Origin of the sequence: Streptomyces profundus (assembly GCF_020740535.1) — a bacterium.
Classification (GTDB): domain Bacteria; phylum Actinomycetota; class Actinomycetes; order Streptomycetales; family Streptomycetaceae; genus Streptomyces; species Streptomyces profundus.
This window is the reverse complement of the sequence record NZ_CP082362.1, coordinates 7422989-7653674: the sequence shown is the minus strand read 5'-3', so window position 1 is coordinate 7653674 and position 230686 is coordinate 7422989. Positions and strand designations below refer to the sequence as shown.

Annotated in this window: 172 protein-coding genes, 1 tRNA gene and 2 pseudogenes (1 of these 175 only partly in view); 107 read left to right on the top strand and 68 right to left on the bottom strand. The window is 72.1% G+C overall.

From position 1 onward, the window contains the following. Positions 1-454 precede the first annotated feature (454 nt). From K4G22_RS31565 to K4G22_RS31555, 3 genes are all read left to right on the top strand, one after another. Positions 455-2962 (top strand): DEAD/DEAH box helicase, encoded by a 2508-nt coding sequence (locus K4G22_RS31565; RefSeq protein WP_228083897.1) that lies wholly within the window; start codon positions 455-457, stop codon positions 2960-2962. A 112-nt stretch (positions 2963-3074) separates the two neighbouring features. After that, entirely contained in the window at positions 3075-4061 is a 987-nt protein-coding gene (locus tag K4G22_RS31560; RefSeq protein WP_228083896.1) for an abortive infection family protein, read from the top strand. 491 nt (positions 4062-4552) lie between these two features. Beyond that, entirely contained in the window at positions 4553-4996 is a 444-nt protein-coding gene (locus tag K4G22_RS31555) for an RICIN domain-containing protein (protein ID WP_228083895.1), read from the top strand. Positions 4997-5333: 337 nt separating this feature from the next. Here K4G22_RS31555 and K4G22_RS31550 read toward each other — a convergent pair whose 3' ends face one another. Next, the gene (locus K4G22_RS31550; protein WP_228083894.1) at positions 5334-5774 is read right to left on the bottom strand and encodes a hypothetical protein; all 441 of its coding nucleotides are present in this window, start codon (positions 5772-5774) and stop codon (positions 5334-5336) included. A gap of 183 nt (positions 5775-5957) precedes the next feature. Next, positions 5958-6968 (bottom strand): ArsR/SmtB family transcription factor, encoded by a 1011-nt coding sequence (locus K4G22_RS31545; protein WP_228083893.1) that lies wholly within the window; start codon positions 6966-6968, stop codon positions 5958-5960. Between the two features lie 178 nt (positions 6969-7146). Between K4G22_RS31545 and K4G22_RS31540 the strand changes: the two genes are divergently transcribed. Further along, complete coding sequence (locus tag K4G22_RS31540) at positions 7147-7746, top strand: TetR/AcrR family transcriptional regulator (protein ID WP_228083892.1); 600 nt, start codon at positions 7147-7149, stop codon at positions 7744-7746. Next, the gene (locus K4G22_RS31535; RefSeq protein WP_228083891.1) at positions 7743-9524 is read left to right on the top strand and encodes an alpha/beta fold hydrolase; all 1782 of its coding nucleotides are present in this window, start codon (positions 7743-7745) and stop codon (positions 9522-9524) included. The genes K4G22_RS31540 and K4G22_RS31535 overlap by 4 nt, the downstream gene beginning before the upstream one ends. 30 nt (positions 9525-9554) lie before the next feature. Here K4G22_RS31535 and K4G22_RS31530 read toward each other — a convergent pair whose 3' ends face one another. Together K4G22_RS31530 and K4G22_RS31525 are read right to left on the bottom strand one after the other, a co-directional pair. Then, the gene (locus K4G22_RS31530; RefSeq protein WP_228083890.1) at positions 9555-12560 is read right to left on the bottom strand and encodes an AfsR/SARP family transcriptional regulator; all 3006 of its coding nucleotides are present in this window, start codon (positions 12558-12560) and stop codon (positions 9555-9557) included. A gap of 158 nt (positions 12561-12718) precedes the next feature. After that, positions 12719-15721, bottom strand: coding sequence for an AfsR/SARP family transcriptional regulator (locus K4G22_RS31525; protein ID WP_228083889.1), 3003 nt, complete (start codon positions 15719-15721; stop codon positions 12719-12721). Between the two features lie 232 nt (positions 15722-15953). On the opposite strand from K4G22_RS31525, the gene K4G22_RS31520 reads away from it, so the two are divergent. From K4G22_RS31520 to K4G22_RS31465, 12 genes are all read left to right on the top strand, one after another. Further along, complete coding sequence (locus K4G22_RS31520; RefSeq protein WP_228083888.1) at positions 15954-17024, top strand: DUF3558 family protein; 1071 nt, start codon at positions 15954-15956, stop codon at positions 17022-17024. Between the two features lie 304 nt (positions 17025-17328). Further along, positions 17329-18894: an outer membrane protein assembly factor BamB family protein gene (locus K4G22_RS31515; protein WP_228083887.1), complete on the top strand. Its 1566-nt coding sequence runs from the start codon at positions 17329-17331 to the stop codon at positions 18892-18894. 247 nt (positions 18895-19141) lie between these two features. Continuing rightward, positions 19142-20266, top strand: a complete 1125-nt coding sequence (gene pdhA / locus K4G22_RS31510) for a pyruvate dehydrogenase (acetyl-transferring) E1 component subunit alpha (protein WP_228083886.1) — start codon at positions 19142-19144, stop codon at positions 20264-20266. Positions 20267-20271: 5 nt separating this feature from the next. Next, a complete protein-coding gene (locus K4G22_RS31505; RefSeq protein ID WP_228084291.1) occupies positions 20272-21282 on the top strand; it encodes an alpha-ketoacid dehydrogenase subunit beta in 1011 nt (336 codons plus the stop codon). Beyond that, a complete protein-coding gene (locus tag K4G22_RS31500) occupies positions 21279-22559 on the top strand; it encodes a dihydrolipoamide acetyltransferase family protein (RefSeq protein WP_228083885.1) in 1281 nt (426 codons plus the stop codon). Before K4G22_RS31505 ends, K4G22_RS31500 begins: the two co-directional genes overlap by 4 nt. Positions 22560-22636: 77 nt before the next feature. After that, complete coding sequence (paaN, locus tag K4G22_RS31495; protein ID WP_228083884.1) at positions 22637-24370, top strand: phenylacetic acid degradation protein PaaN; 1734 nt, start codon at positions 22637-22639, stop codon at positions 24368-24370. A gap of 91 nt (positions 24371-24461) precedes the next feature. Continuing rightward, positions 24462-25427 carry a 1,2-phenylacetyl-CoA epoxidase subunit PaaA gene (gene paaA, locus K4G22_RS31490; RefSeq protein WP_228083883.1) on the top strand — a complete coding sequence of 322 codons (966 nt, stop codon included), beginning with the start codon at positions 24462-24464 and terminating at the stop codon, positions 25425-25427. Beyond that, positions 25424-25717 carry a 1,2-phenylacetyl-CoA epoxidase subunit PaaB gene (gene paaB, locus K4G22_RS31485; protein WP_228083882.1) on the top strand — a complete coding sequence of 98 codons (294 nt, stop codon included), beginning with the start codon at positions 25424-25426 and terminating at the stop codon, positions 25715-25717. Before paaA ends, paaB begins: the two co-directional genes overlap by 4 nt. A gap of 25 nt (positions 25718-25742) precedes the next feature. Next, entirely contained in the window at positions 25743-26606 is an 864-nt protein-coding gene (paaC, locus tag K4G22_RS31480) for a 1,2-phenylacetyl-CoA epoxidase subunit PaaC (protein WP_228083881.1), read from the top strand. After that, positions 26600-27100 carry a 1,2-phenylacetyl-CoA epoxidase subunit PaaD gene (gene paaD, locus K4G22_RS31475; RefSeq protein WP_228083880.1) on the top strand — a complete coding sequence of 167 codons (501 nt, stop codon included), beginning with the start codon at positions 26600-26602 and terminating at the stop codon, positions 27098-27100. The genes paaC and paaD overlap by 7 nt, the downstream gene beginning before the upstream one ends. After that, positions 27100-28200, top strand: a complete 1101-nt coding sequence (paaE, locus tag K4G22_RS31470) for a 1,2-phenylacetyl-CoA epoxidase subunit PaaE (RefSeq protein WP_228083879.1) — start codon at positions 27100-27102, stop codon at positions 28198-28200. Before paaD ends, paaE begins: the two co-directional genes overlap by 1 nt. Positions 28201-28299: 99 nt before the next feature. Continuing rightward, positions 28300-28551: an antitoxin gene (locus K4G22_RS31465; RefSeq protein ID WP_228083878.1), complete on the top strand. Its 252-nt coding sequence runs from the start codon at positions 28300-28302 to the stop codon at positions 28549-28551. 24 nt (positions 28552-28575) lie between these two features. Here the strand turns inward: K4G22_RS31465 and K4G22_RS31460 are convergent, their stop codons facing one another. From K4G22_RS31460 to K4G22_RS31440, 5 genes are all read right to left on the bottom strand, one after another. Next, positions 28576-29142, bottom strand: coding sequence for a GNAT family N-acetyltransferase (locus K4G22_RS31460; protein WP_228084290.1), 567 nt, complete (start codon positions 29140-29142; stop codon positions 28576-28578). A gap of 86 nt (positions 29143-29228) precedes the next feature. Beyond that, positions 29229-29762, bottom strand: a complete 534-nt coding sequence (locus K4G22_RS31455) for an EF-hand domain-containing protein (RefSeq protein WP_228083877.1) — start codon at positions 29760-29762, stop codon at positions 29229-29231. A gap of 267 nt (positions 29763-30029) precedes the next feature. Beyond that, a complete protein-coding gene (locus K4G22_RS31450) occupies positions 30030-31529 on the bottom strand; it encodes a VWA domain-containing protein (RefSeq protein ID WP_228083876.1) in 1500 nt (499 codons plus the stop codon). Between the two features lie 20 nt (positions 31530-31549). After that, the gene (locus tag K4G22_RS31445; protein WP_228083875.1) at positions 31550-32749 is read right to left on the bottom strand and encodes an AAA family ATPase; all 1200 of its coding nucleotides are present in this window, start codon (positions 32747-32749) and stop codon (positions 31550-31552) included. A gap of 144 nt (positions 32750-32893) precedes the next feature. Further along, positions 32894-35020: a protein kinase domain-containing protein gene (locus K4G22_RS31440; RefSeq protein WP_228083874.1), complete on the bottom strand. Its 2127-nt coding sequence runs from the start codon at positions 35018-35020 to the stop codon at positions 32894-32896. Positions 35021-35540: 520 nt separating this feature from the next. Between K4G22_RS31440 and K4G22_RS31435 the strand changes: the two genes are divergently transcribed. Continuing rightward, positions 35541-37271 (top strand): glycoside hydrolase family 6 protein, encoded by a 1731-nt coding sequence (locus K4G22_RS31435; RefSeq protein ID WP_228083873.1) that lies wholly within the window; start codon positions 35541-35543, stop codon positions 37269-37271. Positions 37272-37442: 171 nt separating this feature from the next. Further along, on the top strand, positions 37443-37994 hold the full coding sequence (locus K4G22_RS31430; RefSeq protein WP_228083872.1) for an AAA family ATPase: 552 nt from the start codon (positions 37443-37445) through the stop codon (positions 37992-37994). A gap of 736 nt (positions 37995-38730) precedes the next feature. Here the strand turns inward: K4G22_RS31430 and K4G22_RS31425 are convergent. Continuing rightward, complete coding sequence (locus K4G22_RS31425) at positions 38731-39726, bottom strand: hypothetical protein (RefSeq protein ID WP_228083871.1); 996 nt, start codon at positions 39724-39726, stop codon at positions 38731-38733. Between the two features lie 366 nt (positions 39727-40092). On the opposite strand from K4G22_RS31425, the gene K4G22_RS31420 reads away from it, so the two are divergent. The 5 genes from K4G22_RS31420 (at position 40093) to K4G22_RS31400 (ending at position 44987) form a co-directional block, all read left to right on the top strand. Next, a complete protein-coding gene (locus K4G22_RS31420) occupies positions 40093-40611 on the top strand; it encodes a Pycsar system effector family protein (RefSeq protein ID WP_228083870.1) in 519 nt (172 codons plus the stop codon). A 127-nt stretch (positions 40612-40738) separates the two neighbouring features. Continuing rightward, positions 40739-41308 carry a Crp/Fnr family transcriptional regulator gene (locus K4G22_RS31415; RefSeq protein WP_265590259.1) on the top strand — a complete coding sequence of 190 codons (570 nt, stop codon included), beginning with the start codon at positions 40739-40741 and terminating at the stop codon, positions 41306-41308. A gap of 168 nt (positions 41309-41476) precedes the next feature. Then, entirely contained in the window at positions 41477-42229 is a 753-nt protein-coding gene (locus tag K4G22_RS31410) for a hypothetical protein (protein ID WP_228083868.1), read from the top strand. Further along, on the top strand, positions 42226-44244 hold the full coding sequence (locus K4G22_RS31405; RefSeq protein ID WP_228083867.1) for a hypothetical protein: 2019 nt from the start codon (positions 42226-42228) through the stop codon (positions 44242-44244). Before K4G22_RS31410 ends, K4G22_RS31405 begins: the two co-directional genes overlap by 4 nt. Positions 44245-44315: 71 nt before the next feature. After that, a complete protein-coding gene (locus K4G22_RS31400; RefSeq protein ID WP_228083866.1) occupies positions 44316-44987 on the top strand; it encodes a hypothetical protein in 672 nt (223 codons plus the stop codon). 531 nt (positions 44988-45518) lie between these two features. Here K4G22_RS31400 and K4G22_RS31395 read toward each other — a convergent pair. The 3 genes from K4G22_RS31395 to K4G22_RS31385 form a co-directional block, all read right to left on the bottom strand. Further along, a complete protein-coding gene (locus K4G22_RS31395) occupies positions 45519-45941 on the bottom strand; it encodes a YjbQ family protein (RefSeq protein ID WP_228083865.1) in 423 nt (140 codons plus the stop codon). A 76-nt stretch (positions 45942-46017) separates the two neighbouring features. Further along, complete coding sequence (locus tag K4G22_RS31390; RefSeq protein WP_228083864.1) at positions 46018-47040, bottom strand: LacI family DNA-binding transcriptional regulator; 1023 nt, start codon at positions 47038-47040, stop codon at positions 46018-46020. A 121-nt stretch (positions 47041-47161) separates the two neighbouring features. Beyond that, entirely contained in the window at positions 47162-47482 is a 321-nt protein-coding gene (locus tag K4G22_RS31385; protein WP_228083863.1) for an L-rhamnose mutarotase, read from the bottom strand. Between the two features lie 256 nt (positions 47483-47738). On the opposite strand from K4G22_RS31385, the gene rhaI reads away from it, so the two are divergent. The 7 genes from rhaI (at position 47739) to K4G22_RS31350 (ending at position 56741) form a co-directional block, all read left to right on the top strand. Beyond that, complete coding sequence (gene rhaI / locus K4G22_RS31380) at positions 47739-48899, top strand: L-rhamnose isomerase (RefSeq protein ID WP_228083862.1); 1161 nt, start codon at positions 47739-47741, stop codon at positions 48897-48899. A gap of 4 nt (positions 48900-48903) precedes the next feature. Next, complete coding sequence (locus K4G22_RS31375; RefSeq protein WP_228083861.1) at positions 48904-50961, top strand: bifunctional aldolase/short-chain dehydrogenase; 2058 nt, start codon at positions 48904-48906, stop codon at positions 50959-50961. Positions 50962-51157: 196 nt separating this feature from the next. Then, positions 51158-52651: a rhamnulokinase gene (locus K4G22_RS31370; RefSeq protein WP_228083860.1), complete on the top strand. Its 1494-nt coding sequence runs from the start codon at positions 51158-51160 to the stop codon at positions 52649-52651. 1 nt (position 52652) lies between these two features. Then, positions 52653-53405, top strand: a complete 753-nt coding sequence (locus K4G22_RS31365) for a (Fe-S)-binding protein (protein ID WP_228083859.1) — start codon at positions 52653-52655, stop codon at positions 53403-53405. Positions 53406-53451: 46 nt separating this feature from the next. After that, positions 53452-54933: a lactate utilization protein B gene (locus tag K4G22_RS31360; protein ID WP_228084289.1), complete on the top strand. Its 1482-nt coding sequence runs from the start codon at positions 53452-53454 to the stop codon at positions 54931-54933. Then, a complete protein-coding gene (locus tag K4G22_RS31355) occupies positions 54930-55568 on the top strand; it encodes a LutC/YkgG family protein (RefSeq protein WP_228083858.1) in 639 nt (212 codons plus the stop codon). Before K4G22_RS31360 ends, K4G22_RS31355 begins: the two co-directional genes overlap by 4 nt. Before the next feature lie 111 nt (positions 55569-55679). After that, positions 55680-56741 carry a questin oxidase family protein gene (locus K4G22_RS31350; RefSeq protein WP_228083857.1) on the top strand — a complete coding sequence of 354 codons (1062 nt, stop codon included), beginning with the start codon at positions 55680-55682 and terminating at the stop codon, positions 56739-56741. A 34-nt stretch (positions 56742-56775) separates the two neighbouring features. Here the strand turns inward: K4G22_RS31350 and K4G22_RS31345 are convergent, their stop codons facing one another. Next, positions 56776-57984 carry an RNA-guided endonuclease InsQ/TnpB family protein gene (locus K4G22_RS31345; protein ID WP_228084288.1) on the bottom strand — a complete coding sequence of 403 codons (1209 nt, stop codon included), beginning with the start codon at positions 57982-57984 and terminating at the stop codon, positions 56776-56778. A 25-nt stretch (positions 57985-58009) separates the two neighbouring features. Here K4G22_RS31345 and tnpA point away from each other — a divergent pair, with 25 nt between their 5' ends. Continuing rightward, a complete protein-coding gene (gene tnpA / locus K4G22_RS31340) occupies positions 58010-58426 on the top strand; it encodes an IS200/IS605 family transposase (protein WP_228080575.1) in 417 nt (138 codons plus the stop codon). Positions 58427-58656: 230 nt separating this feature from the next. Here tnpA and K4G22_RS31335 read toward each other — a convergent pair whose 3' ends face one another. Together K4G22_RS31335 and K4G22_RS31330 are read right to left on the bottom strand one after the other, a co-directional pair. After that, entirely contained in the window at positions 58657-59169 is a 513-nt protein-coding gene (locus tag K4G22_RS31335) for an O-acetyl-ADP-ribose deacetylase (protein ID WP_228083856.1), read from the bottom strand. Positions 59170-59201: 32 nt separating this feature from the next. Continuing rightward, a complete protein-coding gene (locus K4G22_RS31330) occupies positions 59202-59867 on the bottom strand; it encodes a ThuA domain-containing protein (protein ID WP_228083855.1) in 666 nt (221 codons plus the stop codon). Positions 59868-60131: 264 nt separating this feature from the next. Here K4G22_RS31330 and K4G22_RS31325 point away from each other — a divergent pair, with 264 nt between their 5' ends. Further along, the gene (locus K4G22_RS31325; RefSeq protein WP_228083854.1) at positions 60132-61214 is read left to right on the top strand and encodes a DUF2332 domain-containing protein; all 1083 of its coding nucleotides are present in this window, start codon (positions 60132-60134) and stop codon (positions 61212-61214) included. A 14-nt stretch (positions 61215-61228) separates the two neighbouring features. Further along, a complete protein-coding gene (locus K4G22_RS31320) occupies positions 61229-61657 on the top strand; it encodes a PPOX class F420-dependent oxidoreductase (protein WP_228083853.1) in 429 nt (142 codons plus the stop codon). On the opposite strand, the gene K4G22_RS31315 is transcribed toward K4G22_RS31320, so the two are convergent. Further along, a complete protein-coding gene (locus K4G22_RS31315; protein WP_228083852.1) occupies positions 61647-63140 on the bottom strand; it encodes an MFS transporter in 1494 nt (497 codons plus the stop codon). The two genes, K4G22_RS31320 and K4G22_RS31315, sit on opposite strands and share 11 nt — an antisense overlap. A gap of 161 nt (positions 63141-63301) precedes the next feature. Between K4G22_RS31315 and K4G22_RS31310 the strand changes: the two genes are divergently transcribed. The 4 genes from K4G22_RS31310 (at position 63302) to K4G22_RS31295 (ending at position 65850) form a co-directional block, all read left to right on the top strand. Then, complete coding sequence (locus K4G22_RS31310; RefSeq protein WP_228083851.1) at positions 63302-64156, top strand: AraC family transcriptional regulator; 855 nt, start codon at positions 63302-63304, stop codon at positions 64154-64156. Between the two features lie 84 nt (positions 64157-64240). Beyond that, positions 64241-64633, top strand: a complete 393-nt coding sequence (locus K4G22_RS31305; RefSeq protein ID WP_228083850.1) for a VOC family protein — start codon at positions 64241-64243, stop codon at positions 64631-64633. A gap of 94 nt (positions 64634-64727) precedes the next feature. After that, positions 64728-65129, top strand: coding sequence for an NUDIX hydrolase (locus K4G22_RS31300; protein WP_228083849.1), 402 nt, complete (start codon positions 64728-64730; stop codon positions 65127-65129). A gap of 76 nt (positions 65130-65205) precedes the next feature. After that, positions 65206-65850, top strand: coding sequence for a TetR/AcrR family transcriptional regulator (locus K4G22_RS31295; protein ID WP_228083848.1), 645 nt, complete (start codon positions 65206-65208; stop codon positions 65848-65850). 21 nt (positions 65851-65871) lie between these two features. Here K4G22_RS31295 and K4G22_RS31290 read toward each other — a convergent pair whose 3' ends face one another. Both K4G22_RS31290 and K4G22_RS31285 read right to left on the bottom strand, forming a co-directional pair. After that, positions 65872-66741, bottom strand: a complete 870-nt coding sequence (locus K4G22_RS31290; protein ID WP_228083847.1) for an alpha/beta hydrolase — start codon at positions 66739-66741, stop codon at positions 65872-65874. A 106-nt stretch (positions 66742-66847) separates the two neighbouring features. After that, on the bottom strand, positions 66848-68704 hold the full coding sequence (locus K4G22_RS31285; RefSeq protein WP_228083846.1) for an ABC transporter ATP-binding protein: 1857 nt from the start codon (positions 68702-68704) through the stop codon (positions 66848-66850). 154 nt (positions 68705-68858) lie between these two features. Between K4G22_RS31285 and K4G22_RS31280 the strand changes: the two genes are divergently transcribed. After that, positions 68859-70430 (top strand): phytoene desaturase family protein, encoded by a 1572-nt coding sequence (locus K4G22_RS31280; RefSeq protein ID WP_228083845.1) that lies wholly within the window; start codon positions 68859-68861, stop codon positions 70428-70430. Positions 70431-70439: 9 nt separating this feature from the next. On the opposite strand, the gene K4G22_RS31275 is transcribed toward K4G22_RS31280, so the two are convergent. Continuing rightward, positions 70440-70739 (bottom strand): class I SAM-dependent methyltransferase, encoded by a 300-nt coding sequence (locus tag K4G22_RS31275; RefSeq protein WP_228083844.1) that lies wholly within the window; start codon positions 70737-70739, stop codon positions 70440-70442. Positions 70740-70782: 43 nt separating this feature from the next. Continuing rightward, complete coding sequence (locus tag K4G22_RS31270; protein ID WP_228083843.1) at positions 70783-71910, bottom strand: LacI family DNA-binding transcriptional regulator; 1128 nt, start codon at positions 71908-71910, stop codon at positions 70783-70785. Between the two features lie 123 nt (positions 71911-72033). Between K4G22_RS31270 and K4G22_RS31265 the strand changes: the two genes are divergently transcribed. Next, positions 72034-72624: a lytic polysaccharide monooxygenase auxiliary activity family 9 protein gene (locus tag K4G22_RS31265; protein ID WP_228083842.1), complete on the top strand. Its 591-nt coding sequence runs from the start codon at positions 72034-72036 to the stop codon at positions 72622-72624. A 141-nt stretch (positions 72625-72765) separates the two neighbouring features. Here K4G22_RS31265 and K4G22_RS31260 read toward each other — a convergent pair whose 3' ends face one another. The 4 genes from K4G22_RS31260 to K4G22_RS31245 form a co-directional block, all read right to left on the bottom strand. After that, complete coding sequence (locus tag K4G22_RS31260) at positions 72766-73353, bottom strand: hypothetical protein (RefSeq protein ID WP_228083841.1); 588 nt, start codon at positions 73351-73353, stop codon at positions 72766-72768. 43 nt (positions 73354-73396) lie between these two features. After that, positions 73397-75376 (bottom strand): glycoside hydrolase family 9 protein, encoded by a 1980-nt coding sequence (locus K4G22_RS31255; RefSeq protein WP_228083840.1) that lies wholly within the window; start codon positions 75374-75376, stop codon positions 73397-73399. 453 nt (positions 75377-75829) lie between these two features. Further along, positions 75830-76054, bottom strand: coding sequence for a hypothetical protein (locus tag K4G22_RS31250; protein ID WP_228083839.1), 225 nt, complete (start codon positions 76052-76054; stop codon positions 75830-75832). Positions 76055-76330: 276 nt separating this feature from the next. Beyond that, positions 76331-76921 (bottom strand): DUF6886 family protein, encoded by a 591-nt coding sequence (locus K4G22_RS31245; protein ID WP_228083838.1) that lies wholly within the window; start codon positions 76919-76921, stop codon positions 76331-76333. A gap of 283 nt (positions 76922-77204) precedes the next feature. Here K4G22_RS31245 and K4G22_RS31240 point away from each other — a divergent pair, with 283 nt between their 5' ends. Next, complete coding sequence (locus K4G22_RS31240; protein WP_228083837.1) at positions 77205-79010, top strand: ABC transporter transmembrane domain-containing protein; 1806 nt, start codon at positions 77205-77207, stop codon at positions 79008-79010. After that, complete coding sequence (locus K4G22_RS31235; protein ID WP_228083836.1) at positions 79007-80788, top strand: ABC transporter ATP-binding protein; 1782 nt, start codon at positions 79007-79009, stop codon at positions 80786-80788. Before K4G22_RS31240 ends, K4G22_RS31235 begins: the two co-directional genes overlap by 4 nt. Before the next feature lie 79 nt (positions 80789-80867). Here the strand turns inward: K4G22_RS31235 and K4G22_RS31230 are convergent, their stop codons facing one another. After that, the gene (locus K4G22_RS31230) at positions 80868-81656 is read right to left on the bottom strand and encodes a metal-dependent hydrolase (protein WP_228083835.1); all 789 of its coding nucleotides are present in this window, start codon (positions 81654-81656) and stop codon (positions 80868-80870) included. Between the two features lie 123 nt (positions 81657-81779). Between K4G22_RS31230 and K4G22_RS31225 the strand changes: the two genes are divergently transcribed. Then, positions 81780-84293, top strand: a complete 2514-nt coding sequence (locus K4G22_RS31225) for a DEAD/DEAH box helicase (RefSeq protein WP_228083834.1) — start codon at positions 81780-81782, stop codon at positions 84291-84293. Here K4G22_RS31225 and K4G22_RS31220 read toward each other — a convergent pair. The 4 genes from K4G22_RS31220 to K4G22_RS31205 form a co-directional block, all read right to left on the bottom strand. Next, the gene (locus K4G22_RS31220) at positions 84265-85167 is read right to left on the bottom strand and encodes a DUF6397 family protein (RefSeq protein WP_228083833.1); all 903 of its coding nucleotides are present in this window, start codon (positions 85165-85167) and stop codon (positions 84265-84267) included. The two genes, K4G22_RS31225 and K4G22_RS31220, sit on opposite strands and share 29 nt — an antisense overlap. Before the next feature lie 112 nt (positions 85168-85279). After that, positions 85280-85672 (bottom strand): roadblock/LC7 domain-containing protein, encoded by a 393-nt coding sequence (locus K4G22_RS31215; protein ID WP_228083832.1) that lies wholly within the window; start codon positions 85670-85672, stop codon positions 85280-85282. A gap of 336 nt (positions 85673-86008) precedes the next feature. Continuing rightward, on the bottom strand, positions 86009-86191 hold the full coding sequence (locus tag K4G22_RS31210) for a hypothetical protein (protein ID WP_228083831.1): 183 nt from the start codon (positions 86189-86191) through the stop codon (positions 86009-86011). A gap of 120 nt (positions 86192-86311) precedes the next feature. Further along, complete coding sequence (locus tag K4G22_RS31205) at positions 86312-87391, bottom strand: fatty acid desaturase family protein (protein ID WP_228083830.1); 1080 nt, start codon at positions 87389-87391, stop codon at positions 86312-86314. A 232-nt stretch (positions 87392-87623) separates the two neighbouring features. On the opposite strand from K4G22_RS31205, the gene K4G22_RS31200 reads away from it, so the two are divergent. Together K4G22_RS31200 and K4G22_RS31195 are read left to right on the top strand one after the other, a co-directional pair. Beyond that, on the top strand, positions 87624-90533 hold the full coding sequence (locus tag K4G22_RS31200; protein ID WP_228083829.1) for a DEAD/DEAH box helicase: 2910 nt from the start codon (positions 87624-87626) through the stop codon (positions 90531-90533). Further along, the gene (locus tag K4G22_RS31195; protein WP_228083828.1) at positions 90533-91834 is read left to right on the top strand and encodes an SWIM zinc finger family protein; all 1302 of its coding nucleotides are present in this window, start codon (positions 90533-90535) and stop codon (positions 91832-91834) included. The genes K4G22_RS31200 and K4G22_RS31195 overlap by 1 nt, the downstream gene beginning before the upstream one ends. Before the next feature lie 58 nt (positions 91835-91892). Here the strand turns inward: K4G22_RS31195 and K4G22_RS31190 are convergent, their stop codons facing one another. Beyond that, complete coding sequence (locus tag K4G22_RS31190; RefSeq protein ID WP_322785153.1) at positions 91893-92702, bottom strand: SGNH/GDSL hydrolase family protein; 810 nt, start codon at positions 92700-92702, stop codon at positions 91893-91895. A 289-nt stretch (positions 92703-92991) separates the two neighbouring features. Between K4G22_RS31190 and K4G22_RS31185 the strand changes: the two genes are divergently transcribed. Further along, a complete protein-coding gene (locus K4G22_RS31185; protein ID WP_228083827.1) occupies positions 92992-95958 on the top strand; it encodes a glycoside hydrolase family 2 TIM barrel-domain containing protein in 2967 nt (988 codons plus the stop codon). Between the two features lie 40 nt (positions 95959-95998). Here the strand turns inward: K4G22_RS31185 and K4G22_RS31180 are convergent, their stop codons facing one another. The 3 genes from K4G22_RS31180 to K4G22_RS31170 form a co-directional block, all read right to left on the bottom strand. Then, positions 95999-96808: an SAM-dependent methyltransferase gene (locus K4G22_RS31180; protein WP_228083826.1), complete on the bottom strand. Its 810-nt coding sequence runs from the start codon at positions 96806-96808 to the stop codon at positions 95999-96001. Between the two features lie 112 nt (positions 96809-96920). Further along, complete coding sequence (locus tag K4G22_RS31175; protein ID WP_062217741.1) at positions 96921-97157, bottom strand: DUF397 domain-containing protein; 237 nt, start codon at positions 97155-97157, stop codon at positions 96921-96923. 3 nt (positions 97158-97160) lie between these two features. Beyond that, positions 97161-97985: a helix-turn-helix domain-containing protein gene (locus K4G22_RS31170; RefSeq protein ID WP_228084286.1), complete on the bottom strand. Its 825-nt coding sequence runs from the start codon at positions 97983-97985 to the stop codon at positions 97161-97163. A 179-nt stretch (positions 97986-98164) separates the two neighbouring features. On the opposite strand from K4G22_RS31170, the gene K4G22_RS31165 reads away from it, so the two are divergent. After that, complete coding sequence (locus K4G22_RS31165; protein ID WP_228083825.1) at positions 98165-98617, top strand: ATP-binding protein; 453 nt, start codon at positions 98165-98167, stop codon at positions 98615-98617. A gap of 24 nt (positions 98618-98641) precedes the next feature. On the opposite strand, the gene K4G22_RS31160 is transcribed toward K4G22_RS31165, so the two are convergent. After that, positions 98642-99865 (bottom strand): MFS transporter, encoded by a 1224-nt coding sequence (locus K4G22_RS31160; RefSeq protein ID WP_228083824.1) that lies wholly within the window; start codon positions 99863-99865, stop codon positions 98642-98644. 183 nt (positions 99866-100048) lie between these two features. Between K4G22_RS31160 and K4G22_RS31155 the strand changes: the two genes are divergently transcribed. The 5 genes from K4G22_RS31155 (at position 100049) to K4G22_RS31135 (ending at position 104056) form a co-directional block, all read left to right on the top strand. Then, the gene (locus K4G22_RS31155; RefSeq protein ID WP_228083823.1) at positions 100049-101071 is read left to right on the top strand and encodes a TerC family protein; all 1023 of its coding nucleotides are present in this window, start codon (positions 100049-100051) and stop codon (positions 101069-101071) included. Between the two features lie 113 nt (positions 101072-101184). After that, entirely contained in the window at positions 101185-101499 is a 315-nt protein-coding gene (locus K4G22_RS31150) for an SGM_3592 family protein (protein ID WP_228083822.1), read from the top strand. A gap of 86 nt (positions 101500-101585) precedes the next feature. After that, positions 101586-102413, top strand: coding sequence for an alpha/beta fold hydrolase (locus K4G22_RS31145; RefSeq protein ID WP_228083821.1), 828 nt, complete (start codon positions 101586-101588; stop codon positions 102411-102413). 305 nt (positions 102414-102718) lie between these two features. After that, positions 102719-103582 carry a DMT family transporter gene (locus tag K4G22_RS31140; protein ID WP_265590258.1) on the top strand — a complete coding sequence of 288 codons (864 nt, stop codon included), beginning with the start codon at positions 102719-102721 and terminating at the stop codon, positions 103580-103582. A 72-nt stretch (positions 103583-103654) separates the two neighbouring features. After that, positions 103655-104056 (top strand): VOC family protein, encoded by a 402-nt coding sequence (locus tag K4G22_RS31135; protein ID WP_228083819.1) that lies wholly within the window; start codon positions 103655-103657, stop codon positions 104054-104056. A 10-nt stretch (positions 104057-104066) separates the two neighbouring features. Here the strand turns inward: K4G22_RS31135 and K4G22_RS31130 are convergent, their stop codons facing one another. Next, entirely contained in the window at positions 104067-104705 is a 639-nt protein-coding gene (locus tag K4G22_RS31130; RefSeq protein ID WP_228083818.1) for a TetR/AcrR family transcriptional regulator, read from the bottom strand. 120 nt (positions 104706-104825) lie between these two features. On the opposite strand from K4G22_RS31130, the gene K4G22_RS31125 reads away from it, so the two are divergent. Continuing rightward, on the top strand, positions 104826-105737 hold the full coding sequence (locus tag K4G22_RS31125; RefSeq protein ID WP_228083817.1) for an NADP-dependent oxidoreductase: 912 nt from the start codon (positions 104826-104828) through the stop codon (positions 105735-105737). A 47-nt stretch (positions 105738-105784) separates the two neighbouring features. On the opposite strand, the gene xylA is transcribed toward K4G22_RS31125, so the two are convergent. After that, positions 105785-106957, bottom strand: coding sequence for a xylose isomerase (gene xylA / locus K4G22_RS31120; RefSeq protein ID WP_228083816.1), 1173 nt, complete (start codon positions 106955-106957; stop codon positions 105785-105787). A 110-nt stretch (positions 106958-107067) separates the two neighbouring features. Here xylA and xylB point away from each other — a divergent pair, with 110 nt between their 5' ends. The 6 genes from xylB (at position 107068) to K4G22_RS31090 (ending at position 114132) form a co-directional block, all read left to right on the top strand. Beyond that, positions 107068-108501, top strand: coding sequence for a xylulokinase (xylB, locus tag K4G22_RS31115; protein WP_228083815.1), 1434 nt, complete (start codon positions 107068-107070; stop codon positions 108499-108501). A 30-nt stretch (positions 108502-108531) separates the two neighbouring features. After that, positions 108532-109767, top strand: coding sequence for an ROK family transcriptional regulator (locus K4G22_RS31110; RefSeq protein WP_228083814.1), 1236 nt, complete (start codon positions 108532-108534; stop codon positions 109765-109767). Positions 109768-109911: 144 nt separating this feature from the next. Continuing rightward, positions 109912-110523, top strand: a complete 612-nt coding sequence (locus K4G22_RS31105) for a hypothetical protein (protein WP_228083813.1) — start codon at positions 109912-109914, stop codon at positions 110521-110523. A gap of 9 nt (positions 110524-110532) precedes the next feature. Further along, entirely contained in the window at positions 110533-111303 is a 771-nt protein-coding gene (locus K4G22_RS31100) for a bestrophin-like domain (protein WP_228083812.1), read from the top strand. Between the two features lie 64 nt (positions 111304-111367). Beyond that, positions 111368-112816 (top strand): acyl-CoA synthetase, encoded by a 1449-nt coding sequence (locus K4G22_RS31095; protein ID WP_228083811.1) that lies wholly within the window; start codon positions 111368-111370, stop codon positions 112814-112816. Continuing rightward, a complete protein-coding gene (locus tag K4G22_RS31090; RefSeq protein ID WP_425336769.1) occupies positions 112813-114132 on the top strand; it encodes a carboxyl transferase domain-containing protein in 1320 nt (439 codons plus the stop codon). The genes K4G22_RS31095 and K4G22_RS31090 overlap by 4 nt, the downstream gene beginning before the upstream one ends. Positions 114133-114317: 185 nt before the next feature. On the opposite strand, the gene K4G22_RS31085 is transcribed toward K4G22_RS31090, so the two are convergent. Further along, the gene (locus K4G22_RS31085; RefSeq protein WP_228083810.1) at positions 114318-115334 is read right to left on the bottom strand and encodes an MsnO8 family LLM class oxidoreductase; all 1017 of its coding nucleotides are present in this window, start codon (positions 115332-115334) and stop codon (positions 114318-114320) included. Positions 115335-115424: 90 nt separating this feature from the next. Here K4G22_RS31085 and K4G22_RS31080 point away from each other — a divergent pair, with 90 nt between their 5' ends. Further along, complete coding sequence (locus K4G22_RS31080) at positions 115425-116336, top strand: ADP-ribosylglycohydrolase family protein (RefSeq protein WP_228083809.1); 912 nt, start codon at positions 115425-115427, stop codon at positions 116334-116336. Here the strand turns inward: K4G22_RS31080 and K4G22_RS31075 are convergent. Continuing rightward, the gene (locus tag K4G22_RS31075) at positions 116333-116767 is read right to left on the bottom strand and encodes a hypothetical protein (RefSeq protein WP_228083808.1); all 435 of its coding nucleotides are present in this window, start codon (positions 116765-116767) and stop codon (positions 116333-116335) included. The genes K4G22_RS31080 and K4G22_RS31075 overlap by 4 nt on opposite strands. 10 nt (positions 116768-116777) lie before the next feature. After that, positions 116778-117314, bottom strand: a complete 537-nt coding sequence (locus tag K4G22_RS31070) for an ATP-binding protein (protein ID WP_228083807.1) — start codon at positions 117312-117314, stop codon at positions 116778-116780. Between the two features lie 240 nt (positions 117315-117554). Between K4G22_RS31070 and K4G22_RS31065 the strand changes: the two genes are divergently transcribed. Both K4G22_RS31065 and K4G22_RS31060 read left to right on the top strand, forming a co-directional pair. Then, positions 117555-118430, top strand: a complete 876-nt coding sequence (locus K4G22_RS31065; protein ID WP_228083806.1) for a helix-turn-helix domain-containing protein — start codon at positions 117555-117557, stop codon at positions 118428-118430. A 128-nt stretch (positions 118431-118558) separates the two neighbouring features. Next, on the top strand, positions 118559-119374 hold the full coding sequence (locus tag K4G22_RS31060) for an SAM-dependent methyltransferase (protein WP_228083805.1): 816 nt from the start codon (positions 118559-118561) through the stop codon (positions 119372-119374). A gap of 191 nt (positions 119375-119565) precedes the next feature. Here K4G22_RS31060 and K4G22_RS31055 read toward each other — a convergent pair whose 3' ends face one another. Together K4G22_RS31055 and K4G22_RS31050 are read right to left on the bottom strand one after the other, a co-directional pair. Then, positions 119566-120219 carry a response regulator transcription factor gene (locus tag K4G22_RS31055; protein WP_228083804.1) on the bottom strand — a complete coding sequence of 218 codons (654 nt, stop codon included), beginning with the start codon at positions 120217-120219 and terminating at the stop codon, positions 119566-119568. After that, a complete protein-coding gene (locus K4G22_RS31050; protein WP_228083803.1) occupies positions 120216-121355 on the bottom strand; it encodes a sensor histidine kinase in 1140 nt (379 codons plus the stop codon). Before K4G22_RS31050 ends, K4G22_RS31055 begins: the two co-directional genes overlap by 4 nt. Positions 121356-121501: 146 nt before the next feature. Between K4G22_RS31050 and K4G22_RS31045 the strand changes: the two genes are divergently transcribed. Further along, positions 121502-121702 (top strand): hypothetical protein, encoded by a 201-nt coding sequence (locus tag K4G22_RS31045; protein ID WP_228083802.1) that lies wholly within the window; start codon positions 121502-121504, stop codon positions 121700-121702. A 6-nt stretch (positions 121703-121708) separates the two neighbouring features. Here the strand turns inward: K4G22_RS31045 and K4G22_RS31040 are convergent, their stop codons facing one another. From K4G22_RS31040 to K4G22_RS31015, 6 genes are all read right to left on the bottom strand, one after another. Next, positions 121709-122362: an ABC transporter ATP-binding protein gene (locus K4G22_RS31040; RefSeq protein ID WP_228083801.1), complete on the bottom strand. Its 654-nt coding sequence runs from the start codon at positions 122360-122362 to the stop codon at positions 121709-121711. After that, positions 122349-123269: an ABC transporter ATP-binding protein gene (locus K4G22_RS31035; RefSeq protein WP_228084284.1), complete on the bottom strand. Its 921-nt coding sequence runs from the start codon at positions 123267-123269 to the stop codon at positions 122349-122351. Before K4G22_RS31035 ends, K4G22_RS31040 begins: the two co-directional genes overlap by 14 nt. Before the next feature lie 98 nt (positions 123270-123367). After that, positions 123368-124255: an ABC transporter permease gene (locus K4G22_RS31030; protein ID WP_228083800.1), complete on the bottom strand. Its 888-nt coding sequence runs from the start codon at positions 124253-124255 to the stop codon at positions 123368-123370. Between the two features lie 5 nt (positions 124256-124260). Further along, complete coding sequence (locus K4G22_RS31025; RefSeq protein WP_228084283.1) at positions 124261-125226, bottom strand: ABC transporter permease; 966 nt, start codon at positions 125224-125226, stop codon at positions 124261-124263. Between the two features lie 17 nt (positions 125227-125243). Beyond that, complete coding sequence (locus K4G22_RS31020; protein WP_228083799.1) at positions 125244-126851, bottom strand: ABC transporter substrate-binding protein; 1608 nt, start codon at positions 126849-126851, stop codon at positions 125244-125246. Positions 126852-126980: 129 nt separating this feature from the next. Then, the gene (locus K4G22_RS31015) at positions 126981-127964 is read right to left on the bottom strand and encodes an acetylxylan esterase (protein ID WP_228083798.1); all 984 of its coding nucleotides are present in this window, start codon (positions 127962-127964) and stop codon (positions 126981-126983) included. 345 nt (positions 127965-128309) lie between these two features. On the opposite strand from K4G22_RS31015, the gene K4G22_RS31010 reads away from it, so the two are divergent. After that, positions 128310-128383 (top strand) — tRNA-Pro (locus K4G22_RS31010). 40 nt (positions 128384-128423) lie between these two features. On the opposite strand, the gene K4G22_RS31005 is transcribed toward K4G22_RS31010, so the two are convergent. Further along, the gene (locus tag K4G22_RS31005; RefSeq protein WP_228083797.1) at positions 128424-128807 is read right to left on the bottom strand and encodes a hypothetical protein; all 384 of its coding nucleotides are present in this window, start codon (positions 128805-128807) and stop codon (positions 128424-128426) included. Between the two features lie 32 nt (positions 128808-128839). Here K4G22_RS31005 and K4G22_RS31000 point away from each other — a divergent pair. Beyond that, positions 128840-129315 (top strand): annotated as a pseudogene (locus K4G22_RS31000) (MmyB family transcriptional regulator). Positions 129316-129440: 125 nt separating this feature from the next. Here K4G22_RS31000 and K4G22_RS30995 read toward each other — a convergent pair. From K4G22_RS30995 to K4G22_RS30970, 6 genes are all read right to left on the bottom strand, one after another. After that, on the bottom strand, positions 129441-130067 hold the full coding sequence (locus K4G22_RS30995; RefSeq protein ID WP_228083795.1) for a hypothetical protein: 627 nt from the start codon (positions 130065-130067) through the stop codon (positions 129441-129443). A gap of 385 nt (positions 130068-130452) precedes the next feature. Then, positions 130453-131295, bottom strand: coding sequence for a DUF4231 domain-containing protein (locus K4G22_RS30990; protein WP_228083794.1), 843 nt, complete (start codon positions 131293-131295; stop codon positions 130453-130455). 307 nt (positions 131296-131602) lie between these two features. Further along, on the bottom strand, positions 131603-132454 hold the full coding sequence (locus tag K4G22_RS30985) for an aldo/keto reductase (protein WP_228083793.1): 852 nt from the start codon (positions 132452-132454) through the stop codon (positions 131603-131605). Between the two features lie 43 nt (positions 132455-132497). Continuing rightward, positions 132498-132824 (bottom strand): carboxymuconolactone decarboxylase family protein, encoded by a 327-nt coding sequence (locus K4G22_RS30980; protein ID WP_228083792.1) that lies wholly within the window; start codon positions 132822-132824, stop codon positions 132498-132500. After that, on the bottom strand, positions 132821-133798 hold the full coding sequence (locus K4G22_RS30975) for an aldo/keto reductase (protein ID WP_228083791.1): 978 nt from the start codon (positions 133796-133798) through the stop codon (positions 132821-132823). Before K4G22_RS30975 ends, K4G22_RS30980 begins: the two co-directional genes overlap by 4 nt. Before the next feature lie 163 nt (positions 133799-133961). Continuing rightward, complete coding sequence (locus tag K4G22_RS30970; protein ID WP_228083790.1) at positions 133962-134696, bottom strand: SDR family oxidoreductase; 735 nt, start codon at positions 134694-134696, stop codon at positions 133962-133964. 183 nt (positions 134697-134879) lie between these two features. Between K4G22_RS30970 and K4G22_RS30965 the strand changes: the two genes are divergently transcribed. Next, complete coding sequence (locus K4G22_RS30965) at positions 134880-135770, top strand: helix-turn-helix transcriptional regulator (protein ID WP_228083789.1); 891 nt, start codon at positions 134880-134882, stop codon at positions 135768-135770. Between the two features lie 68 nt (positions 135771-135838). Here K4G22_RS30965 and K4G22_RS30960 read toward each other — a convergent pair. Both K4G22_RS30960 and K4G22_RS30955 read right to left on the bottom strand, forming a co-directional pair. Further along, positions 135839-136127, bottom strand: a pseudogene (locus K4G22_RS30960) (site-specific integrase); the annotation flags it as partial. Positions 136128-136625: 498 nt separating this feature from the next. Continuing rightward, a complete protein-coding gene (locus tag K4G22_RS30955) occupies positions 136626-137540 on the bottom strand; it encodes a class I SAM-dependent methyltransferase (RefSeq protein WP_322785152.1) in 915 nt (304 codons plus the stop codon). Between the two features lie 404 nt (positions 137541-137944). On the opposite strand from K4G22_RS30955, the gene K4G22_RS30950 reads away from it, so the two are divergent. Next, entirely contained in the window at positions 137945-138931 is a 987-nt protein-coding gene (locus K4G22_RS30950) for a winged helix-turn-helix domain-containing protein (protein ID WP_228083788.1), read from the top strand. Positions 138932-139265: 334 nt separating this feature from the next. Here the strand turns inward: K4G22_RS30950 and K4G22_RS30945 are convergent, their stop codons facing one another. Next, positions 139266-140009, bottom strand: a complete 744-nt coding sequence (locus K4G22_RS30945; protein ID WP_228083787.1) for a class I SAM-dependent methyltransferase — start codon at positions 140007-140009, stop codon at positions 139266-139268. A gap of 246 nt (positions 140010-140255) precedes the next feature. On the opposite strand from K4G22_RS30945, the gene K4G22_RS30940 reads away from it, so the two are divergent. Next, positions 140256-140753: an ArsR/SmtB family transcription factor gene (locus tag K4G22_RS30940; RefSeq protein WP_228083786.1), complete on the top strand. Its 498-nt coding sequence runs from the start codon at positions 140256-140258 to the stop codon at positions 140751-140753. Between the two features lie 128 nt (positions 140754-140881). On the opposite strand, the gene K4G22_RS31745 is transcribed toward K4G22_RS30940, so the two are convergent. After that, complete coding sequence (locus tag K4G22_RS31745; protein WP_265590257.1) at positions 140882-141010, bottom strand: hypothetical protein; 129 nt, start codon at positions 141008-141010, stop codon at positions 140882-140884. A gap of 176 nt (positions 141011-141186) precedes the next feature. Between K4G22_RS31745 and K4G22_RS30935 the strand changes: the two genes are divergently transcribed. After that, positions 141187-143961, top strand: a complete 2775-nt coding sequence (locus tag K4G22_RS30935; RefSeq protein ID WP_228083785.1) for an ATP-binding protein — start codon at positions 141187-141189, stop codon at positions 143959-143961. A gap of 379 nt (positions 143962-144340) precedes the next feature. Here the strand turns inward: K4G22_RS30935 and K4G22_RS30930 are convergent, their stop codons facing one another. Continuing rightward, positions 144341-144925, bottom strand: a complete 585-nt coding sequence (locus tag K4G22_RS30930) for a TetR/AcrR family transcriptional regulator (protein WP_228083784.1) — start codon at positions 144923-144925, stop codon at positions 144341-144343. A 73-nt stretch (positions 144926-144998) separates the two neighbouring features. Here K4G22_RS30930 and K4G22_RS30925 point away from each other — a divergent pair, with 73 nt between their 5' ends. After that, positions 144999-147455, top strand: coding sequence for a PEP/pyruvate-binding domain-containing protein (locus K4G22_RS30925; protein ID WP_228083783.1), 2457 nt, complete (start codon positions 144999-145001; stop codon positions 147453-147455). Positions 147456-147588: 133 nt separating this feature from the next. Here the strand turns inward: K4G22_RS30925 and K4G22_RS30920 are convergent, their stop codons facing one another. The 4 genes from K4G22_RS30920 to K4G22_RS30905 form a co-directional block, all read right to left on the bottom strand. After that, positions 147589-148380 carry an ABC transporter permease gene (locus tag K4G22_RS30920; protein ID WP_228083782.1) on the bottom strand — a complete coding sequence of 264 codons (792 nt, stop codon included), beginning with the start codon at positions 148378-148380 and terminating at the stop codon, positions 147589-147591. Continuing rightward, positions 148377-149384, bottom strand: coding sequence for an ATP-binding cassette domain-containing protein (locus K4G22_RS30915; RefSeq protein ID WP_228083781.1), 1008 nt, complete (start codon positions 149382-149384; stop codon positions 148377-148379). The genes K4G22_RS30920 and K4G22_RS30915 overlap by 4 nt, the downstream gene beginning before the upstream one ends. Before the next feature lie 69 nt (positions 149385-149453). Continuing rightward, complete coding sequence (locus K4G22_RS30910; RefSeq protein WP_228083780.1) at positions 149454-150296, bottom strand: DUF4097 family beta strand repeat-containing protein; 843 nt, start codon at positions 150294-150296, stop codon at positions 149454-149456. Between the two features lie 97 nt (positions 150297-150393). Next, positions 150394-150912 (bottom strand): hypothetical protein, encoded by a 519-nt coding sequence (locus tag K4G22_RS30905; RefSeq protein ID WP_228083779.1) that lies wholly within the window; start codon positions 150910-150912, stop codon positions 150394-150396. A gap of 1911 nt (positions 150913-152823) precedes the next feature. On the opposite strand from K4G22_RS30905, the gene K4G22_RS30900 reads away from it, so the two are divergent. The 18 genes from K4G22_RS30900 (at position 152824) to K4G22_RS30805 (ending at position 191462) form a co-directional block, all read left to right on the top strand. Continuing rightward, the gene (locus K4G22_RS30900) at positions 152824-154824 is read left to right on the top strand and encodes an AfsR/SARP family transcriptional regulator (RefSeq protein ID WP_228083778.1); all 2001 of its coding nucleotides are present in this window, start codon (positions 152824-152826) and stop codon (positions 154822-154824) included. A 96-nt stretch (positions 154825-154920) separates the two neighbouring features. Next, positions 154921-156495: an MFS transporter gene (locus K4G22_RS30895; protein ID WP_228083777.1), complete on the top strand. Its 1575-nt coding sequence runs from the start codon at positions 154921-154923 to the stop codon at positions 156493-156495. Positions 156496-156552: 57 nt separating this feature from the next. Continuing rightward, on the top strand, positions 156553-157179 hold the full coding sequence (locus K4G22_RS30890) for a TetR/AcrR family transcriptional regulator (protein WP_228083776.1): 627 nt from the start codon (positions 156553-156555) through the stop codon (positions 157177-157179). A gap of 172 nt (positions 157180-157351) precedes the next feature. Next, positions 157352-158311 (top strand): MBL fold metallo-hydrolase, encoded by a 960-nt coding sequence (locus K4G22_RS30885; RefSeq protein WP_228084281.1) that lies wholly within the window; start codon positions 157352-157354, stop codon positions 158309-158311. Positions 158312-158446: 135 nt separating this feature from the next. Beyond that, entirely contained in the window at positions 158447-159721 is a 1275-nt protein-coding gene (locus tag K4G22_RS30880) for an NAD(P)/FAD-dependent oxidoreductase (protein WP_228084280.1), read from the top strand. Between the two features lie 98 nt (positions 159722-159819). Next, complete coding sequence (locus tag K4G22_RS30875; RefSeq protein ID WP_228083775.1) at positions 159820-161082, top strand: cation:proton antiporter domain-containing protein; 1263 nt, start codon at positions 159820-159822, stop codon at positions 161080-161082. 100 nt (positions 161083-161182) lie between these two features. Continuing rightward, the gene (locus K4G22_RS30870) at positions 161183-163996 is read left to right on the top strand and encodes an AAA family ATPase (protein ID WP_228083774.1); all 2814 of its coding nucleotides are present in this window, start codon (positions 161183-161185) and stop codon (positions 163994-163996) included. Positions 163997-164071: 75 nt separating this feature from the next. Beyond that, the gene (locus K4G22_RS30865) at positions 164072-165715 is read left to right on the top strand and encodes an NAD(P)/FAD-dependent oxidoreductase (protein WP_228083773.1); all 1644 of its coding nucleotides are present in this window, start codon (positions 164072-164074) and stop codon (positions 165713-165715) included. 262 nt (positions 165716-165977) lie between these two features. Then, positions 165978-172349: a type I polyketide synthase gene (locus tag K4G22_RS30860; RefSeq protein ID WP_228083772.1), complete on the top strand. Its 6372-nt coding sequence runs from the start codon at positions 165978-165980 to the stop codon at positions 172347-172349. Between the two features lie 110 nt (positions 172350-172459). After that, positions 172460-181642 (top strand): SDR family NAD(P)-dependent oxidoreductase, encoded by a 9183-nt coding sequence (locus K4G22_RS30855; RefSeq protein WP_322785151.1) that lies wholly within the window; start codon positions 172460-172462, stop codon positions 181640-181642. Then, on the top strand, positions 181639-184131 hold the full coding sequence (locus K4G22_RS30840; protein ID WP_228083771.1) for a beta-ketoacyl synthase N-terminal-like domain-containing protein: 2493 nt from the start codon (positions 181639-181641) through the stop codon (positions 184129-184131). The genes K4G22_RS30855 and K4G22_RS30840 overlap by 4 nt, the downstream gene beginning before the upstream one ends. Then, positions 184128-185036, top strand: a complete 909-nt coding sequence (locus K4G22_RS30835; protein ID WP_228083770.1) for a thioesterase II family protein — start codon at positions 184128-184130, stop codon at positions 185034-185036. The genes K4G22_RS30840 and K4G22_RS30835 overlap by 4 nt, the downstream gene beginning before the upstream one ends. Then, a complete protein-coding gene (locus K4G22_RS30830; RefSeq protein ID WP_228083769.1) occupies positions 185033-185557 on the top strand; it encodes a flavin reductase family protein in 525 nt (174 codons plus the stop codon). The genes K4G22_RS30835 and K4G22_RS30830 overlap by 4 nt, the downstream gene beginning before the upstream one ends. Positions 185558-185635: 78 nt before the next feature. Beyond that, positions 185636-186880, top strand: a complete 1245-nt coding sequence (locus tag K4G22_RS30825) for an AMP-binding protein (RefSeq protein ID WP_228083768.1) — start codon at positions 185636-185638, stop codon at positions 186878-186880. Beyond that, positions 186877-188055 carry a pyruvate dehydrogenase (acetyl-transferring) E1 component subunit alpha gene (gene pdhA, locus K4G22_RS30820; protein WP_228083767.1) on the top strand — a complete coding sequence of 393 codons (1179 nt, stop codon included), beginning with the start codon at positions 186877-186879 and terminating at the stop codon, positions 188053-188055. The genes K4G22_RS30825 and pdhA (K4G22_RS30820) overlap by 4 nt, the downstream gene beginning before the upstream one ends. Positions 188056-188057: 2 nt before the next feature. Beyond that, a complete protein-coding gene (locus tag K4G22_RS30815; protein WP_228083766.1) occupies positions 188058-189032 on the top strand; it encodes an alpha-ketoacid dehydrogenase subunit beta in 975 nt (324 codons plus the stop codon). 12 nt (positions 189033-189044) lie between these two features. Next, a complete protein-coding gene (locus K4G22_RS30810; RefSeq protein WP_228083765.1) occupies positions 189045-190370 on the top strand; it encodes a dihydrolipoamide acetyltransferase family protein in 1326 nt (441 codons plus the stop codon). A gap of 390 nt (positions 190371-190760) precedes the next feature. Next, positions 190761-191462, top strand: coding sequence for a class I SAM-dependent methyltransferase (locus tag K4G22_RS30805; RefSeq protein WP_228083764.1), 702 nt, complete (start codon positions 190761-190763; stop codon positions 191460-191462). Between the two features lie 89 nt (positions 191463-191551). Here the strand turns inward: K4G22_RS30805 and K4G22_RS30800 are convergent, their stop codons facing one another. Then, a complete protein-coding gene (locus tag K4G22_RS30800; RefSeq protein WP_228083763.1) occupies positions 191552-192916 on the bottom strand; it encodes a salicylate synthase in 1365 nt (454 codons plus the stop codon). A 547-nt stretch (positions 192917-193463) separates the two neighbouring features. Between K4G22_RS30800 and K4G22_RS30795 the strand changes: the two genes are divergently transcribed. From K4G22_RS30795 to K4G22_RS30730, 14 genes are all read left to right on the top strand, one after another. After that, positions 193464-195590, top strand: a complete 2127-nt coding sequence (locus K4G22_RS30795) for an AfsR/SARP family transcriptional regulator (protein ID WP_228083762.1) — start codon at positions 193464-193466, stop codon at positions 195588-195590. 173 nt (positions 195591-195763) lie between these two features. After that, positions 195764-197368: a B12-binding domain-containing radical SAM protein gene (locus K4G22_RS30790; RefSeq protein WP_228083761.1), complete on the top strand. Its 1605-nt coding sequence runs from the start codon at positions 195764-195766 to the stop codon at positions 197366-197368. Between the two features lie 130 nt (positions 197369-197498). Next, a complete protein-coding gene (locus tag K4G22_RS30785) occupies positions 197499-199121 on the top strand; it encodes an NAD(P)/FAD-dependent oxidoreductase (RefSeq protein WP_228083760.1) in 1623 nt (540 codons plus the stop codon). Between the two features lie 179 nt (positions 199122-199300). Continuing rightward, the gene (locus tag K4G22_RS30780) at positions 199301-206956 is read left to right on the top strand and encodes a non-ribosomal peptide synthetase (protein ID WP_228083759.1); all 7656 of its coding nucleotides are present in this window, start codon (positions 199301-199303) and stop codon (positions 206954-206956) included. After that, entirely contained in the window at positions 206953-211095 is a 4143-nt protein-coding gene (locus tag K4G22_RS30775) for a non-ribosomal peptide synthetase (RefSeq protein ID WP_228083758.1), read from the top strand. Before K4G22_RS30780 ends, K4G22_RS30775 begins: the two co-directional genes overlap by 4 nt. Continuing rightward, the gene (locus tag K4G22_RS30770; RefSeq protein WP_228083757.1) at positions 211092-212225 is read left to right on the top strand and encodes a saccharopine dehydrogenase NADP-binding domain-containing protein; all 1134 of its coding nucleotides are present in this window, start codon (positions 211092-211094) and stop codon (positions 212223-212225) included. The genes K4G22_RS30775 and K4G22_RS30770 overlap by 4 nt, the downstream gene beginning before the upstream one ends. Further along, complete coding sequence (locus K4G22_RS30765) at positions 212222-213022, top strand: thioesterase II family protein (protein WP_228083756.1); 801 nt, start codon at positions 212222-212224, stop codon at positions 213020-213022. Before K4G22_RS30770 ends, K4G22_RS30765 begins: the two co-directional genes overlap by 4 nt. Before the next feature lie 13 nt (positions 213023-213035). Then, complete coding sequence (locus K4G22_RS30760; protein ID WP_228083755.1) at positions 213036-214679, top strand: (2,3-dihydroxybenzoyl)adenylate synthase; 1644 nt, start codon at positions 213036-213038, stop codon at positions 214677-214679. Further along, entirely contained in the window at positions 214676-215449 is a 774-nt protein-coding gene (locus K4G22_RS30755; protein ID WP_228083754.1) for an SDR family NAD(P)-dependent oxidoreductase, read from the top strand. The genes K4G22_RS30760 and K4G22_RS30755 overlap by 4 nt, the downstream gene beginning before the upstream one ends. A 155-nt stretch (positions 215450-215604) precedes the next feature. Then, a complete protein-coding gene (locus K4G22_RS30750) occupies positions 215605-217419 on the top strand; it encodes an ABC transporter ATP-binding protein (RefSeq protein WP_228083753.1) in 1815 nt (604 codons plus the stop codon). Further along, the gene (locus K4G22_RS30745) at positions 217416-219155 is read left to right on the top strand and encodes an ABC transporter ATP-binding protein (protein WP_228083752.1); all 1740 of its coding nucleotides are present in this window, start codon (positions 217416-217418) and stop codon (positions 219153-219155) included. Before K4G22_RS30750 ends, K4G22_RS30745 begins: the two co-directional genes overlap by 4 nt. A 103-nt stretch (positions 219156-219258) precedes the next feature. Beyond that, positions 219259-221436 (top strand): aminotransferase class III-fold pyridoxal phosphate-dependent enzyme, encoded by a 2178-nt coding sequence (locus tag K4G22_RS30740; protein ID WP_228083751.1) that lies wholly within the window; start codon positions 219259-219261, stop codon positions 221434-221436. 31 nt (positions 221437-221467) lie between these two features. After that, the gene (locus tag K4G22_RS30735) at positions 221468-222082 is read left to right on the top strand and encodes a class I SAM-dependent methyltransferase (protein WP_228083750.1); all 615 of its coding nucleotides are present in this window, start codon (positions 221468-221470) and stop codon (positions 222080-222082) included. A gap of 92 nt (positions 222083-222174) precedes the next feature. Continuing rightward, on the top strand, positions 222175-222819 hold the full coding sequence (locus tag K4G22_RS30730; protein WP_228083749.1) for a ScbR family autoregulator-binding transcription factor: 645 nt from the start codon (positions 222175-222177) through the stop codon (positions 222817-222819). A gap of 72 nt (positions 222820-222891) precedes the next feature. Here K4G22_RS30730 and K4G22_RS30725 read toward each other — a convergent pair whose 3' ends face one another. Beyond that, positions 222892-223497, bottom strand: coding sequence for a response regulator transcription factor (locus K4G22_RS30725; RefSeq protein WP_228083748.1), 606 nt, complete (start codon positions 223495-223497; stop codon positions 222892-222894). Positions 223498-224146: 649 nt separating this feature from the next. On the opposite strand from K4G22_RS30725, the gene K4G22_RS30720 reads away from it, so the two are divergent. The 3 genes from K4G22_RS30720 (at position 224147) to K4G22_RS30710 (ending at position 226811) form a co-directional block, all read left to right on the top strand. Further along, the gene (locus K4G22_RS30720) at positions 224147-225355 is read left to right on the top strand and encodes an NAD(P)/FAD-dependent oxidoreductase (protein WP_228083747.1); all 1209 of its coding nucleotides are present in this window, start codon (positions 224147-224149) and stop codon (positions 225353-225355) included. Between the two features lie 10 nt (positions 225356-225365). Continuing rightward, entirely contained in the window at positions 225366-226316 is a 951-nt protein-coding gene (locus tag K4G22_RS30715; protein WP_228083746.1) for a sigma-70 family RNA polymerase sigma factor, read from the top strand. 153 nt (positions 226317-226469) lie between these two features. Continuing rightward, positions 226470-226811, top strand: coding sequence for a DUF5713 family protein (locus tag K4G22_RS30710; RefSeq protein WP_228083745.1), 342 nt, complete (start codon positions 226470-226472; stop codon positions 226809-226811). 176 nt (positions 226812-226987) lie between these two features. Here the strand turns inward: K4G22_RS30710 and K4G22_RS30705 are convergent, their stop codons facing one another. Continuing rightward, complete coding sequence (locus K4G22_RS30705; RefSeq protein WP_228083744.1) at positions 226988-228007, bottom strand: NAD(P)/FAD-dependent oxidoreductase; 1020 nt, start codon at positions 228005-228007, stop codon at positions 226988-226990. A gap of 92 nt (positions 228008-228099) precedes the next feature. Between K4G22_RS30705 and K4G22_RS30700 the strand changes: the two genes are divergently transcribed. After that, positions 228100-228705: a helix-turn-helix domain-containing protein gene (locus K4G22_RS30700; protein ID WP_228083743.1), complete on the top strand. Its 606-nt coding sequence runs from the start codon at positions 228100-228102 to the stop codon at positions 228703-228705. Positions 228706-228824: 119 nt separating this feature from the next. Beyond that, positions 228825-229691, top strand: a complete 867-nt coding sequence (locus tag K4G22_RS30695) for a class I SAM-dependent methyltransferase (protein WP_228083742.1) — start codon at positions 228825-228827, stop codon at positions 229689-229691. A 127-nt stretch (positions 229692-229818) separates the two neighbouring features. On the opposite strand, the gene K4G22_RS30690 is transcribed toward K4G22_RS30695, so the two are convergent. After that, on the bottom strand, positions 229819-230686 hold the 3' portion of the coding sequence (locus K4G22_RS30690; protein WP_228083741.1) for an APC family permease. It continues 404 nt past the right edge of the window; the window shows 868 of its 1272 coding nt (coding positions 405-1272); its start codon lies off the right edge, out of view — the gene reads right to left on this strand; the stop codon is at positions 229819-229821.

Below are 230686 nucleotides of genomic sequence, written 5' to 3'. Positions count from 1 at the left end.
GCGGAATGCGAAAAATGTAGCCTATTCGCGCAAGCGCGAATAGGCGGAATCCCGCAAGCGGGATTCCAAAAACGGCTAGCTAGCGGGAGGGGTGGCGGGCGCGGTGGTGATGCATTGTGTGAGGGCTGGGATTCGGGGCCACCACCCCCGGTTGGGGGTGTGCGGGTCGGCGGTGCGGAGGATCATCCGGGGCTAGCGTTGATGAAGTGAAGCTCAGGCTCTGGGGCGCGTCACGGAGAGGGGTCGAGAGAAGCTGTGGGGGCGCAACCCTGGAGCGGGCTGTCACGCGATGGACGCGCATGGGGGTGGGTATGACGGGACGTCATATTAGGGGGTGCACGCGGTTTCGGGGTGATGTACTAGGCTGATGCACTGTGTAGGCTCTGGAGTTAGGCACCACCACCCCTCTCACGATCTGTTCCTCTCACCCTTGCGAGGTGTCTTTCCCGTGGCTATGTCGAGACGTGATCTCCGTAATCATCAGGTCGAGGCTGTTGATGCCATTGTGCGTGGCTTCGATATTCCCCCGGGTGGGATTCCCTCGAATGGTCTTCGTGGGCAGGTCATTTCCGCGTGTGGTACGGGTAAAACTTTTATGGCTGCGTTCGTGGCTCGGGAAATTCTGCCGCGTGGCCGCATTCTGGTGGTGGTGCCGACGTTGGCTTTGCTGTCCCAGACGGTGCGGGAGTGGCACCGTGTCGGGCATGCCGGGCCGGCGGTGGCGGTGTGCTCCCTTGAGGAGGACCCCCAGCTGTGGAATCTGGGGGTGCGGTCGACGACGAATCCGGTGCGGCTGAGCCTGTGGCACGGAAAGGGGCAGGTGGTCATCTTCGCTACCTACGCGTCCCTGCCGGTGTTGGAGGAGGCGTTCGAGGGCGCCTACGGGCAGCAGCTGGCGCCGATGGACCTGGTGGTGGTGGACGAGGCACACCGGACTTCCGGCTCTCTGGGGAAGCGGTGGGCCCGGGTGCACGACCAGGAGGCGATCCCGGCGGCACGGCGGTTGTATCTGACGGCGACGCCGCGGATCTGGCAGGAGCGAGCCCCGCACTGGGAAGTCGAGGAGGGGGTGCGCGACCCGTTGCCGAGGGAGCTGGCCGCGTCGATGGACGATGAGGCGATCTTCGGCCCCGTCTTCTACAAGCTGTCGTTGGCGTCGAGTGTGTCTCGCGGCCTGCTAGCGCGGTACCAGATCATCGTGTTGGAGATCCAAGACCCGGTCGTCACTCCCGAACGGCTGATGGGCGAGGAGCGCCGCAGCGAGGAGGTGCGCGGGCAGCGCCTGGCAGCGTTGCAGGCCGGCCTGCTACGGGCCATGGCAAAGCACAACCTCCAGACCTGTATCACCTTCCATCACCGGACCATGGAGGCGCAGGCGTTCGCCGGGGGCCTGAAGGCAGTCGCTGGGAAGCTCCATGCCGACCAGCCGCAGACCTACCCGGCGCGGATGTGGGCGGACTGGCTGTGTGGGGAACACGAGCCGGAGCATCGCCAGCCGGTGCTGGACGAATTCAGGTCCACCGCGCGGCGGGCAGTGCTTTCCAACTGTCGCGTTTTGGGTGAGGGGGTCGATATTCGGGCGGTGGACAGCGTTGCCCTGATGGACCCGAAGGGCGCGCCGCACGACATTGTCCAGGCCATCGGTCGGGCGTTGCGGCAAAAGCCTGGCGAAGGGAAGTTGGCTTCGTTGGTTGTGCCGGTTTTTCTCCAGCCCGGTGAGGCCCCGGAGGATATGTTTACCTCTAGCTCGTACCGCCCTTTGGTCAAGGTATTGGAGGGGCTGCGGGCGCATGATGAGGAAGCTGTGGAATTGCTGGCTATTCCGCAGGAGCCGCGGAAGGGCATGGTGGAGCCGTCGATCTTTATCGGTCCGAAGCCGGGGGAAGGTGAGGAAGAATCCCGTCTTCTCCTTCGTTTTGCGGCGCGGCGTGACCCGGCGATGGTCGCGCGGTGGGTGTCGTTCAACGTGATCGACACCGAGCGGCAGGACTGGGCCTGCGGCTGGGAAGCCCTGCGTCGGTACGTCGAGCGGGAGGGGCATGCGAGGGTGCCCTACGGCCGTCGGGAGGGGGCGATGCCGTTGGGGCAGTGGGTCGCGGAACAGCGGCGTGCTTATGGGGCTGGGGAGATGAGTGGTCTGCGGGTGCGTCGGTTGGAGGAGTTGGGGATGGTGTGGTCGGTCGCTGGTGAGCGGTTCCAGGAGAACCTGGCCGCCGCGGAGGCGTACTACGAGGAGTACTGGACGTTGTGCGCGCCGAGGACGGCGACTGCCCTGGACAGGCCGTTGGGGCAGTGGTTGTCCAACCTGCGCCGCCCGGGCGCGCTGGACGGGCACCCCGAGTGGGAAATGGCGCTGCGGGCGATCGACCTCCACTGGAACCCGGCTTGGAGTCCGGTGTGGCAGCGTCACTATGCCGCTCTCCACGGCCTCCTCGCCGAGGAGAGCGGCCCGGCCTACGTCGATCCGGGGGTGACGGTGCATGGCATGGATGTTGGGCGCTGGTTGGCCAAGCAGTCCCAGCCGGTGGTATGGGCCAAACTCCACCCGGGCCAGCGGGAACTCCTGGAACAGCTCGGGATCACCCCACCCAAGGTGGCACCCGCCGTAGCGCCCGCGAAGGCCATGGCCACCCCCGTGGCGCCCAGCGCGGCGCACGAGGGACCTGCGGCCGCCGGCGCCCTGCCGGCGGCCAGGAAGCCCGCCGGAGGGCGCGGCAGCGCTTCGTTCGAGCGGGGAGTAGCCGCCGCCCGCCAATACCTCACCCGCGAAGGCCACCTCACCATCCCCCGCAGACACACCGAACACCTGGCCCTCAAGACCGAGGGTACCGGCGACAACGACGACGGCCAGGAGCAGCAGACAGTAGAGGTCAAGCTCGGGGTATGGCGCTCCAACATGCGCACCAGACGCCACCGGCTGCCGGCAGAACAACAAGCCGTACTCGACGAGCTGGGGCTGTAGAAGGGGCTCGGCCGCCTCGGCGCTTCTGTGGAACCGGGGCCTGCCGCCTGGTTGGAACACCCGTCACCGACAGAGCTTGTCGGCGCAGTTCGCTCCCGGCAGATAATCAGCCGTGATCACTCTGCTGACGCAACAGCCGCTTCCACAGCCCGAACGCCTCGCGGCGCCTCAGCTACAGGCCATAGGAGATTCTTACGCCCGGCTGGCCCGGGCCGTTGCAACCGACGACCGGCCCCTGATCGTCGGCTCGGCCAAGGAACTCGTGGAGTGCGTTGCCCGCGTCATTCTGGAAGCACAGGGACATGCAACTAGCGACAACGCCGAGCACACGAAGGTCGTCGGTCTCGCCCACCAAGTGGTCGAGTACGTCACCGGCCCTGACATGCCGGCCAACGACCCGCTCCGAATCGTCTCCGGAGAGGCGAAGAAGATAGCCATCCAGCTTGCCCAACTGCGGAACCGCTTCGGGACCGGGCACGGCCGGGCCGTGCTGCACCCTGTCACCGACGAGGTCATCGAGATGAGCGTGCACGGCGCACTCATCTGGGTGCGCTGGGCATTGGTCAGGGTGGATACCGTGCTGCTGGGAGCTGTGCCGCCTCTGATCGCTGATCTGGAAGGCAAGACCTTCTACGGCGGGGATCTCGCGCAGCGCCTGGCTGCGGCCGATGTCCCGAGGTTGGGGGAATCCGATCAGCGAAGGCTGGGGCTTGCCGTCGGACGCCGTGCCGCGCGGGAGACCCACAACGTGCGTTACGAGGGCATCGACCCGTGTGCGGAGGTTCCCGACGCCTGGCCGGACGCCTACCGGGAGGGCATCGTCACCGGCCTGTTCCTCAACGAGGATGGCCAGATCTACGCCCATCCGTCCATCAGCCCGCAGAACGCGGCCCTGGTGCTTCAGCACCACAGCAAGGCGGAAGAGGTCTTGGGGGAGCTGCGCGAGAGGCTCGCATCCGCCTCCTGGTCGCCGTTCTTCGTCTACACGCGCCAGGAGACCCTCGCCGCCATGCACGACGCCGCCGGGCGCTTGGAGCCCGCAGCCCAGCCCGTCTGGGCGGAGATCATCGGTGCTTTGCAGGATCGTGCGGAGAAGTAGCTCCGCCCGAAGCGGGGTGCGGACTGGAGCGGTGATGTGCGAACTCCCGGTGCGTTGCCCCCGGTGACATGACCAGGGCCCTGGCCTGCGATTGGCTATCCCCGGCTGGCCGGCATCCTCACTCCCGGGTACCCAACCTCCACGCTTCCGATCGACGGCCGTTTCCGTGAGGAGACCCTGGACGGGCTCTTCCGACCGGGGTCACCACCTATCCGGCTCGGGTCCTCGACACCTTTCCGTCAACCGCGCACGCGTTCGTCAGCGCGGGGGTTCACCCGCTGGAGGGAGTGACGCGGCTCCGGGTGGGGCGGAGACTGAGCACGGTTGATCAACAACTCGCGGTGACGGCGGTGTCGGCGTGTCGTGTCGGTCGCGCAGGACCACCAGCGTTGTCGCGGCAGTCGCCGCCTTCACGGCGCGTGGCGGAGTGTTCCCCGCTCGGACCTCACCGGCGGTGCCCCGACTCGACGGACTTCGACAGGAGCTCGACCATGCGGATTCGTACCCTGCTCGCCCTCGCGGGCGCGACCTGCGCGCTGATGGGAATGACAGCTACCCCGGCCGCGGCTCGCGCGACGACCCTGGAGAGTGTGGCCACCAGCAAGTGTCTGGACAGCAACAGCAATCTTGAGGTCTACACCCTCCAGTGCAACGGCGGTAACTACCAGAAATGGGACGGGCAGATCAACAGCACTGGAGCTGCGGAGATCAAGAACGTCGCCACGGGCAAGTGTCTGGACAGCAACGGCCGTGGCGAGGTGTACACACACTCCTGCAACGGCGGGAACTACCAGCGCTGGCAGGTGCGGGACAGCGCCGGCGCGATGGAGCTGAAGAACGTCGCCACGGGCAAGTGTCTGGACAGCAACGGCCGTGGCGAGGTGTACACACACTCGTGCAACGGCGGGAACTACCAGCGTTGGGGAGGCGCGTGACCGCCATCCCTCCCGGCCCGGCGCGCACCGATCCGGTCACCGGCATCGCCCTCGGGTCCGCCGGTTCGCGTCCCGAGTGCCGCCGTCGTGCTCGTGGTGGACGGGGGGTACCAGCAGCCCACTGACTCCGGACTGGACCGGGCTGCGAGCGGAGGGTGGATAGGCCCTTGGCCCTCGCCCGTCTGCGGTGGTTGCCCTGCCATCGCTGGCAGCTTCCTGTCTGAAAGGGCTCCGACCAGATGCTGTGCGGTGGGTCATGGGGGCTTTTCGGTCGTTGGTGGACGGGCCCCGCGGGCCGCTTTACGGGGCGGCCCGCGGGGTGTGGTTGTGTGGGTGGCTAGTTGTTGACGAAGACCTCTTCGCTGGTGTGCAGGACGCTGCCGTTCTTGACGGCGTAGCCCATGAAGTAGAGGGTCACGCCTTCGCGCATCTCCGTGGAGAAGGAGCAGTACTGCCAGCCCGCGCTGGAGCCAGCGGTCGCGTTGCAGCCGAAGTTGGCGTATGTCTCGCCCACGGCGCGGATGGAGGCGCCGTCCGCCTTGCGGTCGTTGAGCCAGAACACGTCGCCGTGTGCTTCGAAGCAGACGGTGCCCACCGATCCCATGGTGGAGGTGTTGATGATGTCTCGGCAGATGGCGGATGACGGCGGTGAGCTGTTCGTGACCTTGGCGTTCTTGACGTAGGTCGCCTGGGTGGTGGTGTCGGCCGTCGCTGGGGAGCCGATCAGGGCCATGGCGGCGGCGAGTGTGAGGCCGATGAGTCCGGCGCGGTACTTCATTTCTGTTCCCCCTGGTGCGGGTGTGGGAGCCAGGTATCCCGCCTCGTGTGTGGTGGGGGGATTCGCCTTGCTCCCGCACATGTGTGTTGCTTCCCGGCCGGTGGTGTCCTCGGCCGCGTTCTCAGTGTGGGGACGGCTGTCGTCGGGGGGCGACGGAGTTCGGGGTGGGCCGAATGGCGCAGGTCAGGGGTCGAGCGTGGTGGCACTCGGCGGGTGGTTCTCGCCTCGGAGGAGGGCGGTGCCCAGCGGGGTGAGGGAGTGGATGACGCGTCCTCCTTCGCGTCTGCGGTGGGTGAGTCCGGCGTCGCGCAGGGCGCTGACGTGTTCGCTGGCGGTGGAGGGGGACACTCCGAGCAGTCGGGCGAGTTCGCCGGTGGTCGCCGCGTCGGCGAGGTTGAGCAGGGTGCGGGCGCGGGTGTGGCCCAGTAGGCCGGTGAGCGGGCCGAGTCGTGTTGCCGTGGTGCGGGTTTCGGTGGTGGTGGCGCGGGCTGCCGGGTAGACGAGTATCTGCGGTAGGTGGGGGTCGGCGAGCGCGACGGGGGTGCGCCAGCAGAAGTAGGAGGGGATCAGGCGCAGTCCGTGTCCCCGCAGGTGGACGTCTCGGTCTTCCGGGTAGGGCACGTGGAGGATGGGGGGTTGCCAGTCGACCGTGGGGCGGAGGGATTCGAGGAGGCCGTGGAGGCCGCCGTCGCGGATGGCGCGGGCCCGTATGAGCCGGTCGGTCTCGATCGCCTGGGTCGCTTTGGTCCAGTCCGGCGCGATGATGGTGTGGTGGATGTCGCGTATGGCCGAGGCGAGTTCACGCAGGTGGTCGCGCTTTCCGTGGGCGAGTTCGTGGCACCAGTGGGGAAGGCGCCGGGTGTGCGCCAGGCGGGTGAGTTCCTGGTTGAGTCGACTTGGTGGGGTCGCGCGCAGGGCTTCGAGTCCGGTGGTCAAGCCGTCCTGTGCTTCGGGTGGGGTCAGGAAGTCGGGGAAGTAACTTGCGGCGGGTGCGGCTGAGTTCATGAGTCGGATCGGGCCGCCGAGGTTCCGTCGGGTGAGTTCCTCGCGGGCTTGGCCGCGCCATGTGTGGAAGGCGTGGGAGCGGCGGTTGGGTAGTTGTTGGATGCCGAGGACGGTCTCCCAGAGGGGGTCGGGTGCGGTGGCCACGCGTATCCGCGCGAGGTCGGCGTCGGTCAGGTGGAAGCGCAGCATGTTGATCTGGTCCCCCCGAATCCAGACGTGTTTGGGCGGGTTCGTGTGCCCGTTCCTGGATAGGACCTTCTGTCGCTTCGTCTGGTTCCTCGCCGGGGGTTCTGTCGGGGGTTGGGGGGCTTGGCGGTGGGTGGTGGGCCGTGGACAAGGAATATGTAGACCGGTCTATTATGGCGGGATGAAGGAGACCAAGGGAGCGAGGACGAGGGCGCGGCTGGTGGGGTCGATGCTGGAGTTGATCCAGCGGAACGGCTACAGCGGCACGGGGCTCAACACGGTGGTGGAGCACGCGGGTGCGCCCAAGGGGTCGTTGTACTTTCACTTTCCGCAGGGGAAGGAGGCGCTGGGGGCGGGGGCCGTCGAGTTGGCGGCCTCGCGTTTCGGTGCTCTTTTCGCCGATGCCGAGGCGGAGTCGCCGCCGGCGTCGGCGGGTGTGGTGGTGGGGCGGGTGATCGCGGCGTTGGCCGAGATGCTTGAGGGGAGCGACTTTCAGCTGGGGTGTCCGGTTTCGGTGGTGACGTTGGAGATGGGTGGGCACAGTGAGCGGCTGCGGGAGGCGTGTGCGGATGCCTTCGAGTCGTGGACGGTGCCGGTGGCCGAGCTTCTGGTCGCGCGGGGTCGGCCGCGTGCCGCCGCTCGTGGGTTGGCGACGGCGGTGGTCAGCATGGTGGAGGGGGCGGTGATCATGTCGCGTGCCCGGCGGTCGACGGAGCCGCTGCGCGACGCCGCCGAGGCGTTGTCGGTCCTGCTGGACGACAGTGCGGGGGGCGTGAGGTGAGCGCCGTGGAGCGGCACGCGTTGGTGTTGGGCGCGAGCGGTTTCGTCGGGCGGCATCTGGTGCTCGCGCTGTGCCGGGCGGGTGTGCGGGTGAGCGCGGCCAGCCGGTCGCCGGAGTCGGGTCGGCGGCTGGCGCGGTGGCTGGATGAGCGTGGGTGTGGGGTGGGGTGGGCGGACCTGCGGGTGGACTTCTCGGAGCCGTCGCTGGTCGAGGGTGACTGCCGGGACGTCACCGAGGTGTACAACTGTGCCGGCGCCTACCGGTTCGGGATGTCGGTGCGGGAGGCTCGTCAGGCGAATGTCGACACGGTCCGTGCCGTTGTGGCGTTCGCGGCGGGGCTGCCGCGGCTGCGCCGCCTGGTCCTGGTCTCCGGTTATCGCGTCGGGGGGCAGGAGCCGGCGCCGTGGAGTGTGGAGCGGCGGCGGGAGAGGTACCGGGCGTTGGGGGCTTATGAGGCGTCAAAGATGGAGGCGGACGCTGTCTTCCGGGCCGAGGTGGAGCGGTTGGGTGTTCCCTGGTCGGTCGTCAACCCGGCGAGTGTGGTCGGTGACAGTGTCACGGGCGAGTCCGACCAGTACCTGGGGCTCGCGCAGAGCGTGCGGGAGGTCTGGGAGGGGTCGCTGGTGGCGTTGCCGGGTGATGCGCGGACCTTTGTGCCGGTGGTCGCCGCGGATCATCTCGCGCGGTTCATGGCTCTGCTTCCGGTGGACGAGGGTGCCGAGGGCATGGCGTACTGGCTGTTGGACGAGGAGACGCCTTCGTTGCCCGAGCTGCTCACGCTTGTCGCGGGGCATTTTCGCGTGGGGGTGCCCAGGGTGTGGGTCCCGGTGTCGGTGATCAGGCGTCTGCCTCGGTGGGTCAGCCGGGTCGATCCGGAGGCGTTGACGTTTCTGTCGAGTGATCGCTATCCGACGGGTTCGGCGCGGGATCTTTCGGCGCGGCATGGGCTGACGGCGCCGGACACGGTGACGACGGTCCTGCGTTGGGCGGACCATCTCGCGGCGCACCGTTTCGGGGAGGCCGTCGGGAGGGGCAGGCGTTTCACGGTGCGGGGCGGGGTGCGGACGTTCGAGTTGGGTGAGCCGGACTCGCCGACGGTGGTGTTGCCGGGGCTGCCGGTGAACGCCGACACGTGGGCGCCGGTGGTGGCGGAGTTGGGGGATGCGCGTGCGGTGGACCTGCCGGGTCTGGGGATGAGTTCCGGGGCCAGGGAGGACTGGCCGTCGTGGCTGGGTGCGTTGGTGGCGGAGTCGGGTGTCGATCACCTGGTGGGTCATTCCGTGGGGGCCGCCGCCGCTGTGGAGGCGGTGGCCGCTCGTCCGGACGTGGTGCGGCGGCTGACGCTGGTGTCGCCGTTCTTTCTTCAGGGGGGTTTGGCGCGTACCGCGCGGTGGGTGCCGGCGGGGCGCTGGTATCTGCGCCGGGTGTCGCCCGGGGGGCTGGCCGAGCGGCTCACCGGTTCCGCGGCGTATGCGGGGGCGCTGCGGTCGAGTGTGGCGGATCTTCGGCGTGGTGGTGTCGCGGACGCTGTGGCGCGGTTGGTGGCCGCCGCGGGGGGACAGCGGTGGCGGGAGGAGTTGCGGGCCAAGTTGCGGCGGTATCCGGGTGAGGTGCACGTGGTCGTGGGGGCTGACGATCCGTTGAGTCCGGAGGGCGTCGCCTTGTTGGCGGCGTTGCCGCGTGCCACTGTCGCGGTCGTCGACGGCGCTGGGCATCATCCGCAGGTGACTCATCCTGGGGAGGTCGCGCGGGCCATCGGTGCGCGCGGCGGTTGGTAGGGGTCGGGGGTCTTCGCGCGTGTGGGTGGCTCATGGTGTGGGGTCGGGGTGGTCGGTGAGTCGGGTTCGTATCCGGGTGGCTTGTGGGAGGCCGAGGGTCTCGTAGCAGTGGAGGGCCTGGCGCCAGTGGTGGTGGGCTGTGCTGTGGTCACCCAGGTGGTGGTGGAGTTCGGCGATTCCCGTGTGGGTGCGGGCTTGTTTCTCCTGGTGGCGGCCTTCGACCGCCGCTGTCATGGCTTCCTCGTAGGAGTGGAGTGCCTCGTCGGGGTGGCCCGCCGCCGCCTGGGTGGCCGCGAGGTCGTTGAGCACGGTGACGAGGATGCCGCGGTTGTCGACGGAGCGGGCGATGCCGGCGGCTTCGCCGTGGTGGCGCAGGGCGAGTTCGATGTCGCCCTGTCGTTGGTGGAGGAGGCCCAGGATGCGCAGGCACTGGGATTCGATGAGGCGGGAGCCGGTGGCGCGGGCGAGGGTGAGGGCCGGGCGGACGTGGTTCATGGCCTGTTGGTCGTGCCCGAGGAGGGTGTGTGTTTCGGCGAGGTGGCACAGGGCGTTCGCCTCGTTGATCCGGTCGCCGTGCTCGCGGCACAGGCTGAGGCCTTCTTCGAGGTGTCCGAGGGAGAGTTGGTGATGGCCGAGGAAGCGTTGTACCTGTCCGAGGTTGATGAGGGCCGCGCGGCGCAGGGCCCAGTCGTCGACGCCGAGTCGTAGGCCCTGTTCGTAGTAGCGGATGGCCTGGTGGTGGTGGCCGCGGGAGGTGTGGACGTTGCCGAGGTTGATCAGTGCGGCGCTCTGGCCGGCTGGGAGGCCGAGGCGTTGGTAGGTGTCGAGGGCGCGTTGGAGGTGGTCGACCGCGGCTTGGAGGGTTCTGCCGGCCCGGTCCATGGCCATGGCCAGGTAGCGGCGGACGTGGGCTTCGGCGGCGGCGTCGTGGGTGGTTCGGGCGGCGTGGAGGGCTCGGGTGTGGAGGGTGATGGCTTCGTCGTGGTATCCGCCGACGTCGAGGTAGCGCCGGATCGTCTCGGACATGGCGATGGTGTGGGCGGGGTCGCCGTCGCGGGTGGATTCCACGAGGTTGCCTCGTTCGGCGTCCAGCCAGTGGAGGGCTTCGTGTGGTGTGGTGAGGTGGGGGGCGTGGTGTGTCCATTCGGATACTTTGGGGCGTTTGCTGGATTCGAAGGGGGCGATGGTGTCCATGGCGGCTGAGGCGGTGGCGAGGTAGTAGTGCCGTAGCCGCGTCAGGGCGGCTTGGCGCTCGGGTCGGCTGTCGAGGGTGGTGGCGAGTTCGGCGGCGTAGGCGCGTAGCAGGTCGTGGAGTCGGTAGCGGTGGTGGGTGGTGCTGTCGGTGAGGTGGGCTTGGAGGAGCTCGCGGAGGACGTGGCGGGTTTCGCGTAGGGCGGCGTCGGCGAGGGCGGCGACGGCGTGGAGGTCGGTGTCGTGGGAGGGGTGGAGTCCCAGGAGGCGGAAGGCTCTGGCCGCGTCGGGGGTGAGTTGTTCGTAGGACCAGGAGAAGACGGCGCGGACGGCGGTGTGGGGGTCGCCGTCGATGTCGAGGAGGTCGAGGGTCTCTTGTTGGTCGGTGAGTTCGGTGACGAGGCCGGCGATGTGGCGGGTGGGTCGGGAGCGGGCGACTTCGGCGGTGATGCGCAGGGCGAGGGGTAGTCGTGCGCAGCGTTTGATGAGGGTGTCGGTGGCGTGGGGTTCGCTGTGGGCTCGTTCGCCGAGCATCTCGTCCATGAGGAGGCGGGCGTCGTCGAGGGGCAGGCGGTCCAGGGAGAGTCGGTGTGCGCCTTCGCGGGCGACGAGGCCGGCGAGGGAGTCCCGGCTGGTGACGATGGTGAGGCAGTTCGCGTTGCCGGGGAGCAGGGGGCGTATCTGTTCCACGCCGCGGGCGTTGTCGAGTACCAGGAGCATGCGGCGTTGTGCCGTCAGGCTGCGGAAGCGGGCGGCGCGTTCGGCTACGTCCTGGGGCAGGGGGCCGCCTTCGAGTCCGAGGGCGCGGAGGAAGCCGGCGAGTGCGTCTTCGGGGGGTACGGGGTGGTCGGGGCCGTAGCCGCGGAGGTCGACGTAGAGCTGGCCGTCGGGGAAGGCTTCCTTGATCTGGTGGGCGCAGCGGACGACGAGTGCGGTCTTGCCGACTCCGGCGGTGCCGGTGACGGCCACGACGGCGGATGAGCCGGGGGTGGTGTCCCGGTGGGTGGCGAGTTGCCGTAGTTGGTCGAGTTCGTCGGCGCGGCCGACGAATCCGCCGGTTTCGGCGGGCAGTTGGGCGGGGGGCGGGGCGTCGGGCCGGTGGCGTGGGGTGGTGGGGGTGTGATCGGGTCGTGGCCGGGTGGGGGGCGGGGGTGGGAACGGGGGTGGGAGGGGGGCGGGGTCGCCGGTGAGGACGCGGTGTTCGAGGTCGCGTAGTTCGGGGCCTGGTTCGGCGTTGAGTTCGGTCAGGAGGTGTTTCCGGGCGGTGTGGTAGGCGGCGAGTGCGTCGCTGCGGCGGCCGGCCTGGTGCAGGGCGGCCATGAGGAGGACGTGGAATCGCTCGCGTAAGGGGTGTTCGCGTACCAGGGGGGTGAGTTCGGAGATGGCCGCGGTGTGCTGGCCGCAGGCGAGGTGCGCCTCGTGGAGTGCTTCGTGGGCGGTGAGTCGTTGTTCCGCCAGACGCTGCGTCCAGTCGTCGAGGAGGGGCACGTCGATGTCGCTGAACGGTGTGCCGCGCCACAGGGCGAGGGCCTCGCCGAGGGTTTCCACGGCGCGCTCGGGGTCGTGTGCGACGAGGGCGCGTCCGGCGTCGGTGAGTGTCGCGAAGCGGTCCGCGTCGACTTCTCCTTCCTCGACGCGGAGGCGGTATCCCCCGGGTACCAGGGCCAGTCGGTCGGGCTCGTCGAGTAGTCCGCGGAGGCGGTGGACGTGGAGTTGGAGTCGTTGTCCGGCGCGTTCGACGGTCTCTCCGCCCCAGAGGGCGTCCCTGAGGACGTGGGTGGACACCACTTCGTTGCCGCGTGCCAGCAGCACGCCCAGCAGGACTCGCCTGAGCCGTCCCGACACCGTTGTGGGGACGCCTTCCCAGCACACGCCGACCGGCCCCAACACCAGGAACCCCACAGAACCGCCCTCCCTGGAACACGTGGGTGGGGCAGCCGCGAGCAGGAGGCCGGCTGCCTCGGTTCACCCTAAGCCGCGCCGGGGGCGTGGTCGGCGGCTGTTCATCCGGTGTCGGTGGTGGCGAGGCGTGTTCGGATGGTGGTGGCTTGGGGGAGGCCGAGTGCTTCGTAGCGGGTGAGGGCCTGCTGCCAGTGGTGGCGGGCGGTGGGGTGGTCGCCGAGGTCGGTGTGGAGTTCGGCGAGGCCCTCGTGGGTGTGGGCCAGTTTCTCGCGGTGGTCGCCCTCGGTGGCCACGGCGGTGGCTTCGTGGTAGGTGCGGAGTGCCTCGTGGGGGTGTCCGGCCTGTGCCTGGGCGGCGGCGAGGCCGTTCAACGCGGTGGCGATCAGGCCGGAGTTGCCGATGGCGCGGGCGAGGGTGACTGCTTCCTGGTGCCAGTGGAGGGCTTGTGGGAGGTTGTCGCGCTGCTGGTGGAGGATGCCGAGGACGCGCAGGCAGTGTGCCTCGATGAGGCGGTAGCTCGTCGAGCGGGCGAGGTCGAGGCCGCGGCGGACGTGTGCGAATGCCTGGTCGGTCTCGCCCATGGCGGCGTAGCAGAGGGCGAGGCCGCTGTGGATGTTGGCCTCGTTGGGTTTCTCGTTGTGTTCTCGGCACAGGGGGAGGGCTTCCGTGAGGTGGTGGATCGCTGCCTGGTGGTGGCCGAGTTGGCGGAGTGTTCCGCTGAGGTTGATCAGGGCGGCGCGGCGCAGCGCCCAGTCTCCGTCGCTGAGTTCGAGGGTCGCTTCGTAGTGGCGCCGGGCTTGGGCGTTGTCGCCTCGGGAGTTGTGGACGTTGCCGAGGTTGAGGAGGGCGGCGGCGACGAGGGGGCTTTCGCCGAGGTGTTCGTAGAGGGTGAGGGCCTGTTGGAGGTGGTCGATGGCCGCTTCGAGGTTCCGACCGACGCGTTCGAGGGTGACGCCGAGGAGGCGTCGGGCGTTGGCTTCGCCGAGGGTGTCGCCGGTGGTGGTGGCGGCTTCGAGGGCGCGGGTGTGGACGGTGGTGGACTCGTCGTAGTAGCCGCCGATGTCGAAGTAGCGCCAGAGGGTCTCCGAGAGGGTGGTGACGAAGGTGGGGTCGCCGTGGCGGGTGGCTTCGACGAGGTTGGCTCGTTCGGTGTCGAGCCAGCGGAGGGCGTGGTCGTGGGTGGTGAGGGGTGGGGCTTCGCCGGGCCAGGTGGGGACGGTGGGGCGTCTGGCGGTTTCGTAGGGCGCGAGGGCGTCCATGGCGGTTGAGGCGGTGGCACGGTAGTAGTGCCGTAGTCGGGTGAGGGCCGCTTCGCGTTCGGTGTGGGAGTCGGCGGTGGTGGCGAGTTCGGCGGCGTAGGCGCGCAGCAGGTCGTGGGGTTGGTAGCGGCTGGTGGTGCTCTGGTCGATGAGGTGGGCGCGCAGCAGGGTGCGCAGGGCGCGGCGGGTGGGGCGGAGGGGGCGGTCGGCGAGGGCGGCGGCGGCGTGCGGGTCGATGTCGTGCCCGGGGTGGAGGCCGAGGAGGCGGAAGACGCGGGCGGCGTCGGGCGGGAGTTGGCGGTAGGACCAGGAGAAGACGGCGCGGACGGCGGTGTGGGGGTCGCCGTCGATGTCGAGGAGGTCGAGGGTCTCTTGTTGGTCGGCCAGTTCCTCGGCGAGGTCGGTGATGGTTCGGGTGGGTTGGGAGCGGGCGAGTTCGGCGGTGATGCGCAGGGCGAGGGGCAGCCGAGCGCACTGTTCGATGAGGGTGTCGGTGGCTTCGGGTTCGGCGTGGGTGCGGGTGCCGAGCATGTCGGCCATCAGGGCGCGGGCGTCGTCGAGGGGCAGCCGGTCGAGGCTGAGGCGGTGGGCGCCTTCGCGGGCGACGAGGCCGGCGAGGGTGTCTCGGCTGGTGACGAGGGCGCGGCAGGTGGGGCTGCCGGGGAGGAGGGGGCGTATCTGTTCGGCGCTGCGGGCGTTGTCGAGGACGATCAGCATGCGTCGTCCGTCGACGAGGGTGCGGAATCGGGCGGCTCGTTCGGCGGTTTCCTGGGGGATGCCGGCTCCTTCGACGCCGAGGGCGCGGAGGAATCCGGCGAGGGCGTCCTCGGGTGCTATGGGCTGGTCGGGGCCGTAGCCGCGGAGGTCGACGTAGAGCTGGCCGTCGGGGAAGTGGTCGCGGGCCTGGTGGGCCCAGCGCACCGCCAGGGCGGTCTTGCCGACTCCTGCGGTGCCGGCGACGGCTGAGATGACGACGGGGCCGTGGGTGGTGAGGCGGTGGAGCAGCAGTTGGTCGAGTTCGGCGAGTTCGGTGTCTCGTCCGGCGAATCCGGTGACGTCGGTGGGGAGTTGGGCGGGCACCGCGGGGTGGGGGGTGTGCTGGCCGCCGAGTTCGATGGGGTCGCCGGCGAGGACGCGTCGTTCGAGGTCGCGGAGTTCGGGGCCTGGTTCGAGGCCCAGTTCGTCGACGAGTCGTTCACGTGCGTCGCGGTAGGCGGCGAGTGCGTCGCTCTGGCGTCCCGAGCGGTGGAGGGCGACCATCAGGAGGCCGTGCAGCCGTTCCCGCAGGGGGTGTTGGCGTACCAGGGCGGTGAGTTCGGCGACGACGGCCGTTTCCTGTCCGCAGGTGATCCGGGCTTCGTACAGCGCCTCGGAGGCGGCGAGTCGGCGTTCGGTGAGGCGGTGCGTCCAGTCGGTGAGGAGGGGAACGTCCAGGCCGGTGAAGGGGGTTCCGCGCCACAGGGCGAGGGCCTGGCTCAGGGCGGTGGCGGCGCGCCGCGGGTCGTCGCCCAGGAGGTCCTGTCCCTGGGTGGCGAGGTCTTCGAAGTGTTGGGCGTCGATTTCCTGGGGATGTACGCGGAGGCGGTAGCCGTCGTTGTCGAAGACGAGCCGGTCGGGTGTGTCGAGGGCGGCGCGCAGGCGGTGGACGTGGAGGTGGAGTCGCTGTCCGGCGCGTTCGTCGGGTTGTTCGCCCCACAGGGTCTCGGTCAGGTGGTCGACGGGCACCGGCTGGTCGGCTCGGGCGAGGAGGACACCCAGCAGGGTGCGTCGCAGCCGGCCGGAGACCGCCTCGGGGGCGTCGCCGTCCCGCTGGATCTGTACTGGTCCGAGCACCAGGAACCGCATGGTGGTGTGTCTCCTCCCCCGGGGGCGCCCGTGCTGGTAGTGGGCGGGGTGTCGGGCGCCGTCGCGTCGCTTTGCTCGCCGTGAAAGTGCGAAGAAAGCGACGCCCACATTCTTGCTGATGGTGACATCGCCTGCGCCGGAGGTCCGGCGCGGTGTGTCTCACGGGGGTGCCGGGCCGGTGATTCAACGGGGGTACCGGCCCGGCTGAGCAACGAGAGATGGATCGGTCGTGATGACAGTGCAGGTGAAGTGGCGTTCCCGGTCGCTGGTGGCGTGCGGGGTCGCGGCGTTGTTGGGCGTGGCGGGCTGTTCGGAGAGCGGTTCGCCGGAGCCGGGGGGTGGCGCGAGCGCCGGGGCGGACGAGGGCGCGGCGCGCGGCGACGCGGCGGCGGACGACGAGCCGGAGGCGGAGCGCGTCGAGGACGCCGGATTCGACCCGTGTGATCTGCTGCCGCCGGAGGAGGTGGCGCCGCTGATCGGGGTGGACGCGCTGTATGTGACCTCTCGGCAGGTGTCGCCGGACGCGGACGGCGGGCGGCTCGCCGGCTGTTCGTATCTGACGGAGGACGTGCCGGGCATTGCCGGGATGACGGTCAACGTCGTGGCCGGCACGGAGCGGGAGGCGTTCTTCGCGCCGTTCCAGGAGCGGGAGGCGCTGGTGGTGGACGGCTCGTTCGGCGACGAGCAGCGGGTCGTGGCCTACGAGACGCCCGACGGGTCGACGCACTTCCGGGAGTTGCGGGTGATCGAGGGGGACACCGGGTTCCATATCCGCTACACCTACAACGACTCCCCCGACGGCATGCCGGCGTTGGACGACGAGGCCATGGCGGAGGCGCTGGCCCTGATGACGGTGGCGGCGTTGGATCGGCTGCCGGCCGAGGTGACGATCGCGGACGGGGTGCCGGAGGGGGTGTGCGCGGATATCGATCTGGCGTTGGCGTCGGGTGCGTTGGGCGAGGAGTTGACGACGGCTCGTTCGGTGCTGGGCGAAGGGGGCGCGCTGAACTGCGAGTTCAGCGGGGAGGCGGCGGCGCTGACGGTGGTTGCGGTGAGTGCGCCGGATCGGGTGGCGGCCATGCGGGTCCCGGCGGAGATGCTCAATGTCGCGGATATCGGGGACGGTGCCTCGGTGCGGATTCTGCCGAACGACGAGGCGCAGGGGCCGTTGGACGCGATGGTGCATCTCGGTGACCGGCTGGTGGTGGTGAGTGCCGCCTATGGGCCGGGGGCCGGGAGCATTACGGCTCCTCGGGCGGAGGACGCGGAGTTGGTGCGCGACATCGCCGAGGCGGTGCGGTAGGGGCGGCGTTCTCTCCGCTGCCCCACGCCGCGCCTGCCCGGGCGCGGGGAACGGTTTCCGTCGCCCGGGATGTCTCCGTCCCGGTCGCCGCACTGGCGGGCTCTGTCGGTCCTTAACCGTTCTTGCTTGTTCTTTGTCCTGGTAACTCTCGGCCCCGTTCGGAGCCGTCTCACCTCTGGAAGCCATCATGTCAGGCGGTTTCTCTCCGCAGCCCGGACAGCCCGGGGATCCCTATCCGCCCGTTCCGCCGCCGGGGCCTCCTGGTGGCCCGCCCTATCAGGCGCCGGCACCGTACCCGGGGCAGGTGCCGCATCCAGGCCAGGCGCCGTACCCGGGGCAGGCGCCGTACCCGGGGCAGGTTCCCTATCCGGGGCCCGGGCCGTACCCGGGGCCCGGGGGGCCGGCGGGTGGGCATCGGCGCAAGCGCGGGTCGTGGGTGCTGGGCGTGCTCGCCGTGGTGCTCGTGCTGGCTCTGGCCGGCGGCGCCTGGTTCCTCTTCGGCCCGGACGACGAGAGCTCCGGCACGCGGCCGGTGGCCGTCGATCCCGACACGCCGGGTGGCCGGTTGTGGGCGGTCGACGAGGCGGGAGTGGAGGACGGCGACAAGCCGAAGGGCTTCTGGGTCGTGGGTGACACCGTCGTCAAGGCGAGCGGCGGTGTCTTCTCCGCGTACGCCGTGGCGGACGGGTCCGTGCTGTGGACGTTGGACATGGGGCCCGACCGCCTGTGCACTCCGGCGACCGCCACGGAGGACGGCCTGATCGTCATCGGCCACGGGGAGTCCAACTGTGGCCAGAACATCACCCAGATCGATCTGACGACGGGTGAGACGGGGTGGAGCCGGCCGCTGGAGCCGGAGGACAACCCGCTCAATTTCGAGATCGCCATGGCCGGGTCCTCGTACGCGGTCCAGACGGTCGGCGGCTGGAGCGTGCACCGCGTCGAGGACGGGGAGGTGATCTCCTCGGGCGGCGCCAGGTACGACGTGCTCAACCAGGCCCCGGGCCGGACGGACTTCGCCCTGGAACGTCCGCTCGTCAGCGGCGAGGAGATCTGCGCGGTGGACGCGGTCGCCGGCGGCGAGTCGCTGCTGCGGAGGCGTACCTGCGCCACGGTGACCGACGCGGCCAGCGAGACCCTGACGCCGCCGTTCTTCCGGTTGGAGAGCATCGATCCGGCCAGCGGGGACACCGTGTGGAGCCTGGACATCCCGGAGGGCAGGTGGCTGTCCAAGATCAACAGCACCTCGCCGCTGGTGGTGACGCTCCGCGACGAGGAGTTCGGTGGCGAGTTGGAGTTGGCGTTCATCGACGACGAGGGCCGCATCACCGGGCAGGTCCCGATCGAGGCGACGGGGCTGGACCGGGACGACACGGCCGCCTACAGCCAGGAGATGTGCCGGGGCGACGTCGTCGCCTACAGCGCGGTCGACAACTGCGGCGGCATGGTGGTCCACGGCGACCTGCTGTACGCGTCGACGACCACGATCTTCGGCGGCCCGATCGTGACCGCGTTGAACGCCACCACGGGCGACGTCGTGTGGTCGTTGGAGACCGAGGAGTTCTCCCGGGTGATGGTCCTCGGGGCCGACGAGGGCGGGGTGTTCGTCCACCAGATGGGCTTCGGCAGGGAACTCGGGCGGGTGGTGCGGATCTCCCCGGACGGGCAGACGGTGGAGCCGCTCTTCAAGACCGACGACATCTACCTGTCGGGCTCCACCTATGTGGCTCTCCTCGACGGGCAGTTGGTGCTGAGTCCGTCGGACTACTCCCTGGAGTACGACGTCGCGGTGTACGGGGTGGAGGGCGCGCTGCCGGAGGGGTGGACGTCGGAGGAGGAGGACTCCGGAGACACGGGGGACGCGCCGTAGCGCGGGCCCCGTGGTGGCCGCCTTCGCTCTGATCCCGACCATGGGTCGGGATCAGGGCGAAGGCGTGTTCGGGGTGGGGCGGCCAATCGTCCGGGGGCGGCCCACGGTGCGGGGCCGCCGGTGGACGGGTGACTTTTTCTCGCCGGGATTTCGGCCGTATGTCGTTGTTTATCGCTGTCTCTTTTACAGGTATCCGGGCCCGGCGACCATAGGAGTGTCAAACGTCCACGGGAACGAGGTGTCGTTGATGGCGGCTGAGACCCTTCGACAACAGACGGTCGATCGACTTCTTCCCTCGCTCGAACCGGTGCGTCTCGTGGCGGCCGACGGCTCGGCGGTCGAGGCTCCCGAGGGGTATGTCGCGCCGCCGGACGACGTGTTGTGCGAGGCGTTCCGGCGCATGGTCGTCGGCCGGCGGTTCGACGCGCAGGCGTCGGCGTTGACGCGCCAGGGGCGGCTCGCGGTGTATCCGTCGAGCCGCGGGCAGGAGGCCTGCCAGATCGGGGCGGCGCTGGCGCTGCGGGAGCGGGACTGGCTCTTCCCCACCTACCGGGACTCGGTGGCGCTGGTGTCGCGGGGCCTGGACCCGGTGGAGGTGCTGTCGCTGCTGCGCGGCGACTGGCACTGCGGCTACGATCCGGCGGCCGTGCGGACGGCCCCGCAGTGCACCCCGCTGGCGACCCAGACGATCCACGCGGTGGGCATGGCGGACGCGCTGCGGCGTCATGGCGCGGGCGACGTGGTGATGGCGCTGGTGGGGGACGGCGGCACCAGCGAGGGGGACTTCCACGAGGCGTTGAACTACGCGGCGGTGCTGCGGGCGCCCGTGGTGTTCCTGGTGCAGAACAACGGGTACGCGATCTCGGTGCCGTTGGCGCGGCAGACCGCGGCTCCGGCGCTGGCGTACAAGGGGGTGGGGTACGGGATGCCGTCCGAGCAGGTGGACGGCAATGACCTGGTCGCGGTGTTGGCGGTGCTCTCCCGCGCGGTGGAGAGGGCGCGGGAGGGGCGAGGCCCGTCCCTGGTGGAGGCGCACACCTATCGGATGGAGGCGCACACCAACGCGGACGACCCGTCGCGCTATCGGGACGAGGCGGAGGTCGCCGCGTGGTTGGCGGCCGATCCGCTGGCGCGGTTGGAGACGTATCTGCGGGCGCGCGGCGTGCTGTCGGACGAGGACGTGGCGGCGTGCGAGGCGCGGGCGGAGGAGCTCGCCGGCCGGCTGCGCGCGGAGTTGGCGACGGAGACGCGGGGGGACCCGTTGGAGTTGTTCGACCATGTCTTCGCCACCCCGACGCCGCAGTTGCGGGAGCAGCGTGCCCTGTTGGCGGCGGAGCTGGCCGAGGGAGCGGAGGGGGTGGGTGAGCGGTGACGACCATGACGATGGCGGGTGCGCTCAACGCGGCGTTGCGGGACGCGCTGCGGGAGGACCCGGGGGTGTTGGTCTTCGGGGAGGATGTCGGCGCGCTGGGCGGCGTGTTCCGGGTGACGGACGGTCTGACGGCGGACTTCGGCGAGGAGCGGTGTTTCGACACGCCGTTGGCCGAGGCGGGGATCGTCGGTCTCGCGGTGGGCTTGGCGATGGGTGGTTTCCGGCCGGTGGTGGAGATGCAGTTCGACGCGTTCGCCTATCCGGCGTTCGAGCAGATCGCGTCGCATGTGGCGAAGTCGCGGAACCGGACGCGGGGGCGGTTGCCCCTGCCGCTGGTGATTCGTGTTCCGTTCGCCGGCGGGATCGGCGCGGTGGAGCATCACTGCGATTCGAGTGAGGCGTACTACGCGCACACGCCGGGGTTGAAGGTGGCGACGCCGGCGTCGGCGGCGGACGCGTACTGGCTGTTGCGGGACGCGATCGCCGATCCGGATCCGGTGGTGTTCATGGAGCCGAAGCGGCTGTACTGGGCGGAGGACGAGGTCGACGCCGGGGCGCGGTCGGTGGCGCCGTTCGGGCGCGCTGTGGTGCGGCGGCGGGGGCGGGACGCGACGGTGGTGGCCTACGGGCCCTCGGTGTCGGTGGCGTTGGAGGCGGCCGGGGAGGCGGCGCGGGAGGGGATCGATCTTGAGGTGATCGATCTGCGGACGCTGGTGCCGTTGGACGACGCGACGGTGATGGAGTCGGTGCGGCGCACGGGGCGGTGCGTGGTGGTGCAGGAGGCGCAGGGGTTCGCCGGGGTGGGTGCCGAGGTCGCGGCGCGGGTGCAGGAGCGGTGTTTCCACTCGTTGGCGGCGCCGGTGCTGCGGGTGGCGGGGTTCGACATCCCGTATCCGCCGCCGTTCTTCGAGCGGGCGCATCTGCCGGGCGTGGACCGGGTGTTGGACGCCGTGTTCCGTCTGCAGTTCGATGACGAGCCGGATCTGACGCATGCGGCCGACGGGGTGGTGTCGTGAGCGGGCGCGGCGTGGTGGAACGGGTGTTCTGTCTGCCGGATCTGGGTGAGGGGCTGACGGGCGCCGAGGTCGTGGCGTGGCGGGTGGCGGTGGGCGGCGAGGTGGCGGTGGACGAGGTGGTGGTGGAGGTGGAGACGGCGAAGGCCGCGGTCGAGGTGCCGGTGCCGTTCGCGGGGACGGTGGTGACGCTCCACGCCGAGGTGGGCGCTTCGGTGGCGGTGGGCGCGCCGTTGATCTCCGTGGGGGTGGCGGAGCCGGCTGGCAGCGGTGGGGACGCGGCGGGTGAGCGGTATCGGGAGGAGGAGCGGGCCGGATCGGGGGCGGTGCTGGTGGGGTATGGCACCGGGGCCGGTGGGGGGCGTCGCCGGAGGCGTTCCGGGCGGGCCTCGGGCGGGGGTGGTGCCACTCCCCCGCCGGCGGGTGCCGGTGGGGCGCCTCGGGTGATCTCGCCGCTGGTGCGGCGCCTGGCACGGGAGCACGGGGTGGATGTGGCGTCGTTGACGCCGAGCGCGCCGCGCGGGGTGGTGCGGCGGCGCGATGTGGAGGCCGCGTTGGCGGGGCGCGCGCGGCCGACGGCGGCGGTGGAGGAGGAGCGGATTCCGTTGCGGGGGCTGCGGCGGACGGTCGCCGAGCGGGTGGCGCGCAGCCGTCGGGAGATCCCGGACGCGACGGCGTGGGTGGACGTGGACGCGTCGGGGCTTCTCGCGGCGCGGGACGCGGTGCGTGCGGCGTATCCGGAGGCGCGGGTCGGCCTGCTGGCGCTGCTGGCGCGGATCTGTGTGGCCGGGTTGGCGCGTTTTCCCGAGTTGAACGCGACGGTGGACACGGAGCGCGGCGAGATCGTGCGGTTCCGCTCGGTGGGTCTGGGGTTCGCCGCGCAGACGGAGCGGGGCCTGGTGGTGCCGGTGGTGCGGGACGCGCAGCGGATGTCCACCGTGGAGTTGGCCGCGGAGCTGGGCCGGTTGACGGATCGGGCGCGGGCCGGTGCGTTGGGTCCGGCGGAGTTGGGGGGCGGCACGTTCACCGTCAACAACTACGGGGTGTTCGGCGTCGACGGGTCCACTCCGATCATCAACCATCCTGAGGCGGGGCTGCTCGGGGTGGGGCGGGTGGTGGACCGGCCGTGGGTGGTGGCGGGTTCGCTCGCGGTGCGGCCGGTGGCGCAGGTGTCGTTCACGTTCGACCACCGGGTGGCCGACGGCGGGGTGGCCGGTGGGTTTCTGCGGTTCGTGGCCGACCGGATGGAACGGCCGGAGCTGCTGCTGGCCGAGCTGTGACGCGGGGCGCGAACGCCGCGACGGGACCACGAACCAGGAACCAGACCAGTCCAGACCAGACCCGGGAGGTCGTGTCCATGACCGAGTACGCAGCCGAAGCGGAAGCCGGTTCCGTTGATTTCTTCGTCCGTCATCGTGAGCTGTTGCGGCGCGCGGTGGATGCCACCCGCAGCCGGGAGTTCTGGTCGCCGTTTCCGGAGAGCCCCAGTGAGCGGGTGTACGGGGCGGGTTCGGCGGCGGCCGGGGAGGCGGCGTTCCGCGCGCTGTTGAACGAGCGGTTCGCCGTGCCGGGTTGGGGTGGCGGCGAGGTGGGTGAGGCGACGGAGGTGTCGCCCTACGGGTTCGCGTTGGGGGTGCGGTATCCGGCGGTGGAGCCGGGGAGGGCCGTCGCGTTGGCGCGGGAGGCCGGCGTGGGGTGGCGGGCGGCGAGCCCGGATGTGCGGGCGGGCGTCGCGGTGGAGATCCTGACGCGGTTGAACGCGGCCAGCTTCGAGGTGGCGCACGCGGTGCGGCACACGACGGGGCAGCCGTTTGTGATGGCGTTCCAGGCGGGTGGGCCGCACGCGCAGGAGCGGGGTCTTGAGGCGGTGGCGTACGCGTGGGCGGAGCAGTCGCGGCATCCGGGGTCGGCGGCGTGGGCGAAGCCTCGGCGCGGCGGTGAACCGTTGGCGTTGGAGAAGACGTTCACTCCGGTGGGCCGTGGTGTCGCGGTGCTCATCGGCTGCAACACGTTCCCGACGTGGAACGGCTATCCGGGGTTGTTCGCGAGTCTGGTGACGGGCAATCCGGTGGTGGTGAAGCCGCATCCGCGTGCGGTGCTGCCGTTGGCGATCACGGTGCGGGTGGCGCGCGAGGTGCTGGTGGAGGCGGGGTTCGCGCCGGATGTGGTGGTGTTGGCTGCGGAGCCCGACGGGGCGGGGACGGCGCGGGAGCTGGCGACGCATCCGGAGGTGCGGATCGTGGACTTCACGGGTTCGACGGAGTTCGGGGACTGGCTGGAGGCCAACGCGCGGCAGGCGCAGGTGTACACGGAGAAGGCGGGCCTCAACACGGTGGTGTTGGACTCGACGGACGACTACGCGGGCCTGCTGCGGAATCTGGCGTTCTCGTTGTCGCTGTACAGCGGGCAGATGTGCACGACGCCGCAGAACCTGCTGGTGGGGCGCGGCGGGATCGTGACGGACCGGGGGGTGCGGTCGCCGGCCGAGTTCGCGACCGATCTGGGGGCGGCGGTGGAGAGGTTGTTGGCGGACGAGGCGCGGGCGACGGGCACGCTGGGCGCGATCGTGGGGGACGGGGTGCGGGCGCGGTTGGCCGAGGCGGCGCGGCTGCCCGGGGTGTGCCACGCGTCGCGGGCGGTGCCGCATCCGGACTTCCCCGAGGCGGTGGCCCGCACGCCGTTGATCGCGCTGTTGGACGCGGCGGCGGATCGGGAGGTGTTCACGCGGGAGTGGTTCGGCCCGGTGTCGTTCGTGGTGGTCACGGAGTCGACGGCGCAGAGCGTGGGGCTGCTGCGGGAGACGGTGGGCGCGTTCGGCGCGTTGACGGCGTTGGTGCACTCGACGGACGAGGCGGTGCTCGACGCGGCGCGGGAGGCGGCGTTGGCGGCGGGGGTGCATCTGTCGGAGAACCTGACGGACGGGGTGTTCGTCAACCAGTCGTCGGCGTTCAGCGATTTCCACGGGTCGGCGGCGAATCCGGCGGCGTCGGCGACGTTGACGGACCCGGCGTTCGTGGCGGGGCGGTTCGCCGTGGTGCAGTCGCGGCGGCCCGTCTCGGCGGGCGCCTCGGACGCCGCGGGCGCGTCGTGAGGGGCGGCGGTCCCGCTGTCTTGTGGGCGGGCTCGCGGTGGCCGACACTGGTGTCGAATGAGCCGAACGAACGGTCGGTTTGGGGGTCGTGATGGTCGAGACGGATTCCGAGGCGGAGTTGCTGGCCCACTTCGACGCGACGGTCGCGGCGGATCGGCGGGTGGAGCCGAGGGACTGGATGCCGCAGGGGTATCGCGCGACGCTGGTGCGGCAGATCGCCCAGCACGCGCACTCGGAGATCATCGGCATGCAGCCGGAGGGTGACTGGATCACCCGCGCGCCGTCGCTGCGGCGGAAGGCGATCCTCTTCGCCAAGGTGCAGGACGAGGCCGGGCACGGCCTGTATCTGTACAGCGCGGCGGAGACGCTGGGGGCGGACCGTCAGGAGTTGACGGCGATGCTGATCGAGGGGCGGCAGAAGTACTCGTCGATCTTCAACTACCCGTCGCTGACGTTCGCCGACGTCGGGGTGATCGGCTGGCTGGTGGACGGGGCGGCGATCTGCAACCAGGTGCCGCTGTGTCGCAGTTCGTACGGCCCCTACGCGCGGGCGATGGTGCGGATCTGCAAGGAGGAGTCGTTCCACCAACGGCAGGGCTATGAGCTGCTGTTGACGATGATGAACGGCTCCGAGGGGCAGCGGCAGATGGTGCGGGACGCGGTGGACCGCTGGTGGTGGCCGTCGTTGATGATGTTCGGGCCGCCGGACGACGCCTCGCCGAACTCCGCGCGGTCGATGGCGTGGCGGATCAAGCGGCACTCGAACGACGAGCTGCGGCAGCGCTTTGTCGATATGACGGTGCCCCAGGCCGAGCGGCTGGGTGTGACGCTGCCCGATCCCGCGTTGCGGTGGAACGAGGAGCGGGGGCGCCACGACTTCGGGACGCCCGACTTCGCCGAGTTGGCGCGGGTGATCAGGGGCGAGGGGCCGTGCAACGCGGAGCGGGTGGCGCGGCGCGCCGCCGCGCACCGGGAGGGCGCCTGGGTGCGGGAGGCGGCCGGGGCGCACGCGGCGAAGCGGGCCGCCGCCGAGGCGGCACGGGAGGTGGTGGCATGAGCGGGGTGCGCGAGGAGTGGCCGCTGTACGAGGTGTTCGTGCGCGGGAAACGCGGGCTCAACCACGTCCATGTCGGCTCGTTGCGCGCCGCTGACGCGCGGATGGCGCTGACGCATGCCCGTGACCTGTACACGCGGCGGAACGAGGGGGTGAGCATCTGGGTGGTGCCGAGCGCCGACATCACGGCGTCGACGGCCGACGAGCGGGATCCGTTCTTCGCGCCCAGCGGCGACAAGGTGTACCGGCATCCGACGTTCTACGACATTCCCGACGACATCCCCCATATCTAGCCGCCGCACGCCCGGGGAGGACACCATGCGGGACGACCATGTGTACGCCGCTCTGAGCGCCGACGACCCGGCGGGGGACGCCCGTTGGGCGTTCGGCACGGGGTTCGCCGATCCGCTGCACGGCGTGGACGACGCGCTGCCGCCGGGCGTGGACGGGGCGGCGCTCGCCGCCTGCTGTCTGGCGCTGGGGGACGACGCGCTGCTCGGGGCGCAGCGGCTGGCCGAGTGGTGTTCCCGGGCGCCGGAGTTGGAGATCGAGCTGGCGCTGGCCAACATCGGTCTCGATCTGCTGGGTCAGGCGCGGCTGCTGTACGCGCGCGCCGGGCAGGTGGACGGGAGCGGGCGCGACGAGGACGCCTACGCGTACCGCCGGCCGGCGCGGGAGTTCCGCGCCCTGCGGCTGACGCAACTGCCGCGTGGGGACTTCGCGTTCACCGTGGTCCGGCTGCTGGTGCTGTCGACGACGCGACTGGCGCTCTGCCAGGCCCTCTCGACGGCCCCCGATCCGGTGCTGCGGGCGGTGGCCGAGCGGGGCGTCAAGGAGCTGACGTACCACCGGAGGTTCGCCGCCGAGTGGGTGATCCGGTTGGGCGACGGCACGGAGGAGTCCCACCGGCGGCTGGGCGCGGCGTGCTCGGCCGTCGCCCCCTGGCTGGCCGAGGCGTTGGACGACGAGGCGGGCGCGGCGTTCGGCGCCTCGGCCGCGATGGTGCGGGAGGAGACGTCGCGGGTGTTGGCGCGGGTGGCGGACGCGGCCGGCGTGCCGTGGCCGATGCCGGGGCCCACCGCCGACGGCGGGGGCCGGGTGGGCGCGCACACGGAGCATCTGGGGCCGCTGCTGGCCGAGTTGCGGTCGGTCGCCGAGGCGCATCCGGACGCCACATGGTGAGCGAGGCCGACGCCAGGCGGGTGGCCGGCGCGGTGCGGGACCCGGAGCTGCCGATGCTGACGCTGGCGGATCTGGGGGTGCTGCGCTCGGTCGAGTGCCACGAGGGCGGGGTGCGTGTGGGGCTGACGCCGACCTATCCGGGGTGTCCGGCGATCGCGGAGATCCGGGCCGCGGTGGCCGGCGCGCTGCGCGCCGCCGGCTTCGCCCGGGTCGAGGTGCGGACGGTGCTCTCCCCGCCCTGGACCTCGGACTGGATCACGCCGGCGGGGCGCCGCGCGCTGGCCGCCCACCGGATCGCGCCGCCGGGAGCGGCGCCACGCGCCCGGCCGGGTCCGGTGGAGCTTGAGCTGTCGTGGACGCGGCGGGGTGTGGCGTGCCCACGGTGCGCGTCTCCGCGGACCGAGGAGCTGTCGGGGTTCGGGGCCAGCGCCTGTCTTGAGCTGTGGCGCTGCCGTGCCTGTCGGGAACCGTTCGAGCACGTCAGGGAGATCTGATGGTCGCACCCGCCCTTCCCGTTCGGCGCCGTGGACGGCGGGCCGTCTTCCACCCGCTGCGGATCGCGCGGATCGAGCCGCTGTGCGCGGACGCCGCCGCCGTGACGTTCGATGTGCCACCGGAGTTGGCCGAGGAGTTCGCGTTCGCCCCGGGGCAGACGCTGACGCTGCGCCGCCGGGAGGCGGGCGGCGAGGAGCGCCGCTCCTACTCGCTGTGCGCGCCGCCGGGCGCCGCGCCCCGCATCGGGGTGCGGCTGGTGCCCGGGGGGCTCTTCTCCACCTGGCTGGTGCGCCGGGCGCGGGTCGGGGACGTCGTGGAGGTGATGGGCCCCGTCGGCGGCTTCACCCCGGACCTGGGGCGGCCGGCGCACCATGTGCTGGTCGCCGCCGGCTCGGGCGTCACGCCCATGGTGTCGATCGCGCCGTCGGTGCTGGCGGCCGATCCGCGCAGCCGGGTGACGCTGCTCTACGGGAACCGGGGCAGCGACAGCGTGATGTTCGCCGAGGAACTGGCGGACCTCAAGGACCGCTTCCCCGCGCGGGTCACGCTGGTGCATGTGCTGTCCAGGGAGCCGAGGGAGGCGGACGTGCTCTCCGGCCGGCTGGACGCGGCGCGCCTGGCACGGCTGCTGCGGGCGTTGCTCGACCCGCGCACCCCGCACGAGTGGTGGCTGTGCGGGCCGTGGGGGATGGTGCGGGAGGCGCGGCGGGTGGTCGGGGAGTTCGGCGCCGAACCCGCGCGGGTGCACCAGGAGTTGTTCCACGCCGAGGGCGAGGAGCCGGCGCCTCCCCCGCGGGCGGCGGAGCCCGGCGGCGAGGGCCCGTCGAGCCGGGTGACGGTGCTGCTCGACGGGCGCGCCACCACCTTCGACCAGCCAGCTGACGGCCGGGTCCTGGAGCACGCGCAGCGGGTCAGGCCCGACCTTCCGTTCGCGTGTCGCGGCGGGGTGTGCGGCACCTGCCGGGCGCGGGTGACGGACGGGTCGGCGCGGATGCGCAGGAACTTCGCGCTGGAGCCGGCGGAGGTCGAGGCCGGCTATGTGTTGACCTGTCAGGCGCTGCCCGAGTCCGACCGGCTCACCGTCGACTTCGACAGCTGACGAAGCGGAGCCGCGCGGAGCCGGCCGCGGGCGGGCGTCGCCTTCTTCGTGGAATCATGGAACGGACCTGGTGGTTCCAGCGAAGGAGACAGCCCCCGCATGTTCGACGCACTGAAGAACCTCAAGAAGAAGGCCGAGGGCCTCGCCGAGACCCACAGCGACAAGATCGCGCAGGGGGTGGAGAAGGTCGGCGACTTCGTCGACACCAAGACGTCCGGCAAGCACAGCGACAAGATCGACGGCGCCGTCGGCAAGGCACAGGGCTATGTCGAGAAGCTCGGCGACAAGGACGGCAAGGACAACAAGGACGACAACGACGGCAAGGGCGGCCCGGGCGTCACGAAGGGCTGACGCGCCCGGCGCCCAACGGCCAGGTCAGTCCCTGGCCTCGGGGGCGGGGTACCCGCGCCACTCGGAGGCGAGGACGGACCAGACCTGCTTGTCGTAGCGGACGCCGTCGTAGGGCCAGGTCTCGCGCAGGGTGCCCTCCAGCGTCATGCCGAGGCGTTTGGCGACGGCGATGCTGCGCTCGTTGTCGGCGCGGCACTGCCATTCGGCGCGGTGCAGCCCACGGGTGAGGAACGCCCAGTCGATGAGCGCGCCGCACGCCTGCGTGATCAGGCCGTGGCCGGCGCCGGCCGGCTCGGTCCAGCAGCCGATCTCGCAGTTGCCCTGGACGGCGTCGAAACCCGCGAACAGCACGCCGCCGACGAGGGTGTCGTCGCGCCAGACGCCGTAGAGCCGGGCCCGGTCGAGGGCTCGGCCCTCGGCGTACCGGCGGAGCGTGGCACGCGCCCCCTCGACGTCGTCGGTGACGAAGGTGCGACCGACCCACGGACGGATGGTGTCCCTGGCCCGGTCGAGGTGGGCGGCGTACTCCTCGGCGTGGCTGGCTTCCAGCGCGCGCAGCACCGCGTTGTCCCGCAGCTGGAACGAGAACAATGGGACCCCCATCACCCGGCATGATCACGTGCCATAGCAGCATGCCATGGGTGGGCGGTGCGCACGACCTTCGGGGGGAACCCCGCTCAGGCGGCGGGCGGGTCCGCCAGGTGATCGCCGGCGATGCCGACCTTGTCCGGGGTGAAGAAGTCCCGGACGGCGCCCTCCCAGGCGGTCACCTCGATCCGGTCGTCGGCCGACGGGCCCAGGGCGTCGAAGACGGCGTCCACCCGGTCGGGGGCGAAGCCGATCGCGGTCATCAGCGCCAGGAAGACGTCCCGCGCGATCGTTCCCCTGCCCTCCGGGTCGCCGAGCGGGGCCAACGCGCGGGCGAACGCGGCGACGGTGTCGGCGAACCGCTCCGGGGAGAGCACGACGCCGCTGTACTCGTCGAAGTCGATCCGCCCGTCGCCATCGGTGTCCAGGGCGGCGGCCAGCGCCTCCCACCAGTTGCGGAACTCGACCCGCACGACCTCCCGTTCGGCCGGGGTGGAACGCCATGCCGCCGCGTCCACCCGGCTCCCCATCAACGCGAAGTCCGCCTGCTCCAGCACGCCGTTTCCATCGGCGTCGAGCACGGAGAAGAGAACCCTGACCCGGTTGAGCACCTCGTCACGCATGGACGTCCCACCCTGTTTCTCGAAGGTTCTCGAAGGTTCTCGAAGGCTCGCGGCTTCTCTCGGATGCTTCCCGTGCGTTCTCCGGCCGCGCACCTCGACGCGGCGAACGGGCCGCCCTTCCGGTCGGCCGCCCCAACTATCCGTCGACGCGCGGCGGTTCGGGAGTACCGGGCGAGCTGATACACCCGAAAGGGGGATGGTGGAGCGAACGGCGCACGGCCCCGCGCCGGGGGGCGCGCCCCGGCGTGGGACGGGAGCCGGCGGGGCTCAGATCACGCGGAACAGGTCGGCGGCGGCGTGCACGTCGGTGAGATCCCCGATGGCGCGGAGGTTGTCGCAGAGGGCGTCGAGGACCGAGCCGGCCTCGGCGGCGCGCGGGGCGCCGACGGCGACGCCGAAGACCCGGAAGCCCAGCCGGTGTTTGGCGTCGTTCCAGCCGCGCGTCCACTCCTCGGTGACATCGCACTCGTCGTCGGTGATCAGCACGATGTCGCCCCGGGCGCGGGCCGCGGCGTCGAACTCCTCCGCGAGCAGCTCGCCGGCGGCGGTCAGCGGCGCCTGGTAGCTGGTGCCGCCACCGAGGAACGTCTCGGCGAAGTCGAGCACCCGGGCGATGTCGGCGGGCCCGCCGGCGGGGAAGCGGAAGACCCGCAGCCGGTCGGCTGACGAGAACAGGATGCCGACGAAGTCCCGCCCGCCCTGGCGTGCCTGATCCAGCAGCGCCAGGGCGCATGCCTTGGCCCACGCCTCCCGGGTGACGCCGCCGGGGCCCGCCTCGTACATGGAGTGCGAGGTGTCCACACAGGCGACGATGGCGCCCCGGCCCGTGGGCCGCTCCCCCTCGCTGTCGTAGATCATCAGCTCCCCCGCGGCATAGCGGGCGGCGAACACCGCGCGCAGCTCGGGCAGCCCGAGGTTGACCAGCTCGGCGGGGACGACCCGGGAGAGGTCGTCGCCGAGGGTGACGCCGACCAGCTCCCCGCCGGTGTGCTCCACCCTGCGGGCGCGCTCGCCGTCGGCCATCCGCCGGAAGCGGCCGATCAGTTCGGCCCACCGGGCGAGACGGCCGGTGCGCAGCCGCTCGGCGAGCCGGGCGCGCTGGTCGAACGGCATGCGTTCCAGCTCGCCGGGGCCGACGCCCCACGCCCGCATCAGCGCGGTCTCCGCCCGGGCGGCTTCGGCGGCCCGCGCCGCCGCGTTCCGCGCGGTGGCGCGGACGCCGGGGGCCGCCGCGGCGAGGGACCGGTCGAGGCCACGCGCGGCTTCGGCGGCCCGCGCCACCGCCTCGTCCCCGGCGTTCGCCGTGCCTTCGGCGGCCCGCTGGGCCCGTGTCGCCCGCTCGGCCTGTTCCTGGGCGTCGCGGGACCGCTCCAGCAGGCGGCGCAGCGCGGTGGCCAGGGCGAGGACGGCCATGGCCGCGGCATACGGGTCGCCGACCGTCTCCCGGCGCAGCTCGGCGAACTCGGGCGCCGTGAGCAGCCCGGTGACGATCTGGTGGTTGACCCATCGGGAGGGGGCCGTCTCGGCGCGGTCGCGCACCCTCGGCGCGGCCTTGTAGGCGGCCAGGAACACGTCGGCGAGCAGATCGGCGCTGTGCGGGTGGCGCGCGGCCAGCTCCGCGGCGAGATCACGTAGCCCGGCGGACCGCTCGTAGGTGTCGCGCCACGCCATCAGGTCGCACTGGTCCCCGACCACGGCTGCGGTCCCCGGCGTGGCGGCGTCCCAGCGGCGCGCCGACTCCCGGGGGCGGCCCGCTGTCCCGTCCATGGTGTGGCTCCTTCGCGGGTTCAGAGCTGGGACTGCACCATGCTCGCGTCCATGCCCAGCGCCTCCGTGAGGACGCGGGCCCGGACGGCGCGCTGGCGGCCGATGACCCGGTCGATGGCGGCGGTCGACCGGCCGGCGCCCGCCGCCTCCAGGCGCAACTCCCCCAGTCTCCTTCCCGCCCTGGCGAGCGTGCTGTGGGCCCGTTTGATGACCCACTCGCTCAACGCCTCGCGGGACTGCCCCGCCATGGCGTCGAGTTGGGCCTCCAGCTCCTCGACCGCGTCGGCCAGGTCGAGTGCCTCCTTGGCGTCCGGGTTGACCAGGTGCAGCACCTCGCGTTCGACGGTGGGGCGCTGGGCCGGGGAGTCCCACAGCACATGGGTCAGCACCGACAGGTCCGTCTCGGCGACCGCCGGGCGGCCGTCGAGGTAGGCGGATGCCTGGAGCAGGCGCACCGCCTGCCGCCAGCGGCGGTCGGAGGCGATGAGCTCCTTGCGGCGGAGCGCCGCCCGCAGCGTGCACACGGCGTCCACGACCGTGTCGGGGACGGCGACGCCGGGGACGGCCTCGGCCACGGCGTGCCGTAGCGCGGCCAGCTCGACGGTGGTCCGCGCCGGTGGGTCGGGGAGGCTGACGGCGGATCTGACCAGCGCGGCGAAGTTGGCGGGGTCGGCCAGATAGCCCACCTCGACGCGTACCAGCAGTCGGTCGTAGATCGCGCCGGAGTCCTCCCCCGCTGGCAGTTCGTTGCTCGCCGTGATGGCCCCGATCAGGGGACAGCGGATCGGCTCGCCGCCGCTCTCGGGGTGGTAGATCCGCTCGTTGAGGTAGCCGAGGGTCTCGTTCAGGGCGGCCGTGGAGCACTTGAATATCTCGTCGATGAAGGCGATGTGCGCGGTCGTGGCGCGGCCCTCGTAGATCTGCCGGTACTCGCCCCGGGCCAGGGCGGCGACGTCGACGGGGCCGAACATCCTGGTCGGCGCGGTGAACTTGCTCAGCAGGATCTCCCAGTAGGACGCGCCCTCGATCCGGCCCGTCAGCTCCCGGGCCATCTCGGACTTCGCCGTTCCCGGTGGGCCGAGCACCAGCGAGTGCCGGCCGGCCAGCAGCGTCACCACCAGCGTCCGCACCACGTCCTCCCGCTCGTAGAAGCGGTCGGACAGTTCGGCGCTGATCGCCCGCAGCCGCTCGGCGGTGTCCCGCACGTCGTGTGCCTCCATGTGCCGCTCTCCTGCCCGCGATGCCGGGTGGGCGCCGGCGGGCCGGCGTCCCGGTGGTTCTGCCCAGGTCCAACCGTAGGCGCGGGGGTCCTCCCGGTGCCCGAGGGGGGCGGCGTTCTCAGAACGAGCTGTCAGAGGGAGCTGTCAGAAGGAGAGAGACCAGGAGTTGAGGGTGCCGTCGTCGAGGTAGACGTCGTCGGTGAGCTTCAGGGTCCAGGTGCCGTCGGCCCCGGCGGCCGAGGCGTCCACCGTGTACTCGTGCGGCCCGTCGACCGGGTCCAGCTCGAAGGCCGTGCCGTCCGGCGCCACCAACTCCAACTCCACCTCGTCGACATACCGGTGCTCGATATCGATGGTGACCCGCAGTTCACCGGGGGCGTGGCCGCCGATGCCGCTGACCTCGATGGTCGACTCGGATTCGACGTTCTCCTCGATGGTCAACGATGCCGTGTTGGTGAACGTCCTGGTGTTCCCCGAGGCCCCCGAGCCGCCCGAGCCGGCTCCGAACCGCAGCGACCAGGAGTTCAACGTGCCCTCGTCCAGCCCCGCGGTGTCCCGGACCACCAGGACCCACATGCCGTCCGCGCCGGCGGCGGACGCGTCCACCGTGTACTCGTGCGGCTCGTCGAACGCCTCCAACTCGAAGGCCGTACCGTCCGGCGCCACCAACTCCAACTCCAGGTCACCGACATGCTCGTGGCTGATGTCGACGGCGACCCGCAACGCCTGCGGGGCGCTGCCCCCCACGCCCGCGACGTCGATCGTCGACTCGATCGTGGCCTCGTCGGGGATGGACACGGGCGTGGTGCTCGTGAAGGACCCATCGCCCAGCGAGGTGCCCCCGATGTCCGAGCCGGCTCCGAACCGCAGCGACCAGGAGTTCAGCGTGCCCTCGTCGACCGCGGCGGTGTCCCGGACCACCAGGGCCCACATGCCGTCCGCGCGGGCGGCGGAGGCGTCCACCGTGTACTCGTGCGGCCCGTCGAACGCCTCCAACTCGAAGGCCGTACCGTCCGGCGCCACCAACTCCAACTCCAGGTCATTGATGTGTTCGTGGCTGATGTCGACGGCGACCTCCAGCTCCCGGGGGGCGTTGCCGCCCACGCCGACGACCTCGATCGTGGACTCCGCCGTGGCGTTGTCCGTGATCTGGACCGGCGTCTGGTTGGCGAACGCTCCGCCGCCCCCGTCGTCCGGGTCCGAGTCCCCCGCCCGGTTGACGGCGATCAGCACGACCACGAGCACGCCGAGGCCGAGGGCCACGATCCAGCCCAGCCACTTCAGGCCCGAGCCCCGGGAGGGCGGCGGGGGCGGCGCCGGGGTCGGCGGGGCCGCCCAGGCCAACGGGGTCGGCCAGGCCGTCGCCGTGGGCATCGCCTGGGGCGGCACCGTCGACAGTTCCGTGACGATCGCCGTCGGGGTGGCGGCCACCGGCGGCGGCGTGGACACCGGCGGGGCGTCGAGCAGGTCGAACGCCTCGGCGATCGTCGGGCGGTCGCCGGGCGCCTTGGCCAACAGCCGGTTGACGAGGGGCGCCAGGGCCTCGGCCCGCTGGAGCTGCGGGGGGTCATCGTAGGCCACCGCGTGCAGCGAGGCGGCCGTGGAGCCCCGGTCGAAGGGGGAGGCGCCTTCGACCGCCTCGTGCAGCGTCACCCCGAGGGAGAAGAGGTCGCTCGGCGCCTGCCCCTTCTCGCCGAGGACGCGTTCCGGCGCCATATAGGGGGCGGAACCCACCACGCTGCCCGTCACGGTCAGCGAGACGTCCGTCTCGTGGGTCGCGATCCCGAAGTCGGTCAGCAGGATCGCGCCGTTGTCGGCGAGCAGGACATTGGCCGGCTTGATGTCACGGTGCACGATCCCCGCGCCGTGCGCGGCGGCGAGCGCCTTCAGCATGGCCCTGGCCACGTCGGTCGCCTCGCTCAGCGACAGAGGACCGGACTCCTGGAGGCGCTCCCCCAGGGAGCGGCCCACCACGAGCTGCATGGCTATCCAGGGAATGTCGTCCTCGACGACGACATCGTGCACGCTCACGATGTGGGGGTGGTCCCGAAGCCTGGCCGCGTTGAGGACCTCGCGCTCCGATCGCCTGATCCGGTCCTCCTGCTCGGCGGCGGACGAGGACGGCGGCAGGAACAGCCCCTTGAGCGCGACGTCCGCCTGAAGTCGCTGGTCACGCGCCTTCCAGACCCTCCCGAAGCCACCGCTGCCGATCAGCTCGGTGAGCTCGTACCGCCCGCCGATCAGTTTCCCCGGTCCCACGGTGTGGTCCATGCCCAGCGCTCCCGCGTGGTCGAACAATACGGCTGGTGGACAGCGTAGATCACGATGCCGGGCCGGGCGGCCCCTTCCACAGGGGCGAAGTCCCCTCAGGCAGGCATGAGTTGGGGACAGATCGGCGACGCGTCGGCCGCCGGGCACGAGAACGGCCCGCACGGGCGCCGCAGGAGCGGTGCGGCGGCCCTCCCGGGACGCGGAGCACACCGGAAACACCGTCATGGGTGAACAAAATGTGGGAGCGCTCCCAAGATTGCGACCAAAGTGCGTACCTGTCAAGACCTTTGGGGCCACCTCGCGACCAGCCCGCAACTTCCCTGGTGTGCAACCACTCCCCGGTTGCAGCGTCATCACATTTTTCGCACAGAAGTCTGGTGCGGCGCGCGACGAGGCGCTAACTTCCCCTCAGCCAGTGGGAGCGCTTCCAAGAAGCCTGGCCGTTCAGACGCGCATCGTCCCGATCGCCTCGGGTCGCCGTGCGAGGCACCGGAACCGGTCATCACCGAAAGGACTCTCCATGAGCCGCACCAACTCACCACCCCGACGCAGACGCCGCGCACTGCTGACCGCCGGGGTCCTCGCCGTCGCCACGCTGGGCACCGGCAGCCTGGCGCAGGGCACCGCCTCCGCCGCCGACTTCGCCTGCGAGGTCGACTACGCGACGAACGACTGGGGTTCGGGCTTCACGGCCAACCTCACCATCACCAACACGGGCTCCACCGCGACCAACGGCTGGGAACTCACCTACGCGTACGCCGGCAACCAGACCCTCTCGCAGGGCTGGAACGCGACCTGGTTCCAGAGCGGGCGGACCGTCACCGTGTCGGACACCGGCTGGAACGGCGCCATCGCCCCCGGGGCCTCCGTGAGCTTCGGCGGCAACTTCACCTACTCGGGAACCAACGCGGCGCCGACGAGCTTCGCGGTCAACGGGGTCACCTGTGGCGAGGACGGCGGCCCCGGCCCCGGCCCGGATCCCGACCCGCCGGGGGACCGTGTGGACAACCCCTACCAGAACGCCGGCGTCTACGTGAACCCGGACTGGTCGGCCAACGCCGCCGCCGAGCCGGGCGGTTCGGCCATCGCCAACGAGCCCACCGGTGTCTGGCTCGACCGGCGCGCCGCCATCGAGGGCGGCTCGGCCGGCAACAGCACGGGCCTGCGCGAGCACCTCGACAACGCGCTGGTCCAGGCCCAGGACCACGAGAACTTCGTGTTCCAGGTCGTGGTCTACAACCTGCCGGGCCGTGACTGCGCCGCGCTCGCCTCCAACGGTGAGCTGGCCGCCGATGACATCGACACCTACAAGGACGAGTTCATCGACCCGATCGCGGAGATCCTCGGCGACCCGGCCTACGCCGACCTGCGGATCGTCACGGTCATCGAGATCGACTCGCTGCCGAACCTCATCACCAACGTCAGCCCGCGCGTGACCGCGACGCCCGGCTGTGACGAGATGCTGGCCAACGGCAACTACCAGGCGGGCATCGCCTACGCCCTCCAGGAGTTGGGCGCCATCCCCAACGTCTACAACTACGTGGACGCCGGCCACTACGGCTGGATCGGATGGGACGACAACCTCGGCGCCTCCGCCGAGCTCTTCCACGACGTCGCCGTCGACAGCGGTTCGGTGCACAACGTGCACGGGTTCATCGTCAACACCGCCAACTACGGCCCGGCGGTCGAGCCCTACTACGGCATCGGCGACTCGGTCAACGGCACCTCGGTGCGGGAGAGCTCCTGGATCGACTGGAACCGCTATGTCGACAACCAGTCCTTCGCCCAGGGGTTCCGCACCGAGCTGGTCTCGCTCGGGTTCGACTCCGGCATCGGGATGCTGATCGACACCTCCCGCAGCGGCTGGGGCGGCCCCGACCGTCCGACGGGCCCGGGACCGCAGACGGACGTGGACGCGTATGTCGAGGGCAGCCGGGTCGACCAGCGGTTCCAGGCCGGCAACTGGTGCAACCAGGCCGGTGCCGGGCTCGGTGAGCGGCCCGAGGTCGCACCCGCCGCCGGCATCGACGCCTACGTGTGGATCAAGCCCCCGGGCGAGTCGGACGGCTCCAGCGAGGAGATCCCGAACGACGAGGGCAAGGGCTTCGACGAGATGTGCGACCCCACCTACGAGGGCAACCCGCGCAACAACCACAACATGTCCGGCGCCCTGGGTGACGCTCCCATCTCCGGCCACTGGTTCTCCGCGCAGTTCCAGGAGCTGCTGGCGAACGCCTACCCGCCCCTGTGACCCGGTGTCGGGCGACCTCCCGTTGATCCCCTGACGGAGCTCCGCACCGGGCCCCGGCTCCACCACCGCCGGGGCCCGGTGCGGCCCTTCCCGCTCGCCGCCGCCCATCCGTGGGGGGCGGCGGGCGGTGTGCGTATTGCCACCCGGGGAGCACGCTGGCATCATCCGGCCGTGACCACTGCTGGGGGGCCGAGCTGCCTGATCGTGACGGGGATGCCGGGCGCTGGGAAGTCGACCGTGACCAGGCTGGTCGCGGAGAAGCTGGCGCGTTCCGCCCGGCTCGACGGCGATGAGCTCAACAAGATGATCGTCAGCGGATTCGTCTGGGCCCTGGGCGAGCCCGCCGACGAAGCGGCACGGCAGGTCGAGCTGCTGCACCGCAATCTGTGCACGCTGGCGAACAACTTCGCCGAGGCCGGCTTCACGCCCCTGATCGACGCGATGATCCCGTCCCGCGAGAAGCTGGACGTCTTCCTCGATCTCCTCACACCTCGCCGGGTCCTGTTCGTCGTCCTCGCCCCGGGCATCGAGGTCTGTCAGTACCGCAACAGCGTCAGGGATCCACGTGACCGGTTCGACTTCGACGGCTACGAGGCCCTCGACGCCGCCATGAGACGCGAACTCGGCGACGCCGGCTGGTGGTTCGACACGGCGGCCCTCACCCCCGCCCAGACCGCCGACCACATCGTCCACGAAGCGCCCGGCCGCGCCCTCGTGAACTGACCGCGCGCGTCCAAGAGCCGGTGGACGGCTTCGGGCCGCCGCTGCGGCCCCGGGGCGGCGCCGTCCGTCCTCCGGTGGCCGTCCGGCTGGCCGTATCCCGGGGCCAGCACTACCTCCCCCGCGGCCAGCGGCTCGTCGGGGCGGTTGACGCGGTTCGCCAACGGAGCCGTCCACAGCTCGCGGCGGGTCCGCGGCCCACGCGCCGCCGCGAGCGGGAGACCCGTCCGCCGGCCACCACGTCGAGCGGGGTTCCGACGTCTCCCCCAGCCGCTCGCCGTCCTCGGCCCGGGACGGGTGGAAGAGCGTGCTGAAGGAGGTGCCCGAGCCGGCGTCGCCGAAGCAGGCCAGCCCGGGAGTGGGCCATGGGACCCGGCGCCGGCACCGGCGGCGACTGGCCCTGGACGTCCTTGACGGGCCGACAGCCCGGGGCCCGCGCCACCGGTGATCGTCGCCGAGGGCGCCGCCGTCGGAACGCCTTCGCGCCGACCTGACGGAGACCCGGCGCTCCGGACCGATCCTCGTCAGCCCAGGAAGCTCAGCCGCACCTGGCGGTCGGGGTTGGCGATGTTGGTGTCCGCCAACCTCCGCAAAGGCAACCCCAGGGTAACTCGCTCACGACGCCCACCGGGCCGGTGCCGTGGCCATCGCTCGCGGGATGACCACGGCGGCTGAGGTACCCACCCACCGGCGTTCAACGGAGCCCGCCGCACCAGTACGGCCCCCTGCTGGCCCTCAATCAGGAGTCGTGGCGACTGGTCACCACCATCGCCGTCCCCGCGAGAGCCGCTCCCACTGGCGTCTCGGCCCACTCGGCAAGCAACAGTGGTCTCTCGTCTACCGACTTCAGCAAGCGGACGAGTTCGTCGGCACTCGGCGCCTGCGGAAGAGCACAGCTGGCGACCGGATTTCCCGTCGCACTGGTGCCCTCTCCGTACTCTTCGTCGGGGTCGTCCGGCTCCCAAAGCCCGATCTCGATCTCCCACGAGGCGTCGTCATCATCGGGCTCCGGTGCTTCGATCGTCAGGTAGAAGCCGTGCGAGCCGTACGGCTCGGCAAAGAGCCGACAGCTCGGGTCGTCCAGTGAGGCCCGCATTTCGCCGACCCGAGAGTGCACAGCGACTAGAACCCGAAGGTCGGCAACGGCTTTCTCCCGCTCCTCCGCGGAGAATCCCGCCTCACGGTCATCGAGCTGCTCTCGCGTCTCGTCGCTCAACGTATCCAGTCCGTCGTCGCTCTTAACGAAAGGGTGACCGAACTCCCACAAGCGCTCGATCTCCGGTTCATCCTCCTCGGAAGTCCCCGAATAGTCGGCGAGCGCCGCACGCAACTCACGCTCCTCCACCTCTAGCTCGGAACGGATCGCCCTACTGACCGTGTCTGGCAGTGCCACCAAGGCACTTTCCAGATCAACGAGCGCCTGGTGAAGCCGAAGGCAGACGTACTCGTACCACAAACTGTGGGCGCCGCTGAGAAGATCCGCGCGGCCAGCGACGTCGGTCAGCGCCGCGAGATGCGTGAGCGGGTAGTAGCGCACACGTCGTTCCCGGCAGTCGTGGATGCTGATGGGGAAGGTGACGAAAGCGGAGACTCGGTTGAGAGCATCGACGATTGGAGCCGCGAGACGAGAGTCGGCCAGACTCGTCACGGTCTTGGACACGACACCGCCAGAATCTTGGTAAGTCGCCAGAATCTGGATCTTTCCACGGTTGGCGTGCTGGGAGTAGATGGTCAAGGAGAACGCCTTTCACCTGTCCGGAACACAACAGCGGACGGGACAGGTACGCGGGGAGTCTGGAAGAAGGCGGTGGCGAGGGTGCTTTCCGACGCCCCGTACCTCAAGATGACCGGAGGTGGCCCAGGTGCTGTCCCAGGCTCCATTCCTGCCGACAGGCTAGACGGATGCCCTGCGCATCGCAACCAGGTTCTCACCGTCGCTCGAGGCAGGACAGATGGATGGCAATAACTCTCCACAAGGCTCGGCCTACTGGGGTGACTGTGACGTGGCCATCAGCTGCGGTGCCCTGTGCAAGGCACTGGAGCAGCCGTAATCCCGGCACGGTGAGAAGGCCCAGAGAAGCTGCGTCCCCTGGAGGAGCTAGTGTCCGACACCGACGGAAGCTGCGCTGCAAATGACCATGGGGCCCGCCACGGGCTTGCGGCCGAAGTGGCGGTGATGTTCGCCGAAGTGCAGCGCGCCGACTCCAAGGCCACGACACTGTGCGGCATCGCCGGAGGCATGATGGGTGTGGACATCGCAGCGCTCTCAGCCGCCCGCGAGTCCGGCTGGCTGCCCCTGATCACTCTGACAACTGCCGCCGCTCTTCTTGCCGTGGCTCTGATCATCGCTATGTCCGCGATCCGCCCCGCCCTCCCACGAGACGGTCGTCTCAGGACATTCGCGGGCACCACACCAGCCAACGACCAATCCGAGGGAAGCTCGCCAGCCTGCCCCGCGGGCTGCGGCGATGGCCACCTCCGGGCGGACGCCGCAAAGCTGGCGTTGTTCACCACCCTCGCACAGCAAAAGTTCCGTGCCGTCAAATGGGCTGTCGACTTTGTGGCGACAGCCACAGCAGTCGCCACACTTGGGCTGTTGATCCTGTACGTCTCTTCTTGAGAGCATCACCGCAGGACGGCCATTACTTGGGGTGAGTATGTGTCAGCCGTATCTGTCAGTCATAGGTCAGCAGTTGTGGTCCCGCTTGTGCGGTCTGACCCCGGTCCGCGTCCGGCCGGCCAGGAGCGTGCTGTTGCGGCAGGGGGATCCCGGCACTCATGTCATCCTTCTGGCCTCCGGTTCGGCCCTGATCACACTGACCGGATCTCACGGGGAACGGACGCTTCTGGCGGTACGTGGAGCCGGTGAACTTCTGGGCGAGCTCGCCGTCCTGGACGAGCAGCCACGCACCGCATCGGTCATTGCTGCCGAGGATTGCCGGGTTCACATCGTCCCGCGTGGGGATTTCCTTGCCTTCGTGGACCGCCACGCGCTGCTGGCCCCCTTGCTGCGCCACGCCATCACACGGGTCCGCGAGGCAGAGGCGGTGCGCCTGGAGATGGCTACCGCCCCGGTATCGATGCGTCTGGCCTCGGCCCTCGGCCGCCTCCTCCAAGCCGCCTCCACCGCCGGTGCCGAGTACCTCGTGCGCCTGACGCAGGCAGAGCTGTCGGAGATGATCGGCGCCTCCCGCAACGCCGTGGGGTCGGCGTTGCGGCCATGGCGTGAGCAGGGCTGGCTCGCCACCGAGGCAGGCGGCGGGCTGTCGATCCGGGACTTCGCATCAATCCAGGCACACGCGCGCACCCAGAGGTGACCGACCGCACTCCTGCGGTGCCCACTACTGTGCACCGCCTCGACCCGGGGGCGACAAGCATGGGGCACTCACACCCCGTCACGATGGGAAGGCCCCTTACCCATGTCATCTCCCCTCCCACCCCACACGCACGATGTACCGCAGGAGCAGGCGCTCCTGGTCGTCGATATGAAGGGATACAGCCGGATCCCTGAGGCCCTGATGGCACCTGCCCGGGCCGACCTGGACCGTATGCTGGCCGCCGCGTTCACGCACAGTGGGCTCGGCGCCGGAACAGCTCTGGAAATCACGATCAAGGACAGCGGCGACGGTGCCATCTTCGTCGTGCCCGCCCGGTACGCCGCACGGCTGGTCGACCCCCTCCTCACCCACCTCGGCCAGGAGCTGGCTCGTCACGAGCAGACCCGGCTGGCCAGCGCAGCACCCATCCGGCTGCGTGCGAGCGTGCACGTCGGCCCTCTGCAGCCCCCCGACTACCGGGGTGACGCCATCAACGTCGCCTGCCGTCTGGTCGACAGTGACGCAGCCCGCCGGGCTCTGACTGCGGCCGAGGACCACAATCTGCTCCTGGCCGCTGCGGTCTCGAACACGGTCTTCCACCGGACCGTACTGGCGCAACGCACTCAGACTCTCAGGAAACACCACTTTCACCGGGCCACCGCCCGCGTCGAAGACAAGCCTGGGTTCGAGGAGACGTGCTGGGTTTTCGTACCCGGACTGGGGCCGACGGCGATCAGCCCTCACCTCACTCCAAACGGGACTGCGCCGCCCGACGAGGAGCATCAGGCCACCCGGCGTACGGCGGAGCACACGCAAGCGGACGCATCGCGGCCCGACGTGCGGCAGAGGGCCAAGGCTACTGGCAAGGCACGACTGATCCAGGTCGCCGGCAACTACAACCCCGGTCCGGAGCAGTCATGACAGGCACCGAGGCGGCACCACACCAGCAGGCCGAGGCTTCCGGCCACGCACGACTGACGCAGGTCGCTGGCGACTACGAGGAGCACCACCACCAGTACGTACGAGGCTGGGAATATCTGCGCGGCATCGGCGTAGACGATCACGAGCTGGATTTCGTGGAACAGGCATTCGTCGACCCCAAAGGTTCTCAGAACACCGGCCAAGTGGAAAGCGCCGCCGGCCTGCTCCGCGGCCCACACGCGCGAAGCAACACACTGGTGCTCTGCGGGGAGGCCGGCACGGGGAGGCGTACCACCGCCCTGCGTGTCCTTCGCCAGGCAGATGTACCACGAGAACGGATCCGCTGGCTGGTGCTGGACTGGGACCGACCGCGCACAGAACAGATTCCCCACACCAAGGGGTACGGCTTCGTCCTGGACCTGACCGGATTCCGAGCCCTGCCGGAAGACTTCTACGCCGGGCTGGCCGACTACCAGAAAGACGCTGAAGCCTCCGAGGCCCTCCTGATCATCCTCGCCGACCCTGGCAGTTGGAAGCCTGAGTCACTCACCACCACACCCGCGGTACGTATGATCCGTCCTCCGTCGCCAGATGTCGCCCGAGCCCACCTGCACCACCTGGCAGCCGACAGGATCGACTGGCTGAACCAGACTCCTCTGAGCGGCTTGCTCACCCCGGCGGCGCCTCCCGGCGACGCCGCTCGCCTGGCTCGGCTGATCGCACAGGCCGAAGTGGGCGGCGAAGTTGCGGTCCGGCAGGAGTTCACCGACTGGCACGACCATTTGAAGGACTGGTTCGAGAGGCACTCGGCGCAGGACGACCTCCGCGAAAGAGCACTCCTGGTGGGCAGTGCGCTGCTGGAGAAGGTACCGGCGGACATCGTGCTCGCCGCAGCAGATCAGCTCTTCACGAAGGTCGGCGGCAAGCTGCCTCCCGGTGGGGCACTGGCCGGCCGTGATCTCGACATGCGCCTCAAGGCCGTCAATGCCTGTCAAGTGGACGGCGAAGCAATCTCCCTGGATTCCGACCGGCACGGACTGTCCGAAGCCCTCCTGAAGTACGTATGGCAACAGAGGCCGCAACTGCGACCTGTGTTGCTGGAATGGGCCTCCCACATCAGCCAGCCACACGGGATCGCCGTGGGCCACCTGCGGCGCATCGCCGACTGTCTGGTCCGGCTCGCTCTGCTGCCCGGGGGGTCCACAGTCTTGTCTGTGGCGATCGCTTGGATCGAGAAGGGCCGGGCGGCGCACCGGCAGCTGGCGCTCGGAATCGTCGAGACTATGGCACTCCACCCGGTCACAGGGGTCGTCGTCCGCAAGCAGCTGTACGACTGGGCACAGCAGAAGTCCACCAGCGAGGAGCTGACCAAGGCAATCGCCGAGATCTGCTCGGGTCAGCTGGGTCAGCTGTACCCCCGCATCGCTCTGACCCGGCTGCGCCTGCTGGCCTCGAAGGACGACGAAGCGGCGCGCGAGGCAGTGGCAGAGGCGGTACGCACCCTGGCCAGTACGCCTGATCAGCGCATCCTGGTGCTGTCGGAGATCGTCAACTGGGCCGAGTCCACCGACACCACGATCCGCAGAGCGGGAGCAAGCACGTTCTTGGCCCTGACCGACATCTCCAGCGACACGCTCCTGCCACTGCCCGAAAACCCAGAGGGCGCCGACGACGAGGAAGACGCCCAGACCCCTGACCTGTTCGCCCGAGGCTGGCGTGCGGCCCTTCGGGAACCCTCCACCGCTGACGCAGCCCACGACCGGCTGGCCGCTTGGCTGGACTCCTCCAAACTGACGGACGAGCAGGTACTCCCCATGGCCGCAACGGTGTTGCGCGGACACATCGGTCAGGCCGGAGCCGCCGGACTGCTGGTGGGCTCCTCTGGCAGCTCAGAACTGGGTCGGGCCCGGCGCTTGAAGCTGCTAGACCTGCTGGTCTCCGCACAGAAACCCGGAGCTGACACGCCCGGTGCGGACCCGAGCCCGCACGACGACGGCTCCCCCTCACCGACGTGAGATTTCTGCCACGACGCAGGAAAAGCACACGCGCTGGCATCGCCCATCCGCTCGCCCTCAACGGTGAGCGGATGGCCAGTCGCATCACCGGCGTGTATTTCACGGTTCGCATCACCGGAGCATGGCGGTGGAAACACAGCGAACCTCCCGAGCATCGCGATCCTGCAGTCCCCGCGCGCGATCACCTACGCCGCCAGGCGGGCCGCGTCCTGAGCCAGCATTCCATCCTCGATCCGGAAGCGGCCCAGGACGCGGCCAACACGATCCTGACGCGCTGGAGCCGGCCTCTCCCCGGGCTGGAGGTGATCGGCGAGATTCGTCTGGGCACCCCCGCCCGGAACGACACCGCCCTGGCCGAAGAACACACCCGCCGACGACAGGCAGCCGACCTGGCACAAGAAGAGGAGCTGGCCCGCCTGACTCACCTACAGCAGGTGCTGGCAGACCCGGACTTGCGCCGCGTGTGGTGGATGGCTCGTTTCCCCGACCGGTTCACCGATCTCGCATCACTCACAGAGGCCCTCCAAGGGCTACCCCTGCCTCGCGAACTCTATGACGACGACATTCGCGGAGACATCCGACGCTTCACCGACCAGCTCGTCACTGAACTGCACACGCCTGAGCAGCGCGAGCTCTTCCTCCGAGCGCTCGTCCGCACCCTCGGCATCGTCGGCCAGGAGGACCTGAAGACAGCCGCTGCCCGATGGCAGACCCCGACCGGACCAGGAGGCGCCCCGGCATGAATCTGCTCACCAGACGATGGCTTTTAACGCCTTTTCGGCAACTGCGCACCCACCGTCTCATGTCCCGACACGGACCCACGCTCACGTACGACACCGCATGGGCCCTGATCACACTGCGCACCGCGCCGCACGAGACACATTTCATACGCGTCTGGGTCCGAGAGAATCCCGGCCAGCCACCCGGCGTCCACCACGATCGGTGGCATGAACTGAGCGCTGCGGAGCAGCGGCGCCGACTCGCGTGGCTCAGACGCCGCGGATATTCCCCTGTCCAGCTCCTGCACTTGGACGAAGAACTCATACAGAGCGCCGGCATTCACGTCCTCGACTGGGGACGCCCACCCGGACCCACCCCTGACCATCCAGCCCAACAAGTCGCTCGCATCATCCGCCCATAAACCTACGCGGTGACGGAGCACACTGCACAGCGCGCGGCAAAGCACCCCGCGAAGCACCAGCTCCGCACACCGCCGACGGCAACCTCCCCTGCCAAGAGTCGTGGAAAGCCACGGACGCATTGGGACGGCCGTCTCAGCCCAGGAAGCTCAGCCGCACCTGGCGGTCGGGGTTGGCGATGTTGGTGTCGACGAGGCAGACCGACTGCCAGGTGCCCAGGGCGAGTTGGCCGCCGACTACCGGCAGGGTCGCGTGTGGGGGGACGAGGGCGGGCAGCACATGGTCGCGGCCGTGGCCCGCGGGGCCGTGGCGGTGGTGCCAGCGGTTGTCGGGGGGCAGCAGGTCGCGCAGGGCGGCCAGCAGGTCGTCGTCGCTGCCGGCGCCCGTCTCGATCAGGGCGATCCCGGTGGTGGCGTGCGGGGTGAACACGTTCAGCAGGCCGTCTTGGCCGCCGGCCACCCGGCGCAGGAAGGCGGCGCAGTCCTGGGTGAGGTCGTGGACCACCTCGGACGTTCCGGTGGCGATGTCGATCACGTCGGTGGTGAAGGTGTCAGGCATGTCCCCATGGTCGCCCGCGCGGACCCGATGCCGCGCGCGGCGCCCCGATGGCGGCGGGGTACGGGCGTGCGGGTGGTCAGCGACGGAGCCGGAGGCTGGAGTCGCGGACGATCAACTCCGGGTCCAGGACGATCCGTTGGTGACGGTGGAGGCCGGCGTCCTCGCCCGTCTCCTCCAGCAGCAGCTCGGCCGCCTGCCGACCCATGCGGAACGCGGGTTGGCGCACCGAGGTGAGCGGCACGGCCGCCGCCGCGGCGAACTCGATGTCGTCGTAGCCCACCAGGGCCATCTCCTCTGGCACCCGGACACCCGCGGCGAACAGAGCCTGGAGGACGCCGAGCGCCAGCAGGTCGTTGGCGCAGAACACGGCCGACGGGCGTGGGGAGAGCCCCAGGAGGCGGGCGCCGGCGTCCCGGCCGGCGGTGACGTCGAGACGTTCGGCCTCGACATGGTGCAGGGCCGAGGGCGGGAGGCCCGCCTCGTCGAGGGCGATCCGGGCGCCCTCCTCGCGGTCCCGGCACTGCTGGAGCGCCATCGGGCCGCTGACATAGGCGACGGAGGTGTGGCCCTGCTCCAGCAGGTGGCGCACGGCGAGGGTGCCGCCGCGCACGTCGTCCACGGAGACCGAGCAGCCCTCGGCGCTGGGCAGGACCCGGTCGACGAAGACGAACGGGATCCCGTGCCGGCGGAACTCCGCGAGGTTGCGACCGCTCATGTCGGCCGGGGTGATCAGCACGCCCCGGACGCGCTGCTCGGCGAAGAGCGACAGGTAGTCGGCCTCCTCGGCGACGCTCTGCGCGCTGTTGCAGAGCATCACGCCCAACTTCTCGGCGCGCGCGACGCGTTCGGCACCTGAGGCGACGTCCACGAAGAAGGGGTTGGCCATGTCGAGGACCAGCAGCGAGATGATGCGGCTCTGCCCGGCGCGCAGCTGGCGGGCGGACTCGCTGCGGACGTAGCCGAGTTGGACGATGGCGGCCTGGACGCGTTCCCTGGTCTCCTCGGCGACCATCTGGGGGCGGTTGATGACGTTGGAGACGGTGCCGACGGACACTCCCGCGGCCCGGGCCACTTCCTTGATCCCCACCGTCTGCGCCATGTGCGTGTTCCGTTCGTCTCGTGACCCGCCGCGTCTCGCGGGGCCATGGTATGCACCATCGCTGCCGTGGTTTCGCGCCGCCCGGGCCGGGGGCGGCGGGGGCGCGGGGGCGGCGCGGCGGTCAGGCGAGGTGGAAGACCTCGGTGAGCGGCTTCATCGCCTCGTCGGGCCGTTCCCCGTCGAGCGCCTCGAAGAGGTCGCCCATCTCGGCCTGCCAGCGCGCGTTGACCTCGGTCCCGTCCATGGCGCGCCGCGCCGCGTCGAAGTCCTCCGTCTCCAGATAGCCGACGAGGAGCCCGTCCTCGCGCAGGAAGAGCGAGTAGTTGTGCCAGCCGCTCGCGGACAGCGCGGCACACATCTCCGGCCAGACATGGGCGTGGCGCTCCCGGTACTCCTCGATCCGGTCGGCGCGGACCCTCAACAGGAAACAGACGCGCTGCACGGGAATCACCCAGCCCTCTGAAAGGTTTCATGCGGATGGACGCAAGCTAGCCAGCCGCCTCGTCCACCGTCAAGATCGGGCGACGGTCGATGCCCGGCTTCGAAAAGGCAGTGGTAGACGGCGAATGGATCGCCTCGCTCCCTTGACAGCGCTCCCGCTCCGCTCTTAGCGTCGAGAGTGGAGTGAAACGATTCACACACGGCAGAGGACCTGGTTCAACAGAACCTCGTCCGCGCGCTACGGGAGCCCTGATCGCATGACCCCCTTCACCGCCGTCAAGGCGGCCCTGTCCTCCCAGGCCATCGAGACCCCGTCCTGGGCCTACGGCAACTCCGGCACCCGTTTCAAGGTGTTCGCCCAACAGGGCGTGCCGAGAACCCCGTGGGAGAAGTTGGACGACGCGGCGCGGGTGCACCGGCACACCGGGGTCGCGCCCACCGTGGCGCTGCACATCCCGTGGGACCGGGTGGACGACTACGCGGCGTTGGCCGACCATGCCCGGGAGCGCGGGCTGCGTCTTGGCGCGATCAACTCCAACGTGTTCCAGGAGGACGACTACCGGCTGGGCAGCGTCACCCATCCGGAGGCCGGGGTGCGCCGCAAGGCGCTGGCGCACCTGCTGGAGTGCGTGGACATCATGGACGCCACCGGGTCACGCGATCTGAAGCTGTGGTTCTCCGACGGCACCAACTACCCGGGGCAGGACGACATCCGCAACCGCCAGGACCGGCTGTCGGAGGCCCTGGCCGCCGTCTACGAGCGGTTGGGCGAGGAGCAGCGCATGCTGCTGGAGTACAAGTTCTTCGAGCCGGCGTTCTATATGACGGATGTTCCGGACTGGGGCACGGCCTACGCGCACTGCCTGAAGCTGGGGCCGAAGGCGCAGGTGGTGGTGGACACCGGGCATCACGCGCCGGGCACCAACATCGAGTTCATCGTGGCGACGCTGCTGCGGGAGGGGAAGCTGGGCGGTTTCGACTTCAACTCGCGCTTCTACGCCGACGACGATCTGATGGTCGGCTCGGCCGATCCGTTCCAGCTCTTCCGGATCATGTACGAGGTGGTGCGCGGCGGCGGGTTCGTTCCCGAGGTGGCGTTCATGTTGGACCAGTGCCACAACATCGAGCCCAAGATCCCGGCGATCATCCGTTCCGTGATGAACGTGCAGGAGGCGACGGCCAAGGCGCTGCTGGTGGACGCCGACGCGCTGGCGGTGGCGCAGGCGGCCGGTGACGTACTGGGCGCGAACGCGGTGTTGATGGACGCGTATCACACGGATGTGCGCCCGCTGCTGGCGGAGTGGCGCGAGGAGCGCGGGCTCGACCCGGATCCGATGGACGCCTATCGGCGGTCGGGCTGGGCGGAGCGGATCGTGGCGGAGCGCGTGGGCGGCCAGCAGGCCGGTTGGGGGGCCTGAGCGGATGAGTGCGCGACGGAACGGGACGGGCGAGGCCGAGGTGGCGGCGCTGTTGGCGCGTTCGCACCGGTTGGGCGCCGATCCCAGGAACACCAACTACGCGGGGGGCAACACCTCGGCGAAGGGCACCGTCGACGATCCGGTGACGGGTGGCGCGGTGGAGCTGATGTGGGTGAAGGGCTCGGGCGGGGATCTGGGGACGCTGCGTGCCGACGGGCTGGCCGCGCTGCGGCTCGACCGGCTGCGGGCCCTCGCGGACGTGTATCCGGGGGTGGAGCGCGAGGACGAGATGGTCGCCGCGTTCGACTACTGCCTGCATGGCAAGGGTGGCGCGGCGCCTTCGATCGACACGGCGATGCACGGTCTGGTGGAGGCGGCGCATGTCGACCATCTGCATCCGGACTCGGGGATCGCGCTGGCCTGCGCGGCGGACGGCGAGGAGTTGACGCGGGCGTGCTTCGGGGACGCGGTGGTGTGGGTGCCGTGGCGGCGGCCCGGGTTCCAGCTGGGTCTTGACATCGCCGAGGTGCGGCGGTCGCGTCCGGACGCGATCGGCTGTGTGCTGGGCGGGCACGGGATCACGGCGTGGGGCGCGACGAGCGAGGAGTGCGAGCGCAACTCGCTGCACATCATCCGCACGGCCGAGGCGTTTCTGGCCGAGCGTGGCGCGGCGGAGCCGTTCGGGGCGGTGCTGCCCGGCTACGAGGCGCTGCCGGAGGTCGAACGTCGGGAGCGGGCGGCGGCGTTGGCGCCGCTGATCCGGGGTCTGGCCTCGACGGACCGGCCGCAGGTGGGGCATTTCACGGACGACGAGGCGGTGCTGGACTTCCTGGCGCGGGCCGAGCACCCTCGGCTGGCGGCGTTGGGGACGTCGTGCCCGGACCACTTCCTGCGGACGAAGGTCAGGCCGCTGGTGGTGGATCTGCCGGCGGACGCTCCGCTCACGCGGGTGGTGGAGCGGCTGCGGGAGGCGCACGCGGCCTACCGGGAGGAGTACCGGGCGTACTACGAGCGGCATGCCACGGCGGAGTCGCCGGCGATGCGGGGCGCCGATCCGGCGATCGTGCTGGTGCCGGGCGTCGGCATGTTCTCGTTCGGCAAGGACAAGCAGACGGCGCGGGTGGCGGGCGAGTTCTACGGGAACGCGATCCAGGTGATGCGGGGCGCCGAGGCGGTGTCGTCCTATGCGCCGATCGAGGAGTCGGAGAAGTTCCGCATCGAGTACTGGGAGTTGGAGGAGGCGAAGCTGCGGCGGATGCCGGCGCCCAAGCCGTTGGCGACGCGGGTGGCGCTGGTGACGGGCGGTGGGTCGGGCATCGGGCGGGCCACGGTGTCGCGGCTGGCGGCCGAGGGCGCGGCCGTGGTCGTGGCCGATGTGGACGGCGAGGCGGCGGCGCGGGTGGCGAGGGAGGTCGGTGGGCCCGACCGGGCGGTCGCGGTGGCGGTGGACGTCACCTCGGAGGAGCAGGTGCGGGCGGCGGTGCGGGCGGCGGTGTTGGCGTTCGGCGGGGTGGATCTGGTGGTGAACAACGCCGGGATCTCCATCTCCAAGCCGCTGTTGGAGACGACGGTCGCCGACTGGGACCTGCAGCACGACATCATGGCGCGGGGCTCCTTCCTGGTGTCGCGGGAGGCGGCGCGGGTGATGATCGAGCAGGGCATGGGCGGCGACATCGTGTATGTGGCGTCCAAGAACGGGGTCTTCGCCGGCCCGAACAACATCGCCTACGGGGCGACCAAGGCGGATCAGGCGCATCAGGTGCGGCTGTTGGCGGCCGAGTTGGGCGAGCACGGCGTGCGGGTGAACGGGGTGAACCCGGATGGTGTGGTGCGCGGTTCGGGTATCTTCGCCGGCGGTTGGGGGGCGAAGCGCGCGGCGGTGTACGGGGTCGAGGAGGAGCGGCTGGGCGAGTTCTACGCGCAGCGGACGTTGTTGAAGCGCGAGGTGCTGCCCGAGCATGTGGCGGCGGCGGTGTTCGCGTTGACCGGTGGCGATCTGAGCCACACCACGGGGTTGCACATCCCGGTGGACGCCGGGGTGGCGGCGGCGTTCCTGCGCTGAGGCGCGGTGAGGGCGCGTCGGGTGGCCGTGGCCTCGGCCCGGTCCGCCCGGCGCCTTCCGTTGCCCCGGGCTCGCGGTGTCCCGCCCGTTCGTTCCCCGTTCGTCGCGCGCGCGGTGCTCCGGGTTTCCTCTGTCTCTCCCGATCGTCTCGACGAGGTGTCTCGTGTCCGCTTCCTCGGCTCTGTCCGCTCCCCCGGTGTCCGCCGACGCCGCTGGTCCTCCGTTCGCCGCCGTGGATCTGGGCGCGTCCAGCGGGCGGGTGATGCTGGGCGAGGTGGGCGGGGGCGGGGTGTCGTTGGTCGAGGTGCACCGCTTCGCCAACCGTCCGGTGCGGGTCGGCGGCACGCTGTACTGGGATGTGCTGGCGCTCTACCACGGGGTGTTGGAAGGGCTGCGGGCGGCGGGACGGCGGAGTGGGGGGCGGCTGGCGGGGGTGGGGGTCGACTCCTGGGCGGTGGACTTCGGTCTGCTGGACGCCTCGGGCGCGCTGTTGGGGAATCCGGTGCACTACCGGGACGAGCGGACGGCGGGGGCGGCCGAGCGGGTGGCGTCGGCGGTGTCGCCGGAGCGGCTGTACGCGGCGACCGGGTTGCAGCATCTGCCGTTCAACACGATCTACCAGTTGGTCGCGGCGCGGGATTCGCCGCAGTTGGCCGCCGCGCGGAGCCTGTTGTTGATCCCGGATCTGATCTCGTACTGGCTGACGGGGGTGCGGGGCACGGAGCTGACCAACGCGTCGACGACCCAGCTGATCGATCCGCGCACCGGCGACTGGGCGCGGGAGGTGGCCGAGGCGGTGGGGATCGATCTGGGCCTGTTCCCGCCGCTGCGGCGCCCCGGTGAGTCGGCGGGCGAGCTGCTGCCCGAGGTGTTGGCCCAGACGGGTCTGGCGGGGCCGGTTCCGGTGACGGCGGTGGGTTCGCACGACACGGCGTCGGCGGTGGCCGGGGTGCCGGCCGCGGAGGGCCCGTTCGCCTATGTGGCCACGGGCACCTGGTCGTTGGCGGGCCTGGAGTTGGCGGCGCCTGTGCTCTCCGAGGAGAGCAGGCGGGCCAACTTCACCAACGAGTTGGGCGTGGACGGCACGGTGCGCTATCTGCGGAACATCATGGGTCTGTGGCTGTTGCAGGAGTGTCTTCGGGACTGGGGCGACGGCGGGGACGAGCCGGAGTTGGGGCCGCTGTTGGCCGCGGCGGCGAGGGCTCCGGGCCTGCGTTCGGTGGTGGACGCGGGGGCGGCGGAGTTCATCGCGCCCGGCGGGATGCCGGCGCGGATCGCCGCCGCGTGCCGGCGGACGGGCCAGCCGGCGCCCAGGGACCGGGGCGAGATGGTGCGGTGTGTGCTGGACTCGCTGGCGTTGGCGCACCGCGCTGCGCTGGTGGACGCGCGGCGGCTGTCGGGCGTCGAGGTGGCGACGGTGCATGTGGTGGGCGGCGGCGCGCACAACGCGTTGCTGTGTCAGCTGACGGCGGACGCCTGTGGGTTGCCGGTGGTGGCGGGCCCGGCGGAGGCCGCCGCGCTGGGCAACGTTCTGGTGCAGGCGCGGGCGGCGGGAGCGGTGCGGGGCGGGCTGGCACGGCTACGCTCGTTGCCGCGTGCCTCGCTGCCGTTGCGCCGGTTCGTTCCCGAGGGGGACGGGACGGCGTGGCGGCGGGCCGCGGACCGGATCGCCAGCGGTGGAAGGGACTGACATGCGAGTCGCGCTCTTTGTCACCTGTGTCAACGACACGTTGTTCCCCCGGACCGGCCAGGCGGTGGTGACGCTGCTGGAGCGGCTCGGGGTGACGGTGGACTTCCCCGAGGAGCAGTCGTGTTGTGGGCAGGCGCAGTTCAACACCGGGTACCGCCGGGAGACGGAGCCGCTGGTGCGGCGTTTCGCGCGGGCGTTCCACGGCTACGACCACATCGTGACGCCCTCCGGTTCGTGTGCGGCGATGGTCAGGGACAACTATCCGAGGATCGGCGCGCGGGCGTCGGCGGAGGGGCGGGATCGGGGCCTCGCCTCGGTGGCGGCGTCGGTGGTGCCCAGGACCTACGAGCTGACGGAGTTCCTGGTCGATGTGCTGGGGGTGACAGATGTGGGCGCCTACTACCCCCATGCGGTGACCTACCACCCGACCTGTCACGGGCTGCGGATGCTGGGGTTGGGTGAGCGTCCACGTCGGCTGCTGTCGGCGGTGCGGGGCCTCGATCTGGTGGATCTGCCGGGCGCCGAGGAGTGTTGCGGTTTCGGGGGCACGTTCGCGATGAAGAACGAGGCGGTGTCGGCGGCGATGGGCGCGGACAAGGCGCGGCATATCGAGGGGACCGGGGCGGCGGCGGTGTGCACGGTGGACAACTCCTGCCAGATGCACATCGGCGGCACCCTCTCCCGGCTGGGTTCTTCGGTGCGCCCGGTGCACCTCGCGGAGATCCTCGCCAGCACGGAGGATGAGCAGTGGTGAGGGCGCGGGTGCGGGCCACGGCTTCGGGCGGCGAAGGGACGACACGGTGAGTGGGACGTATCTGGGGATGCCGGCCTTCCCCACGGCGGCGGCCTCGGCGACGCGGGACGGGCAGCTGCGGGCGAATCTGACGCACGCCACGCACACGATCCGCGACAAGCGGGCGCGGGCGGTGGCGGAGCTGCCGGACTGGGCGCTGCTGCGGGAGGCCGGTGCGGCGATCAAGGATCGGACGCTGCGGCATCTGGACGGCTATCTGGAGCGGCTTGAGGCGGCGGTCACGGCGGCCGGCGGCCAGGTGCACTGGGCCGAGGACGCCGAGGCGGCCAACCGGATCGTCACGGATCTCGTGCTGGCGACCGGGGAGCGCGAGGTCGTCAAGGTGAAGTCGATGGCGACGCAGGAGATCGGGCTGAACGCCGCGTTGGAGCGCGCCGGGGTGCGCGCCTACGAGACGGATCTGGCCGAGCTGATCGTGCAGTTGGGGGACGATCTGCCCTCGCACATCCTGGTGCCGGCCATTCACCGCAACCGCACGGAGATCCGCGACATCTTCCGGGAGCGGATGGCGGAGTGGGGGCGGGCAGCGCCCGAGGGTCTCTCGGATCGGCCGGCGGATCTGGCGGAGGCCGCGCGGCTCCATCTGCGGCAGAAGTTCCTGGACGCGAAGGTGGCGGTCTCGGGGGCGAACTTCATGGTGGCCGAGACGGGCACGATGGTGGTGGTGGAGTCCGAGGGCAACGGCCGGATGTGCCTGACGCTGCCGGAGACGTTGATCTCGGTGGTGGGCATCGAGAAGGTGGTGCCGAGCTGGCGCGATCTGGAGGTGTTCCTCCAGCTGTTGCCGCGCTCGTCGACGGCCGAGCGGATGAATCCGTACACGTCGATGTGGACGGGTACGACGGACGACGACGGGCCGCGCGCCTTCCATCTGGTGCTGTTGGACAACGGTCGCACGGACACCCTGGCCGACACGGTGGGGCGGCAGGCGCTGCGCTGTATCCGCTGTTCGGCCTGTCTCAACGTGTGCCCGGTGTACGAGCGGGCCGGCGGGCACGCCTACGGCTCGGCCTACCCGGGGCCGATCGGCGCCATTCTGACGCCCCAACTGCGGGGGGTGGGCAGCGAGTTGGACGCGTCGTTGCCCTATGCCTCGTCGCTCTGCGGGGCGTGTTACGAGGTGTGTCCGGTGGCCATCGACATTCCGGAGGTGCTGGTGCATCTGCGGGAGCGGGTGGTGGAGGGCGGTGAGGTGACGCGGAACGGGCGGCGGGTGCGGATCAGGCCGGCGCGCGGACACGCGGCGGAGCGGGCGGCGATGCGGGCCGCGCGGTGGACGTTGGACCATCCGGGGGTGCTGCGCGCGGGGCAGCGGCTGGCGGGCCGGATGCGTGGCCTCCAGCCCCGGCGGCTGCCGGGTCCCGGGCGGGCGTGGACGGCGTCGAGGGATCTGCCTCCGCTGCCGGCCGAGCCGTTCCGGGAATGGTGGCGCAGGACGCGGGGCGAGCAGCGGGAGGCGGGCCGATGAGCGCGCGTGACGTGGTGTTGGGGCGGGTGCGTCGGGCGCTGGCCGATGTGCCCCGCGAGGAGACGCCGGAGCAGGTGCCGGTGGCGCGTTCGTACTTGGACAGCCACGCTCCGGCGGACGCGGTGGAGCTGCTGGCGGAGAACCTGGCGGACTACCGGGCGTTGGTGCACCGGGCGACGGCGGCCGAGCTGCCGGGGCTGATCGCCGGGCTGTTGGCGGCGCGGGAGGCGCGTTCGGTGCTGGTGCCGGTGGGGCTGCCGGAGAGCTGGCTGGCCGCGGCCGGCGGGGTGCGGCGGGTGCCGGACGAGGCGTCGGCGACGCCGCACGCGCTGGACGCGGTGGACAGCGTGGTGACGGGCTGCGCGGTGGCCATCGCCGAGACGGGGACGCTGGTGCTGGACGCCGGCCCCGACCAGGGCCGACGGCGGATCACCCTGGTGCCCGACCACCACATCTGCGTGGTGCGGGTGCCGGAGCAGGTGGTGGAGTCGGTGCCGCAGGGGCTGCGGCGGCTGGTGCCCGAGCGGCCCCTGACCTGGATCTCCGGCCCGTCGGCGACCAGCGACATCGAGCTGGACCGGGTCGAGGGCGTGCACGGTCCGCGCCGCCTTGAGGTGGTGCTCCTCGCCGGGTAGGGGGCGAGCGGGCCCCGGGGTTCGCGGACACGGCCTAGGTCGATGGGTCCTGGCGGAACCGGGGCTCGGGTCCGTTACCGGGGTCGGGGGCGGTGCGTAGCGTCGGGGGGCATGGACGAGACGCGGAGGCAGGACCAGGTGCGGAACGGCACGTTGGACGAGGGCTTGGCGCGGCTGCACCGCACGGGCCCCGAGTTCGTCGGCTGGTTGAGCAACCACGGCCCGATGGCGGTGGAGGCGCTGGTGCGCCGGGGCCAGGGGCGGCGGGTCCACCGCTGGATCGACGCGTATCAGCGGCGGTTGGAGGAACGGCCGGCCGCCCAGGGGCGGATCACGGCGGAGAACTGGCGGGCACGGCTGGGCGACGCGCGGTATCTGACGGACTGGTCGGTGTTCTTCCGGGAACGGCTGGCCGAGCGGCCCTGGCCCGAGGTCCTGGCGGAGTGGTGGCCCCGGCTGCTGCCCGGCATCGCGGGCGGGGCGACGCATCCGGTGATCCGGGTGGGGCACGCGGTGCGGGTGCTGTTGACGGACGGTTCGACGGAGCCGAGGGTGGCCGAGCTGGCGGAGGGCCTCGGCTACTGGGCGGCGCGCCACCAGCCGCTGCCCCGGGGGCGCACGCCGCTGCCGACCGGTGCCGCCGACCCGGCGGCGGCGTTGCGCGCGGTGGTGCCGGTCGCCGACCGTTCGGGCGGGATCAACCACAGGTTGGGGCAGCTCGCGGGGCTGCCGGCGTGGGAGCGTGCCCTGCCGACGGATCCGACGGAGGCGCGGCGCGGGTTGGCGGAATTGGTGCGGGCCGCCGCCGCGTACTACGCGGGCCACGCCCACGGGGAGCCGGTGATGTTGGTGCACGCGGTGACGGCGCCCAACGCGGTGCTGCGGACGCTGCCCGCGCTGCCGCCGGCGCTGTGGCGGGAGAGCGTGGGGGCGGCCTGGGCGGCGAGCGCGGCGGTGGTCGCGAGCTACGCCCCGCCGGGCGGGCCGGCGACGCCGCCGTCCGGCGCGTCCCTCGACGCGGCGGAGATGTTCGATCGGGCCGCGGAGCACGGGGACGAGCATGTGATCAAGCTGGCCGACACCCTGTGGGATCTGTGGGAGGCCGATCCTGACGACCCGTTGCCCGGGGTGGCGGCCAGGCGCGCGGTGGAGCTGGTCACGCCCGAGGGTTGACTTCCTCGCCGCCCTGAGGGGCGGCGATTCCCGCCTACCGCGCCGTCAGAGGCTGTGGTGTCGGGTGGGTTCCTGCTTCGCTGCGCGGTGCCGGGACGGGTCCCGGTCTTACCCGCGCTCCACAGGCTGACACGGCCAGTCCGGCCGCCTTGGCGACGTTGACCGCCGCGTTGATGTCCCGGTCCAGGACAGCCCCGCACGCCCCACACGTCCACACACGGACGTGCAGCGGCTTCGGACCGTCCTTCACGCCGCACCGCGAGCACACCTGAGATGTGGGCTCGAAGCGGCCGATCTCCACGAAGGTGCGCCCGTACCGTGCGGCCTTGTACTCCAGCATGTTCACGAACGCCGACCATCCGGCGTCGTGGACGGACTTGGCCAGGCGCGTGCGGGCGAGTCCCTTCACCGCCAGGTCCTCCACGGCGACCGCTTGGTTCTCGCGGATCAGCTTCGTGGAGAGCTGGTGGTGGAACTCGCGGCGCGCGTCGGCCACCTTCGCGTGAGCGCGGGCGACCTTCAGCCGGGCCTTGTTCCGGTTGCTGGAGCCCTTCTCCTTGCGGGAGAGGTTCCGCTGTGCCTTCTTCAGGCGCTTTTCGGCCCGGCGCAGGAAGCGCGGGCTGTCGACCTTCGTCCCGTCGGAGAGGACCGCGAAGTGCCCGAGCCCGAGATCGATGCCCAGCTCGGGCACGACCTCGGGAAGGACTTCCTGCGGACCGGTCTCCACGACGAAGCTCGCGAAGTACCCGCACGCGCTGTCCTTGACCACCGTCACCGTCGAGGGCACGGAGGGCAGCGTCCGCGACCACTTCACCTTGACGTCGCCGATCTTCGGCAGGCGCAGCTTCCCGCCGGTCGTGATCGACCAGCGGGCGTTCGCGGTGAACCGGACCGAATGTCGCGTGTCCTTGCGGGACTTGTACCGGGGTGCGCCCATGCGCGGGCGCTTGCCCGCCAGCCCGTCGAGGAAGTTCCGGTACGCGGTGTCCAGGTCGCGGAGGGACTGCTGGAGGACGACCGCCGACACGTCGCTGAGCCAGGCCCGTTCCGGGGTGTTCTTGGCCTCGGTGATCAGCGACTTCGACAGGTCACCGGTCTTCGGGAACGGCATGCCTTCGCTGCGGGCGGTCTTGCGAGCGCGGAGCGCGTCGTTGTAGACCACCCGCGCGCACCCGAACGCCCTCGCTAACGCGCTGCGCTGACCGGTGCTCGGGTACAGGCGGAAGCTGTACCGAAGCTGCATGGGGATCATGATACACAGTTGGTTTATGGGTATCGATGAGAACATTCGAACAGGTCGTCACTGTGTCTTCCGCATGCATGTCCACTTGGTTTTCGTGACGAAGTACCGGCACTCCGTCTTCGCCGACCGACACCTGACGCGGTGTGAGGAGATCATGCGCGCCGTGTGCGAGGACTTCGAGGCCGAGCTGGTCGAGTTCAACGGCGAGGCCAACCACGTCCACCTCCTCGTGAACTTCCCGCCCAAGGTCGCCGTGTCCAGGCTGGTGAACTCCCTCAAAGGCGTGTCCTCGCGCCGCCTCCGCCAGGAGTTCCCCGACCTCGTGCGCCACTACTGGCGAGCACAACGACTCTGGTCCGGCTCGTACTTCGCCGGTTCCGCCGGCGGCGCACCACTCAGCATCGTGAAGCAGTACATCGAGCAGCAGAACCGGCCGCTCTGACCTGGGCTGAGGTGAACAGTGCGGATCCATACACACAGCCGAGGCCAGAGCAGCTCTCAGATTCGCTTCACCACCGGGCTGAAGCCCGGTGCACTGCGAATAGTCCCGGTAGCGAGCGCCGGGGAGTTGACGTTTCGGCGTGGCCGAGAGGCGACCGGCCCGGGTGCGGGGGCGCTGACCTGGTGGACGCCCGGCGGGGCGCCGGCGGGGCGGGTCCGGCCGCCGGCCGATCAGCCGGCGGGGTCGAAGAGGTCGTAGGCGCGCTGGTCGAAGAGCACGAAGCGCAGCTCGGCGAAGGCGCCGCCGACGGCGGCCCGGCGCGCGGCGGCAAGGGCGATCCGCGCGGCGTCCTCGACGGGCCAGCGGTAGACGCCGGTGGAGATCGCCGGCAGCGCCACGGTGGCCGCGCCGAGCTCCTCGGCGACGCGCAGCGACTCGCGGTAGCAGGAGGTCAGCAGCGCCGAGCGGTCATCGGCGGCGGAGTGGACGGGGCCCACCGTGTGGATCACCCAGCGGGCGGGCAGCCGGCCGGCGGTGGTGGCGACCGCCTGGCCGGTGGGCAGGCCACCGCCGAGGTGGCCGGCGCGCAGTTCGCGACAGGCGGCGAGGATCTCGGGCCCGCCGGCGCGGTGGATCGCGCCGTCCACCCCGCCGCCGCCCAACAGCGACGAGTTGGCGGCGTTCACCACCGCGTCCACGCGTTGCCTGGTGATGTCGCCGCGTACCCGTGTGATCACCGCCATCCCCCCATGATGGCATCGGGGGTGGGGAGGGACTAAGCGGGCTGGTCGGTGGCCCAGCGCAGCCCGCCGAGCAGATGGGCGCGGAAGGCCGGGTCGTCGAAGGACTCGGAGGTGTGGCCGAGCGCGGTGTAGAAGGAGCGGCCCCCCGCCAGGGTGTGGCACCACGCGAGGGGGTGGTCGGCGCCCATCCCGCCGCCCTCGTAGCTGCTCTCGTCGGCGCTGGCCAACACCCGGACGCGGGGGCGCGGGTTGCTGGTGAAGTTGTACCACTCGTCGGTGAACTCCCAGCGCTCGGGCAGGTGCGCGGTGGCGGGGTGGTCACGGTCCTCCACGACGACGACGCCGGGCTGAAGCGCGGGGTGGCCGTCGAAGACGGCGCCGACCACGTTGCTGCCGAACCAGGGCCAGTCGTACTCGGTGGTGGACGCGCCGTGCACGCCGACGAAGCCGCCGCCGTCGGCGAGGAGGGCCCGCAGCGCGGCGCGGGAGTCGTCGGTGAGGATCTCGCCGCTGGTGGAGAGGAAGACGACGGCGCGGGCCCCTGGCAGGGCCTGGGCCAGCTCGTCAGGGTCCTCCGTCGCGGTGACGGCGAACCCCGCCTGGGCGCCCAGATCGTGGAAGGCGGCGACGCCGTCCGGAATCGAGTCGTGACGGAATCCGGTGGTTCGGCTGAAGACGATGATCCGCTGAGCACTCATGCCGCCATCGTAGAACGCGCTTACCGCGCCCGACCGGGCGCGCCGACCCGCTGCCGCCGCACGCCGCCAACGGCCGTGTCGCGGTGGGGAGATGCCCGTGCGCACGTCGGTCGGTCGTCCCGCCGACGAAGCTGTCATGGGCACGAACATTCGGGGCACAGAAGTACGAGTGAGCCCTTATCCCGGGCCTATTCCCCCGTTGGCCCTTCCCTTCGCCACCGGTGGGGCCTCATGATCTTGAGCGACGTTGAGTGAGGAGTACCGATGCCCCGTGAACAAGTTGCCCGGGTCTTCCTTCAGCAGGCCCGGGCCTGTGGTCGCCTCGGCTCGCCGCTGTACGCCGCGCTGCTGGAACGGGCCGCGGGGGACATCGAGAGGGGCGGGCCCTGCGCGGACGCGTTGCTGGGGCATCACACGGCGCACCTGGACGACGCGTTGCCGCTGCGGCTCCTCGGCGGGGCGCACGCGCTGGCGCTGACCGGGCGGGCCCCCGAGCTGGCCGCGCACCTCCCGAGCGCCGGCGGCGCCCTCACCCCTGGCCTTCCCGACGCGGCCTGGCCGGCGCTGCGCGCGGCCATCGCCCAGGAGCCGGAGTGGATCGCCCGGTGGCTGACACGCCCGCCGCAGACCAACGAGGTGGGCCGCGCCAACCTGTTGCTCGCGGCCCTTCTGCACATCGTGCCCAGTGCGCAGCTCCCGGTGCGGATCTTCGAGTTGGGGTCGAGCGGCGGTCTCAACCTCCGGGCGGACCAGTTCCGGTACGAGGCGGAGCGGTTCGCCTGGGGCCCGCTGGACGCGCCGGTGCGGCTCACGGACGCCTGGGCCGGCGGCGTACCAGGATGGTTGCGCGCCGGCGCGCGCCGCCACCAGGCCCTGCGGATCGTGGAGCGGCGCGGTTGCGACCTCGCCCCCATCGACCCGCTGTCCACCGAGGGCTCGCTCACCCTCCGGGCCTATGTCTGGCCCGACCAGGTCGCCCGCATGGAGCGTCTTGAGGGCGCGATCCGGGTCGCGGCCAAGGTGCCGGCCACGGTGCAGTCATCCGGCGCGGCCGAGTTCCTGTCCACGGTGGACGTCGAGCCCGGCACGTTGACCGTCGTCTGGCACTCGGTGATGCGCCAGTATGTCTCGGCGGACGAATGGGCCGTCGTGGAGGGCGAGTTGGCGCGGCTGGCCGGGGCGGCGACGCCCGAGGCCGGGTTCGCGCACATCGCCTTCGAACCCGGCGTCCGGGGCGGTGACGCGGCCTTCTGGCTGTCGGTGCGGGTGGGGACCGAGCCCGAGCAGCCGCTGGCGACCGCTCACCCGCACGGCGTACCGGCCCGATGGCTGGGCGCTGACGGATGACGCACGATGGGCCCATGGCACACGCGATGCGGTCAGAGGAATGGCGGGCGTTCGTCACCGACGGCACCCGCACCGGCAAGCTCTCCACCGTGACCGAGGACGGCCACCCGCATGTCGCCCCGGTGTGGTTCGTGCTGGACGGCGACGAGGTGGTCCTGACCACGGGCAAGCGTTCGGTCAAGGGGCGCAATCTGGCCAGGGACGGCCAGGTCGCCTTCTGTGTCGACCAGGAGACCCCGCCGTTCGGCTTCGTGCTGCTGCGCGGACGCGCCGAGTTGAGCGAGGACCCGGACGAGCTGCGCACCTGGGCCACCCGGATCGCCGCCCGCTACATGGGGGCCGACCGCGCCGAGGAGTTCGGGGCCCGCAACGCGGTGCCGGGCGAGCTGCTGGTGCGGATCAGGCCCGAACGGGTGGTCGCGGAGGCGGAGCTCACCGCCTGAGCCCCTCGCCGGTCCCCGAAGATCCAGAGGATCCGTTCGACAGGCCCTGGTCGAGCGCGTCTTCCGGGCGGTGCTTCCTCCCGAGCAGGGTGCCTATGAGGACAGCGCCGAGCGTGAGGAGGGCGGCAGCGACGGTGAGGGCGAGTGAGAAGCCCGCCGTCGCGGCGTGCAGGGGATCGCCCTGGGCCGCCAAGGCGTCGCCGCGGCGCGAAGCCAGAGCGACGAGCACCGCCACCCCCACGGCGCCGCCGACTTGTTGAACGGAGCTCAGGACGGCCGAGCCGAGTCCGGCGTTCTCCTCGGTGGTGCCCGTGAGCGCGGCGACGGTCAGGGCGGGCAGACTCAGTCCGCACCCGAGGCTCGTGACGAGCATGCCGGGGAGTACTCCGGAGGCGTAGCCGTCACCCGGTGCCAAGCCGGACAGCATCAGCAGTCCGGCCGCGCTGGTCAGGAAGGACATGACGAGGGCCGGGCGCACGCCGAGCCTGACCACCGCTCGGGAGGAGAGCCACATGCCCGCGAGGATGCCGGCACCGTAGGGCAGGTAGGCGAGGCCGGCCGTGAGCGGGCGGTAGCCCAGCACCGTCTGCAGGTGCACCATCAGCAGGAAGGCCATCGCGTACATGGCGGCGGAGAACAGCAGGGTCGTTCCATTGGCGACGGCGCGGACGCGGAAGGACAGGAACGACAACGGCACCAGCGGCTCGGCGGTCCTTGCCTCGGCCGCGACGAAGGCGACGGCCAGAAGCACGGCCAGCACCAGGGTCCCGACAGCGGCCGGGTCGCCCCAGCCGGCCTCCCCGGCCCGGAGCAGTCCGTAGACCAGGGACACCAGGGCACCGGTGCCGAGTACCGCGCCGGGTACGTCGAGGCGCACCGCGCGCCCGGCCCGGCTCTCGGGGACCAGGCGCGGGAGCAGCACAACGGCCGCGAGGACCACCGGCAGGTTGATCAGGAAGATCCAGCGCCAGGACGCCAGGCCGGTCAGCGCCCCGGAGATCACCAGCCCCATCGTGCCGCCGAGACCCGCGATGCCTCCCCAGAGGCCAAACGCCTTCGCGCGCTCCTCGGTACCGGGGAACAGCAGCGTGATCAGTGCCAGCGCGGCCGGGCTGGCCATGGCCGCGCCCGCGCCCTGGACGAACCGTCCTGCCACGAGCTGCCAAGGCTCCTGCGCGAGCCCGCAGACCAGGCTCGCCGCACCGAACAGCGCCACGCCGGTCAGGAAGACACGCCTGCGGCCCAGCAGGTCAGCCATGCGGCCGAACAACAGCAACAGCCCGCCGAAGGCGAGGAAGTAGGCGTTGACGACCCAGGACAGGCCCGCGGCGCTGAAGCCGAGATCCTCCCTCATGCTGGGGAGCGCCACGCTCACCACGTTGTCGTCCAGGACGAGCATGAACTGTACGAGGCACAGCACTACCAGGGCCGGCCCGCGGCGCCCCAGAGCGTTGGCGGTGACTGTGGTGCGTACCGACGTCATGCCGAGCGTCCTGTCCTCGTCAACGGCCCCTGTGCACTGCGGTAACGCCCATGGCGCGGTGGGTGATCGATCGACATGCGAATGACGCTATGCACCGGCTGCACTGACCGCGATGCGCTACCGGGCCTTGTCGTGTCGCGTTGAGGACATAGGCTGAGGCCATGACCAAGGCCGTCGTGGGAGCCGTCCCGCCCGGGGTGGGCGCAATCGTCGTCGGAAACTTTCCGTTGGCGTACGGGCAGTGGTTCATCCCGCACAGTCACCCACAGCACCAGTTGGTCTGGGCGCGGCGCGGTGTGCTGGGCGTCGCCGTCGACGACGCCTACTGGGTCCTGCCCCCCACACGGGCGCTGTGGCTGCCCGCGGGGGTGGTCCACCGGACCGGCGCGACCCGCGAGGCGGTGCTGTGCGGCCTCTACTTCGAACCAGACAGATGCGACGTGGACTGGGCGGACCCCACGCCGGTCGGCGTCGACGGGCTGCTGGCCCACCTCATCGCCTACCTCAGCCGCGAAACCCTCCACGACGACGCACGGCTACGCGCCGAGGCGGTCGTCCTGGATCTGCTGCGCCCCTTGCCGGCCACCCCCATCGATGTCCCGCACCCCACCGACGACCGCGTGCGCGCCGTGGCCGACGCGCTGCTCGCCAACCCCGCGGACGCACGGAGCCTGGAGGCGCACGCACGGGCCATCGGGGTGAGCCGACGCACCCTGACCCGCCTGTTCGTCCACGACACCGGCATGCACTTCGACCGCTGGCGCACCCATGTGCGGTTGCGCGCCGCACTTCCCCTGCTCGCCGAGGGCCAGCCCGTTTCCCGGGTCGCCCACACCGTGGGATACGCGACACCGAGCGCCTTCCTCGCCGCGTTCCGGCGAACCGTCGGCACTTCCCCGGGGCGCTACCTCAAGGGTGACACCTCGTTCGACGCAGCGGCCAAGCCCGACCTGCTCGCCGGCCAAGCGGGCCAGCCCGACCTCGAACGCCACCGGGCCGCACCCCCGGCGGGGTGATGGTCCCTCATCCCGCGGTGAAACCTCGCGCTGAGCGCCCACGACCACGGAACCCCGTGGAATCGATCATCTAGGCTCGGCCCCATGCCTCCCGCACGCTTCAAGGACCTGGCTCTGGACGCCGTCGATCATCAGGCACTCGCCGACTGGTGGTGCGCCGCGCTGGGATACCGGCGCCGCAACCAGGAGGAGGACGGGCGCACCTGGCCGCCCGAGTGGCCCGTCCCGATCCACGACCCCGAGGGCGAGGGCCCGCTGATCTGGATCAATCCGGTGCCGGAGGCCAAGTCGGGCAAGAACCGGATGCATCTCGACGTGCGGGGCGACACCGGGGAACTCCTGGCGCTTGGCGCCGCCCTGCTCCGCACGAACGAGGACGCCACCGCCACCTGGGACGTGCTCGCCGACCCCGAGGGAAACGAGTTCTGCGTCTTCCCCCCGGAACCACCGCTCGTGGCACCGCCCAAGGTGCGTTAGCCGGCGCGTCCCGCCGCGGCCCGGCGTGACACCATCGTGCCCGGCAGGCGGCGCGGACGGCGCGGCGCGGCGAGCGTGGGGAAGGCGGGCATCGGTGACGCAGCTGATCGACACCGTGGCATGGGTGCACCTTCGGGATGGGCACATCCTCGGTGCCCGTTCCAAGGGGAAGGACGTTTTCTATATCCCCGGTGGCAAGCGTGTCCTGGGCGAGAGCGATCTGGAGACGCTCGTCCGCGAGGTCCGGGAGGAGCTGACAGTGACCGTCGACCCGGACACGGCGCGCCATGTCGGCACCTACACCGCACCCGCCCACGGGCATCCGGCAGGCACCCTGGTGCGGATGGCCTGCTACACGGCCGACTACCGGGGGACGCTGACGGCCAGCAGCGAGATCGAGGAGATCGCCTGGCTGGCCTTCACCGACCGGGAACGCACCGCGCCCGTGGACCACGCCGTCTTCGACGAACTGGCGCGGGACGGCCGGCTGCGCTGAACCACCAGGCGGACGCGGGGGCCGGGGGCCCGGCCGCGAGTACCATGGGCGGACTGCTGGCGGAAGGGCGGGCGAGGTGGCCGGGGCACGGATCGACGGGCGGGTCGAGCGGGGGAACCAGTCCCGCCGGCTGGTGCTCGGAAGGACGATGGAGATCGCCTCGGTCGAGGGCCTGGGCGGCCTCTCCATCGGGCGGATCGCCACCGAGCTGGGCCTCAGCAAGAGCGGGGTGTTCGCCCTCTTCGGCTCCAAGGAGGAGTTGCAGCTCGCCACCGTCCGGGCGGCCAAGGCGGTCTTCGCTGACCGGGTCGCGCGCCCCGCCGACGCCGAGCCGCCGGGAACGGGGCGGGTGTGGCGGGTGTGCCGGAGCTATCTCGACTATTCGCGTGACCGGGTCTTCCCCGGCGGCTGCTTCTTCACCACGGTCTCCGCCGAGTTCAGCGCCCGCGCGGGCGCGGTCAGGGACGCGGTGGCCCAGGCCAGGGGCGAGTGGATCGACTTTCTGCGGAGCCTGCTCGAAGAGGCCAAGCGGGTCGGGCAGTTGGCCGAGGCGTGCGATGTGCCGCAGCTGGCCTTCGAGTTGGCGGCGCTGATGGAGATGGCCAACGCCGACTCCGCGCTGCACGCGGACGACGACGGCTACCAACGAGCCGCCGTCGCCATCCGCGCCCGGCTGGACGCCTCGGCCACCGCCGAGGGCGCGCTGCCCGCCGCTTCCTGAGGTTCCGGCCCGGCGGAGGGTTCAGCGCACCGGGTCGCCGGTCGCGGTAACCGCGGTGAACGCGGTGAGCGCCTCGATCACCTCGGGGTCGGCGAGGATCCGGTTGTGCCCGAGCCCCTGGGTGAACAGCGCGTCGGCCCGCGCGGCGTAGGCGGCGTGCACCGTCCGTCCCTGCGCGACGGGCACCACCCGGTCCTCCTCGTCGTGGACCACCATCAGCGGGACGGCGAGCCGCTCGGGCCGGTGGTGCACGGAGAGCGTGCTCAGGGCGTCGACGGTGCCGGGGAAGTAGCGCCGTTCTATCAGCTGACGCAGCGCCAGGTTGACCCGGGGGCGCAGTCCGAGGTGGGCGCAGAACCCGTCGAGGACCTCGCCGAAGTCGCCGGGCGCCCCGACCATGACCAGCCGGTCGGCGGCCATGCCCTCGGCCAGCGTGTACCAGGCGGCGAGGCCGCCGAAGGAGTGCCCGAGCACGGTGGAGAACGGGCCGTGGTGGCGTTCCAGCTCCCCGATGATCCGGCGGACCTCGGGCAGGTCGCTGCCGGTGCCGCCGGACGCTCCGTGTCCCGGCAGGTCGAAGGCGACCACCGCGTGGCCGCGCCGCCGCAGCGCCTCGACGAGCGGCGCGAAGCGGGAGGCGCGGTACTGCCAGCCGTGGACCAGCAGCACGGGTCGGGGCGAGTCGCCCCAGCGGTAGACGGCCACCGGCACGCCGGCGACGGTCAGGCGCTCGTGTTCGGCGGCGGCCAGGGTGGACTCCTCGGCCGGCCGGACGGGAACGCGGCTCCGGGGCCGCCGGAAGAGCCGGAGCGCGCCTCGGGCGGCGAGGCCGGGAGCGAGACGGGCGGTGGTGTTCAGGGTCGCGCCAAGCACGGCGAGGCCGAGCCGCATGGGTGGTCTCCTCGGTCGGGGGGTGCGCCACCCGCATATATTAGCACGACCGTTCGCACAGTTTCGTGGCCGGTTCGGCGCCCCCGGACACCGCGAGGAGCGGCTGTCAGGGGGTCAGTTCCACCGTGGGCTGGCCGGGTTCGGCCGATGCCGCCCCGGGGTCGGCGGAGGTCCTCGCGTCCCGGCGCACCAGGGCGGCGTACCGGCCGTCCCTGGCGAGGAGTTCGGCGTGGGTGCCGCGCTCGGCGATCCGGCCGCCCTCCAGGAGCACGATCTGGTCGGCGTCGCGGATGGTCGAGAGCCGGTGCGCGATGGTGATCACGGTGCGTCCGGCGGAGAGCGCGTCGATGGCGCGCTGCACCGCGAGTTCGGTGCGGGTATCCAGGGCGCTGGTCGCCTCGTCGAGCACCAGCACCGGCGGATCGCGCAGGATCGTCCTGGCCAGCGCGAGGCGCTGCTTCTCCCCGCCGGAGAAGCGGTAGCCGCGCTCCCCCACCACCGTGTCGTAGCCCGCCGGGAGCGCGGCGATGTGGTCGTGGATCTGGGCGGCGCGGGCGGCGTCCTCGATCTCCGCGAGGGTCGCCTCCGGCTTGGCGAAGCGCAGGTTGTCCGCGATGGAGGCGTGCAGCAGGTAGGTCTCCTGGGAGACCACGCCCACCGCCCGGGCCAGGGAGGCGAAGTCCAACTCCCTGACGTCGACGCCGTCGAGCGTGACCCGACCGTCGGTGACGTCGTAGAGCCGGGGCACCAGATAGCCCAGGGTGCTCTTGCCGGCGCCCGTCGCGCCGACCACGGCGAGGGAACCGCCGGCGGGGACGGTGAGGTCGATATCGCTGAGGGTGGCCGGCGCCTCGGCGCCGTAGTGGAACGAGACCCGCTCGAAGGCGATCTCCCCCCGGGCGCGCCCCAGCGCGACGGGCTCGGCCCGTTCGGTGATGTCCACCGGCAGGTCGAGATACTCGAAGACGCGTTGGAACAGCGCCAGCGACGCCTGGATGTCCACGCCGGTGGACAGCAGCGAGACGGCGGGGCGCAGCAGCCCCTGCTGGAGGCTGACGAAGGCGACGAGGGTGCCGATGGACGGGGCCGAGCCGCCGAGCTGTGTCATGGCGCCGGCCGACCAGTACAGCAGCGGCGGGATGGCGCCCATGATCATGCCGATGGTGGCCATCCGCCAGCGCCCCGCCATGCTGGCCCGCACCTCCAGCGCGACCAGCTTCTCCGACTCCTCGGTGAAGCGTTCGGTCAGCGCCTCCGAACGGCCCATGGTGCGGCCCAGCAGGATGCCGCTGACCGACAGCGACTCGGTGACCATCGCGGCCATCGCCGCCATCTGCTTCTGACGGTGTCCGGTGATCCGCTTGCGCTCCCGGCCGACGCGGCGCGCGATCCAGACGAAGAACGGCAGCAGCGCGAGGGACACCAGGGTCAGCCGCCAGTCCAGCGCCAGCATGGCCACCAGGGTCGCGGTCACCGCGGTGAGGTTGGAGACCAGGGAGGTGGCGGTGGAGGTGACGGTGGCCTGCATGCCGCCGATGTCGCCGGCGATCCGGGACTGCACCTCGCCCGTGCGGGTCCTGGTGAAGAACGCCAGCGGCATCTGCTGGAGCTTGCCGTAGACGGCGGCCCGCAGGTCGTGCATCACGCGCTGGCCGACGGTGGTGGAGATCAGCGTCTGGAGGACGCCGAAGACGCTGCTGGTGACGGTCGCCGCGATCATGCCCAGCGCGAGCAGCGTCAGCAGATCGGCCCGCTGCTGCGGCAGCGCGACGTCGATGACCTCGCGGAGCAGGAACGGGGAGGTGACTCCGACCAGCGAGGAGGCGCCGACGAGCAGGCCCACCACGGCCAGCCGGCCTCGGTAGGGGCGGAAGAGTCGGACGATGCGGCGCAGCTGTGCGGGTTGGGCGGGCTCGACGGGGGCGCCGGGGTGGGGCGGCCCTGAGGGTTCTGGTTGGGGCATGGCTCCTTCGAGGGGGCGGGGGTGCGACGATCCTCCAGCCTACGACCGAGGCCCGTCTTCACGCTGCCCTTCGCGCAGGTCGGTACAGGTGCCCCGGCCGGGCGGGACGTGCGGACGGGTGGCCGGCGGGTGGGCTCGCGTGTTACCAAGAGCCATGCCCTCTCGCTCCCGGTATGACGTGGTGATCGTCGGGGGTGGCCACAACGGACTGGTGGCCGCCGCGTATCTGGCCCGGGCCGGCCGACGGGTGGTGGTGCTGGAGCGGTTGGACGCCGTGGGCGGCGCCGCCGTCTCCGGCGCCCCGTTCCCCGGGGTCGCCGCCCGGCTGTCCCGCTTCGCCTACCTGGTCAGCCTGCTGCCGCAGCGCATCGTGGGGGACCTGGGGCTGCGCCTTGAGCTGCGGCGGCGTCCGTTCGCCTCCTACACCCCGACGACGCGCGGGGGGCGGCCGACCGGGCTGCTCGTCGGCGACGGGGAGCAGCGGGTGCGCGACTCGTTCGCCCGGCTGACCGGGGACGAGCGGGAGTACCTGGCCTGGCGGGAGTTCTACGCCGCCACCGGGCGGCTGGCGGGCCGGGTGTTCCCCACCCTGACCGAGCCGCTGCCGAGCCGGGCGGAGCTGCGGGCCAGGGTCGACGACGCCCCGCTCTGGGAGGCGCTCTTCGAACGGCCGCTGGGCGAGACGATCGAGAAGCGGTTCACGGACGACCTGGTGCGCGGGGTGGTGCTCACCGACGCGTTGATCGGCACCTTCTCGGATGCCCACGACCCCTCCCTGGCGCAGAACCGCTGCTTCCTCTACCACGTGATCGGGCAGGGCACCGGCGACTGGGACGTGCCGGTGGGTGGCATGGGCGCGGTGACCGACGCGCTGCTCGGCGCCGCCCTCGCGGCGGGCGCCGAGATCGCGGTCGGCCACGAGGTGACGGAGCTGGCGACGGACGGGCGCACGGTGGAGGTGACCTATCACGCCGACGGGGGCGAGGGGCGGCTCGGCGCGGACCAGGCGCTGGTGAACGCCTCCCCCAGCGAGCTGGCCCGGCTGCTCGGCGAGCCGGCGCCGCCGGCCCCCGAGGGGTCCCAGTTCAAGGTGAACATGCTGCTCACCCGGCTGCCCGCGCTGCGGGACCCGGCCGTGGACCCGCGCGAGGCGTTCGCCGGGACGTTCCATATCGCCGAGGGGTACGGGGAGTTGGCGACGGCGTACGCCGAGGCGGCCGAGGGCCGGCTGCCGTCGAAGCCGCCGAGCGAGGTGTACTGCCACTCGCTGACCGACCCGTCGATCCTCCCCGCCGACCTGGCCGCCGCCGGCTACCAGACGTTGACGCTGTTCGGGCTGCACACCCCCGAGCGGCTCTTCGCCGGCGACGGGCAGCGGCAACGGAAGGTGCGGGACGCGCTGTTGGCCGCGACGACGCGGGCGCTCGACGAGCATCTCGCCGAGCCGATCGCGGACTGCCTGGCGGTGGACTCGGGGGGCCGGCCCTGTGTGGAGGCGAAGACCCCGCGCGATCTGGAGCGCGAGCTGCGGCTGCCCGGCGGCCATATCTTCCACGGCGATCTGGCGTTCCCCTGGCGGGAGACCGGGCGGGACGGGCCGGGTGACCGCTGGGGGGTGGCGACCGGCCACCCGAACGTCCTGCTGTGCGGCGCCGGCGCGGTGCGCGGTGGCGGGGTCAGCGGGGTGGGCGGGCACAACGCGGCGATGGCGGCGCTGGGGCGGTGAGCCGCCTCCTCAAGGGGCTGAGCGGGCGCGGCACGAGGAGGTCGGGCACTGGCTGAGCCGCCGGTGGGTGTCCGCGTCGATCCGGTGCCGCTCGTCGACGGGGAGTTCGCCCCGGCCGGCGAGCCGCGCGCGGGCGTGGTCGACGAGCGTGGCGTGGCCGGCGAGGCGCAGGACGCGGGCGCCTCGGGCGGCGAACTCCTCGGCGAGGCGCCCCGCTTCGCAGCCGACACCCAGGACGCGGGCGCCACCGGGATCGCCGGCCGGGGCCGGCAGCGCAGGCCGCCCGGCGTGGGCGTTGAGCGGGCCCATGGTCGGCGTGGTCGCGGAGCCCCGGCGGGGCCCCGCCGCGGGTTCAGCGGCGGCCGTCGGTCGGGGGCCGGCGCGGCGGCGGGGCGGTGGAGTCGCGGAGCACCACATGGGTGCCGAGGAGGGCGCGTTGGTCGGCTACGGAGACCGTGCCGGCGCCGAGCCCCAGGGCCAACCGCACGGCGGTGCGGCCGAGTTCGGCGTAGGGCACGTGGACGGTGGTGAGCTGGGGCAGCATGTCGGTCGCGCAGTCGGCGTCGCCGTAGCCGACCAGCGAGACGTCCTCGGGGACGCGGCGTCCCGCGGCCCGGAGGGCCGCCAGCGCGCCGGAGGCGGCGGGGTCGGTGACGGCGAAGACGGCCGTGAAGTCGGCGCCGCCGGCCAGCCGGCGGGAGAGCCGGTCGCGCGCCTCGGCGCGCCCGAGGCCGCCGCCGGCGAGCAGTTCCGAGCGGAACGGGACGTCGAAGTCGGCCAACGCCCTGCGGTAGCCGGCCAGTCGGCCGGCGGTGGTGGAGGTGGTGTCGGTGGGGCCGAGGAAGAGGATGCGTCGGTGTCCCTGGACCAGCAGACGGCTGACCACGGCGTAGGCGCCGCCCTCGTTGTCGTACTCCACCACGGTGGCCGGCGCCGCGTCGTCGGGGGCCGGCCGTCCGCAGAAGACCAGCCGGGATCCGGAGGCGGCGAGCGAGCCGGCGATATGGGACAACTCGGCGTGGTGGCGCGGGTCCTGGGATCCGTCGCCGATGAGGACGACCGCGCCCGCGCCCTGTTGGCGCATGGCCCGCAGCACGGCGCGCTCGCGTTCCCGCTCGCCCTGGGTGGTGCCGATCAGACAGCTGCGGCCGTTGCGGGCGGCCTCCTCCTCGGCGCCGTGCGCGATCCTGGCCACCGGCTCCTGGCGCAGGTCGTCGACGACGAGGGCGATCGTCGGGACGGCGTGTCCGCGCAGGGCGCGGGCGTGGGTGTTGGCGACGTAGTCGAGTTCCTGAACGGCTCTCAGCACCCGTTGTCGGGTGCGTTGCGCCACCGGGTAGTTGCCGGCGAGCACCCGGGAGACGGTGGCCATCGAGACATCGGCGGCCCGGGCGACCTGGCGCAGCGTGGTGGGTCCTGAGGCGCCTCGGGACATCAGGACGTTCCCGGGCTCGGACGGACTAACGGATGTGGTGGACATGACCAACCCTCACGATTCATTGGTCTGGACATGACGAAAACCTCGCAGTAACGTCAGACTTGGTCTAGACCGCGAAACTCCCCTTTTGGAGCGCTCCTCCCCCACAACCTCCGGGAGCGAAGAATGCGCAAGAAACTCCTCACCGCCGCGACCGGCGCCGGTCTGGCCCTGGCGACGGTGTTCGCCACGGGCACGACCGCCCAGGGCCACGGCTACACCACCAGCCCGTCGAGTCGCCAACAGCAGTGCGCCCAGGGCGCGGTGGACAACTGTGGCGCGATCGTCTGGGAACCGCAGAGCGTCGAGGGCCCCAAGGGCTTCCCCGGCGCTGGACCCGCCGACGGCACCATCTGCTCCGGCGGCAACAGCCGGTTCGCCGAGCTGGACGACCCCCGTGGCGGCAACTGGCCGGCCACGAACCTCTCCCCCGGCCAGAACGTCACCTTCAGCTGGACCTTCACTGTGGGTCACAGCACCAGCGAGTTCGACTACTACATCACCCGGGACGGGTACAACCCCTCCCAGCCGCTGACCCGGGCGGACCTGGAGCCCCAGCCGTTCCTGACGGTGCCGCTGAACGGGGCTCAGCCCGGCGACACGCAGCATCACCAGGGCACGGTGCCCCAGAAGTCCGGCCGTCATCTCATCCTGGCCGTCTGGAACGTCGCCGACACCGGTAACGCTTTCTACGCCTGCTCGGATGTGAATCTCTGACGCCTCCCGTTCGGGTGTGCACGGGTTTGACGCGGGTGCGTGGGGAGGAGCGCACACTCCCCGCGCACCCGCCGCCTCCGACCGGCCGGGGCACCCGGCGCGCTCCTGGCACCGAGGGTCCCGGCCGGACCTGACCACGGCTCAGCGCAGCCAGGGATAACTCGCGACCAACGGGGTCCGCTCCCACCACGCGCCCAGCCCCCAGACCCGGCCCGCCGAGTAGAGCGCCGCCACGATCATCACGCCGGCGTAGACCACATGGGCGTCGATCAACGGGTTCGGCGACATGGTCGGCGAACCGTCCGACGCGTGCCGGGCGATCGGGAACTCGCCGAGCCACAGCATGAGCATCATCAGCGGGCCGGCGAGCGCGGTGACCCGCAACCCTATGCCGAGCACCAGGGACAGCCCGATACCCGCCATGCCGCCCATGTAGAGCCAGTCGATGATCATCTCACCGGCCCACGAGTGGAAGGTCGACTCCAACGGGCCGGCCGACACCGAGGCCAGATAGCCCCGCGCCGGAGAGCCGCCCCGGAGCCAGGCGTTCTCGGACGAGGTCGCGTACCCGAGGCCGAACGTCTTGTCCAGGAAGGCCCAGAGGAAGATCCCTCCGGTCACGATCCGCAGCACCGCCAGGGTCTTGAGGGCCCGAGACGCCTCGACACCATCAGGCCGCCCGTCGACGGAGGAAGAACTCGCCCGAGGCGAGGAGAACCGCACGTTCATGCTTTCACTCCTTGTGTGGAAGGCCGCGCCCAACAGGTCCTGCTCACGGCTCCACCACCGCCGCGGGCTCAGTTCCCGAAACAAGAACGTCGTTCTCATAGACCGTGAGGTAGGACGAAACGGCCGGTTCCTCCCCCAACCCCTGATAGGACCAGTCGTTCTCCGGATCCCAGCCGGGACCGCCCGTCATCCGGAACTGCACCTCGGCCCGGTGCGCCGACTGTCCGCCCGGGTAGATCGAGCGGCCCGCGCAGGCCAGTTCCGCGTAGTAGAGGTCTCCCGCCGCCCGGACGATCGAGCTCTCCAACTCCGGGCACTCGTGATAGCCGGAGGTCAGGGCGATCCCCTCGGGATCGACCCCCTCGTCGAGGGTGAACCAGTAGCGCACCGAGGTCTGTTCGAGCGAACGGGCCGGGAAGGCGGACACGTTCCGCACGGTCGCCCGGATCTCCGTGAAGGTGTCGCCCGTCCCGTTGGTACCGGCCTCGACATAGATCTCGTCGCCGTCCGGCTCCTCGACGGGCGGGAAGCCGGGCAGCGGCGCGCCGCCGTACACCCGCGTCAGATAGGCCAGGGCACCGGAGAACCCGGCGTTGTAGTCGGTCGCCACCTCGTTGGCCACATAGTCCAGGCGGTCGTCCTCATAGGCGTCGTCCGGCGCCGAAGGACCGCCCACCAACGCGCCGTAGAGCACATGACGGCTGGCCTCGGGCACGGTGAGCTGATCCGTCCAGGAGCCGTGCGCGGTCCGATGGTGCGGATCACGGGGCGGATCCTCCCCGAACCCCACCACATAGCTGGCGCCCCGGGGATTGTCACCCAGCGCGTAGTCGATCTGGCTCTCTCCGAACTCGCGGTAGTGCGCGGCCCGTTCGGAGTCCGTCTCCGCCAGCCAGTCCGAGTACAGCAGGGCGACGAAGGAGGTGTTGGCGGCATACCGCAGCGAACCCCAGGTGTCGAGCACGGCCTGGCCGCCCGGTGAGTACCGGACGCGCTCGCCGTTCACCCCCACCGTCCAGTAGTCGAGCCAGCGGTTGGCGTCCGCCACATACTTCGGATCGCCCGTCTCCATCGCCAACAGCGCGTAGGCGCCGTAGGACTTGTCGTCCCAGGCGAGCGTCCACCGATAGCTGCGCAGCTCCGACTGCGGCTCGGTGGCCAGCGCGTCGTACTCGGCCTCGGCCTTGGCCAGATAGCCGGCGTCCCCGGTCGCCTTGTACAACCAGTAGGCGCCCCAGACCAGTTCGTCCTGGTAGCCGGACCAGGAGCGGTAGAAGTCGCCGGCCGGCACGCAGTCCGAGTAGACGCCGCGGTGCTCGTCCGCGAAGGCGTACAGCTGCTCCGCGTGCTCCACCAACTCGGCGGCGTAGGCGGGATCGTCCTCGGCGAACAGCAGCGACGAGGCGGCCATCGCCGCCGCCGTCTCGGCCGCCACATCCGAACCGGGGCAGTCCGCGTCCACCCGGTAGGCCGGCCGCGCCATCGGCATCACCTCGGCCGGCCCCCACCACTGGTGGTCCGCCGCTCCGTCGCCGACCTGCGCGTAGAGCACATCGGGCTCCGGGTGCGCCCGGATGAAGTAGTCGTTCACCCACCGCAGGTTGCTCTTCAGATACTCCGACTGCCCTGCCTGCTCGTACCCCTCACCCGCGGCCAGGCCGCCCCACGCCAGCAGCGTGGTCGAAGCGGCCATCGGCAGACCGAACTTGACGTGATCGCCCGCGTCGTACCAGCCCCCGGTGAGGTCGAGCCCCACATCGGCGCCGTCGTCGAGAGCGGAGTCCCCGCGCCAGCTCACCCGGTTGTCCTCGGGCAACTCCCCCGAGCGCTGGGCCTCGTAGAAGAACATCGACTTCTGCAGCGCCTCCGCATAGGCGAACTCCGGCGCGGCCACCTCGGCGACCGGCTCCGCCCGCGCCTCCCCGCCGCTCGGCGAGAGCAGCAGACCGGCACCGAGCGCGACCGTGGCCAACACGGCGACCCGAACGCGCCCACGCGCCGACCGGCGCCCCGGTGGTGACATGCGGTGACTGACAAGGTGAGGAGACATCGGTGGCTCGATCCTGGGGGTCCGAAGGAGAACCGCCGCCGGGTGGTGACCGTCTCACACCCCTAGGGGTGATCGACGGTCGGATTGGGAGCGCTCCCACCCGGCGACGGCAGCCTCATACTGCAAGGAGGTCATGCCCTCGTCAAGCTTTCTCTCACGAGGTGGAACCCATCGGTGGAGAGCGGCGCCCACGCCCCCCACCCCTTACCGCGGTCCGGCGAACGGATCGCCGGACCACCGGGGCCGAGACCCCGGTTGACGCCGTTTCGCCCCCGCCCGTCCCTGACGGGGGCGAAACGGCCGGATCCCGCTGCCCACCGGACAACCCCCTCCCGCAGGGGGTCCGGAGCGGCTGACACCACGGTGGAGAGCGGGTGTTCACCATCGCCGTCGAGGTCCGAGGGCGACCGGTCCAGGGCGGACCGGTCAGCCGACGCCCCGGCTACGGCGGTTGAAGTCGCTGCGCCTGTTGACCTCGCGCACCCGAAGCCGCAACAGCGGGGCGAGATCCTGACCCGGCCCGGAGCGGGCCGTCCCGCACGCCCCACCCTCGGGGGGTTCGGCGCGTTCGACGGCGCTGACCCCACCCGCGGCCTCGTCATCACTCCTGAGCACCCGGCGTACGCCGGTGGAACTGTCGGGGGGTGGCATGTTGGCCGCCCTTCTCGTTTCCTGGTCAACGATCCGAGAACCACCACCGCATGGGAGGCACCTGCCGCCTCTGGGTGGGAGCGCTCCCACTTGGTGGTTGACCTCATAGTGGAAGCACAGCCAGGCGCCGTCAACCGCCCGCGCATTCTTTTCTCAAACAAAGTCAGCGATGACAGACGTGCCACCCCGCCCGGGCCGTGCGGAGGGTGAACGCCGCACGGCCCGGCGGGGGTTGGTACGGACCGTTGACGGCCGGGGCGCGTTCGAGCTGTGGAGTCAGCCGATCAGCGTCGGTGGGTGCGGGGCGGACGGACGCCGGGGATCGTCCGGGGTCGGCCGTGGCCGGGCGTTGCGCATCCGGATCGCGCTGTGGCCGAGGCTGCTGCCGACGGCCGCGTCCCAGAACGGCCAGAGGTTGTCGTAGAGCCGCAGTTGGATGCCGGCCGCGCGGTGCAGCGCGAGCAGGTCCCCCACGCGTTCGGCGGGACCCAGCGGGGCGACCTCCTCCCTGGCCACCAGGGCGTGCGAGTTCGGTGCGCCGCTGGGGCGGAAGGGGGCGGCGGGCAGCCGGTAGGCGAAGAGTTCGACCTGTTGCAGGGCCGGCAGCCAGCCGTACTCGATGGCGTGCACGCGCTCGCCGCCGCCGTCGCCGATCAGGCGACGGCGGTCGGCCCGGGAACTGCTGGGCCGGGCCCAGACCATGGCCCGGGGGCACTGCCGGGGGAACCAGTAGTCCGGGGCGCGGGCGGCGTCGACGGCCCAGACCAGGGCCTCCATCCGCTGGGCGCTGGCCGACAGGTGCGGGCGGAAGATTCGGATGTCGGGATCCTCGGAGAAGTGGAGGACCTCACCTGTTGCAGGTCGCATGATCACATCCTCGCAGCGATCAGGGGACCCGACCGCGCCTCCTCGCGGCCACCACCGGCATCGCCGAATCCCGGCGACCGCCGCCTGGTCGACCGGTGTTTTTCAGCCATCGGACCCGACCACGACCACACCACCAGGAGTCCATACGACCACCACACCGAGGACACAGACGAAGCCGGGGGAAGCGCCTCCCGCCAGGGGAAAAACCCGTTGATTTTCGGCACCCCGCACCGTGACTCTTGCAAGGTTGCCCAATTCCCAAACGCACTGACTCTGGGATGTCATGCAGATTCGCGATCTTCCGCACACCGACCCCGGCCAGCCGGACGTGAGGTCGGGTTTTCGTTTTCTGGTCTGGCTCTTCCGCCGCCAACTCGGCGGCCAGGCCAAGGCCCTGGGATGGGGCACACTCCACATCGCGGCCATCGCCAGCCTGCCGATCGCCACGGGTCTCGCGATCTCGGCGGTGGTGGACGGCTCCGGCCGACGGCTCCTGGCCACGGGGCTGCTGTTGCTGACCATCACGCTGGTGATGGCCTTCGCCGACACCATGCTGCACCGCGCCGCGGTGACCAACTGGATCACGGCTGCCGCACGCGTGCAGCAGTTGCTCGCGCGGCACACCGCCGAGCTGGGCGGGGTGCTCACCCGCCGGGTGGCGGCCGGCGAGGTGGTGAAGGTCTCCACCGGGGACGTGGAGAAGATTGGCTGGTTCGTCGAGACGTTCTCGCGTTTCGCCGCCGCCGTGGTGGTCACGCTCTCCGTCTGCGCCGGGCTTGTCTGGTACGAGCCGCGGCTCGGGCTGCTGGTCGCGGGCGGGGTGGCGGCCGTGGCGCTGAGCGTCTTCCCGCTGCTGCCCGCGGCCACCCGCCGCGCGGACTTCGAGCGGGGCAAGTCGGGACGGGCCACCGAGCTGGCCTCGGACACCGTGGCCGGGCTGCGGGTGCTGCGCGGGATCGGGGGCGAGGAGCTGTTCCTCAGCCGCTACCGCAGGGCCTCCCAGGAGGTCAGGGCCGCCTCGGTCCGCAACGCCCGGATGTGGTCGCTGATCGACGCCCTACAGGTGGTGCTGCCGGGGCTGCTGCTGATCGCGGTGGTCTGGCAGGGCGCCACGCTGGCGCTCGACGGGCGGCTGAGCCCGGGCGAGTTGGTGACCGTCTACGGGGCCGTCACCTTTCTGATGTTCCCACTCCGTCTGTTCACCGAGATGGCGATGGCCTTCACCTTCTCCCGTCCCTCCGCCAAGCGTGCGGTGCGGGTGCTGGGGCTGCGCCGGGAGCTGTCCGACGGGCCGGCGTCCCCGGTGGCGTCGGACGCGCCGCTCAGCGGTGACCTGACCGACCCGGCCACCGGGCTGTGCGCCGCCGAGGGGCGTCTGACCGCCGTGGTCTGTGGGGACCCGGACGCCGCCGAGCGGCTGGCCGAGCGCCTGGGCGGGCATCCGGCCCTGCCGCAGGAGGAGCCGTCCGCGCGGCTCGGCGGCGTGCCGCTGAACGAGGTCGCGCTGGCCGAGGCGCGCACGGCTGTGCTGGTCCAGGACAAGGACCCGGTGCTGCTCTCCGGCACGCTGGCGGAGCTGCTGGACGTCCCCTCGTCGGGGCGGACCGACGCCAAGGCCGCGCTGGCCGCGGCGCACTGCCACGACGTGTTGGAGGCGCTGTCCCGGGCGACCAGGGACGGCAGCCGCGATCCGATGCGCGGGGCGATCACCGAGCGGGCCCGTTCGCTCTCCGGCGGCCAGCGGCAGCGGCTGGCACTGGCCCGCTCGCTGATCACCGACCCGGAGGTGCTGGTCCTCGACGAGCCGACCTCGGCCGTCGACGCGCACACGGAGGCCGGGATCGCCGACGGGCTACGGGAGTCGCGGGCCGGGCGCACCACCGTGGTGTTCACCTCCAGCCCGCTGATGCTGGACCGCGCCGACGAGGTGGTCTTCGTACACGAGGGCAGCGTGATCGCCTCCGGAACGCACCGGGAACTGCTGCGCGGGGCGCCCGCCTACCGGGCCGTCGTCACCCGTGAGGTGACGAGCGCCCGCGAGGCTGAGCACGGGTCAGAGAACGTCCACCTTGCCGAGGAGTCCGCATGATCGGCGTCAGACCGCCGGAGTACGACCCGGCCAGCAACGAGCACACGACGACCCTGCCGGTGGCGGGGCGGGCGACGGTGAGCACCTATGTGCGCGAGCTGCTGCGCCGCCACCGACGGGCCTTCGCGATCCTGATCGCGGTCAACGCGGCGGCGGTGCTGGCCTCGATGGTGGGCCCCATTCTGCTGGGGAACGTGGTGCAGGGGCTCGCGGACGGGGAACGTGAGCTGAACCTGGGACGCGACCTGTCGGTGTTCGCGGTGGCGCTCGCGCTCCAGGCGGTCTTCGTCCGGATGGTGCGGCTGAGGGGTGCTGTGCTGGGCGAGCGGATGCTGGCGGATCTGCGGGAGGACTTCCTGGTCCGCTCGGTGGCCCTGCCGCCCGGCGTGTTGGAGCGCGCGGGCACCGGGGATCTGCTGGCCCGGATCAACACGGATGTGGACCGGCTGTCCACGGCGATGCGCGAGGCGCTGCCGCAGATGTCCATCGCGGTGGTCTGGGCCGGGCTGCTGATGGGCGGCATCGTGGCCGTCGCCCCCGCGCTGGGTCTGGCGATCCTGCTGGCGCTGCCGCTGCTGCTGGGCGTGTGCGTCTGGTATTTCCGGCGGGCGCCGGCGGGCTATCGGTCGGAGGCGGCGGGCTACGCCGCGGTGGCCGCCGCGCTGGCGGAGACGGTGGACGCCGGGCGGACCATCGAGTCGCACCGTCTTGAGCGGGAGCGGATCGCGCTCTCCGACCGACGAGTTCGGGAATGGACTCAATGGGAGCGGTACACGCTCTGGCTGCGATCGGTCCTGATCCCGGCGATCAACGTCTACCACGCCTCGTTGTTGAGCGGGGTGCTGCTGCTCGGTGGCTGGTTCGTCATCGAGGGCTGGATGTCCGTGGGGCAGCTGACCACGGGGGCCCTGTTGTCGCAGCTGATGGTGGAGCCGGTGGGGATGATCCTGCGGTGGATGGACGAGTTGCAGGTGGCCCGGGTCTCGTTGGCGCGGCTGGTCGGGGTGCGGGAGGTCGGGGAGGACGAGGGGGATCCCTCGCTGGCGCCCGAGGGGCGGGATCTGGTGGCCGACGAGGTGCGCTTCGGGTACGAGGCGGACGTCGACGTGCTGCACGACGTGTCCCTGGGGGTTCCCGCCGGGACCAGGATCGCGCTGGTGGGTCCTTCCGGCGCCGGGAAGTCCACGCTGGGTCGGCTGCTGGCGGGGATCTACGGTCCGCGCACCGGTTCGGTGACCCTCGGGGACACCCGGCTGTCCGCGATGACGGCCGAGCGGGTGCGCGAGCGGGTGGCCCTGGTGAACCAGGAGCACCATGTGTTCGTCGGCCCGCTGCGGGACAACCTGCTGCTGGCCAGGGCCGACGCCTCGGACGCGGAGCTGTGGGCGGCGCTCGGCGCGGTGGACGCGGACGAGTGGGTGCGGGAGCTGCCGGAGGCGCTGGACACCGAGGTGGGCTCCGGCGCGCTGACGGTGACCCCGGCGCGGGCTCAGCAGATCGCGCTGGCGCGACTGGTGTTGGCGGATCCGCACACCCTGGTGCTGGACGAGGCGACCTCGCTGCTCGACCCGCGTGCGGCGCGGCATCTGGAGCGGTCGCTGGGCCGGGTGCTGGAGGGGCGGACGGTGGTCGCCATCGCGCACCGGCTGCACACCGCGCATGACGCGGATGTGATCGCGGTGGTGGAGAGCGGGCGGATCACGGAGCTGGGCAGCCATGACGAGCTGGTGGCCGCGGACGGCGCGTATGCCGCGCTGTGGCGGTCCTGGCACGGCTGACGCGGGCGTCGTGACATCGCTGCCAGGGCCTGCCCCCGCCGGGGGGCGGGCCCTGGGCCCGTCGGGGGGGACTCGGCCCTCAGGGGGTGAGCAGGCCGGCTCCGACGCCGCCGGCCGCGCCGAGGATCACGAAGGCGGGCATCAGCACCTTGTTCTCCACCCAGGCGCCGGCCCGGAACCGCATGAAGCTGGGCGGGCCCAGGGGGTACCAGCGGCGGCCGGCTATGGGGAGGGGCCAGAGCATCGGGCAGCCGGAGATGGTGATGGAGTCGCCGAGGGTGTGCACGATGGCGCCGAGCACGATGGGCAGGCCGAGCCAGGCGTAGGGCTCGTCGGTGAACAGCCAGTTGGCGCCGTTGCCCGGCTCGTTGAGTACGCCGGCGAGGATCCAGGCGGTGGCGGCGCCGAGCAGCCAGACCAGCACGTCGCTCGAGACCCTGGCCATGCGCCAGAGCAGCCCTTCGACGGCGAGCACCATATGGATGAAGAGGGTGGCCAGCACGGCCCAGCGGCCGAAGGCTATGGCGGCGCCGGAGAAGCCGGCGCCCAGCATGACGGCCCAGATCCAGGTGTGGGTGAGGGTGCGGTGGCCGCCGCTGCGGCGGCGGTCCCTTCGGCCTCTGGTGGCGTTGTAGACGGCGGCGGAGAGTTTGTCGATGAAGCCGGCGAGGATCTTGGAGAACGGGCCGAAGGCGCGGGAGATGGTGGCGTTCTTGTGGTCGAGGTCGGGCGCCAGCGCCGCGCCGGCGCAGATCAGGGTGCCGACGACGAGGACGGGCCAGGGCATGGGGTGGCCGGCCCACGAGGCGGCGGCTCCGACCCCCAGCCAGGCCATCGCTCCGGACAGCGAGTGCGCTGGTCCCATCATCGGTAACTCCCCCGCCCGTACTTCACTGTTGACTGGTCCTTCGGCGGGACAGCGTAGCGCCATGTGATCTTCGGACGAGCGGCCGGTTCTCCTTTGCGGGCTCGGTACGGGCACTATGGGGCGGTGACCCTTATCGATCAGATGCCGCAGGACAGTGACCCCGATGCCCTCTTCGACACCTTCTCGTCGTGGGCGAACGAGCGGGGGATCACCCTCTATCCCGCGCAGGAGGAGGCGCTGATCGAGGTGGTCTCGGGGTCGAACGTGATCCTGTCCACTCCCACCGGCTCGGGCAAGTCGCTGGTGGCGGCGGGGGCGCACTTCGCCGCGCTCTCCCGCGACGAGGTCACGTTCTACACGGCCCCGATCAAGGCGCTGGTGTCGGAGAAGTTCTTCGAGCTGTGCAAGCTCTTCGGCACCGAGAACGTGGGCATGCTGACCGGGGACGCCTCGGTGAACGCGGACGCTCCGGTGATCTGCTGCACGGCCGAGGTGCTGGCGTCGATCGCCCTGCGGGACGGGGCGCAGGCCGATGTCGGCCAGGTGGTGATGGACGAGTTCCACTTCTACGCGGAGCCGGATCGGGGATGGGCTTGGCAGATCCCGCTGCTGGAGCTGCCCCAGGCGCAGTTCGTCCTGATGTCGGCGACCCTCGGCGACATGTCGCGGTTCGAGGAGGATCTGAGGCGACGCACGGGGCGGTCCACCGCGCTGGTGCGTTCGGCGACGCGACCGGTGCCGCTGAGCTACGAGTATCGGACGACGGGGCTGACGGAGACCCTGACGGAGCTGTTGGAGACCCGTCAGGCGCCCGTCTATATCGTGCACTTCACCCAGGCGCAGGCCGTGGAGCGGGCGCAGGCGCTGATGAGCATCAACATGTGCACCCGGGCGGAGAAGGACGAGATCGCCTCGCTGATCGGCAACTTCCGCTTCACCACGCGCTTCGGTCGGAATCTCTCCCGCTTCGTGCGGCATGGCATCGGGGTGCACCACGCGGGGATGCTGCCCAAGTACCGCCGGCTGGTGGAGAAGTTGGCCCAGGCCGGGTTGTTGAAGGTGATCTGCGGCACCGACACCCTGGGCGTGGGGGTGAACGTGCCGATCAGGACGGTGTTGTTCACCGCGCTCACCAAGTACGACGGGAACCGGGTGCGGGTGTTGCGGGCGCGGGAGTTCCATCAGATCGCCGGCCGCGCGGGGCGTGCCGGGTTCGACACCTCCGGGTTCGTCGTGGCGCAGGCGCCTGAGCATGTGGTGGAGAACGAGAAGGCGTTGGCGAAGGCGGGCGACGATGCCAAGAAGCGCCGCAAGGTGGTGCGGAAGAAGGCGCCCGAGGGCTTCGTCAACTGGAGCGACCAGACTTTCGAGCGGCTGATCGGGGCCGATCCCGAGCCGTTGACCTCGCGGTTCCGGGTGACACACGCCATGCTGCTCGCGGTGATCGCGCGGCCGGGCGACCCGTTCGCCGCGATGCGTCGGCTGTTGGAGGACAACCACGAGCCGCGCAGGCAGCAGTTGCGGTTGATCCGGCGGGCGATCGCGATCTTCCGTTCGCTGCTGGACGGCGGAATCGTGGAGCGGCTGCCCGAGCCGGACGCGCAGGGGCGGACGCTGCGGTTGACCGTGGATCTTCAGGCGGACTTCGCGCTGAACCAGCCGCTGTCGACCTTCGCGTTGGCCGCGTTCGAGCTGCTTGATCCCGAGTCTCCTTCCTATGCGTTGGACATGGTCTCCGTCGTGGAGGCCACCCTGGACGACCCTCGGCAGATCCTGGCCGCGCAGCAGAACAAGGCGCGCGGGGAGGCCGTGGCGGCGATGAAGGCCGACGGGGTCGAGTACGAGGAGCGGATGGAGCGGCTGATGGACATCGGCTATCCGCGCCCGCTGGACGAGCTGCTGTTCCACGCCTTCGGCCTGTATCGCAAGAGCCACCCCTGGGTGGGCGACCACCCCCTGTCGCCCAAGTCCGTGGTGCGGGACATGTACGAGCGGGCCATGACGTTCTCCGAGTTCGTCTCGTTCTACGAGTTGGCGCGCACCGAGGGGATCGTGTTGCGCTATCTGGCGAGCGCCTACAAGGCGTTGGAGCACACCGTGCCGGACGACCTGAAGTCCGAGGACTTCGAGGACATCACGGCGTGGCTGGGCGAGTTGGTGCGTCAGGTGGACTCCAGTCTGTTGGACGAGTGGGAGCAGTTGGCCAATCCGGCGACGGAGGACGCGGACCAGGCGCAGGAGCGCGCCGATCAGGTGCGCCCGGTGACGGCCAACGCGCGGGCCTTCCGCGTGCTGGTGCGGAACGCGATGTTCCGCAGGGTGGAGTTGGCGGCGCTGGGGCGGGTCGCCGAGCTGGGCGAGTTGGACGGCGAGGCGGGCTGGGACGCGGAGGCGTGGCGGGCGGCGCTGGACGACTACTGGGATGAGTACGACGAGTTGGGCACCGGCCCTGACGCGCGGGGCCCACGCCTGCTGCGGATCGAGGAGGTGCCCGAGGACGGGCTGTGGCGGGTGCGGCAGGCCTTCGCGGATCCGGCCGGCGACCACGACTGGGGGATCTCGGCCGAGGTGGATCTGACGGCCTCCGACGCGGAGGGCCAGGCGGTGCTCAAGGTGACTGACGTGGGCCAGCTGTGAGGGGGGCCGCCAGGGGCAACGGCCGGCCCCTGGCGGCGTCCAACGCGAGGCCCAACTGCTCGCGGTACCAGCCGACCTCGTCCGGGTCGCGGGCGGTGAGCAGGCGTCGTACCGAGCGCCAGGGGCCGGCGGCCAGCCGGGCGGCCATCAGGGGCGGGCGGAGCCGGCCCAGCACCGCGCGCTCCACCGGATCGGGCACCTCGGCCTCCAGCGTGCCGGGGTCGAGGACCGCGGCCGGCACGGCGGCGGCCTCCCAGGGGCAGGACGCCTGACCGGCGAGCAGCCCCGTGCGCCGGGCGCGCCAGCGGCGGGGGCGCCAGTCCTGGCCCTGGCGGAGGGAGTGGCGCAGCCCGTCGGGCAGCGGGCCCGTCAGCAGGCCGGGCCGTCGTCGGGCGAAGACGCACAGCTCGTCGGGGGGAAAGCGCCAGGCGACCACGCCGTGTTCGGTGAGGTGGAATTCGGAGGGGCTGAAGCAGCCGCCTCGGGCCAGCCGGGAGAAGCGGGCGGTGCTGATCCCCATCAGCACCGCGCCAGCCGAGGCGCTGACCGGCCGCTCGGGGAATCGCTTGCCGCTGAGCCGCCGGGGCGCGTACCGCACGCGCTCGGGGCCGTGATCCGCGCGCTCGGCCCTCCCCTGGGGGCGCCCGCGGCGCCTGGGGCGCCGCAGGGAGCCACGCGCCGGACGCCGAGGCGCCGGACGGGGCGGGTTCGCCTCGGCCGGTGCTCCGAGGGGCGGCCGGTCCAGCAGCGGCGAACCGGCCGCGAGCAAGGCCGGCGGCCCGACGGGGTGCGGGGAGCGCATCGGGGCGTACCCGGGGGAGGTGAGGTGGGTGAGGGGCACAGCAGGCGAGGACCGCGTGAAGCGTGCGGACATGAGGGGCTCTCCAACCATCGATCGTTACTCTCAGTTACGAGAGTAGGCGATCGAACCCCTTTCCACAACCCTGAGTGACGACGGAGTCACCCAGGGCGATACCGCCTCGGAGTCAGCGGGACTCCCTGACCGCCAGCCCCATGTGCTCGCCCACCTTGTTGACCAGCAGCGTCATCTCGTACCCGACCTGCCCCACATCCGCGTCGGGCCCGGTGAGCACGCAGAGACAGCTGCCGTCCCCGGCCGCGGTCACGAAGAGCACTCCGTCGTCGAACTCGATCATGGTCTGCCGGACGCCACCGCACCTGAAGTGCTCCCCCACCCCCTTGGCCAGGCTGTGCAGACCGGAGGCGACGGCGGCCAGATGCTCCGCGCTGCTGCGCTTGAGCCCTCGACTCACCGAGGTGACCAATCCATCGCTCGACAGCAACAGGACGTGTCTGACCCTCGGTAGCCGCTGCGCCAGATCGTCCAGCAGCCAGTCGAGTGTGGCGCTCAGTGCCATCCCGGCTCCCCCTTCTCGTAAGGCGACTGCTGTGTCAGCCTTCCCCAGCAAGCGGTTGTCGGCAACCATTTGGGCCGCACCGCCATACGGAAGGGACCGTACCGCTTGGCAAGGTCAGCCACATCACCGGGGCGCTCGGGCCACCCCGAATGGGACGACCTGGACACCGGAAGCCGCCGGGATGTGGTCAGTTGGCGGACGAAACGGGCCCCGGGCCGCCGAACCGGCGCCCAGGACCCGTCCTGAAGCGGGGAGAAAAACGTCCCGAAATCGTCGAGCGGGGTATCGACGGTTGGTCGACGACACGAACGGCCACCCACCGAAACCGCCAGGAACTCAGCTCCCCAGCTCCTTGCGCCCCACGCGCCGCAGCCGGGTGCGCTGGGAGGAGTCGAGCAGCAGATAGGCGCCCACCGGGATCCCCACCATCACCAGCACGGCGATCCAGAAACTGGTCAGCCACCAGAGGAACACTCCGGCGCCGAGCGCACCGATCGCGACCTTCGCACCCCGAGACATGGTCCGCACCTCCTCCGCCGCGGCGAGCCTCGCCACGGCACTATGTGAACGTCTCTCCAGTGTCCACCGTTCCGGAGCCGAACGTCCGGGAGCGGGCGAGGAGCGAGTTCCGAGCCCGGCTCAGCCGCCCGCCCGTCGCTGGGCGCGCAGCTCAGCGCCGACGCCGTGCATGTGGGTGAGGGCCTGGCGGTAGGAGTCGATCAGCCCGGTCTCCGCGTAGGAGACGCCGGCCTCCCGGCAGTAGTGGCGCACCATCGGCTGGGCCAGCCGCAGGTGGACCCTCGGCATGTTGGGGAAGAGGTGGTGCTCGATCTGGTAGTTGAGGCCGCCCATCATCCAGTCCGTGACCAGTCCGCCCCGCACGTTGCGGGAGGTCAGCACCTGCTTGCGAAGGTGGCCCCAGCGCACGTCGGGGTCGGGCATCTCCATGCCCTTGTGGTTGGGGGCGAAGACGGCGCCGAGGTGGAGCCCGAAGAGCGCGTGGTGGATGAACGCGAAGAGCAGGGCCTTGCCCGGACCCATCGCGCTGAAGATCAGCGCGGCGTAGGCGACGAAGTGCGTGACCAGCAGCAGGGACTCCACCACCCGCGCGCGGCTCTGCTTCTCCCAGCCCTCGCCCTTGGCCACCATCTGGACGCTGGCCACCTTCAGGGCGATGCCCTCCAACAGCAGCAGCGGGAAGAAGAGGCGCGCCTGGTTGCGGGTGAGCCAGCGGGCGAAGCCGGTGCGCTTCTCGGCCTGCCCCTCGGTCCACACCATGACGCCCTCGCCGACGTCCGGGTCCTTGTCCAGGTGGTTGGGGTTGGCGTGGTGCCGGTTGTGCTTGTCGTTCCACCAGGCCGAACTCATGCCGAGCAGCAGGTTGCCGTGCAGCAGGCCGAGCAGCCGGTTGACCTTGCGGCTGCGGGCGATCTGCGCGTGCCCCGCGTCGTGGCCGTAGAAGGAGGTGCGGGTGGAGAAGAGCGCGAAGGGCACCGCCAGCAGGACGGTCCACCAGGAGTCACCCAGCCAGAGCACGCCGGCCACCACAGCGGCCATCGCCAGTGCGTTCACCGTCATCCCTGCGGTGTACCAGCCGATGCGCCGCTCCAGGAGCCGCTGCCCCTTGATCTGCCGCATCAGCGGGGTGAACTCCCCCGCGTCGCTCGCGGCGCTCGCCGCGCGCGGCGACTCGGGGGTGGTGAGGGTGGCTTCTGGCATGGGAACTCCGGTAGTCGACACCTACGTTGCCACCAGCCTAGGAACGTCGAGTTCCGGTTCCCATGGCATCAACACCCCAACCGGGGGTGTAGCCAGCGACACCATGGACCGGTGGGGCGAGCCCCCTTCGGCGCCCCGTCCGAGAGCTGGTCGGCGTTTCGCTATCGCTTCCGGCTGAGGTACGCTCGGCCGTCGCCAGCCTACTAGTCAAATTTGAGGAGACGTCCGGCGCGTGACTCCGAGCCCACCATCCCCCGCTCAGGTCGGCGCGCTGATCGGCTGCGCGGCGACCTTCCTGCCCGCCGATCCCCCGCGTCTGTCCCGGGTGGCCTTCTGGCGTCCCGACGGTGGGGAGGTCGGCGGGTCCGAGCCCCCGGCCGAGAAGCTGACCGTGGCACTGCCCGACCAGGACGGGGAGGTTCGCCTGGTCACGGTGGTCGCCTCGGTGCTCCCGCTGCGCGAGGCGCTGCCCGTGCTCACCCGGGCGCGCGCCGGGCGCGGGGCCAGTGAGGCGGCGCGCTTCTGGGGTACGGCCGCCGTGCTGGCGCTGCAACTGGCCGCCCGTGGGCGGCTGTTGCCGGGGCTGACGGCGTCGGACCACGACGCCTGGCGGCTGGGGCCGCTGGACGGCGCCGACGCCGAGCGGCTGCGCGCGCTGGCCGAGGCCATGCCGGCGCACGCGCACGCGGTCCCGCTTCCCGGCGCGGGACATGGGGACGAGGGGGAGGAAGGCGCCGAGCCGCTGCTGCCCCATCCGGGGCCGCTGCTGCGCGCCTTCCTGGACGCGGTCGCCGACGGGCTGCCGCGCACGCCGGCGGCCTCGCTGGTCGCCGGTGGCGATGCCTTCGCCGGCCGGGCCGCCGTGCGTCGCCCCGAGCACCGCACCTGGGCGACCGAGGTGGCGGCCGGGCATGACGCGGGGGTGCGCCTCTCGCTGCGGGTGGAGGTCCAGGCGCCGCTCACCGGGGAGGCGGCGGAGAGCCGGTTCCGCGCCGTGCTCCAGGCGCACAGCCTGGCCGACGCCTCCGTGATGGTGGACGCTTCCGCGCTCTGGTCCGCGTCGGCCCCGCCCGCCGAGCACTTCGGCCCGGGGGCGCGACGCGATGTGCTGCTCACGCTGCGGCGGGCGGCGGCGGTGTGGGAGCCGTTGTCGCCGCTGTTGACCGCGGCGGTGCCGGACGCGGTGGAGCTGGCCGACGAGGAGGCGGGGGAGCTGCTGGCCGCCACCACCCATCGGGCGCTCGGCGCGGCCGGTCTTCAGGTGCACTGGCCCAGGGAGTTGGTGCGCACCCTCACCACGCACGCCGAGGTCGGCCCCGGGGGTGTGCCGTCCTCGGCGGGGCCGGCCCGTTCGGTGGCGCCCGGGCTGCTGTCGCCGGGAGCGCTGCTGTCGTTCCACTGGCGGTTCGCCGTGGGCGAGACCCCCCTCACCCGCGCGGAGCTGGACCGACTCGCCGAGGCGGGGCGGCCGTTGGTGCGGCTGCGGGACCAGTGGGTGTTGCTGGCGCCGGACGAGTTGACGCGGGCGCGGGAGCTGCGGGACCGCCAGGTCACGGCGGGTGAGGCGCTCAACGCGGTGTTGACGGGCGAGGCGGACGAGTCGGGGCGGCGGGTGGAGGTGCGGCCCGCGGGCTGGTTGGCCGAGCTGCGGGACCGGCTGGCCGACCCGGAGCGCGCCTCGGGCGACCCGGTCGAGGCGCCGCCGGCGCTGCGCGCCACGCTCCGCGACTACCAGCGGCGCGGCCTGGAGTGGCTGGATCGGATGACCTCGCTCGGCCTGGGTGCCTGTCTGGCCGACGACATGGGGTTGGGCAAGACGGTCACCCTGATCGCCCTGCATCTGCACCGCCAGCGCGCGCCGGAGACGGCCGGCCCCACGTTGGTGGTCTGCCCGGCCTCGCTGCTGGGCAACTGGCAGCGGGAGATCGGCACGTTCGCGCCGGGTTCGCGGGTGCGGCGTTTCCACGGCGGCGCGCGGGAGCTGTCGGATCTCGACGCCGACTCGTTCGTGCTGACCACCTACGGCACCATGCGGCGGGACGCGGATCGGCTGGCCGGTGCGGTGGAGTGGTCACTGCTGGTCGCCGACGAGGCGCAGCACGTCAAGAACCCGTTCTCGGCGACCGCCAAGCGGCTGCGTTCGATTCCGGCCACCTCTCGGGTGGCGTTGACCGGGACGCCGGTGGAGAACAACCTGTCCGAGCTGTGGGCGATCCTGGACTGGACGACGCCGGGGTTGCTCGGCTCGCTGCCCGCGTTCCGCCGGCGCTTCGCGGACGCGGCGGAGGCGGGGGGCGATCCGGCGGCGACGGAGCGGCTGGCCCGGCTGGTGCGGCCCTTCCTGCTGCGGCGTCGCAAGTCCGATCCCGGTATCGCCCCCGAACTGCCGCCCAAGACGGAGACGGACCGGATGGTGGCGCTCACTCCGGAGCAGGCCGGCCTGTACGAGGCGGTGGTGCGCGAGGGGCTCACGGAGGTGGCGGGCAGCGAGGGGGTGGCCCGGCGCGGTCTTGTGGTCAAACTGCTCACCTCGCTCAAGCAGATCTGCAACCACCCGGCGCAGTTCCTCAAGGAGGACGAGCCCGTCCTGGCCGGGCGTTCCGGCAAGTTGGAGCTGTTCGACGAGTTGGTGGACGCGATGGTGGCGGGCGGGTCGGCGGTGCTGGTGTTCACCCAGTACGTCCGGATGGCGCGGCTGTTGGAGGCGCGGTTGGCGGAGCGTGGGGTGGGGAGCCTGCTGTTGCACGGCGGTACCCCGGTGGCGCGTCGGGAGGAGCTGGTGCGGCGGTTCTCCGCCGGGGAGGCGCCCGTCTTCCTGCTCTCGCTGCGTGCCGCGGGCACCGGGCTCAACCTCACCAGGGCCGAGCATGTGGTGCACTTCGACCGCTGGTGGAACCCGGCCGTCGAGGCGCAGGCCACGGACCGCGCCTACCGGATCGGCCAGGACCGGCCGGTGCAGGTCCATCGGCTGATCGCCGAGGGGACGGTGGAGGATCGGATCGCGGCGCTGCTCCGCCGCAAGCAGGCCCTGGCCGAGGCGGTTCTGGGGGGCGGTGAGGCCGCGTTGACCGAGCTGAGCGACGCGGAGCTGTCCACCCTGGTGACGCTGCGGCAGGACGAGGCCGGGGAGGGATCCCGTTGATGGACCAGCATGGGGCACCCGACGCCGATGACTTTCACGACGCCCACGGCGAGGTGGTGCTGGAAGCACTGCCGCCCGCTGGGGGGCGTGGCTTCGCGAGCACCTGGTGGGGGCGGAGCTGGCTGAAGGCCTTGGAGGACAGCGCGTTGGACGGGGCGCGGCTGCGGCAGGGGCGTCGGCATGCCAGGGCGGGCGCGGTGGGCGCGGTCTCCGTGCGGGCGGGGCGGCTGACGTCGGTGGTGCGGACGGCCGCCGGGGACGGACAGCGGGCGGATGTGTTGCTGCGGCAGCTGTCCGAGGCGGAGTGGGATCGGCTGCTTGAGACGGCCACCAGGGAGGCGGGGCATCTGGCGGCGCTGCTGGACGGGGAGTTGCCGCCCCGGCTGGTGGAGGACGCGGCGGCGGCCGGCGTGGAGCTGCTGCCGGGGATCGGGGATCTGGAGCCGGCCTGCGAGTGCGGCGAATGGGACCACTGCGCGCACACCTCCGCGCTGTGCTACCAGGTGGCCAGGTTGTTGGACGCCGATCCGTTCCTGTTGTTGCTGCTGCGCGGGCGGGGTGAGCGGAAGCTGTTGGCCGAGCTGCGGCGGCGCGGCACCGAGCGGGTGTCGGCTGGTGTCCAGGCCGCCCCCGCAGGGCCGGCCGGGGTGCCGGCCGCCGCCGCCTACGCCAGGGCGGTGCCGCCGCTGCCGGAGCCGCCGGGGGTGGAGGGCGAGCCGGGCCAGGTGCCCGGGCTCGGCGCGGCGGGTGGGGGCGCCCCACCGGATGTGGCGGCCCTGGAGTTCCTGGCCCGTGACGCCGCCGCGCGGGCCGGGCTGCTGCTGGTCGAGGCGCTCTCCCCTGGGCACGCGACCAGCGTTCCGCCGGGCGAGCCCAGCCGGTGGCAGGACGCGGCGCGGCTGGCGGCGGTGGGGCCGCCGGCGGCGGCGTTGCGCCGGCTCGCGGCGGGCTGTGGGCGTGGGAGCGCGGAGTTGACGCGGGCGGCGCACGCCTGGCGCGCCGGCGGCGCGGTCGGCCTCGCGGTGCTGGAGACCTCGGCCGAGTCGACCGATCCGCGCGCCGCCGAGGAGATCGCGCGGGCCTTCGCCGATGCCGAGGAGCGGCCGGATGTGCGGCGCGAGGGGAACCGTTTCACCGTGCGGGGCGCGGACGTTCAGCTGCGGTTCGGCCCCGACGGCCGCTGGTGGCCCTATCGCAAGGAGGGTGGACGGTGGTGGCCGGCGGGCCCTTCGGAGCCGGATCCGGCGGCGGCCCTGGCCGCCGCCCGGGAGCGGTTTCCCCGGGCGGCGGGTGGGGGCTGAGCAGCCGGCGGGTGGGGGCTGAGCAGCCGGCGGGTGGGGGCGGCCGGCCGGGTGGGGGTCAGGCCAGCGACTCAAGCACCGGGTAGTAGCCGCCCGACTGGCCGGCGGCGGTGGGGTGGTAGGAGTCGCCGACGGGGATGGTGACGCTGTGCAGCCAGGAGTCGGCCGAGCAGATCTCGTGGCCGGTGAAGGCGGGGCGCACGTCGCCGTAGGTGAAGCCGTGGTCGGCGGCGCGCTTCTCGATCACCGTGCTGAGGTTGTCCGAGGCGCCGTTGATGGCGGCTCGGGCCTCCTCGCTGATGCCGAACGAGCAGGTGCCGCCCAGCTCGTACATGCGGGGGTAGCCGAGCACGACCACCTGGGCGTTGGGCGCCGCGCCGCTGATCGCGCTGTAGACGGCGTCGAGCCGTCCGGGCAGGGTGCCGGTGATGTAGGCGTCGGCGGTGGCGACGGCGGTCAGGCAGGCGTCCGTGCCCTGGAGCACGCAGGTCTGCATGGCGTCGGCGAAGCCGGCGTCGTTGCCGCCGACGCTGATGCTGACCAGCGTGGTGGCGGCGTCCAGCGGGGCGAGCTGTTCGTTGATCACGTCGGTGGTGACGGCGCCCGAGCAGGCGGTGAAGGCGAAGTCGTCGGGCGCGTTGGCGTCGGCCCACAGCTGGGGGTAGGCGACGGTGCTTCGCCGGCAGTCCCCGCTGGAGTCGTCGTAGGAGCCGGCGCCGACGCCGGAGGAGTAGGAGTCGCCCACGGCCACATAGGAGCCGGCGGCGGTGGGGGTTTCGCCGGCCTGGGCCGAGACGGGGGTGAGGGCCGTGAAGCCGAGTACGACGGTCGCGGTGGCGAACGTCGTCAGACAGCGACGCAGGTTCATGGAACCTCCTGGGGGTCCGGTGGGGGGACGGATGACGCAGCAGCGCTTACCCCCGCAAGTCGTGTTCATGCCATTGGAGTTGACGTCCCATCGCGCCAACGAGCCCGAACCGCCCGGGGATACGGGCTCTCACGGGGATGACCAGGAGTGACCAGCGAGGCGATCGGCCACGAGCAGTTCCGTAAGGGCTTGTCGAAAGCCCGCTCGCCGTTTTAGCGTCTTCCAACAGCACGCCACAATTCTCAACATGGGGGCCGGGTCGGTGGTCGCCGTGTTCACAAGGAGACGTATGCAGACGCGGCCCGAGGGCTCCCGGCTCCCGTACTACGAAGACCCCTCCCCCGGCTCCGGAACTCTCCCGCCCCGCACGTGGTATCCGTCCTCGGACGCGGCCAGGATCTCTCTCAACGGCACCTGGTCGTTCCGCCTCGGCGGGACCGCCGAGGGCGCCGACACCACCTTCGCCACCGCGAACGAGGACGCCAAGGCCGCCTGGTCCGCCTCGGCCGACTGGCATCAACTGGCCGTCCCCGGCCACTGGGTGCTCCAAGGCCACGGCGCCCCCGCCTACACCAATGTGAAGTATCCCTTCCCTGTCGACCCACCCCGGGTCCCGACGGAGAACCCGACCGGGGACCACCGCCGGGTCTTCGACCTTCCCGCCGACTGGCCGGCCGGCGGCGAGAGCGTGCTGCGCTTCGACGGCGTGGAGTCCAGTGCCAGGGTCTGGCTCAACGGCACCGAGCTCGGCACCTTCCAGGGCAGCCGGCTCCCGCACGAGTTCGCCGTGGCCCACCTGCTGCGCCCCGGCGGCAACGTGCTCGCCGTCCGGGTCCACCAGTGGTCGGCCGGCAGCTACCTGGAGGACCAGGACATGTGGTGGCTCCCCGGCATCTTCCGGGACGTCACCCTGCTCCACCGCCCCGACGGGGCAGCCGCCGACCACTTCACCCACGCCGGCTACGACCACACCACCGGGCTCGGCACGCTGCGCGTGGACGCGGAGCCAGGAGGCCGGGTGCTGGTGCCCGAACTGGGCCTGGACATCGCCACCGGCATCGAGGCGAGCGTGCCCGTCGAGCCCTGGACCGCCGAGACGCCCCGGCTCTACACCGGCCAACTGGTCACCGAGGGCGAGCGGATCGAGCTGCGGATCGGGTTCCGCACGGTGGCCATCGAGGACGGCGTGCTCCGGGTCAACGGCCGGCGGGTGCTGTTCCGCGGGGTGAACCGGCACGAGTTCCACCCGAAGACCGGCCGCGCGCTGGACCTCGCCACCATGCGCGAGGACATCCTGCTCATGAAGCGCCACAACATCAACGCCGTGCGCACCAGCCACTATCCGCCGCATCCGGCGTTCCTCCAGCTCTGCGACGAACTCGGCCTGTGGGTCATCGACGAGTGCGATCTGGAGACCCACGGCTTCTGCGACTTCGAGGACTGGCGCGGCAACCCGGTCGACGACGAAAGGTTCACCCCGGCCCTGCTCGACCGGGCCCAACGGATGGTGGAACGGGACAAGAACCACCCCTCGGTGGTCATCTGGTCGCTGGGCAACGAGTGCGGCGGGGGCGAGGGGCTGTCCGCGATGGCCCGCTGGATACGCGGACGCGATCCGGAGCGTCCGGTGCACTACGAGAACGACCACAGCTACCGGGACAGCGACATCTACTCCCGGATGTACGCGCCGCACGACGAGGTGGAGCTGATCGGCCGCCGCGCCGAGGAGCCGCTCGCCGACCCCGAGTTGGACGCGCACCGCCGTTCCCTCCCGTTCCTGCTCTGCGAGTACGGCCACGCCATGGGCAACGGCCCGGGCGGCCTGGCCGAGTACCAGCGGCTGTTCCGGGACCACGAGCGCTGCCAGGGCGGATTCATCTGGGAGTGGATCGACCACGGCTTCCCCAAGGTCACCGAGGACGGCACGCCCTACTTCGGCTACGGCGGCGACTTCGGCGAGGAGCTGCACGACGGCAACTTCGTCTGCGACGGACTGCTCTTCCCCGACCGCACGCCCTCGCCCGGGCTGATCGAGTACCAGAAGGTCATCGAGCCGGTCCTGATCGAGGTCGCCACGGAGGAGGACCGGGCCGCCGGCGTCATCTCCGTCACCAACGACCAGGACTTCGCCGACCTTTCGGCGCTGACCTTCGCCTGGCGCTACGAGGTCGAGGGCGAGGGCGTGGCCGGCGGCCCGCTGTCCGTCCCCCCGCTGGGCCCGGGCGAGACGGCACGGGTGCCGCTGCCGGACCCGCCGCGCACCGAGCGTTCGGGCCTCGCGGTCTGGACCTTCGAGGCCCAGCTCGCCGACGACACCCCCTGGGCACCGCGCGGACACCGCGTCGCCTGGGCCCAACTCCCCGTGCCCGCCGTGCCCGACGCCCCGAACGGCGGGCGCGCGGCGGTGGCCGCGCGGCGCGTGGACCAGGGCATCGCGCTGGGGCCCGGGGTCTTCGACGCGGCCTCGGGCGCCCTGCGGGAGCTGGCCGGCCTGGCCATCCCGCACCCGCCCAGGCTGGACGTCTGGCGCGCTCCCACGGACAACGACCTGGGCGCCAGCTGGCAGTCCGACGAGCGCCACGCGGAGACCTGGCGGAAGCTGGGGCTGCACCGGGTCCAGCACCGGCTGGACGCCGTGGAGACCACGGACACGGGCCTGACCGTCAGGACCCGGGTGGCCCCCGCGGCGGCCGAGGTGGGGCTTGGCACCGTCTACGACTGGCAGGCCGAGGGCGACACGCTGCTGCTGACCGTCACCGTGACGCCCGAGGGGCCCTGGGCCAGCACGCTGCCACGGGTGGGTCTGCGGTTGGGCGTGCCGGCGAGCTGGGACTCCGTCACCTGGTTCGGCGGCGGCCCCGGCGAGGCGTACCCGGACACCGGGACCGCGGCGCTGCTGGGCCGCTACCGAGCGTCCGTCGACCAGCTCCAGACGCCCTATGTCCGCCCGCAGGAGAACGGGGCCAGGGGCGGGGTGCGGTGGGCCGAACTGCGCGCGGGGGACGGATCGGGGCTGCGGGTGGGCGCCGGTGACGAGCCGTTCTGGTTCACCGCGCGGCGCTGGACCAGCGAGCAGCTGGACGCGGCCGAGCACACCCCGGACCTCGTCCCCACGGATACCGTCTGGGTGAACCTCGACCACGCGCAGCACGGCATCGGCAGCCAGTCCTGTGGCCCGGGCCCGCTGCCCGAGTACCACCTGCGGCCCCGCGAGTTCCGCTTCTCGCTGACCTTCACGGCGCTGGCGGCACGGTAACGTGACGGCCGGGCGGGCTGCCGCCCGCCCGGCCCGCGGGTCAGGGCTTGATGCCGACGCCGCAGTAGAAGCCCAGGCCGCGCAGCTCGGCGGAGTCGGGCACCGGGCTCGTCGGGTTCCAGAACGGCGGCTGCACCAGGCCGGGTTCCAGCAGCTCGAAGCCGCCGAAGTAGGACCGCACCGCGTCGTGGGGGCGCAGGGTCAGGGTGGCCGTCGCGTTCTTGTAGACCTCGCGCACGTCCCTGATCTGGCCGGGATCGTGGAAGTCGTGGGTGGCGTGGCTGAGCACCAGGCAACTGCCGGACGGCAGTGCCGAGGTCAGCTCCCGCACGATGGCGCCCGGGTCCTCGGCGTCCTCGACGAAGTGCAGGATGGCCACCAGCATCAGCGCCACCGGCCGGTCGAAGTCGATCAGCTCCTCGACCATCGGGTGTCGCAGGAGGGACTTGGGGTCCCGCAGGTCGGCCAGCGCGAACCCGGCGTTGCCCTCGTTGGTGAGCTTGGCGCCCGCGTAGGCGCTGACGATCGGGTCGTTGTCGACGTAGGCGACCCGGATCTGCGGGTCGACCTCCCGGGCGACCTGGTGGGTGTTGGGCGCGGTGGGGATGCCGGTGCCGATGTCGATGATCTGGCGGATGCCACGCGAGGCGACCGTTCTGGTCGCGCGGTGCATGAAGGAGCGGTTCTCCCGGGCGGCCAGCCGGATGTCGGGCAGCAGGGCTATGACGCGTTCGGCCGCCAGCCGGTCCACCTCGTAGTTGTCCTGACCGCCGAGGTAGTAGTCGTACATCCGCGCCGGGTGGGGCCTGCTGGTGTCGATCTGCGCGGCCTCGAAACCCTCTGTACTCACCCAAACGCTCCGTTCGTTGTCTGACGTGGATCGCACGTTCTCGTCGTCCCGGCGCGGTGCCCACGCCCCCCGTGCGCGGGCACCGCGCCGACTCACCCCCATTCGGTGGGGTTCACACCAGGAGGAAGTCGGCCTCTCCCGACTTCACTCCCTTGATGAAGGTCGCCATCTCGTGGTGCGAGCAGATCAGCGCGGGGCCCTCCGGGTCGGTGGACTGCCGCAGCGCCACCCGGCCGTCCGTCAGCCGCATCGCCTCGACGCAGCTGCCGCCGTTGCCCCCGCTCCACGGCTTGTGCCAGCCCTCCGTCCCGAGATGGGCTGCCGGCATGCCGTTGTAAATGCGATCCATGGATCAGATCTCCTTGCGAATACCACTGAGGATGGCCTCAGTGCGGTGCACAGGCGCGGCTTGCGCGCACATCCGGTCGAGCGCCTCCCTGAAGGTGGAGACGTCGTCCCGCTGGTCGAAGTAGGCGGCGCCGACCAGGCTCTCGGCGCAGGCGATGTCCGACAGTTCGGGGACGGGAAACCGGAAGAGGTGGAAGGGGCCGTACATCGCCGGATGCGGCCCGGCCGAGAAGGGCATGATCTGGAGCCTGACATGCGGGGTCGCCGAGGCCTCGATCAGCCGGGAGATCTGGCCGCGCAGCACCTGGGGATGGCCGATGGGACGGCGCAGCACCGTCTCGTCCATCACGATCCACAGCAGCGGCGGGTGGGGCCGGCTCAGCAGCTCCTGGCGGGCGAGCCGCAGCGAGACCAGGCGCTCGATCTCGCTCGCCGGTGCGTGCGGCATCCCGGAGCGCAACACCGTGGTGGCATACGCCTCGGTCTGCAACAGGCCGGGGATGTAGTGCGGTTCGTAGGCCCGGATCTGGTCGGCCTCGGCCTCCAGGGAGACGAACGCGCTGAACCACTCGGGCAGCACGTCGCGGTAGCGGTGCCACCAGCCGGGTCGGTTGGCCTCGCGGACGAGGACGAGGAAGGTGTCGATCTCCGCCTGGTCCGTGGTCCCGTAGATCCGCAGTAGCTTCTCCACATAGGGGACCTTCAGCCCGACCTGCGCCTTCTCCATCCGTCTGATGGTGGCGTGGGTGACGTCCAGCGCCCGGCCGGCCTCCTCGAAGGAGAGCCCCGCGGCCTCGCGGAGATCCTGGAGGCGTCTGCCCAGCACCACCCGCAACGCGGTGGCTGCTCCGCTCGTGTGCCCACCGGCCACTACCCCACCCCATCAACTGCCGTCATGGCAGGGGAGTCTGCCACGCCATCAGGAAAACCAACAGACTGGAACGAGCGATTCTGTAATTTGCAGGATGCCTCTTGCCGGATGCGAGGGACAGCCCGCACAGTAGTGCCGTGGCTTCCTCCTCGCGCGCCGACTCCCTGGTGCGACACGACAGCTCCGCGCTGCCGAGCGGGTGCCTGCGCTTTCGCCTGCCGGCCATACCCACATCGGCGGCGGAAGCACGCAGGCTCACCCGCCAGCAGCTCCACGAGTGGCGGGCACCCAGCGACACCTGCGACAGCGCCCAACTGGTGATCTCCGAGCTGGTCACCAACGCGCTGCGGCACACCGACAGCGACAGCGTCGGCTGCGAGGTGCGGCTGCTGGGCACCCTGCTGAGGGTGGCCGTCGCCAGCGACGGCCACGGCCCGCGCGCGGTGCCGCGCACCGCGGGTGAGGACGACGAGAACGGCCGCGGCCTGCTGCTCGTCTGTTCGCTGGCGCAGGTCTGGGGCGTACGTCCGCACGACGCCGGCGCCGGGCATGTGGTCTGGGCCGATCTCCCCCTCACCAGCACCGGCTGACCAGCCGGGGAGACCCCCGAGGCCCTACACCGCCCGCGGACGGGCCCGGGCCATGGCGCGGAACGTGGCCGCCCGGGGCAGCGCGAAGGCGAGGGCCAGCAGGCCGCAGCCGAGAGTGAACGCATAACCCCAGCGCGGCCCGTGCGCCTCCACCACCAGGCCGGCGACCAGCAGTCCGAGCGCCCGTCCGAGGCCGACGGCGGTGGACATCCACGCCATGCTCTCGGTGAGCGCGGCATCGGGCACCCCCTCCCGCACCAGGCTGTAGGCGGCGATGACCGTGGGCGCGATCAGCAGGCCCGATACCAACGAGAAGGCCCAGAGCGCGACAACGGAAGGCATGGCCCACAGCGGCGCCATGCCCGCCACCACGATCACCAGCGCCCACAGCAGCCTGCGGTCCACCGGCGCGGTGAAGCTCCGCGCCCCGTACCAGAGCCCACCCACCGCGCTGCCCAGCGCATAGGTGGCCAGCACCGCGCCGATCATCCACGGGCTGCCGTAGGCGTCGACGAAGGCCATGGTGCTCAGCTCCCACGCCGCGAACATGGCGGCCGTGGCGACCCAGACCAGACAGAGCGCGCGCATCCCGGGGAGCGCGAGGGCGCTGCCGGCGGCCGAAGGGCGCGGTGTGGCCGGCGGCTCCGTGGCGCGCTGCGCGGCCAGCGCCAGGCTCCCCACCAGCCCGCAGCCGGCCACCACCACGACGCCGAACGCGGGGTGCACCAGCACCACGGCGGCCACCAGCAGCGGTCCGGTCACGAAGATCAGCTCGTCGACGACCGACTCCAGCGAGTAGGCCGACACCAGGAGTCGCCCGCCCCCGTCGGCGCGCAGCAGATGGCTCCACCGGGCGCGCACCAGGGCGCTGAGCGGGGGCATCGTGGCGCCGAAGACCGCGCCGGTGGCCAGCAGCACGGCGAACGAGCCGTCCAGCCATGCCGCGAGCACCAACGCGACGCCGGCCAGGGCGAAGCAGAACGCCAGCGGGCGCAGCACCCGGCGTTGCCCCCGTCGGTCCACCGCGCGCCCCACGCGCGGCACCACCACGGCGTAGGCCAGGGCGCCGGCCGCCGACACCACGCCGGCGGTGGCATAGCTGTCCGTGACATGGGTCACCAACAGGACGACACTCAGACCGAGGGTCGACATCGGCAGCCGACCGACCACACTCGCCGCGAGAAAGGCCCCCGCGCCCCTGACCCGCAGGATCTCGGTGTAGGAGCGCAGTCCCCCGGCTTGGCCCATCACCGCATCATGCCCCTGGCCGGCGCCGGGGAACAGCTGAATTCCCTCCGGGCACCGGGGCGTTCCCGTCGCCGGGAGCCACCTTCACAAGCCCGACACTTTACCTTTCTATTACCATTGACCAACGCCGCGACCGAGGGTCGCGGCGGAGCTTGTCAGACCGTCCCAGGACCCGGAGGAAGAGTGGACGTCTCGTTGACCATGTGGGTGCTCACCGTGCTGGTGTTGTGCGCCTTCATCGCCGTGGACTTCTTCTTTGGGCGTAAACCCCACGAGGTGAAGCTCAAGGAAGCGGCCATCTGGAGCACCTTCTGGGTGGTCCTCGCCGTGCTCTTCGGCATCGGTCTGTTCGTCATGGAGGGCGCCACTCCATCCGGCGAGTTCTTCGCCGGTTATGTCACCGAGAAGTCGCTCAGCGTGGACAACCTGTTCGTGTTCGTGCTGATCATGACCAAGTTCGCCGTCCCCCCCGAGTACCAGGCGCGGGTGCTGATGATCGGCGTGTTGATCGCCCTCGTGCTGCGGGCCGGGTTCATCGCCCTGGGCGCGGCGCTGATCGCCAGCTTCTCCTGGATCTTCTACATCTTCGGCGCCTTCCTGATCTGGACGGCCTGGCAGTTGATCAAGGAGGCCCGCAGCAAGGACGAGGAGGAGGAGTACGAGGAGAACCGCTTCCTCAAGATGGTGGAGCGCCGCTTCCCCGCCACCGACCGCTACCACGGCACCAAGTTGGTGATCAAGGAGAACGGGCGGAAGCTGATCACCCCGATGCTGGTGGTCATGTTGGCGATCGGGAGCACCGACATCCTCTTCGCGCTCGACTCCATTCCCGCCATCTTCGGCCTGACCGAGGACGCCTATATCGTCTTCACCGCCAACGCCTTCGCGCTGATGGGGCTGCGGCAGCTCTATTTCCTCATCGGGGGCCTGCTGGAGAAGCTGGTGCACCTCTCCTACGGCCTGTCCGTGATTCTCGGCTTCATCGGCGTGAAGCTCGTACTGCACGCGCTGCACGAGTCGGGCGGCGTGAACACCCCGGAGATCAGCACCGCGTTCTCGCTGAGCGTGATCTGCGGCGTGCTGGTCGTGACCACGATCACCAGCCTCTACGCCACCCGTAACGAGCGGGCGGAGGCGCGCGCCAAGCGGCGCGACGGCGACGACGCGGCGGAGGACGCCCAGGAATCGGCTGACCGCCGCTCCTGACCTACCCTCCGGTACCGTGGCCCGAACGCCGCCGCCCGCTGGAACCCGGCGGCGGCGTCAGGCGTTTACCTCGCGTGGGGCACCGCGCACGATCGGTGGACAGGAGGCAGCTCATGGGGACGGAGCCCTCGGACCAGGACGAGCCACGGGGCGGCGACGACGCGCCTCGCGACGAGGACTGGGACAACCTGGTGCTGGACGAGAGCTTCATACGCGGGGCCGAGGTCCGCGAGCCGACCGCCAGGACGCGCATGCTGCGTGAGCGCTGGAAGGACGGCGGCCCTTCGCCCCAGCCCTGGCGCTCCGACGAGCCGCCCGCCGGCTGGGTGCACGGCTCAGGGCGGGACAAGCGGGGCAAGAAGGCCCGCAAGGACAAGCCGAAGAAGCGGCGCTGGTTCCGCCGGAAGGACAAGGGCGAGGATTCGTGACCCTGGTGGTCCGGCCGCTGCCGGGCCACCGTCTCGTGTCGCCGGCCCCCTCGGCGGGCCGGTGTCCGCCGTCCCCTGGAGCCGTCGTGCCGCCATCGCCCGCCTCCCTACCGCCCGCCGCCCCCTTCTCCGCCGTGGACACCGGCCGGCCGCCGAGCGGCGGCGGGCCGGGGGGATTCCCGCTGCTGCTGGTACACGGCTGGGGCGGCGACCGGGCCGACTGGGACGCGATGCTGCCCGCGCTGGCCGCCGGCCACCGGGTGCTCGCCCCTGACCTCCCGGGCCACGGCCGGACGCCGGCGCGGCCGGGACGGCAGGCACCCCGGCTGGTCGCCGACGATCTCGCCGACTGGCTCGGGGAGTTGGCGCCGGGCCCCGTGGTGGCCGTGGGGCACTCGATGGGCGGCCAGGTGGCGACGGCGCTCTCCGTCGAGCACCCCGATGTGGTGCGCGCCTCCGTTACCGTGGCCACCGGCTTCGGCGGACGCGCCAGCGCCGCCGAACTCACCGCCGACCAGGCGGCGTTGCGGCGGGACGCGGCCGGCTGGGCGGAGCGCTTCCTGCGCCGCGCCGACGGCCCGACGACCCCGCCCTGGATCGGTGACCGCCACCGCCGCCTCTTCGCCGCCATGGACGCCGAGGTGCTCGCGGAGTACCGCGAGGCGATGTACCTGGCGCCGGGCGCCATCGGCACCCGGCAGGGCGCCGAGGCGCTGCTGCGCCGGCGGCGACACCCCGCGCTCGCGGTGCACACCAGCGCGGAGGCCGCCGCCTGGGAGCGGAGCCTGCCCGCGCCCCCACCCTCCGCGGTGGAGCTGTGGCCGGAGTGCGGCCACTACCCGCACGAGGAGCGCCCCGACGCCCTGTCCGCCCTCATCGAGGGCTGGTGTCTCCGGGTCGCGGCGATCGACTAGCCTGATCGTCATGCGATCGCTCAACCGCCACCGGGTCATCTCCCCGCCGCTCGCCCGCTGAGGGCACGGCTCATCCCCTGATTCTCGTGTCGACCGCCCCTCGGGCCGGTCGCGCCTCCCGAGTGTGCCCTCCCGCCGATCCCTCATCGGAGTCGCAACGGAGTAGGACACCTGATCGCATGACTCGTTCGATATTCCCAGCATCCCCGGCATCTCCGGCATCCCCGACGCCCCCGGCCCCGTCGAACCCCGTCGTCACCCCCGCCACCCGCCCCGCGCGAGGGTCCGCCGATGGTTCCTGGCTGGTGCTGGCCGCCGCCGCGCTGTGGGGCACCACCGGCACGGCGGCCAGCCTCGCCCCCTCCGGGGCCTCGGCCCTGTCCATCGGCGCCGCCACCATGGGCCTGGGCGGGCTGCTCACCGTGGCCCTCGCCGGCCGCTCGCTCCGGACGGTGGTGCGCGACGGCTGGCCGTCCCTGCGCTGGGTCCTCGCCGGCGCGGTCGCCGTCGTCTGCTACCCGCTCGCCTTCTACACCTCCATGGCCTGGTCGGGGGTGGCCGTGGGCACCGTCGTCAGCCTGGGCACCGCGCCGGTCTTCGCCGCGCTGTGGGAGTGGTGGGGGGAGGGAGCCGGGCTGAGTCGGCGCTGGCTGGCCGGCACGTTCGCCGCCTGTCTTGGCTGTGTGGCCCTGGTCGTCGGCGGCCAGGGCGGCGGGCAGGCCGAACGGCTGCCCGCCGGCGTCGCGTTGGGGGTGCTCTCCGGCGCCGGCTACGCGGCCTACACCTACTGCGGGTCCCGGCTGATCCGCCGGGGGCACGGAACCCGCGCCGCGATGGGCGCGCTCTTCGGCCTGGGCTCCGTGGTGCTGCTGCCGGTCTTCGCGCTGACCGGTGGCGCGCTGACCGGCTCGGGGCGTGGGCTGCTGGTGATCTGCTATCTGGCGGTGATCCCGATGTGTCTGGCCTATGTGCTCTTCGGCGCCGGCCTCTCCCGGGTGCGGTCGAGCACGGCGATCACCTTGAGCCTGTTCGAGCCCCTGGTCGCCTCGGTGCTGGCGGTCGTCGTGGTGGGCGAGCGGCTCGGCGCGCCGGCCTGGGGCGGCGTGGCGCTGATCGCGCTCGGCCTGACCTCGCTCACCGTGCGCCGGCCGGCGACCGACCGGGCCTGACCGGCGACGCGACGGCCCCGGCGGACGGAATTCCCGTTGCCGCCGGGGCCGCCGGGCTCCCATCATCGGCGGATGGCCAGACTCCGTGACATCGTGATCGACGCCGCCCACCCCGCCTCGCTGGCCCGTTTCTGGGCCGCCGCGCTGGACGACTACGACGTGGCGCCCTACGACGAGGCCGAGTTGGCGCGCCTCGCGGCGAACGGGATCACCGATCCCGAGGACGATCCGACCGTGCTGATCGAGCCACGGGGCCAGGGGCCGCGGCTGTGGTGTCAGCGGGTGCCCGAGCCCCGGCGGGTCAAGAACCGGGTGCATCTGGACATGACGTGCGCGGATCGGGATGGGGAGGCCGAGCGGCTGATCGGGTGGGGGGCGCGGGTGGTGGAGCGCCATCCGGACCATCTGCTGCTGGCCGATCCGGAGGGGAACGAGTTCTGCCTGTTCGGCGCGGAGGGGTCCGTCGCGGGCTGACCGGCCCCCGTCACCCCCGGCGGAGCCGGTCGCCCAGCCCCTCGGCCAGCAGCCGGAAGGCGCACTCAGCGGCGGCCACCGCGTCGGGATACACGTCGTCGGCCGCCTCGCCGGCCAGGACGCGGCGGGTGTTCTCCGCGAAGAGGACCTGGCGGATCCCGTGGACCTGGGTCGCGATCAGCCGCGCGGTCAGCTCGGGGCTGTTCTCCTCGATCAGCGCCTCGGCGAGCAGCCGCTGCCGCTGGTCCTGGAACTGCCGCTCCCGCTCGGCGAGCATCGGGTTGGCGCGGATCAGGCGCCGCAGCCGCAGCGCTTCGGGGCGGTCGCTCAGACCGGTCGCCGGCAGCCGCTGGGCCAGCGCGGCCAGCAACTGCGCGTGCAGCGCGCCGTGCGGGGTCTGCCCTGGTTCGCGCGCGCGGACCACATCGGCGAGGTCGTGGACGTGGTGCCGTTCCGCGTCCAGGATCAGATCCGCCTTGAGCGAGAAGTAGTTGAACAGGGTCTTCTTGGACACCTCGGCGGCGGCGGCGATCCGACCGCACGACACATCGTCGAAGCCGTGCTCCTCGAACAGGTCGAAGGCGGCGCGCATGAGCCGCTGCCGGGTGGCTTCCTTCTTGCGTTCGCGCAGACCGCTCGGTTCGTGCACGCCGACCATCCTAGGCACCCGGTCGCCGGCCACAAAAATACACCGGAAGGATATTTATACTCGGTAAATAATCTCCGTTAGACTCCGCCGCGTGACCATCCGAACGCGAAGGAGACGGGTATGAGAGCCGCGGCCTTGACGGAGTTCGGTCCGCCGGAGGTGTTGCGTGTCATGGAGGTGGCGGATCCCCGTGCGGGAGCCGGGGAGGTCCGTGTCCGGGTGAGGGCGGCCGGCGTCCAGCCGTTCGACTGCGGGGTGCGCAACGGCGACTTCCCGCGCTCCAGGACGGGGGACTTCCCGATCATCCCGGGCAACGAGTTCGCCGGCACGGTCGATCAGGTCGGCGAGGGCGTCACCGGCCTCTCGGCCGGGGACCCCGTGCTCGGCTTCCGCACCCTGGGGGCCTACGCCGAGTACGTCGTGGTGAGCGCGGAACAGGTGGTGCCGAAGCCGGAGAGCATGTCGTGGGAGGTCGCCGGGGCGTTCTCCGGCTCCGCGCAGGGGGCGCGCAACGCGCTGCTGGAGATGCGAGTCGGCCCGGGCGAGACGATCCTCGTCAACGGCGCGGCGGGCGGGCTCGGCACCATGGCGCTGCAACTGGCGAGGGTGCGCGGGGTCCGGACCGTGATCGCCACCGCCAGGGAGGAGAACCACGATCATCTGCGGAGGCTGGGGGCGGTTCCGCTCACCTACGGGGAGGGGCTCGTCGACCGGATCCGCGCGGTGGCGCCGAACGGCGTGGACGCCTCGCTCGGCGCCGGTCTCGACGCGCTGCGGGCGTCCGTCGAGGTGACGAGGGACCCGTACCGCGTCGTCAGCATGATCTGGAACGACGAGGTCGAGGCGCTGGGCGTCCACGACTGGACCGGCGTCAGGACGGCGGGCGGGCTCACCGAGATGGTCGACCTGTACGACAGGGGCGGGTTGGAGGTCCACCACCGGGCGCTCCACCCGCTGGAGCGGGCCGCCGACGCGCAGCGGGACGTCGGCAGCGGACACGGCCGGGGCAAGGTCGTGCTCACCGTCGACTGACCGGTGCCTCCTTCCCCCGCCGGATGGCGGGGGAAGGAGGCGGGAGGTCAGCCGCGCACGCCCAGCAGGTGGTCCATGGCCAACTGGTCGAGCGCCTCGAAGGCCATGCCGCGCTCGGCGGCGGCGTCCGCGTCGAACTCCTCGAAGGCGGACTTGTCGGCGAGCAGCGCCTCGAAGGTCTCCCCCTCGGCGAGGGTCGGCTGGGCCAGTTCGTCCAGCCGTGCGGCGCGCAGCGCCTCCTGGACGGCGGGGTCGGCGCGGAACGCCGCGGCGCGCTCCTTGAGGATCAGGTAGTTGCGCATGCAGCCGGCGGCCGAGGCCCAGACGCCGTCGAAGTCCTCGGTGCGCGGCGGCTTGAAGTCGAAGTGCCGGGGGCCCGCGTAGCCGGCGGTCTCCAGGAGGTCGACGAGCCAGAAGGCGGACCTGAGGTCGCCGGCGCCGAAGCGCAGGTCCTGGTCGTACTTGATGCCGGTCTGCCCGTTGAGGTCGATGTGGAACAGCTTGTCCGACCACAGCGCCTGGGCGATCCCGTGCGGGAAGTTCAGCCCGGCCATCTGCTCGTGGCCGACCTCGGGGTTGACGCCGAAGAGCTCCGGCCGCTCAAGCCGCTCGATGAAGGCCAGCGCGTGGCCGACCGTCGGCAGCAGGATGTCGCCGCGCGGCTCGTTGGGCTTGGGCTCGATCGCGAACCTGAGGTCGTAGCCCTGGCTCACCACATACTCGGCGAGCAGGTCGAACGCCTCCTTGAAGCGGTCGAGCGCGGCCCGCACGTCCTTGGCGCCACCGCTCTCCGAACCCTCCCTGCCACCCCAGGCGACAAAGGTCTCGGCGCCGAGTTCGGCGGCCAGGTCGATGTTGCGCAGCACCTTGCGCAGGGCGAACCTGCGCACGTCGCGGTCGTTGGAGGTGAACCCGCCGTCCTTGAACACCGGGTGGGTGAACAGGTTGGTGGTGACCATGGGCACCACGATGCCGGTGCTCTTCAGGGCCTGCTGGAAGCGCTTGACGTGTCCGTCGCGCTCGCTGGCCGAGGCCCCGAACGGGATCAGGTCGTCGTCGTGGAAGGTGACGCCCCAGGCGCCCAGTTCGGCGAGCTTGCCGACCGAGTCGACCGGGTCGAGCACGGGCCTGGTGGCGTCGCCGAACGGGTCGCGGCCCTGCCAGCCGACGGTCCAGAGACCGAAGCTGAACTTGTCCTCGGGTGTGGGCTGATATGTCATGGCGGCTCCTCGGCTCCCCAGTATTTCGTCATGGCCGTTAACAAATTAGTATGCGAGTACCCAACTGTGGAAGACCCTGGCCTTGTGGCCTCAAGAGAGGACCTGAGCTCATGACAGCTGCGGAAGGCCCCCTGGTCGTCGGAGTCGACAGCTCGACCCAGTCCACCAAGGCACTGGTGGTGGACGTGGCCACCGGGGCCGTGGTGGCCAGGGGCCAGGCCCCGCACGTGGTGACGGCCGAGCACGACAGCGACCCCGAGGTGTGGTGGTCCGCGCTGCGGGCGGCGCTCGACCAGTGCGGCGAGGCGGCGGGCCGGGCCCGCGCGGTCGCCGTGGCCGGCCAGCAGCACGGGCTGGTGACGCTGGACGCGGCCGGCTCCCCCGTCCGCAACGCGCTGCTGTGGAACGACACCCGCTCCGCGCCCCAACGCGACCGGCTGCTCGACGAGTTGGGCGGCCCCGCCGCCTGGGCCGAGCGGGTCGGCAGCGTGCCGGCCGCCTCGTTCACGGTCACCAAGTGGGCCTGGCTGCGGGAGCACGAGCCGGCCGCGGCCGAGGCGACCCGCGCGGTCCGGCTGCCGCACGACTACCTGACCGGACGACTCACCGGGCAGCCGGTGCACGGCGGCACCACCGACCGGGGCGATGCCTCCGGCAGCGGCTGGTGGTCCACGGCCACCGGGCGCTACGACGAGGAGATCCTGGCCCATGTCGGCCTGGATCCCGCGCTGTTGCCCCGGGTGGTCCCCGCCGGCGAGGCCGCCGGCACGGTCGCCGAGGGGCTGCCGCTCCCGGCCGGCGTCCCGGTGGCCGCCGGCACGGGGGACAACATGGCGGGCGCCCTCGGCCTGGGCCTGGCTCCCGGCAGCCCGGTGCTCAGCCTGGGCACCTCGGGCACGGTGTACGCGGTCTCCCGGCGGCGCCCCGCCGACCCCAGCGGCACGGTCGCCGGCTTCGCCGACGCGGGCGACGCGTTCCTCCCGCTGGCCTGCACGCTCAACTGCACGCTGGCCGTCGACCGGTTCGCCACCCTGCTCGGGCTTCAGCGGGAGGCGGTCGAGCCGGGGGGCGAGGCCGTGGTGCTGCCCTTCCTCGACGGGGAGCGCACGCCCGATCTGCCCTACGCCAGCGGCCTGGTGCACGGCCTGCGGCACGACACCACCCCCGGCCAGCTGCTCCAGGCCGCCTACGACGGCGCGGTCTTCGCGCTGCTCAAGGCCCTGGACCTGGTGCTCGACGAGGGCGCCGACCCGGCCGAACCGATCCTGCTGATCGGCGGCGGCGCCCGGGGCACGGCCTGGCGGGAGACGGTCCGCCGGCTGTCGGGGCGTCCGGTGCGGGTGCCGGTGGCCGAGGAGCTGGTGGCGCTGGGCGCCGCCGCGCAGGCCGCCGGGCTGTTGCTGGGCCGCGATCCAGCGGCCGTCGCGCGGGAGTGGGACACCGCGCGCGGCCCCGCCTTCGACGCGGTACCCCGGGACGAGGCCGCCCTCGATCGGCTGTCCACCACCCTCGGGGACGCCGACGCGCTGCTGCGTCGCCGCTGACGGCGCGCCGCGTCGAGGTCAGGAGATCGCATGGCACAGCCGGCTCCCCCGTCGCAGTCCGAGATGCGGCAGCGCAACCTCTCCCGGGTGCTGCACACGCTCGCCTCCGAGGGACCGCTCTCCCGGGCGGCGGTGGCCGCCAGGATCGGGCTGACCAGGGCGGCCGTCTCCACCCTGGTGGAGGAGCTGCTGCGCGGGGAGCTGCTGGTCGAGGAGGGCCCCGGACGGTCGGGGACGGTGGGGCGCCCGGGCAGCCAGCTGCGGCTGACCGACCGGGGGCCCTGCGGTTTCGGGGCCGAGATCGGGGTCGACCATCTGGCGGTCTGCGCCGCCGATCTGCGGGGCGAGATCCGCGTCCGGGTGGAGAAGGAGATCCGCAACCAGCACAGCGATCCGGGCGCGGTGCTCGCGGTGCTGCGCCGGCTGGCGCACCGGGCGCGTGCCGAGGCGACCGACGTGGGCCTGCGCCCCGTCGGTCTCGCGGTCGCCGTGCCGGGTCTTGTGCTGCGGGACAGCGGCACCGTGCTGCGCGCGCCCAACCTGGGCTGGCAGCACACCGAGTTGCTGCCGCTGCTCCCGGACGACCTGGGGCGGATCACCGTGCACAACGAGGCCAACCTGGGCGGGCTGGCCGAGCTGTGGTCGAAGCCGGCGGCCACCCCCCTGACGGCCCCCGGCCGAAACGGCCACACGGACAGTTTCGTCTATGTGTCGGCGCAGATCGGCATCGGCGCCTGCGTGGTGGTCGACGGCCAACTGCTCAGCGGGGCACACGGCTTCGCCGGGGAGCTGGGGCATGTGCCGGTGCGCCCCGAGGGGCCGCGCTGCGGATGCGGGGGGCGCGGCTGCCTGGAGACCTACGCGGGTGAGGAGGCGGTGCTGCGGGCCGCCGGCATCGAGCCCGGCCCCGGGGTGCGGATGAGCGCGTTGACCGCCCGCTGCGAGGCGGGCGAGGCGACGGCGCTGCGCGCCGTGGGCCGGGCCGGCACCGCGCTGGGCATCGCGCTGTCGGGCGCGGTCAACCTGCTGGACTGCCGGCGGGTGGTGATCGGCGGCACGCTCACCCGGCTGGCGCCCTGGCTGCTGCCGCCGCTGCGCCGGGAGTTGGCGCGGCGCACGGCGGTGGCCGCCGGCGGGCGGGACACCCCGGTGCCGGTGACCGCCTCGCCGCTGGGCCCCGACGGGCCCCTGGTGGGGGCCGCCGGTCTCGCGGTGCGCACCGCCCTGGACCACCCGGCCGGCCTGCTGGCCGGGCCGACGCTCTGACGCTGCCGGCCGCTTCGTTCCCAACACCCGTGACCCGTACGGGAGATCGGGCATGGGACCGGCGTGCGTGCGCGGTTCACCAGATCCGGCGAACCGTGCCCAGATCCCCCACTTGGTCTACCCCTGAGTCACAGGATCACTTCTGTGACAAGAGGACAGCGAGCGCGGCGCGTGGCCGCCCATGTCGCCGGCGCGGTGCTGCTGACCGCGGCGGCGAGCGGCTGCGGGACGGCGGAGGCCGCCGGGCGGAGTGACTCCTGCGCGGTGGCGGGCGACGGGGCCTTCGGGGAGTGCGACGATCCCCTTCCGCCCTGGCCCTGGCCGCCGCCCGTGCCCACCGAACCGGCCGAACCCACTCCCCCGCCGGAGCCTCCCCCGGTGCCGACACCGCCGCCCGCCGTGCCGTCGGCGCCGGCACCGCCGCCCGTTCCCGCGCCGCCGGCGCCCGAAGGGCGGCCGGCGGAGCCCTCCCCCGTGCCCCGGCCCCCCGCGGCCGACGACGCGGCGGAGCCGCCGGAGCCGGGAGACCCGGCGGAGCCCGAGGAGCCGGACGAGGCGCCGGACACGCCGGCGCCCGGCCCGCCGCCCGATCCGGCCCTGGCGCTCTACGCGGCCCTGTCGCACACCGTCCCCGCTCGTCAACCCCCCGCCGGCGAGGGCTCCCTGATGAGCCAGATGCTGCTGGTCGTCATCCCGGCCGTGCTGGCCGCCGCTGTGCTCCGCCCCCGTTCCCGGTCCCGTTCCGGCCCCGTCTAGGAGTTCCCCATGTCCGAATGGCTGGTGCTCAGCCTCACCATCGTCGCCACCTGCTCCGTGGTCCTGCTGGTCGCCGTGGTGCGTCAGCGCCGCGCGGGCGGCGAGGACGACCCCACCGAGACGCCCGACGTCATCGAGTACATGACGATGATGATCGGCGTGGTCTACGCCATCGTGCTGGGCCTGGCGATCGCCGGCGTCTGGGAGGAACGTTCGGCCGCCGAGGAGTGGGTGCGCCAGGAGGCGCAGGCGCTCCACGAGATGACCGAACGCGCCACCGGCTTCCCGGAGGAGACCAGGGCGGAGATCACCGCCGAGATCGACGCCTATGTCACCCACACCGTGGACGTGGAGTGGCCGCAGATGCTCGACGAGGGGGAACTCACGGACGAGGGCGACGCGTTGCTCGTCGCGCTGCGCGAGTCGGTGGCCGGGCGGGAGCCGACCACGGTGCGCGAGATCACGGCCTACCAGGGGCTGATGGACGAGGCCGCGGCCGTCCAGGAGGCGCGGGTGGGGCGTGGCCAGAGCGCCGAGTCCACCATGCCGGCCGTGGTCTGGTTCGGGTTGATCGCCGGCGCCGTGGTGACGGTGGGCCTGGTCTTCACCCTCCAGATCCAGCGCTCCGGGCGGGAGTTGCTGCTGGCCGGCCTGTTCAGCGCCCTGATCGCGTTCCTGCTCTTCCTGATCTGGCACTTCGACGCCCCCTACGCGCGGGCGCTCGGCGATTCGGCGGAGGCGTTCCGGACGCTCTTCCCGCACGCCACCGGGGAGGGCTGAGCAGGGGGACGGCCGGTGCCCTACCCCGGCCCGGTCCGCGTCCCGCCCTTATAGCATGAGGCAGATGAGTTCCCTGTTCCCCGCTTTGGACGCCCCGCCGGCCAAGCCCGCGCTGCGTTTCCCGGACCGGACCATCGACTTCTCGACGCTGCGCTCGCTGGCCCTGGCGGTGGCCGGCGAGCTGCGGGACCAGTCCCGGGTGGCGGTGTGGGCCACCCCCACGGCGCACACCGCGGTCGGGGTGGTGGCCGCGCTGCTGGCGGGCGTTCCCGTGGTGCCGGTCAACCCCAAGAGCGGCGCCCGCGAGTTGGCCCATATCGTGGGCGACAGCGAACCCTCCCTGGTCCTGGCCCCGCCCGGCGTCGAACTGCCGTCGCCGCTCGCCGGGTTGCCGACGCTGGAGGTGCCCCTGACACCGGCGGACGGGGCTGCGGCGCCGCCCCGGGCCGGTGTGGTCGACCCGGAGCTTCCGGCGCTGATCGTCTACACCTCCGGCACCACGGGACCGCCGAAGGGCGTGCTGGTCTCGCACCGCGCGCTGGCCGCCACCCTGGACGCCCTGGCCGACGCCTGGCAGTGGACGGCCGAGGACGAGGTGGTGCACGGGCTGCCGCTGTTCCACGTGCACGGCCTGGTGTTGGGGGTGCTGGGGCCGCTGCGGCGCGGCGGCACGGTGCGTCATCTCGGCCGGTTCTCGACCGCGGGAGTGCGGGACGCGCTGACGGACGGCGGCACGGTGCTGTTCGGCGTGCCGACCATGTACCACCGGCTGGCCGAGGCCGTCGACGAGGACCGGGCGCTGAGCCAGGCCCTCGCGGACGCCCGGCTGTTGGTCTCGGGCTCCGCGCCACTGCCGCTGCCCGACCACGAGCGGCTCCTGGCCGCCACGGGCCGCCGGGTCGTGGAGCGCTACGGGATGTCGGAGACGCTGATGAACACCAGCGTCAGGGCGGAAGGACCGCCGGCCACCGGCACGGTCGGCGTGGCGCTGCCGGGGGTCGAGGTGCGGCTGGTGGACGAGGAGGGCAGGCCCTCGACGGCGGACGACGGCGAGACGGTCGGCGAGATCCAGGTGCGCGGGCCCAACCTGTTCAGCGGCTACCTCAACCGCCCGGACGCCACCGCCGAGGCGTTCGACGCGGACGGCTGGTTCCGCACCGGCGACATGGCCACCCGCGACTCAGGCGGCGGCTACCGGATCGTCGGGCGCAAGTCCACGGATCTGATCAAGAGCGGCGGCTACAAGATCGGCGCCGGCGAGATCGAGAACGTCCTGCTGGCGCATCCCGCCGTCGCCGAGGCCGCGGTGACCGCCGGGCCGGACCCGGATCTCGGGGAGCGGGTCATCGCCTGGGTGGTGCCGCGCGACCCCGGGAGCCCGCCGTCGCTGGAGGAGCTGAGCGACCATGTGGTGGGTCAGCTGGCCGCCCACAAGCGCCCCAGGGAGGTGCGGTTCCTGGCCGCGCTCCCCCGCAACGAGCTGGGCAAGGTGCTCAAGCGGGAGCTGGTGTGAGCCAGCCCCCGCCGCTGTCCGCGCGCGCGGCGCTCGACCTGCTGGCGCCCGGCCATGTGGCCCTGCCGGCCCGGGAGTCGGGCGGGCCGCCCGACGGGCCGCTGGGCTGGCCGGGGTACGACGCCGGCCGGGAGCGCGCCGCCGCCCGCGCCGGCTCGTCGGAGGCGGTGCGCTGCGCCGTCGGCCGGGTGGGCGAGACGGAGGCGGTGCTGATCGCCTTCGAGTTCGCCTTTCTCGGCGGCTCCATCGGGTGGAGCGCGGGAGAGCGGATCGCCGGCGCGCTGCGCACCGCGCGGGATCTGGCGCTGCCGGTGGTCTCGGTGCTGGCGTCCGGCGGCACCCGGGTGCAGGAGGGCATGCACGCGCTCACCCAACTCCAGGGCATCGCCGGCGGGATGGTGCGGCTGCGCGGCGCCGGGCTGCCGCATCTCGCGGTGCTGGCAGGCCCGGTGACGGGCGGCGGCTGGGTGACGCTGGGCGCGGGCTCGGACGTGCGGCTGGCGCTCCCCGGGACGCAGGTCGGGTTCTCCGGCGCCCGGGTGCGCCCGCCGGACGCCGACCCGGCCGCCTACACCGCCGAGGCGCAGCTGGCCGCCGGCCACCTGGACGGCATCGTCGAGCGGGAGGCGCTGCCTGAGACGGTGGCCCGTTGGCTGCGGCTGTTGACGCGGCCGGCGCGCGGCCCGGTGGAGCCGCCTCGGGCGGTGCGCGCCGCCGTGCCGCCGGCCACCGGATGGGAGGCGGTGCGCGCCGCCAGGGCGGCGGACCGGCCGGACGCCGGGGCGTATCTGCGGGCGCACTTCACGCGGTTGGCGCCGCTGGCCAGCGTCGACCCCGCGCTGTCGGTCGGCTTCGGCGAGCGGGCCGGGCGTTCGATCGGCTATGTCGCGCAGCACGGCACGCCGACCACGCCGGCCGGGTTCCGGGCCGCCGTCCGGCTGCTGCGGCTGGCCGACGGTCTCGGCATCCCGGTGTTGACGCTGGTGGACACGCCGGGCGCGGCGAACGACGCGGACGCGGAGCGCGACGGGGTGGGCGCGGCCATCGCCGAGACGTTCACCGCCATGGCGGCGAGCCGGCTTCCGGTGACCACGCTGCTGGTCGGCCAGGGCGGCTCGGGTGGCGCGGCGGCGCTGACCGCGCCCGCGCGGACCTGGGTCACGGCGGAGAGCTACTACTCGGTGCTGCCGCCCGAGTCGGCCGCCGCCGTGCTGAAGCGGGACGCGGCGCAGGTCGCGGAGGTGGCGGAGCTGCTCCGGCTGCGTCCGCAGGATCTGGTGGCCCACGGCCTGGCCCGGGGGGTGGTCGCGCCCTAGTGCCGCGTCAGCCAAGGTTTGCCCCGCTCGCCGCCCTGGCACGCACACTCGCTGCGTTAGCCGAGAGCCCAGGTAGGACAACTACATGCGGCTCCCGGCTGCCTGGCGATCGCACGCACCAGGACACCTCGCTACCGGGCAAACCCCGACTGACACGGCCCTAGACGACCTCGCGCACGAGGTCGTCAGGCGCGGGCCCCGGTGCGGAGGCCGGCGATGCCGGCCAGTCTGCGGTAGGAGTCGAGACGTTCCTCCTCGCCGTGGGTGGCGAGGGTCAGGAGCATCTCGTTAGGCTCGGTGGCGTCGATCAGGCGGGTCAGCGAACGGGCCACGGTGGGTTCGTCGCCGTGGATCTGGCCGGCGCGCGCGGCGTCCAGATACTCCTGTTCGCGGCTGGTCAGCCGCCGGGCGAGCACCTCCTCCGGGGCGTCGAGCGGCGGGAAGTCGCCTCGGGTGCGGGAGTGCACCACGGCCCACGCCTCGGGGAGTTGGCGCCGCTCGGCGGCCTCGGCGGTGGCCGCGACGGCGACGTTGACGGCCAGCGTCAGATGCGGCCCGCCGCCCTGGCGGCCCGGGGTGAAGCGGGCCCGGTAGCGGTCGGCGGCGGCGCGCGTGCGGTCCCGGTCGGCGGAGACGGCCAGCACCAGCGGCAGGCCCAGCGCGGCGGCGGTGTCGACGCCGGCGCCGCCCGCCAGCACGAAGGCGGGCACCGTGAGGCCGTGGGCGGGCTGGGCCCGGACCGGACCGGTGCCGGCGAAGTAGTCCAGCACCTCGGTCAGCCGCTGGGCGAAGTCGTCGGTGCTCGCACGCTCCACGCCGAGGGCTTCGCGGACGGCGCCGGTGAAGCCGAGGGAGCGGCCGAAGCCCATGTCGATCCGGCCGGGGAAGAGCGCGGCGAGCACCCCGAACTGCTCGGCGACGACCAGCGGCCGGTGGTTGGGCAGCATCACCCCGCCGGTGCCCACCCGGATCCTGGAGGTGGCCGAGGCGACGGCGGCGGCCAGCACGGTGGGCGCCGAGCCGGCGACGCCGGGCACGGCGTGGTGCTCGGCCACCCAGAAGCGGTGGTAGCCCAGCGCCTCGGCGTCCCGCGCGAAGGCCACCGTCGCGCGCAACGCCTCGGCGGGCTCCTGGCCCTGGCGGATCAGCGCGCGGTCCAGGATCGACCAGCGCACCCGGGACAGTTCGGGATAGGTGCTCACACCGGCGGTAACAACGGACGCGCGGGGCGGGATTCCCCGGTGCCGGCCGACCGGCTGGCCAGCACGCCGCCGGGCACGCACCATGGTGCGATGAGCGACACGACGGCGGCGCTGGCCAGTCTGCGCGGGCTCGCGCTGGGAGACGCCTTCGGGCAGACGTGGTTCGCCGTGCTCCGCGCGGCGGACGATCCGCTGCCCCTGATCCGGTCCCGGGCCACACCGCCGGCGGCCAGGTGGCCCTGGACCGACGACACCGCGTTGGCGCTCGCCCTGCTGCGGGTGGCCGTGCCGGGCGGCGACTTCACATCGGACGCGTTGGCGCGGGAGTTCGGCGAGAGCTACCGCGCGGATCCGGGACGCGGCTATGCCTCGGGGATGCACACGCTGCTGCCGGAGTTGGCGCGGGAGCCGGCGAGTTGGCGCTCCCGCGCGTCGGCGCTGTTCGGCGGGGAGGGCAGTCTGGGCAACGGCGCGGCGATGCGGGCGGCGCCGTTGGGGGCGCTGCTCCACCGTGATCTGCCGCGCGCGGTGGCGCGGGCCGGGCGGGCGGCACGGGTGACGCACGCCCATCCGGAGGCGGTGGCCGGCGCGGTGGCGGTGACCGTGGCGGCGGCGCTGGCCGCGACGGCGGGGCCGTCGTCGGGCGGTCCCGCGTGGCTGTGCGATATCGCCGCGCACACCCCGCCGGGCGCGGTGCGGGACGGGCTGACCCGGGCCGCCGCGCTGCCGGCGGACACGGGCCCGGTGGCGGCGGCCGAGGCGTTGGGGAACGGCGCCCTGATGCGGGCGGACGACACGGTGCCCTTCGCGCTGTGGTCGGCCGCCCGGCATCCGGACAGTCTGGTGGACGCGCTGTGGACCACGGCTGAGGGGTTGGGGGACATCGACACGACCTGCGCGATCACGGGCGGTGTGGTCGGGGCGCGCACCGGGCTCGACGGGGTGCCCGAGGAGTGGCGAACACGGTGCGAGCCGCTGCCGGAGTGGGTGGCCGGACTCTAGTTGGCCGTGAGGTCGGCGGCGCCGGTGGAGACGGGGTCGACGCCGGCCAGGCGGCACAGCGCGATGAAGAGGAGCAGCGGGTGGGTGTAGGGGGCGCCGTGGCCGGGCCAGTGGACCAGTTGGGGCGTCCACAGGCCCTCGCCGGCCCACTCGGGGGTGGCGGTGACGGGGAGTCGGACGTCGGTGAGGTAGCGGACGGGCTCCGGCCAGTGGAGTCCGGTCTGGGAGCCGGGGGGCACGGACCACCACCAGCTGGGGCCGATACCGAAGATGGCGCCGGGGCGCGGGAGTCCGGCCAGCACCCGGCGGCCGTGTTCCTCGGGGACTTCGACCACATCGCCGTCCAACCAGCCCGGGCCGCTCTTCACCAGGTGCAGATGGCGGGGCCGACGGGCGGATGTGACGGCTGTGGGGAGGGTTATCCGCGTCATGGGGCAGCCGTCAGGACCTTCGTTCGGCGGCTGGCGCTTCCCGTGGTCTCACGGCTCTCCCCGGGGCCGGCGCTGGATCGCACGAGGGGCTGAACTCCGCTGGCACGCGAGGGAGTTCGGCCCAGACGCACTGGGCGGTCCCGCCGTGGGCGGTGGTGACGCCCCAGCGGACGCTGAGGGCGGCGACCAGGGCGAGGCCGCGTCCGCCCTCCTCGTCCGTCGCGGCGTCGCGGGGCCGCGGGTCGTTCCCGCCGGTGTGGTCGCCGGTGACCTCGACGAGGAGCCGGTCGGTGGTATCCGTCAGGCGACATCTGAGGGTGGTGGTGGCGGTGTGGCGGACGGCGTTGGTGGCCAGTTCGGAGATCACCAGCTCCACCGTCTCGGCCGCCTCGGCGGCGACGCCCCAGGCGGCGAGGGTGGCGCGGACGCGGTGGCGGGCCCAACGAGGGGTTCTGAGTTCGGCGGGGAGTGAGAAGCCGATCTCACCACGGGCGGCCCGGGCGGGACGCGAGGAACGCTGAAGGGCCGTGGCGGCGAGGGGGGCCATGGCTGCTGCCTTTCTCTGCTGAATGCTCCCGCATGACCGGATCGGGAAGACCAGGAGCATCGATCCCCCGGGACAGGTCGCGAGTCAAGCCATGAGTAAACGCTCTCTGCCACTCTGACACTGCCAAGTTCAGTCCGCAACAGGTAAGTTGCAATTTGCATATCGCCACTGTCATGACTCTAGGCTGGGTGCCGAGGTGGCACAACGTGGCCGTCGGAGACGGATCGTGAGGAGGCGCGCGTGCCCGGAGAGACGGACTGGGGTGGGGCGCCCCCGGTGCTGCGGAAGATCCTGGGCCGGCAGTTGGAGGATCTGCGCAAGCGCGCCGGGCTCTCCTTCAACCAGGCGGGCGACGCCCTCGGCGTGAGCCACTCCACCATCCGCAGGATCGAGGCGGCCAAGGTGTCCCGCCTGCGTCTCTCGGACGTCCAGCGGCTGTTGGAGACCTACGGGGTGCGAGACCCCGAGGAGCTCCACACCTTCCTCCAGGCGGTGCGCGAGGCCAACAAGCAGGGCTGGTGGCACACCTACCGCGATGTGCTCCCCGACTGGGTGGCGGCGTATCTCAGCCTGGAGCAGGCGGCCCGTCAGATCCGCGCCTACGAGGCGCAGTTCGTGCACGGCCTGTTGCAGACCGAGTCCTACGCCCGGGCGTTGATCGTCGCGGAGAACCCGCACGCGACGCCCGAGGCGATCGAGCGCCGGGTGGCGCTGCGGATGCGCCGCCAGGAACTGCTGCACAGGGAGGACCCGCCCCGGCTGTGGGTGGTGATGGACGAGACGGTGCTGCGCTGGCCGGTCGGCGGCCGGGAGGTGATGGCCCGGCAGATCGACCATCTGCGGGAGATGACGGCGCTCCCGCAGGTGACCCTCCAGATCATGCGCTTCGCCAGGGGCCCGCACCCGGCGATGCCGGCCGGCGCCTTCCACCTCTTCCGGTTCCGTGCCCCGGAACTGCCCGACGTCGTCTATCTGTCCAGCCTGATCGGCGCGGTCTACCTCGACGGACGCGAGGATGTGATGGTCTACCGCGAGGTGTTGGACCGGCTCGGCGCCCAGGCCGCTCCCGACGGCCGGACCGCCGAGCTCCTCGACGACGTGCGCAAGGAGCTGTGACGCCTCCCGCGGCACCGTGATGAGAGGCTGGGTGAGCCCGAAGGCGCCCTGGAACCAAGGGAGTCGGGCCCGCCCTCGCTCCACCGGCGAGGCATACTTCCAACGGACTTCCAGCGAAGGGACCCACGGTGTCCGAGAACGGATGGCCGGCCGAGCGCATCGACACCGGCAGCGCCCACTCCGCCCGTATCTACGACTACATCCTGGGCGGCAAGGACTACTACCGGGCCGACAAGGAGGCCGGCGACGCGATGTGCGTCGAGTGGCCGGCGCTGCCGATCCACATGCGCGCCAACCGGGACTGGATGCACCGGGCCGTGCGGTACCTGGCCGCGGAGGCTGGCATCCGCCAGTTCCTCGACATCGGCACCGGCATCCCCACCTCCCCCAACCTGCACGAGATCGCGCAGGAGGTCGCCCCCGAGTGCCGCGTCGTCTACATGGACAACGACCCCATCGTGCTGACCCTCTCGCGCGGGCTGCTGCACAGCGCCCCGGAGGGCAGGACCTCCTATGTCGAGGCCGATATGCGCGATCCGGCCAGCATCCTGGACGCCCCGGCGCTGCGGGAGACCCTGGACCTCGACCAGCCGGTCGCGCTGACGGTGATCGCCATCGTGCACTTCGTGCTGGACGAGGACGACGCGATCGGCATCGTCCGGCGGCTGTTGGAGCCGCTGGCCCCCGGCAGCCATCTGGCGATGACCATCGGCACGGCCGAGTTCGCGCCGGACGAGATCGCCCGCGTCTCCGGCGAGTACGCGGCGCGCGGCATGCCGATGCGGCTGCGGACCAGGGCCGAGGCCGAGGAGTTCTTCACGGGGCTCGATCTGGTCGAACCAGGCGTCACCCAGGTGCACCGCTGGCGCCCCGACGGCACCGAACCGGCCGGCGTGCGGGACGAGGACATCGGCATGTACGGCGCGGTCGCCAGAAAGCCCTAGCCTGCCGGCGGCCGGGCCGTGTCCGTGCAGGCGCGGCGGACAGGCCCGCCGCTCCCCGGCCTGGCGGCCGGGAGGCGCCGCAGGGAGGTCCGTGCCATTCGCCACGCGAAGGATCGCCCTGGTGGGCTCCCGGACGACGTCCGGGAGGACGCGGGTCCGGTGGGGCTTCGCGGAAGCGGCACGGTCGGCGCCTACCGCTCCAGCAGTCGTGCGTCGTGTACCAACAGGGCGATCTGGACACGGTTGTTGAGGTCGAGCTTGGTCAGCAGGCGGGAGACATGGGTCTTGACGGTCGGCAGCGACAGGTACAGCTCGGCGGCGATCTCGGCGTTGGACTTGCCCTGACCGACGAGCAGCGCCACCGCCCGTTCCCGCTCGGGGAGTGCCTCAAGACGGCGGCGGGCCTGGCGCAGCCGCCGGCCCGGCCCCGCGACCTGGGCGATCAGCCGTTGGATGACGGCGCCGGAGAGCACCGGGTCGCCGCTCGCCACCCGGCGGACCGCGTCGACGATCTCCGCCGGCGGCGTGTCCTTGAGGACATAGCCGGCGGCTCCGGCGCGCAGGGCCCGCAGCACGTGCTCGTCGGCGTGGAAGGTGGTGAGCATCATCACCTCGGGCGGGTCCGCCCGCTGACGCAGCCGCTCGGTGGCGGTCAGGCCGTCGAGCCCCGGCATCCTGATGTCCATCAACACCACGTCGGGGGCGAGTTCGGCGACCAGCGACGGCACCTCCCGGCCGTCCGTCGCCTCGCCGACCACCGCCAGGTCCGGGGCCGCGCCCAGCATCAGCCGCAGCCCGGAACGCACCAGGGCGTCGTCGTCCACCAGCAGCACCCTGATCGTCATGGGGGCCACGGTAGCCAGGCGCTGAGCAGGAAGTCGTCCCGGGTGCGGCCGTGCTCCAGGCGCCCGCCGGCCAGCGACACCCGTTCGTCCAGCCCGCGCAGGCCGGCGCGGGCGCCCGGGATCCGTTCCGTCGGCGGCTCGGCCAGCCGGTTGGCGACCCGCACGGTCAGCCCCTCCCCGGGGGCGCCCGTCACGGTGACCGTGGCCTCGGCGCCCGGCGCGTGCTTGCGGACGTTGGTCAGCCCCTCCTGCACCACCCGGTAGGCGGTGCGGCCCACCGCCCCCCGAGGCGGCTCGGCGTCGTCCGTCCGCCGCTCCAGACGCACCCCCGTGCCGGCGGCGCGCGCCTCGTCGACCAGGCGCGGCAGATCGCCCAGCGTGGGCTGGGGCCGCTCGCCCTCGCCGGTGCCCGGCTCCTCGCCCGGCTCGGCCCGCAGCACCCCGATCACCTCACGGAGCTCCTCCAGCGCCTGGTGGGCGCTGGACCTGATGACGCCGGCCGCCTCCCTGACCTGCTCGGGCGAGGCGTCCGCCCGGTACTCCAGGGCCCCGGCGTGGACGCTCAGCAGCGACAGCCGGTGCGCCAGCACATCGTGCATCTCCCGGGCGATGGCCTCCCTGGTGCGGCGCTGCGCCTGGTGGTAGAGGGTGTCCCGCAGATGCCTGCGGTAGCGGACGGAGAGCCCCCAGGAGATCACCGCCACCATCACCACCAGCATGAAGGCCACCGACTGCCCGTCGGAGATGGCGGACTCAGGGCGCTGGTCCACGTTGATCGGCATGGTGGCGAGCTTGGCGAGGACCAGCAGCACCAGGGTCCGGGTGCGGCAGTGCACCGCCACCGTGAAGAGCATCGCCAGCATGGGCCCCGCCATGGCGTGCGAGGGCAGCCCGGCCAGCATCACCAGCAGGGAGAGCGCCACCGGGCGGCGGCGGCGCCACCAGAGCGCGCCGCAGAGCAGGCCGGCGACGACCTGGTCCAGCACGACGGCCGAGGTGCTGTCGTGGGTCTCCCCCGCCAGCACCCCGGAGCTGGCCACCGTGGCGACGGCGGCCAGACCGATCATGGCCAGATCGACGGCGGCCTGACGCGGCAGCCGCCGCGCGAACCCCGTCGGTGGTCTCAGCTCGTTCACAAGCCCCGAAGGTACCCGGCGGCCGACGCCGACGGGCCCGTCGTCCCTCGGTCGGCTACCAAGGTCGGGAGGCCGCTACCAAGGTCGCGCCGACGGCTACCTTGGACCGAGGCGGCCGGCCACCGGCGCCGCCTAGCGTCCCGGCCATGAACAAACTTCTCGGTCTGGTCAGCTTCGTGCTGATCGCCCAGGGCGCCGGCGGCCTGGTGCACTTCTTCTGGGACTGGTTCGACGTGTGGACGGTGGTGCACCGGATCGGGTTCCTGGACGGCTACGAGGTCTTCGTCTGCGTGGTGCTGATCGTGTTGGGGGTGGCGGTCGGCGGCCTCTCGGAGCGGTTCGAATGAGCCGGCTCAGACGCTCGTCGGGAAGTCCACCACCCGGTCGCACCAGCGGCGCAGCAGCACCCGGTCGTGGCCGACGGCCAGCAGCGCGGCGCCGTGCTCCGCCCGGTACTCCTCGACGACGGCGACCAGCGCCGCCGTGGTGGAGGCGTCCAGCATCGCGGTCATCTCGTCGCAGATCAGCAGCTTCGGCGTGAGCAGCAACGCCCGGGCCAGGCAGGCGCGTTGCAGCTGACCGTCGCTGACCTGGTGCGGACGGCGGGCCAGCAGCTCGGGGGTGAGCCCGACCGTCGAGGCCAGCGCGGTGACCCGCTCGGCCAGCTCGGCGCCGCGCCCGGTCGCCGCGGCGGGTTCGGCGATCAGCTGCCGCAGCGTCAGATGCGGGTCGGCGGCCATCCTGGGCTGCTGGAAGACCACGCCGACGCTGGTGCGCTGCGCGCGCGGGGCGCGGAAGCGGTAGCCGCCGGCCGGCCGGCCGGCGAGCGTGACGGTGCCCGACCAGGGGCGGTGCAGCAGCGCCGCGACCCGGGCGAGCGTCGACTTGCCGCAGCCGCTGGGGCCGAGCAGCCCGACGGCCTCGCCGTCGGCGACGGTGAGCGAGAGATCCCGCACCACGGGGGTGCGCCGCTCGTACCCGGCGGTGATTCCGTCAAGATCGAGCATCGGCGGGCTCCCGTGGGTGGTGGCAGGCGACGCCGCCGTCCTCGCCGGCGAGGACGGGCAGCGCGGCGCAGACGTCGGTGGCCCGGGCACAGCGCGGCGCGAAGGCGCAGCCGGTGGGCAGCGCGTCCAGCTCGGGGGGCAGCCCGGGGATCGGGGTGAACGCCCGCTCGGGCAGCGCGTCGAGCAGCCCGGCCGCGTAGGGGTGGCGGGGTCCTGCGTCGCCGAAGAAGGCGGCGGCGTCGACGAGTTCGACGATCCGGCCGGCGTACATCACGGCGATCCGGTCGGCGATCCGCTCGGCCGCCGCCAGATCGTGGGTGATCATCAGCAGCCCGTGGCCGTCGTCGACATGGCGGCGCAGCTCGCCGACGGTGCGGTCCACCAGATCGCGGTCGAGCCCGGTGGTGGGCTCGTCCGCGATCAGCAGCGGCGCGTCGGCGACCAGCGCCAGGGCGGTGGCGGCCCGTTGGGCCAGGCCGCCGGAGAGCTGGTGCGGATAGCGGTCCAGATGGTCCAGGGGGAAGGCGGCGCGCTCGGCCGCCGCCCGCGCGGCGGCGCGCAGCTCCCGGCGCGGCACTTCGGTCAGCTGCCTGACCGTCTCCTCCAGCTGGGAGCGGACGGTGCGCACGGGCGTGAGGTGGTTGGCCGGGCTCTGCGGGATCAGGCCGAGGCGGCGTCCGCGCACGGAACGGGCCAGCCGCGCCTCGGGCGCCGAGAGCAACTCGGGCCCGTCGGGCAGGAGACGGGCCGCGCCCCTGGTCTGGGCGTTGGCCGGCAGCAGGCCGAGCAGGGCGGCGGCGAGCACGGACTTGCCGCAGCCGCTCTCCCCCACCAGCGCCAGGCACTCGCCGGCGGCCAGCTCGAAGGACACCTCGTTGACGGCGGCGACATGCCGCCCGCCGGCCATCCGGAAGCGCACGGACAGCGCGTCGACGCTCAGCAGCGTCGACCTGGTGGGCGGCGCCGACTCCTCGGGGTGCGGCGCCGTGGTGGTGGACGTCTCGCTCAAAGGACCAGCTCCGATCGGCGGCGCGGGTTGATCCGCTCCCGCCAGATGCCGGCCAGGCCGGCGATGGCGAGAGTGGTGACGACGATGAAGAGGCCGGGGAAGAGGGTGGGCCACCAGTCGCCGGCCGAGAGCGAGCCACGGGCCCCGTTGATCATGGTGCCGAGGCTGGCCTGGTGCGCGGGGATGCCCAGGCCGAGGAAGGACAGCGCGGACTCGTGCCACACCGCGTGCGGCACCATCAGCACGGCGGCCAGCCCGGCCTGCGGCAGCACCGCGGGCAGCAGGTGGCGCACCGTCACCCGCCAGCGGGAGGCGCCGCCGGAGACGGCCGCGTCCAGATAGGGGCGGGAGCGCAGCGACAGCACCTCGGCGCGGACGATCCTGGCCGTCGACACCCAGTGGGTGAGCCCGACGGACGCCACCACCGGCCAGACCCCGGGACGGAACATCGCCACGATGAAGATGCCCATCAGCAGGTGCGGAACGGCGGTGAAGGTGTCCACCAGCCGCATCAGCAGCCGGTCGACCCGCCCGCCGACCGCGCCGGCCAGGGCGCCGAGGGCAAGACCGATGACGCTGGCGACCAGCGCGGCGACCAGGCCGACCAGCAGCGACACCCGCAGTCCGTAGACGCTGCGCAGCAGCAGGTCGCGGCCCATGTCGTCGGTGCCGAAGACGTGTTCGCCCGAGGGAGGCAGGAGCTTGGCGGTGAGGTCCACGGCCTGCTGGTCCAGCGGGAAGAACACCGGCACCAGCAGCACGGCCAGCACCGCCGCCGCGACCAGCGTCACCGAGGCGATCCGGCGGACCGTCCTGGTGCCGGCACGGGCGTCCCCCGAGGAGCGCCACCCGGCGGGCGCGGCGGGGAGGGTTTCGTTGGCCATGGCGCTCACATCTCGTTGTGGTCGACGCGGGGGTCGGCCAGCCCGTAGAGCAGGTCGGCCAGCAGGTTGCCCGCGAGCACCGCCAGCGCGGAGAGCGCGGTCAGCGCCGCCAGCAGCGGGAAGTCGGTCGAGGTGGCGGCCCGCACGGTGGCGGAGGCGATGCCGGGCCAGCTGAAGACGGTCTCCACCAGCAGCGCCCCGGTGATCAGTTCGGGTATGCGGGTGCCCACCAGGGTGAGCACCGGCAGCAGCCCGGAGCGCAGCGCGTGCCCGGTCAGCACGGTGCGCTCGTTGATGCCCCTGGCCCTGGCGCCGCGCACCGGGTCCTCGTGCAGCGCGTCGGAGACGCCCTGCCGGACGTAGAGCACGAACCACGGCAGCTGCGAGATGGTCAACACGGCGGCCGGCAGCGCCAGATGGCTGACCAGCCCGCCGAACGTGACGGTGTCGCTGCCCGGTTCGGTGAGTCCGCCGGCCGGCAGCACGTCGAGTTGGAGGGCGAAGAGCCAGATGGCCAGCAGCGCCAGCCAGAACGGGGGCGCCGCCTGGAGGGTGTAGCTGAGCGAGCTGACCACCCGGTCCAGCCAGCCCCCGGGCCGGCGGGCGGCCAGCACGCCGAGCGCGGTGCCCAGCAGCACCGAGGCGACAAAGGCCACCCCGCACAACAGCAGGGACCAGCCGACGCGTTCGGCGATCACCTGGGAGACCGGCTGCCGCAGCGAGAGGGACTGCCCGAGATCGCCGCCGAACACCGAGCCCAGCCAGCTCCACCACTGCTCGACAAAGGTGCCGTCGGGCGAGAGGTTGGCGCGCAGCGCGTCCAGCGTCTCCTGGGAGGCGGAGCTGGCGTCCCCGACATAGCGCCGCACGGGATCGAAGGGGGAGGCCGCGGCCACGGCGAACATGCCGAGCGTGACCAGGGCGAGGACCGGGACGGCGGCCAGCAGCCGCCGCCCGGTCAGCCGGGCCATCGCGGCCCAGGGGACGTTCACGAACGGACCCGCCACTCCTCCACGTTCCACCAAGGGCCGTGCCCCAGGCCGTGGTCGTGCGGCTCGACCTGGGTGGTCACGCCGTCCCAGGCGTCGGCCATCACATAGACGTGGTCGATATGGGTGAGGAAGGTGTAGCCCGGGTCCTCGGCCAACTCGCGCTGCACGGCCTCGTAGGCGGCCTCGCGCTCGGCCTGGTCGCCGCTGCGCCGGCCGGCGTCCAACTGCTCGTCCACGGCCGGGTTCCGGTAGTGGGCCATGTTGTTGTAGCCGTTTCCGGCCAGCTCGGAGTAGAGCAGGGTGTAGAGCTGGAAGTCGGGGTCGGCCGGGTCGCCGCCGCCGGAGAGCACGGCGTCCTCGGCGAGTCGGCCCTCGATGATCTCCCAGGAGCCGGACTCCACGGTGATGTCGATGCCGATGTCCTTGGCATCCGACGCGTAGGCCAGGGCGTGCTCCTGCCGCAGCCGGTCGCCGGCCGGGTACCAGAGGGTGAACGCGGCGCGCTCGCCGTCCCTGGCCCTGGTGTCCCCGCCGTCCAGCGTCCAGCCCGCCTCGTCCAGGATGCGGCCGGCCTCCTCGGGGTCGAACTCCCGCTCGGTGCCTTCGGCGAACCAGGGGCTGGCGGTGGGGATCGCGTTGTAGGCGGGGTGCCCCGCGTCCAACAGGATGCTCTCCACCATCAGTTCGCGGTTGACGGCGAGGTCGAGCGCCTGGCGCACGGCCTGGTCGCCGGCGACCGGGTTGTCCGAGGGGAGGGTGACCGCCCGGAAGTCGGCGCTCTCCGCGTTGACGGTGATCATCCCGCCCTCGTCGGCGAAGCCCTCGGCGAGGTTGGGCGGCAGCACGGCCGCGTCCAGGTCGCCGGAGCGCAGCCGGGTGGCGCGCACGTCGTCGTCCGGGATCACGGCCATCGTGACCCGCTTGACCTCGGGCTCACCGCCCCAGTAGTCCGCGTTGGCGGTGAGCGAGATCCGCTCGCCCGGGGACCAGTCGGTGAGCACATAGGGCCCGGTGCCGACCGGTTCGGTGTTGTAGGCACCCGTGTTCACATCCTGGTCGCCGACGGCCGCCGCGGAGGCGATGGGAAGCACGGTGCGCTCGGCGAAGGGCGCGTACGGGTACTCCAGGGTGAACACCACGCCCAGCTCACCGTCCGCCACCACGCTCTCGATCGCGTCCAGTTCGCCCTTGGCGGGGTTGTTGGTGCCCTCGTCCAGGATGGCCTCGTAGGTGAAGACCACATCGGCGGAGGTGAACGGCTCCCCGTCGCTGAAGGCCACCCCCTCCCGCAGCGTGTAGCGGTAGGTGAGGCCGTCCTCGCTGATCTCGGGCAGCTCGGTGGCCAGCGCCGGTTCGAGACCGAGTTCGTCGTCGTGGCGCAGCAGGCCGTCGAAGATCTTGGAGTTGCCGTCCTTGCCGTAGCCGAGGAGCGGGCTGAGCGTCTCGGGCTCGTTGGCTATGCCGATCACCACGCTGTCCTGGCCACCGCCTCCGCCGCCCCCGTCGCCGTCGTCGTCGCTGGGCGCCGAGCACCCGGCGGTGGCCACCACGGCGGCCACCGCCGTCGCCACGACACCGCCGCCGTACCGCCTGCGGACCGTCATCACCCACACCCCTGCTGATCGCCCTGTGTTATTGCAATACCTTCGCAACTAGGACGTCATTAAAACAGGTGCTCGGGTGGGCTTGTCCAGAGCTGTCCGGTCCCTGATCAGCGGCTACGCCCGGCACGCTCAGCGCGCGCCACCAAGCCCCCGTTCGGCCAGCCAGTCGAGACGGACCAGGGACTGCGAGGCCCGGCCGCCCCCGTGGTCCCCGAACTCCCACACGGTGATGTCCCTCTCCCCCGCGTACCGGTTGTAGGCGGCATAGACGGTGGACGGCGGGCAGACCGGGTCCATCAGGCCCACGCTGAACAGCGCGGGGGCGGTCGCCCGGGCCGCGAAGTGCTGTCCGTCGAAGTAGTTGAGCACGTCGAACACCCGGGCGGGCGCGACCCGTTGATGGCTGCCCAGATAGGTCACCAGCTCCCGGTAGGGGCCCTCGCCCGCGATATCGGAGCCGCGCCGGTAGTGGCACAGGAACGGCACATCCACCAGCGCGGCGGCCACCGCGTCACCGGCCAGTCCGGCGGTGGCCAGCGCCAGCCCGCCCCCCTGGCTGCCGCCCTCCACGATCACCCGCTCGGGATCGACCGCCGGATGCGCGCGCACCGCGTCCACCGCGCGCACGCAGTCCGTCATCAACCGCCGGAAGTAGTAGCTCTCCCGGCTGGCTATCCCCCGCGTCATGAACCCGCCGAACCACTGGGCGCCCGCCCCGGGATCGGGATCGGGAGTGTCATGGCCCTGCCCACGGCTGTCGACCACGAGTTGGGCGTACCCGGCGGACGCCCACAGCAGACGCTCCAGATAGAGGCCGCGTCCCCCGCTGTACCCCTGGAAGCCGACCACCGTCGGCAGCGGCCCGCGCACGCCGCGCGGCAGCAGCAGCCACGCCGCCACCGGCTGGCCGCCCCAACCGGGGAACCGCACGTCGAAGACGTCGACCGAGGAGAGCCGCACCGGGCTCACCGGCCGGTACTCGGCCTCCCGCCCGGCGCCCGCCGCCCGCGCCTCGTCCAGCGTCCCGGACCAGAACTCCGCGAAGTCGGCCGGCGCGGCCACCCCCGAGTCATAACGGCCCAGCTCCTCCAACGGCAGATCGGTCAGCGCCATGGCCAGCCCTTTCGTCCCCGCCGGCCCGCCCACGAGCCGGTATCCGATCAACGCGGGAAAGCTACGTGGTGCCCCGTTCCCGGTCAACGGCTGCCCACGGCCGCGCACTCGAAGGCGCGGTGGCGGCCACGGACCGTGGACCACCTCGCCGATCCGGACGCCTGGCTCAGCCGGCTGACGCTCCAGCGCGGTGCGCCCGCCCTCCTGGCTGGGCGCGGCGCTCCTTGCCGGCGACCACCTCCCGCCCCGGGGGCCGCCATCGGCGACGTGAGCAAGCACCCTCGTCGATGCGGTAGAGTTCTGCTGCGCGGTGATCGAGGGCAAAGCCCCAGATCAGACGGGCACCGGGACGTGGCGCAGTTTGGTAGCGCACTTGACTGGGGGTCAAGGGGTCGTGGGTTCAAATCCCGCCGTCCCGACGGTGCTGAAGGCTCGCTGAGCGAGGGGTGTTCTCCCAGCTCAGTGGGCCTTTCGCCATTCCCGATCAAGGATCACCGCACCACCCGGAGATGCCCCCGCGTTCCGGTCCTGGGGAGCAGCGGGGTCCCGCCCCACCGCGAGATGAGCGCTGAGCGCGGTCCTGGCCTCCGTGATCGACCGGCGGTCGGGGTGGAGATACCGCGACGGGGTGGTCGGCGGGTCGGTGGTGATGTGGTCGGTGTGGGGTCGGGGTTGTTGCCCGAGGTGGTCGATGAGGGGACCGGCGGCGATCGTGCGGGTGATCGCTTCGTGTTGTGCTGCTTGCTGGAGGCGGATGGCGGCCTTGCTGAGGAGGCGGCGGGTGGCTCCTGGGGGCACCAGCTGCCGGCGTTTGAGGTGGGTGAGTTGGGCCGGGTCGAGCACGCCCCGGCTGCCCCGCTCGGCGCACCGCACCCGTGGTGCAACGCGCCCGGCCCGGACTCCTGCGGTTCCTGGACTCCTTCAACGATCATGCAGCGTTCATCCCGGGAAGGCATGGCGATGTCCTGGCCACCAAACAGCTGTGCCGGGTTTTGATCGCCGACTCGACGCCATGCCCTACCGGGAGAACAACCTCACCCGGTGGATCGTCCTGACCTCCGAGGCCCGCGAGCTGTATGCGACCTGGGAACGGACCACGGCGGAGATGGCCGCGGTCCTGCGTCTGCACGCCGGCCGCCACCCGGACAATGCCCGGACCGCCGAACTGGTCGGCGAGCTGACGATTACGGCGAGGTCAGGACTACACCCCGCGCGTCAGCCCCCCGCCGTACGCCGCCAAGTCCTCGCCCGCTGCCGGCCACTCGACGGCGGCCGGGGCCTTCCCGCAGCCCCGGCCCGGCGCAAGGCCCGCCGAGAGTACGAGAACCGCGTCAGTGCCCTCACGCCCTGACCAAGATCGTTCTCACCGCTGACCGCTGTACCGATTCCCCGAAGCAGCGATCCAGGTCAGCCGCCACCGCTGATTTCTGGTCGGGTACTTCCCGAGGGTGTGGCTGTGCTGCGGGGCCGGTGCGTTCATGGGGTGTTCAACCCCATTGCGCGGCGTGCGCTCTTCACGGTGCGGGCGGTGGGCGCGATGAAGGCGTGCAGCAGTTGCAGTGCGCCGTCGCACTGATCGCCGACGGCTGCGAGGTCGCGGTGCCTGCGCCCGCGGGTGCCCCGGCCAGAGGGGTCGACAAGGTCGAGTTCGTGGACGACCTGGTGTCGGGCGTTGAAGAACGGCTGGTGGCTCTTGAGTATCTGATCGTCGAGGGCGGACTCCTGCTTCAAGCCGAGGGCGTTGCGGCAGCGAACGAGGTCGACACCACCCTGGATACTGGAGCCGGCCAGGTCCTTAACGTAAAGATCGATCAGAGCGGAGCGCGGGTCGATGTCGACGACGGCCTGCTTGGTGGCCGTAGTCATGTCGCCTGCGAGGCGGTTGGCCATGAAATGGGCGACGAAGGCGCCATGTGCGTCGCCGGCCGTGGAGAGTAGGGTGTGCAGGGAATCTCGCAGCAGGGTGCGCAGACAGGCATCGATACCGGCCGCGGTGAAGACGATGGCGGCTCGGGCCTGGTCACGGTGGGTCTCGGAGACGGCGCCGCGCATGTCGTCCTGACCAGCGCGCAACTCGTTGAGGGTGGTGAACAGCCCTGCCACGGACTTATGGGTGGCCACCAACCGAGCCCAGCTTCGCTGGACCTCCGGTGGGCAGCCGTGGGGCTTGCGGGGAAGGTCGCTCAGCTCGACGAGGGTCAGTCTCGACAACGTCTCTCCTTGGCCATGTCCGCGAGGTGCCTGCGGCCTTAGTGACCATTCTGGAGGACGACTTCAGACCAACCTCCCCGCCGGCCGCCTCATGATCGAAGCCCTCGGCTCCCCTACGGGCAGAACTGGTTCCGATACTCCCCGAGAGCGTTCCTAGACCCGGCCGGCCAGAGGGGCACGTCAGGCAGCCGGTCAACAGTCAGGACGCGGGCGATCTAACGGCACCTCGACTCGATCATGTACTCGACGACGCCATACACCTCGGTCTGGTCCTCGATCACGGTTCGGCGCAACAAGTCTGACCAGGAGTAGGACAAGGGGTGGCACGTTTCGTCGGCCTGCCACTCCAGCCGGTGGACCAGGGCACGCGGTGCGTTCCACGGCGCCCTGCCGTGGTCTTTGGCCAATCGAGTGCGGTGGTGTGCTGCTCGATGGCGTCGGCGGTCTGCTGGAGATTGAAGCCGCGCTCCTTGAACTTGAAGTAGCCCATCACCGAGGTGATGACGGAGACGGCGGTGCCGAGGCCGATGAGAATTCCCTTGCCAGGCTGTGGGGGGTCGTACAGGGCGGTGACGGCGGGGATGGCGGCGGAGCACAGAATCAGCGCCCACTGGAGCCAGTTGTGTCGGCGGCGGTAGGTCGTGCTCTCGGCGCGCAGCCGGTCGATCTCCCGAGGGATCGCCTCCCGGTAGGAGTACTGTCGCTCGAAAGCGGCGCGAGTGGCCTTCGAGGCAGCAAGGATTCGTGCCTCATCGGCCAGTTCGAGATCGAGTCTCAGCTCCACAACCGACTTGGCTCGCTGACAGAGCCGCCCCTTCTCATCTGTGAACTGTGGCTGCTTGGTATCGAATTGTTCGACGAAGATGGCACACCCAGCACCAAGGGCGATAGAAACGATGACGCCGAAGATGTTGATGGGCATCATGTCGAAGCGACGCCAGGTAAAGGCGGTCATGCCGACGAGGAAGAGCAGCAGCAGTGGGACGCCGACGCATAGAATGAGCGTGGCGGCACCGATCATGCGAGTGCGCCTGATCTGACGCTTCAGGTCGGCAATGGCGCGCCGGTGGGCTATCAGGTCGGCGATGGGGTCGTTTGAGTCGAGGCCGGACTGGGGCACGTGCGGGCTTCCCCCATGGCCGAACGGACTGGCGGTCAGAACCGCCCTGGTCCAAGGTCCTCACTGATCACGAGGGCCTCTCAGCATCTTGTTGTAACGCGAGTGGCGGGGCAGCGGCTCCTGTTCGGCAGGATTGACGCAAAGATGCTCCCGCTGGCTGGATCCTCACTACTGTGCTGCTGGCCTCAGGCTGTGCGCGCTGCGGTCGGCGCGCGCGCTCGGCCTGGTCCTCAACGCCTTGGTGCAGTTCAACACCCGCTCCCCGCCACGGCACACGCGCCGGGCCAAAACCGGATGGTGCCGCAGATCAACCGTCGAGGCGGCGCTTGCTGAGCCAGGCGACCATCTCGGGGTCGTGGTGGTCGAAGAACAGGGTCGTGCCGGTGTCGAGGGCGGCGATCTGCGTCGTCTGGTCCTCGGTGAGCTGGAAGTCGAAGACGTCGATGTTCTGCGCCATCCGGTCGGGGTTGACGGACTTGGGGATGGTGACGATGTCGCTCTGGATCAGCCAGCGCAGTACGACCTGGGCGACCGACTTGCCGTGCGCCTCGCCGATGCCGGCGAGGACGGCGTTGGTGAACAGGTCGTTCTTGCCCTCGGCGAAGCCGCCCCACGCCTGGTGCTGCACCCGGTGCTCGCGCATCAGGGTGTGGTCGGGGTTGCGCTGGAAGAAGGGGTGGGTCTCGATCTGGTTGACCTGCGGGGTGATCTCGTTGTTGAGGATCAGGTCCAGCAACCGGTCGGGGTAGAAGTTGGCGACGCCGATCGCCCGGGTCAGGCCCTCGCGCTGGGCGGCCTCCATGGCGCGCCACTGGCCGTAGACGTCGCCGTAGGGCTGGTGCATCAGGTACAGGTCGACGTGGTCGAGGCCGAGTCTGGCCAGGGAGGTCTCCAGAGCGCGGCGGGTGTTGACCTGGGCTGGGGCGTCCTGGACCCACAGCTTGGTGGTGACGAAGAGTTCCTCGCGCGGGATGCCGCTGTTCTTGATGGCGTGGCCGACGGCTTCCTCGTTGCCGTAGGCGGCGGCGGTGTCCAGCAGCCGGTAGCCGGCCTCCAGGGCCTGGGTGACGGCCTGCTCGGTCTTGTCCGCGTCGATCTGGAAGACGCCGAAGCCGAGGATCGGCATCTGGAGGCCGTTGTTCAAGGTGACGTGCTGCACGGGATTCTCCTGGCAGGGGCGGGTGGCCGGCCGATAGGCCGGCTCAGCGGGTGGGTTCGGTGACCTGGGCCAGGACGCCGGTGGCGCTCATCGCGGCGGGCCAGCCGGCGTAGAAGGCGAGGTGGGTGATCGCTTCGGCGAGTTCGCCGGGGGTGAGGCCGTTGTCGAGGGCGCGGTTCAGGTGGCCGGTGAGCTGGGCGTCGCGGCCCAGCGCTACCAGGGCGGCCACGGTGACCAGGCTGCGCTCGCGCGGGGACAGCTCCGGGCGCTGCCAGAGGTCGGCGAACAGGACGTCGTCGGTGAGGTCGGCGAGTTTCGGGGCGGTGCGGCGGACGAGGTCCGGCGCGATGCGCGGGTTGGTGCCGGTCATCCGCGTTCCATCATGCGCATCTGGGCCTCGTTGTGGGTGTCGCCGGCGGCCGGGGGCAGGCTGCTGAGCGTGGTGAGCTGGTCGTCGGTGAGGCGGACGGCGTCGGCGCAGGCGTTCTCCTCGACGCGGGCCACGCGGCGGGTGCCGGGGATCGGCGCGATGAAGTCGCCCTGCGCGAGCAGCCAGGCGAGGGCGACCTGCGCCGGGGTGGCGCCGATCTCGGTGGCGATGGCGGCGACTTGATCGGCCAGGCGCAGGTTGTGCTGGAAGTTCTCGCCGGTGAAGCGGGGGTTGTCGGCGCGGAAGTCGCTGGTGTCGAACTGTGCGGGGTCGCGGATCGCGCCGGTCAGGAAGCCGCGTCCGAGCGGGGAGAACGGGACAAAACCGATGTTCAGCTCCCGCAGCACGGGCAGCACACGGGCCTCGGGGTCGCGGGTGAACAGCGAGTACTCGGACTGCACCGCGGTGATGGGGTGGATGGTGTGGGCGCGGCGGATGGTGTCGGGCCCGGCCTCCGAGAGGCCGATGTGCCCGATCTTGCCCTTGGCGACGAGTTCGGCCAGCGCGCCGACGGTCTCCTCGATCGGGGTGCCGGGGTCGACGCGGTGCTGGTAGTACAGGTCGATGTGGTCGGTGCCCAGACGCTTGAGGGAGCCCTCGACGGCGGCGCGGACGTTGGCCGGACTGCTGTCGGTGCCGCCGTCACGGCCGGTGTGGGAGATCAGACCGAACTTGGTGGCCAGCACCACCTGGTCACGGCGGCCCTTGAGAGCCCGACCCACCAGTTCCTCGTTGGTGTAGGGGCCGTAGACCTCGGCGGTGTCGATGAAGGTGACGCCCAGTTCCAAGGCGCGGTGGATGGTGCGGATGGACTGGTCGTCGTCGGTGCCGGAGCCGGTGTAACCGTGGGACATGCCCATGGCTCCCAGGCCGATGCGGGAGACGTCCAGGTCGCGCAGTTTGGTGTGCTTCATGAGTGGTCCTGTTCGTTCGCTGGTCGATGCCGGTTCGCCGAGCGACGGCTGCGGGGGGCCGCGGCGCGGCGGCCGGTACGGGAAGTGCTGGGGGCGGCCGCAGCGCGGTGTTCTCGTTCCGTGCGGGCGCGGGCGCGGACGGCGCTTGCCGCGAGAGGGCAGGTCAGAGCGCCTGGCCGGCGGGGCGGAGCAGGATCTCGTTGATGGCCAGGTGCCGGGGGCGCTGGAGGGCGAAGGTGACGACCTCGGCGATGTCCTCGGCGGTGACCTCGGCGACGTCGTAGAGCTCCTTGGCGCCCTGGCGGGTGGCTTCGTGGGTGATGTGGGTGGGCAGCTCGGTGGCGACGACACCCGGCTCGATCACGGTGACGCGCACGTCGGGCAGGAGCTCCTTGCGCAGGGACTCCGACCAGCCATTGATGCCGAACTTGGTGGCCGCGTACACGCCGCTGCCGACGTTGGCGACCCGGCCCGCGACGGAGGAGACGTTCACGATGTCGCCACCGCCGTCCTTGAGCTGGCCGAGGAACACCTCGGTGGCCGTGATCGCCCCGAGCAGGTTGACCTCGATCATCTTGCGGTAGTCCTCACGCTGCTCGGCCGAGAACGGACCCAGCAGCATCACCCCGGCGTTGTTCACCAGCACGTCCGTGCCGCCGAACTCCCGCTGCACCTGTTCGGCCGCCGCGACCAGGGCGTCACGGTCGGTGACGTCGGCGGAGACGGCGATCGCACCGTCGCCGAGCTCCTCGGTGAGGGCCTTGATGCGGTCCGTGCGGCGGGCGAGAAGCGCGACCCGGTAGCCGGCGGTGTGCAGGGACCGGGCGGTCGCGGCACCGATCCCGGAGGAAGCACCGGTGATGACGGCGACGCGCCCCCGCGTCTGGTCCTGGCTCATCGTATTGCCTGTCCTTCATCGTCACGTTGCGTGGCCGACCGCCCGACGGGGGTCGAAGCCCGGCGGTCCGGATCACCCGGACGTGGCCATTCCAGCACCGCCCCGCAGACGGGACGAGGAACCGCTTATACGTGTACTGGCAGTCACTCCTACGCATCCCCGCACGGCCGTACCGTGGAGGCCATGGACAACCAGGCCGAGGTACGGGACTTCCTGCGCACCCGACGCGACCGCATCACCCCCGAGCAGGCAGGCATCGTCACCGGAGGCCGCCGCCGCCTGCCCGGCCTGCGCCGCGAGGAAGTCGCCATGCTCGCCGGAATGAGCAGCGACTACTACGCCAAGATGGAACGCGGCAACCTCGCCGGCGTCTCCCCCGAAGTACTCGACGCCCTCGCCCGCGCCCTGCGCCTGGACGACGCGGAGACCGAGCACCTGCACGACCTCGCCCGCGCCGCGAACCCCTCACCAAGCCGCCGCCGGGTCCGTCCCGCCCAGTCGACGGTCCGCCCCTCCCTCCAGCGGTTCCTCGACGCGATCACCGGCGCACCCGCATGGATCGTCAACCAGCGGGCCGACATCCTCGCCACCAACCCACTCGCCCGGACCCTGCTCGCCCCGCTGCTCGACGACCCGGACACCCGGAACAACACCGCACGGTTCATCTTCCTCAGCCCCGCCGCGCGCACCTTCTACCCGCAGTGGGAGCACGCAGCGGACGCCTCCGCCGCCAACCTGCGCACCGCCGCAGGACGCAACCCGCGCGACAAGGCCCTTTCCGACCTCATCGGGGAACTCGCGACCCGCAGCGAAGCCTTCAGCCGCCGCTGGTCGGCCCACGACGTCCGCCTGCACCGCACCGGCACCAAGCACATCCACCACCCCGCGGTCGGCGACCTCGAATTCGTCTACGAAGGCGTCGAACTGCCGGACCATCCCGGCTGGATGATGTTCACCTACACCAGCGCCCCCGGCTCACCGACCGAAGACCGGGTCAAACTCCTCGGCAGCCTCGCCGCCTCGCAAACCGACGCGCAGGCGCCCGCACCCGTCTCCCAGCCCGGCGAGACATGAGCCACTCCGGCGGCAGGGGTCAGTGAAACGGTCCTGTCGACAAGAACGCCCGGCGTAACCACCCCCTCGGATGCCCCCTGCTCGCCGAGGTGGGTCAGGGAGGAGTGCCGGTACTCGTGCAGGCCCCAGCCGGTGCGCGGTGTGCTGGTCGAGCAGGGCGCGGGCCCGGCCGTAGGACAGCCGGGCCAGGCCGGTGTCCGGACAGACGTCCCGGGCGGAAGGCCCCTTCCCCGGGCCGCGGGTGCGGCCCTTGAGCAGCCGCGGCAGTTGCCGGGCGGTGCCGGCGTCCCAGAACACCGTCTCCAGCACGTAGTCGGCACGACTCGCACCGCGCCGGCACACCTGGACCGCGGCACCGAAGATGGACCCGAAGAAGGCACCGGCCCCCGCACCGGTCCCGTATGTGGGGGCATCGCGACGCGGCAGATCGGATCTCACATCCGGCGCACTTCCTGATCGGCCGGCTGGAGTTCCTCATCAACCCCGGAGGGTTCGCTACCGCCACGGCTCATTGGACCACTCGGGACCGCACGCCAGTCGTAACGCCAGCCGGGCTCGCTGAGCCGGGAGAATCCTCCCAGCTCAGCGGGCCTTTCGCCATTCCCGATCAAGGATCACCGCACCACTCGGAGATGCCCCCGCGTTCCGGTCCTGGGGAGCAGCGGGGTCCGCGCCCGGACGACGCGCCGTCAGACGGCTGTTGAGCGCCTCCCCCGCCCGGAGAATCGAGTCGGTGCTCGGCTGCGGGTGGCGCCGCGTGGTCGCCAACCACCGCCGCACGGCGCCTGGCCTGCCGGGAAGCGGCGGACGAACGCGGGCCGCCGGCCGATCCGCGGGCACGGGTCGTTTCGGTCGCTACTCGGCCCGCAGGACGAAGAACAGGAAGGACAGGAAGCGCGGCATGGCCGCGATGGCCTCGGGAAACCGCTCGCTGGCGGCGGGATCAGGATCCGGCTCGCTGATGACCGTGATCCGGAAACCAGCCCCGGTGAACGCCTCGATCGTCGCGTGCAACGGCCTGTGCCAGCGACTCACCAAGGCGGTCTGGCCGCCGATCGTCCACTCCACGGTCCAGTTGGTGGTGTCGAAGTAGTCGCATTCCGCCTCGCGGCCGGCCTCGCGGTGTATGAGGTTGACGGCAAAGGGATGGTCGACGGAAGCGATCAGCCGACCGCCGGGCTTGAGGACGCGTCGCAGCTCGGCCAGAGCGGGCCCCCAGTCCTCCAGGTAGTGCAGCACCAGGGACGCGACCACGTCGTCGAACGTGTCATCAGGATAGGGAAGCGGGCTGCCCAGGTCCGCCACCCGCAGGTCCGCACCGACGCCGAGCCGCCGCCGGGCCAGCTCCAGCATCCCGGCGCTTGAGTCGAAGCCACTCACCATGGCGCCACGGTCGCCCAGCGCGGCGAACAGGAGCCCCGATCCGCAGCCGACGTCGAGGATCCGCCGGCCGGCCACGTCTCCGGCGAGGGCCAGCATCGCGGGACGCTCGTAGTAGGCGTTGACCAGGTTGGTTTCGTTCACGGCGGCGTATGCCTTGGCGAAGCTGTCGTAGTCGTTGACCTTCGGCGGATCGACTCCCGCCGCGCCTGGCGAGGCCAGCCTGACGGACATCACGTGTTCTTGGCGCTCGTTGGAGATCATGGTGTGGGCTTCCTCATCGCTCTGCTTCTCGTGTTCGGCGCGCGACCCGGTCCGGCCGTCGAGGCCCTCGCGCAGGACATCGGCGTGCCCGGTATGCCGGACGGACTCGCCGAGGACATGGATCATGGTGGCGAACAGGTTCGTGTGGGACGGGGCTCCGGCCGCCACGGCACGTGGCCGGGGGCGTCGAGGGCAAGCTCGTTGATCGTCGCGTCCGGGTGTTCCCAGGTGCGCCGGTAGAGCCCGATGATCTGATCGCGGGTCTCGTCCTCCGTCGCCCAGGGATCGTCGCCGTCGGAGTCAGTCCGGCGGGCGTCGTGTGCGGACAAGCCGTCGGGTTTCCGGAGCAGCGCCTCGCGGCCTGGCGCCAGGCGGCTCGGCGAGCACCTCCCGGTAGGTGGCACGGTGGTCGCCCTGCGCGGGCTCGGCGGTTGGGGTCATGACGCCCAACCTCGCCGTGCCCCCGCGCCCAGCACCAATGATTCGTCGCTGGACGAATCGGAACAGACATCCCTCGGTAGCATGGCGCGGTGCTCCGCTTCGAAGTCTCCGTCGAGGACCTGTTGCGCAGCCGTTTCGCGCTGTCGCCCGCGCTGGACCTCTGCCTCATGCTGCGCTCACTCGCTGGCCAGGGCGGACCGCTGCCGCGCGCGTGGGCCAGCCGGCTCCTCCCGGCCTTTGAGCGGCTTCGCCGCGAGAGTGAGCTGAACGCCGTCCTCGCGCTGCACAACCCGCGAACCGGACCGAGCTTCGTGGCCCCGCCCCCTCGTGGGCTCAACCAGACCTGGGCAGACGACCTGGCCATGATCCGGGCCACACCGCTGGAAGCGGCCCGCCTCGAAATCGCCGCCCACGCGACCGGCCCGTCCGCCGGTGATCCCCGCGTGCGCGCGGTGCTGGACTCGACGGACGCCGTCTCCAGGATCGCCGAGGCGATGGACCGGGCCTGGCACGAACTGCTCGCCGCTGACTGGCCGCAACTGCGCGCGATCTGTGAGCGCGACGTCGTGCACCGGGTGGGTACGATCGGCGAACGCGGATGGGTCACGACCATCGAGAGCCTGCACCCGAGCATCACCTGGCAGGCCGGCGGTATCGAGATCGGCCACTTCTCCCACGTCGAGCCCGTCCGCCTCGCCGGCGACGGACTCCTGCTGATCCCTTCGGTCTTCGTCGCGAACATCGCCGCCCACCTGGCAGACCCCTGGCCCTGGCCCAGGACCTTGGTCTACCGTGCCCGCGGCATCGCCGCCCTGTGGGGCGAGCAGGAGACCGTCCCCCGACCGGACACGCTGACCGCGCTGATCGGCCGGTCCCGGGCCCGGCTGCTGTTGGCGCTGGAGGCCCCGGCCAGTACCAGCCACCTCGCCCGAAGCCTCGCCATGACACCCGGCGCGGTGGGAGACCACCTCGCCATCCTGCGCGGCGCGGGACTGCTCGTCCGCGCCCGGTCCGGACGGTCGGTGCTCTACCGGCGCACTCCGCTCGGCGAGGCGCTGGTAGGCGGTACGGGCTGAGGGATCAGATCGGCACCGCTGTTGAGACACCGCCAGGCGCCCCGAGTTGGAGGCCGCCGCGCGGGTCGCCGGTGGGATCCCGCTCCTCCGGCATCGCCGTGACCCTCGACGTGCACGAGCACAAGCGCCTCGGTCGCGGCACCGAACTCGCCATGCTCGCCGAGGAACCAAGAGTGAGCGACGCCGGCCTGGAGTTCCTCGCGGGAGCGCCGAAGTGCTCGCGGCCGTGTCCGGCATGGAGCGCGAGTACATCCGCGACCGCACCCGGGAAGGCCACCGTACGCGACGTGCGTGAGACCGGCTCCTGAGCCGACGGCCCACCCGAGGGCGGAGGTCAAACCTTCGTGAGGACGAAGAACAGGAAGCACAGGAACCTGCCCGACTCCCTCTGCTCGAAGACCTCGGGGAACCGTTCGCGGGTGCCGGGCCCCGGGGCCGGTTCGCTGATGACGTCGATCCGGAAGCCGGCCGCGGTGAACGCGTCGGTGATCGCGTGCAGCGGCCGGTCCCAGAAGGTCATCAGGTGCTTCGTGCCGCCGAGTTCCCACCACTGGGAGGTGGAGCGGGTCGCGAAGTAGTCGGTTCCGGGCGGTGCCGTCAGATGGCTGACGAAGGGGTGGTGGACTGACCCGATGAGGCGCCCGCCGGGCTTCAGCACGCGCCGCAGTTCGGCCAGGGCCGTCGTCCAGTCCTCCAGATAGTGCAGGACCAGGGAAGCGACGACGTCGTCGAACTCGGCGTCGGCGAAGGGCAGCGGGCCGCCCAGTTCGGCGCGTTCCAGCACCACGGCGTCGCCGAGCCGGCGCCGGGCCAGCGCCAGCATTCCGGCGCTGGAGTCGAACCCGGCGACGACGGCGCCCCGCTCGCGCAGGGCGTCGGCCACGGGGCCGGCGCCGCAGCCGGCGTCGAGTATCCGGCGGCCCGCCACGTCGCCGGCCAGGTCCACGATCGCGGGGTGCGCATAGTAGGCGTTGAGGAGGCTGATCTCGTTGTAGTCCGCATACGCCTCGGCGAAACCGTCGTAGTCGTTGACCCTCTCCCCGGGCCCCGGGGGAGCCTCGACGGGACTGACCACCATCTGCTGGTTCGGTGGGACATCCGCCTGTTCCGCGGAACTCTCGGGAGCGGCGGTCCCGCCGGTTGTTCCGGGGTGGTTCGGCATGGTTAACCTCGTTTGTTCGGGCCACAGTGGGCGTGGCGGGAGATCCGCGGATCCCCGGGCTGCGGAGGGCACAGCGAAACCCTGAACGAGTGATTGAGTTTTGTCAATCACTCGCGGTCCTGCCCTTCCCCGGGCTGCCCGCTCTTCAGTACGCTGCTGGTCATGACCGAACGCCGGCCGGCGACCGACGCGGAGGCGAAGGCGCTCGCCTCCGCCCTCCGCCTGCGCATCCTGCGCATCTGCGTGCGGAAGCCGCACACGAACAAGGAGATCGCGGCGATCCTCGGGCGCGACCCGGCCAGCGTGCTGCACCACACCAGGACGCTGGTCCGCACCGGATTCCTGGAGGCGCAGGAAGAACGGCGCGGCGCGCGCGGCGCACGAGAGATCCCGTATCTGGCGACGTACAAGAGCTGGCGCCTCGAAACGCCGGCGCTGGACCGGTCGATGCTCGACGCGTTCCTGGAGGAACTCGCCCTCGTCCCCGATGCGGAGGCCGAGGGCACCAGGATGGCGCTACGCCTGCCACCGCCGCAGATGGAGGAGTTCCGCACCCGGCTCAAGGATCTGCTGGAGGAGTTCGCCGCCCGCCCGGACGACCCGGCCGCGCCCGCCTGGTCGCTCTTCATGGTGGTGCACTCCGACCCGAACCGCCCCTGACGACACGGCCCTCGTGCCCACCGGCCGCGGCAGCGCCGATTGATCGAACCCACGCCTGGACGACGACGGTGCTCTGACGGCCGCGTGTGCGGTCGAACTCCGCGAACGGCTCCTCCGCTCGGCGGCGTTCACCTGAGGAGCCAGCTGACGACGCCCTCAACGGCGCCGCTCACGGCGGCCAGCGCGAGGAGGCGCAGGGCCTTGGCGAGCAAGCCGCGGGGACGGGTGGCCGGGTTCGGGGTGTGGGTGTCGCTCATGGCGGTCTCCTTCGCCGCGTGGCGGGTCGCCCGATGCGACCCGGCTGCGGCACCAGTCCCGCGCCTCCGGGGAGTTTCCGGCGAGGTGTCGGAGCGCTGCCGGAGGCTTGTGCGGCCGTGACAAGCCTGGTGGGCTGGCATCTCACAGTCTTTTCCGGGGAGTTCGGGAGGGTGGCGTGGAGCAGCGCGCGCGGCGGTTCGGTGCAGAGCTCGCCAGGGCGCGCGAGAGCGCGGGGCGCCCGACGCTGGAGCGCCTGGTGCGCCTCGGAAAGGAGCAGACCCCGCCAGCGAGGATCGGCGTGTCGACCCTCAGCGACTGGCTGAACGGCCGCACCGTTCCCGACCCGCGCCACGACCGGTATGTCATGGCCCTCGTCGGCTTTCTCCAACAGCGAGCGGCGCGCTCAGGAAGCGGATACGTAGGGCGGAGCGAGGGGTGGTGGCAGCAGCTCCTGGCGGCGGCCCGTTCGGAGCGCGACTCCATGCGCGGCGGTCGCCCCGCCACCCGGGCCGCGTCACCGGGCCCGCCGCCCGGTCCTGTGACGCTGCCCCGTGACCCGGCGGGATTCACCGGCCGTGCCGCCGAACTGGCCGTGATCCTGGATCTGCTGGACCCTGACGGCGGTCCCCATGGCGGTCCGGGAGACGCCGCGGCGGCTGCGGTGGTCGTGTCGGCGGTGGCGGGGATGGGAGGCGTCGGTAAGACGGCCCTGGCTGTGCACGCCGCTCACCAGGCTCGGGCGCGAGGGTGGTTCCCCGGCGGGATCCTCTTCGCCGACCTGCGTGGTCACAGCAACGCCCCGCAGGTGGAAACGGGTGCGATCGCGGACCGTTTCCTGCGCGCTCTCGGGGTGAGGGCGAAGGACCTGCCAGGCACCGATGAGAAGCTGGATGCCTGGCGCCTCCACCTGAACACCCAGGCAGCGCGGGGCCGTCCGCTCCTCGTGGTCCTGGACAACGTTCGCGAGCCCGGCCAGATCGGCCCCCTGCTGCCCGCCGCACCGCACCGGGCCCTGGTCACCTCGCGGCACACCCTGTCCTCGCTGCCCGCCCGCCGCGTCGGTCTCTCCCCGATGCAACCGGCTGACGCCGTCGACCTCGTGGACCAGACGCTGCGGGCCGGCGGCACCGACGACGCTCGCGTCACCGCACAGCACGACGACGCACTGCGGCTGGCACGGCTGTGCGGGCACCTGCCGCTGGCGCTGAGGATCATCGGGGCGCTGCTGCGGGACGAGCCCGACCGGCGGCTGGTCGACCAGGCGGACGAACTGGAGGATGTCCAAACCCGCCTGGACCAGCTCGCCTACGACGGGGAGGACGACGAAGGTCGCCCCTTGGCCTTGCGGGCGTCGCTGGAGCTGTCCCACCAGCACCTGACCCGGCCGCAACAGCACGCGCTGCGCCTGCTGGCCGCGGCGCCCGGGCCGGACGTGTCGACCGCCGCGGCCACCGCGCTGCTCGGTGAGACCGCCACCCAGGCCCGGCGTCTGCTCGCCGCCCTGGCCAGGACCCACCTTCTGGAGCCCGCCACCGCAGGGCCGGAGCGCTGGTCGATGCACGACCTCGTCCGTCTCTTCGCCGACGACCTCGGCCAGAGAGAGGCGGTACGCGACGGCCGAGCGGCGGCGGTGTCGCGCCTCCTCCACCACTACCTCACCACCGCCCAGGACGCCGACTCCCACCTGTGGCCCACGCCGCCACCCGCTTCCGGAACCTTCGCGGACCGCGGCCAAGCGCTGGCGTGGCTGGAGGCCGAGCGCGGCAACCTTGTCTCGGCCGCCCTGGCCGCCCCCGGGCACCACGCCGCGGCCACTGGCCTCGCTCAGGCTCTCACCATGTACTTCACCCACGCCGGCCACTTCGCCGACTCCATCCGCCTCAGCACCGCCGCCGCCACCGTCTCCCGCGAGGCCGGCGACCGCCTGGGCGAGGGCCGCGCCCTGAACACTCTCGGGACAGCCCTGATCCACGTTCGCGACTTCGAACGGTCCGTCGACATCTTCACGGAGCTCGTCGACATGTACCGGCATACCGGCGACCGGCACAACGAGGCCATGACGTTGGCCAACCTGGGCGGCGCCCTGACACGTCTGGAGCGATTCCCCGAGGCGGCCGAGACCTTCCAACGCGCACGCGCCCTCTTCCGCGTGGCGGACGACTACTACAGCGAGGCACAGGTGATGGGGAACATGGCGGCTCTCATGGTGGACGCACGCAAGCCGGAGCGCGCCGTCGGGACCCTCACCGAGCTCGCGGCCCTCTTCCGCAGGATGGGCGACCACCGCAGCGAAGGCGCGACACTGAGCAACCTGGGGCGCGCCCTGCGCAAGTTGGGCCAACTGAACGAGGCCATCACGACGTACCACGACGCGATCGCCGCCTGCCGGGACGCTGGCGACCGGCACACCGAGGGCACGACGCTGTACAACCTCGGCGCCACCCTGATCGCGTCAGGCCGGGCGGTGGAGGCCGCCGAGACGCTCACCGACGCGATCACCGTCTGCCAGGAGACCGGCGACCGCCACGGCGAGGCCATGGCTCTTGGCAGCCTCGGCCTGCTCCGGAACCAGGAGGGGAGATGCACCGAGGCCGTCGACCACCTCACCACCGCTGCCGCCCTCTTCGGGGAGACGGGCGACCGCACTCGTGAGGGCCTGTCGCTGAGCAACCTCGGCGGCGCCCTCGTCGCAACGGGCGAACTGGCCGACGCCGTCAACGTCGGCGCCCAGGAGCTGGCCATCTGCCGCGAGCTCGGCGACCGCCACAGCGAGGGCATCGTGCTGACCAATCTCGGACGCACGCTGTCCGAGCTCGGCCGCTTCACCGAGGCCGCCGGCCACCTCACCGCCGCGGCCGTGCTCTTCCGTGAACTCGGCGACCCCGTCCGCGCGGACAAGGCGCTGGTGCACGCGGCGCGGGCCCGTGCCGCGCGAGAACTGCCCAACTGATCCCTGTTCCGCGAGGCCCGTGCACGGGGCGGTGCCGGCGTCGCGCGACCCACGCGGCCCCACGGAGGGGATGACTCCGCGTGGAGCGCCGACGCGACCAACCGGTCGAACTCCCTGGCCAAGGCCCCGGATCTCGCCCCCACGTCGGTGACTCCGGCCGGGCCTCAGGACCTTACGACTGGCCCTGCCCCACGCGCGCGACAGCGCAGGACCAACTGACGTCGAACCTCATGGCTCAGTGCTGTCGCGGCACAGGTTCTGGCTCGACTTCCGTGCGGCGGTGGCTCTCCGTCACGCGAGGAGGACTCGTGCGCAAAGGAGGGGGAAGCCGGCTCGGACGGCGGCGGCGCTCGGGGGCACGCCGGGCGGGCGGCCTCGGTCAGCGCGCCCCGGGCTCGCCGAAGATGAGGGCGAGTTGGGCGTCCAACGCGGCGACCGCGTCCTTCTCCGCGTACTGCCGTGACAGCAGTTGCATGCCGAGGCCGTCGACGAGCGCCATCAGGCCGATCGCCGCGAGTTCGGGATCGATGCCGTCAGCTCCGGCCGCGCGCAGCTGCCGCGCGATGAACCCGCGCATCCCTTCGGCGTCCTCGCGCATCCCTTCCCGGATCGCCGGCTTCACCGCGGCGTACGCGAGGAACGCGAGCCCGACGTGGCCCTCAAGTCGTCGGGTGTCGTCGAGCGGCAGGATCTGGAGCAGGACGCCGCGGACGAACTCGCGCGGTGTCGCCGACGACGCCGCCGCCTCGGAGCGGGCGCGAATCCGGTTCCCGACCATGGCCAGCGCGAACGTCATCATCTCGTCCTTGGTGCGGAAGTAGTGCTGCACCATCCCGGTCGAGACGCCCGCCTCGGCCGCCACCTGGCGCAGGCTCACGCCCTCAAGACCGTGTGTCGCGGCAAGCCGCATCAGCGCGTCGGCGAGCAGCTCGCGGCGTTCTCCGTGGTCGACCCTCTGCGGCATGGGGCGACTTTACATTGCACCTGTATTGTCACGGGTATGCATTGCAGTCGTATTGGAAAACGGGTGGCCGGTCATGGAGGACGTGGTCGGCGCGAAGGAGGTGGCCGGCATGGACGTGCTTGAGCTGACGGCGATCGGCCGCGAACAGCACGACCTGGTGGGCGGCAAGGCCGCCGGTCTCGCCGGGCTGATCCGACTCGGCGAGCGGGTGCCGGACGGCTTCTGCGTGACGACCGAGGCGTACGGGAACGGGCGGGTGCCGCGCGCCGAGGTGCTCGCCGCGTACGAACGCCTCGGCGGCGGACCGGTCGCGGTCCGCTCCAGCGCCACCGCCGAGGACCTGCCGCACGCCAGCTTCGCCGGCCAGCAGGACACGTACCTCGGCGTCACGGGCGGCGAGGCACTGCTGGCGGCCATCGAGGCATGCTGGGCCTCGCTGCACTCCGCACGCGCGACCGCCTACCGCGAGGCCAACGGCGTCCCGCACGATTCGGTCCTGATGGCCGTCCTCGTCCAGCGCATGGTCGACGCCGAAGTCGCCGGCGTGCTGTTCACCGCCGACCCGCTGACCGGCTCGCGCGGCGCGAGCGTGGTCGACGCCGCGCCGGGACTGGGGACGGCGGTCGTCGACGGGGCGGCGGCAACGGACCACTACGTGCTGGACGGCACGGAGGAGGGGGAGCGCGGTTGCCTCACGCCGGCCCGCCGAGGGGAACTGCGCGCGGCCGGTGCGCGGATCAAGGAACTGCTCGGCGGGGAGCAGGACATCGAGTGGGCCTACGACCACGACGGCACGCTGTGGCTGTTGCAGGCGCGCCCCATCACCACTCTCTTTCCCGCGCCGCCGTCGAGTGACAAGCCGGGGCCACGGCTGTACGTCGAGTTCGGCCATGTCCAGGGAATGCTGCGGCCCGCCACGCCCATGGGCATGTCGACACTGAGGTCGATGCTGGCTGGCATGCTCGCGGCGTTCGGCCTCACGGTCGAGATCGTCGACATCGGCGGGCGGCTGTACGGCGACCTGACCGACGCGCTGCGCGATCCCTCGACGCGGCAGCGGCTCGTCAAGCTGATGGCGGTCGACTTCGGGCCGCGTGCGCAGAGGGCGGTGGAACACCTTCTGGACGATCCGCGGTTCGCGCCGGGGAAGACGCGCCGTAGGCGGGGTGCCGCCGCCATGAGGACCGGCCCCAAGGCCGCCGCCGGGATCCTCGGCGCGCTGGCCCGTCCGGCGCGGGCGCGCGCCCGCGTCTTCGGCGAGATCGAACGCCTCCGTCGGCAGCAGGTCACCGATCCGGCCACGGCAGCCGAGCTGCTGGAGCTGGTCGAGCGGGACGCGGAGTCGAGCACGCTCGCCGACGCGATCATCTGGCCCGTCGTCAGCGGACTCGCCGTATCCGCCGCGCTGCCGCCGCTGCTCAAGGACATCGCGGGCGAGGACGAGATCCACACGGTGCTCGGCGGGATGCCGCACAACGTCACGATCGAGATGGACCTCGCGCTGTGGGAGGTGGCCCGGCGGGCGGAGCCGCACCGCGAGATGCTGCTCCAGACCCCGCGATCGGATCTCTGCGCGGCCCAACTGGCGGGCACCCTCCCGGACTTCGGCCTTGACGCGTTCCTCGAAAGGTACGGCGTCCGGTCGGCAGCCGAGGTCGACGTCGGCGTACCGCGCTGGGCCGAGGACCCGACGCCGGTGTTCACCATGCTCGCCAACTACCTGCGCGTCACCGACCCCGAGCAAGCCCCGGACCGTCGTTTCGAGCGCGCCGCTGAGCGGGCCGAGTCGATGCTCACCGATCTCGCCCGGCGGGCCCGCAGCAGGCACGCGCTGCGGGGACGCCTCGCCGGCTTCTTCCTCCGCAGGTCCAGGGAGTTGTCCGGGCTGCGCGAGGCGGGCAAGCTCGTCGGGCTCTACGCCTTGCGCGACCGCCGTCGCCGCCTGCTCCTGATCGGTGCCGAGCTCCACGCGAAGGGGCTGCTCGCAGGCCCTGACGACGTCATGTTCCTCGACCTCCCCGAGTTGCGCACGGCAGTGGAGAGCGGTGCCGACCTGCGGGACACCATCGCCGCCCGGCGTGCGGAGTACGAGCGCGAACGACGCCGTCGCACCGTTCCGGTCGCCCTGCTCTCGGACGGTACGGACGTGGAGACGCTCCTGCCGGCCCCACCGTCCGACGGGCGGACGCTCACCGGCATGGGCGCGGCAGCCGGTCGCGTCACCGGCCGGGCCCGCGTGGTCCGAGAGCCATCCGACGCGTTCATCGAACCCGGGGAGATCCTCGTCGCCCCGACGACCGACCCGGGCTGGACCCCGCTGTTCCTCACGGCCGGCGGGCTGGTCACGGAGACCGGCGCCGTGATGGCCCACGGGCCGACGGTCGCCCGCGAGTACGGCATCCCGGCCGTCATCTGCGTGCCCGCCGCCACCACGCGCATCCGCGACGGACAGCTGATCACCGTCGACGGGGCGACGGGCACGGTCACGCTGGAGGAGGTCCCGGGAGCGTCGGAACCGGTTCAGCGGTAGCGGGGTGATCTTCGTCCCGGTCCGACGACCGGCCGCCGTCGGTTGAGGCGGCTCGACCGGACGGCGGACGCGGACACGGTGTCGCGGTGCGCCGCGCTGAGGACAGGCGAGCCGCGGAAGGCCGTCCGTACGCTCATCCCGGGTCGCTGTTGAACTTCGCGGTGGACCAGAGGTAGCCGAGCACCGTCAGTCCCAGGCACCAAGCGACAGCGAGCCAGCCGTCGTTCCCGATCTCGCTGCCGAGGAGCAGGCCGCGCAGGGTCTCGATGGCGGGGGTGAACGGCTGGTAGGCGGCGATCGGCTGGAACCAGCCCGGCATCGTGTCGACCGGGATGAAGGCGCTGGAGAGCAGCGGCAGCAGGATCAGCGGCAGCGCGTTGTTGCTGGCGGCCTCCGCGTTCGGGCTGATCAGACCCATGCCGACGGCGATCCAGGTGAGCGCCAGAGCGAAGAGGACGAGCAGCCCGAACGCGGCCAGCCACTCCAGGGCGGTGGCGTGCGCGGACCGGAAGCCGATCGCCACGGCGACGCCGCCCACGAGAACCACGCTCATGACCGATCGGAGGACGCTGCCGACCACGTGCCCGATGAGCACCGAGCCACGGTGGATCGCCATGGTGCGGAAGCGGGCGACGATGCCCTCGGTCATGTCGATGGAGACGGAGACCGCGGTCCCGATCGTGGTGCTGCCGACGGTCATCAGGAGCAGCCCTGGAACGAGGTAGGCGATGTAGTCGGCGCGGTCCGCGCCGCCGCCGCCGATGCCCGCGGTCATCACGTCTCCGAAGATGTGGACGAAGAGCAGCAGCAGCATGACGGGGGTGAGCAGCAGGTTCAGCGTCATGGACGGGTAGCGCCGCGCGTGCAGCAGATCGCGGCGCAGCATGGTGGACGAGTCGCGCACGGCGAGTGGGAGGGAACTCATCGGGGGCTCTCCTCGGGCTGGTCGGGAAGGCGGGCGTCGCCAGCGGTCAGGGCGAGGAACACGTCGTCGAGGTCGGGGGTGTGCAGAGTCAGCTCGTCCGCCTCGATGCCGGCCGAGTCCAGCCAGTCGAGAAGGGAACGCAGTTCGCGTTGGCTGCCGTCGCTGGGGAGTTGGAGGGTGAGGGCGTCGTCGTCGGGGGTCGTCTCGCGCAGGGCGGTCGCGGCGGACCGGTAGGCGGCCGGGTCGGTGAAGCGGAGGCGGACGTGGCCGCCGGGGACGAGCCGTTTGAGCTCCTCGGCGCTGCCCTCGGCGGCGATCCTGCCGTTGTTCAACACCGCGATGCGGTCCGCGAGTTGGTCCGCCTCTTCGAGGTACTGGGTGGTGAGCAGGACGGTGACGCCCCCGGCGACCAGCTCGCGGACGATCCCCCACATGGTGTGCCGGGAGCGTGGGTCGAGGCCGGTGGTCGGCTCGTCGAGGAAGATGACGCGCGGGGCGCCGACCAGGGTCATGGCGATGTCCAGGCGGCGCTTCATGCCGCCGGAGTAGGTGGCGGCCGGCTTCCTCGCCGTCGCTACGAGGTCGAATCGCTCCAGCAGTTCGGCGGTGACCCGTCGCCCCTCGCGCGGGGTGAGGTGGTGCAGGTCGGCCATGAGGAGCATGTTCTCCTCGCCGGTGAGCAGCCCGTCGACGGCGGAGAACTGTCCGGTGACGCCGATGGTGGCGCGCACCGCGCCCGGGGCGGTGGCGAGGTCGTGGCCGGCCACCCGGGCCTGCCCGCCATCGGGGGAGATGAGGGTGGAGAGGATCTTCACGACGGTGGTCTTGCCGGCGCCGTTCGGGCCGAGCAAGGCGAACACGGAACCGGCCGGGAGCCGCAGATCGATCCCGTCGAGGACGAGCTTGTCGCCGTACGACTTGCGCAGGCCGTCGGCCAGGACGGCGAGAGGCGGGTCGGCGGCGACGGAGGTTTGGCTGGATGTGGGCATGACAGATGAGGGCATGGGCCCTTCCGATCGAAGGTTGAAGGCCGAAGTGACGTGGGAGGCGGCGGAGTTGGCGTGAACCGGTGCTCAGACCCGGGCGCGGCGGACGTCGATGTTGCCCCAGTTGGTCCGTGCGCGGACCTCGACCGTCTCCTCCGTCCGATCCGGGGCCTCGGCCGTGGCGAGCGTGTTGCGGACCTGGCCGCGCTTGGAGCTGACGTCGAGCCAGGCGGCGGTGCCCTCGCGGATGCCGATCTCGATGGAGCCGTTGGAGGTCTCCAACCGGACGGCGCCGCGCGCGACATCGGCGACCCGAAGGTGACCGTTGGTGGTGGTGCCGGCGACCGACGCGCCGGCGTGCGCGACATCGATGCCACCGTTGGCACCCCTCACCCGCAGTTCGCCGGTCACGGTGCCGACGGTCGTGGTGCCGTGCGAGTTCTTCAGGACGGCGGGGCCGTCCACCAGGCCGATACGCAGGTTCCCCGTGTTGGTGCTGATCTCGGCCATGCCCTCGACCCGGTCCACGGTGATCGAGCCGTGCGATGCGGTGAGGCGCACCGGCCCGGCGGCGTCGAGACGGACATCACCGGACGAGGTCTTCAGCCGGACCTCGCCGAGCCGCCCCTCGCCGAGCACCTGGGCCCAGGCCCCGGTCATCTCGACCTGCGAGCCCGTGGGCAGTTCCACCGTGACGTCCACCGTGCCGGTGCGCCCGATGAAGTTCGCCTTGGGCGTCCTGATGGTCAGCACCCCGCCGGCGTAGGTGACCTCGGTCTGGTCGGCCGCCCGGACGTCCTGGTCCCTTCTGGGGTCGCGGGGCCGCACCTCGACGCGGGTGTCGACGCGGTCGTCCGCGGTGAACTGGATCGAACCGGCCTCCACATGCGCCACGGTCGCGATCGGTTCGGGGGTGTCGAAAGAAGGCATGGCTGTCCCGTCCTCATGGCTCTTCGGGACGTCCCCGCTGGTGGGACGTGGGGTGGGTGAAACGGTGGGGTGGGTCTGCGGGTCAGGTGGGCGGGGGCTAGCGCACCCAGCCCGTGAAGCTCTGCGTGACGGCCCGGGCCTTCTCCGTCGTGCGCGCCCCGGTGCCGCCGTCGACCGCCGCCGACACGGCCCGCACCAGCCAGGCGTTGACCGACAGGCCATCGCGCCCGGCGGCCTCCTCGGCCCGCGCCTTGAGGTGGGCCGGCAGACGGAGGTTGACGCGGGCGGTGGCGGCTTCGTCGCCGTCGGCCGGCGCCGCGTTCTTGAAGGGTTCGGCGGGCGCGGCCGGCTCCACGGGGGAGGCGGTGTCGACGGGCGGCGGCGTCACCACGAAGTCCGGGTCCAGCCCGCGCAGCCGGACATCGACCGAGCCGGGCGCGAGTTCGCGGGTGATCTCGTCCATCGCGGCCGAGAGCACATGGAGCATCGCCAGCCGGGTCGCCGACTCCAGGGGGGCGGTGAGCCGCGCGGCCAGCTCGCGGGCATCGTCCCCGCCGGCCTCGGCGGCCACCGCGAGTTCGCGACGGAGGGTGTCGACATACGGAGTGAGATCCATTGCACCATCATGGCGCTATCGTGGCACCACACGCAACCCCTTGCGGCACCTCCCGCGAGTCACTCGAGCAGTCACACGTCTCTGAACTGGGCTTTGGTGGAAATTCTGGTTGGCACCACTATGGCGCCACACCTGGCCTACCCGCGCGAGAACGCAGGAGAGCACGTATGCCCCGGGTACCGCTCGGCCGTCCGTTGTCGGCCCGGTGTGCCGCAGATCGTGGCGCCCGGGCGCCGCGCCACGGTGGGCCCCGACGGAATGATCGCCCGTGGCCCACCATCCCGTCTCGCCGCCGACACCATCGACGCGTTCGACCTCTGACCGCACGGCCGCTCCCGAACGGCGCGGCGACTTCCGGCGGCCTGGCGGGAAACACGGCCGGGACGGCCTCGCCTGCCGAGTGGCGACCCGACAACTCCGCCCGGGCGCCCTGACAGCACCGCCTCGATCATCGACGGCGTATTCGGCGACTGCCTTATGGCCGCCGGCCTCTCAAGGCGCCTCGGGCCCTGACATCAGCGGCCCCGTGTGTTCCGACGGATACGGGATGGCAGCCAGGCACCGAGGTACTCCTCCGTCACGGACAATGCGATAGTGAAGGCGCGGCCGGGGTGCCGTTCGCCCCGGATCCGTGGCGAACGGGTTGTCCGGTCCGGAGAGGGAAGCGGGTTCACGTGGCGCCGACAAGCAGACCGACAGCGCGGAATGCGCCTGTGCCGCATTCGAGAAAGGGCGCCACAGCTCTTCGCCCACCACCCCGAGCGAGCGAGGCACGCCCCTCGCGCCTCGACGGAAAGACGCCTCTGGGATCCGCACGCGGCAACACCGAGGAGAAGGCAACGCGCCTCTCCCCGGCGGCCACCTTCCGACAGCATCCGCAGCGGTCGTACCCGCCCACACCCCTCGCGTCGAGGCCGGCCGAGCAGCCGATCCCTGTTTACCCGGGGTTCACAATCCGCTGCCCGCACGGGCGGCCGTCCACAGTGGCCCGCCCACCGTTGTCGGGGCGTCGACGCCCGCCCCCGGCAACGCTCTCAACCATCCGTTCCGGCCCGCACCACGAAACAGCGGCAGCCGAACAGGCGCCTTCCGGCGGGGGCGGGAAACCGACCGCCGCTCATTCCTCACCGCCTCGGCCGACCCACTCCCCCGGAACGCACCACCCGCCGGAGGGCACTGAGGGCTGAGCGGCCACCCCAGGCCCGGCCAGCCACGCCCCGGCCAAGCCGAATACACGGCCACGTTCCGTAGCGGTTGGCCCGAACGGGGTGATCGCGCCATCTCCTCGCGGGGCACCGTTCGCCGGCGCTCACCCCCGGCCGTTCTGGGCGTGGCCGCAACCGTACTGGTGAACGAGGATCGACCGCATGACGGTAATGGCTTGCCATCGGGCGGGAGTCCGGAAGAGGCGGGTCATGAGATGCATGGTTTTTGGACATCTTACGCGGGGACGTTCCAGTAACCCCGCGCAATGAGTAGTATCGCTCGGAGGAAATCCAGAGAATTCGCTGTTCGGGAACTCCGCAATCACGGCGGGCGGCCAGGCCCCACGTATTCCGTGATTCGGAGCGGCGCCACTTTGGTTCTGAGTTTGCCGACTCGCTCTCCGGCACCCAAAATGGCTGCATACACTCATCACTCCGGCATTTTGTCGTGTTCCGGGACACCGGCGATCAGCGTCGTCGCTCAATGCACCGCGAAAAGGAGGAACATTCCCGGTAGGCGTGTGTGGAGAGAACCGTCCGACCCGTTCGCCGGACCGCGACTCCGATCGCGGCACCCGACCCCGGCCGCGGCTGCGGCCGGCCCGCACTCAGCATGACTCTGGAGACAAACGGTCATTTCTTGAAGACCGCGACCGACACGTGACGGTGTGGGCACCCAGGTGTCCATAAACGGTGGGGGATTCGCATGTCAGTGGCACCGAACGCGTTGACCGTGCAACTGCTTGGACCGCTCCGGGTTTGGAGGGGGGATGAGGAACTGGCCATCGGACCACCCAAGCAGAGAGCTCTCTTCGCACTGCTCGCCACCCAACCGGGGAACGTGGTGAGCAGGGAGCAGATCGTCGACGGGCTGTGGGGGCCGGAGGCACCCAACACGGCACTCAACGGAGTGCACACCTATGTCGCGGGCCTGCGGCGGGTGCTCGACCCCGGACGACGCGGCCGGGAGTCCGGCCGGCTGCTGCTGTCCACCGCCGGCGGGTACGAGTTGTGCCTTCCCCTGGAGTCGGTGGACGCGGCGCAGTTCGTCCGACGCTGCAACCAGGCCAGGCGGATGGCGGCCGACAGGCAGGTGGAGGCCGCCTTCGACAACCTGGGGAAGGCCCTCGGCCTGTGGCGGGGGGAGGCGCTCGCCGGTGTCCCCGGCCCGTTCGCGGCACTGGAGCGGGGCCGGCTGCGCGAGATGCGGTTCTCCGCCGTCGAGGACTGGATCGCCGGAATGATCACCGCGGGCCGCTATGAGGAAGCCATCGTGGTGACCACCGAGGCCATCTCCCAGGAGCCGCTCCGGGAGAAGCTGCGCTGCCTGTTGATGCTCGCACTCTCGCACTGCGGCCGGCAGGCGCACGCCCTACAGGCGTACAACGACGCCCGCGCCGTGCTCAGGGAGGAGCTGGGCATCGAGCCGGGCGCCGAACTGCGAAGCCTGCACCAGCGGATCCTGTCCGGAGCCGTCGGGCAGGGACAGCAGGAGCGTGCTCCCGTCCCCCGGGCGGCCGTGGCCGCGCCCCGGCCGGAGCCGGCGGCGGCCGGTTCCCCACCGACTGGAGCCGTCCCGTATCCGAGTCAACTTCCCTCGCGGTCCCGCGTGTTCGTGGGACGCGAGGAAGAGCTCAGCTCGGTGCGGCAGATGCTGACCGAGGAGGACCCCGAGCGCGGGCGCGCCACCCCCATCGTCGCCATCGACGGCCCTCCAGGCGTGGGCAAGAGCGCGCTGGCCCTGGAGTTGGCACACGAGTCCCTGGACCGGTTTCCCGACGGCCACCTGTACGCCGACCTCAGGGGGACCAGCGGCCACCCGCCGACCCCTTTCGAGGTGCTGGCCAGGCTGCTCCAGGGCCTGGGCGTCACGGCCGGCTCCGTGCCGGCCGATCTGGACGGGCGGGTGATGCTCTACCGGAGCCTGCTGCACGGCAAGCGGATGCTGGTCCTGTTGGACGACGCCCTCGACGTGAACCAGACCCGGATCCTGATCCCGCAGGGTCCTGCCTGTGTGATCGTCACCGGACGTCGGCCGCAGCGCGGGCTGGTCGCACGCTACGGCGCGCACCGCATCAGCCTCAAACCGCTGGACTCGGAGACCGCGTCAGGGCTGCTCATCCGCCTGTTGGACGGGGCGGCCACGCGGGGAAGCAGCGAGGCCATCCACCGGCTCGTCGAGCTGTGCGGGTACCTCCCCCTGGGCATCCGGATCACGGCGGCCTCGCTGCTGATGGACCCCTACGCCTCCCCGGAGCGGCTGGCCGCGCTGTACGAGGATCCGGTGACCCGGCTCGACCTGCTGACCGTCCAGGGGGACGAGGGGATGAGCGTGCGCGCGGCGCTCGGGGCGAGCTACCGCAGTCTGCCGGAGAAGGCGGCCCGGCTGTTCCGGCTGCTGGCCGCCATGGGCCTGGAGGGGTTCGACGTGCCGGAACCGGGCGGCGCTCAGGCCGTGGATTCCGAGGTGAGGGGCGCTCTGGAGCTGTTGGCGGATCTGGGGCTGTTGGAGCGGACCGGCTCCGGCGGCTACCAGTTCAGCAAGCTGATCAGAGCGTACGCCGAGGAGATGGCGGAGTTGGAGGAGGGCCTGTCACGTCCCGGGCGCCGGCTGGCGGTCCGTAGCACTCCGGGTCGTGCCGGGGGTGACCGGGCGGCCTTCTTCCCACGCGTCAAGTCCGTTCCCGAGGGTCACCCAAGCGGCTGAAATCCGCCCCCTACCGCGGTTCTAGGGGGTGCGGGGCCGGTGCGGCCATGTTTTGATACGGGACAGTCTCGTATCGAAACTCTGGAAAGGGTACCCATGTCCGAATCCGCGGTCTGGAGCAGCCCGAAGCGCTGGTGGGCGCTTGCTGTTCTGGTCATGTGTGTGTTGGTCAACGGCCTGGACGCGACCATCCTCTACGTCGCGATGCCCGAGCTCGTCGACGCGCTGGGGGCCTCCAACTCCGATCTCCAGTGGTTTCACAACGCGTACCTGCTGGTGTTCGCGAGTCTGATGCTGCCGTTCGGCGTCCTCGCCGACCGCATCGGCCGCAAGCGGCTCCTGCTGGTCGGTCTGGCGGTCTTCGGCCTCGCGTCGGCCTATGCGATGGTGGCCGGCAGTTCGGGCGAACTCATCGTCGGCCGGGCGCTGATGGGCCTGGGCGCGGCCATCGTCACTCCGGTGTCACTAGCCATGCTGCCGGTGCTGTTCGCCCCGCGCGAGCGGGCCCGAGCGTTGGCCATCTGGTCTGCCGGCGTCGCTCTCGGCCTGCCGATCGGACCGCTGGCCGGTGGCTGGCTGCTGGAGCACTTCTGGTGGGGTTCGGTGTTCCTGATCAACATCCCGATCCTGGCCGCGGCCATGGTCGCCGGCTTCCTGCTGTTCCCCGAGCACCGCGGGGTGCGCGAGCACAGCTTCGACTGGCAGGGAGCGGTTCTCTCGGTCGTCGGGCTCGGCGCGCTCACCTACGCCCTGACCCGCGCGCCGGAGGAGGGCTGGGTGAGCGTCGAGACCCTGGGCGGCGTCGCGGCCGGCGCCGCCCTGCTCCTCCTCTTCGTGTTGCGCGAACGGAGCACCGCACACCCGCTGTTGGACGTGCGGAACTTCGGCAACCGCCCCTTCGGCGCCTCCATCGTCGCCCTCCTGCTCGTCCACTTCGCGATGGCCGGCTTCCTGTTCATGCTCAGTCCCTACCTCCAGGCCGTGCTCGGCAACTCCTCGCTGGGGACCGGTGTGCGGATGCTCCCGGTGGTGCTCGCCGTCATTGTCGGCGCCGGCGCCGCGGAGCGGCTCGCCCCACGGGTCGGCCCACGCGGTCCGGTGACGGCCGGTCTCCTGTTCATGGCCAGCGGGCTGCTGATCTTCTCCACCACCGGTGTCAACTCCAGCGAGACCGCCGTGGCCGCCTGTCAGCTGCTGCTCGGCGTCGGCATCGGCCTCACCCTGGCCATCGCCATGCACACCGCCCTGTCCACCGTCCCCGACGACAAGTCGGGCGAGGCATCGGGCGCCACCAGTGCCTTCCGGCAGGTTGGCGGTGTCATCGGGGTGGCGGTGCTCGGCAGCGTCCTGGGCACGGCCTACCAGAACCGCATGGAGCCGGCGACCGAGGGTCTGCCCGAGGAGGCCGCCGACGCGGCCACGGACACGGTAGGCGCGGCGCTCCAGGTCGCGGACCTGATCGGCCCGGGGGGCGAGGCGCTGGCCGAGGCCGCCCGCCAGGCGTATGTGGACAGCATGGACGTGGCCCTGGTCGGCGGCGCCGTGGTGCTGTTCGTCCTGGCCGCGGTGGTCTTCGCCTGGATGCCCGCCCGCCTCACCGGTCACGGTCCCATCCCGGTGAAGGCCGTCTCCGCCGGCTCCTCCGCTCCCAGCGGGGAGCGCGTAGCATGAGAGGCTCGGAACGTAGTTGGTCTACCACGGTAGGCATACCGAGAGGTTGACGGACGCATGTACGAGACGCGTGAAGGCCAACCAACCACGCCCCGCTCCATGGGTCGGCCTCGCAACCGCCACGCGGACACCGCGATCCTCCAGGCCACGGTGACGCTGCTGGGCGAGTCCGGATTCCAGGGGCTGACCATGGACCAGGTTGCCCAGCGGGCCGGAGTGGGCCGCGCCACCGTCTACCGGCGGTGGCGGTCGAAGGAGGAGATGATCATCAGCGCGCTGGACACGCTGATGGCGGACTTCGACGTCAAGGTCACGGGCGACCTGCACGAGGACCTGTTCGCCCTCACCTGCTGGCTCAGGGACGGCCTGCTGAACGCGCCCGAGGGCCGGCTCCTGCCGCACCTCGCCGCACAGGCCGTCAGCAACCCGAACTTCCCGTCCAGTCATATGGACACCTGGGTGTGCCCCTGGCGCGACGCGGTCGAGGCCGTGCTGACCCGGGGCGTCCAGGAAGGGCTCGTCCGGCAGGACGTCAATCTGATCAGCATCGTGGACATGCTCGGTGGAGTGGTGATCCTCCGTCTCTTCCTCGGGCACGGCCGTCCGTTGGCCGACGACCAGATCCAGGACATGATCGACGCGGTACTCGGCGGCGCCCTCGTCCGGGGAGCCGAAAGCGCCTGACCATCCCGTCGCCCTCCGCCGCCACCGGCCCTCGCCCCTCCTCGCAGCCACGTCGCCGCGTCCGGGGCGGGGGCCGGTCGCCGTACCACGACGTGACGTGACGAACGGAGACTCCCCTTGACCGCGCCCGCCCGCCCACCCGCCGCCGTCCGCGCCGCGCCGGACCGGCGAGATCCGCGACTGGCCGGCCTCCTTCGCGGACCGGCTCACCTCCCCGCTGCCGGGGGTGACGGACTTCGTCCGGCTCGCCCTGCGCGGGCAGCGCCTGCGACCGCCGGCGAAGGCCCTCGCCCAGATTCCCGATCTGCCCGTGGCCCCGGGGCCGGTGCCCGAGGTCGGCCCCGCCGACCTCGCTCTCACCTGGGCCGGGCACGCCAGCTGCGTCCTCCGGATCGGGGGCCTGACCGTCCTCACCGATCCGGTCTGGTCCCAGCGGATCGTGGGCACCCCCGAGCGGATCACCCCGGTCGGCGTCCCGTGGGAGGACCTTCCCCACATCGACGCCGTCGTCATCAGCCACAACCACTACGACCACCTGGACAGCGACACCCTGCGCCGACTGCCCCGGGACACCCCGCTGCTCGTTCCGGCCGGCCTCGGCGCCTGGAGCCGCCGCCGCGGCTTCACGGACGTCACCGAACTCGACTGGTGGGAGGCCGTGGAACTGCCAGGACCCGCCGGCCGGGTCCGCTGCGACTTCGTGCCTTCCCACCACTGGAGCCGGCGCGGGCTGACCGACACCTGCCGCACCCTGTGGGGCGGGTGGATACTGACCGCGCCCGACGGCCGCCGCGTCCACTTCGCCGGCGACACCGGGTACGGCCACTGGTTCGGCGAGATCGGCACCCGCTACCCGGGTATCGACCTGACGATCCTTCCCATCGGCGCCTACGAGCCGCGCTGGATGCTCGCCCCCGTCCACACCTCCCCCGAGGAGGCCGTGCGGGCGTGCGAGGACCTGGGGGCCAGGATCATGGCCCCCATGCACTGGGCGACCTTCCTGTTGTCCGCCGAGGCTCCGCTGGAACCCCTGCACCGGGTCCGGGACGCCTGGGCCACCACCGGGCGGCCCAGGGAGGACCTTTGGGACCTGGCCATCGGCGCGTCCGCCGTGCTGCCCGCCGGCGCATAGAAGGCGACCAGGGCGAGTCCAGATGAGATGAAGACCTTCTACAGAAGGCTCATGCAGACTGACGAGGCGAAATACAGCGGTCCGGAAAAACGGATTCCCGCCCGGCTTCTGCACCGGCCAGAGGAAGGTCAACGTATGTCGTCCAGTCTTTACGGTATTTCCGCCGACTATGACGTCGTGATAATCGGAGGAGGACCGGCCGGAGCCACCACGGCCGGCCTCCTCGCGCAACGCGGTCACCGTGTGCTCGTACTCGACCGGGAGCGTTTTCCGCGTTACCACGTCGGCGAGTCTCTCATTCCGGCATTCATGCGTCCGATGGACGAACTCGGTCTCACCGAACGCATGGACCAGCGTGGGTTCGAGCGGAAGTACGGTGGGAGCCTCGTCTGGGGAAACAACCAGGTGCCGTGGAAGTTCGCCTTCCTGAAGGGCAAGTACCCCTACGCCTTCCACACCCGTCGCGCCGACCTGGACGCGCTGATCCTCGACCGCGCCCGCGAGCTCGGCGCCCACATCATCGAGGACGCCACGGTCAAGGAGCCCATCGAGGAGAACGGCCGCACCGTCGGTATCCGTTACGCCCTGCGCGGCCTGGACGGGATGCGCGAGGTGCGGGCCGGCCTGGTCATCGACGCCTCGGGCCAGGCCCGGGTGCTCAGCCGCCGCTACACCGACGTCAAGTGGCACGAGGAGCTCCGCAACGTCGCGGTCTGGACCTACTACGACAACTGCGAGCGCCTTGAGGGCGACGAGTACACCAACATCCTGATCGAGGGCCTGGACGACGGCTGGTTCTGGGCGATCCCGATCGACAAGGGCACCATCAGCGTCGGCTACGTGACCCGGTCGGCCGCGGCGGGCGGGTCGGACCAGTCGTTGGAGCAGCTCTTCCACAGCGAGCGCGAGCGCACCACGAAGCTCAAGCACATGCTGCGCGACGCCCGGCAGTCCGCCGGCTTCCGCACGGCCCGCGACTGGTCGTACCACTCGGACCGGTTCCACGGCGACGGCTGGGTGCTGGTCGGGGACTCCGCCGCCTTCGTCGACCCGCTGTTCTCCACCGGCGTGGCGCTGGCCTGCATGGCCGGCAGCACGCTCGCCAGCATCGTCGACCAGGTCATCAAGCACCCGGAGATCGAGGCGAAGGCGCTCGACCGCTACGCCCAGGCCTATTCCGGATTCTTCGACGAGATCCGTGAGTTCGTCGAGCGGTTCTACGACCGAACGAAGTACAAGGAGTTCTACCACAGCCTCGCCCAGGAAATGATCGACCCTGAGCACGAGCGCAAGCCGGCCGATGACTTCGTCACCCTCATCTCCGGCCTCAGCGGAAATCACCCCATGTTTCACATTGACCTGGACGACCTCATCGCGGATGTTTCGAAGCCGGAGGAAATCGACTCCTGAAACTCCCTGTGGCAGCGCCGCACTCCTGCGGCGCCTGCCACAGGGCTGTCCACATGAATTGCTGATGCGACGCAATGGATTGAAGAGGTCCGGGGGAAATGGACAGCCATCAGTTGCAGATTCTCTTTCTCGATATCGCCATCATCCTGGTCATGGCGCGAGGTCTCGGATACCTCGCGACGCGGGTCAACCAGCCGCCCGTCGTCGGCGAGATCCTCGCCGGCATCCTGCTCGGCCCCACCCTGTTCGACGGCGCGCTCAGTGAGGCCCTGTTCCCGGACGACGTCCGGCCCATGCTGATGGGGCTCGCCAACCTCGGCGTCGCGCTGTTCATGTTCGCCGTGGGGCTGGAGATCGAGAGCAGCACCATGCGGGGCAAGGGGCGGGTCACCGTCGCCACCGCCGTCGGCTCCACCGCGGTTCCCTTCGTGCTCGGCATCTGCCTGGCCTTCGCCCTGCTGCCCCGGCACGATTCGACCAACCGGGCCGCCTTCGTCGTCTTCATCGGCCTGGCCATCTCCGTGACGGCCTTCCCGGTGCTCGCCCGCATCCTGACCGACCGTGGGCTGAGCCGTACCGCGATCGGCGGTATCGCGCTGGCCGCCGCCGCGTTCGTGGACGTCGCGGCCTGGGCCGCCCTGGCCGGAGTCAACGCCTCGGTCGGTGCCGACGGGAACCACTGGCTGGTCCTGTTCACCCTGCCCTACCTGGCCGCGATGCTGCTGGTGGTGCGGCCCCTGCTGCGCCGCTTCCTGCTTCCTCGTGAAGGTTCCGAGGCCCAGGCCAATCCCCCGCTCAAGTTCGCCGTGGTCCTCGTCGGGGCGCTGCTCTCCGCCGCCGCCACCGAGGCCATCGGCATGCACTACATCTTCGGCGCCTTCCTCTTCGGCCTGGTCGTGCCCAAGGAGGGTGCGCAGGCCCTGCGCGCCGACATCTACGACCGCACCAGCCATCTGACCGCCGTGCTGCTCCCCGTGTACTTCGTGGTCGCCGGCTTCCAGGTGGACCTCGGCGGGATCGGCACGTCCGGGTTGCTCGACCTCTCGCTGATCATCGCGGTGGCCGTCCTCGGGAAGTTCGGTGGCACCTACCTGGGTGCCCGTTCGCAGAAGATGCCCCCCAGGTCCGCCGCCTCGCTGGCCGCGCTGATGAACACCCGCGGACTGACCGAGCTGGTGATCCTCGGGGTGGGCCTGCATCTCGGGTTGCTGAGCGGAGAGCTGTACTCGCTGATGGTCGTGATGGCCGTGGTCACCACGGTGATGACCGGCCCGCTGCTGACCTGGATCCAGCGCGAGCGGCTCCCCGCCGTGCCCGAGGACAGCGTGCCCAGGCACCGGACCGGTGCCACCTCCCGTTGATCGGGGCCGGCCCTGTACGCCGGGACAGGGCCACGAGGGGCGGGACACCGGGTCCGCGGCAGCCCTCGCCATGTGAGGAGCAGGACGGAAGGGAACATCGATGACGCACTTGGTCGAGCGGGACCAGGAGCTCGCCGCACTCACCGACATGGTTCTGCGTGGCGCCGGCGGCGAGGGCCAGGCGGCCCTTGTCGTCAGCGGGATCGGCTGCGGGAAGACCGCGCTCCTTGCCGAACTCGGGGAACTGGCACGCGAGTTCGACTTTCGGGTACTGACCGCCTTCGGCTCCCTGGCCGAGCGCCGCACCCCCGGCGCGGTCCTCGGCCAGCTGCTGCGCGACGTCCCTCACGACCCGGCTGACCTGGCCGCCCTGACGGCCGGGGGCGAGGACATGGCCGCGCGGTCGGGCGGAACCGTCACCCGGCTGGGGCCCTCGGCCCTCGACCCGGAGGAGTCTCGCGCCCTCCAGCGGATCTGCTCCGCGGTGACGGAGCAGGCCCGCCGGACCCCGCTGGTGCTGTGCGTGGACGACGTGCAGTTCATGGACGAACTCTCCCTGCACGGGGTCCTGCTGCTCCTGCGTCGGCTCCCGACCGTCCCGCTCACCCTCGTCCTGACCGAGTGCACCCTGTCGCGCCCCGCCGACCCACGCCTGCACGCCGAGCTCCGCCGCCTGCCCGGGCACCAGCCGCTCACCCTCGGCAGATTGACGGCCGACGGGGTCGCCGCCCTGCTCACCACACGCCTCGGTGGCGAACAGGCTCGGCTGCTGGCCCCCGAGTGCCACGCCCTGAGCGCCGGGAACCCGCTGCTGGTGCACGCGCTCGCGGAGGACAGCCGGCACACCGCCGACGGCCCCGCCCCCCGACTGGAGCCGGGCGAGGCGTTCCTGGACGCCGCCACCGGCTGTCTGCACCGCGGCTGGCCCGCGCTGCTGAGCATCGCCCAGGCCCTCGCCGTCCTGCACGAGGACAACCCCGCTCCCCCGACGGTGGCCCGCCTCGCCAAGGTCGAGGAGGGGGTGCTCGAACGCGGTCTGCGGGCCCTCGACAACGCCGGGCTGCTCGCCGAAGGGCGCCCCCGTCACGCCGCCGTCCGGATCGGTGCGCTGGCCGGCTGCACGGGCCAGGAACTCGCCGTACTGCACCGCCGCGCCGCCGAGTTGCTCTACGAGGAGGGGGCCCCGCCCACCGGGGTCGCCCGCCATCTGGTCGCCGCCGGTCCGTTGAACGCCCCCTGGGCCGTGTCACAGCTCCGGGAGGCGGCCGAACGGCACCTCGCCGCCGGACACCCGGCTCGGGCCAGGCCCTGCCTCGACACCGCGCTGCTGTACTGCCGCGACGAGGACGAGCGGCTCCGGCTCAAGGCCCTGCTGGCCAGCGCCGCCTGGGCTCTCGACCCCCGCATGGGCGCGCGCCACCTGGTCGAGTTGGCCGACGCCCTGCGCGACGGCCGGCTACCCGCACAGCACGCGGTGATGCTGGCCAAGTACCTGCTGTGGCACGGCCGGTACGACGAGGCCGCCGACGCCATCGAGCGGATCACCCGCGCGGACGGCGTCCTCGCCGACCCGCTGGCCGCCGCCGAGGCCCGTGCCACCCGGGAGCTGCTGTCCGTCACCTATCCCGGGCTGGTGCCCCACGGCGGCGTCGACGCCGGCCCGACCCGGCACACCGCCTTCGCCGGGGACCCGCGCAGCCGGGGCGCCGCCGCGCTCTCCGACGTCCTGCGGCACGGCCCGGCCCAGGAGCCGGTCGCCGCCGCCGAGGCCGCCATGCGCGTCATGCGGCTCGGCAAGAACACCCACGAGTGGCTGACCTGCGCCGTGTCCGCCCTGCTGTTCGCGGACCGCACCACGGCCGCTGCCCAGTGGTGCGACCACTGGCTCGCCGAGGCGCACAGCAGGCGGGTCCCGCTCTGGATCGCCGAGTTCTCCTCGCTGCGGGCCGGGATCGCCCTGCGGCAGGGCCGTCCGCTGGACGCCCGCCGCCTCGCGAAGGCCGCGCTCACCCAAGTGCCCGTGGAGAGCTGGGGCGTCTGCATCGGCGGACCGCTGGCCAACCTGATCCAGGCCGCCACCGACCTCGGAGACCGCGAGGCCGGCGCCGAGTATCTCGAAGTCCCGCTGCCCGACGGACTGTTCAGCAGCCGCTTCGGCCTGTACTACCTGCACGCCCGTGGCACCCATTTCCTCGCCGACGGCCAGCCCGAGGCCGCCCTGGACGACTTCACCGACTGCGGCGCCCTGATGCGGGAATGGGGTCTTGACCAGCCCGCGCTGATCCCCTGGCGGTCCGGCGCCGCCCGCGCCCACCTCGCCCTCGGCTCCACCGGCCGCGCCCACGCCCTTGCCCGGGAGCAACTGGCCCTGGCGGGCGAGGCGTTCACCCGCACGCGCGGCATCTCCCTGCGGGTGCTCGCCGCCACCAGCCGCCCCGTCCAGCGCGGTGCGCTGCTGCGCAGCGCGCTGGCGGTCCTTGAGGAGTCGGGCGACCGGCTGCAACTGGCCGGCACCCTCACCGAACTGGCGACCGCCGACCTCCGTTCCGGCCGGTTCTCCTCCTCCGACGCGCTCCTCGCGCGGGCGGCCAAGCTCGCCGAGGAGTGCGGTTCCCCCCGGCCGGGTGTGGTCGGCCGGGCCGCCGCCGGGTCCCGCTCCCCCGCCGCCCCCACCAGCGCTGTCTCCCGCCCCGGTCCCGGCGGTGTGGGGACGGCGGTCCGTGAGGAGGCCGTGCGCCTGCTCAGCCCCGCCGAACGGCGGGTGGTCGGGTTGGCCTCCGCCGGACTCAGCAACAGGGAGATCTCCGGGCGACTCAACGTCACCGTCAGCACGGTCGAACAGCACCTGACCCGCATCTTCCGCAAGCTCGGCGTCCGCGCCCGGGGCGACCTGCCCCGGGCGGCCGGCGAGTGAACCAGGTGGCCGTCGGCGAGCGGGACACGTCAGCGCGAACCGAGCCCAAGAAACCCACGAGGAGTCAGGAACACGATGAAGAGCAGTGATCAGTACGATGTGGCGATCCTCGGCAGTGGCATGGCCGGGGGCATGCTGGGCGCGGTCCTGGCGAGGAACGGCGTCAAGGTGCTGCTTCTCGACGCGGGCACCCACCCCCGGTTCGCCGTCGGCGAGTCGACCATCCCCTACACCTCCGGCATGACCCGGCTGATAGCCGACCGCTACCAGGTGCCGGAGATGCGCGCGCTCTCCAGCTTCAAGGGCATTCGCGAGAACGTCTCCCGCAACTGCGGGCAGAAGCAGAACTTCGGCTTCGTGTACCACCGCGAGGGCCAGCCGCAGAACCCGCACGAGATCAACCAGCTCGTCGTCCCCTCCGTGCTGCGCACCGAGACCCACCTCTTCCGGCAGGACATCGACGCCTATCTGTTCCACCTGGCCGTCAAGTACGGCGCGCACCCGCGGTTGAACACCCGGATCGCCGACATCGACATCGACCCGACCACCGGCGCCGTGCTGCGCACCGACGGGGGCAAGGAGTTCCGCGCCAGCTACGTGGTGGACGGCAGCGGCTTCCGTTCGCCGCTCGCCGAGAAGTTCTCGCTGCGCGAGACCCCCACCCGTGCCCGCACCCACTCCCGCTGCCTGTTCACCCATATGGTGGGCGTCGAAGCCTTCGACAAGGCACCGGCGGCGGCTCGGCACGACCAGCCGAACCCCTGGCACCACGGCACGCTCCACCACGTCTTCGACGGCGGCTGGCTGTGGGTGATCCCCTTCGACAACAACCCGGAATCCCTCAACCCGCTGTGCAGCGTGGGCCTCACCCTGGATCCGCGCCGCTTCCCCAAGGACGACCGGAGCCCGCAGCAGGAGTTCGACGACTTCCTGGCCCAGTACCCGGAGATCGCCCACCAGTTCCGCGAGGCCAGGACGGTCCGGCCGTGGGTGTCCACCGGTCGGCTCCAGTACTCGGCCAAGCAGGTCGTCGGCGAACGGTTCTGCCTCACCTCGCACGCCGCCGGGTTCATCGACGCGCTCTACTCGCGCGGCCTGACCAACACCATGGAACTCGTCAACGCGCTCGGCTGGCGCATCATCCAGGCCGCCAAGGACGGCGACTGGTCCATGAAGCGCTTCGGCTATCTGGAAGACCTCCAGCAGGGCCTGTTCGACTTCCACGACGACGTCGTGTTCAGCTCCTTCGTCGGGTTCCGCGACTACGAGCTGTGGAACGCGGTCAACCGCACCTGGATGCTCGGCACCATGCTCGGCAACGTGATGTTGGAGGACGCCTACTACCGGTTCGAACGCACCGGGAACGAGGGGGTCTTCCGGGAGCTGGAGGAGCACGGCGCCCCCGGCTCCCCGCTGCCGGTGAGTCCCGGGTTCAACCGGATGGGCCACTTCACCCGCGAGTTGTGCGAGGCCGTCGAGGCGGGCACGGAGAAGTCGGGGGACGCGGCCCGCAAGATCCTGGCGTACGTCAGGGACGCGGACTTCGTCCCACCGGCCTTCCGGCTCGGCGAGCGCGACACCCGCTGCTTCGCCATGTCCCCCACCAAGATGGCGAGGAACGCCAAGTGGTGCCGGACGGACGCGCCCCCTGAGCTGGGGCCTCGCATGATCAACGCGAGCAAGGGTCTGGTGCGGATGAGGCTCCGCGCCGGCCGGTAGGAGCTCCGCGTCCTCGCGGCCCCTACCCCCCCGATAGGGGGGTTCGGGGAAACCTCCGCCCCCACGGAGCAGGGGGTTTCCCCGCGGGCGGCCCGATTCCTAGGGTGGACGCAGGCGATGCGCGGATATCCGGTGCCCCTTCCCGGACTCTCCAGGTCCGCGCCCGACGATGCCGGCCCCCATCCAGGGCGGTACGACACGCGATGTCACAGCCCCACGGTACGGCCCGGACCCTGCCCCCTCCCGGACGATAAGGCAGCGAATGAACGCGCATTCCACACCCGATCCCGAGGAACTGATCGCCGTCGTCGGCATGGCGGGCCGCTTCCCGGGAGCCCCCGACACCGACAGCCTGTGGCAGCTCCTGATGGACGGCCGCGAAGCCATCCGTCCGGTCCCCGCCGACCGCTGGGACGCCACCGTCCCGCTCGACCCCCAACTGCGCATACCCGCCGTCGGCGGCTTTCTCGACGACATCGACCTCTTCGACGCCGGCTTCTTCGGGGTCTCGCCACGCGAGGCGGCCTCGATGGACCCGCAGCAGCGGCTGCTGCTGGAAGTCGGCTGGCGGGCGCTGGAGGACTCCGGACAGCGCGTCTCCGACCTGGCCGGCAGCCGCACCGGCGTCTATGTCGCCACCGTCTGGCACGACTACGAACTGCTGCGCAAGGCCCGAGGCGCCGGCCACACCTCCCACACCCTGGTCGGCACCGGCCGGGACATCCTGGCCAACCGCCTCTCGTACTTCATGAGGCTGCGCGGGCCGAGCATGGCCGTGGACACCGGCTGCTCCTCCGGTCTCGTCGGCCTCGACCTGGCCGCGCGCGCCCTGCGCGCGGGGGACATCGACGCCGCGCTGGTCGGCAGCGCCAACCTGATGATGGACCCGCACGTCACGGTCGGCCTGACCCACTTCGGCGGGCTCTCCCCCGACGGCCGCTGCGCCTCCTTCGCCAAGTCGGCGAACGGCTTCGTCCGCGGCGAGGGCGTCGCCGCCGTCCACCTCAAGACCCTGGCCAGGGCCCTGCGCGACGGCGACCGGATCCACGGGGTGCTCGTCAGCACCCTCACCAACAACGACGGGGGCGGCCACAGCCTGGTCAGCCCCAGCCAGGAGGGCCAGGAGGACCTGCTCCTGCGCAGCTACGGCCAGCGGACCATACCGGCCGCCGCCCTGTCGTACGTGGAGGCCCACGGCACCGGCACCAAGCGGGGCGACCCGACCGAGGCGGGCGCGCTCGGCACCGTCCTGGGCCGGGCCAGACCGGCGGGCGACCCGTTGCCGATCGGCTCGGTGAAGACGAACATCGGCCATCTGGAGGGGAGTTCGGGCCTCGCCGGGCTCATCAAGGTGCTGCTCGCGCTGCGCCACAGGACGGTGCCCTCGACCCTGCACGCCGAGGAGCTCAACCCCGACATCCCCTTCGACGAGCTCAACCTGAGCGTGGTGCGCGAACCACTCGCCCTGCCCGCCGATGGCCCCGTCTACCTCGGGGTGAACTCCTTCGGCTGGGGCGGCACCAACGCCCATGTGATCGTCGCCTCCCCTCCGGATGGCACCGCTGCCGACGCCGGCCGGGCCCGCCCGCGCGCCGCCGCCACCGGGCTCCCTCCCGTGGTGGCGCTCTCCGCGCACCGGGCCCCGGTCCTCGGACGGCGTGCCGCCCAGCTCCGGGACGCGCTCACCGCCGCCGGCCAGGCCGGCACCGTCGAGGAACTCGCGGCCACCCTGGGCCGCCGCCGTGACCACTTCTCCCGGCGGGCCGCGTTCGTCGCCCAGGACCTCGCGGAGGCCGACGCCGCGCTCACCGCCCTCGGCTCCCTCGACGCCCCCGACGACCTCACCGACGACGCGTCCGTCCCGGGGGATGCCGGCGCCGCCGCTCCGATCACCGGGGGCGCCGTGCCGCACGGCCGCACCGCGTTCGTCTTCCCCGGCCAGGGCTCGCAGTGGCGCGAGATGGGGGTGGCGCTCTACCGAGACAGCACCCTCTTCGCCTCCGTCGTCGACCGGTGCGCCAAGGCTCTCGCCCCGCACACCGACTGGGACCTGATCGACGTCTTCGCGCCCGACGCGGGCAACGGCGCGGCCGAGGGTGGCTGGGCCGGCCCGCGGATCGCCGACACCTGGACCGAACGCACCGACGTGCTCCAGCCCGCCCTGTGGGCCATGTCCCTCGGCCTGGCCGAGCTGTGGCGTGCCTCCGGCGTCACGCCCGACGTGGTCCTCGGCACCAGCCAGGGCGAGATCACCGCGGCCACCTTCGCCGGCGCCCTCTCCTACGGCGACGCCGCCCTGATCCTGGCCCGACGCGGCGCCCTGATCACCGAACGGGTCTCCGGCCGGGGCCTGATGCTCGCCGTCGATCTCGACCGGGACGCCGCGATCCGCGCCATGGACGGCTTCGAGGACTGCGTCTCCTTCGCCGCGCACAACGGCCCCCACTCCTGTGTGCTGTCCGGGGACTCCGAGTACATCCTGGCCCTCAAGGAGCTGCTGGAGGCCGAAGGCGTCTACTGCGCGCTGGTCAACATCGACTACGCCTCGCACAGCGCCGGGATGGGCGAACTGAGCGAGGAGCTGACGCGCTCGCTCGCCGCGATCCGCCCCGCCGACTGCGCCGTGCCCATCATGTCGAGCGTCGAGGCCACGGTCATCGACGGAAGCGCGCTCGGGCCCGGCTACTGGGTCCGCAACCTGTGCGAGCCCATCGAGCTGGTCTCCACCATGGGCCGCCTCTTCGACGAGGGCGTCACCCACGTGGTGGAGGTCAGCCCGCACCCCGTGCTCCAGCCCGCCCTCGAACAGCAGACGGCCGACCGCGACGAGCCCCTCGCGCTGCTCACCACCCTGCGCCGTGGCCGGGGCGGCACCCGCGACATGGCCGAGGCCCTCGCCCGCGCCTACACCGCGGGCCTGGAGCCGTTCGCCGCGCTGCCCCACGACAGCCACTTCCCCGTGCCCGGCTATCCGATGGAACGCCAGAGCTTCTGGCCCGCCGATGGGCACCGTTCCACCGGCGCCGCCCAGGGCTTCGAGGCCACCCTGGCCCCTGCCCCCGGCCGGCCCGGGGTCTGGCACGGCGCCCTCGAACTGTCCCCCGTCGCCCTGCCCTGGCTCGCCGACCACAAGCTCTACGACACCGCGCTGCTGCCCGGCACCGGCATGCTCGCCATCGCCCTGCACACCGCCCTGGCCCGTGCCGGGCGTCTCCCCGCCCGGTTGGAGGACGTCGCGTTCACCCGGGAGGTGGCCATCGGCGACGAGCCGGCCAGGCTCACCGCCGAGTGGCGGGACACCCCCGAAGGCGGCGCGTTCCAGCTGCTGTCCCTGCCCGCCGGGGCCAGCGAGTGGGACGTGGTCGCCACCGCCCGTGCCGAGAGCGCCGGCGAGGCCGACGACGCCCCACCGGCCTTCCCCGACTGGGCCGACGGGTCCGCGCACGAGCTGGACCCGGAGGACTTCTACCGGCGGTGGGCCGCCCGCGGCCAGGTCTACGGGCCCGCGTTCCAAGGAGTGCGCTCCCTCCGTCGGCTCCCCTGCGGCACCGAGGCGCTCGGGGAGGTCCACCTCGCCGAGGAGCTGCGGGCCGGCGCCAGGCCCCGGGTCCCGCACCCCGCGCTGTGGGACGCCGGTCTCCAGGTCGCGCTGGCGCTGGAGGACGGTGATGTGGCCCTGATGCCCACCGCCGTGCGGGAGATCCGGGTGCTGCCCACGGGCGGCGAACCCGCCACCGCGCTCTGGTCGCACGCCGTGCGCGCCCCGGACGGCACCCTCGGGATCCGGGTCTTCGACGCGGACCGGCGGGCCCTGCTGGTGCTGGAGGGCCTGGAACTCAGGCCGCTGCCCGGTGGGAACACCGACCCCGGCGCCGACCGGCTGCACCGGATCCGCTGGACCGACGTCACCCCTCGGCAGACGGACCAGGCCCCGGAGGACGCCGGCCGTCCCGCCGGGTCTCCCGGCCGGTGGATCGTCTGCGGCAGCACCGCAGGCGGCGCCGAGGCCCTGGTCGTGGCACTGACCGAGGCCGGTGCCGAGGCCGCCCACATCGAGGCCGACCCGGACCGCCCCCTGGGCGAGGCCACCGCCGACCTGGCCGGGGTGGTGTTCCTGGCGCCCGGCGCCCACGCCGGCCCGGACGCCCAGCAGCGCGGCCTCGGCCACCTCACCGAGGTGGTCCGTGCCTGCGCCGCGCTGCCCGCGCTGCCGCGCCTGGCCGTGGTCACCGACCTGGCGCAGAGCGCCACGGCCGACGACGCCCCCGACCCGGGCGCCGCCCTCTACTGGGGTTACGGACGGGTCCTCCAGCGCGAGCACCCCGAACTGCGCACCCGCCTGGTGGACGGGGACGCCGCCCACCCCGACTGGCCCGCCGAGTGCGCCACCGTCCTGCTCGCCGCCGACACCGACGACCAACTGGCGTTGCGCGACGGCCGCCGGCTGGCCGCCCGGCTGGTGAGGGGCGAGGGCGACGAGGAGGAGCAGCCCGTCCGGCCCTGGCGCACCGTCGGGCAGCCCTTCCGGCTCGGCGCCGCCCGCACCGGCGCCCCCGACACCGCCGAGTTCCTGCCGCTGACCCTGCCCGCGCCCCGGCCGGGCGAGGTGCTCGTGGAGACCACCACCGCCGTGGTGACTCCCGCCGATCTCCGGGACCTGGCGGCCCCGCACACCGACCAGGCCGGTGCCGTCCCGCCGCTCGGCCGGACCTGTGCCGGCCGGGTCATCGAGGTGGGCTCAGCGGGCAGCGCCCTGCGCCCCGGCGACCGAGTGGTCGCGGTGGTCCCCGGTGCCCTGGCCGGGCGGGTCATCGCCGACGAGACCCATGTCCTGCGGCTCCCCGACGCCCTGGACGAGGCCGAGGCAGCCGCCCTGGTGCTGCCCCTCGCCGCCGCCTGGCACGCGCTGACCCGCACCGGCCGGGTCGCCGACGGCGAGACCGTGCTGGTCCACACGCCGGCCCTGCCCGACGCGCTCGCCGCCGTCCAGGTCGCCCGGACCCTGGGCGCCCGCGTCCTGGTGGTCGGACGGGCCGCCGCCGAGGACGCCGCCGCGCTCCTCGCGGCCGGCGCCGAACAGGTCCACGACCCGGCGGATCCCGACTGGTCCGACGCGGTGGGGGCGGCCGTCGGCGGCCTCGGCGCCGACGTGGCCTTCGGCCCCCCTTCCGGCGGCGCCGCCGGAAGGGTCTGGGAACTGCTGGCTCCGGACGGCCGCTTCGTGGCGGACGCCACCCGGGCCACCGGCGCTGGCCCGGCCACCGGCCAGCACCCGGTGCCCGCCGGGGCGACGTTCGGCTCGGTGGATCTCGACGGGCTCCGCGCGCACCGGCCGGCGGCCTTCGCCGGCCTGCTGAGCGAGGTGTGGGAGCTGGTCGCCACCCGCCGGTTCACCGCCCCGCCGCTCTCCCGGCACGACTGCGGGACCGCCACCGGGACCACCATCCCGCTCGGCCACACGTCCGACCAGGTACGGCTGGTCCTCACGAACCTCGGCGAGGTCGGCCACGTCGCCCCCGAGCCGCTGCCCGGCGGCCGGTTCCGTGCCGACGGCGCCTACCTGATCACGGGGGGCCTGGGGGCCCTCGGCCTGTCCCTCGCCAGCTTCCTCGCCGAACGGGGCGCCGGGACCCTGGTCCTCGCCGGCCGTTCCGCCCCCACCGAGGAAACGGCCGCCCGGCTGGACGCGCTGCGCGCCGACGGCACCACCGTGGAGCTCCTGCGGTGCGACGTCGCCGACCCGGCCGGACTGCGTCGGGCCCTGGACACGCTGCGGGAGGGCGGGCTGCCCCCGCTGCGCGGCGTGGTGCACGCCGCCGGCGTGGTCGACGACGCGACCATCGGCCAGGTCACGCCCGGACAGCTCGCGAAGGTGCTCCGGCCGAAGGCCGAAGGGGCGCGGAGCCTGGAGGCCGCGACCGCGGCGGATCCCCTGGACTTCTTCGTGCTGTTCTCCTCGGCGGCGGCCCTGGTGGGCAACGCGGGACAGGCCGGCTACGCCGCAGCCAACGCCTACCTGGACGCGTTCGCCGAATCCCGCCGCCGGCGCGGCCTGCCCGCGCTCAGCGTGCAGTGGGGGCCCTTCGCCGACATCGGTCTGGCCGCCCGCGACGAGCAGGCCGGCGCCCGCCTCGGCGACCGCGGCATGGACAGCTTCGCGGCCGGCGAGGCCTGGGCCGCCCTGGTCCGGATGCTGGGCCGGGAACGCGCGGTCCTCGGCTATGTCCCCATCGACCTGCGGCGCTGGTTCGACGCCGCCCCCGACACCGTCGCCCTCAGCGCCTGGCGGGAGCTGCACGCCGGGCTCCAGGACGGTGGCGCCGGCGCCACCGGCAGCGCCTTCCTGACCGCGCTGCGCCAGTCCCCCGAGGAGGCCAGGCCCGCGCTGGCCGAGGACAAGGTCCGCGAACTGGCCTCCCGGGTGCTGCGCCTGGACCCCGAACGTCTGGACCGCGACGCCTTGTTCGAGTCCCTCGGTTTGGACTCGCTGATGAGCCTCGAACTCCGCAACCGGTTGGAGGCCGCCTTCGGCCTGCGCCTCTCCCCCACCCTGCTGTGGACCTACGGCACCCTCCGCACCCTGTCGAGGGCCCTGGCCGAGCAGACCGCCGCCGTCTCCGAGGCAACCCGGTGACCGCCGACCCCGAGCGCCCCTCCGTCCCCGCTCCGCCTCGACCGCAAGGAATCCCGATGCACGAGAAAAGCGCCTCCGGGGGAGGCAGGCAGACGCCCCTCACCCGGGCCATGGAGACCATTAGGACGCTCCGTCGGCAACTCGGTGAGCAGCGCGGCGACCAGCCCGTCGCGATCATCGGGGCCGGGCTCCGGCTGCCCGACGGCATCGAGGACCTCGACGGCTACTGGACGGCGCTCGCCGAGGGGCGCGACGTCATCCGTCCGATGCCCGAACACCGCAAGGGGCCCTTCGCCCGCGGCTGGGACGGAGTGCCGCAGCGCGGCGGCTTCCTCGACGAGGTCCTCGACTTCGACGCCGAGTTCTTCGGCATCAGCCCCCGCGAGGCGCGCCACCTCGATCCGCAGCACCGGCTGCTGCTCGAAGTGGCCTGGGAGGCCATGGAGCACGCCGGAGTGCGGGCCGACTCCCTCGCCGAGGCCCGCGCCGGGCTCTACCTCGGCGTCATGTGGCAGGACTACCGGGAATGGTGCGAGGACGAGCCGGACGCCTACTGGGCCACCGGCAACGGGCACAACTTCGCGGCCGGCCGGGTCGCCTACGCGCTGGGCCTGACCGGCCCGACCATGACCGTCGACACGGCCTGCTCCTCCTCGCTGGTCGCCGTGCACCTGGCGGTACAGGCGCTGCGCAGGGGCGAGTGCCACCTCGCCTTCGCCGCGGGCGCCAACCTGATCATGTCCCCGAACACCATGCGCCTGGTGCGGGAGACCCGTTCGCTCTCCCCTGACGGCCTGTGCAAGACCTTCGACTCCCGGGCGAACGGCTTCACCCGCGGCGAGGGCGTCGGCGTGACGCTGCTCAAACGCCTGGACCACGCGCTGCGCGACGGCGACCGGGTGCTCGGCGTGATCCGGGGCACCGCCGTCAACCAGGACGGTCGGTCCAGCGGCTTCACCGCCCCCAACGTGCTGGCGCAGGTGTCGCTCATCGAGTCGGCGCTCGCCGACGCGGGGCTTGAGCCGTCGGCCGTCGGCTACGCCGAGACGCACGGCACCGGTACCGCCCTGGGCGACCCCATCGAGATGGACGCCGTGGCCACCGCCCTCGGCCGGCGGAACGGCGGTGCGCCGCTGCCGGTCGGCGCGGTGAAGACCAACTTCGGTCACCTGGAGGGGACCGCGGGGATCGCCGGGCTGATCAAGGCGATGCTGTGCGTCACCCGCCGGCAGGTCCCGCCCGTCGTCCACTTCCGCCACCTCAATCCCCGGATCGACCTGTCCGGCACCGGCATGACCGTCCCGGACGAGCTCCAGGACTGGTCCCCCCGCTCCGGCGACTGCGCGTCGGTCAGTTCCTTCGGCATGAGCGGCACCAACGCGCACGCCATCGTCGGTCCGCTGCTGCCCGATGAGGTGCCGGGGCAGCGGGCGGACACCGCCGAGGGGGCCGGGGCTGATGAGGTCACCGGGTTCGAGATCACGGCGAAGAGCCCTGCGGCCCTGAGGACCCGCGCCGCGCGGTACGCCGAGGTGTTGGAGGGCCTCGACCCCGCCGACTATCCGGCCTTCGCCTACACCGTGACCGCCGGCCGCACCCGGCTGGACGTCCGGGCCGCCGTCACGGCCGCCGACCCACGGGCCGCCGCCGTGGCCCTGCGCGCCGTCGCCGCCGGGGAGTCCTCCGCCGACGTCCTGGTCACCGAGGACCAGGACCGCTCGGGGGACGCGCCGCACCCCGCGGCCGAGCTGCCGCGGCGCCTGCTCGACCTGCCCGGATACCCGTGGCAGCGACAGCGGTTCGCCCCGTTGGGGAAGGCCGACACCGCGATGGCCCCTGCCGCCGGCACTCCGGCGGCCGTGGACCGCGCCGAGCGGGCCGCTGTCCACGAGGTGGTGTGGCAGGACCTGGACCTGCCGGCCGCCGCCGGGCCGGGCCGGACGGTGGTCCTGGCCGGCGACGACGAGGCGCTGCTCGCCGCCCTGACCGCACGCGCCGCCGCGCTGGGGCTGACCGGGACCGTGCTCTCCCCGGCCGCGCCCGCCCTGCCCGAGGGGTGGACACACGCCGAGCTGCCCGGGGACGCGGACGGCTGGGCCGGGTTCGGCGCGGCGCACGCCCCGGCCGGACAGCGGCCCGTCCCGCTGCTGCTCGCCCTGCGGGCCACCGCTCTCCCCGAGGGCGGGAGCGAGGACGCCGGCCCGGACGGGCCTGGCTCCGCCCTCTGCACGGCCGTCACCACCGCCGTCGCCGCCCTCGGCCGGGACGCCCCGGGGCATCGGGTGTTCGCCCTCACCCGGGCCGCCTGCCGGACCGGCGCCGATGACCGCGTCGCCGCCACCGACCACGGGCTGCTGCACGGCCTCAGCCCCGTCCTCGGCCTGGAGCTGAACGCGGTCTGGGGCGGCGTGGCCGACCTGCCGGCCGAACCGGAGGCCGCCGACCTCGACGCCCTGTTGGGCCTTGTCGCAGCGGAGGGCGAGAGCGCCCACGGGGCCGCCGGCGCGGGAACCGTCGAGGACCGCCTCGCCATCCGTGGCGGAGCCGCCCTCGGCGCCCGCCTCGTCCCCGCGACAGCACCCGCCGTGCCGCTTGAGGTCGTGGCCGACGCGACCTATGTGGTCACCGGGGCGCTCGGCGGCGTCGGTCGCGAGCTGACCGCCGAGCTGGTCGCCCGCGGCGCCCGGAACCTGCTGCTCATCGGCCGCCGCGCGGAGGCCGAACTCGCCGACGAGGCACGGGAACTGCTGGCCGGGTTCGAGGCCGCCGGAGTGCGCGCCGTCTACCGGTCCGACGGCTGCGACACCGCCGAGGCCGTCGCGTCCGCGCTCTCCGGGCTGGCCGGGCTGCCACCGGTGCGCGGGGTGCTGCACGCCGCCGGCGCCCTGGTGCGGTCCCCGGCCGCCGAGACCGGCACGGCGGAGTTCGCGTCCTCGCTGCGCGGCAAGTTCACCGGGGCCTGGCTGCTGCACCGGGCCTCCCTGGAGTGGCCGCTGGACTTCTTCGTCACCGTCTCGTCGGTGTCGGCGCTCTGGGGCAGCGAGCACTGCGCCGCCTACGCGGCGGCCAACGGCGGCCTGGACGCCCTGATCGCGCACCGCGCCGGACAGGGCCTGCCCGCCGCCTCCCTGGCCTTCGGGCCCTGGAACCTCGGGGAGTCGGGCATGGCCGACTCCGCTTCCCGGGCGAACTTCGCCCGGGTGGGCGTCGGCGCCGTGGACGCGGCGACCGGCCGGGCCGCCCTGGCCGTGCCGGCCGGTGTCGCGGGGCACCTGGTCGTCTGCCCGCTCGACCTCGTCCGCTTCCGGTCGATCATGTCGCGGATCCGCCCGCGCGGGCTGCTCACCGCCCCGGCGGCCGAGGCCGGCGCCGCCCCCGGGTCAGACGGCCCGCCGGTGGCGGCGGCTGTGCTCGAACCCTCCGTCGCGGCCGAGTTGGCCTCCCTGCCGGAGCGGCGCCGGGCCGAGGTGGCCCGCGCCCACACGGCTCGGATCGTCGCCGCGCAGCTGGGCTTCGACTCCGACAGGGCGGTCAGGGACGACGCCGGCTTCTTCGACCTCGGCCTGGACTCCATCATGGCGGTGGACCTCGTGGACCGGCTGGCCCAGGCGTTCGAGGTCTCGCTGCGCGCGGCCGACGCCTTCGACCACCCGACCGTCACCCGGATCACCGAGTACATCCTGACGGAAGCCCCGGCGGCACCCGCCGCCGATGCCGTCTCCGCCGCCGCGCGGCCGTCCCCCCGGCCGGCCCCGACGACCGGCCCCGTCCGCACGGCCGGGGCCGCCGACGCGCGGGGGCACCGGGACGCGGAGGAGCGGCGGACCGAGCCGGAGCCGATCGCCATCGTAGGCATGGCCGGCCGGTTCCCACGGGCGGACTCCGTCGAGGAACTGTGGGACCTGCTGCGCGAGGGCCGCGACGCCGTCGGCGCCGTCCCGGAGGGCCGCTACGACCGGGCGGCCTTCCATGGCACCGCGCCGGGCCACATCACCACCGACCAGGGCGGTTTCCTGACGGACATCGCCCGGTTCGACGCCGCCTTCTTCGGCATCCCCGCCCGCGAGGCGGAGAACCTCGACCCGCAGCAGCGGCTGCTGCTGGAGTCCTCCTGGCACGCCCTGGAGGACGCTGGCATCCGCCCGCCGTCCCTGCACAGCTCCCGTACCGGGGTGTTCGTCGGCATCAGCTACGCCGACTACGCCCGGGTGCTGGCCGCACCGGGCGCCGAGGGGCTCGACGCGTACTACAGCACCGGCACCTCGCTCAACGCCGCCGCCGGCCGCCTCTCCTACACCCTCGGGCTCAACGGCCCCGCCATGGCCGTGGACACCGCCTGCTCCTCCTCGCTGGTCGCCCTGCACCTCGGCGTCCGTTCGCTGCGCGGCGGGGAGTCCGACGCGGTGCTCGCGGGCGGCGTGAACGTCATCCTCGACCCGATGGCCTCCGTCTCCGCGAGCCGGGCCCACATGTTGTCGCCCGACGGTCGGTGCCGCACGTTCTCCGCCGACGCCAACGGGTTTGTCCGGGCGGAGGGCTGCGGCGTCGTCGTCCTGAAGCGGCTCTCCGACGCCGAGCGGGACGGGAACCGGGTGCTCGCGGTGATCCGCGGCACCGCCGTCAACCAGGACGGGGCCTCCTCCGGGCTCACCGCCCCGAGCGGCACCGCCCAGCAGAGCCTCCTCGCCGACGCACTCGCCGACGCCTCGCTCAGCGGCTCGCGGATCTCCTACCTGGAGGCGCACGGCACCGGGACCTCCCTCGGCGACCCCATCGAACTGGGCGCCGCCTGGCGGGTCCTGGGGCCGAACCGCAAACCCGGGGAGCCCCTGCACGTCGGTTCGGTCAAGAGCAACATCGGTCACTGCGAGTCGGCCGCCGGCATGGCCGCCGTCATCAAAACGGTCCTCGCGCTGAACCACGACGTCATACCGGCCAACCTCCACTTCGCGGAACCCAACCCGCACGTGGACTGGGCGGAGATGAACGTCAGGGTGGTGGACACCCCAACTCCCTGGCGTTCCGGCGGGAAACCGCGGGTGGCCGGTGTCTCCGGTTTCGGACTGACCGGCACCAACGCCCATGTGATACTCGCCGAGGCACCGGCCGGGCCCTCCGCCGTCACAAGCGGCGTCCCGGCCGGAAACCCTCACCTCATCCCGCTGTCGGCGCCCGACGAGGCCGGCCTGGAGCGGCTCGCGGCGGCCTGGGCACGACGTCTGACCGAAGCCGAAGAGGCCGAACTGCCCGGCCTGGCCGCCGAAGCCGCCGTCGGCCGCGCCCACTTCCCGCACCGCCTGGCCCTGCTCGGCACGAGCCGGGAGAAGCTGGCCGCCCAGCTGACCGCCCGACGGCCGGAGCGCCCGCCCGGCCGGCCGAGGATCGCGTTCCTGTTCTCCGGACAGGGCAGCCAGCGGTTCGGCATGGGACGCGAACTGTACGAGAGCGAACCCGTGTTCCGGGAGATCTTCGACGAGTGCGACCGCCGGCTCACTCCGCTGCTCGACGCCTCGCTCGTGGAACTCACCCTGTACGGCGGCGATCCGGCGGCCGTGAACGAGACCCGGGTGACCCAGCCCGCCCTGTTCGCCCTCGAACTCGCCCTCGCCGGCCTGTGGGAGTCCTGGGGCGTGACCCCCGCCGTGGTCATGGGCCACAGCGTCGGCGAGGTGGCCGCCGCCGTCCACGCCGGGGTGATGGACCTGCCGTCCGGGCTCCGTCTGATCGCCGCGCGGGCGGCGCTGATGCAGAGCACCGAGCGCGGCGCCATGCTCGCCGTCAAGACCTCCGAGGAGGACACGCTGCGGCGGATCGCGGACACCCCGCTGGACATCGCGGCCGTCAACACGCCCGAGGCGACCGTCGTCGCCGGCCTGCCGTCGGAGATCGACCAGTTCGCCGAGGAACTCGCCGCCGACGGGGTGCGTGCGGTGCGCCTCACCGTCTCGCACGCCTTCCACTCCCGGCTCCTCGACCCGGTGCTGCCGAGGCTCCACGAAGCCGCCTCCGCCCTGGAGTTCGGCGATCCGCAGATCCCGCTGATCTCCAACCTGACCGGGGAGCCCGCGAGCCCCGGCACCTTCGACGCCGACTACTGGGTGCGGCACGCCCGCAACCCCGTCCGGTTCCACGACGGGGCCCGGCGGCTGGCCGCGCACGACGTGGACGTCTGCCTGGAGATCGGTCCCGACCGGAGCCTGGTGAACCTGGTCAGGGCCGGCGGGCTCGCCCCCGCGGGGGCGAGCGCGCGTCTGGTGCCCTCGTTGCTCCGCGACCGTGGCGACCGGGCCAGCATGGTCGCCGGGGTGAAGGCGCTCTACGAGTTCGGCGAGGACATCGACTGGACGGCCGTCCAGGCCCCGCGCCGTGTCCCGCGCGGCAACGCCCCGCGCTACCCGTTCGCCGACACCACGCACTGGCGGCGCGCGGAACACGGCACCGCGCCCCGGCAGGCCGGTGCCACGCCGGTGGGCGCCGCCACGTCAGGTCCGGCCGGTCCGCCGTGGGGCACCGAGCTGCGCTCGCCCGCCCTGACCGACCGGGTCTTCGTCACCGAGCGCAGCACCGTCTACCCGCCGCACCTCGATGACCACCGGCTGTTCGGCACCGTCCAGGTGGCGGGCGCCTCGCAGACCGCCACCGCGCTCTCCGCGCTCGGCCGCGACGGCGGTCATGTCGTCCTGGAGGACCTGCACTTCCCACGCGCCCTGGTGCTGCACGACGGGGAGCGCTACGAGCTCCAGATCATCGAGCGCGCGCCGGACCACGTCACCGGCAACCGGACGGTCAGTGTGCAGAGCCTGCTCGACCCCGAACACGGCCGCTGGCAGGAGCATCTGACGGCCCGTCTGCTCGACTCGGACCCGGCCGTGGCCAGAACCGCGCCCGACCCCGACACGTTCATCGCCGGCGCCGACCGGCACCTCAGCGGGGGCGCCTTCTACCGGCACCTGCGGGGCATCGGCTATCTGCTCGGCCCGTCCTTCAGCTGGGTCGGCGACGCCTGGGTCCGGGGCGACGAGGCCCTGATCCGATTCGACTGGCCCGAGGAGATGAACGAGCCAGCCGATGACTACCAGATCCACCCCGGGCTGCTCGACTCCTGCTTGCAGAGCTCCGTCAGCTTCGCCGTCCACGAGGAGGATCCCGAGCCGGACGGGCAGGAGGACGCCCTCGTCATCCCGTTCGCCGCCGCCCGGGTGTCCTTCCCCGGCCGGCCGGTGCCGGGCCGACCGCTCTGGGGCCATGTCAGAGCCGTCCTGCGGGACGGCCCCGAAGCCGGCTTCCACCAGGTGGAGACGGCGGACCTGCACATCTTCGACGGCACGGGCGCGACCGTCCTCGCCATGGACGGTTTCCGGTTCCGGCTCGCCTCCCGCTCGCTGCTCCAGGCGTCGCTCCGGCAGGGCGCCCGGCACACCTACCGCCTCGCCTGGACCGCACTGCCCGAGGAGGCCGCCGCCCCGGCGCCGTCCGTCCGGCACCTCGCGATCCTCGGCGCGGGCACCGAGGCGGGCCGCGCCCTGGCCAAGGCCGCCGAGGAGGCCGGGCACCGGGTGACCGCGCCCGGCCAGGCCGTGGTCGTCGGCCCGTCCGACGCGGACCCCGGCGCGGGACTCGCCGACGCCGACCTGATCGTGGACGCCCGCTTCCTCACCGGGCCGGAGACCGGCGCGGAGACCGACCACACCGGCGGAGGGCGAGCCGGGCCCCGGGAGGCGTCCGCAGCGGTGCTCGACCTGGTCGACACCCTCCGCGCCCTCCCGACCGGCGCGCCCTACGCCGTGCTGGCCGCCGGCACCGCGGCGCGGGCGCCCGTCCGCGAGAGCCTGTGGGGCCTGCTGGCCTCCCTGGAGGCCGAGGAGAGGGACCGTCGGCTCGTACGGATCACCCTCGCCGACGGCTGGGAAGCCGACACCCTGCTGGGCGCCCTCGCCGGCGGCCTCGACACCGGGTTCCCTGAGACCCGGCTGGAGGCCGGCCCGCGCGGCATCCGGGCGGCCCGCCTGGTGCCGGCGGCGGCGGCCGACTCCGGTCGGCCCGCCGGCGCCGCCCTGGTCACCGGCGGGCTGGGCGCGCTCGGGCTGAGCAGCGCGGCCATCCTGGCCCGGCACGGCTGCCCCTCGGTCACCCTGCTGGGCCGCTCGGAACCCGACGAGGAGGCCCGCCGCCGGATCGCCGAGATCACCGCCGCCGGCACCCGCGTCCACCTCGTGCGGGGCGACGTCACCGACCCGGCCGACTGCGCGCGCGCCATCGCCGAGGCGGGCGCCGGTGGGCACCCGTTGAGCCTCGTCCTGCACCTGGCGGGGGTGACGGACGACCGGGCCTTCGCCCGGGTCGACCGGGACAGCGTCGATCGGGTGTTCGCGGCCAAGGCGCGGGGCGCGGCGACCCTCGCCGAGGCGCTGCGCGGACAGGAGTTGGACGCGTTCGTGCTGTTCTCCTCGGCGTCCGCCGTCCTCGGCTCGGCCGGGCAGACCGCGTACGCCGCCGCCAACGGCTATCTCGGCGGTCTCGCCGAGGCCCTGCGCGCGGCGGGCGTGCCGGCCACCGCCATCGCCTGGGGCCCCTGGGTGCCGGAGGGGAAGGGCGGCCTGGCCGCCTCGGCGGCGGTCCGCCGGGCCACCGCCCGGATCGGCGTCGCCCCCCTCACCGACGAGGCGGCCGAGCCGGTGCTGACCGGCGCGCTGACCGGCGACGCCGCACGGATCACCGCCGTGGACATCGCGCCGGAGCGCTGGGCGGCGGAACTCGCCGGCCACCCGAGGGCCCGGCTGCTCGCCTCCCTCGCCGACGAGCGGCTCCCGCGGGTTCCCGCGACGGCGTCCGACCAGCCGCGCGGCTGGTATCGCGAGGGCCTGCTGGACCTGGCGCCGGACGCCCGCCTCGCCGCCCTGCGGGTGTTCGTCCGCGAGGCCGCCGGAGAGACCCTCGGGGAGTCCGCCTCGGTGGACGACGAGGTCACCTTCGGCGACATGGGCCTGGACTCGATCATGGCGATCGACCTGCGCACCCGGCTCTCCCACGCGCTGGGCATCGACCTGCTGGCCACGGTGGCCCTCGACCACCCCACGGTGCCGCGCATGGCGGACCACGTCGCCGGGGCGCTCGGGCTGCCGGGCCAGGACGCCGACACCCTGGTGGCCGCCCCGGCCGCCGGGTCCGGCCAGGAACCCTCGGGCGCCTCCGGACCCGCCGCGCTCCCCGACCTCTCGGCGCTGTCCTTCGAAGAGCTCGTCCAGGCCGTCCGCAGTGACGTGTCCGCCCAGAAAGGAGAGACCCAGGCATGAGTGACCCCTTGAGGCCCGATGAGATCCGCTCGCTGATGGAGGACCAGCTGAGGCTCACCCACCGGCTGCGGGCGAGGATCGCCGAACTGGAGAGCGACCACCACGCCCCGGTGGCTGTCGTCGGCATGGGGCTGCGACTCCCGCCGGCCATCAACTCGCCCGAGGCGTACTGGGAGTTCCTGTGCGGTACCGACTCCGCGCTGGCCCGGGTGCCGGATGACCGGCCCGGCCTGAGCGCGGTGTACGACCCGGTGCCCGGCCGGAGCGGACGCTCCTATGTCGACCGGGCCGCGTTCCTGGACCGCATAGCGGACTTCGACGCGGGATTCTTCGGGATCTCCCGGCGGGAGGCCCGGCTCCTCGACCCGCAGCAGCGGATGCTGCTGGAGACCGGCTGGGAGGCCCTGGAGCGGGCCGGCATCGCGGTCCGCCGCTCGGACCGCCTCGACGTCGGCATCTACCTCGGGATGATGACCTCCGAGTACAGCGAGCGGAACGAGGACCGCTCGGACATGTCCCGGATCGACCCGTACTACATCACCGGCGGCGGGCTGAGCTTCGGCGCCGGACGGATCAGCCACCTGCTGGGCTTCTCCGGCCCGGTCATGGGGGTGGAGACAGCCTGCTCCTCCTCCCTGACCACCCTGCATCTCGCCGTCCAGGGCCTGCGCCGCCGGGAGTGCCGCTACGCCCTGGCCGGCGGTGCCAACCTGCTGCTCTCCGCCAGCCTGATGGTCTCGCTGTGCCAGACCCGGGCCCTCTCCCCTGACGGGCGCTCCAAGTCCTTCCTGGCCGGCGCCGACGGCTACGGGCGCGGCGAGGGCATCGGCATGGTGGCGCTGATGCGGCTGGACGACGCCGAGGCCGAGGGCCGCCCGGTGCTCGCGGTGATCCGGGGGACGGCCGTCAACCACGACGGCGCCGCCACCGGTCTGACGGCCCCGAACGGCCCGGCGCAGCAGGAGGTGATCCGGGCGGCGCTGGCCGACGCCCGGGTGGACCCGGCCGAGGTCGGCTTCGTCGAGGCCCATGGCACCGGCACGATACTCGGCGACCCGATCGAGATCGGCGCCCTGGACGGGGTGCTCGGCGAGGCGGTCCGGCGGCGCGGCACGCCGCTGTCCATCGGCAGCGTCAAGTCCCGGATCGGGCACCTGGAGGGGGCCTCCGGCATCGCCTCCGTGATGAAGACCGTGCTGATGCTCCAGCACGGGGTGATTCCCGCCGCCGCCGACCCCGACGACGGCGAGCTGAACCCCCATATTCCGTGGCGGCGGCTGGGCTTCGACGTTCCCCGGGCCGCCCGGCCCTGGCCGGAGGGCCTGGCCCGCCGGGTGGCGGGCGTCAACTCCTTCGGCATGAGCGGCACCAATGTGCACGCCGTGCTGGAGGCGCACCAACCCGCCCCGGCGGATACGGACACGGATACGCCACCCGCCTCGCGCGAGCCCGAGCTGCTCACCCTGTCCGCCAAGGACCACGAGGCGCTGGACCGGCTCGCCGACCAGGTCGGGGCCCTGCTCCGCGGGGCCGAGGACGGGCGGCTCGCGGACCTGTGCCACACCCTGCGTGCCGGGCGGGCGGCCTTCCCGCACCGGTTGGCCGTCACCGGCACCACGGCCGGGGGGCTGGCCGACGCGCTCGCCGACTGGCGCGCCACGGCGGCCCCGGTCGTCCCGAGCGCGGCCGGGCAGGCGCGTTCGGCGGGCGCCGCCCCCCAACCGCCCCGCCCCGAGCTGCATGTCTCGGGCCAGGACAGCCGGCTGGCGGAAGTCCTCGACGCGCTGACCGCCGCCCACCCCGACCTGGCAGAGCCGGGGGCCGCGCCCCGGGACCCGGCCGGACGGCTCCGCGCGATGCTGGATCGGCTGGGCGTGCGGACCCGCCCGGGAGAGGACGGCGGCCGGGCGGCGGCCGACACCGCCGCCGTCCGGGTCGAGCTCCGCTGGGAGGGGGAGGGCGCCCGGCACACCCTGCCCCTCGCCGGGGACCGTCCCCAGGACGCCCCCGCGCTGCTGCACACCGCGCTGGCCACCCTGTTCGCTCAGGGAGCCGACCTGCGGCTGGCCGCCCTGCGCGCCCCGGGCGCCCGCTTCACCGGAGGGCTGCCCACCTATCCCTTCCGCCGCCGCAGGTACTGGATCGACGAGCCGACCGGCGACGCGCCCCGCACGGACGCCCCCGACGCCGCCGCGCCGGCCGACGCGGTACCGGACCTGGCCGCGCTCAACGCCTATCTGATGGACCAGCTCCGGGATGTCCTCCAGGCCGACGAGCTCGACCCCGGGCTCTCCTTCCTCGACGTGGGCGGCGACTCCTTCATCTCGACGCTGTTCATCACCCGGGTGGAGGAGCGCCACGAGGTCGGCCTCACCGCCGACCAGCTCTCCCTGGACATGCCGCTGCGCGACCTGATGGGCAAGCTCGCCGAGTCCATCCTGGCGGCGGCGTCCGGGGCCACCCCGGACGGACCGGCGGTGACCGGATGAGCCGCGACGCCCCCGGCAGCGCCCGCCCCGCGAGCGTCTTCGCCAGCGCGTCCCCGCGCGTCCCCGCCGGCGCGCGGGGCGGGGCGGGCGGCCAGGGCGGCGACGCCTTCATCCGGCCGCGCACGGTCCCCGCGCCCGAGCTGCGGCTGGTGGTCGTCCCGCACGCGGGGGGTTCGGGCAGCGTCTACCACCCGCTGCACCGCGTCCTCCCGACCGACTGGGACCTGCTCCTGCTCGACCTGCCGGGACGCGGCAAACGGCACGCCCAGGCGTCGGTCACCGATATGGCCTCGCTGGTCGAGCTGGTCACCGAGGATGTCTCGGCCCTCGACGACGGGACCCCGCTGGCCCTGTTCGGGCACAGCCTCGGCGCCGTCATCGCCTCCGAGACCGCGCGTTCGCTGCGGACCCGCGGCATCGCCCCCGTCTGGGTCGGGGTCTCCGGCCGTCAGGCCACGAGCATCCAGCCGGCCATCCGCCTCCTCGACCCCAGCCTGTCGGACACCGAGCTGGCCCGGCGGCTCGCCCGACTCGGCGGCCTGCCCGATCGGATCGACGAACTACCGGAGTTCCGCGACCGGTTCCTCCGGCTGATCAGGTCCGACCTGCACGCCCTCGACTCCTATCGGCCCGACCCCGACCGGGAGCCCCTGTCGGCCGACCTGACCGTCTTCGCCTCCACCGACGACGCGCTCGCCCCGGTGCCCGGGGTGTCGGCGTGGTCCCGGGAGACCAGCGGAGACTTCCGCCGCCGGCTGTTCCAGGGCGGCCACTTCCACTTCCTCGGGGAGACCTTCCCCGACTTCGCCGAGGCGCTGGCCGCCGAGATCACGCACACCCTGGCCCGGCTGACGCCCAGCGGAACCGAGGCCGCCACACCGCACCGACGGGAGACCCCGGCATGACCCGCGAGCAACCAGCCGACTTCCGGACCCTGATGGCCGGTTTCCCCACAGGAGTCACCATCGTCACCACGGCAGACGCCGACGGCGCCCCGTGGGGCATGACGCTCACCTCCCTGTGCAGCGTCTCGCTTGAGCCGCCGATCCTGCTCGTGTGCATGCGCCGCGGCAGCCCCACCCTCGAAGCCATCCAGGGCGGCAGCGGGTTCGCGGTCAACCTGCTGCACCGCAGGGCCCGCGCCACCGCCGAGCTCTTCGCCTCCGGGGCGCGGGACCGCTTCGACCGGGTGTCCTGGCGGATGGCCGGCACGGCCGCGGGCCCGCACCTCTTCGACTCGGCGCACACCATCGCCGACTGCCGCGTCACCAGCGATCACGTGGTCGGCGACCACGTGGTGGTCATGGGTCAGGTGACCTCCGTGGTCCGGCTCGGCGAGGAGCAACAGCCGCTCCTGTACGGCATGCGCCGGTTCGAGACCTGGCCGGACACCGAGGACCGGCTGTCGTACGACTTCATCTCCTGAGACGGCGGAGGCACAGTGATCACGCAGAGGCCGACGGCCCTCCGGCGCCCGCTCCCGGCAACGGCGCGGGAGCCCGACGTGCCGACCCTCACCCTGGACCAGGTCTTCTCCCGAACCGCCCGCGACCATCCCGGCCGGGTGGCGATCCAGGAGGGCTGGCATCAGCTCACCTACGACCGGACCGAGCTCCAGGCCGTGCGCCTGGCCTCGGCCCTGGTCCTGGGGGGTGTCCAGCTCGGCGACGCGCTGATCGTCCACTGCGCCAACCACCGTCAGGCTCTCGTCGCCCAGCTCGCCGTCTTCAAGGCCGGCGCGGTGTGCGTCCCCCCGCCCGACCGGCCCGGGGGGCTGGCCACCCTGGCCCGCGCGACCGGGGCCAGGGCCGTGCTGTGCAGCCGTGCCACCTACGACGGCACCTTCCGGGACATCCCCTCCCTCGCCCTGGACGACCCCGCCACCTGGCGGAAGATCGCCGCCGTGCCGGAGGAGCCCGCGCTGCCCCGGTCCTCGCCCGAGGGTGTGGCGCACCTGCTGCCCGACCGGGACGGGGGCGCGCGGCTCGTCGACCACCGTTCCTGGCTGCGGTCCGCCGCCGGCCGCGGCGACCGGGTCGGCACCCCCACCGGCACCGTGGCGACCAGCGCCGGGCCGCTGTCCCGGCTGGGCCTGGCCGCCATGGGCTGGGCCGTCAGCAGTGGCGCGACCCTGCACACCGCGTCCTGGAACCCGGACGACGAGCAGTGGCCGCTCACCGCGTCCGGCGACTGCGTCGCCGTCCTCACCCCGGAGAAGTACGCCGCCCTGCTGGAGCGCGGCCCGCGACCCACGCGGCGGGGCAACGGCCGTGGTGGGGCGGGCGGTTCCGGTCCCCGTGCCGTCGTCCTCGTCGGCGAGCCCTGCTCCCGTGAGCTGGCCGCCCGGCACTTCGCGGTCCGACCGCGGAGCCGGCTCTGGGCGGAGTTCGCCCCGACCGACGGAGCGTTGCCCTGGACCGCGCACGAGATCACCGCCAGGGACGCCCGAAGCTCCTACGAGCCGGGGGCGGGCAGCCCCGTGCCTCCCGTCCAGCTGCATATCGCGGGGCCCGGCGGAGAGACCCTGCCGCGCGGTGCCCGGGGCGAGATCGTCGCCATGAGCCCGCCCTGGTTCCCCGAGGACGTCCAGCACTCGGGCTGGCACGGGTGCTGGACCCCGGACCACACGCTCGACATCACCGCGCGCCCGCCACGCCCCCGCGCCGACACCCGCTCGCGCACCCACGCCCAGCCGTATCCGGCCCCACCAGCGGCACATCCAGGCCGCCTTGAGATGGAAGTGATATGACCGCCACCGGTAGCCAGCGTTCACAGGGGCCGGACGAGCCCACCGTGCCCCCCGCGCTCGACTTCGCCGAAGCGCTGAACGCCTTCATGTCACACCGCGAGGACTTGGGCATGCTCCAGCTGCTGACCCCCGAGGGCACCCTGGTGTCGCCTCCCGACCGCACCCCCGGATACGCCCCGGAGCTGCTGCGGACCCTCTACCAGGACATGGTGGTCTCCCGCGCCTTCGACACCGAGGCCACCGCCCTCCAGCGGCAGGGCGAGCTGGGCCTGTGGCCCTCGCTGACCGGCCAGGAGGCGGCCCAGGTCGGGTCGGCCCACGCGTTGCGCCCCGACGACTACGTCTTCCCCAGCTACCGGGAGCACGCGGTCGCCTGGTGCCGGGGCGTCGACCCCGTCGACATCGTCAAGCTGTTCCGGGGTGTCACCAACGGCGGTTGGGACCCCAAGAAGTCCAACTTCCACCTCTACACGCTGGTGGTCGGCTCCCATGTCCTGCACGCCACCGGCTACGCGATGAGCCTGGTCAAGAAGGGCAGCGACGCCGCGGCGATCGCCTACTTCGGGGACGGGGCCAGCAGCGAGGGCGATGTGGCCGAGGCGTTCACCTTCGCTTCGGTGCACGAAGCGCCGGTGGTGTTCTTCTGTCAGAACAACCAGTGGGCGATCTCCGAGCCCGTCGAACGCCAGCTGCGCGGCCCGCTGTACCGCCGCGCCGACGGCTTCGGCTTCCCCGGCGTGCGGGTCGACGGCAACGACGCCCTCGCCGTGCACGCCGTGACCAACGCCGCCCTGGAACACGTGCGCGCGGGCAACGGGCCGTTCCTCATCGAGGCGTTCACCTATCGGATGGGTGCCCACACCACATCCGACGATCCCACCCGCTACCGCCGGCAGACCGAGGTGGAGCACTGGCGGGCCCGGGACCCGATCGCGCGGCTGCGCACCCACCTGACCGAAGCCGACCACACCACACCGGAGTTCTTCGACGAGGTCGAGGAGAAGGCCCGCGAGGTGGCCTACCGCGTCCGCCGCGAGACCCGGACCATGCCCAACCCGCACCGGCTGACCGTGTTCGATCACGTGTACGCCGAGGGACACGCGACGGTCGACGAGGAACGGGAGCAGTCCGAGGAACACCACCGGAACACCATCGCCAACGGGGAGACTGAGTAGGAATGCCTGCGGAGAAAATGTCACTGGCCAGGGCACTCAACGAGGCCCTGCGCACAGCCCTTGAGGAAGATCCCGCGATCCTGGTGATGGGGGAGGACGTCGGCACGCTCGGTGGTGTCTTCCGGGTGACCGACGGTCTGAAGAAGGACTTCGGCGAGGACCGGGTCATCGACACCCCGCTCGCCGAGTCCGGCATCGTCGGCACCGCCATCGGGCTGGCCCTGGGCGGGTACCGCCCGGTGGTGGAGATCCAGTTCGACGGGTTCGTCTTCCCCGCGTACGACCAGATCGTCACCCAGCTGGCCAAGCTGCACGCCCGCTCGGACGGGAGGATCCGGATGCCCGTGGTCATCCGGATCCCGTACGGCGGCGGCATCGGCGCCGTCGAGCACCACAGCGACTCCCCCGAGGCGCTGTTCGCGCATGTCGCCGGGCTGAAGGTGGTGTCGCCCTCGAACCCGGAGGACGGCTACTGGATGCTCCGTCAGGCCATCCGCAGCGACGACCCGGTGATCTTCTTCGAACCGAAGCGGCGCTACTGGGACACCGCCGAGGTGGATCTGACCGCCCGCCCGGAGCCGCTGCACCAGGCGCGCGTGGTGCGCCCGGGCACCGACCTGACGCTCGTCGGCTACGGGCCGACGGTCAAGCTGTGCCTGGAGGCGGCCGAGGCCGCGGAGGGGCGGTCGCTTGAGGTCGTGGACCTGCGGACGGTCTCCCCGGTGGACTTCGACACCATCCAGCGCTCGGTGGAGCGGACCCACCGGCTGGTGGTGGTGCACGAGGCGCCGGTGTTCTTCGGGGCCGGCGCGGAGATCGCCGCCCGGATCACGACCCGCTGCTTCTACACGCTGGAGGCGCCGGTCCTGCGGGTCGGGGGCTACCACGCCCCCTACCCGGCGGCCCGCCTGGAGGAAGAGTTCCTGCCCGACGTCGATCGGGTGCTCGACGCGGTCGACCGCTCGCTGGCCTACTGAGGACATGAAGCCATGACCGACACCGCGACCCGCCCGCACGAGTTCCGGATGCCCGACGTGGGCGAGGGGCTCACCGAGGCGGAGCTGATCAAGTGGTACGTCCAGCCCGGCGACCGGGTCACCGACGGCCAGCCTGTCTGCGAGATCGAGACAGCGAAGTCCCTGGTGGAGCTGCCCGTCCCGTTCGACGGGGTGGTGCGCGAGCTGCACGCGGCCGAGGGCGAGACGGTCGAGGTGGGCGCGGTGATCGTCACGGTCACCGCTGGGGACGCCCCGGGGCCGGGGACCCCGGCCGACGCCGCGCCCGCCCCGGCCGGGGAGCGCGAACCCGTGCTCGTCGGGTACGGGGTCGCGCCCGACCGTTCGCGCCGCCGGGGCCGGCGGCGCGAGCCGCGCGCCAGGCCCGGCGCCGGGCCGGCCCGCGCGAAGCCGCCGGTCCGCAAGCTGGCCAAGGACCTCGGGGTGGATCTGACCGCCGTGCTGCCCTCCGGTCCCGACGGGACCATCACCCGCGAGGACGTCCACGCGGCGGCGACCCGGACGGCGCCGCCCACCCCCGCCCCCGCCCCGACGGACCCGACGACCGTGCCAGCGGCGAGGGAGCCGACGACTCCGGCCGCCGCCGTGCGCCCCGGCCCGCGGGAGACCCGCGTCCCGGTGAGGGGCGTGCGCCGGGCCACCGCCGTGGCGGTGACCTCCTCGGCGTTCACGGCGCCGCACGTCACCGAGTTCGTGACGGTCGACGTGACCCGCACCATGAGGCTGGTGCGGGAGCTCCGTGACGAGCCCGCCTTCGCCGGCCGCCGGGTCACCCCGCTGCTGCTGGCCGCGCGCGCGGTGCTGGCCGCCGTAGCCGCGCATCCCGAGGTCAACGCGGCCTGGGACGAGGACGCCCAGGAGATCGTGGTCAAGCACTATGTGAACCTCGGCATCGCGGCTGCCACGCCCCGCGGTCTGCTCGTCCCCCATGTCAAGGACGCGCACTCGCTGTCCCTGGTCGCCCTGGCCGAGGCGCTGGACGGTCTGGTCGACGCGGCCAGGGCGGGCCGCACCGCCCCGGCCGACCTGGCCGGCGGCACCCTCACCCTCACCAACATCGGGGTGTTCGGGATCGACGCCGGGACCCCCATCCTGAACCCCGGCGAGGCCGCGATCCTGGCGATCGGCGCGATCGGGCCCCGGCCCTGGGTGCACCGGGGGAAGGTGCGGTCCCGTCAAGTCGTCACCCTGGCGCTCTCCTTCGACCACCGGCTGATCGACGGTCAGCTCGGTTCGAAGTTCCTCGCCGACGTGGCCGCGTTCCTGGAGCGGCCCAGCCGCCTGCTCGCCTGGAGCTGAGCCCTCGCGGGGCGGTCTCCAGAAGAGGTACGGAGCCCTCGCGGGCCGCTGCCGCGGACCGTGGGGCGTGCCTCCACGACAGGGCCGGTCGCCAGTTCCCCCGGCTGGTGGCCGGCCCGCCCCTTCGCCTCCGACCGCGCCCGCCACGCGGTACCGATAATGCATTCCTCATAAGCGGCACCGTGATTCTCACATTCACGGGTTCGATCCTGGCTGGCCGCCAGACGGTCGTGCTAGCGTCAAAATCTAATCGACCCGCCCTTTCGCTCGTTGACGCCACCCATATCCGGAGGTAATCCAGCTGTGACAACGGATGTCAAAGGCACGTACTATCCCGGGGAACTGCACGACAGCGGGAATTACGGGAAGCTTTTCTCTGAATTATATGACGTGATCTTTCCGGCGCTCGGCCCGGACGAGATCGAATGGCTCTCCCGGCAGCTGAGGAGCCGTGAGTCCCCTTCCGTCATCGAGTTCGGGGTCGGCACGGGACGCGTGCTCGTCCCGTTCGCCGAGCGGCTCGCCGACGAGGGCGTCGAGGCGTCCCTGATCGGCGTCGACGCCTCGCGGGAGATGCTGGACCGCCTGGCCGAACGCGGGAGCCCGGCGATCACTCCACGGCTGGGGAACATGTGCCACTACCGTGACGGGAGCCAGTACGACCTGGCGCTGTGCGTGTGCGGGAGCCTCGCGATCCTCCCCGATCCGCAGGCCCAGCAGGACGCCCTGCGGACGTTCTCCGAACATCTCAGGCCCGGTGGCCTGCTGGTCACCGAGACCCATGGGCTGCCGTGGGTGCGAGGGCTTGGGGAGAACGGCGGCAGCGTCTTCCTGCGCTATCCCGGCGTTCGGCGCGGGATGGTCGTCTTCTCCGAGCTGGAGGGCGAGCGCTGGGACTGCAAACAGATCTGGATCGACGACGAGGACATTCGCGTGCTTCCCGAACGCGCGCTGCTGATCGCCGAGGACCGGCTTCTCGACATGGCCGAGGCCGTCGGGCTGCGCCGGGTCGGCAGCTTCGACGGACTGGGCGGCAAGCCCTACCGGGAGTCGAGCATGACCATGGCCACCGTCTTCGAGAAGTCGGCCTGAGCCGTCCGCGCCGGCCACCGGACGGTCCCCTGCCGTGACGAACGCCCCGCGCCGATCGGCGCGGGGCGTTCGTCACGGGTCCTCGGGGGTCAGGGGCCGGCCGGTCCCGGCGTCGTGGCGGCGGCCACCGGGTCGGAGGCGGGCACCAGGAAGCGGCCGATGCTGCCCAACTTCTCGCAGGTCTCCTCCAGTTCGCGTTCGGGAAGCGAACCGGACACCAGGCCGGCCCCGGCGCGCAGCCAACTCCTCCCCCGCTGCCGGTAGGCGCTGCGCAGCACCAGGGCCGCGTCCAACGCGCCGTCCTGGTCGACCGTCAGGACCGCGCCGCCGTACAGGCCCCGACGTTCGCTCTCGACGTCCCGGATGCTTTCGAGCGCGGCCCTTTTGGGCACGCCGGAGGCGGTGACGGCGGGGAACACGGCCCGGAAGGCGTCCCAGGGGCCACGGCCGGCGGCCAGCCGTCCGCCGACCCGGGAGGCCAGGTGCTGCACGCTGCCGCGCTCCCTGACCTCCATGAACTCCTCGACGTTGACGCTGCCCTGGGCGCACACCCCGCGCAGTTCGTCGCAGGCGATCTTCACGGAGATCGCGTGCTCGTGGATCTCCTTGGGGTCGGCGAGGAGTTCCGCGCGCAACCGCTCGTCGTCGGCGCGGTCCCCGGTGAGCGCCCGGGTCCCGGCGAGGGGCTGGCTGATCACCCTGCCGTCGGCCTCGATCCGGACGACGATCTCCGGGCTGAAGCCCACCGCCTCGACCCCGCCGAGGTCGAGCAGGAAGGACCGCGCGGGGCTGTTGGCGCGTCGGCCCGCCAGATAGGTGGCCACGAAATCGACCTCGTAGTCGATCGGGACCACCCGCGAGAAGATCACCTTCTCCAACCGGCCGGCGTCGATCATCTCCCTGGCGGTCGCCACGGCCCGGCGGTACTCGTCCGCCCCCGCGTGTCGTACGTCCACGGGTTTGGGCACGGACCAGGACTCCGCCGGCTCGGCGGTCAGCGCCTCCATCGCGGCCACCAGCGTGGCCTGGTCGGCCGCCCGCAGCCACGCCAGGCCCCCCTCGATCCGCACCTCGGTGCGCGGCACGACGAGGTGGAGCAGCCGCTCGTCCCCGATGTGCGCGATGTCCCCCGCACTGGCGTGGGACAGCTCGAACGCGGCCCAGCCGTATGCCCGCCACCCCTCGACCCGCACGGAGTCCAGCAGGTCCCGCACCTGCCGCAGGGGGTCGCCGTCCCAGGGCAGCGTCACCGCCTCCGGCTGCCGCAGCCGGGCCCCGTGCCGGTCCAGGGTCACCTCGGCGAGGGCGCCCCCGGCGTACGACCAGGTGCCGGCGTTCTCGTAGAGCACATGCTCCTCGTGGAGACCCGACGAGACCAGGCGGGCGGCGGCCGTCATGGGGTCGGAGGCCAGTCTCAGCCTCGTCTCGAAGTAGTGCCTGGGGGAGGTGTGCATCGCGAACGTCCTCTTCTCGACGGCCGAAGGTGAGAGCGGTGCGGGGGATTCGCCGAGGGCGTCGGTTCCTCGAACCGCTCGGAAACTCCCGGGAAGTCGTGGGCGGGAACGCGCGTCCCGGGCCCAGCGCCGCCCGACTGTTCACACTGGGAAATAGTCTGTCGGGCGGCCTCTACAGCAAGGCGAAAGGGAGCCATACCCCGGCTATACCGCGCAGGTGGACAAGGGGCGGCACAGGTCAGGGGGATCGATCCGGTGCCCGCCCCCTCGGTCCGCCGCAACGCGATCGCGCGTCACCCGGCCCACCGTGTGAAACGCATGGGCGCGCGTGCGACGGTAATCTGTCCGCGCTCGTTCCCCCACTGGTACGTTCGCATTCGCTGAAGGTCATTCGGGCGGGGCCCGACGGACGGGTGAGTTACCGGGCCCGAGCCTTCCTTTCTCGTGACTTCTTTCGGTTTTCTTTCGACACCGGCGATCCGCGCGACGGGGCTGTGCTTTCCCCGTTTCCGGCGATCCGGACCGTGGGCACACAGGGGGAGCAAGGGTGGAGTTCCGCATTCTCGGGCCGGTCGGAGCACGGCAGGAGGGGAGGCCGCTCGCGCTGGTGGCGGAGAAGCCCAGAACGGTGCTGGCCGCCCTGCTCCTGGCGGGCGACCGCGTCGTCTCCGACACGTATCTGCGGGACGTCGTCTGGGGGCCCACACCGCCCTCGACGGTCGACCAGCAGCTCTACACCTATGTCTCCCGGCTGCGCAAGCTCGTCTCGCCGGGCGCCACGATCCTCCGGCACCGTCCCGGCTACCAACTGGTGCTGGCCGACGCGACCGTCGACCAGGCCGAGTTCGAGCGGCTGACCGACCAGGGGTACGACGCGTTGCGGGCGGGCCGCCACGGCTCGGCCGCCGAGCGGTTGGCCAGGGCACTGGCCCTGTGGCGCGGCCCCGCCCTCGGCGGGGTGACCGACTATCTGAGCCGTGTCGAACTCCCCCAGTTGGAGGAGGCGCGCATGGCCGCCCTGGAGGGCCGGATCGAGGCCGACCTGGCGCTCGGTCGGCATGACGCGCTGGTCAGCGAACTCGTCGGCCTGGTGGAGGCGCACCCGCTGCGGGAGCGGCTGCGGGCGCAGCTGATGACCGCCCTGTACCGGACCGGCCGGCAGGCCGACGCCCTGGCCGCGTACCAGCGCGGGCGGGAGGTCCTCGCCGAGGAGTTGGGCATCGACCCCAGCTCCACGCTCAACGACGTCTTCCAGTCGATCCTGTCCGGGGACCCGGGGCTCGCCGCACCCGCCGCAGCTCCCCAGGAGGTCAGGGTCCAGCCACGTCGGCGGGTGCGGCCAGCCATGCTGCCGCCCGGCGTCGCCGACTTCACCGGCCGTGAGCGCCAACTGCGGGAACTGGCCGTGCTGTTGGGCCAGCACGGGGAGGACTCCGCGCCGCCGGTGGTGGTGACCGGCGCGGCGGGCGTGGGCAAGAGCGCCCTCGCCGTCCAGGCGGGGCGGCGCGGGAGCGACGCCTTCCCCGGCGGCCGGCTCTACGCCGACCTCGGCGGCGAGTCGGACCGTCCGCGGAACCCGCATGAGGTGCTCGACTGGTTTCTCCAGGCGCTGTGCGAACCGGGGACCCCGCTGCCGGCGACGGCGGAGGTGCGCACCCAGCTCTACCGCAGCCTGCTGGCCGAACGCCGCGTGCTGGTCGTGCTGGACAACGCGCGGGACGAACGGCAGGTGCGCCCGCTGCTCCCGGGGGCCGCCGGCAGCCGGGTGGTGGTGACGGCCCGTTCCCGTTTCACCGCTCTGGAGGGCGCCCACCGGCTGGAGTTGGACGGCTTCGAGCGGGCCGAGGCGCTCGCCCTGCTGCGTCGGGTGGCGGGCCCGCACCGGGTGGCGGCGGAGCCTGATGTCGCCGAGGCCCTGGTCGACCGGTGCGGGCGGCTGCCCATCGCCGTGCGGGTGGTGGCCGGGCGGCTGGCGGCCAAGCCGCACTGGACGCTGGCCGAGATGGCGCGCCGGCTGACGGATGTCCGCCGGCGCCCGTTGGACGAACTGCGTCTGGCGGACCGGGATGTGCGCCGCTCGCTGGAGTCGAGCTATCGGCGGCTGACGGCCGAGGGACGGTCCGCTCTGGGCCGGCTCGCGCTCCTGCACGCACCCGAGATCCCGGCCTGGCTGGCGGCCGTGGTCCTCCAGACCGACGAGTCGCAGACCGAGGACATCCTCGAATCCCTGGTCGACACCCGGCTGTTGGAGGTCGCCGGGAGGGACCCCACGGGCCGGCCGCGCTGTCGGCTGCGTCCCGTCGTCCACCTCTTCGCCCGCGAGCGCGCGGAGGCCGAGAGCGACGCCGCCGAGCGGTATGCCACGGTCGACCGTGCCCTGACGGCGTGGCTGTTGCGGGCGCGGGCCGCCGTCCGCGCCCTGGCCGACGAGCGCCATGACGTGGCGGCCGGCGCGCTGGGCTGGTTCGAGACCGAACGCAACGGGTTCGCCGCCGCCCTCCACCAGGCGGACGCCGAGGGGCACGGGTCCACGGCCCGTGCGTTGGCGGGCGCCTGGACGGACCTGCGGACGCTCAGGGGCGCCGCGGACCGGGCCAGCCGGCCGGCCGGGGCGGACCTGCTGTCAGCCACACGCCCTGACCGGGGGCGAAGCGACCCGAGGCCCGCGCGCTGAGGGCCGCGACCACCCGCCGCCGGCGGCCTTCCGGCGCTCCGTCGCGTCATCCGCGCGCCGGTGAGACGTCCGCCTTCCGCCGCCGAGAAGCCCTGCAGAGTCTGTGTAGGTACCCCGGCGGAGACTGGCGCCGTGTCCCAACCACGAAGGTAATCGACCTGGGGAGCGCAGCCATGCGTGTGTTGTTGATGAGCGGGCTGGGGCCCGCGGAACTGCACGAGACATACCTGGAAGGCTCGCTGTTCCAACCGAGCTTCGACGAACGGGCCACGGAGATGCTCCGCAGGGCCGGGTTGGCCGATCTGAGCCTCGACCGGTTCGCGTTCGAACAGTCCGGCAACCGGTACGCGCTGCTGCGCCCGGCACCTCAGTCGATGCCCCACCTGACCACCGTGACCCTCCAGTCGATACTGGAGGCCAGCGGGCACGACTACGACACGCTCGCGCTTGAGGACGTGTGGATGGGCAGCGCGGTGGTGCCGTCCGGGGACTTCGACCTGGTGCTGCTGTCCACCACGTTCATCTGGAACCCGCACATCCTCGCCCAGGCGATCCGCTGGATCACCGAGAACATGCCGGGCACCGGGATCATCACGGGCGGGCAGTACACCAACCTCAAGTACATCGCCGCGATGCGGCAGCAGCCGGCGATCGTCGCCGTCATCCGGGGTGACGGCGAGCGGGCGCTGCCGATGACCCTGGACGCCATGGCCGGCGGTGGCCATCTGGGCGACATACCGAACCTGGTGTGGCGGGAGGGCAACAAGATCAGGACGAACCCGATCGCGTACATCGACATCGACGAGTTCCCCTCGCCGAGCGTGCTGGGCACCTCCTCGATCGTGCCCTACGAGTCGATGCGCGGCTGTCCCTTCGACTGCAAGTTCTGCTCGTTCCCCGCCGCCTCCCCGAAGTGGCGCTACAAGTCGGCGGAGAAGATCCGCGACGACTGGTCGGCCTACGCGGCGGCCAACGGCGCGGACATGATCTCCGCGATGGACTCGACGTTCACCATCCCGCCCACGCGGCTGCGCCAGCTGCTGGAGATCCTGCCCCAAGCCGAGACGCCCGCCTGGGAGGGCTTCAGCCGGGCCAACACCATCAACTCGCGGAAGGTCGTGGACCAGCTCTCCGCGGCCCGGTGCCGGCGGCTGTACATCGGCTTCGAGTCGATGAACGATGTCACGCTCAAGCGGATGAGCAAGCGGGTCTCCGCCAAACAGAACCGCAGAGCGGCCGAGTTGCTCGCCGACAGCGATGTCGCGTACTCGATCTTCTTCATCGTCGGCTATCCGGGAGAGTCGGCGGAGATGGCCGCCGACACCCTCGACTACCTGGTGGACGAGTTCGTCGGGCACTTCTACGTCAACAAGTTCTCCGTGACCGACGAGAACATGCCGCTCTGGGACGACCGGGAGGAGCTGCGGATCGTCGCGTCCGACCCGACCGACGCCGAGGCGCCCTGGTCACACATCGGGATGGACAGCACGGAGGCCGCCAAGCTCCAGGGCGAGATGCTCGACCGGGTGCGGGCCCACAGCGAGACCGCGGTGATGCACGCGTGGCAGGACGAGTTCCAGCACTGGCTGCTGCCCCGGCGGGACCGCAGGACCAACATCGCCGTGGAGAAGAGCGTCGAGCGGCTCGGCATGGCGCCACTGGACTACGCGGACCTGGACGAGGGCGCGCACGCGATGCGCACGCAGATCGACCGGCTCCGCGGGCTGGGTATCGAACTGGCCGCCAGCGCACAGGAGTTGCGCCGCGAGGCGATCTGACCTCGCCGCTGCCGCCCCCTTCGTCCGCGCCTTCCGCCGTGGCCGGCCCGGCCCGCCCGCCGCGCCGAAAGGCGCATCCGGCACCCACCACGACTCCCGTGCCGGGCCATCCGTTCTCGAAAGGTGAGCTGTGAACACGACGGACAACAGATCGCGCGACACCGGGCGCCATGACGTCATCGTCCTCGGCGCGGGGATGGCCGGCGGGGCGCTGGCCTCGGTGCTCGCCCGCAACGGCGTGCGGGTGCTGGTGATCGACGCGGGCGTGCATCCGCGCTTCGCGGTGGGCGAGTCGACCATCCCCTACACCTCGTCCATGATCAAGCTCATCGCGACCCGCTACGGGGTGCCCGAGATCACCCCGCTGGCCAGCTTCCGTGGCATCCAGAGGAAGATCTCGCCGATGAGCGGGCGCAAGCAGCACTTCGGGTTCGTCTACCACCGGGAGGGCAAGCCGCAGGACCCGTCGCAGGCCAACCAGTTGTCGATCCCGGGCTGGCACAGCACCGAGAGCCATCTCTTCCGCCAGGACACGGACGCCTACCTGTACCACCTCGCGATCGGCTACGGCGCCCAGGGGCGGCTGGCCACCCGCGTCCAGGACATCGAAACCGGCCCCGACGGGGTCGTGGTGCGTTCGGACCAGGGGGAGGAGTTCCACGGCGCGTACCTGGTGGACGGCAGCGGCTTCCGCTCGCCGGTGGCGGAGAGGTTCGGCCTGCGCGAGGAGCCGACCCGGGCGCGCCACCACTCGCGTTCGCTGTTCACCCACATGGTGGGGGTCAAGCCGTTCGACGACTGCGAGGCGGGGGGTGGCCACCAACAGCCCAACCCCTGGCACCACGGCACCCTGCACCACGTCTTCGACGGCGGCTGGCTCTGGGTGATCCCCTTCGACAACCACGAGGGCGCGGTCAGCACGCTGTGCAGCGTGGGACTGACGGTGGACGAACGGGTCTTCCCCAAGCCCGACGACGTGCCCCCGCAGGAGGAGTTCGAGACGTTCCTGGCGCGGTTCCCGCAGATCGCCGAGCAGTTCACCCGGGCCAGGGCGGTGCGGCCCTGGGTCGGCACCGGGCGGTTGCAGTACTCCGCCACCCGCACGGTCGGCGAGCGCTACTGCCTGACCGCGCACGCGGCCGGGTTCATCGACGCGCTCTACTCACGCGGGCTGAACAACACCTTCGAGGTCGTCAACGCGCTGGCCTGGCGGCTGATCGAGGCGTCCAGGGACGGCGACTGGTCCACCGAGCGGTTCGCCCCCGTCGACCGGCTCCAGCAGGACCTGTTCGACGTCCACGACGACCTGGTCTACAGCTCGTTCGTCGGATTCCGCGACTACGGCCTGTGGAACGCGGTCTCCCGGGTGTGGAAGTCGATCAGCGTCATGCCGGCGCTGGCCCTGGACCGCGCCGCCCGGATCTTCCGGGAGACGGGCGACGACCAGGTGCTGCGGGACCTGGAGCAGTCCGACCCCGCCGGGCTGCCGGCGCCCGTCAACCGGGACCTGTGCGCGCTGCTCACCTTCACCCGGGAGCTCTGCCAGCGGGTCGAGGCCGGCGAGGTGACGCCGGGAGACGCGGCGCCGCGGATCCTCGAACGGGTCGGGAACACCCCGGCGATTCCGCCGGCGTTCGATCTGGCCAACCCGGACAACCGCTTCTTCGAGTCCACTCCCGACCTGATGCAACAGGCCTCGGAATGGGGTAGAAGCGAGTCGCCCGAACACATCAGGAGCGTCTTCGGCCACTGAGTCGAGCACATCGCGCACCCTTTGAGATGACGAACTCCTCGGGCGGTGTGCGTTTCTCACATACAGCTGTCCTTTTCACAGGAATTCCCTTCGGAACAAGAGTGATTCATCGACGGCCGGATAGCCGGTTGCTATCTTCAGGACACGCGTACGCCCCTCCCACTTTCTTGGAGCACGGCATGTCAGATGCGGGTATCTTCGGCCTGGACAATGGCGCCGCACACCGCGTTCCGACCCGCAAGAGCGAACTGCTTTCCCTCGTTGCCGACCTGCTGGACGAGAATCCAGAAGACGTCGATGAGCAGGAGAACCTGATCGAGTACGGAATTGATTCCATCTCGGTCATGCGCATGGTCAGTCTGTGGAACCGACAGGGACTTGACGTCACGGTCGGCGAGCTGTTCGAGGCGCCGACCATCGCCGAGTGGTGGGAGATCCTCAGCGGGCGGGTGGTGGCCGAACCCGAGCCCGCCGGCGAAGCGTCGGCGGACGCGGATCCGGGCACGCCGTTCGCGTTGGTGCCGGTCCAGCACGCCTACTGGGTGGGGCGCGGAGACGGGCAGGTGCTCGGCGGCGTCGGCTGCCATGTCTATCTGGAGATCGACGGGTCGGGCGTGGACGCCGACCGCCTGCACCGGGCGGTGCTCGCGGTGGCGGACCGGCATCCGATGCTCCGCGCCCGCTTCCTCGACGACGGCACGCAGCGGATCATGCCGGAACCGGGATGGAACGGGCTGACCCGCTACGACCTGCGCGGGAGCGACGAGGCGGCGGTCGAGCGGGAGTTGGTGGAGATCCGCGAGCGGCTGTCGCACCGCAGGCTCGCCGTGGAGCACGGCGAGGTCTTCGACATCCGGCTGTCGCTGCTGCCGGACGGGCGCACCCGGATGCATGTCGAGCTGGACCTGCTGGTGGCCGACGTCCTCAGCTTCAACATCTTCCTGGACGACCTCGCGGCCCTGTACACCGGCGGGGCCGCGGCCCTGCCTCCCCTGACCTATGTCTTCCCGCGCTACCGCGCCGACCTGGAGCGGTCCCGCAGGGCGGCGTTCGCCCGGGACCGCGACTACTGGCGCTCCCGGCTGGCCGAGTTGCCCCCGGCGCCCCGGCTGCCGCTCGCCCAGGACCCCGCGCGGATCGGCAAGCCGGTCTTCCGCCGCCTGGCGCACTGGCTGGACCCGGAGCGCCACGCGCGGCTGGTGACGCTCGCCCGCCGTCACCAGGTCACCCCGGCCATGGTGTTGGGCACGGCCTACGCCGAGATCCTGGGGCGCTGGAGCGGGCAGTCGCGGCTGCTGCTGAACCTGCCGCTCTTCGACCGGGTGGCCCTGCACGACGATGTCGGGGGAATGATCGCCGACTTCACCAATCTGGTGCTGCTGGACGTCGACCTGTCCGGGGACTCCTTCATCGAACGCGTCCGGGGGGTGCAGCGACGGTTCCAGACCGATATCTCGCACAGCGCCTACTCGGGCGTCGAGGTCCTGCGCGACATATCCCGGCACGGGGACCTGGATGGGGGAACGGCGCCCGTGGTGTTCGCCAGCAACCTCGGGGGCGGCGATCTGTTGAGCGATCGTTGCCGTTCCTCCTTCGGCGAGTTCGGATACTCGATCACCCAGACGCCGCAGGTGTGGCTGGATCACCAGCTCATGGATATGGACGGCGGCCTCTACCTCAACTGGGACTTTGTCGAGGGGTTGTTTCCCGAGGGTGTGGTCGAGGGAATGTTCGGCGCCTACCGCGAGGTGCTGGACTGGCTGGCCGAGGGCGACTGGAACCAACCCACCCCCATCGCACTGCCGGCCGAACAACGCGCGGTACGCGAACGCGTCAACGCCACCCAAGCCCCCGAAAGCGGACGACTCCTCCACGAAGGCTTCTTCCACCAAGCCACCACAGCACCCCACCGCACCGCCCTCCTCTGGGACGACAACGGCCACCTCACCTACCGCCAACTCGCCGACCACGCACTCCACATCGCCGGCGAACTCACCGCCCACGGCGTCAAACCCCACGACACCGTCGCCATCACCCTGCCCAAAGGCCCCGACCAAATCGCCGCCATCCTCGCCACCCTCGCCACCGGCGCCACCTACGTCCCCATCGGCATCGACCAACCACCCCCACGCCGCAACCGCATCCTCACCACCGCCAACATCCACCACGCCATCACCACCACCACCGACTGGCCCACCCACCTCCACACCATCAACCCCCACCACCTCACCGCACCACCACTCCCCCACCCCCACACCAACCACCCCGACGACTCCGCCTACATCATCTTCACCTCAGGCTCCACCGGCCAACCCAAAGGCGTCGAAGTCAGCCACCGCGCCGCCACCAACACCATCGACGACATCAACCAACGCTTCCACATCCAACCCACCGACCGCGTCCTCGCCCTCTCCGCAGCCGACTTCGACCTCTCCGTCTACGACACCTTCGGCCTCCTCACCGCAGGCGCCGCCCTCGTCCTCACCAACGAAAACGACCGACGCGAAGCCCAACGCTGGCTCCACCTCACCCAACACCACCACATCACCATCTGGAACAGCGTCCCCGCCCTCTTCGACATGTACCTCACCGTCGCCCAAGCCCGCCACCACACCGACCACCTCCGCCTCATCCTCCTCTCCGGCGACTGGATCAACCTCGACCTCCCCACCCGCTACCACCAACGCAACCCCCACGGACACTTCATCGCCCTCGGCGGCGCCACCGAAGCAGCCATCTGGTCCAACGCCCAACCCGTCACCCACACCCCACCCCACTGGACCTCCATCCCCTACGGCCAACCCCTCCGCAACCAGCACTACCGCGTCGTCGACACCCAAGGACGCGACTGCCCCGACTGGGTCCCCGGCGAACTCTGGATCGGCGGCACCGGACTCGCCAAAGGCTACCGAGGCGACCCCACCAAAACCGCCACCAAATTCACCCACCACAACAACCAACGCTGGTACCACACCGGCGACCTCGGACGCTACTGGCCCGACGGCACCCTCGAATTCCTCGGCCGCACCGACCACCAAATCAAAATCCGCGGCTTCCGCATCGAACTCGGCGAAATAGAAACCATCCTCGAAACCCACCCCCACATCAACCACGCCATCACCACCACCCATCAAGAGAAGATCGTCGCCACCATCACCACGGATTCCCCCGAGGAGACGGCGGACCAGGACGCGCTGCGCGCGTGGGTGGCCCAGCGGCTGCCGGAGCACATGGTGCCGGAGCGGTTCGCGGTCCGCGCCGAACTGCCGTTGACGGCGAACGGCAAGGTGGACCGCGCCAGGGTGATCGACGAGTTGAGAACCGAGGGCGAGGAGGCCACCACCACGGCCGGCGATCCTCCGCGCGGGCCGATCGAGGAGGTGCTGGCCGGGATCTGGGCCGAGCTGCTGTCCCTGCGGGCCGTGCACCGCGCGGACAACTTCTTCCACCGCGGGGGCGACAGCCTGATCGGGACCCGGATGATCGCCGCGCTGATCTCCGCCGGGGTCGCCGGCGGTGAACTGCGGCTGCTGTTCGCCAACCCGGTGCTGGCCGACTTCGCCGCGCTGCTGCGGCTCGACGACGCCCAGGCGGCCTTCGGGCCGGTCCAGGCCGACGAGGCCGCCCGCCATCTGCCGTTCCCCGCGAGCGAGGTCCAGCGGGCCTACTGGATCGGCCGCCGTCCCGAGTTCACCCTCGGCGGCGTCGGCTGCCACTTCTACACGGAGTTCGACGGCGTCGACGTCGACCCGGAGCGGCTGGAACGCGCCTGGAACATCCTGATCGACCGGCACGAGATCCTTCGCGCCGTCTTCGACGCGCAGGGGGCACAGCGCATCCAGCCGGCGGTGCCCCGCTTCACCATCCCGGTCGAGGAGGCGGACGCGGAGCACGCCGAGGAGGCGCTCGACCGGCTGCGGGAGACCATGTCCCACCGGGTCTTCGACCCCGCCGTCTGGCCGCTGTTCGACGTGCGCGCGGTGCGGCACCCGGGCGGCGTCCGGCTCGGTGTCGGACTGGACAATCTGATCCTCGACGCGTTGAGCGTGCTGATCCTGCTGACGGAGCTGGAGCAGCTCTACCGCGACCCCGAGGCACGACTGCGCCCGGTCGGTGTGTCGTTCCGGGACTACCAGCTCAACGCCGGGCCCAGCCAGCGGGAGCTGGACCGGGCCCGCGCCTACTGGCTGGAGCGCCTGGAGGACCTGCCGCCCCCGCCCCAACTGCCGCTGGCCATCGACCCGGCGCGCATCGAGCGACCCCGGTTCGCCCGCCGGGAGAGGTGGCTGGACAGCGACCGTTGGGCACGGATCACCGAGCGGGCCCGCGGTCATGAACTGACGCCTTCGGCCCTGCTGTTGGCCTGTTACGCGGAGGTGCTCGGCGCCTGGAGCGCCCGCCCCGACATGACGCTGGTGCTGACCACGTTCCAGCGTCGGGACGTGCACCAGGACATCAACAACATCCTGGGGGACTTCACCTCGCTGCTGCTGGTCTCCTACCGGCCAAAGACCGGCGCCGGGCTGCTGGCGAACGCCCGGGCGCTCCAGGAGCAGATGTGGCAGGACCTCGACCACCAGGCGCTGCCCGCGACCTGGGTGCTCCGCGAGATGGCGCGCCGCGCCGGCACCGCCGAGGTCAGTATGCCGACGGTCTTCACCAGCGCGCTCGGCATCATCGAGGACCTGCCTGGCCTGGGGTCGGAGAAGTTCGCCGAGATCGGTTGGGGCATCTCCCAGACGCCGCAGGTCTGGCTCGACCACCAGGTCCGTGAGTACCCGCACGGGGTCTACCTCAACTGGGACTTTGTCGAGGGGTTGTTTCCCGAGGGTGTGGTCGAGGGAATGTTCGGCGCCTACCGCGAGGTGTTGGACTGGCTGGCCGAGGGCGATTGGAACCAACCCACCCCCATCGCGCTGCCCGCCGAACAACGCGCGGTACGCGAACGCGTCAACGCCACCCAAGCCCCCGAAAGCGGACGACTCCTCCACGAAGGCTTCTTCCACCAAGCCACCACAGCACCCCACCGCACCGCCCTCCTCTGGGACGACAACGGCCACCTCACCTACCGCCAACTCGCCGACCACGCACTCCACATCGCCGGCGAACTCACCGCCCACGGCGTCAAACCCCACGACACCGTCGCCATCACCCTGCCCAAAGGCCCCGACCAAATCGCCGCCATCCTCGCCACCCTCGCCACCGGCGCCACCTACGTCCCCATCGGCATCGACCAACCACCCCCACGCCGCAACCGCATCCTCACCACCGCCAACATCCACCACGCCATCACCACCACCACCGACTGGCCCACCCACCTCCACACCATCAACCCCCACCACCTCACCGCACCACCACTCCCCCACCCCCACACCAACCACCCCGACGACTCCGCCTACATCATCTTCACCTCAGGCTCCACCGGCCAACCCAAAGGCGTCGAAGTCAGCCACCGCGCCGCCACCAACACCATCGACGACATCAACCAACGCTTCCACATCCAACCCACCGACCGCGTCCTCGCCCTCTCCGCAGCCGACTTCGACCTCTCCGTCTACGACACCTTCGGCCTCCTCACCGCAGGCGCCGCCCTCGTCCTCACCAACGAAAACGACCGACGCGAAGCCCAACGCTGGCTCCACCTCACCCAACACCACCACATCACCATCTGGAACAGCGTCCCCGCCCTCTTCGACATGTACCTCACCGTCGCCCAAGCCCGCCACCACACCGACCACCTCCGCCTCATCCTCCTCTCCGGCGACTGGATCAACCTCGACCTCCCCACCCGCTACCACCAACGCAACCCCCACGGACACTTCATCGCCCTCGGCGGCGCCACCGAAGCAGCCATCTGGTCCAACGCCCAACCCGTCACCCACACCCCACCCCACTGGACCTCCATCCCCTACGGCCAACCCCTCCGCAACCAGCACTACCGCGTCGTCGACACCCAAGGACGCGACTGCCCCGACTGGGTCCCCGGCGAACTCTGGATCGGCGGCACCGGACTCGCCAAAGGCTACCGAGGCGACCCCACCAAAACCGCCACCAAATTCACCCACCACAACAACCAACGCTGGTACCACACCGGCGACCTCGGACGCTACTGGCCCGACGGCACCCTCGAATTCCTCGGCCGCACCGACCACCAAATCAAAATCCGCGGCTTCCGCATCGAACTCGGCGAAATAGAAACCATCCTCGAAACCCACCCCCACATCAACCACGCCATCACCACCACCCACACCGCCAACAACCAACAGAAGATCATCGCCACCATCACCACGGAACCCGAGGGCGGCACCGTCCGGTCCTCGGGCATGGCGGCGTTGGCTCCGAAGGTGGAGGTCGCCCCCGGGCCGGCCGACGGCTCCGGGGCGCATGCGGCGAACCTGATCGAGTCCTGGACGGCGGGCCTGGTCAGGGCGGGGATCGGCGACGCCGCCGCGGCCTTCGACGAGGTGGCCGGCGCGCTGGGCACGGCCGAGGAGTCGCGGGGTGTGCTGCGGCTCTGGCTGGACTGGCTCGCCGACCGCGAGGTACTGGCGGGCGAGGAGGGCACGTACGCGGCGGGGCCGCGCTGGCGTGAGGTGCTCGACCAACGAACCTGGGAGACCCGTCGGGATCGGGCGGTGGGGACCCCGGCGGGCCTGCTCGCCGACCGCCTCGTGGCGGTGACCGACACCGTCGCCGGCATCCTGCGTGGCGAGCGTGACCCGTTGGTGCTGCTGGAGGATCCGGTGTTGGCGCCGGAGGCGGCGGTCGTCAACCAGTCGGACAGCGAGGGCGCGTTGCGCGGGGCAGCCGCCACCGTCGCCGCTCTCGCGGCCGAACTCGGCCGGCCGGTCCGGGTCGCCGAGCTGGGCTGTCGTTCCGGGGTCGCCGCCCGGCGGCTGCTCGCCCGCCTGGCGGCCGAGGACATCGAGCTGACCCTGTTGGACGACGCGCCCAGCCTGCTGGAGACGGCCGAGAAGAGGCTCGCCGACCTCCCGCACACCATCGCCTACCGGCTGGTGCGGGACGGGATCCTGCCGCCCGAGCTGCGGCACACCCACGATGTGGTGCTGGCGAACCACTCGCTGCACCGCCACGCCGATCCGGTCACCGGGGTGGGGCTGGCCCGGCAACTCCTCGTTCCCGGCGGTGTGTTGATCGGGCTGGAACACCGGGAGCTGGCGCCGATCGGGCTGCTGACCGCCGGTCTGCTGGAGCGCGGCCTCACCCCGTGGGGCGGGCGGCCGTCCCGTTCCGGCGGGCCGCTGCTGGACGGCGCCGGATGGGCCGAGGTCCTCGACCGGGGCGGGCTGCGCGAGGTCTCCGTCGCCGAGGGCGAGGACTCCTCGCTGATGGTGCTCGTGGCGCGCGCCGCCCCGGATCTTCCGGTGGTCCGCGAGGCCGAGGTGATCGCGCGGGCGCGCGAGCAGTTGCCCCCGCACATGGTGCCCGAGCGGGTGACGGTGCTTCCGGCGCTGCCGCTGAGCGCCAACGGGAAGGTGGACCGGGCGCGGGTGGCCGCGCTGCTGGCCGAGCAGCCCGATCCCGGGGACGGCGGCGAGCCACCACGCACCGCGATGGAGGAGACGGTGTCCCGGATGTGGTCGGAGCTGCTGCGCGTGCCGGAGGTCGGCAGGGCGCACAACTTCTTCGCCCTCGGCGGCGACAGCCTGACCGCCACCCACTTCGCGGAGACGATCCGCGCACGGTTCGGTGTGGAGCTGCCGCTGCGGCAGATGTTCCAGGACCCGACGGTGGCGGCGGTGGCCGCGTCGATCGACGCGAGCCTCGAAGCGGCCGGGGCGACGGACGGTTCGACGGAGGACGGGATCCTGTGAACACGCGGAGTCTGCTGAACGAGTTGGCCTCGGCCGGTATCCACCTGTGGGAGGACTCGGGGCAGTTGCGGTACCGGGCGCCCAGGGGCGCGCTGACGCCCGAACGGTTGGCGGAACTGCGCGCGGCGAAGGAGGAGTTGCTGGCGACGCTGCGCGGCGACCGGCTGCCCGTCATCGCCCCGGACGCCGCGAACCGGTACGAGCCCTTCCCGTTGACCGACGTCCAGGCGGCGTATCTGGTCGGCCGCCAGCAGGGGTACGCCTACGGGGGCGTCGCCTGCCATATCTATCTGGAGGTCGAGTACCCCGCCCTGGACCCGGTGCGGGCCGAGGAGGCGTGGAACCGGCTGATCGCGCACCACGACATGTTGCGGCTGGTGGTGCACCAGGAGGGCTACCAGCAGGTATCGCCCTCGGTCGAGCCCTACCGGATCCCCGCCGTGGACCTGCGGGGCGAGGGCGAGCGGGCCGTGGAGGCGCGGTTGCGGGAGGTGCGCGACGACCTGGGACAGAAGATCCACCCGACCGGGCAGTGGCCCCTGTTCGAGCTGAGCATCACCCAGACCACGGGCCGGGCGATCCTGCATCTGTCGCTGGACTTCCTGATGGCGGACTGGACCAGCATCCAGCGGTTGCTCGGCCAAATGGACCAGCTGCGCGCCGACCCGGACCACGCGCTGCCGCCGTGCGAGGTCACCTATCGGGACTATGTGCTCGCCGAGCGCCGTCTGCGGGAGTCCTCCCGCTACCAGCGGGATCGGGACTACTGGTGGGCGCGCCTGGACGAGCTGCCGCCGGCCCCGGAGCTGCCGACGATGACGCGGGCCGAGTCCCCGCCGTCCTTCCACCACCACGCCGGCCGGCTGGAGTCGGCCCCGTGGGCGGCCTTCAGGGAGCAGGCCACCGCAGCGGGGCTGACCGCGTCGGGGGCCGTGCTGGCCGCGTTCGCCGAGGTCGTCGGGCGGTGGAGCCGGAGGCCCGAGTTCACGCTCAATCTGACCCTGCACAACCGGCTGCCGTTGCACCCCCGGATAGACGCGCTCTTCGGCGACTTCACCTCGGTCGTCCTGCTGGCCGTCCAGGGCGGGGGCGCCTCGTTCGCCGAGCGCGCCAGGCGGCTGGGCCAGCAGCTCTTCGACGACATGGACCACCGGCTCTGCTCGGGGATCGAGGTCATCCGCGAGCTGGCGCGGCGGCGCGGCCGGGACGAGGCCGTCATGCCGGTCGTGTACACCAGCGCGATCGGCGGTTCGGAGGACGAGGCGACGAGGACGACCGGCGAGATCGGCTACAGCGTGACCCAGACCCCTCAGGTGTGGATCGACTGCCAGGTGATGGAGCGCAACGGGGCGCTGCTGCTGAACTGGAACGTCCGCGACGACGTGTTCCCGCCGGGCCTGGTCGAGGAGATGTTCGCCGCCTTCGAAAGCCTCCTGCGCCGGCTGGCGGACGGCGCGGCGGCCTGGTCGGCCGGCGAGCCCGTCGCGCTGCCGGCGGCCCAGGCAGAACGGCGGGCCGCGGTGAACGCGACGGCCGGTGAGCTGCCCTCGTTCCTGCTGCACGAGCCGGTGTTCGAGACGGCGCGGCGGTATCCGGACCGGATGGCCGTCGTGGACGCGGCGGGGACGCACAGCTACCGGGCGTTGGGCGGTCGGGCGGCGGCGATCGAGGCGGCGCTGCGGGCGGCCGGCGCCGCGCCGGGCGACATCGTGGCGGTCGTCCTGGACAAGGGGTTCGACCAGATCGCCGCCGTGCTGGGCGTGCTGGCGGCCGGTGCGGCCTATCTGCCGATCGACGTCGGCCAGCCCACGGCCCGGCGCGATGTCATCCTCGGCGACTCCGGCGCGCGTTTCGTCGTCACCGCGTCCGCCGACGACTCCGTGCCGCCACGGGTTCGGGGGCTGGCCCTGGACGCGGTGCCCGCTGCCGAGACGCCGCCGGGCGTCCCGGGGCGCCGGGTGGGCCCGGACGATCTGGCCTATGTGATCTACACGTCAGGGTCGACGGGCACGCCCAAGGGCGTGATGATCACCCACCGGGCGGCGGCGAACACCATCGCGGACGTCAACGAGCGCTTCGACGTCCAACCGGGCGACCGGGTCCTGGGGTTGGCGCACCTCGGGTTCGACCTGTCGGTGTACGACATCTTCGGCCCGCTCGGCCTCGGTGGCCTGCTGGTGCTCCCCGACCCAGGACGGCGCGGTGATCCCGGCCACTGGGCCGAGCTGGTCGAGCGGCACGGGGTGACGGTGTGGAACTCGGTCCCCGCGCAGCTCCAGATGCTCGGTCACTATCTGGCGGCGCGGCCAGGGGGCGGCACCGGTTCGTTGCGCCTGGCGCTGCTGTCCGGCGACTGGATACCGGTGACCCTGCCCGACGAGATCCGCTCCCGCGTTCCGAACATGCGCCTGGTGTCCCTGGGAGGCGCGACCGAGGCGTCGATCTGGTCGATCCACTACCCGATCGACGAGGTCGACCCGGAAGCGCCGAGCATCCCCTACGGCTTCCCGCTGCGCAACCAGACCTTCCACGTGCTCGACCAGGCGATGCGCGACTGCCCCGACTGGGTGGCCGGCGAACTCCACATCGGCGGCGACGGGTTGGCGCGCGGCTATCTCAACGACCCGGGGCGCACCGAGGAGCGGTTCCTGACCCACCCGGTGACCGGGCGGCGGCTCTACCGCACCGGCGACCTCGGCCGCTACCTGCCGGGCGGGGCCATCGAGTTCCTCGGGCGCGAGGACCACCAGGTCAAGATCCGGGGCCACCGCGTGGAGCTCGCTGAGGTGGAGGCGGCCCTGTTGAGCCATCCGACGGTGCGCGGCGCCGTGGTCCTCGCGGACGGCAGCGACACGCTGCGGCGCAGGCTGGTCGCGTTCGTCGAGTGGGACGAGCGGGGCCCGGGGCAGGAGGGGCCACGGCTCGACGAGCATGTCCGCGAGCTGTTGCCGGAGTACATGTGCCCGGCGGTGGTCCACCCGCTGCCCGCCCTGCCGGTCACCGGGAACGGCAAGGTCGACCGGGGCGCGTTGACCGCCCGGCTGGCGGAGATCGCCGACCTGTCCGTGACGCCCGCCAGCCATGCCCCGCGGGAGGGGCTGGAGACGACGCTGGCCGAGCTGTGGGCCGAGGTGTTGAACGTCGAGTCGGTGGGGCGCAACGACGACTTCTTCGCGCTGGGCGGCAACTCCCTGCTGTCCACGCAGCTGGTGGCCGAGGTGCGGGCCCGCGTGCCGCAGGCGGCCGGGATGTTCTTCGACAGCCTGGTGCGCCAGCTGCTGCCCGAACCGACCGTCGCCGCGATGGCCCGCCACCTGGAGGAGGCGCGGGCCGACGCTCCCCCAACGGAGGCCGACAGCGGCCGGACGTCCTCCCCGTTGCGCCGGCTGGGGAACGGCGACACCGGGCCGACCGTGCTCCTGGTGCACGACGGCACCGGCGAGCTTGACCGTTACCAGCAGTTGGCCGACCTGCTCGATCCGGGGCGCAGGGTGCTGGGGCTCTCCGTCGGGCACGCGGACGGCTATCTGCGGGTGTCGGACGAGTCGCTGGCACGGCGGCGGACGACCGGCTATGCCCGGCTGGTCCACGCGGAGGCGCCGGGCGAGATCCGGGTGGTCGGCGCCGGAGCGACGGCGGTCCTCGCGCTCGGCGTCGCGGACGCGCTGCGCGAGCTGGGCGGCGAGCCGGGCGAAGTCGTGCTCGTCGACGGCTACCGCGTCGACGAGCGGGCGACCGACGAGCTGTGGCTTGAGGCGCTGTTCGCCGGGGAACTGGGCCTGCGCGCCGAGGAGTTCGGCTACCCGGCCGAGGGCCTGGCCGGCGCGGACCGCCCGCTGCCACGGCGGGCCGAACGGCTGGCGGCGTTGGGCCGGGCCGCCCGGCTGCGCGCCAGGACCCCCGTCACCACGCGGCTGGACGTCTTCCGCAAGTCGGTGGACGCGTTGCGCGACTGGCCGCCGACGGCCTACCCGGGGCCGGTGCGGCTGCTCGACACCGGGGCGGTGCCGAACGCGCTCGGCAAGGCGCTGTTCGCCGAGTTGACCGCGGCGGGCTGCCCCGATGTCGAGGTGGTGGCGCACGACCGGCTGCCGGTGATGGGGGCGCTTGCCGCGCTGTTGGAAGAGGCGGCCAGATGAGCGCGGCGCCCGGCGTCGGGCTGCTCGGTGGTTCGGGTGCCGTCGGCAGGCAGGTGGCGGCCAGGCTGCGGGCTCGCGGTGTCGAGGGGGTCCTGGTCGGCGGGCGTGACGTGGCCGCCGCCGAGGCCGTGGTCGGCGAGGTACTCGGCGGCGCGGGGCGCGCCGTCGGGGTCCACGTGGAGGACCCGGCCTCACTGCGGGACTTCGTGGCCGACCGCGCGGTGGTGGTCAACTGCGCGGGCCCCTCCCGGCGGATCATGGACCGGGTCGCGGTGGCGGCGCTCCGCGCCGGCGCCGGGTATGTCGACGTCGGGGGCGACGACCCGCTGTACGCGGCGATGACCCGGCCGGGCGCCCCGGCGCCCACCGTTCCCGTGGTGCTCTCCGCAGGCATGGTCCCCGGGCTGACCGGCCTGCTCCCGCGGTACCTCGCCGGGCGCGGGTTCACGGCGGTCGACCGGCTGACGGTGTACCACGGGGTCCGCGACCGGATCGGCTGGTCCGGTGCCTTCGACCTGGTCACGGGGATTCTCGACGGCGTCGACGAGTCCTTCGCCGCGTGGCGCTCCGGCGCGCCGCGCTCCGGCGCCCTGGGCCGGGCGGTGGACACGGCCCTGCCCGGCTTCGCCGAACCGGTGACGGCGCACCCCTATCTGTCCCCCGAGGGGGTGCGGACGGCGGCGCGGCTGGGGCTGGGCGAGGGCACCTGGTACAGCGTGCTCTTCGACGGCCGCACCTCGGAGGTGCTGGGCTCGCTGCCCGCGCTGACCGGGGCCGACGCGGCGCCGGCGGCCGAACGACTCGCCCGCGCCGCCGACTTCGACATGCTGGGCCGCGTCCCCCAGGTGACGCTGCTCTGCCAGCTCGACGGGCGCGGACCGGGCGGGACGATGACGCGTTCGCTGGTCCTGCGGGCGGGCGGCGCCGCCGAGCTGGTCGCGGCCACGGCGGCGGCGACCGTCGAGCAGGTGCTGCGCGGCGGCCTGCCGGCGGGGGTGTGCTTCGCCGGCGAGGCGCTCGACCCGGCGCCGGCCGTGGCCGCGCTGGCCCGGGACCCGGGGGTGACACGGCTGACCGAGCACGACGTCCCGCTCGAAGAACTGCTTTCGCTGGATGAGGGAGTGTTTTGACGAGTTCCGACCTGAGGACCCGGCGGGACGGGCCGGCCACGTTCGCTGGCTGCTACCGCGTCTACCGTCCGCGCTCCACGGCCCCGCTGCGGCTGGTCTGCTATCCGCACGCCGGGGGGAGCGCGAGCTTCTACCAGCGGTGGGTGTCCTGCCTGCCGGACTGGGTCGAGCTGGTCATCGCCCGCTATCCGGGCCGCGAGGACCGGCTCGGCGACCAGCAGTTCGCGAGCCTCCAGCTGCTGGCGGACGAGCTGGCCGAGGCGCTGGCGCCCGCCGTGGACCGACCGACGGCGATCTTCGGCCACAGCATGGGGGCCGCGGTGGCCTACGAGGTGACGCGGCGGCTGGAGCGGCGTGGCCTGGAGCCGACCCGGCTGATCGTCTCGGGCCGTCCGGCGCCCCATCGGCAGCGCCCCCGCCGGATCCATCTGCGGGACGACGACGGGCTGATCGCCGAGGTGGTCGGGCTCAGCCCGGAGTCGGCCGCCCGCTTCGACGACGAGGCCCTGCGTCAGCTGGTGCTGCCCACCATCCGGGCGGACTACCGGCTCATCGAGACCTACCGGCCGGATGCTCCCGGCCGGGTGCGCACCCCCATCGCCGCGGTGGTCAACGGCGACGACCAGGAGGTGAACCAGGACGAGGCGGACGCCTGGCGCGAGTGCACCGCCGGGGACTTCGAGCTGCGGCAGCTGCCGGGCGGTCACTTCCATCTGGTCGACAGCGCGGAGGAGTTCACCCGCTGGCTGGAGACCGCTCTGCGCCCCGACCCGCACAGCTGGCCCTCCACCCCCTGAATGAGGACCCACGATGAATGTACTGGTGAGTGAGACGGCCGCGCCACGGGAGTTCACGCCGTGGCCCGAGGACCTGGCCGCGTCCTACCGCGCGGACGGGCTGTGGGGTGGCATCACGCTCGGCCGGATGCTGCGGGATAGCGCGGCCCGGCACGGTGCCCGCACCGCCGTGATCGACGAGCACCGCGTCTGGAGCTACGCCGAACTGGACCGCGAGGCGGACCGTCTGGCGGCGGGGCTGGTCGCCACCGGCATCGCCGCCGGCGAGCGGGTCATCGTCCAACTGCCCAACGGCGGCGCGTTCCTGCTGGTGTGCTTCGCCCTGTTCAGGATCGGCGCGGTGCCGATCCTGGTCCAGCCGACGCATCGGGACCACGAGATCCGGCAGCTGTGCCGACAGGGTTCGGCGGTGGCGCTCGTCATCCCCGACCGGCGCGCCGGGTTCGACCATCGGGCGATGGCCGAGCGGTTGCGGGCGGACTGCCCGACGCTGCGCACCGTCATCGTGGACGGCGACCCGGGGGACCACCTGCCGCTGGCGGAACTGCCCGCCGATCCCGTGCCGTTGCCGGATCCGGACCCGGGCTCCGTCGCGCTGCTCCAGCTGTCCGGCGGCACCACCGCGATACCGAAGCTGATCCCGCGCACCCACGACGACTACCTCTACAACGCCCGCGCCAGCCTGGGCGCCTGCCCGCTGGAGGAGAGGGACGTCTATCTGTGCGGGCTGCCCGTAGCGCACAACTTCCCGCTCTGCGCCCCCGGCGTCCTCGGCGCGCTCGACGTCGGCGCGACCGTCGTCCTGGCGCGCGGCCCGGGCGCCGAGGACGCGTTCCCGCTGATCGAGCGGTACGGGGTCACCGTCACCGCGGTGGTACCGCCGATCGCGCTGCTGTGGCTGGAGGCCGCCAGGGACACCCGGCACGACCTGTCGAGCCTGCGGGTGCTCCAGGTGGGCGGCGCCCGGCTCAAGCGGTCGGCCGCCGCCGAGGTCGGGCCGGTCCTCGGCTGCCGGCTCCAGCAGGTGTTCGGGATGGCTGAGGGACTGATCTGCTACACGCGGCTGGACGATCCGGACGAGCTCGTGGAGAGCACGCAGGGCGTGCCGATGTCGGAGGCGGACGAGGTCCTGGTGGTGGACGACGAGGACCGCCCGCTGCCGGTCGGCACGGCGGGGCACCTGCTGACCAGGGGCCCCTACACGATCCGTGGCTACTTCCTGGCGGACGAGCACAACGCGCTGGCGTTCACCACCGACGGCTACTACCGCACGGGAGACATCGTGCGCCAACTGCCCTCGGGCCACCTGATGGTGGTCGACCGGGCCAAGGACCTGGTCAACCGGGGCGGGGACAAAGTCGCGGCGGACGAGGTCGAGGAGCATCTGATGAGCCATCCGGAGGTGCGCGACGCCGCCGTGGTCGCCGAGCCGGACGCGGCGCTCGGGGAGCGGATCTGCGCGTTCGTGGTGCCCCGCTCCCCCCTGCGGAGCCGGCTGCTCAGGGCCCACCTCCGCGATCGTGGCCTGGCCGGCTACAAGATCCCCGACCGGTTCGTGTTCGAGGAGGCGCTGCCGTTGACCGGCGTCGGAAAGATCGACAAGAAGACACTCAGGGCGCGTGCCGCCGCGTTGGCGGCCGAGGAGGGCCGGTCATGACGGCACAGGACGGTTTCGAGCTGTTCTCGGTCCAGGGCCGGACGGCTCTGGTGACCGGCGGGGCCAGGGGCGTCGGCGCGCTGATCGCCCAGGCGCTGGTGGAGGCGGGCGCCGAGGTGTACGTGACCTCGCGCGACGTGGCCGCCGCCGAGAAGACGGCCGCCCGGCTCTCGCTGTTCGGCGACTGCTTCCCGCTGGCGGCCGACCTCGCCACCGAGCGGGGCTGCCGTGACCTGGCGGAGTCGCTCGGCGGGCGCGTCGACCGGTTGAACCTGCTGGTGAACAACGCGGGCGCGCTCCACACCGCGCCGTTGGACGACTTCGACGACGCGGGCTGGGACACGGTGCTCCAGGTGAACCTGAGGGCGGTGTTCCATCTGACCCGCTTTCTGCGGCCGACGCTGGAGGCCGCGGCGCGGGTGGGGGATCCGGCCCGCGTCGTCAACATCGGTTCCATCGACGGGCTGCGGGCGCCGGCCGCGGAGATCTACTCCTACGCGGCGAGCAAGGCCGCGATGCACCATCTGACCCTGCACCTGGCCGGCCGGCTGGCGCCACGGATCGCCGTGAACGCCCTCGCGCTCGGCCCGTTCGAGTCCGCCATGTCGCGGGACGCGCTGGCCGACGACATCGGTCGGCGCTCCCCGCTGCGGCGCGCCGGGGGGCTCGACGACCTCGCCGGCGTCATGCGGTTCCTCGGTTCGAGGTCCGCCGCATATCTGACCGGCACGGTGATCCCGTTCGACGGCGGCCTGTCGGCCACCCGCTAGACGGTCACGCCAGGTAACAGGTCGATCGACCTGTTACCTGGTAGGCTGGGCGCGGACGCGCCGGATGTGACGATCCGGGCGCGCCCGCGCACCAGCCGCCCCGGCGGTCCGCCGGGGCGGGGTGGAACGGCGATGGAAAAGGTGACAGGGGCGCGATGAAATCGGAGCAGGAGCAACCATTAGAAGCCGTGGGCCTCGGGGATCTGCTGCGCCCCGTTCGCTCGCGCCTGGGCACGGCGATCGCCCTCCAGGCGGTCGGCGCCGTGGCGGCCGTGGTGCCGTTCGCGGCCGTGGCGGAGCTGGCCCGAGTGCTGCTGGAGGACGGCCCGGTGGACAGGGGCCGGGCCTGGACGGTCGCCGCCGTCGCGGCGGGCGCGCTGGTGGTCTGGCTGGCGTTGACGACCGTGGCCAGCGCGATCGCGCACTCCGCCGACCTGGACTTCCAGTTGTCGGTGCGGCGCCGCCTCGTCGACCGGCTGGGCCGGGTACCGCTCGGCTGGTTCACGGACCGGGGCGCCGGCGGCATCGGCAAGGCGGTCCAGCACGATGTCGACGCGATGCACCACCTGGTCGCGCACTCGCTGTTGAACCTCACCGCCAGCCTCGTCACCCCGGTGGCCACGCTGATCTACCTGTTCGTGGTGGACTGGCGGATGGCGCTGATCCTGCTGATTCCGATCGTGATCGGGCTGGCGCTGTTCATCCGCATGATGACCAGCCTGGACGCGGAGTCCGCCGCCTATGACGAGGCCCAGCAGCGCATCGTCAGCAGCGTGGTCGAGTTCGTCGAGGGCATCGCGGTCGTCAAGATGTTCGGACAGGCGAAGCGCGCCCACCGGCGGTTCACCCAAGCCGCCGACGACTTCGCGACGTTCTTCATCGCCTGGATCTCCCGGGGCTACCGGGCGACGGCCGCCTCGGCGCTGATGTTCAGTCCGATCACCATCCTGCTGACCGTGCTGGTGGGCGGCACCGCTCTGATCTCGGCTGGCTCCCTCGACCCGGTGGACCTGCTGCCGTTCGTGATCGTCGGTCTTGGGCTGGCCGCGCCCATGCAGGCGCTGGACTTCCACGGCCACGACCTGGAGATGGCCGGCGCCGCCGCCAAGCGCGTGAGCGCCCTGGTCACGGTGCCCGAGCTGGCGGTCCCCGAGGAGCCGCGCCGGCCGGAGCTGGCGGGCGGCGCCCAGGTGGAGCTGTCCGGCGTGGAGTTCGCCTACGACGCCGACCGGCCGGTGCTGAGCGACATCGACCTCTCACTGTCCCCGGGGACGGTGACGGCGCTGGTGGGCACGTCGGGCTCGGGCAAGACCACCCTGGCCAAGCTGCTGCCGCGGTTCTTCGACCCGACGGCCGGCACCGTCACCATCGGCGGCGTGGACGTGCGGGACATCGCGCCGGAACAGCTCTACCGGCTGGTGTCGTTCGTCCTCCAGGACGTCCAGCTCCTGGCGGCCAGCGTGCGCGACAACATCCGTCTCGCCCGACCCGACGCCGACGCCGAGACGGTGCGCCGTGCGGCGCGAGCCGCCGTCGTCCACGACCGGATCGAGGCGCTGCCCCAGGGCTACGACACGATGGTCGGCAGCGATGTCCGCTTCTCCGGCGGCGAGGCACAGCGCCTGTCCATCGCGCGGGCGATCCTCGCGGACACCCCGATCGTGGTGCTCGACGAGGCGACCGCCCACTCCGACCCCGAGTCGGAGGCACAGATCCAGGACGCGCTCTCCGAACTGGCCGCCGGACGGACCGTGTTGGTGGTCGCCCACCGGCTGGCCTCGGTGGTCGGCGTCGACCGGATCGTCGTGCTCGAAGAGGGCCGGATCGTCGAGCGGGGCACCCATGCGGAACTGCTCGCCGCCGACGGCCGATACGCCCGGATGTGGCGGCTCCAGGAAGAGTCCCGGCCACCGGAAGCCGACACCCAGGACAGCTACGCCGGCACCGGCGTCAAGGAGGGGGGACGATGATCCGCCGACTGTTCACCGCGCTCGGCCCCCAGCACGACCGCGCGCTGCGGCGGGTGCTGGCCTGGTTCAGCGTTGCCGCCTTCCTCCAGGGCGTGGCGTTCGTCCTGCTCGTCCCCATCCTGCGTGAACTGCTGGGCGACGAGCCGGAGGAGGCGTGGCCCTGGGTGATCGCGCTGGCGGTCCTGTGGGTCGCCTACGCGGCCGTCAGCTACCCGGCGACGCTCGCCGGCTACCGCACGGGCGCCGACATGTGCCGCGACCTCCACCACCGGATCGGCGACAAGGTCGCCCAGCTGCCGCTGTCCTGGTTCACCTCCGACCGCGTCGGGCGGCTCGGGCGGCTGGCCGCGCAGCGCGTGGTCGACATCATGGGCGTGCCGGCGCACCTGCTGCGGCAGTTGGTCGACACCTCTGTCACGCCCCTGGTCGTGGTGGCGGCGATGTTCCTGTTCGACTGGCGGCTCGCCGTCTCGATGGCGGTCTCGGCCGTCGCGGTGGCGCTGATCTACCGGCTGGCGAGCCGGGGCATGCAGGCGGCGGACCGGGACGCGGACCGCGTCCACGCCGAAGCGGCGGGCCGCATCGTGGAGTTCGCCCGCGCCCAGCCGGTGCTGCGCGCCTTCGGCCGCACGGTGCAGGGGCACGACGCGCTCGACGAGGCGCTCGCCGCCCAGCACGCGGCCGGTCGTCGGATGCTGCGCGCCGGGATGCCGGGCGTCGTCTGGCTCAGCTTCGTCGCCCAGGCGTCGTTCATCGCGCTGCTGGCCCTGGGCACCTACCTGACGCTCGACGGTTCGCTGGGCACGGCCGAGCTGATCGGGCTGCTGGTGCTGGCGGCCCGGTTCGTCGAGCCGGTCACGCTCACCGCCGAGCTGGGGGGCGCGATCCGGGTCGCGGAGAACGCGCTGACCGAGATCAACGAGCTGCTGGCCACCGAGACGCTGCCCGAACCCGCCGACCCGCGGCAGGCGGACGGCGCCGAGATCACCCTCGACTCGGTGCGCTTCGGCTACGAGGGCACCACCGTGCTGGACGGGCTGTCGATGCGGGCGCCCCAGGGCCAAATGACCGCGTTGGTCGGCCCTTCGGGCGCCGGCAAGACGACGGTGATCAAGCTGATGGCCCGGTTCTTCGACCCCGCCGCCGGCTCGGTCAGGATCGGCGGCGTGGATGTGCGGGAGATGCGCACCACAGACCTGACCTCGCTCATCTCCGTGGTCTTCCAGGACGTCTACCTCTTCGACGGCTCGATCCTCGACAACATCCGCCTCGGCAGGCTCGACGCCACGGACGAGGAGGTGTACGCGGCGGCGCGCACGGCGCGGGTCGACGACATCGCGGCGCGGCTCCACGGCGGCTGGGAGGCCCCGGTCGGCGAGGGCGGCAGCCGGCTCTCCGGCGGCGAGCGGCAACGCATCTCGATCGCCCGCGCCCTGCTGAAGGACACCCCGATCGTGCTCTTCGACGAGGCGACGGCCGCGCTGGACGCCGAGAACGAGCACGCCCTGCAACAGGCGATGGCGGCCCTGTCCCGGGACCGCACCGTGCTGGTGATCGCGCACCGGCTGCACACCCTGCACGAGGCCGACCACATCGTGGTCCTCGACGAGGGCCGCGCCGTGGAGGAGGGCGTCCACGCGGATCTGCTCGCCCTCGAAGGACGCTACGCGCACTACTGGCAGGAACGCCGCCGTGCACACGGCTGGCGGCTCACCGACCCGACCCCGACACGCTGACCGGCCCGCGCGCGAGGGCACGGCCGACGCCTCGGCCTCATCCGTGCCCGGGCGCGCGCCCCGCGCTCGGCGTTCCCGCGCCATCCGCCTACGAGGAGTTCCGATGGATCAACAGTGGACCGAGAGCTCGGTGTTCAGACCCGCGACCACCGCGCTGCTGGATCGCCTGGACCGCCGCATAGCCGAGCAGCGCTGCACGTTCCTGATGTCGAGCAACTACATCAACGCGGCGAGTACCAAGCTGGCCTACCTGATCAGCTCGTCGCTGACGGCGAGGGGCGGAGCCGAGCACTATCTGAGCTTCCTGATCAACTCGACCGTCGAGGCGCTCTCCGGCGCCGTGAAGCTGGCCCGGCAAACCTCCGTGCGGGCCAGGCGGGACGACGGCGGCTGGGTCCTGCTGCTGGACGCGAAGGGCGTCTTCGCCTCCTTCGTCGACCCGACGTCGCGGGGTGTCGAGGAGGCGATAACCCCGCATGTCGTCGTGGTCCCTAACGCGGCGCGGGCGGTGGAGGTCGGGCCGAGGCACACCTGGTCGGCCGTCGTCGTCGTGCGGGACGCGTCGATGACGGAGTCGTTCGCCAAGGAGCTTGAGCCGCTGCTTCGCGACGCTCGGGCGCGGGGCTCGATGGTCGTGCTCTGCGACAGCGAGCTGGAGCCGGGAGACGACCGGCTGTTCACCGACCCCCTGGGGGCGGATGTCATCGTCTACGGCGAGAACCTCGGCGGCGGCCAGGTGCCCTTCGGCTGCTTCGCCATGACGGAGAAGGCGTACGAGGTCTGGAACAACGACGTCGACTGCTACGCGCAGACCTCGACCTTCGGCGGCAACACGTTCTGCGCCGACGTGGTGCTGGCGACGCTCGACGCGCACGGGCTGATCGACGCCGAGCAGCGCGGGGCACTGGCGGTGATCGACGCCGACCGGGAGGAGATGCGCGCGCGGTGGGCGCGGTACATCAACCCCGCCATGGGGAAGATGGAGCCCATATTCGGGCTGGACCTGGAGATAGACCGCGCCACCGGGGCCCGGCTCCACCTGGACGACGGCCGGGAGATCCTGGACTGTAGTGGCGGCTTCGGCAGCAACTTCCGTGGACACAACCCGCCCGACGTACCCGCCGAGGTCCTGGCGGCGCACCGGCCGGACCACGACTACTACGCGGACCTGGAGGAGTTCCTCACCCGGCTCACCGGCTTCGACCGGGCGTTCCCCGCCGTGAGCGGGGCGACCGCGGTGGACCAGGCCGCCGCACTGGCGCTGCTGGCCAACCGGGGGCGCACCAGGGTGGTCACCTTCACCGGCAACTTCGCCGGCAAGTCCCTCTTCGCCATCAACCTGAGCAAGCACGGCCCGCAGGTCACCGAGTCCGACGACGAGGCGTTCCGCCCTTACTACCACGACCTGGTCTATGTCGACCCCTTCGCCGATGACGCGGTCGGCACGCTGGAGGAGGTGCTGGGCTCCGGCGAGGTCGCGCTGGTGTGGTTCGAGATCATCCGTGGCGGCCTGTGCCAGCCGCTGCCGGAGGAGATCCTGCGCACGGTCGAGCGGCTGCGCGCGAGTGGTGGCTATCTGGTGGGCGTGGACGAGGTGCTGACCGGCGGTTGGCGCGCGGGCGACGACTACCTGGCCCACCGGGGGATGCTGGAGCACGTCGACCTGGTGGCGGTCGGCAAGGCCATGAGCGACATGCTCTTCCCGATGTCCTCGGTGCTGTGCACCCAGGAGGTGTACGACCGGGCCATGGCCGCCGACCCGGGCCAGGTGCGGATGCGCTCCCGGCACTTCCGCACCGCGCTGGGCGCGCATATCGCGCACCACGCGCTGGAGAAGATGACGGACGAGGTGCGGTGGAAGGAGGCGATGGCCGCCCAGCGCGTCCTGGAGGACGGCATCCGGCGGTTCGCCGCCGCGTCGCGGATCTTCGGGACGGTCGACGGGCAGGGCGCGATGCTGCGGCTGCGGCTCCGCCGCGGGTACTTCCCGTTCGACCACCGCTCCAAGTTCGGCGTGCTGCTGGAGATGGCGGCGGCCCAACTGATCTTCGAGCGCAGCGGGATCTTCGTCTTCCTGCTGCGGTTCCTGCACCGCACGGTGACCACCGAGGAGGACGCGCGCGAGGTGGTGCGCCGCCTGGAGGTCGGGATGCGCGACGTCCGACCCCGCCAGATGTACCGGTTCATGGCGAGCCGGATGCTCTTCGCCGCGGGCGCCAAGGGGCTGTCCCGGCTGGTCGCGGGCCGGCTCGCGCGGCCTCGTCACAGCACGGGCAACTGACACGTCGGACAGGCGGGATGGGGTGGAACGGATGCTCGACCGGCGGGAGAAGTGGCGCGGTTACTGGGACGACCAGGCGGCCGGCTACGACAAGGGGATGAGGTTCTGGGACCGACTGCTGTACGCGGGCCAACGTGAGTGGGTCTGCGAACGGGCGGTGGGCGAGGTGCTGGAGGTCGCCGTCGGCACGGGCCTCAACCTCCCGCTCTACCCGGAGGACGTCAGGCTCACCGGGATCGACATCAGCGACCGGATGCTGGAGCTGGCCAGGATCCGCGCCGACGAGCTCCGGCGCGAGGTCGATCTGCGCAAGGGCGACGCCCACCACTTGCCGTTCGACGACGGCAGCTTCGACACGGTGGTCTGCACGCTGAGCATGTGCGCGATCCCCGACGTGGACCGGGCGCTGGGCGAGATCCACCGGGTGCTGCGCCCCGGCGGACGGCTGGTGATGGTCGATCACGTGGTCAGTCCGAATCGGGTGCTGCGCCTCGTCCAGGGGCTCATCGAGCGGTTCAGCATCCCGTCGGCGGGCGAGCACCAGAGGCGCCGGCCGATCGAGAACGTCCGCGCGACGGGCTTCGTCGTCAGCGAGACGCAGCGGCTGAAGCGCGGGCACGTGGAGCGTCTGGTCGCGATCCGATAGCCGGTGGGCACGAGTTCGCGTGACCGGCCCCCGGTGTGCGGCTGGGTAGGCTTGGGAGCGGGTTCGGTTGCCACTAGGGAGAGGCCCAGCGGGTGAGAGAAGTACAGCAGAAGCGGGCACTGGCGACCCGACAGCACATCCTCGACAGCGCGGCGGCCGTGTTCGACAGCGAGGGGTTCGCCGGCGCGAGCCTGGGGCGGATCGTGCGGCACGCCGGAACGACCAGGGGCGCGCTGCACTTCCACTTCCCGACCAAGGAAGCCCTCGCCAACGCGGTGGTCGACGAGCACAACCGGCGGATCACGGCCGTGGTGGAGGGGATCTCCCGAAGCGACGTGAGCGCGCTGGAACAGATGATGGCCATCTCCGAGCTGACGGCTCGACAGATCGACGACGACCCCGTCGTGCGGGCCGGCACGCGGCTGCTGATGGAGATGACCTACAGCGAGGCTCCCCCGCTGGCCTACCGGGTGTGGATCGAAGCCTGCGAGAGGCTGGTCCGCAAGGCCGTGAGCGACGGTGACCTCGCGCCGACGGTCTCCCCCGAGGCGGTGGCGCATCTGGTGATCTCCTCGCTCGCCGGCACCCAGATGGTCACCTCGGTGCTGTCCGGACGCGGCGATCTGCACCAGCGCGTCGAGGAGATGTGGGAGATCATCCTGCATGGCCTCGTCCCGACGGACCGGCGGGGCCGGGTGGCCGCGCTGCTGCGCGACCGGGCGGCCCTCACGGACTGAGGCACCGGCCGATCGAGCCGCCGACACCGCCAGGGCAGCCGACGGCCCACGCCCCGACCCCCTGCCGCTTCGTCAGATCCAGTTCGAGTCCCTGGCTATCCGCAGGGCGTCGATTCGGTTGCGCGCACCGAGCTTCGTCACCATGGACGACAGGTAGTTGCGCACCGTGCCCTGGGAGAGATGGAGCCGGGCCGCGATCTCGACCACGGTGTCGCCCCGGGCGATGTGCTCCAGCACGGAGAACTCCCGCAGGGTCAACGGGCAGTCCTCGTTGACCAGGGCCGCGACGGTCAGCTCCGCGTCGAAGGCCCGCTCGCCCCGGTGCAGCCGGTGGATGGCGTCGAAGAGCTGACGTGGCGACTTGCTGCGCTCCACCATGCCTCCGATGCCGGCGACAAACGTCTGCCGGACGACGGACCGGGTGAACGCCGTGGCCAGCAACATGCTCCGGCACCCCGGGATACCCGTGATCTTCTCGGCGATCGCGATCGCGTCGCCGTCCCCGCCGTCGAAGCTGATGATCACCACGTCCGGCCTGTGCAGTTCGGCGAACTCCAGCGCCTCCATGGCGCTGTTCACCGACCCGGCGACGCGGATCTCCTCGTGCTGCTCAAGCAACGCGGTGAGCCCGTAACGGGACAGTTGCAGGTTGTCGGACACCAATACATCGATTGCCATTTCGATACCCCCTGGTCGTTCCTCGACCGCCGTGCACGGATTGCCCCCGGTCATCACGCGTCCGTGCGCACGCGGCACACCCAGAAGATCCAGCGGACGGAGACATCACTGGTCTGACCCATCCATCCACGACACGACTCCTTCCCCTGTCACCCCGTCCCCCGAACGGTTCGGACCGGCCCTGGTCGGGGCCGAACCCAACCCGCCGGGGCATCCGTTCGGGGCCCGGTCCGGCCCGGCGAGGATCGCGGGACGCCCCCGGCCGCCGAGGGCCCCACGGTTCTTCCCCCCCTACGAAGTCCGACCGGGTGGTCCGCCGTCTCCCAAGCCAGGGCGGCGGTACGAGCGCTCCGCGTGGAGTCTGCGACTGCCGCGGCGAGCAGGTGCGTCCCCCGACACGGGAAGGCTCGGTCGAACATGCGTGTGGTCCAGCGCGGTCCCTCGCCATTATGGGGCGGCTCGGCTGGGCGATGTATGTATGTCGTCTATACGGGCCCTGGTCGCCGCCCCGGCCAACTGCCGGCGTGCGACCGGGCGTGCGCCGGCATGTCCACCGCGCTGTGACCCATGCCACAAGCCTGGCCTGTCAGGAATCGGGGCGCTGTCCCGCTCAACTCACGAAAGCGAAGCGACCCGACGGGAGCGTCCCATGAAACACCGCATCGTTGTCCTCGGCGCCGGCTACGCCGGGGCCTACGTGGCCGGGAACCTGGCCCGCAGGCTGTCCCCGGCGGACGTCGAGATCACCGTGGTCAACGCCGTGCCGGACTTCGTCCAGCGGCTGCGGCTGGCCCAGTTCGCGGCCGGCCGGGACATCAAGGCTCCCCGGCTCGCCGATGTCTTCGCGGGCACGGGGATCCGGCTGCGCGTGGCCCGGATCACCGCCATCGCCCCCGAGCGCGGGGTCGTCGCCGTGGCCGACGCGGACGGCGGCGGCGAACTCGGCTACGACACGCTGGTGTACGCGCTCGGCAGCCACGGCGACGACCACGCCGTCCCGGGCGTGGCCGAGCACGCCTTCGACGTCGCCGCCAGGCCGTCGGCGCTGCGGCTGCGCGAGCGCCTGGCCGAGTTGGGCGAGCGGGACGGAGGCGGCCGTGTGGTGGTGGTCGGCGACGGGCTGACCGGCATCGAGACCGCCACCGAGATCGCCGAGGCCCGGCCCGCCCTGTCGGTGGCGCTCGTCGCCCGCGGCGAGTTGGGCGCCCGGCTCTCCGCCGGAGCCCGCGGGCATGTGCACCGGGCCTGCGACCGGCTGGGCATCACCGTCCTTGAGCACGCCGGCGTCGAGGCCGTCGAAGCGACGCGGGTCCGGTGCGCCGACGGCGCCGCCCCGGCGTCCGACGCGACCGTGTGGGCGGCCGGGTTCGCGGTCAGCCCCGTCGCCGCCGCCAGCGGGCTGGAGGTCACCGGGAGCGGCCGGATGGTCGTCGACCGCACCATGCGGTCGGTCTCGCACCCGAACGTCTACGCCGTCGGCGACAGCGTCCATGCCATCGGAGACAACGGCCGTCCGCTGCCGATGTCCTGCGGCTCGGCCGGCTTCACCGGCCGGCAGGCCGTCGAGGCGATCGTGGGACGCCTGACCGGCCGCGGGATCGCGAACGTCGCCCTGGTCTACCGGTACAACACCATCAGCCTCGGGCGGCGGGACGGTCTCTGGCAGTCGGTCGACGACGACGGGCAGGGAAAGCCGAAGTACCTGGGCGGGTGGAAGGCCGCGCGGATCAAGGCGGCCGTCGAGAAGGGCTCGCTCTGGGGCACCTCGCACCCGACCTTCGGCCTGCCCAAGCGCCGGCGCCGCCTGGCCACCGCGCCGGCCGCCTCCGCCCGGAACAGCGGTCGCGTCGACGCCTAGGGTGATCCACGTGGACAGTACCGCCACTGATCGTTTTGACACCGACCGGTTCGAGGCCAGCCGGAGCCGGCTGGCCTCGCTGGCCTACCGGCTGCTTGGCTCCGCCGCCGACGCCGAGGACGCCGTGCAGGACGCGTTCCTGCACTGGCAGGCCGCGGATCGGCAGCGGATCAGGGTGCCGGAGGCGTGGCTGACCAAGGTCGTCACCAACCTGTGTCTCGATCGGCTTCGCTCGGCGCAGGCCCGCCGCGAACGCACCGCCGGCGCCTGGCTGCCCGAACCGCTCCTCGACGGCGACCCGATGCTCGACCCGGCCGACACCGCCGAGCGGCGCGAATCGGTCTCGCTGGCCGTGCTGACGCTCATGGAACGCCTGTCACCCGTCGAGCGGGCCGTCTACGTCCTGCGCGAAGCGTTCTCCTACGGCCACGCCGAGATCACCGAGATCCTCGACATCACCGAGTCCGCGAGCCAGCAGCACCTCCACCGGGCCCGGCGCCGCATCACCGTCACGCGCCGTGGCGGCGAAGTCGACCCGGCATCCGCCCGGGAGGTCGTCGAGGAGTTCTTCGCCGCGGCCTCCTCGGGCCGCACCGAACGGCTGGTGGCGCTGCTCACCGACGACGCGACCGCGATCTCCGACGGCGCCGGGCTGACCGAGACGCTCCAGCGGTACGACACCGCGCAGCACATCGCCGCCATCGCTCGGGCCGGCTTGAAGCCCACATCGGCGAAGCGGCGGCTCGCCGGCGGCACGCCCGCCATCCACTACGCGTTGGTCAACGGCGCCCCCGCCCTCCTCTTCGTGGTCGGCGACCGGGTCAGCGGCGTCGTGGCGTTCGACATCGCGGGCGGCAGGATCGCGACCGTGGTCGGCATCGCCGCCCCCGGTCGCCTCGGCCGCCTCTCCGAAGCCTGGCGGCGGCGAGAGCCGGAGACGCCGCTGATCAGCGAGTGGTGAACCCCACGCCGACGGTGGCCGGGGCAGCGCGGCCCGCAGAGCGTGTCGCGAGGGTGTGGGTCGCGCATCGTCCAGGCGCCCGCGGGCGGCGTCGCTCTGTCAGTGGTCTGGTGCATGATCGGCGCGTCGGTTTCCTCTACGGGTTGGAGCGCTGTGTCGATCACAAACGAGCGGATAACGGGCCGTACGTTCCTGCGACCGCTGTACGTGTCCGCGTACTTCCCCGATCAGGTCGTCGACAAGGGCAGGGCGATTCTGCTTCGGCTGTGCGAGCGGATCGAGGCCGAGCAGCCGTCGGATCTGCCGGCCCTGTACGCGCTCACCCATGCCGCCACGGAGGAGTTCAACCTGCTGGCGGCGGAGTTCGAGGAGGCCGGGAGCGAGATCGAGACGGTGGCGCGCGAGGTGATCGCGGAGGACTTCTGGTGTGTCGCGTCGGCCTACGGCTTCTCGGACGCGGACGTGGAGGAGCTGATCGCCCCCCGGGACTGGTGAGCGGCTCGGCCGCCTGGCGGCGACGGCCGCCCACATGGTCTGCTGCCGGCCGTCCGCACCGGACCGCAGCGCGGCATGGATGAGGTCGGGCGGCCCCCGCTTGCGGACCAGCCCGCATACGAGGATCGGCGCCGGGCCGTTGGGGGCGGCCACGCGGCTCAGCGGCGGGGCCGGGCTCAGGCGGTGGTGTGTTCGCGCTGTGCGGCGGCGAGGGCCGCGTCGGTGTCCGCGGCGGCCAGCAGGGCGTTGATGTGGGAGCCGGCCAGGGCTCCGGCCGCGGCGGAGGCACCGACCTGCGCGGTCGGATCGGTGGCGTTGCCCGCCACCCAGACGCCCGGGATCTCGGTGGTGCCGGCCATGGCGGAGGCGAAGCGGCGGCCCATGTTGTCGGGCAGGTCCTCCATCGGCAGCCTCAGACCGTCCAAGCCCTCGGTGCGGGCCTGCGTCCGGGTGGCGACGGCCAGCACGCGCCGCTCCACGAAGCCGCCGTCCGCCAGGCGCACGCCGGCCAGGGCGCCGGACTCGTCGTTGCCGACCTCCCGGAGGGGGGTCTCGACGACGCGGATGTGGCGGGCGGCGAAGCGGGCGCGGGTGTCCGCGTCCAGCGCGGTGCCCTGGGTGAAGTAGACGAGGTCGTCGGTCAACTGGCGGAAGAGCCAGGCGTGGTGGAGCGAGGCGGGGCCGGTGGCGAGGATGCCGATCGGCTCGTCGCGCACCTCCCAGCCGTGGCAGTAGGGGCAGTGCACCACGCTGTGCCCCCAGTGCTCGGCCAGGCCGGGCACCTCGGGCAACACGTCGCGCAGGCCGGTGGCCACCAGCACGCGGCGCGCCGTCACCGTGCGGCCGTCCGTCAGGCTGACGGTGAACCGCGGATCCCCCTCAAGGGACGGCGCGGCCGGCTCGGCCGAGGCCACCTCGCCGAACACGATCTGGCCGCCGTACCCGCGTACCTGCCGCCGTGCCCGTTGGAGGATCTCGGGCGGCGGTGTGCCGTCGAGGACGATGAATCCGTGCATCGCCGCGGCGGGTGCGTTGCGTGGGGTGCCGCCGTCGATCACGACGACGGAGCGGCGTGAACGGGCCAGCGTCAGGGCCCCGTTCAGGCCCGCGGCACCGCCACCGATCACCACCACATCCACGGCCTGGCTCTCAGCGGGCAGTTCGTCGCTCTCGTAGCGGGAAGTCAGCGCGGACATGGCGAACCCTTTCGTCGAGCGTGGCCCCCGTCTCGGGGCCACCCGCACTCGACGTTAGGCCCGAGTTGCATCAAAGGCATACGATGTTGCCTATGACGCAAGAAGATGGCCGGTTGGACAGCCTCGTACGCAAACGGATTCGCGCCCTGCGGGTCGCCCAGGGCTGGTCCCTGGAAGAACTGGCCACCCGTGCCCACCTCAGCCAGTCCTCGCTCAGCCGCATCGAGAACGGCCAGCGACGCCTCGCGCTCGACCAGCTCGTCACCCTCGCCCGCGCCCTGGACACCACCCTGGACCAGCTGGTCGAGAACGCCGCCGACGATGTCATCATCAGCCCGACGATCGACGGCGCCCACGGTCTGCTGCGCTGGCCGGTGAAGGGGGACCCCGGGATCAGCGTGATGCGTCAGCGGATGACCGAACCGCCGCCCGACAACCCCGCCCGGATGCGCGCCCACCCCGGCCGCGAATGGCTTGTCGTCCTGTCCGGCACCGCCACCCTCCTGCTCGGCCATCGCCGGTTGCGTATCGAGACCAACCAGGCCGCCGAGTTCCCGACCATGATGCCGCACGCGATCGGCGCCGAGGGCGGGCCCTGCGAGATCATGGGCATCTTCGACCGCGACGCCCGCCGAGGCCACCAGCGCGACGCCGCCGACGCCAGCGATGGCGGCGACGCTCAGAGCTCCCGCGCGTGACGGGTGCCAAGACCCGGCGCGGGCCGGGTTCTTGCCTGATGGGCAGCAGGCGAGGCGGCTTTCTTGCGTAGCCGGCAAGCGACCGCGCTGGAGACGCATGAGCCTTCTACGGTGTCGCCATGTCCCAAGCACACCAGCACACCCCGCACGGCGAGGGCGGCCACCACCAGGCGCACGACGACGACGGTCAGGCGGAGATCCTGGACCTGGATGCCGAGGTGCTCGCCCAGCACACCGCACTCCTCACCGCCCGACTGCCGGTGCGGACCGAGCCGCGCCGGATCGTGGATCTCGGCTGCGGCACGGGGGCCGGCACGTTCGCGCTCCTTGAACGTTTCCCCGAGGCGCATGTCACCGCCGTCGACACGTCGGCCGGGCATCTGCGGCTCCTGCGCGAGAAGGCGTGCGCCCGTGGAGTGGAGGAACGGGTACGCACCGTGCGGGCCGACCTCGACGCTCCTGGCTGGCCCGATCTCGGAACGCCGGACCTGGTGTGGGCCTCGGCCTCGATGCACCACCTGGCCCACCCCGACCGCGCCCTGGCCAGCGTCCACGACCTGCTCGTCCCGGGCGGCCTGTTCGCCGTCGTCGAACTGGACGGCTTCCCCCGCTTCCTGCCCGCCGACGCCCCCGAGAGCCGGCCCGGTCTCGAAGAGCGCTGCCACCGGGCGACGGACGGCTTCCACGCCGAGCACGTCCCGCACCGCGGTGCCGACTGGGGACCGATGCTGTCCGCCGCGGGTTTCACCGTCGAAGACGAGCACACCATCGAGGTGAACATCGAAGGCGACCGCGGCGAAGCCATCGGCCGCTACGCCCACGGCAGCCTGCGGCGCATCCGAGGCGCCGCCGCGGCGGCGCTCAGCGCCGAGGACCTCGCCGCTCTCGACGAGCTGCTCGACACCGACAGCCCGCACAGCGTCCTGCGCCGCGACGACCTCGCCGTACGAACAGCGCGCACCCTCTGGGCGGCCCGCCGCGCCTGAGCCCCGGCCGCATCCCGCTGCCCCGGGCAGCTCCAGCGCGTCAGCGCCCGGCGGTTGGGCCGTCGCGGGGGCGCCGGCCCCTCGGCCGAGAGCCTGTTCCTCGGACACCCGCAGTGTGTCAGCGGCACTACCGCGCGGCGCGACTGACGCTCCTTCGGACCGCGTACGCCGCCAACCCGACGGCGAGGACACCGACACCGGTGAGGACCGAGGCCAGCGGCAGGGCGAAGGCGAGGACCAGGCAGCCCGCCAACCCGATGACGGGCACGGCGCGCGGGGGGCGTCCTTCGGCCGGGGTCAGGGTGAGGGCGGAGGCGTTGGCGATGGCGTAGTAGGCCAGGACCCCGAAGGAGGAGAAGCCGATCGCCCCGCGCACGTCCACCGTGGCGGCGAGCACGGCGACGATCGCGCCGACGACGAGTTCGGCCCGGTGCGGAACGCCGAAGCGGGGGTGGACGGCCGCCAGGACGTGCGGCAGGTGCCGGTCCCGGGCCATCGCCAGCGTGGTGCGGGAGACGCCGAGGGTCAGCGCGAGCAGGGAGCCCAGCGCGGCGACGGCGCCGCCCGTCCGAACGAGTGGCACCAGCCAGTCGGCGCCCGCGGCCCGTGCGGCGTCCGAGAGCGGCGCGGCGGCGTCAGCCAGCCCGCCCGGTCCCAGCACCGTCAGCACGGCGAGCGCGACGACGGTGTAGACGGCGAGGGTGATGCCGAGTGCGATCGGGATGGCACGGGGGATGGTGCGGGCGGGGTCGCGTACCTCCTCGCCGAGGGTGGCGATACGGGCATAGCCGGCGAAGGCGAAGAACAGCAGGCCCGCGGCCTGGAGCACGCCGCCACCCGTCGCGTCCGCACCGATGTCCAGCCGCGTGGCGTCCGCCTGGGCGGAGGTCAGGGCGGTGACCGCCACGGCGGCGAGCACGGCCAGGACGAAGGCGACGACGCCCCGGGTGAGAAGCGCGGACTTCCGCACCCCGGTGTAGTCGACCGCCGTCACG

Coding starts and splice junctions, on each gene's coding strand:
- K4G22_RS30700 (WP_228083743.1), top strand. CDS start 228,100: ATGACGCAAGAAGATGGCCGGTTGGACAGCCTCGTACGCAAACGGATT.
- K4G22_RS31315 (WP_228083852.1), bottom strand. CDS start 63,140: ATGACGTCGGTACGCACCACAGTCACCGCCAACGCTCTGGGGCGCCGC.
- K4G22_RS31215 (WP_228083832.1), bottom strand. CDS start 85,672: ATGGCACTGAGCGCCACACTCGACTGGCTGCTGGACGATCTGGCGCAG.
- K4G22_RS31195 (WP_228083828.1), top strand. CDS start 90,533: ATGGACCAGCATGGGGCACCCGACGCCGATGACTTTCACGACGCCCAC.
- K4G22_RS31250 (WP_228083839.1), bottom strand. CDS start 76,054: ATGCCACCCCCCGACAGTTCCACCGGCGTACGCCGGGTGCTCAGGAGT.
- K4G22_RS31280 (WP_228083845.1), top strand. CDS start 68,859: ATGCCCTCTCGCTCCCGGTATGACGTGGTGATCGTCGGGGGTGGCCAC.
- K4G22_RS31230 (WP_228083835.1), bottom strand. CDS start 81,656: ATGATGGGACCAGCGCACTCGCTGTCCGGAGCGATGGCCTGGCTGGGG.
- K4G22_RS31235 (WP_228083836.1), top strand. CDS start 79,007: ATGATCGGCGTCAGACCGCCGGAGTACGACCCGGCCAGCAACGAGCAC.
- K4G22_RS31465 (WP_228083878.1), top strand. CDS start 28,300: ATGTTCGACGCACTGAAGAACCTCAAGAAGAAGGCCGAGGGCCTCGCC.
- K4G22_RS31440 (WP_228083874.1), bottom strand. CDS start 35,020: ATGGACCACACCGTGGGACCGGGGAAACTGATCGGCGGGCGGTACGAG.
- pdhA (WP_228083767.1), top strand. CDS start 186,877: ATGACCGCCACCGGTAGCCAGCGTTCACAGGGGCCGGACGAGCCCACC.
- K4G22_RS30900 (WP_228083778.1), top strand. CDS start 152,824: ATGTCAGTGGCACCGAACGCGTTGACCGTGCAACTGCTTGGACCGCTC.
- K4G22_RS30895 (WP_228083777.1), top strand. CDS start 154,921: ATGTCCGAATCCGCGGTCTGGAGCAGCCCGAAGCGCTGGTGGGCGCTT.
- K4G22_RS31245 (WP_228083838.1), bottom strand. CDS start 76,921: ATGCGACCTGCAACAGGTGAGGTCCTCCACTTCTCCGAGGATCCCGAC.
- K4G22_RS31540 (WP_228083892.1), top strand. CDS start 7,147: ATGAAGGAGACCAAGGGAGCGAGGACGAGGGCGCGGCTGGTGGGGTCG.
- K4G22_RS31355 (WP_228083858.1), top strand. CDS start 54,930: ATGAGCGCGCGTGACGTGGTGTTGGGGCGGGTGCGTCGGGCGCTGGCC.
- K4G22_RS31160 (WP_228083824.1), bottom strand. CDS start 99,865: ATGGGCCAAGCCGGGGGACTGCGCTCCTACACCGAGATCCTGCGGGTC.
- K4G22_RS30915 (WP_228083781.1), bottom strand. CDS start 149,384: ATGCCCTCATCTGTCATGCCCACATCCAGCCAAACCTCCGTCGCCGCC.
- K4G22_RS30705 (WP_228083744.1), bottom strand. CDS start 228,007: ATGTCCGCGCTGACTTCCCGCTACGAGAGCGACGAACTGCCCGCTGAG.
- K4G22_RS31565 (WP_228083897.1), top strand. CDS start 455: ATGTCGAGACGTGATCTCCGTAATCATCAGGTCGAGGCTGTTGATGCC.
- paaA (WP_228083883.1), top strand. CDS start 24,462: ATGGTCGAGACGGATTCCGAGGCGGAGTTGCTGGCCCACTTCGACGCG.
- K4G22_RS31035 (WP_228084284.1), bottom strand. CDS start 123,269: ATGGCCGGCGGGCGGCATGTCGCCGCCGTCAACGAGGTGTCCTTCGAG.
- K4G22_RS30980 (WP_228083792.1), bottom strand. CDS start 132,824: ATGACCGGCACCAACCCGCGCATCGCGCCGGACCTCGTCCGCCGCACC.
- K4G22_RS31545 (WP_228083893.1), bottom strand. CDS start 6,968: ATGCTGCGCTTCCACCTGACCGACGCCGACCTCGCGCGGATACGCGTG.
- K4G22_RS30725 (WP_228083748.1), bottom strand. CDS start 223,497: ATGGCAATCGATGTATTGGTGTCCGACAACCTGCAACTGTCCCGTTAC.
- K4G22_RS31240 (WP_228083837.1), top strand. CDS start 77,205: ATGCAGATTCGCGATCTTCCGCACACCGACCCCGGCCAGCCGGACGTG.
- K4G22_RS30865 (WP_228083773.1), top strand. CDS start 164,072: ATGAAGAGCAGTGATCAGTACGATGTGGCGATCCTCGGCAGTGGCATG.
- K4G22_RS31290 (WP_228083847.1), bottom strand. CDS start 66,741: ATGCGGCTCGGCCTCGCCGTGCTTGGCGCGACCCTGAACACCACCGCC.
- K4G22_RS31175 (WP_062217741.1), bottom strand. CDS start 97,157: ATGGATCGCATTTACAACGGCATGCCGGCAGCCCATCTCGGGACGGAG.
- K4G22_RS31335 (WP_228083856.1), bottom strand. CDS start 59,169: ATGGCGGTGATCACACGGGTACGCGGCGACATCACCAGGCAACGCGTG.
- K4G22_RS30760 (WP_228083755.1), top strand. CDS start 213,036: ATGAATGTACTGGTGAGTGAGACGGCCGCGCCACGGGAGTTCACGCCG.
- K4G22_RS30815 (WP_228083766.1), top strand. CDS start 188,058: ATGCCTGCGGAGAAAATGTCACTGGCCAGGGCACTCAACGAGGCCCTG.
- paaD (WP_228083880.1), top strand. CDS start 26,600: ATGGTGAGCGAGGCCGACGCCAGGCGGGTGGCCGGCGCGGTGCGGGAC.
- K4G22_RS30810 (WP_228083765.1), top strand. CDS start 189,045: ATGACCGACACCGCGACCCGCCCGCACGAGTTCCGGATGCCCGACGTG.
- K4G22_RS31345 (WP_228084288.1), bottom strand. CDS start 57,984: ATGCAGCTTCGGTACAGCTTCCGCCTGTACCCGAGCACCGGTCAGCGC.
- K4G22_RS31375 (WP_228083861.1), top strand. CDS start 48,904: ATGAGTGCGCGACGGAACGGGACGGGCGAGGCCGAGGTGGCGGCGCTG.
- K4G22_RS31390 (WP_228083864.1), bottom strand. CDS start 47,040: ATGGCGCAGACGGTGGGGATCAAGGAAGTGGCCCGGGCCGCGGGAGTG.
- K4G22_RS30835 (WP_228083770.1), top strand. CDS start 184,128: ATGAGCCGCGACGCCCCCGGCAGCGCCCGCCCCGCGAGCGTCTTCGCC.
- K4G22_RS31285 (WP_228083846.1), bottom strand. CDS start 68,704: ATGCCCCAACCAGAACCCTCAGGGCCGCCCCACCCCGGCGCCCCCGTC.
- K4G22_RS31400 (WP_228083866.1), top strand. CDS start 44,316: ATGGCCAGTCGCATCACCGGCGTGTATTTCACGGTTCGCATCACCGGA.
- K4G22_RS31150 (WP_228083822.1), top strand. CDS start 101,185: ATGGGGACGGAGCCCTCGGACCAGGACGAGCCACGGGGCGGCGACGAC.
- K4G22_RS31405 (WP_228083867.1), top strand. CDS start 42,226: ATGACAGGCACCGAGGCGGCACCACACCAGCAGGCCGAGGCTTCCGGC.
- xylA (WP_228083816.1), bottom strand. CDS start 106,957: ATGACATATCAGCCCACACCCGAGGACAAGTTCAGCTTCGGTCTCTGG.
- K4G22_RS30830 (WP_228083769.1), top strand. CDS start 185,033: ATGACCCGCGAGCAACCAGCCGACTTCCGGACCCTGATGGCCGGTTTC.
- K4G22_RS30970 (WP_228083790.1), bottom strand. CDS start 134,696: ATGAGCCAGGACCAGACGCGGGGGCGCGTCGCCGTCATCACCGGTGCT.
- K4G22_RS30875 (WP_228083775.1), top strand. CDS start 159,820: ATGGACAGCCATCAGTTGCAGATTCTCTTTCTCGATATCGCCATCATC.
- K4G22_RS30695 (WP_228083742.1), top strand. CDS start 228,825: ATGTCCCAAGCACACCAGCACACCCCGCACGGCGAGGGCGGCCACCAC.
- K4G22_RS31070 (WP_228083807.1), bottom strand. CDS start 117,314: ATGGCCCCCCTCGCCGCCACGGCCCTTCAGCGTTCCTCGCGTCCCGCC.
- K4G22_RS31395 (WP_228083865.1), bottom strand. CDS start 45,941: ATGCCTGACACCTTCACCACCGACGTGATCGACATCGCCACCGGAACG.
- K4G22_RS31020 (WP_228083799.1), bottom strand. CDS start 126,851: ATGACGGTCCGCAGGCGGTACGGCGGCGGTGTCGTGGCGACGGCGGTG.
- K4G22_RS30910 (WP_228083780.1), bottom strand. CDS start 150,296: ATGCCTTCTTTCGACACCCCCGAACCGATCGCGACCGTGGCGCATGTG.
- K4G22_RS30750 (WP_228083753.1), top strand. CDS start 215,605: ATGAAATCGGAGCAGGAGCAACCATTAGAAGCCGTGGGCCTCGGGGAT.
- K4G22_RS31265 (WP_228083842.1), top strand. CDS start 72,034: ATGCGCAAGAAACTCCTCACCGCCGCGACCGGCGCCGGTCTGGCCCTG.
- K4G22_RS31320 (WP_228083853.1), top strand. CDS start 61,229: ATGGCACACGCGATGCGGTCAGAGGAATGGCGGGCGTTCGTCACCGAC.
- K4G22_RS30955 (WP_322785152.1), bottom strand. CDS start 137,540: ATGATCCATGTCCTCGGCGAGTCCGTCCGGCATACCGGGCACGCCGAT.
- K4G22_RS30925 (WP_228083783.1), top strand. CDS start 144,999: ATGGAGGACGTGGTCGGCGCGAAGGAGGTGGCCGGCATGGACGTGCTT.
- rhaI (WP_228083862.1), top strand. CDS start 47,739: ATGACCCCCTTCACCGCCGTCAAGGCGGCCCTGTCCTCCCAGGCCATC.
- K4G22_RS31525 (WP_228083889.1), bottom strand. CDS start 15,721: ATGCGGTTCCTGGTGCTCGGACCAGTACAGATCCAGCGGGACGGCGAC.
- K4G22_RS31205 (WP_228083830.1), bottom strand. CDS start 87,391: ATGCCAGAAGCCACCCTCACCACCCCCGAGTCGCCGCGCGCGGCGAGC.
- K4G22_RS31550 (WP_228083894.1), bottom strand. CDS start 5,774: ATGAAGTACCGCGCCGGACTCATCGGCCTCACACTCGCCGCCGCCATG.
- K4G22_RS30940 (WP_228083786.1), top strand. CDS start 140,256: ATGACCGAACGCCGGCCGGCGACCGACGCGGAGGCGAAGGCGCTCGCC.
- K4G22_RS31745 (WP_265590257.1), bottom strand. CDS start 141,010: ATGAGCGACACCCACACCCCGAACCCGGCCACCCGTCCCCGCGGCTTG.
- K4G22_RS31015 (WP_228083798.1), bottom strand. CDS start 127,964: ATGGCGCTGACCGATCTGCCGTTGGAGGAGCTGGGCCGTTATGACTCG.
- paaB (WP_228083882.1), top strand. CDS start 25,424: ATGAGCGGGGTGCGCGAGGAGTGGCCGCTGTACGAGGTGTTCGTGCGC.
- K4G22_RS31080 (WP_228083809.1), top strand. CDS start 115,425: ATGAGCGACACGACGGCGGCGCTGGCCAGTCTGCGCGGGCTCGCGCTG.
- K4G22_RS30735 (WP_228083750.1), top strand. CDS start 221,468: ATGCTCGACCGGCGGGAGAAGTGGCGCGGTTACTGGGACGACCAGGCG.
- K4G22_RS31270 (WP_228083843.1), bottom strand. CDS start 71,910: ATGTCCACCACATCCGTTAGTCCGTCCGAGCCCGGGAACGTCCTGATG.
- K4G22_RS30800 (WP_228083763.1), bottom strand. CDS start 192,916: ATGCACACCTCCCCCAGGCACTACTTCGAGACGAGGCTGAGACTGGCC.
- K4G22_RS31260 (WP_228083841.1), bottom strand. CDS start 73,353: ATGAACGTGCGGTTCTCCTCGCCTCGGGCGAGTTCTTCCTCCGTCGAC.
- K4G22_RS30945 (WP_228083787.1), bottom strand. CDS start 140,009: ATGGTGGTCAGTCCCGTCGAGGCTCCCCCGGGGCCCGGGGAGAGGGTC.
- K4G22_RS30860 (WP_228083772.1), top strand. CDS start 165,978: ATGAACGCGCATTCCACACCCGATCCCGAGGAACTGATCGCCGTCGTC.
- K4G22_RS30855 (WP_322785151.1), top strand. CDS start 172,460: ATGGAGACCATTAGGACGCTCCGTCGGCAACTCGGTGAGCAGCGCGGC.
- K4G22_RS31275 (WP_228083844.1), bottom strand. CDS start 70,739: ATGGGCCCGCTCAACGCCCACGCCGGGCGGCCTGCGCTGCCGGCCCCG.
- K4G22_RS31075 (WP_228083808.1), bottom strand. CDS start 116,767: ATGACGCGGATAACCCTCCCCACAGCCGTCACATCCGCCCGTCGGCCC.
- K4G22_RS31185 (WP_228083827.1), top strand. CDS start 92,992: ATGCAGACGCGGCCCGAGGGCTCCCGGCTCCCGTACTACGAAGACCCC.
- K4G22_RS31255 (WP_228083840.1), bottom strand. CDS start 75,376: ATGTCACCACCGGGGCGCCGGTCGGCGCGTGGGCGCGTTCGGGTCGCC.
- K4G22_RS30965 (WP_228083789.1), top strand. CDS start 134,880: ATGGACAACCAGGCCGAGGTACGGGACTTCCTGCGCACCCGACGCGAC.
- K4G22_RS30880 (WP_228084280.1), top strand. CDS start 158,447: ATGTCGTCCAGTCTTTACGGTATTTCCGCCGACTATGACGTCGTGATA.
- K4G22_RS31520 (WP_228083888.1), top strand. CDS start 15,954: ATGACAGTGCAGGTGAAGTGGCGTTCCCGGTCGCTGGTGGCGTGCGGG.
- paaC (WP_228083881.1), top strand. CDS start 25,743: ATGCGGGACGACCATGTGTACGCCGCTCTGAGCGCCGACGACCCGGCG.
- K4G22_RS30975 (WP_228083791.1), bottom strand. CDS start 133,798: ATGAAGCACACCAAACTGCGCGACCTGGACGTCTCCCGCATCGGCCTG.
- K4G22_RS31450 (WP_228083876.1), bottom strand. CDS start 31,529: ATGGACGGGACAGCGGGCCGCCCCCGGGAGTCGGCGCGCCGCTGGGAC.
- paaE (WP_228083879.1), top strand. CDS start 27,100: ATGGTCGCACCCGCCCTTCCCGTTCGGCGCCGTGGACGGCGGGCCGTC.
- K4G22_RS31220 (WP_228083833.1), bottom strand. CDS start 85,167: ATGTCCGCACGCTTCACGCGGTCCTCGCCTGCTGTGCCCCTCACCCAC.
- tnpA (WP_228080575.1), top strand. CDS start 58,010: ATGGGTATCGATGAGAACATTCGAACAGGTCGTCACTGTGTCTTCCGC.
- K4G22_RS30870 (WP_228083774.1), top strand. CDS start 161,183: ATGACGCACTTGGTCGAGCGGGACCAGGAGCTCGCCGCACTCACCGAC.
- K4G22_RS30770 (WP_228083757.1), top strand. CDS start 211,092: ATGAGCGCGGCGCCCGGCGTCGGGCTGCTCGGTGGTTCGGGTGCCGTC.
- K4G22_RS30790 (WP_228083761.1), top strand. CDS start 195,764: ATGCGTGTGTTGTTGATGAGCGGGCTGGGGCCCGCGGAACTGCACGAG.
- K4G22_RS31305 (WP_228083850.1), top strand. CDS start 64,241: ATGCCTCCCGCACGCTTCAAGGACCTGGCTCTGGACGCCGTCGATCAT.
- K4G22_RS31030 (WP_228083800.1), bottom strand. CDS start 124,255: ATGGCCAACGAAACCCTCCCCGCCGCGCCCGCCGGGTGGCGCTCCTCG.
- K4G22_RS31210 (WP_228083831.1), bottom strand. CDS start 86,191: ATGTCTCGGGGTGCGAAGGTCGCGATCGGTGCGCTCGGCGCCGGAGTG.
- pdhA (WP_228083886.1), top strand. CDS start 19,142: ATGGCGGCTGAGACCCTTCGACAACAGACGGTCGATCGACTTCTTCCC.
- K4G22_RS31505 (WP_228084291.1), top strand. CDS start 20,272: ATGACGATGGCGGGTGCGCTCAACGCGGCGTTGCGGGACGCGCTGCGG.
- K4G22_RS30780 (WP_228083759.1), top strand. CDS start 199,301: ATGTCAGATGCGGGTATCTTCGGCCTGGACAATGGCGCCGCACACCGC.
- K4G22_RS30840 (WP_228083771.1), top strand. CDS start 181,639: ATGAGTGACCCCTTGAGGCCCGATGAGATCCGCTCGCTGATGGAGGAC.
- K4G22_RS31110 (WP_228083814.1), top strand. CDS start 108,532: ATGGCACAGCCGGCTCCCCCGTCGCAGTCCGAGATGCGGCAGCGCAAC.
- K4G22_RS31410 (WP_228083868.1), top strand. CDS start 41,477: ATGAAGGGATACAGCCGGATCCCTGAGGCCCTGATGGCACCTGCCCGG.
- K4G22_RS30755 (WP_228083754.1), top strand. CDS start 214,676: ATGACGGCACAGGACGGTTTCGAGCTGTTCTCGGTCCAGGGCCGGACG.
- K4G22_RS31125 (WP_228083817.1), top strand. CDS start 104,826: ATGAGAGCCGCGGCCTTGACGGAGTTCGGTCCGCCGGAGGTGTTGCGT.
- K4G22_RS30905 (WP_228083779.1), bottom strand. CDS start 150,912: ATGGATCTCACTCCGTATGTCGACACCCTCCGTCGCGAACTCGCGGTG.
- K4G22_RS31040 (WP_228083801.1), bottom strand. CDS start 122,362: ATGCTCGATCTTGACGGAATCACCGCCGGGTACGAGCGGCGCACCCCC.
- K4G22_RS31555 (WP_228083895.1), top strand. CDS start 4,553: ATGCGGATTCGTACCCTGCTCGCCCTCGCGGGCGCGACCTGCGCGCTG.
- K4G22_RS31325 (WP_228083854.1), top strand. CDS start 60,132: ATGCCCCGTGAACAAGTTGCCCGGGTCTTCCTTCAGCAGGCCCGGGCC.
- K4G22_RS31190 (WP_322785153.1), bottom strand. CDS start 92,702: ATGAACCTGCGTCGCTGTCTGACGACGTTCGCCACCGCGACCGTCGTA.
- K4G22_RS30930 (WP_228083784.1), bottom strand. CDS start 144,925: ATGCCGCAGAGGGTCGACCACGGAGAACGCCGCGAGCTGCTCGCCGAC.
- K4G22_RS31045 (WP_228083802.1), top strand. CDS start 121,502: ATGAACAAACTTCTCGGTCTGGTCAGCTTCGTGCTGATCGCCCAGGGC.
- K4G22_RS30890 (WP_228083776.1), top strand. CDS start 156,553: ATGTACGAGACGCGTGAAGGCCAACCAACCACGCCCCGCTCCATGGGT.
- K4G22_RS31055 (WP_228083804.1), bottom strand. CDS start 120,219: ATGACGATCAGGGTGCTGCTGGTGGACGACGACGCCCTGGTGCGTTCC.
- K4G22_RS31455 (WP_228083877.1), bottom strand. CDS start 29,762: ATGCGTGACGAGGTGCTCAACCGGGTCAGGGTTCTCTTCTCCGTGCTC.
- paaN (WP_228083884.1), top strand. CDS start 22,637: ATGACCGAGTACGCAGCCGAAGCGGAAGCCGGTTCCGTTGATTTCTTC.
- K4G22_RS31350 (WP_228083857.1), top strand. CDS start 55,680: ATGGACGAGACGCGGAGGCAGGACCAGGTGCGGAACGGCACGTTGGAC.
- K4G22_RS31310 (WP_228083851.1), top strand. CDS start 63,302: ATGACCAAGGCCGTCGTGGGAGCCGTCCCGCCCGGGGTGGGCGCAATC.
- K4G22_RS30740 (WP_228083751.1), top strand. CDS start 219,259: ATGGATCAACAGTGGACCGAGAGCTCGGTGTTCAGACCCGCGACCACC.
- xylB (WP_228083815.1), top strand. CDS start 107,068: ATGACAGCTGCGGAAGGCCCCCTGGTCGTCGGAGTCGACAGCTCGACC.
- K4G22_RS30920 (WP_228083782.1), bottom strand. CDS start 148,380: ATGAGTTCCCTCCCACTCGCCGTGCGCGACTCGTCCACCATGCTGCGC.
- K4G22_RS30745 (WP_228083752.1), top strand. CDS start 217,416: ATGATCCGCCGACTGTTCACCGCGCTCGGCCCCCAGCACGACCGCGCG.
- K4G22_RS31095 (WP_228083811.1), top strand. CDS start 111,368: ATGAGTTCCCTGTTCCCCGCTTTGGACGCCCCGCCGGCCAAGCCCGCG.
- K4G22_RS31135 (WP_228083819.1), top strand. CDS start 103,655: ATGGCCAGACTCCGTGACATCGTGATCGACGCCGCCCACCCCGCCTCG.
- K4G22_RS30720 (WP_228083747.1), top strand. CDS start 224,147: ATGAAACACCGCATCGTTGTCCTCGGCGCCGGCTACGCCGGGGCCTAC.
- K4G22_RS31330 (WP_228083855.1), bottom strand. CDS start 59,867: ATGAGTGCTCAGCGGATCATCGTCTTCAGCCGAACCACCGGATTCCGT.
- K4G22_RS31435 (WP_228083873.1), top strand. CDS start 35,541: ATGAGCCGCACCAACTCACCACCCCGACGCAGACGCCGCGCACTGCTG.
- K4G22_RS31365 (WP_228083859.1), top strand. CDS start 52,653: ATGCGAGTCGCGCTCTTTGTCACCTGTGTCAACGACACGTTGTTCCCC.
- K4G22_RS31445 (WP_228083875.1), bottom strand. CDS start 32,749: ATGGAGGCACACGACGTGCGGGACACCGCCGAGCGGCTGCGGGCGATC.
- K4G22_RS31100 (WP_228083812.1), top strand. CDS start 110,533: ATGTCCGAATGGCTGGTGCTCAGCCTCACCATCGTCGCCACCTGCTCC.
- K4G22_RS31025 (WP_228084283.1), bottom strand. CDS start 125,226: ATGGCCCGGCTGACCGGGCGGCGGCTGCTGGCCGCCGTCCCGGTCCTC.